We start from the raw sequence: 230686 nt of genomic DNA, 5'->3' as shown, positions 1-230686 counted from the left end.
TCATCACCGTTGGCGTCAGCGTCAGGCGCACGCCGAATTCCTTGTACTCGATGGTGATGTTGTTGTTATCGCCATTGGGCACCGGGATCGGGAACTCGCCACCGGCCAGGAACGATGCGCTCTGTCCGCTGGTGGCGACCAGGCTGGGCCGCGCCAGGGTGTAGGCGAAGCCGCTGCCTTCCAGGGCATTGATGAAGCCCAGCCACTTGCTGCTGCCACCACCCCAGATGATGTTGAAGCCGCTCTGGTTGGTGCCGAAGTTGCCGCCCAGGCCGCCGTCGACGCCGACCTCAAGATTCCCCAGGCTGCCCGGAGCACCGAGCACAAAGGTGTTGGAACCGCGCCGCACCAGCGACGTGCTCGCCTGCTTGAGCTTGCTGCGGCTGACTTCGACGAAGCGGATGTCGGTCTGCACCTGGTTGGGCAGGCCGCCGGCGGCCATGCCCGCTGCACCGGCGACATCGCCGACGGCACGGCCGCCCACGCGCACCACGCTGCGCAGCGGCTGATCGCCGCAGGTAGTCCAGATCAGCAGGCTGGTCAGGCCTTCGGCCTTGCCGGTGATGAGGAAGTCACGCTTGTCCAGCACCTGCACGTCGGCGATGTTCGGGTCGCCGATGGCCAGGCGCTTGATCGGCACCGGAAGCTGCTGGTCGCGCTGGGCGCCCTGCTCCACATCGAGATTCAGCTGCTGGCCGGCAAGCCCGGCACAGGCACTGGGTACGGCCTGCGCAGTGGAGTGAGCGGCGCAGACCAGCAGGGCGGCGAGGGACAGAATGAAGCGCTTGGACATCGATGCACTCCTTGCTCAATGTGCTTCACGGGTGACTTCGGTACCGCGATAGACCACCACGCCCTGGCTCACCGCCGGCGCGGAAACCTGGCGAGAGGCAGGCACTGTGGTCGACCGCGGCTTGCCGATCAGTTGTTCGAGGGTGATCGGCTGGCTGCTGCCCGCCCCCAGGGAGGCCTCAAGGTAGCGGCCCTCCTGCTCCTTCTCGTAGAGCTTTTCATCCTTGCTGCGCACTGCCAGGCGCAATGACCCGGCCTGGCTGGCCAGCATCAATCGCGAGGTGGCCTCGGCCGGCACGGCCAGCACGGCAGTGCGCGGCGGGCGCGGAGTCTGGTCCTTGGGATCGCCGGCGTTGCGCGCCTGGCCGTCCTTCGCCACGGCAATCTGCTCGCCGTAGGTGAGCACGCGCACGCCGGGCAGCACCACCTGGGCGCTGACGCTGCGCTCGCCGGTCTGCTGGTCCTGGACGAAGAGCATCACATCGACATAGTCGCCGGGCAGGACAAAACCTCCGCCGCCGATGACTTCATCCACCGCGATGGCCATCGCACGCTCGTCAGGGCGGATAGTCCGCGCCAGCGGCCCGCCCGGTTCGGTGATCGAAGAGGAAATGATGCTGCCGGCCGGCACCGCGACCCAGACGCGCTGGCCGATCAGCGCTTCAGGCTTGGGGAAACTTCCACTGGGCGCGGTGCGCAGCTGCTCGACGGCCAGGTCTTCCTTGCCGATCACCGCCAGCGCCGGCAGATCCCGTGCGGCGACGACCACCGGCGTGCGTTGCAGCTTGTCGGCCTCGGCCACTGCCGCGGGCGCCATGTCCTGGACCACACCCACTGCCGGCTGAGCCGGCTTGCCGATCTGAAGCCCGAGGTAACCCACTACCCCTGCGCACACCAACAACAGCCCGGCGAATACCATCAGCACCTTGCTATTCATGAACCCATCCTTGTGCACAAGTGGGAAGTCGTGCCGCTGGCCCGACTCCGCGAAACAAATGCCTGCCGGAGTACGTCCTTCAGACCTTTATTGTTATTTCGGCTGAACAGGAAAGTTCGATAAGAACCTTTCCTGATAATCAGACTCTACTTGTTCCAAAGCAGAATTTAGTAGCTGCGGTAATAGCGTCAAATGCTAACTGCAAATTTCCAATCTCCAGTTAGTTATACTTCCCCGTGACTATAACTTTGGTATTAGCGCTATTTGATCAATTGCATTCGGCCACACTGCGCCTAGCCTGACGGTGAAGTCAGGGCAACCGCCCTGTTTGCAGTCGGGCGTGCACGGAGCGACGGCCATGAAAAACAAAACCTCAGCAAAACAACTTTCGAAGAATATCCTCAGCAAAGCCAAGTCCTTCATACGTGACCGCGAAGGGGCCACCGCGATTGAATACGCGGTCATTGCCGGGCTTATTTCCATTGCGGTATTAACGGCGGCAACTCCGATCGGTACGCGAATCGGCGCACTCATGACGGCGATCAAGACCGCCATCGGCGCCTGATCCACTTCCTGATTCGAAGCGTTCGCGGAGCCGGAAACGACTCCGCCGGCGCCGCTGTCTCCTGCCCGGAGGGCTCGTACATGGAACGCACGATCGACTCAGTAAAACGCCTCTACTCCCGCCTGCGCACTTTCCTTTCCGATCGAGAAGGGGCAACGGCCATCGAGTACGCGGTGATCGCCGGTCTCATATCCATTGCCATCGTCGCCGCAGCTACCCCCATCGGCACCAAGATCGGCTCGTTGATGACGCTGGTGCAGAACGCGCTGGGCCCCTGAGGTCCATGCGGCGATGGGCGCGGTGCAACACCGCGCCCGTTTTCGCATTCAGTCTCTAAAGTCCCGTCCTAGACAGCCGATACATCCTGCCTAACCCTTGTTCCACCTGCAGGATGCTTTCCCCATGCTTCGCTCGCTGTCCTTCTCCAGGAAGATCCTCCTGGCAGCCTCCCTCGTCGTCACCTTCGCCTTCGCCTGTTTCATCCTCTTCAACGACTTCCGCCAGCGCGAGGCGATCCACTCCGACACCGAGTCCTATCTCACCGAGGTGGGCAGCCTGACCGCCAGCAACATCCAGAGCTGGCTGGACGGTCGCATCCAGCTGGTCGAGGCCGAAGCCGCGCAGCTGGCCGATGGCGAACCAACGCCCGAGCGCATCCAGCACGTGCTGGAACAGGCGGTGTTCCAGAAGAACTTCGAGTCGGTCTACCTGGGTGAAGCCGCCAGCGGCGTGTTCACCATGCGCCCCTATGCACCGATGCCCGATGGCTACGACCCGCGTACCCGCGGCTGGTACAAGGACGCCGTGGCCGCCGGCCGGCTGATCGTCACCGAGCCCTTCCTGGATGCCGGCACCAACGAGCAGATCCTCGCCATGTCGATGCCGGTCATGCGCAACGGCCAACTGGTCGGTGTGGCCGCCGGCGACATGAAGCTGGAGACCATCACCGCGATCATCAACTCGCTGAAATTCGACGGCGACGGCTATGCCTTCCTCGTCAGCGATGCCGGCAAGATCCTCCTGCACCCGGACAGCAGCCTGATCTTCAAATCCCTCGGCGAGGTCTACCAGCAAGGCGCACCGAAGGTGCAGCCGGGCGTGCAGGAAGTCAGCATCAACGGTGAAGAGCAACTGGTCTCGATGACGCCGGTGAAAGGCCTGCCGGGAGTCACCTGGTACGTCGCCCTGGTGCTCAACAAGGACTCCGCCTACGCAATGCTGAGCGACTTCCGCAACACCGCGATCATCGCCACCGTGATCGCCATCGTCGCCATCCTCTTCCTGCTGGGCATGCTCATCCGCGTGCTGATGGCGCCGCTGACCGACATGGGCCGCGCCATGCAGGACATCGCCCAGGGCGAAGGCGACCTGACCAAGCGCCTGCAGGTCGCCAGCAACGACGAGTTCGGCGTGCTGGCCAATGCCTTCAACCGTTTCGTCGAGCGAATCCACGAGTCGATCCGCGAAGTGGCTTCCACCGCACGCAGCCTGCATGACGTCTCGCAGTTGGTGGTGAACGCCTCCAACTCATCGATGAGCAACTCCGACGAGCAGTCCAACCGGACCAACAGTGTCGCCGCAGCGATCAACGAACTGGGCGCCGCCGCCCAGGAAATCGCCCGCAACGCCGCCGACGCCTCGCACCACGCCACCGATGCCTCGCACCAGGCCGGCGACGGGCGCCAGGTGGTCGAGCAGACCATCAGCGCGATGAACCAGCTGTCTGACAAGATCAGCTCCGCCTGCGCCAACATCGAGGCGCTGAACAGCCGCACGGTGAACATCGGGCAGATTCTGGAGGTGATCAAAGGCATCTCCGAGCAGACCAACCTGCTGGCACTGAACGCCGCCATCGAAGCCGCCCGCGCCGGGGAAGCCGGGCGAGGTTTCGCTGTAGTGGCGGACGAGGTACGCAACCTGGCGCACCGCGCCCAGGAGTCCGCGCAGGAAATCCAGAAGATGATCGAAGAGTTGCAGATCGGCGCCCGCGAGGCCGTGGACACCATGACCGAGAGCCAGCGCTACAGCCTGGAAAGCGTGGAGATCGCCAACCGTGCAGGCGAACGCCTGGCCAGCGTGACCCACCGCATCGGCGAGATCGACTCGATGAACCAGTCGGTCGCCACCGCCACCGAGGAACAGACCGCCGTGGTCGACTCGCTGAACATGGACATCACCGAGATCAACACCCTCAACCAGGAGGGCGTGGAAAACCTCCAGGCCACCCTGCGCGCCTGTGCCGACCTGGAGAACCAGGCCGGTCGCCTGCGCCACCTGGTGGACAGTTTCCGCATCTGATTCCGGCGGAAACGAAAAAGGCGCCTCCGGGCGCCTTTTTTGTTCGCGAGCAAGTTCGCTCGTACAAGAGACCTCGCTCCCAGCAGGACTGTGGGGGCCGCTCGACAGCCGCCTGTATCACTGCTGAAACACCCGCCACAGAGCCACCTCTACCGTTCGTCCGACTCTTTCAAGCTTCCACAGGCCACGCCGAAAGCAAGGGTGAAGGCCTTTGATAGCAACCAACAAACCGGGCCTGTCTTCACTGCCAGGACAAGGGAGTCCCGGCCAAGCCCGCACGGCTATCCGCCGCGCCGGCGCCGTCCGTTTCACACCACGGGGACGGACGTTCTGCGGCGACACCGGATCTGTCGCCCGGACCCACGCCGTTCAGGCATCCCACTACCTCCGGACTCGACGCAGCATGATCAAGAGCCTGAAATTCAGCCATAAGATCCTCCTGGCCGCTTCTCTTGTTGTTTTCTCGGCATTCGCCCTCTTCACCCTCTACAACGACTACCTGCAGCGCAACGCGATCCGCGAGGACCTCGAGGACTATCTGCGGGAAATGGGCGACGTGAGCGCCAGCAACATCCAGAACTGGCTGAGCGGCCGTCTGCTGCTGATCGAAAGCACCGCACAGACCATCGCCCGCGACAGCGCAGCGGACCACCTGAGCGCGCTGCTGGAACAGGAGACCCTGCGCAAGACCTTCAACTTCACCTACCTGGGCCAGGAAGACGGCACCTTCACCATGCGCCCGAACAGCGCCATGCCTGATGGTTACGACCCGCGCACCCGCCCCTGGTACAAGGATGCCGTCGCGGCCGGCGGCACCACGCTGACCGAACCCTACATCGACGCGGCCACCCAGGAACTGATCATGACCGTGGCCACCCCGGCCCGCGCCGGCGGCAAGACCGTAGGCGTGGTCGGCGGCGATCTCGGCCTGCAGACCCTGGTACAGATCATCAACTCGCTGGACTTCAGCGGCATGGGCTATGCCTTCCTGGTCAGCGGCGACGGCAAGATCCTGGTGCACCCGGACAAGAGCTTCATCATGAAGTCCCTGGCCGACATCTACCCGCAGAACACGCCCAGGATCGGCGGCGGCTTCAGCGAGGCCGAGCTCAACGGCCACACCCGCATCCTCAGCTTCACCCAGGTCAAAGGCCTGCCATCGGTGAACTGGTACATCGGCCTGTCCATCGACAAGGACGCCGCCTATTCGATGCTGAGCAAATTCCGCACCTCGGCCGTCATCGCCGCGGCCATCGCCATCGTCGCCATCCTGCTCCTGCTGGGCATGCTGATCCGCGTGCTGATGCAGCCGCTGACCACCATGGGGCGCGCCATGGAAGACATCGCCCAGGGCGAGGGCGACCTGACCAAGCGTCTGAAGGTCGCCAGCAACGACGAGTTCGGCGTGCTGGGCAACGCCTTCAACCGCTTCGTCGAACGTATCCACGAATCGATCCGCGAAGTGGCTTCCACCGCACGCCAGTTGCACGACGTCTCGCAATTGGTGGTGAACGCCTCCAACTCATCGATGAGCAACTCCGACGAGCAGTCCAACCACACCAACAGCGTCGCCGCGGCGATCAACGAACTGGGCGCCGCCGCCCAGGAAATCGCCCGCAACGCCGCCGACGCCTCGCACCACGCCACCGATGCCTCGCACCAGGCCGGCGACGGGCGCCAGGTGGTGGAGCAGACCATCAGCGCGATGAATCAGCTGTCGGACAAGATCAGTTCGGCCTGCGCCAACATCGAAGCGCTGAACAGCCGCACGGTGAACATCGGGCAGATTCTCGAAGTGATCAAAGGCATCTCTGAGCAGACCAACCTGCTGGCCCTCAACGCTGCCATCGAGGCCGCCCGTGCCGGGGAAGCCGGCCGTGGCTTCGCCGTGGTCGCCGACGAAGTGCGCAACCTCGCCCACCGCGCGCAGGAGTCGGCCCAGCAGATTCAGAAGATGATCGAGGAGCTGCAGGTCGGCGCCCGCGAAGCCGTGGACACCATGACCGAGAGCCAGCGCTACAGCCTGGAAAGCGTGGAAATCGCCAACCGTGCCGGCGAGCGTCTGGCCAGCGTGACTCACCGCATTGGCGAGATCGACTCGATGAACCAGTCGGTCGCCACCGCCACCGAGGAACAGACCGCCGTAGTCGACTCGCTGAACATGGACATCACCGAGATCAACACCCTCAACCAGGAGGGCGTGGAAAACCTCCAGGCCACCCTGCGCGCCTGCGCCGACCTGGAGAACCAGGCCGGTCGCCTGCGACACCTGGTGGACAGTTTCCGCATCTGATTTCGGCAGAAACGAAAAAGGCGCCTTCAGGCGCCTTTTTTGTTCGCGAGCAAGCTCGCTCCTACAAAAAACCTCGCTCCGTGCAGGACCGAGGGGCGCCTGGCCCTTGCTCGCGAACCGCCCCGAGACGAACCCGCCGGTGAATTCGCTTTCGCCGGTACCGATCTGATTCACCACAGACGGCTCTGCAATTACCGCCGCTTGCTACCGCCCAACAGCGCGCCCATCAGCCCTCGCACCAGTTGCCGGCCGATCTGGTTCGCCGCCTGGCGCACCACAGTCTTGCTGACCTGGCTGGCCAGGGAACCAAGGATCTCGCCGGCCATACCGCCGAAGTCGGTGCCCTTCTCTTCCTTCCCCTGGGTCGGCGCCATCTTGTCGTCGGCGCGGCCGGTGAGCTTTTCGTAGGCAGACTCGCGGTCGATCGGCTGGTCATAACGCCCGGCCAGCGGCGAGCGACGGATGACGTCCGCACGCTCGGCATCGGTCAGCGGGCCGATGCGCGACTGCGGCGGCGCCACGGCCACGCGCTCGACCATTGCAGGAGTGCCCTTCTCTTCCAGCGTGCCAACCAGCGCCTCGCCGATGCCAAGTTCCGTGAGCACCTTCAGGGTGTCGAACGCCGGGTTCGGGCGGAAGCCATCGGCCACCGCGCGCAGGGATTTCTGCTCCTTGGCCGTGAAGGCACGCAGGCCGTGCTGGATGCGCAGGCCCAGTTGCGCCAACACGTCGTCCGGCAGGTCGCTGGGCGACTGGGTGACGAAGTACACGCCCACGCCCTTGGAACGGATCAGCCGCACCACCTGCTCCAGGCGGTCCTGCAAAGCCTTGGGCGTGCCGTTGAACAGCAGGTGCGCCTCGTCGAAGAACAGCGCGAGGATCGGCTTGTCCGCATCGCCGCGCTCGGGCAGTTGTTCGAACAGCTCGGCCAGCAGCCAGAGCAGGAAGGTGGCGTAGACCTTGGGCGCGTCGTGTACCAGCTTGCTGGCATCCAGCAAGTGGATGCGCCCGCGACCATCGGCCTCGGGGCGCAGCAGGTCTTCAAGTTGCAGTGCCGGTTCGCCGAAGAAGTCCTCGGCCCCCTGCTGCTCCAGCAGCGCCAGGCGCCGCAGCAGCGCCTGGGACGAAGCCGCGGTGAACAGCGCTCGGTCCTCGCCGAGCACTTCCGGGTGTTCCTTGAAGTGGTTGAGCAGCGCCTTGAGGTCCTTCAGGTCGAGCAGCAGCAGGCCTTCGCGGTCGGCCACCTTGAACGCGGCGAACAACGCGGCCTGCTGGCTCTCAGTCAGTTCCAGCAGGTTGGACAGCAACAGCGGGCCCATCTCCGACAGCGTGGTGCGCAGCGGGTGACCGGTCTTGCCGGCCACGTCCCAGATGCTGACCGGGTAGGCCTGGGGCTTGTAGTTCAGCCACGGCATGCTGGCGATGCGCTCGGCTACCTTGCCCTGAGGATTACCGGCGGCGGCGATGCCACACAGGTCACCCTTGATGTCCGCAGCGAACACCGCGATACCCGCATCGCTGAAAGACTCGGCGAGGTGCTGCAGGGTCACCGTCTTGCCGGTGCCGGTGGCGCCGGCGATCAGGCCGTGGCGGTTGGCGAGCTTCCAGGACTGGCCGACCGGCTGCCCGTCGGGACCCGCACCGATGATGAGTTCGTTCGTGGCTGACATCCGTTGTTCCCCTTCTGTGGGCCTGTCGCGCCAGCAGGCCTGTCGCGATGAGTGCTTGAGCAAGAGTGGCGCGTCCCGGCGCGCTGCGCAATCGGCTACCCCGGTACTTTGAAGACGTGCTTGAGGTAGTGAAGGAAGTTCTCGTCCTTGCACTGGGTCTTGCCTGGCGCATCCGAGATCTTCGCCACCGGATGGCCATTGCAGGCGGTCATCTTCAGCACGATGTTCATCGGCTGCACGCCCGGCACATCACAGGTGAAATGGGTGCCGATACCGAAGCTGACGTCGATGCGCTCGCGCAACGCACGGTAGATTTCCAGTGCCCGTGGCAGGTTGAGGCCATCGGAGAACACCAGGGTCTTGGTCTGCGGGTCGATACCCAGCCGCTCGTAATGCTGGATGGCTTTTTCCGCCCATTCCAGCGGGTCGCCCGAGTCGTGGCGCAGGCCGTCGAAGAGCTTGGCGAAGTAGAGGTCGAAGTCCGCCAGGAAGGCGTCCATGGTGATGCAGTCGGTCAGGGCGATGCCCAGCTGCCCACGGTATTCGCGCACCCAGGCGTCCAGCGCGGCGGCCTGGCTGTCGATCAACCGCGGGCCGAGTTGCTGGTGCGCCATCAGCCACTCATGGGCCATGGTGCCCAGCGGCTTGACGCCCAGCTCGCGCGCCAGGTGAACGTTGCTGGTGCCGACGAAATGCCCCGGGAAGCCGTCGCGCAAGTCCCGCACCACCGCCTCCTGCACCGGGTAGGAGAAGCGTCGGCGAGTGCCGAAATCAGCCATCTTGAAGCCGGCCAGTTCTTCCGTGCTGGCCTCCCCGCGCAACCAGTCGAATTTTTCCTGCAGCCGCTCGCGGACCATCGTCAGCGTGGCGCCCGGATGACGGTGTCGGTTGCGCACTTCGCTGATGATCGCCAGCAGCGGCACTTCGAAGAGGATCACATGCAGCCATGGGCCCTTGAGCCGCAGGTACAGCTCCTCATTCTCCACACCCAGCTGGACGTAGTTGGGGTTGAAGCGGAAAAGGCCAAGGAAGCGGATGAAGTCCGGCTTGAAGAACGGGATGCGCTCGAGGAAGGCCAGGTCCTGCGGCGCGAAGGAAAGCTCCGCCAGGCGCTCGATCTGCTCGCGCAGCGGATCCAGGTAGGCGCGCAGATCCTCTTCATTGCGGCAACGGAACTCCCACTCCACCTCGGCGTTGGGGTAGTTGTGCAGCACTGCCTGCATCATGCTCAGCTTGTAGAAATCGGTATCCAGCAGGTTCTGCACGATCCGCCGGGAAAATGCGCTGTCGCTCATGCTCGTCTCATTGCAGGCTTCGAATCGGCAGTCTAAACCGGCCGCCCACAAAAAACCCCGCCGAGGCGGGGTTTTGAGTTCGAATCAGAAATCAGCGTGCTTTGCTCTGCGACATCCCGAAGAGGAAAAGCAGCAGGTCATCGTCCGGGCGGATGTCCTGTTGCTTGGCGCGCAGGTTGGGCGGGATGGGGCAGCTGTCCAGGCCGCCTTTTCCGGTGATGACCGAAGGCCCCGGCTCATGCCAGGCCGCCGCCGCCAGGGTTGCCACCCCGAGCGCGCCAACGAGGAGCAAACCTCGCGTAATTTCTAACTTCATGTCTGCAACCCTTTGATGGCGCTGCCAAACGCCGCTTGGTAACCATAGACAAAGGCCTGCCATTGCGCCTCAGTCCACGACGAGCGGCGTTTCACCTGGCGAAGATCATGACGCGCAGCACGCTGGGCGCTGAAGCGCTGGCGGGCTTTTTCCATGTCAATCAGGGCCACTTCGATCTTGTCGCCGTCCACCTTCACGAACACGTGCTTGAGGTAAAGGCAGCCGTGTTGCCAGCGGCCGGCGTTAAGTTTTGCAAGGGTACTACCGTAATGTTGCAGAATTCTTTGGTGCAGCGCTTCACCCCAGCGTTCCTGATCGCCACGGGCATAGCAGTCTTCAAGGCTGCTGAAACCGTCGAGGGATTCGGTGACCAGCAGGGCCTGCCATTCACCGTCCACCTTGCGGCAACCGGCATAGACCAGCGTCGGCACCCTGACTCCCAGCGCTTCGGCAGCCTTGAGCGCATTGCGCTCGCGAATCGCCGTGGGGTAGCCAAAGGGATGCAGCAGGTCACGGTAGATGTGGCCCATCTGCTGCTTGCGATAGAGCATCCGGCCGTCAGAGGTCAGGACTCGCTGCACACCGCTCTCGCCACCGCGCCGACGGTTCGGCTCCTCGACCCACTTGCCGGGTACCTGGAGCCAACGGTCGATGGCGTTCTCACCGGAAATTTGCTGCAGCGAAGCCAGATCAACGGCCATCCATCACTCCTTACGCAGAATGTAGACCCGCCACATATGGATGAGCGGGACGAAATCAATGTGATCCTGGACCTTGAAACCAGCCTGGCGGAACTCCGCCTCGATGGTCTTGGCGGGAATCACGAAGCGGTTCTGGTAGGCGTGTTTCTTGCGGGTCGACTCGGCGCGCGCACGTTTCCAGGACTTGAAGTTGCCATCGACCCACAGCGACAGGATCACCGAATCGCGACTTACGCGGTGAAATTCGCGCAGCATCGTCAAACGATCATCAGATTCGCCGATGTGGTGCATCAGGCGCATCGAGAAGATGCTGTCGACGGCGTTGTCCGGCAGATCAATGGCAAACGCCGAAGTCTGCAAAGGTCGGACGCGTTTTACAACCTCATTCGGTTGACCGGCACAGGCGACGGCAATCATGTCAGGCGAATTGTCCGCCCCGATGATCACCCGATTCTCCTTTTCAGCCAGCATCGGCCAGAAGCGTCCAGCGCCACACGGCAGGTCGAGCACCAGGTTGGGCTGGCCGGCAAGCTTGAGGGCCTGGCGGGCTATCTGGACATCGCGCCAATGGGAAAGTTTCCGGGACAGTCCGGCCTGGTGCTTGCGCAGGTAACGCTGCGCATGCTGGCGGTCGTACTTCTGGGAGAATTCCAAGTCGACGGGTTTTTCAGTCATCGGATTATTACCTTTCCCGAATTCAGGGCGAACGATACAAACCAGCCTGTCACAGCCGGGTCATGCACTTGTGAAGATTTTGTCAAACCACGGCTAGGCGAACTTCGAAGCGGCAGCCATGGGGTTCTGCGGGACGCAGCGTGACGTCCCAGCCTTCGGAGGCGCAGATCCGCTTGACCAGCGACAACCCGAGCCCAAGCCCCTCACCACGCGGGTTCTGGCCTCGAACGAACGGCTGGAAGACCCGCTCTCGCTGCTCTTCCGGGATGCCGGCGCCGGTGTCTTCGACCCAGAATCCGCTCGGTCCAAGTTGTAAGCGGATGCTGCCGCTTTCGGTGTAATGCATCGCATTGCGCAATAAATTGCTCATCACCGAGCGCAGGAAAGGCGCGTTGAATTGCCCGGTCATCTCCTGGTTCGCCTCGTATACCAGCGTCAAACCTTTTGCCTCGATGGGGCCGCGCCACTGCGCTACCAACTCATCTCCGATCTGCCGCAGCCCGGCCCGAGAAACGATGGCCATGTCCTTGCGCTGGGCCCTGGCCAGCATGAGGAATGTCTGCACCAGGTCGCGCATTTCCTCGCAGGCACTGTTCATGCGCGCCAGTTGAGCGCGCGCCCGCGCGCTGAGTCCCGGCTCCTCCGCCAACAGCTCGCAACTGGTGGCGATCACCATCAGCGGCGTACGCAGTTCGTGACTGACATCGCTGGTAAAGAGCTTTTCCCGAGTCAGCACGTCGTGCAGCCGCCCCATGGCGTAATCGAAAGCCGCCGCCAGTTCACCCACTTCGTCGTTGGCGTAATCCGGCGACATGGGCGGCGCCAGCTCGAGCAACTGATCGCGATGCCGAACCTGGCGCGCCAGGCGTGCCACCGGCTCCATGACCTTGCGCGCCAGCAGCCAGCCCAGCACCCCGGACAAGGCCAGGCTCAGGACATAGCCGGTGACCACGGCCGCATAGAGAATCTGCTCGCGTGCTTCGAAGTCGCTCTGGTCCTGCAGCAGGACGAAGCGGCGACCATCGACGTCGCGCGCCAGCGCGTGGAAGGACAGCTCGCCATCGAAGACTTCGTGAAACCCTTCATCCAGCCGGCGCAGTGCCGGCGGCATGGCGTAGACGCCGGCGCCATCGCTGATGAAGAAACGCATGCCCGGATCGAGCTTGGGAGCCTGGCCGTTGCCCAGGTCCTCATTGAGGATGCGATCCAGCTCACCACCCAGGTCGCGGGAAATCAGACGCTCCTCGACGATGTGAACAACGCCGACGATTCCCACCGAGAACAGGCCGCCGACGGCGGCGGTCATGAGTACGAAGGCAAAGACAATCCGGCGGGAAAGGCTCTGCTTATACTCCATGCGTTTCCTCTGCCAGCTTGTAACCGACACCGTGCACCGTGTGCAGCAGGGAGGACGCGAAGGGCTTGTCGATCACCTGGCGAAGCTGGTGCACGTGGCTGCGCAGGCTGTCGCTGTCAGGGCAGTCATCGCCCCAGACAGCTTCCTCGAGCACATCGCGGCGCACCACGTGCGGGCTCTTCTGCATCAGCACCGCCAGCAGCTTGAGGCCGATGGGGTTGAGTTTCAGCGGTTTGCCGGCGCGGTTCACCTCGAGGGTGTCGAGGTTGTAGCTCAGGTCGGCGACCTGCAACTCGCGGCGACCGCCACCCTGGCTCCGGCGCAGTACCGCTTCGATACGGGCGGCCAGCTCGGACAACGCGAAGGGCTTGAGCAGGTAATCGTCGGCGCCCGAGCGGAAGCCCTGCAGGCGGTCGTCCAGCTGGTCGCGGGCGGTGAGCATGATCACCGGTGTGTCGCGGCGCGCGTCTTCACGCAGCCGGCGGCACAGTGTGAAACCGTCCAGCCCCGGCAGCATGACGTCCAGTACGATCAGGTCGTAATGGGAGGTCGCCGCCAGGTGCAATCCGGACAGGCCGTCCTGGGCGCAATCCACCGTGTAGCCCTTGAGGCCCAGGTAGTCGGCCATATTGGCCAGGATGTCCCGATTGTCTTCAACCAACAGAATACGCATGTGCTCTCCTTTCGCGAACAGCACTCTAGCCTAACTGGCTTAAATGGACCTTAAGCGCCTTTAACGGTTTTTTCACACTTGTTCGCACTGACACGGTAGCACTGACACCGCAGCCCGCTGAGCACTAGCGCTCCGCGGTAGTCAGTCATCCTCGCCGGTGACGCCAAACTCGATTGGCGTCTTCACGTAGAACAGCTTCACACCCGCCTGGCGAATGGCTGCGAAAATGCGCTCGGACTCTTCCTCGCTGACCGCCATGGTGACTTCCTGTGGCTGGTCGGCCAGTTCGAAGAAGTGCGCATAGTGAATGCGCCCGGTCTTGCCGAATCCTTCGCTCGCCGTCATCAGGGTGGCACCGCGAACACCTTGCCGGCGCGCCTCCTCCAGCAGCCACTGGGCCAGCGGCAGGCCGGCATGCTTGCGATCCTGCTGGGTGAAGAACTTCAACTGGTAGCCGTTCATCTCTTCCTCCGAAGGCCTGTGGCCTCTCTATCGCTGGCGCCCGAGCGGGACCTCTCCTGCCCGAACCTAGCGGCCCATCAGTGCGTTCACCGACCAAAGCCCGGCCAGGGTCATCAACAGGGATCCGGCAAGGTGCGTGGCGACAGTCCCCATGGCCCAGGCCAGCCGGCCCTGCTGCAACAGCACGACGACTTCCGCCGAGAAGGTCGAGAAAGTCGTGAGGCCACCGCAGAACCCGGTGATGATCAGCAAGCGCCACTCGGGCGCTACGCCGGGGGTGTTGGCGAAGAAGGCGATGGCCGCGCCGATGATGTAGCCGCCAACCAGATTGGCGACCACCGTGCCCGGCGGCATCGACGGCAAAAGGGTATTGAGCTTGAGCCCGAGAACCCAGCGCAGCAAGGCTCCGAGGGCGGCGCCGAGGGATACGGCCAGAATGGATTTCAACATGATCCTGTCCTGGAAGGGATGATTTGGACAGGCTGCAGGCGAGCGCCTACGCGCCTTTCCAGGTCAATGCGTAGGCATCATCAGCCACAAGGGCGGTTGAAGGAGGAATGCCATCTCCTGCGCCGCAGTCTGGCATAACCCGCGCCCATGAAAAAGCCCCGCCTAGGCGGGGCTTTTTCCTACAGCAGGTGCCGGGTGGCTTACATCATGCCGCCCATGCCACCCATGCCGCCCATGTCCGGCATGGCCGGAGCAGCCTTGTCGTCAGCCACTTCGGCAACCATGGCCTCGGTGGTGACCATCAGGCCGCCGATGGAAGCAGCGGCTTGCAGGGCCGAACGGGTGACTTTGGCCGGATCGAGGATACCCATCTCGATCATGTCGCCGTACACGCCGGTAGCAGCGTTGTAGCCGTAGTTGCCCGAACCTTGCTTGACCTTGTCGACCACGACGCTCGGCTCGTCACCGGAGTTGGCAACGATCTGGCGCAGCGGAGCTTCGACAGCGCGACGCAGCAGGGCGATACCGACGTTCTGGTCTTCGTTGTCGCCCTTCAGGCCTTCGATGGCCTGCAGAGCACGTACCAGAGCGACGCCGCCGCCAGGCACCACGCCTTCTTCGACCGCAGCACGGGTAGCGTGCAGGGCGTCTTCAACGCGGGCTTTCTTCTCTTTCATCTCGACTTCGGTGGCAGCGCCAACCTTGATCACGGCAACACCGCCGGCCAGCTTGGCCAGACGCTCTTGCAGCTTCTCACGATCGTAGTCGGAGGAAGTCTCTTCGACCTGCTTGCGGATCTGCAGGACGCGAGCTTCGATGTCGGCCTGAGCGCCAGCGCCATCGATGATGGTGGTGTTTTCTTTGCTCAGTACGACGCGCTTGGCGTTACCCAGGTGCTCCAGGGTGGCGCCTTCCAGGCTCAGACCGACTTCTTCGGAGATGACGGTGCCGCCGGTCAGGATGGCGATGTCCTGCAGCATGGCCTTGCGGCGGTCGCCGAAGCCCGGAGCCTTGACGGCTGCGACCTTCACGATGCCACGCATGTTGTTGACGACCAGGGTAGCCAGGGCTTCGCCTTCGACGTCTTCAGCCACGATCAGCAGCGGACGGCCGGCTTTGGCAACGGCTTCCAGGACCGGCAGCATTTCGCGGATGTTCGAGATCTTCTTGTCGACCAGCAGCAGCAGCGGGCCGTCGAGCTCGGCAACCATGGTGTCCGGCTTGTTGATGAAGTAGGGGGACAGGTAGCCACGGTCGAACTGCATGCCTTCTACGACGGACAGTTCGTTTTCCAGGCCCGAGCCTTCTTCAACGGTGATCACGCCTTCTTTACCGACCTTGTCCATGGCTTCGGCAATGATGTTGCCGATGGAGTCGTCGGAGTTGGCGGAGATGGTGCCGACCTGGGCAATGGCCTTGGTGTCGGCGCAAGGCTTGGCCTGCTCTTTCAGCTGGGCAACGATAGCGATGGTGGCCTTGTCGATGCCGCGCTTCAGGTCCATCGGGTTCATGCCGGCAGCGACGGCTTTCAGGCCTTCGTTGACGATGGCCTGGGCCAGAACGGTAGCGGTGGTGGTGCCGTCACCGGCAGCGTCGTTGGCCTTGGAGGCAACGTCTTTCACCAGCTGGGCGCCCATGTTCTCGAACTTGTCTTTGAGTTCGATTTCCTTGGCGACGGAAACGCCGTCCTTGGTGATGGTCGGAGCACCGAAGCTCTTGTCCAGGATGACGTTACGGCCTTTCGGGCCGAGGGTCGCTTTAACCGCGTCGGCCAGGACGTTTACGCCGACCAGCATTTTCTTGCGAGCGGAATCGCCGAACTTAACTTCTTTGGCAGCCATGTTCTGTTTCCTCTAAATCGAATTCGGTGGGGAGTGGACGGACTGAAATCAGTCTTCCAGGACGGCGAGGATCTCGGACTCGCCCATCACCAGCAGTTCTTCGCCGTCGACCTTGATGGCGTTGCTGCCGGAGTAAGGACCGAACACCACCTTGTCACCGACCTTGACGGCCAGAGCGCGAACTTCGCCGTTGTCCAGGACACGGCCGGCACCAACAGCGACCACTTCACCGCGGTTCGGTTTTTCGGCGGCGGAACCCGGCAGCACGATGCCGCCTGCGGTTTTGGTCTCTTCCTCGCTGCGACGGATGACGACGCGGTCATGCAGAGGACGAAGCTTCATAGTCGTAACTCTCCCAAACTGTGATTTCCAACGGCCAGATCGATGCCCGGCAGGTTTTATTGAATCCGGCGTTGCCGGTTTGCGTCCCGGCTGGCGAGACGCGTAAAGAGCAGCCTGTCCATGCGACAGGGACCTTGCGGTGACCGGTACATAAGGTCGCTACAAGGCATTTCAAGGGTGTGACGAAAAAAATTTTGCAAACGGAGGGTGCTCGCGGCGGCCGAAACCGCCCGAAACTCAACGCAGGCGGTCGCGGTCTTCCTCGCGGCGCTGGTACTCGCCTTCGATCACGCTGGGGCCACCACGTTGCTGGGCGGCGGGATCGTCGGCAAAGGCCCGGCGGCGCTCGGCCTGTTCCTGCATGCGCTGGCGCACGCGGCCAAGCATCAGGCGGCGGGTGAAGGGGATCAGGCAGAGCAGGCCGATGGCGTCGCTGATGAAGCCCGGCAGCATCAGCAGGCCACCACCCAGGGCGATGACCAGGCCTTCGAGCATTTCCTGTTCGGGTAGCTCGCCACGATTCAGGCGCTCGCGGGCACGCAGCGCGGTGGCGACGCCAGCGACACGCAGAACAGCGGCACCGATGAAGGCACCGGCAATGATCAGCAGCAGGGTCCAGCCCACGCCGATCACGCTGCCGACCTTGATCATCACGGCCAGCTCGATCAGCGGGAACAGAAGAATCAGGAAAAGAGGAACTCGCATCGATGTTTCCTTGGCGGGGCATTTACCCAGATAACGGGAAAGGTGGCGACGTCCCGCGCCAATTTCAAGGGAATGCCCGGGGATTGTTCAAGCCTGGATGACTTCACTACCCGGCCAGACGTCCGCCCTGGCCAACTGCACCAGCGCCTGGCGCACCGCACCAGGATTACCGCAGGGCACAGGGAACGGCAGCCAGTGCAGGCCCTGGCCGATGCGCAGGTGGAAACCTTCGGTATCAATTCCCACCAGCTGCGGATCCTTGCCCGCGGGCAGCCCGGCCAACTCGACGTAGTGTTCGATCGCACTGGCATGGTCGCTGTTCATGTGCTCGACCATGCTCCTTTCCGCCTCGCCGACGAAGGGATTGGCCAACGGCACGCTGTCGGCGCCCAACCAGTGGATATCGCCGAAGCCGCCGATGAAACGCCACTGCACCGGCTCGAGTACCCAGAAATCGAAGTCGTGGACGATGTGGTAGTCCTGCGAACCAGGGAAATAGCGGTAGTAGCGCTCGGCGGCGCCAGCGATGGCGTCGACATCCTCGATCATCAGCGCCTCGGCCAGCAGGGTCAGGCGGCCGGCGGCCTGGATGTCGTCGACGCCACGCTCGCCGATGAGCAACGAGCATTTGCCATCCATCTGCAGGTTGTGGGTGTGCTGGGCGATGCGACTGATCAGGATCAGCGGGCGGCCCGCCTCGTCCAGGCAGTAGGGCACCACGGAGCCGAAGGGAAACCCGGACCACTTCTTCGAGTGGGTGGAGAGGACGCCGCGGTATTCCTTGAGCAGCAGTTCTCGGGCATGCTTGGCAGCTTTCACGCTCAACTTATGACTCCTCGCAAAGAATCCGTCGCAAACGGACGGGCAGGACTGACTCTGTGCACAGCTGCCGGCGGGGCCTTTCACCAGAAACTGTTCGTGGGGTTGTTCCGATGCAATTGAAAGACAAGGTCATCATCATCACCGGTGGCTGCCAGGGCCTGGGCCGCGCCATGGGCGAGTACCTCTCCGGCAAGGGCGCGCGCGTCGCGCTGGTTGACCTCAATGCCGAAAAACTGGACGAAGCCGTGGCTGCCTGCAAGGCCGTCGGCGGTGACGCCCGCGCCTATCTGTGCAATGTCGCCAATGAAGAACAGGTTACCCACATGGTGGCCCAGGTCGCCAGCAACTTCGGCGCCATCAATGGCCTGGTGAACAACGCCGGTATCCTGCGCGACGGCCTGACCATCAAGGTCAAGGACGGCGAGCTGAGCAAGATGAGTCTGGCCCAATGGCAGGCCGTGATCGACGTCAACCTGACCGGCGTGTTCCTCTGCACCCGCGAAGTGGCAGCGAAGATGATCGAGCTGAAGAACGAAGGCGCGATCGTCAACATCTCCTCCATCTCCCGCGCGGGCAACATGGGCCAGGCCAACTACTCCGCGGCCAAGGCCGGCGTCGCCGCCGACACCGTGGTGTGGGCGAAGGAATTGGCGCGCTACGGCATCCGCGTGGCCGGCGTAGCTCCGGGCTTCATCGAGACCGACATGGTCGCCAGCATGAAACCCGAAGCGCTGGAGAAAATGACCTCTGGCATCCCACTCAAGCGCCTGGGCAAGCCGCTGGAAATCGCCCACTCGGTGGCCTACATCCTCGAGAACGACTACTACACCGGCCGAGTGCTGGAGCTGGACGGCGGCCTGCGCCTGTAATCCTCCCGCCCATGAAAAAGCCCCGCCATGTGCGGGGCTTTTTTGTGCTTTTTGTAGGAGCGAGCTTGCTCGCGAACGTTTCCCCGCCGTCGTTGGGGTTGTTCGCGAGCAAGCTCGCTCCTACATAAATCGGCGTTACCAGCCCACGCCCAGGCCAACGGTGTAGCGGCGCTCGTTGACGTCGCATCGTTGCCGCTGAGCTTGTCCCACTCGGCCTTCAGGCTCAGGGACGCCCAGGAAGTCAGCTTGTAGCGGATGCCCGCCTCGCTCTCCAGCTCGTAGTCCACATTGGACTCCAGAGGCTTGCTGACTTCGCCGTTGGTAAACAGCTCGAACTGCTTGGCCAGCAGGTAGCGGTTGTAGTCCCACTTCAGGCTGGTGCTGTAGAAGTGGGATTTCTCATCGTCGACGAATTCGTAGTCGTTGCGGTTGACCAGCGTCGCCAGGGAGAACGCGCCCAGCTCGTTATCCCAGAACTGGTAGCCCGGGCCGGTACCGACGGTGCGCTTCTTCTGCAGGTCCTCGATCCAGTCGCGCTTGTACTGCGCCTGCCCCTGCCAGAACCAGTGCTCGTCGAGGAAGCGGTCGAGGGCGTACTGCGCCGAATAGTTGTCGGTGCTGACCTGGTTGTTCTTCTTCTCGCGGTTGTACTCACCCTGCAGGTTGTGGCGCCAACGGCCGTGGCGGGCGTTGGTCTTGAAGTCGATGTCGTAGTCCTCGACATCGTTCTCGGCCTGCTTGTGGTCCAGGGAGAAGTCGACGTTGCCGGTCCATACCCAGTCTTCCAGGATCGGCTTGGGCGGCATCATCTGCTCGATCTTCGCCAGTTCCACGGTACGCGGCTGGCCGTTGACCAGCGTGACCTTGCCATCGTCCGACGCCTTGATGCCCTTGGAGTGCTCGCCGGTTTCCTCGTCGTACTTCACCAGCAGGTTCTGGTCCGTCTCAAGGGTCTTGATCTTGTCCCATTTCAGGGTGATCTCCCCGCCATAGTCAGTTGCCAGCAGCAGCTTGCCGCCGTCGAACAGCTTGATGGTGCCGGTCAGACGGTCCCCATTCTTCAGCCAGACGGTATCGGCGAGGGCGGAGAGGGAACAGGAAGCTAGGGCAATGGACAGCAGGGTTCTGGGCAACATGAGTCGAATTCAACTGGATTGAATGGGCAAAAAGCCGGGCATTATCCAGATACCCGACACTAGAGCAACGACTGACCGGCCCAGTTGCAGGGAGTTCACCATGACTGACAGATGGATCTTAGGAATAAGCTGACTTGTAAGACCCGCACCAACCGATATTCTGAGCGTCAGCCCCTCTGCCACGGTGCATTCGATGCCCAAGTCCAAGCCCACGGCCAGCACGCCGATTCCCGATCTCGGGCTGGAGAGCCTGCAGGTTCGTCGCGAGGCGATCTTTCTGGTCATCGCCCAGGTGCCGGAAGGTTGCGTCACCACCTATGGCGATGTCGCCCGCCTCGCCGGGCTGGGCCGTTCTGCCCGGCTTGTAGGACGCATCCTCAGCCAACTCCCCGAAGGCACCCGCTTGCCCTGGCACCGGGTGATCGCCGCCGGTGGCCGCATCAGCCTGCCCATCGGCACTGTTTCGGGTAACGAACAGCGCGCACGATTGCGTGCAGAGGGTGTCAGAATCCATAACGATCGGGTGGACATACGTCGGCACGGCTGGCCTAGCGGCGAGCAGTCCTAGTAAAGTTCGCGAGAATTTTTGACCTGCTGGAAAACACCCCCATGAAAGAGCATTCCTGGCGAGAGGCATGGATTGCCTACAAGTCTCCCGCCAGCCTCGCGCTTTTGCTGCTGGGATTCGCCGCCGGCCTGCCTTACATGCTGGTGCTTTCCACACTCTCGGTGTGGTTGCGTGAAGCGGGTGTCGGCCGGGAAACCATTGGCTTCGCCAGCTGGATCGGGCTGGTGTACGCCTTCAAATGGGTCTGGTCGCCCATGCTCGACCAGTGGCGCCTGCCCTTCATCGGCCGTCTGGGCCGTCGCCGCTCCTGGCTGGTGTTCTCCCAGGGCCTGATCGCCATTGGCCTGCTCGGCATGGCCCTGTGCAACCCGCAGTCGCATCTGAACTGGCTGATCGCCCTGGCGATGGTCGTGGCCTTCGCCTCGGCCACCCAGGACATCGCGATCGACGCCTACCGCCTGGAAATCGCCGAGAACACCCGCCAGGCCGCGCTGGCCGCGTGCTACATGACCGGCTACCGGGTCGCCGTATTGTTCGCCACCGCCGGCGTGCTGTTCCTCGCCGAATGGGCCGGCTCCAGTGCCCTGCACTACAGCCAGTCGGCCTGGGCGCTGACCTACGCGGTGTGCTCGCTGGCCATCCTGCCCGGCCTGATCACCACCCTGCTGATGAAAGAGCCGCCGGTGAACGTGCAGCCGCAGGCCGGCAGCTCGGCTTTCGCCTTCAACCACCAGTTGCTCTCGGTGCTGACCCTGCTGGTGCTGCTGATCTCCGTGCCGGCCATGCTCACCGCGCTGACCGCCCAGGCCTGGCCGCGGGCGGCGCTCTACGGAATCTTCATCGGCATCTGCATGACGCCCCACGGCCGCCGGCAGATCCGCCCGGTCCGCGAGCTGCTGTCGAAGGTACGCCGCCCGCTGCTGCTGGCCGTGCACGGGCGCGGCCTGCCGCAGTTCGACTTCGTCCACCAGGCGGTTTCGGTGATCGTGCTGATCATCCTGCTGGTGACCGGCACCGCATTCATCAACATGACCGAAGCTGGCAAGTGGTGGCTCGCCCTCCTCTACCTGCTGATCGCCCTGAGTTGCATCTCCGCGCCGGGTCGGCTGCTGATGGCCCCGGTGCTGACGCCGATCACCGAGTTCGTCCGCCGCTACCGCTGGCAGGCCCTGCTGCTGCTCGGGCTGATCTCCACCTACCGCATGTCCGACACCGTCATGGGCACCATGGCCAGCGTGTTCTACATCGACATGGGCTTCACCAAGGACACCATCGCCACCGTCAGCAAGCTGTTCGGGGTGATCATGACCCTGGTGGGCGCGGCGGCCGGCGGTGTGCTGATCGCCCGCTTCAGCATCCTGCCGATCCTGTTCATCGGCGGCGCGGCCTCGGCGGCGACCAACCTGCTGTTCGCCTTCCTGGCGCAGATGGGCGCGATCGACGATCCGCATCTCATGGGGCAGAACGTCTTCGCCCTGCTGAAGGTACTGGAGCCCCACGTCACCATGCTGGTGGTGACCATCATGCTCGACAACTTCAGCGGCGGCCTGGCGACCTCGGCCTTCGTCGCCTACCTGTCCAGCCTGACCAACCTGAAGTTCTCCGCGACCCAGTACGCCATGCTCAGCTCCACCATGCTGTTGCTGCCGCGCTTCATCGGCGGCTACTCCGGCGCCATGGTCGAGGGCATGGGCTATGAGCGGTTCTTCTTCTTCACCGCCCTGCTCGGCGTGCCGACGCTGCTGTTGATCGGCTGGCTGTGGCTGCAGCGCAAGAACGACATGACCAACGGCGCCGCCGAGGAAGCCAGCGAAGCCCCAACGCAGCCAGCCAGCGCCGAACGCCCCTGAACTTGCTGATGAAGTAGCGCCCATGAAAAAGGCCGGCAAATGCCGGCCTTTTCCGTTCCGCGTGAGGGATCAGTCCGCCAGGACGGCGTCCTCTTCACCCTTGACCACACGCACCACCTTGTTCGGCGCAAGGTCGATGCCGTCGTCGCGCAGGCGCTGGCGCACCTGCTCGTTGAGCATGAAGGTGACGGCCCAGTAGTCGGAATTGGCGGTCCACAGGCGCAGCGACAGGGTCACCGAGTTCTCGCCCAGGCCCGCGACCACCACCACCGGCGCCGGCGACTTGAGCACGCGCGAATCCTCCGCCAGCTCCTTGAGGATGGCACGAGCGCCCTCCAGGTCGGCGTCGAAGGCCAGCTTCACATCGAAGGTCACCTGGCGGGTCGTCTGGGTCGAGGTGTTGGTGATGATGCCGTTGGACAGCGCGCCATTGGGTACGATCACCGTACGGTTGTCACCGGTGCGCAGCACGGTGTGGAAGATCATGATGTGGTCCACCGTGCCGGAAACGCCCTGGGCTTCGATCCAGTCGCCGACCTTGAACGGACGGAATAGCAGGATCAGCACGCCGCCGGCGAAGTTCGACAGGCTGCCCTGCAGCGCCAGGCCGATGGCCAGGCCGGCGGCACCGATGGCGGCGACGAAGCTGGTGGTCTGGATGCCGATCATCGACGCCACGCTGACCATCAGCAGGATCTTCAGGATGATGTTCACCATGCTGCCGATGAAACCCTGCAGCGTCTTGTCCACATGCTTGGTGGACAGCAACCCGCCGATACGACGGGTGAACAGGTTGATCACCCACCAACCGATCAGCAGGGTCAACAGCGCCAGCACGGCATTGCCCAGGTAAGCCAGGACGACCGGCGTCCAGGCCTCCGCACTGTTCATGATCTGCTCGTAATTCATATCCATGGATGCAGGCCCCTTGTCTATTGCCATTCCAAAAACAAAACCGCCATGGCAAGCCATGGCGGTCGGGAGTTCGCCGAGCGACTCTATTACTGCGACGTCGCGCGGGCGCTGAGGTTCCGCAGCTCTTACAGAGCAGCGCGCATCAGTCGCGGAAGTTGTTGAACTGAAGCGGCATACCGAGGGATTCACCACGCAGCAGCGCGATGGCTTCCTGCAGGTCATCACGCTTCTTGCCGGTGACACGCACCTGCTCACCCTGGATGGCGGCCTGCACCTTGAGCTTCTTGTCCTTGATCAGGGCGACGATCTTCTTCGCCAGATCCTTGTCGATGCCCTCGCGGAAGGTCACTTCCTGCTTGACCACCTTGCCCGACGGGAAGGGATCCTTGGTTTCGATGCACTGCACATCGATCTTGCGCTTGACCAGGCTGGAGCGAAGAATGTCGAGCATCTGCTCAAGCATGAAATCCGCCTCGGCGGTCAGGGTGACGGACTTGTCCTTGGTCTCGAAGCTGCACTTGCCCTTCAGGTCGAAACGGCGGTCCAGTTCCTTGGCAGCGTTATCCAGGGCGTTGGTCAGTTCGTGTTTGTCCAGTTCGGACACCACGTCGAACGAAGGCATGACATCTCTCCAGATGGACGGCGCGACCCGGTTCACAGACGGGACGACGCCTGGCTTGACGATAAAAATGCGCGGTCATTATAACTGACAGACAAGACCGCGCCCGGCCTCTGACGTCGTTAGCCGGCATTTCCTACCCGTTTCCGAGACATTCCATGCCAACCAACCATCTCAGCATCCTGGTAGTCGACGATGCCAAGTTCTCCAGCGCCATGATCGGCCGCGCGCTGAGCCAGGCCGGCTACCTGAACGTGCGCTTCGCCAGCAGTGCCAGCGAAGCGCTCGACCTGCTGGAAAAGCAGCCGGTGAGCGTCCTCCTCGCCGACTGGCTGATGCCCGAGATGGACGGCCTGGAGCTCACCGCCCGAGTGCGCCAGCTCGACGAGAGTGGCGACCACTACACCTACATCATCCTGCTCACCGGCAAGGAGGGCGACAACGCCCTGGCCGAAGCCTTCGACCGTGGCGTGGACGACTTCGTCAGCAAGTCGGCGATGAACGAGCAACTGGTGCCCCGCGTACTGGCCGCCGACCGCCTGAGCAATACCCTGCAGCGCCTGCTGATGGAAAACCGCCTGCTCACCGAGAACATCACCAGCCTGGAAGAACGCAACCTGGTGGACAGTGCCACGGGCCTGGGCAACCAGCGCTACCTCAAGCAGAAGCTGGCCGACAGCATCCGCCAGGTGGAATCCCGTGGTGGCGCCGTGTGCTACATGCTCATCGGCCTGCCGGAGTTGGCCGAACTGGGGCAGAAGCACGGCCAGTCATTCCAGAACGAACTGCTCCATGGCGTCGCCCGGCGCCTGCAGCAACTGGTACGACCGCTGGACGTCCTGGCGCGCATCGACGGCCAGCATTTCGCCCTGATCACCCTGCTCGAAGACCTGCAGGAATGCTCCCCCAGCAGCTTCCGCCGCCTGCACGAAGGCCTGAACCTCAAGGCGTTCAAGACCAGCGAAGGCTTCATCACCCTCAAGGCCGGCATCAGCCTGGTGGGCCTGGACGCCAAGGCGCTGCCCGTGGAAGTCGAGCAACTGATGCAGCAGGGCCGTGCCCTGCTGCCCGATGCCTTCGCCAGCGGGCGAATCAACGCCAGTCGACTGACCGGCCTGCGCTAAACTTCGCGGTAAGCCCCCGAACCCGCGAAGTTTCTCCCATGACCTGGTCTATCCTCGGCGCCGGCAGCCTCGGTTGCCTGTGGGCCGCCCGCCTGTCCCGCGCAGGCCTGCCGGTGCGCCTGCTGCTGCGCGACCGCCAGCGCCTCAACGCCTACCGCGCCCTCGGTGGCGTCACCCTGATCGAAGACGGTCGCGAGAGCCTCTACCCGATACCGGCCGAAACCGCTGCGCAAGGCGCGCCGATCCAGCGCCTGCTGCTGGCCTGCAAGGCCTACGACGCCGAGTCTGCCGCCGCCAGCGTGGCGGCGCGCCTGGCCCCCGGTGCCGAGCTGATCCTGCTGCAGAACGGCCTGGGTAGCCAGCAGGCGGTCAGCACCCACCTGCCGCGCGCACGCTGCCTTTACGCTTCCAGCACCGAAGGCGCATTCCGCGAATCCGACTTCCGCGTGGTATTCGCAGGCCATGGCCAGACCTGGCTGGGCGACGAGCACGGCGGGCCCACTCCGGCCTGGCTGACCGAACTGGAGCAAGCCGGAATTCCCGCCCAGTGGAGCGAGAACATCCTCGAACGCCTGTGGCGCAAGCTGGCCCTGAACTGCGCGATCAACCCGCTGACGGTGCTACACCAATGCCGCAATGGCGAACTGGCCGGGCACCCCGATGAAGTTGCCGCGCTGTGCGACGAGCTGGGCCAGTTGCTGCACGCCTGCAACTACTCCGCCGCTGCGCAGGAATTGCAGGGCGACGTGGAGCGCGTGATTGCCGCCACTGCGGCGAACTTCTCCTCCATGTACCAGGACGTCGCCCAGGGCCGGCGCAGCGAAATCGCCTATCTGCTCGGCCACGCCTGCCGCGAAGGTGACCGCCTGCACCTCGCCCTGCCGCGACTGCGAGCCGTACACGAGCGCCTGCGCGCCTACCTGGTGGCGCGCGGATTGCCCGACACCTGATCGCGGGCTACCCTGCCCGCCTCTCCTGTTTTTCCAAGAAAGCGCCCATGCCTTCACCCATGAACCTGCGCCAGCGCCTGGAAGACCTGCCGGTCGGCCAGAAGATCCTCGCCGCCCTGCTGGTGCTGCTGGCGACCGTGATGCTGGTGGCCAACCTGGCCTTCATCAGCGCGGCCTACTGGATTTCCCAGGACAGCGTCGCGCCCCAGGCGCTGCAGACCATCGGACGGCTGATCGCCAACCCGGCGCTCAGCGAGCCGGCGTTGTCCTCGCCCACCCAGGCCCAGGTGCTGCTGCGCCAGCTGGACGACTACCAGCCGCTGCGCGCCGCCGCACTGTATGACAGCAACGGCGAACGTATCGCCCAGTCGCCGGGCAACGGGCCCATTGCCCTGCCCGAGCGCCTCGATCACCTGGAGCGCTGGCGCCAGCACGAATACCGCCTCAACGCGCTGTTCGAACTGCCTCAGGCCGGCCGCAACAGCGGCTACCTGCTGCTGGTGGCGAGCAGCGAGCTGCCGGGCGCCTTCTACACCGGCACCCTGACTGCCAGCCTGGTGATCCTCGCCGTCTCGGTGCTGCTCTGGCTGCTCATCGCCCAGCAGATTCGCCGCCTGATCACCCGGCCGATCCGCAGCCTGGAGGAGCTCTCGCGCCAGGTCACCCGCGAGGAGAACTACGCCCTGCGCGCCGAGCGCGGCAATGCCGACGAGATCGGCCGGCTGGCCGACGCCTTCAACACCATGCTGACCCGCATCGAAGCCCGCGAACAGCAGCTCAAGCGCGCCCGCGACGACGCCCAGGAAGCCGTGGAACAGGCCCAGTCGCTGGCCGAGGAAACCCGCCGCTCGAACCGCAAGCTGGAGCTGGAAGTCCAGGTGCGCAGCAAGATCGAGAAGAAACTCACCGGCTTCCAGCACTACCTCAACAGCATCATCGACTCGATGCCCTCGGCGCTGATCGCGGTGGACGAGCAGCTCTACGTCACCCAGTGGAACCAGGAAGCCAGCCTGCTCTCCGGCACCAGCCTGGACGACGCGGTGAACCAGCCGGTATTCCTCGCCTTCCCGTCGCTCAAGCCCTTCCTGCCGCAGCTCACCCGCGCCGCCGAGCAGCACAAGGTCGAACGCGTCGAACGCGTCACCTGGGCCCTCACTGACGCGCCGCGCCATTACGCCCTGACCTTCTATCCGCTGATGGGCGGCACCGGCCGTGGCGCGGTCATCCGTATCGACGACATCACCGACCGCCTGGGAATGGAAGAGATGATGGTGCAGTCGGAGAAGATGCTCTCCGTCGGCGGCCTCGCGGCCGGCATGGCCCACGAGATCAACAACCCGCTCGGCGCCATCCTGCACAACGTGCAGAACATCCGCCGGCGACTGTCGCCGGAGTTGCCGAAGAACCTGGAGGTAGCCGGCGAAGTGGGCGTGCGCCTGGACGACCTCAACCACTACCTGGAGGCGCGGGAGATTCCCAAGCTGATGGATGGCATCCAGTACGCCGGCTCCCGCGCTGCGAAGATCGTCACCCACATGCTCTCCTTCAGCCGCCGCAGCCACCGGCAGATGGCTGCCTGCGAGCTGCCGGCGCTGCTGGAACAGGCCGTGGAGATCGCCGGCAACGACTTCGACCTCACCGGCGGCTTCGACTTCAAGTCGCTGGAAATCGTCCACGAGTACGACCCGCGCCTGGGCCCGGTGCCGGTGATCGCCAACGAAATCGAGCAGGTGCTGCTCAACCTGCTGAAGAACGGCGCCCAGGCCATCCACCTGCGTGACGATGAAGAGGAAGGCGAGTACGGCCGCATCACTCTGCGTACCCGGCTCAATCCGCCGTGGGCGGAAATCCACGTGGAAGACAACGGCTGCGGCATGCCGGAGAACGTGCGCAAGCGCATCTTCGAGCCGTTCTTCACCACCAAGGAAGTCGGCCAGGGCACAGGGCTGGGCCTGTCGGTCTCGTACTTCATCGTCACCAATAACCACAAGGGGCAGATGGAGGTGCAGTCCGAGCTGGGTGTCGGCACCTGCTTCACCATCCGCCTGCCGCTGGCGGCCGAAATTTCCCCGCCGCTGCCACTGCTGGCGCGCGACGACAAGGAGCATTGAGCATGGGCAACCGCCTGTCGAAGATCTACACCCGCACCGGCGATGCCGGGGAAACTGGCCTGGCCGATGGCCGTCGCGTGCCCAAGCACCACCCCCGCGTGGAAGCCATGGGCGCCGTGGACGAGCTGAACAGCCACCTCGGCCTGCTGCTGGCCGGGCTAAACGAGGCGCGTAGCAGTGCGCTGGAAGAAGTGATCGGGGTGCTGGCGCCGATCCAGCACCGCCTGTTCGACCTCGGTGGTGAGCTGGCGATGCCAGAGTACCGTGCGCTGAATGATGCCGAAGTGGAACGACTGGAAACAGTGATCGACCGCTGGAATGAAGAGCTTGGGCCGCTTAAGAACTTCATCCTGCCCGGCGGTTCGCGCCTGGTCGCTCTCGCCCACCTGTGCCGCGCCCAGGCGCGCAACGCCGAACGCCGCTGCCAGCAGCTGAATGCCGAGGAGCCGCTGGAAGGCGCAGGCCTGCGCTACCTGAACCGACTATCCGACCTGCTGTTCGTCGCCGCGCGCTTTATCGCCCGCCGCCAGGGCGTGGAAGAGATTCTCTGGCAGGCCGCTGAGGAGCCCGCCTGATCGGTTGAGAGTCGACTCGTAGGAGCGCGCTGTGCGCGCGATCGCGGGCATAGCCCGCCCCTACTCGATAGTCCTGTGCTCGGATCAGCCCTCACCCTAACCCTCTCCCAGGGGGAGAGGGGACTGTTCGGTGCAGGATGACACCTTGTCGTTCGCCGGCACGGGCGGCTCCCTCTCCCCCTGGGAGAGGGCTGGGGTGAGGGGAAGGCGCTGGTACGGACTCACCTGAAGAACACAGTTGCTCCTACAGGGAGCATCGTAGGATGGCGTGGAGCGGAGCGATACCCATCGCCGCCCCACGCAAAATGCCTGTCAGCCTTCGTTCTTCGGCCAGAACGCTCGAATACCCGCCACGCCCTGTGCTCCGGCCTGCCAGGCGCGTTCCAGGTCCTGCGGGCCGACACCGCCGAGCAGGAACACCGGCTGGTTGAAGCCATCGATCAGCTCCGCCGCCGCTTCCCAACCCAATGCAGGCTCGCCCGGATGGCTCTCGGTGGGCTGCACCGGCGACAGGGTGACGAAATCCACCCCCATGCGCGCCGCCAACTCCAGTTCCTCGGCGCTGTGGCAGGAAGCCGCGAGCAGACGCTCACGCGGGAACGGGCGACCATTGGGCGCGTATTTGCGCAGTTGCTCGGAGGTCAGGTGCCAGCCGGCCGCTGGGAAGTCGCCCAGCCACTCCAGCGGCCCCTTGAGCATCAACTGCGCCTTGCCAGCGCACAGGCCCTGCACATCCACCGCCAGGTCACGGTACTCGGGGCTGTACATATTCGGCGCGCGCAGCTGGATCAGGCGGATGCCATTGGCCACTGCGGCACGCACGCCTTGCACCAACTGGGGAATTTCCAGGCCATCGGGAGTGATCAGGTAGCGATCGGGCAGTCGCGCGGCCTGCACGATGGGCTCATTGGCCGCTGGAAACTCATAGTCCGGCAAGTCGCGCGGGGTAACCCAGGCCAACGGCTGGCCCTCGGCGCCGTGGGGCGCACCGGAAAAGGCCGAGACTTCCCAGACATCCAGCAGCACGTGCTTGTCGCTGTAGTCGTGCTGCACCCGGATCAGCGGGCGCGCCTGCTCGACGTCGATGCCCAGCTCTTCCTTCAGCTCGCGGGCCAAAGCGACATGCACCGCTTCGCCCTCCTCCACCTTGCCACCGGGAAACTCCCAGAGGCCGCCCTGGTGCTTGTCGTCCGGACGGCGGGCGATCAGCACCCGGCCATCGAGTCCGCGAATCACGGCGGCGGCGACATGTACTCGTTTCACAGTGCTACTCCTCAATCCGATTCAGGCAGGGCCCGCGCAGACCGGCATTCTACCGTCTTTGTCGGCCGGGTTCAGGCGCGTTCGACCATCGCCGCGTCCAGCCACGGGCGGAACGCCGGCCAGGCGTAGATGGCGTCGACGTAGTTCTGTGCCTCGATGGGCAGGGTCACGCAGTAGCTGCGCAGGCGCGTGGCGACAGGCGCGTAGAACGCATCGGCGATGCTGGCGTGGCCGAACAGGAACGGGCCGTCCTGGCCAAACTGCTGGCGACACAGAGCCCACAACTCGACGACGCGGGCAATATCTGCCGCCACCGCTTCGGGGATATCCGCCAAGGGCTGGTTGCGCTGGATGTCCATGGGCATATGCGAACGCAGCGCCATGAAGCCGCTGTGCATTTCCGCACAGACAGACCGGGCCAGCGCGCGGGCCGCTTCGCCACGGGGCCAGAGATGGGCTTCGGGGAAACGTTCGGCGAGGTATTCGGCAATCGACAGGGAATCCCAGATCAGTCCGTGCTCACACTTGAGCGCCGGCACCTTGCCGCTGGGCGAGTGCTCGCGGATGCGCCGCGCGGTGTCCTGGCCACCCAGGGGAATGAGGACTTCCTCGAACTCGGCGCCGGTGAGCTGCATGGCCAGCCAGCCGCGCAGGGACCAGGAGGAGACGTTCTTGCTGCCGATGATCAGGGTGAGGGACATGGACGCGATGCTCTTGAAGGTCAGTCAGGAGACCTTAGAGTGCGGCAGCCATGAAAACAAATTCCCGATTTTCATCGATCCATGAAAATCGGGAATCCGAATGAAGCGATGCGCCGGCGCCGGGCCGGCGCCAGATCAGGTGCGGTATTCCGCGTTGATCTTCACGTACTCGTGGGACAGATCGGTGGTCCAGATGGTCTCGCTGCAGGTGCCGCGGCCGAGATCGATGCGGATGGTGATCTCTTCCTGGGCCATGACTTTCGCGCCCTGGTCCTCGGTGTAGCTGGCAGCACGGCCGCCGCGGCTGGCGATGGCGACGTCGTCCAGGTACACGTCGATCAGGCTGACATCCAGGTCCGGCACACCGGCGCGGCCAACGGCAGCGAGGATACGGCCCCAGTTCGGGTCGGAGGCGAACAGGGCGGTCTTGATCAGTGGCGAGTGGGATACGGCGTAGCCGACGTCCAGGCACTCCTGGTGAGTGGCGCCGCCGTTCACCTGCACGGTGACGAACTTGGTGGCGCCTTCGCCGTCGCGGACGATGGCCTGCGCCAGCTCCATGGACACGTCCAGCACAGCCTGCTTCAGCGCGGCGAACAGCGCGCCGGTAGCGGCGGTGATTTCCGGCAGTGCCGCCTGGCCAGTGGCAACCAGCATGCAGCAGTCGTTGGTGGAGGTATCGCCGTCGATGGTGATGCGGTTGAAGGACTTGTTCGACGCGTCGCGCAGCAGGTCCTGCAGCACGCCCTGGGCAACCTTGGCGTCAGTGGCGATGTAGCCGAGCATGGTGGCCATGTTCGGTTTGATCATGCCCGCGCCCTTGCTGATGCCGGTGACGGTGATGGTCACGCCGTCGTGCTCGAACTGGCGGCTGGCGCCCTTGGGCAGGGTGTCGGTGGTCATGATGCCGGCGGCGGCGTCGGCCCAGTTGTCCACCGACAGGTTAGCCAGTGCGGCGGGCAGCGCGGCTTCGATCTTCTCGACCGGCAGCGGCTCGCCGATCACACCGGTGGAGTATGGCAGCACGGCGTTTTCCGCGACGCCGGCCAGCTCGGCCAGCTTGGCGCAGGTACGGATGGCGTTGGCCAGGCCCGACTCGCCGGTGCCGGCGTTGGCGTTACCGGTATTGGTCAGCAGGTAGCGCACCGGCCCCAGGAAGCGCTTGCGCGCCAGGATCACCGGAGCGGCGCAGAAGGCGTTGGTGGTGAACACACCGGCCACGGTGGAGCCTTCGGCGCAGCGCATCACCACGATGTCCTTGCGGCCGGGTCGCTTGATGCCGGCGGAGGCGATGCCGAGTTCGAAACCGGGGACCGGGTGCAGGGTGGACATGGGGCCGAGACCAACAGCCATGTGGCGCGCTCCTATCTAGTCAGTGAATCTAGTCAGTGAAACGAATCAGCGATTCAGATGAGAAAAACGCCGCGAGCGGCAGGGCCGGTCGCGGCGTCGGTATCAGGGTCGGGAGGCGTTATTCCACCTGACCGTGGCAGTGCTTGTACTTCTTGCCCGAACCGCAGGGGCACGGCTCGTTGCGGCCGATCTTCGGTTCGTTGCGGATGGGCTCCATCGGCACCACGTTGTCAGCCGGTACTTCGCCTTCCTCTTCCGGCTCGTCGGTGACCTGGTCCATGGACGGCGCAGCGGCGTGCTGGAACTGCATGCGCTTGGCCATTTCCTCGGCTTCGCGGCGCAGGCGGGCCTCTTCTTCGGCCGGGTCTTCGCGGCGAACCTGGACGAAGGACAGCACGCGGATGGTGTCGCGCTTGATGGAGTTCAGCAGTTCCTGGAACAGGTTGAAGGACTCGCGCTTGTATTCCTGCTTCGGGTTCTTCTGCGCGTAACCACGCAGGTGGATACCGTGGCGCAGGTGATCCATGGTGGACAGGTGGTCCTTCCACAGGTCGTCCAGCACGCGCAGCAGCATCTGCTTCTCGAAGGTACGCAGGGCTTCGGCGCCCGCCATGTCTTCCTTCTCGTTGTAGGCCGCGACCAGCTCGGTGAGGATCTTCTCGCGCAGGGTTTCCTCGTAGAGCTTCTCGTCGTCGTCCAGCCACTGCTGGATCGGCAGCTTCAGACCGAAATCGCTGTACAGCGCGGCTTCCAGACCGGCGACGTCCCACTGCTCGGGCAGCGACTGCGGCGGAATGTGCTCGCTGACGGTGTTGTTCAGGGTCTCTTCGCGGAACTCGACGATGGTCTCGCCGATGTTGTCGGCCGCGAGCAGGGTGTTGCGCATGTGGTAGATCACCTTGCGCTGCTCGTTGGCGACGTCGTCGAACTCCAGCAGTTGCTTACGAATATCGAAGTTACGGCCTTCGACCTTGCGCTGGGCCTTTTCGATGGCGTTGGTCACCATGCGGTGTTCGATTGCCTCGCCCGGCTGCATGCCGAGCGCCTTCATGAAGTTCTTCACCCGGTCGGAGGCGAAGATACGCATCAGGTGGTCTTCCAGCGACAGGTAGAAGCGGCTCGAACCCGGGTCGCCCTGGCGACCGGCACGGCCTCGCAGCTGGTTGTCGATACGGCGGGACTCGTGGCGCTCGGAGGCAATCACGTGGAGGCCGCCCGACTCGATGACCTGCTGGTGACGCTTCTGCCAGTCGGCCTTGATCTGCGCGACCTGCTCGTCGGTGGGGTTTTCCAGCGCGGCGACTTCAACTTCCCAGTTGCCGCCCAGCAGGATGTCGGTACCCCGACCGGCCATGTTGGTGGCGATGGTGACCGAGCCCGGACGACCGGCCTGGGCGATGATCTCGGCTTCCTTCTCGTGGTACTTGGCGTTCAGTACCTTGTGCTCGATGCCCGCGTTCTGCAGCAGCTGCGAGACGTACTCGGAAGTTTCGACCGAGGCGGTACCCACGAGGATCGGACGGCCCAGCGCCTGGCACTGCTGCACGTCGGTGATGATGGCTGCGTACTTCTCGTCCTGGGTCAGGTAGACCAGGTCGTTGAAGTCCTTACGGGCGACCGGACGGTGGGTCGGGATCACCACCACGTCCAGGCCGTAGGTCTGGCGGAATTCGAAGGCCTCGGTGTCGGCGGTGCCGGTCATGCCGGCCAGCTTGGTGTAGAGGCGGAAGTAGTTCTGGAAGGTGGTCGAAGCCAGGGTCTGGCTCTCGGCCTGGATCGGCAGGTTTTCCTTCGCCTCGATGGCCTGGTGCAGGCCCTCGGAGAGGCGGCGGCCCGGCATGGTACGACCGGTGTGCTCGTCGATCAGCAGGACCTGGTCGCCCTGGACGATGTATTCCACGTTGCGGTGGAACAGGGTGTGGGCGCGCAGCGCAGCGTAGACGTGGGTCAGCAGGCTGAGGTTGTGCGCCGAGTAGAGGCTCTCGCCCTCGGCCAGCAGGCCGTTCTGGGTCAGCAGCTCTTCAACGTAGGCATGGCCCTGTTCGTTGAGTTCGACCTGGCGGGTCTTCTCGTCGATGCTGTAGTGGCCCTGCTGGGTCACCTGGCCTTCGACTTCCTCGATATGACGCTTCAGGCGCGGGATCAGCTTGTTGATCTTGATGTACAGCTCGGAGCTGTCTTCGGCCTGGCCGGAGATGATCAGCGGAGTCCGCGCCTCGTCGATGAGGATGGAGTCCACTTCGTCGACCACGGCGAAGTTCAACTCGCGCTGGAACTTGTCCTCCAGGCTGAACGCCATGTTGTCGCGCAGGTAGTCGAAGCCGAATTCGTTGTTGGTGCCGTAGGTAATGTCGGAGGCGTAGGCAGCACGCTTCTCCTCCGGCGGCTGGAACGGGCTGACGATGCCGACAGAAAGGCCGAGGAACTCATACAGCGGACGCATCCAGTTGGCGTCGCGGCGGGCCAGGTAGTCGTTCACGGTGACCACGTGCACGCCTTTGCCGGACAGGGCGTTCAGGTAGACAGCCAGGGTACCCACAAGGGTCTTGCCCTCACCGGTACGCATCTCGGCGATCTTGCCCTCGTGCAGGGTCATGCCGCCGATCAACTGGACGTCGAAGTGGCGCATGCCCATCACGCGCTTGCCAGCCTCACGGGCGACGGCGAAGGCTTCCGGAAGAATCTGGTCGAGAGTCTCGCCCTTGGCGACGCGTGCCTTGAACTCTTCGGTCTTGGCCTTCAGTTGCTCGTCGGAAAGCGGGACCATCTGGGGCTCGAGTGCATTGATGGCCTGAACCTGCTTGGCCATGCGCTTCACTTCGCGCTCGTTCTTGCTTCCAAAGAGTTTTTTCAACAAAGGCGCAAACATATCGACTGGGTCATCCGAACTGGAGAATTGGAGGGCTGCCCGACTGGCTGGCCGCGGCGCGGAACGGCAATGAAGCGGGCATTCTACCCGGAAACTTCCGGGAAAAAAGTGCCGAAGTCATCCTCCGAAGCTTCGCATTCTGCGAGCCTCGGGGCAATGCATGGACGGACAACTTTGAATCCGAGTGGGTGATATGGTGACGCGGGCGGGCAACTTCAAGGGTGGACGGTGGCATCTGGCCCTGAGCGCATCTGTTACCATCCCTCTTCATTCATTCCCGGTTGCTCTCCATGGCTTTCCGCCCCCTGCCCGCCAAGGCGATGACCAAGCTGCTGCGCGAAGCCAAGCCACTGCGGTCGCTGTTCGCCGAGGCGCAACGCCTCTCGCGCCTGCAGGAACTGCTCGACTCGCAACTGCAACCCGCCGCGCGCCCCTACTGCCGAGTCGCCTCCTGGCGTGAAGGCAGCCTGTTGCTGGTGGTCACCGATGGCCACTGGGCTACACGCCTGCGCTACCAGCAGAACCGTTTGCTGCGGCAACTGGCCACGTTCGAGGAGTTCAGGGGCCTGGCGCGCATTCTGTTCAAAGTGCAGCCGACGCCCCAGGCGCCAGTCCGAGTGAACACCAACCGCATCACCGAGTCCGCCTCCGCCACCCTGCACGAAGCCGCTGAAGGCATCAGCAACCCGCAACTCAAGGCCGCGCTCGAGCGGCTCGCCAGCCGTAGCCGCCGCTCATCGGAGCCCGGCGAGGAGTAAATGGCGGGCATAAAAAAAGGCCACCCGAGGGTGGCCTTTGAATATGTAGCTGAAAGGAGGAGGTTTCCTTATACGGCCGCAGCGGGTCGCATATAGGAGATCGGCGCGGTCTTGGCGTCCTCGAAGGTCACCACTTCCCAAGCGTCCTTGTCTGCGATGAGGGTACGCAGGAGACGGTTGTTCAGGGCGTGACCGGACTTGTAGCCGATGAACTCGCCGATAAGGCTGTTACCCAGCAGGTACAGGTCACCAATGGCGTCCAGGATCTTGTGCTTGACGAACTCGTCCTCGTAACGAAGACCGTCTTCGTTGAGCACTCGATACTCGTCCACCACGATGGCGTTCTCCACGCTGCCACCCAGAGCCAGGTTCTGCGAACGCAGCATCTCGATGTCGCGCATGAACCCGAAGGTACGGGCGCGGCTGACTTCCTTCACGAAGGAAGTGCTGGAGAAATCCACCACGGCTTTCTGGGTGCGACCACGGAAGACCGGGTGATCGAAATCGATCTCGAAGCTCACCTTGAAGCCGTCGAACGGAACGAAGGTGGCGCGCTTGTCGCCCTCTTCCACCGTTACTTCGCGCTTGATGCGGATGAACTTCTTGGCCGCGTCCTGCTCTTGCAGGCCAGCGGACTGGATCAGGAATACGAAGGGACCTGCGCTGCCGTCCATGATCGGTACTTCCGACGCGGACAGCTCGACATAGGCGTTGTCGATACCCAGGCCGGCCATGGCCGAAAGCAGATGCTCCACGGTATCCACTTTGACGTCACCCTTGATCAGGGTGGTCGACATGGTGGTTTCGCCGACGTTCGAGGCCCGGGCAGGAATTTCCACCACTGGGTCGAGGTCAGCCCGGCAGAACACGATGCCAGTATCGACGGGAGCCGGCTTCAGGGTCAGGTAAACCTTCTCCCCGGAGTGCAGGCCGACACCGGTCGCCCGGATGATGTTCTTCAAGGTGCGTTGTCTGATCATGGCTTTGGCCGCTTTCGCGCAAGTTGCGAACTGTTGTCAACAATGGGCGGCGATGATAGCAGAACCGCCCTTTGCTGAACACCAATCACATTGATACTCCTGATAAATCGACTCAATCGGCCTGGCGACGCAGGAAGGCCGGGATGTCCAGGTAGTCCAGATCGTCCTGCGGGTTCAGCTTGGCCGCGGTGGCAGCGCCGCCGTGGTTCTGATTGCGCATGACGGTCGGGCGGTCCAGGTCACGGTAGTTCACCGACTGCTGCTCACGCTGAACCGGAGCCTGGGTGCTGACGGCCTGGGTCTGGACGGTGTTGTCGACGACCTTGACCGGTTTTTCCAGGCGAGCGCCCAGACCGGTGGCAACGACGGTGACGTGCAGCTCGTCGCGCATGTCCGGGTCGATCACGGTGCCCACCTTCACGGTGGCGTGCTCGGAAGCGAACTGCTCGATGATGTTACCCACGTCGGAGTACTCGCCCAGGGACAGGTCCGGACCGGCGGTGATGTTCACCAGGATGCCGCGAGCGCCCTGCAGGTTGACGTCTTCCAGCAGCGGGTTGCGGATCGCGGCTTCGGTCGCCTCGCGAGCACGGTTCGGGCCGCTGGCGCAGCCGGTACCCATCATGGCCATGCCCATTTCGCTCATGACGGTTTTCACGTCGGCGAAGTCGACGTTGATCATGCCCGGGCGCTTGATGATGTCGGAGATACCGCGAACGGCACCGGCCAGAACATCGTCAGCCTTGGCGAAGGCGGCCAGCAGGCTCGCGTCCTTGCCCAGGATGGTCAGCAGCTTTTCGTTCGGGATGGTGATCAGCGAGTCAACGCTTTCAGCCAGCGAGCGGATGCCTTCATCGGCGATCTGCATGCGCTTGCGACCCTCGAACGGGAACGGACGGGTCACCACCGCAACGGTGAGGATGCCCATCTCCTTGGCCACTTCGGCGATGATCGGAGCAGCACCGGTACCGGTACCGCCACCCATGCCGGTGGTGATGAAGACCATGTCGGCGCCTTCCAGAACCTCGGCGATACGCTCGCGGTCCTCTATGGCGGCCTGGCGGCCTACTTCAGGGTTGGCGCCAGCGCCCAGGCCCTTGGTCACGCCTGGGCCGAGCTGCAGCACGGTGCGCGCGGCGATGTTCTTCAGCGCCTGCGCATCGGTGTTGGCGCAAATGAATTCGACGCCATCAACGTTGTTCTTGGCCATGTGGTTCACGGCATTGCCGCCGCCACCACCTACGCCGATCACCTTGATGACTGCTGTTTGCGGGACGTTATCTACCAGTTCAAACATTTCCCCTCTCCTTCCTTTCTAGTTGTGTCGCCTACGTTTACCGCGGTGGTAAATCAGAAATTGCCCTGGACCCAGCGTTTAAGCTTTTCCAGTACCGGTGTCTTGGGTTCGTCACTGCTGAAACTGCTGCCGGACATGGAGATGCCGTCGGACTGTTTCTGCAGTCCGTACAGGAGCAGCCCCACACTCGTGGAATAGATGGGATTGCGCACGACGTCGGCCAGTCCCTTGACGCTATGCGGTACGCCCAGGCGTACCGGCATGTGGAAAATCTCCTCGGCCAGCTCGACAGCGCCTTCCATCTTGGCGGTGCCGCCGGTCATGACGATCCCGGCTGGAATCAGGTCTTCGTAACCGCTGCGACGCAGTTCGGCCTGAACCAGGGTGAACAGCTCGTCGTAACGAGGCTCGACCACTTCGGCAAGCGCCTGGCGCGACAGTTCCCGCGGCGGACGATCTCCAACGCTGGGCACCTTGATGGTTTCGCCGGGGCCGGCCAGTTTGGCCAGTGCACAGGCGTAGCGAATCTTGATTTCCTCAGCGTACTGAGTCGGGGTGCGCAGCGCCATGGCGATGTCGTTGGTGACCTGATCGCCGGCGATCGGGATCACCGCGGTATGGCGGATGGCGCCTTCGGTGAAGATGGCGATGTCGGTGGTGCCGCCGCCGATGTCCACCAAGCACACGCCCAGTTCCTTTTCGTCCTCGGTGAGCACGGAGTAGGCCGAGGCCAGCTGCTCGAGGATGATGTCGTCCACTTCCAGGCCGCAGCGGCGCACGCACTTCTCGATGTTCTGGGCGGCGTTCACCGCGCAGGTCACCACGTGCACCTTGGCTTCCAGACGCACGCCGGACATGCCCAGGGGCTCGCGCACACCTTCCTGGTTATCGATCACGTAGTCCTGGGCCAGGGTGTGCAGCACACGCTGGTCGGCCGGGATGGCCACGGCCTGGGCCGCGTCCAGCACGCGCTCGATATCGGCGCCGCTGACTTCGCGGTCGCGGATCGCCACGATGCCGTGGGAGTTCAGGCTGCGGATATGGTTGCCGGCGATGCCGACGAAGGCCGAGTGGATACGGCAGCCCGCCATTTGCTGGGCTTCATCGATGGCGCGCTGGATCGATTGCACGGTGGACTCGATGTTCACCACCACGCCCTTCTTCAGGCCGCGCGACGGATGCGTCCCGATGCCGACGATTTCCAGCTTGCCATCGGCCGCCACCTCGCCCACCAGCGCCACCACCTTGGAGGTGCCGATGTCCAGGCCGACGACCATTTTGCCGCTCTGCACGCTTGCCATGTTTATAGAAGTCTCCTCAACTCACTGCGCGGCGGTGGTCTGAGCCACCGTCGCTTCCGGCACCGGATCACGCCACGCCACGGCCAGGCCGTTGGGGTAGCGCATATCGATGCGGGCAATTTTCGTAATCTGTTCTTTCAGCGCCTTGTCGTAGATGGTCACGAGCCGGCGAATCTGTTCTACCGCGTGATCGCGGCCCAGCATGATCTCCACGCCTTGCGCGGTGCCCAGGGTCCAGGCGCCACGCGAACTCATGTCCAGGCTGGCGATGGTGAAGCCCAGTGGGCGGAGCATCTGGCTGAGAATCTGGTACTGCTGCATCACTTGCTGCTGAGCGCGCTGCGGGCCGGAAAGGCGCGGCAGGTGCTCGTAGTTGGCCACTTCCCGCGGTGCAAAAGCCTGACCCTGATTGTTCAGCAAGGCTTCGTCACCCCAACGGGCGATGGGCAATTGCTCGTCCAGGCGGATAACCACCTGGTCAGGCCATACACGGCGCACCTCGGCATGGGCGATCCAGGGCATCTGTTCCAGCTCCTGGCGCATGCCGGCCAGGTCGATGGTGAAGAAGCTGGCCGACACGTAGGGGCTGATCCGCTGCTGCACCGCCGCCTGGCTGATGTAGCTGAGGTCGCCTTCCACGCTGACCTTGGCGATCGGACGGTCTGCATAAGGCAGCACGTACTGCGCGCCGTAGTAGGCACCGCCGCCGAGCACGCCCAGCACCAGAGGCCACAGCAACACTTTCAGGAAGCCGAAGCTGGGCTTGGGCATGCGGGCGCTGAGCGGCTCCTTGGCCACCAGACGGCTGGCGCCCCGCGGCACCGGCTTGCGTGCGGGAGCACGGCCGATTCCGGGATTCTGGTGACGAAGCTGCGCGCCGTTCATGACTTACCCCCTTGCCTCGACGCTGTCGGCGAGGATCGCCAGCACCAGTTGCTGGAAATCCAGGCCGGCCGCGCGCGCGGCCATGGGCACCAGGCTGTGGTCGGTCATGCCCGGTGCGGTGTTCACTTCCAACAGCCAGAAGCGCCCTTGGGCGTCCTGCATCACGTCGGTCCGACCCCAGCCCTGGATGCCGAGGGCATCGCAGGCGCGCGCGGTCAGGTCCTTGAGCTCCTGTTCCTTGTCGGCATCCAGGCCGCAGGGAATCTGGTACTGGGTATCGTTGGCCAGGTACTTCGCGTCGTAGTCGTAGAAGGTGTGCGAAGTGCCCAGGCGAATGGGCGGCAGCACCTGGCCACGGAGGATCGCGACGGTGAATTCGGGGCCGCTGATCCACTGCTCGACGAGCACCTGCGGATCGAACTTCGCGGCAGCAGCCCAGGCGGCAATCAGCTCTTGCTCGCTGTTCACCTTGGCCATGCCGATGCTGGAACCTTCGCTGGCCGGCTTCACGATCAGCGGGAAGCCAAGCTTTGCCGCAGCGGCGCGGCAGTCTTCTTCACTGGCAAGCACGGCGTGGTCGGGCGTCGGCAGGCCGAGGCTCAGCCAAACGCGCTTGGTACGCAGCTTGTCCATAGCCAGCGCGGACGCCAGCACACCGCTGCCGGTGTAGGGGATGCCGGCGATTTCCAGCAGGCCCTGCATGGTGCCGTCTTCACCGCCACGACCGTGGAGGATGATGAAGGCGCGGTCGATCTTCTCGCGGGTCAGACGCTCCAGCAGATCGTCGCCCACGTCGATGCCGAAGGCGTCCACACCCGCGCCCTGCAGGGCCTGCAGGACCATGGCGCCGGACTTCAGCGACACCTCGCGCTCGGCGCTCTTGCCGCCGTACAGCACGGCGACGCGACCGAAGGCGCGGGGCTCAAGGGCGGATTTGAGGGCGTCACTCATTGCTTCTTCCCCTCGGCGCCCGCAGCAGCGGCGCCGAACATCGGATTCTTGATCAGTGCCGGAGCCAGCCCGCCGATGTCGCCGGCGCCTTGGCAAAGCAGGATGTCGCCCGGACGCAGCAGCGGCTTGAGCAGCGAGGCGAGGTCGCCACCGCGCTCCAGGTAGATCGGATCGAGCTGGCCGCGCTGGCGGATGCTGTGGCACAGGTGACGGCTGTCGGCGCCGGGGATCGGCTCTTCGCCGGCCGGGTAGACCTCCATCAGCATCAGCACATTGGCCTCGCCGAGCACCTGTACGAAATCGTCGTAGAGGTCACGGGTACGGCTGAAGCGGTGCGGCTGGTAGACCATCACCAGGCGACGCTCCGGCCAACCGCCGCGCACAGCCTTGATCACCGCCGCGACTTCGCGCGGGTGGTGGCCGTAGTCGTCGACCAGCATCACGCTGCCGCCTTCTACCTGCAGGTCGCCATAGACCTGGAAGCGCCGGCCCACGCCCTGGAAGCCGGACAGGCCCTGGACGATGGCTTCGTCGGAGATACCTTCGTCGGTAGCGATGACGATGGTCGCCAGGGAGTTCAGCACGTTGTGCAGGCCGGGCATGTTCACCGAGACGTCCAGCGGCTCGCGCTCGGGGCGCAGCACGGTGAAGTAGGTGCGCATGCCTTCCTGGCGGATATTGATGGCGCGGACGTCAGCGTCTTCGCTCAGGCCGTAGGTCACGGTCGGACGCGCCACCTGCGGCAGGATCTCGCGCACCACCGGGTCGTCCACGCAGACCACGGCCAGGCCATAGAACGGCAGGTTGTGCAGGAAGTCGACGAAGGTGCGTTTCAGTTTGTTGAAGTCGCCGCCGTAGGTGCTCATGTGGTCGGCGTCGATATTGGTGACCACCGAGACCATCGGCTGCAGGTGCAGGAAGCTGGCGTCGCTCTCGTCGGCCTCGGCCACCAGGTAGCGGCTGGTGCCCAGCTGCGCGTTGGTGCCGGCAGCGTTCAGCCGGCCGCCGATGACGAAGGTCGGGTCCAGGCCACCGGCGGCGAATACCGAGGCGATCAGGCTGGTGGTGGTGGTCTTGCCATGGGTACCGGCGACGGCGATGCCGTGGCGGTAACGCATCAGCTCGGCGAGCATCTCGGCGCGCGGCACCACCGGCACGCGGCGATCCAGCGCGGCGGCAACTTCCGGGTTCGACTTGTTCACTGCGCTGGACACCACGAGCACATCAGCGCCGTCGGAGTTTTCCGCGCGGTGACCGATGAAGATTTCCGCGCCGAACTTTTCCAGGCGCTCGGTGACCGGCGACGCCTTGAGGTCGGAGCCAGAGACTTCGTAGCCGAGGTTGAGCAGCACTTCCGCGATACCGCACATGCCCACGCCGCCGATGCCGACGAAGTGGATGCGACGGATGCGCCGCATGGTGCGGGTGACGCCGGTGGGTTCTTTAACCACGGGCCACCTCCAGGCAGGCATCGACTACCGTGCGGGTAGCCTCGGGCTTGGCCAGGCTGCGGGCGCGAGCGGCCATGCGGGTCAGGGAATCGGGATGCATCAATACCTCGGACAACTGCGCGGCCAGTTCGGCAGCGCTGGTAGATTTCTGCGGCAGCAGGTGGGCAGCGCCCTCCCGCACCAGGAATTCGGCGTTCTTGGTCTGGTGGTCGTCGATCGCGTGGGGCAGCGGCACCAGGAAGGACGGCAGGCCGGCGGCGGTCAGCTCGCTGACGGTCAGTGCACCGGCGCGACAGATGACCAGATCGGCCCAGGCGTAGGCCGCGGCCATGTCGGCGATGAACGGAGCTACGTCCGCTTCGACACCCGCGGCGCGATAACGCTCCGCCGTAATTTCGTCGTGCTGACGACCGGCCTGATGGCGAATGGCCGGGCGAATCTGCGCCTGCACCTGCGCCAGCGCTTCAGGCAACAGCTTGTTCAGCGGCTCGGCGCCCAGGCTGCCGCCCAGTACCAGCAGGTTGACCCGACGACCGGCCAGCGGCGCGCGGGTGCCCTCCTCCAGGAACAACTCGGCGCGCACCGGGTTGCCGGTGGTCAGGCGCTTGGCGCTGCTGTCGAAGGTATCCGGGAAGGCTTCGCAGACACACTTGGCCAGCGGCGCGAGGCTGCGGTTGGCGGTGCCGGCGACGGCATTCTGTTCGTGGATCACCAGCGGCACGCCGGACAGCTTGGCGGCCAGTCCGCCCGGACCAGTGACGTAGCCACCCAGGCCGAGCACGCACACCGGCTTGAGCTGGCGAACCACGCCGATAGCCTGGAACAGCGACTTGAGCAGGTCGAACGGCGCGCGCAGCAGCGACTTCAGTCCCTTGCCACGCAAGCCGCTGACGTTGATCAGGTGCAGCGGCAGGCCGGCCTTGGGTACCAGGTCGTTCTCGATGCCGCGCGGAGTGCCCAGCCAGTGCACACTGTAACCGCGCGCCTGGAACTCACGGGCGCAGGCCAGGGCCGGGAACACATGTCCGCCGGTGCCGCCCGCCATGATCAGGACGTTACCTTTCATCGGCAAAGTCCTCTTCGCTGAATTCATATTCCTCGCTGCCCATCACGGTGCGGCGTTCCCACTCGATGCGCAGCAGCATTCCCAGCTGGGCGCAGCAGATCACCAGGGACGAACCGCCATAGCTGAGGAACGGCAGGGTCAGGCCCTTGGTTGGCAGCAGGCCAACGTTCACACCCACGTTGATCAGGAACTGGCCGATCCACAGGAAGGCCAGGCCGTAAGCGACGTAAGCGGAGAAGTACTGTTTCGACTGCTCGGCCCAGATGCCGATGTACAGCGCGCGCAGGCTGACGAAGACGAACAGGGCCACGGTGGCCATGGCGCCGACGATGCCCAGCTCTTCGGCGAGCACGGCGAATACGAAGTCGGTGTGCGCTTCGGGCAGGTAGAACTGCTTCTGGATGCTGTTGCCCAGGCCCATGCCGGTCCAGCCGCCACGACCGAAGGCGATCAGCGCCTGGCTGAGCTGGTAGCCCGCACCGAACTGGTCGGCCCAGGGGTCGGTGAAGTTGGTCAGGCGCGCCATTCGATAGGGCTGGGTCTGGATCAGCAGCACCACGGCGCCGACCGCCAGCGCGACCATCAGACCGAAGCGGAACAGGCCCACGCCACCGAGGAACAGCATCGCGGCAGCGGCCCCCATCATCACCACGGTGGCGCCGAAGTCCGGCTCGCGCAGCAGCAGGCCGGCCATGGGTAGCAGCACCACGAACGGCTTGAAGAAACCCAGCCAGCTCTCGCGTACTTCTTCCTGGCGACGAACCAGGTAGCCGGCCATGAAGATCACCACGAAGACCTTGGCGATCTCCGAGGGCTGGATGTTGAACAGGCCGAAGCCGATCCAGCGCATGGAGCCGTTCACCTCGCGGCCGATGCCGGGGGTGATCACCATGACCAGCAGCACGAAGGCCACGGCTAGCAGTTTCCAGCCCCAGCGCTGCCAGGTTTCCATCGGCACCATCATGGTCACGCCGCAGGCGACGAAGCCGATGGCCAGGTAGATCAGGTGGCGGACCGAGAAGTACAGCGGGTTGCCGGACTGCGCCGCGGCGACTTCGGAGGATGCCGAAGTGACCATCACCAACCCCAGGCCGAGTAGCGCCAGGCAACCTGCCAGCAACGGGAAGTCGATATCGATGCCGTTGCGGCTGATCAGCGGGGACGGGTACGGGCGCAGGAAGGAGAACATCAGGCGAGGTCCTCCACGGCCTTGGCGAACAGGCGTCCGCGTTCTTCGTAGTTCTTGAACATGTCCAGGCTCGCGCAGGCCGGCGACAGCAGCACGGCGTCGCCCGGCAGGGCGAGGTCGGCAGCGTGCTCGACGGCTTCCTCGAGGGTATTCACACGAACCTTGGGTACGGCATTGCCGATAGCAGCGCTCACCAGCTCGGCATCGCGGCCCAGCAGCACCACGGCACGGCAGTGCTGGGCAACGGGGCCACGCAGGTCATTGAAGTCGGCGCCCTTGCCGTCGCCACCAGCGATCAGCACCAGCTTGCCGTCGATATCGGCGCCCAGGCCTTCGATGGCGGCCAGGGCGGCGCCGACATTGGTGGCCTTGGAGTCGTCGTAGTAGTTCACGCCGTTACGCTCGCGCACCCACTGGCAGCGGTGGGCGAGGCCGGCGAATTCACGCAGGGTCTGCAGCATCGGCTCGAACGGCAGGCCAACAGCATGCCCCAGGGCCAGCGCGGCCAGGGCATTGGACTGGTTGTGCGCGCCACGAATCTTCAGCTCGCGGGCCGGCATCAACTTGTCGAACTGGAAGGCCAGCCATTTCTCACCGTCTTCTTCGATCAGGCCGAAGGCCTTGAAGTCCGGCTTGTTGGTGCCGAAAGTCCAGCAGGGTACGTTGTCGGCGATCAGCGGGCGGCTCAGCGCGTCGGCGCGGTTTACCACGACCTGCTTCGCACCGCGGAAAATGCGGTGCTTGGCCAGGTGGTAATCGGCCATGCCGTCATAGCGGTCCATGTGGTCTTCGCTGACGTTCAGGCAGGTGGCGACTTCGGCGTTCAGGCGCTCGCAGGTTTCCAGCTGGAAGCTGGACAGCTCCACCACGTACAACTCGACGTCATCGGCCAGCAGGTCCAGCGCCGGAGTGCCGAGGTTGCCGCCCACGGCGACGCGCTTGCCGGCAGCCTTGGCCATGTCGCCCACCAGGGTGGTGACGGTGCTCTTGGCGTTGGAACCGGTGATGGCGACGATCGGCGCCTTCGCGTGACGCGCGAACAGGTCGACATCGCCGGACAGGCGTACGCCGCGAGCCGCAGCCTCCACCAGCGCGGGCACGCGCAGCGACAAGCCGGGGCTCACGTAGAGCTCCTGGGCGCGGCAGAGGAAATCGGCGTCGAGGTCGCCACAGCGCACCTCGACCTGCGGGTACTGCTCGCGCAGGGTCGCCAGCTCCGGCGGATTCGCGCGCGTATCGGCCACGGCAAACGGCACGCCCTGGCGCGCCAGGTAGCGCACCAGGGACATGCCGCTCTTGCCGAGGCCGACAACGATGCGGAATTGGTCGGAAGCGATCAGGCTCATGCTCGATCAGTCCTCAACGCAGTTTCAACGTGGCCAGGCCGATCAGCACGAGAATTACCGTGATGATCCAGAAACGCACGATCACGCGCGGTTCAGGCCAGCCTTTGAGTTCGAAGTGGTGGTGGATCGGCGCCATGCGGAACACGCGCTTGCCGGTCAGCTTGAAGGAGGCGACCTGGATCACCACCGACAAGGTTTCCATGACGAACACGCCGCCCATGATGAACAGGACGATTTCCTGGCGGACGATCACCGCGATGGTGCCCAGCGCGGCGCCGAGCGCCAGCGCGCCGACGTCACCCATGAAGACCTGGGCCGGATAGGTGTTGAACCAGAGGAAGCCCAGCCCCGCACCGACGATGGCGCCGCAGAAGATGATCAGCTCACCCGCGCCCGGCACGCTCGGGATGAACAGGTATTCGGCGAATTTGATGTTGCCCGACAGGTAGCAGAAGATCCCCAGCGCGCCGCCAACCATCACAGTGGGCATGATGGCCAGGCCGTCGAGGCCGTCAGTGAGGTTCACCGCGTTGCTGGAGCCGACGATCACGAGGTAGGTCAGCACCACGAAGCCGATGCCCAGCGGGATCTCGACGTTCTTCAGCATCGGCACGATCAGCGTGGTCTCGACCGGCGTCTCGGCGGTCATGAAGAGGAAGACCGCCGCGCACAGACCGAATACCGACTGCCAGAAATACTTCCAGCGGCTCGGCAGGCCGCGGGAGTTCTTCTCGATCACCTTGCGGTAGTCATCTACCCAACCAATGGCGCCGAACAGCAGGGTTACCACCAGCACGACCCACACATAGCGGTTCGACCAGTCGGACCACAGCAGGGTGCTGATGGCGATGGCCGTGAGGATCAGCGCGCCACCCATGGTCGGCGTGCCTTTCTTGGACAGGTGCGATTGCGGGCCGTCGTTGCGCACGGCCTGGCCGATCTGGCGGATCTGCAGGGTGCGAATCATCCACGGGCCCAGCCAGAGCGACAGGACGAGCGCGGTCAACACGCTCAGGATGCCGCGCAGGGTCAGGTACTGGAAGACGCCGAAGCCCTTGTAGAACTGTTGCAGGTACTCGGCGAGCAGCAGCAGCATTTAGTGACTCTCCTCGGAGGAACCACAGAGCGCCGCGACGACCTTGTCCATCGCCGCGCTGCGGGAACCCTTGATCAGAATGGTGGTTGTCGAAGCTTCTTCGGCCAGGGCCTGGATCAGGCTGGCCTGATCGGCGAAGTGCCGGCCCGCGGAACCGAACGCCTGTACGGCGTGGCTCATCAGCGGTCCGACCGCATACAGGGCGGTGACTTTGCCAATGGCATAGATTCCCACTTCGCGGTGGGAGGATTCCGCCCAGGCACCCAGCTCGCCCATGTCCCCGAGGACCAGGACGGTCCGGCCGGAAAAGCCGGCGAGTATATCAATCGCCGCGCAGATTGAAGCCGGGTTGGCGTTGTAGCTGTCGTCGATCACGCGCATGCCGTTCGTCGCCAGCTGGGCTACGGCGCGCCCCTTGACCGGCTGCAGGTTGTGCAGCCCGGAAACGATCCCGACCAGCGGCACGCCGAGGGCGTGGGCGGCCGCAGCGGCGGCCAGCGCATTGGTAACGTTGTGCTCACCCAGCAGGTTCAGTTGAACGGCAGCCTCGCCGGCTGGGCCCTGCAGGGTGAATCCCGGGCAACCACGGGCGTCACGCTTGACGTCGCTGGCGTGGAAGTCGGCGCGGGCATCGTGCAGGCCGAAACTGGAGACGCGACGGCCGTCAGCACGGGCCTGCCAGGTATCGAAGGCCTTGTCGTCGCGATTGAGAATGGCGACCCCATCGGCCGCCAGGCCTTCGAGGATCTCGCCCTTAGCCAGGACGATCTTGTCCTGCCCGCCGAACTCGCCCACATGGGCGGTGCCGGCGTTGGTGATGATGGCAACCTGCGGACGGGTCAGCGCAACGGTGTAGGCGATTTCGCCGACACGGTTGGCGCCCAGTTCGATGACTGCGCTCTGGTGCTCGGGGGCGAGCTGCAACAGGGTCAGCGGCGCGCCGAGATCATTGTTCAGGTTGCCGCGGGTCGCCAGGACGTCGCCCTGGGTCCGCAGGACGCTGGCGAGCATTTCCTTCACGGTGGTCTTGCCGCTGGAGCCGGTCACGGCAGCGACACGGCCGGTGAAGGCAGCACGGTTCAGCGCGCCGAGCTGGCCCAGCGCGATGCGAGTGTCTTTCACGACCAGCTGCGACAGCGGCGCACCGGCGACTTCACGCTCGACCAACGCAGCAACAGCGCCCTTGGCGGCGACATCGGCCAGATAGTCGTGGCCGTCAAAGCGCGGACCGGTCAGGGCGATGAACAGCTGGCCCGGCTCGATGGCGCGGCTGTCGGTGCTCACGGCGGCGAAAGTGACATCGGCACCGACCACACGGCCTTGCAGCGCGCCAGCGACTTCGTTGAGCGACAGGGGCTTAAGCACGCTTCACCTCCCAGGCAGCCAGCGCCTTGGCGGCTTGATCAAGATCGGAGAACGGATGGCGTAGGCCGTCGATCTCCTGGTAATCCTCGTGCCCCTTGCCAGCCAGCAGCACGACATCATCGACACCGGCGGAGGCAATCAGGCGGGCGATAGCCTCGCCACGGCCCGGGACGAACTCGACGGCGTCGGGCTTGGCGAAACCGGCGCGGATATCCGCGATGATCGCCGCGCTCTGCTCGGTACGCGGGTTGTCGTCGGTGACCAGCACGCGGTCGGCGTGCTGCTCGGCAATCTGCGCCATGATCGGACGCTTGCCGCGGTCACGATCGCCACCGCAACCGAACAGGCACAGCAGTTGGCCGTGCACATGCGGGCGCAGGGCCAGCAGGACCTTTTCCAGGGCATCCGGGGTGTGCGCGTAGTCGACAACCACCAGCGGCTTGTCGCCGCCGCCCAGGCGCTGCATGCGGCCGATGGGGCCTTCCAGTTGCGGCAGTACCTTGAGGACATCACCCAGCGGGTAGTCCAGGCCCAGCAGCGCACCGACGACGGCCAACAGGTTGCTCAGGTTGAACTTGCCCAGCAGCGAACTGCGCAGCAGGCCTTCGCCCTGCGGGGTGACGATCTGCGCCTGCACGCCGGCATCGCTGAACTTCGCTTCGCGGCAATAGATGTAGGCTGACGAGTCGCTCAGGCTGTAACCCATCAGGCGCGATTCGTGGGACTCGGCAGCCAGCTGGCGGCCGAAGTCGTCGTCCAGGTTGATCACCCGGCAACGCAGCCCCTGCCAGGCGAACAGCTTGGCCTTGGCGGCGCCGTAGGCTTCCATCGAGCCGTGGTAGTCCAGGTGGTCGCGGGACAGGTTGGTGAATACAGCCACATCGAACCCCAGAGCGGCGACGCGGCCCTGTTCCAGACCATGGGACGATACTTCCATGGCCACGGCCTTGGCGCCGGCCTGTTTCAGGCGCGCCAGAGTCGCCTGTACGGCAAGCGGGTCGGGCGTGGTGTGGCGGCCGCTTTCCAGCGCGCCATAGAAACCGGTACCGAGGGTTCCGACGATGCCGCAACGTTCACCCAGCAGGTCGAGCGCCTGGGCCACCAGTTGGCTGACGCTGGTCTTGCCATTGGTGCCGGTCACTCCGACCAACTCAACGGCACGGCTCGGCTCGCCATAGAAGCGCCCGGCAATGGCGGAAAGCTGTTTGGCCAGGCCCTTGATGGCGATCATCGGCACATCGCTGGGCGGCAGGTCGACAGCGCCCTCCGCTTCGTAGGCAACCGCGGCAGCACCCTGGGAGAGCGCGGCGGCAATGTGCCCGCGGCCATCCTGGCGGCCACCCGGCACGGCCAGGAACAGGTCGCCCGGCTTGACGGTGCGGCTGTCCAGGGTCAGCTCACGGATCAGCTCGCCGCTTTCAGCTTGCGGCAGCAGTTGATTCAGGCTCATCGGCATCAGCCACGCCCTCCTTTGGCAGCGGGCGCAGCATCGGCTTGTTGCTGCGGGGTCGTCGGCAGGTTGTCTGGCGGCACGTTCATCAGGCGCAACGTGCCGGACATCACCTTGCTGAACACCGGCGCGGAAACCAGACCACCGAAGTAACCGGCCTTGCTGGGTTCATCGATGACCACCACGGCGACATAGCGTGGGTTGTTCATCGGCGCGAACCCGGCGAACAGGGAACGGTAGGAGTTCTCGGCATAGCCCTTGGTACCAGTCGCGGTCTTGCGCGCGGTGCCGGACTTGCCGGCCACGTGATAGCCCGGCACCTGGGCGCGGTACACGCCGTTCGGCGCCTCGATGACTTGCTGCAGCATGCCCTGCATGGTTTTGGCGACCGGCTCGGGGATGACCTGGACGGCATCGGCCGGGCGATCGGCACGCACCATGGTCAGCGGCACGCTGCGACCATTGTTGGCCAGCGCAGCATAGGCATGGGCCAACTGGATGGCGGTTACCGACAGGCCATAGCCGTAGGACAGGGTCGCGGTCTCGGCCTTGCGCCACTCACGGTAGTTCGGCAGGTTGCCGACACGCTCGCCCGGGAAGCCCAGGCCGGTGTCCTGCCCCAGGCCGACCTTCTGCATCACGCTGTAAATGGCTTCGCCGCCGATGTCGAAGGCGACCTTGCTCATGCCAACGTTACTGGAGCGGATCAGGATGCCGGTCAGGTCAAGCACAGGGCCTTCGGTACGGGAAACGTCGCGAATGGTGTAGCGACCGATCTGCAGGGTGCCGGGGTAGACCTCGACCTTGTCGGTGGGCTTCCAGCGGCCGGTCTCCAGCGCCGCGCTCATGGAGAACGGCTTCATGGTCGAACCGGGCTCGAACACGTCGATCATCGCGCGGTTACGCATCATCGCCGGCTGCAGGTTACGGCGGTTGTTCGGGTTGTAGGTCGGCTGGTTCGCCATGGCCAGCACTTCACCGGTCTTCACGTCGAGGATCACCAGGCTGCCGGCCTTGGCTCCGTTCTCCACCAGCGCGTTGCGAAGTTCGCGGTTGGCCAGGTACTGCAGACGCAGGTCGATGGACAGCGCCAGGGTCTTGCCGGCCTTGGCATTGCGGGTGACCTGCACGTCGCGGATCAGGTGGCCACGGCGATCCTTGAGCACCTGGCGCTTGCCCGGCACGCCGGCCAGCCAGCTGTCGAAGGCGAGCTCGACGCCTTCACGGCCACGGTCGTCGACATCGGTGAAGCCCACGACCTGTGCAGCAACCTCGCCTGACGGATAGAAGCGGCGGAACTCCTCGACCGAATAGACGCCAGGGATGCGATGGGCCTTCACCTGGGCCATCACCGCCTCGCCCTGCTCCGGGGTCAGGCCGCGGACCAGATAGATGAATTCCTTGTCGGCGTTCGCCTCCAATCGCTCGGACAGCGCGGCCTTGGGCTGGCCAAGCGCGTCGGCGAGGAAGTCCCACTTCTCGCGCTCGAGCACCAGTTCCTTGGGGTTGGCCCAGAGGGTGGCGACCGGCGTACTGACGGCCAGCGGCTCGCCATTGCGATCGGTGATCAGGCCGCGGTGCGCGGGGATGGTGATGTGACGCACGCTGCGCGCATCGCCCTGCCCCTTGAGGAAGTCATGGTCGATCACGTGCAGGTCGACGATCCGCCAGGCGATCGCCGCCACCATCGCCAGCAGCAGGGCGATGACGACGCGGAAGCGCCAGGGGTAGCGAGCGCCGGCCAGGTCTCTCATGGTGCCACCATGATGATTTCGGTCGGATCGGGCACGCGCATCTTCAGCTGGTCGGTCGCCAGGCCTTCGATACGGCTATGGGCCGTCCAGGTGCTCTGCTCGAGGATCAGGCGGCCGTACTCGGCCTGCGCCTTGTCGCGCACGTTGAGCTCGGTGTACAGCGAGTTGAGCAACTGGCGATTCCAGTAAGCGCTGTAGGAAACGGAGATGGCCGACAGCAGCACGCCGATGAACAGCAGCAGCATGAAGAAGCTGCCGGTGGGCAGGCGCTTGGAGAAGAGGCGGCTCATCTGAGCTTCTCCGCAATGCGCATGACCGCGCTGCGCGAGCGCGGGTTGGCCTTGAGCTCCGCCTCGGAGGCGTAGACAGGCTTGCCGATCAGCTTGAGGCGCGGATCGAACGGCTTGACCTGGATCGGCAGGTTGCGCGGCAGGTTGTCCGCTTCGCCTTTCACCTGCTTGCGCATGAACTGCTTGACGATGCGATCTTCCAGCGAGTGGAAGCTGATCACCACGAGACGACCGCCCACGGCCAGGCCTTCCAGCGCGGCCTCGAGGCCACGCTCCAGATCGCCCAGCTCGTTGTTGATGAAGATGCGCAGGCCCTGGAAGGCGCGCGTGGCAGGGTTCTTGCCCTTTTCCCAGGCCGGGTTGGCCTCGGTGATGACGGCCGCCAGGTCGGCGGTACGCTCGAAAGGCTTCTCCGCACGACGCTGGACGATGGCGCGAGCCATGCGCTTGGCGAAACGCTCTTCGCCGTAATCCTTGAACACCCGGGCGATCTCGTCTTCCGCGGCGCTGGCGATCCACTGCGCAGCGCTGACGCCCTGGCCCGGGTTCATCCGCATATCCAGCGGGCCGTCATTGAGGAAGCTGAAGCCGCGCTCCGGGTCATCCAGCTGCGGCGAAGACACGCCCAGGTCCAGCAGTACACCGTTCACGCTGCCCTGCAGGCCGCGCGCGGAGAACTCTTCGCCCATCTCGGCGAAGGACCTTTGCACAATGACGAAGCGGCCGTCTTCGGCCGCCAGTGTTTTTCCCGTCGCGATGGCTTGCGGGTCCTTGTCGAACCCGAGCAGTTGACCGCCCGGGCCGAGCTTCCCGAGCAAGGCCCGGCTATGCCCTCCCCTTCCGAAGGTTCCGTCCACATAGCGGCCGTCCTCCAGGGGGGCCAGCGCTTCGACGGCCTCCTCGAGTAGAACGGTGATGTGTTGGAAGGTACTGGTCACAGGCAGGCTCACAGAATAAGGTCGCGCAATTCATCCGGCAGGCCGCCGGGCTCTTTGATGGCTGCGAGGTCGGCCTCGGCAACCGCATTCCACTTGTCTTCGTCCCACAGCTGGAACTTGTTCAGCTGGCCGACCAGCATCGCCTTCTTGTCCAGGCCGGCGTACTCGCGCAGGCGCGGCGGAACGAGAAAACGCCCGGCGCTATCGAGCTCCAGGTCAACGGCATTACCAATCAGCAAACGCTGCAGGCGCCGCGTTTCTTCACGCAGCGAAGGCAGCTCGCGCAGTTTGGCTTCGATGAGTTCCCATTCAGGGAGGGGGTAGACGGTGAGGCAGGTGTCGACGGCATCGATGGTGACGATGAGCTGGCCATTGCAACGCGAAACGAGCTCGTCACGATACCGACTCGGCATCGCGAGGCGCCCTTTGGCGTCGAGACTGATGGCGTTAGCTCCGCGAAACACGTCAGCGCTTCCCCTGTGGTTGGCTATCCATGCCTGTTGATCCCACTTTTACCCACTTCATACCACTTCCGCACACTATAGAAATCCGCGCTCCCCACCGTCAAGGTAAGCCGGAGGGGAAAAATCCTTACAGGACCGAGATTTAGCGTGCTTTTGCGAGGTTCGGGGAGGGAATTTGACGCGCCAGAAAAGAGAAAAGCCCAGTGTTTTCAAAACACTGGGCTTTCATACTTAAAGTGATTTCTTAAGTTCTGCACTTCTTCCGGTCAGCGACAAATGGTCATGTGGGAAGAAGTGGAGGAAAAGTGGTGAGAGTCGATCTGTAAGCCGGGTTCTGTCGAGGACAGCCATTCCTCTGGGACATACATCACTGCATGCCTCAAGCGATCTACCCGAACCCAACGCGGGCCGCGCCAATGGGTTCCTATTTGATCTTGCTCCGAGTGGGGTTTACCTAGCCACGAACTGTTGCCAGCCGTGCGGTGCGCTCTTACCGCACCTTTTCACCCTTACCGGCGCTTGCGCGCTTAGGCGGTTATTTTCTGTGGCACTTTCCGTAGACTCGCGCCTCCCAGGCGTTACCTGGCACTCTGCCCTGTGGAGCCCGGACTTTCCTCCACCCCGTGATGGAACACCACGGAACAGCGACTGTCCAATCGACTCTCAGTCGGCAAGGTTAGCGGTTGACGACGCTCAGGACAAGCTCAAGCCTTGCCCTGGCGCTCCAGCGCGATCTGATAGAGCTGGTTCTTGCGCGCCCCGGTTATTTCCGCGGCAAGAGCCGCCGCACGCTTCACCGGCATCTCCGCCAGCAGCAGATCGAGCACCCGCAGGGTCTGCGCATCGACCGCCTCACCGCCCTCAGGCGCAGGCTTGCCGGCCACCAGCAGCACACACTCGCCCCGCTGCTGATTGCTGTCGGACGCCACGAACTCGCGCAATTCGCCCAGCGGCAGCCCCTTGAGGGTCTCGAAGGTCTTGGTCAGCTCGCGGGCCAGCAGCGCAGGCCGTTCGTCGCCGAAGATCGCCGCCATATCCTCGATGCACTCGAGCACGCGGTGCGGCGCCTCGTAGAAGATCAGGGTGCGCGGCTCATCCACCAGCGCCTCCAGGCGCCCACGGCGCCCGGCGACCTTGGCCGGCAGGAAGCCTTCGAAGACGAAACGATCCGACGGCAGCCCCGCCGCGGAAAGTGCGGCAATCAGCGCGCAGGCTCCCGGCACCGGCACCACAGGGATGCCCGCTGCGCGCGCCTGGCGCACCAGGTGATAGCCAGGATCGGAGATCAGCGGGGTGCCCGCGTCGGAAATGAGCGCAACGTCTTCGCCGGCCTGCAGCCTGGTCAGAAAACGACTGCCCTGCTCGCGTTCGTTGTGCTCGTGGCACGCCGCCAACGGCGTCTGGATGCCGAAATGCTGCAGCAAACGCACCGAGTGCCGGGTGTCTTCGGCGGCGATGAGCGAGACGTCGGCCAGCACCTTGAGCGCTCTGGCGCTGATGTCGTCCAGGTTTCCGATGGGGGTAGCCACCACATAAAGAGTGCCAAGTGTCACGCGCCAACCTCGCCGGAAGTATCTGAAAAAGCCGCATTGTATCCCGATTCCGGCAGCCGCCATCGCGTCCCCCTTGCCGCTTCGGTACAATCGGCAGCTCTTTGAATGCGTCACGAGAAGCCCGATATGATCGCTCGCCTGCGTCCGCTATCCGCTCTGTTCCTGGCCGGCATGCTCGCCGCCTGTGCATCCTCCCCGTCGTCCAATCTCGGCGAACTGCCGCGCACCCCGGACGCCAGCATCGAACAGCTGCTGCAGCAGGCCTCCACCGCCAAGCCGGATGAAGCCGCAGTCCTGCGCCTTTCCGCCGCCGACCTGGCCTACAAGCAGAAAGACCTCGGCCGCTCCACGCAGATCCTCGACCAGATTCCGCTGGAGAGCCTGAAGCCCGCCCAACAGGTCTTCGCCAGCACCCTGCGCGCCCAGCTCGAACTGGCCCGCAACAAGACCAAGGCCGCCCTGAAGGCCTTCGACCACCCGAGCTTCCAGCGCCTGGGCGAGATGCCCGTGGATCTGCAGGCGCGCGCCGGCATGGTCAAGTCCCTCGCCCTGGCCGCCGACGGACAGACCCTGAGCGCCGCCCGCGAACGCGTCTTCATCGACCCGCTGCTTAATGCAGAGGCGAGCAAGGCCAACCACGAGGAAATCTGGAAACTGGTTTCCAACCTGTCGCTCGAGCAGATGCAGGCCAGCAGCAACGAAGGCGATCTGAACGGCTGGCTGGAACTGGCACGCATCACCAAATCCTCGTCGACCCTGAAAGAACAGCAGTCGAACATCGACAACTGGGTTGCGCAGAACCCCGACCACCCGGCCGCCAAGCAATTGCCCGACGCGCTGACCAAGCTGAAATCCCTGGCTGCCCAGCCGCTGAACAAGATCGGCCTGCTGCTGCCGCAGCAAGGCCAGCTGGCCTCCGTCGCCCGCGCCCTGCAGGACGGTTTCCTCGCCGCCCACTACCAGGCCCAGCACAACGGCGGCCAGCAGCCGGACATCAAGCTCTACGACAGTACCCAGGTACGCTCGCTGGATGAGTTCTACCGCCAGGCCCAGGCCGATGGCGTGCAACTGGTCGTTGGCCCGCTGGAGAAGAACCTGGTCAAGCAGATGAGCAGCCAACAGCAACTGCCCATCACCACCCTGGCCCTGAACTACGCCGACGGCAATCAGGAAGGTCCTGCCCAGCTGTTCCAGTTCGGCCTGTCTGCCGAAGACGAGGCCCGCGAAGTCGCCAACCGCGCATGGAACGACGGCATGCGCCGCGCCGTGGCCCTGGTGCCGCGCGGCGAATGGGGCGACCGCGTACTCGCCTCGTTCAGCCGCAACTGGCAGGCCGCCGGCGGCACCCTGATCGCCGCTGAACACGTCGACCAGCCCGTCGAGCTGGCTCGCCAGATCGCCGACCTGCTGCAACTGCGCCAGAGCGAAGGCCGCGCCAAGCGCCTGCAGGGCGTGCTCGACAGTAGCGTCGACACCCAGCCGTCGCGCCGCCAGGACATCGATTTCATCTTCCTCGCCGCCACCCCGCAGCAGGCCCGCCAGATCAAGCCGACCCTGGCCTTCCAGTACGCTGGCGACCTGCCGGTCTACGCCACCTCCAACCTGTACACTGGCGTGAACAACCCAGCACAGGACCAGGACCTGAACGGCATTCGCTTCTGCGAAACCCCCTGGCTGCTGAACCCCAACAACGCCCTGCGTCAGCAGGTCGCCGCGCAGTGGCCGGCCGCCAACGGCAGCCTCGGCCGCCTGTACGCCATGGGCGCCGACGCCTACCAGCTGGCCCCGCGCCTGCCGGAGCTCAAGGCGGTGCCGAGCATGCAGGTGGATGGCCTGACCGGCACCCTGAGCGTCAGCGCCGGCCAACGCGTGGAGCGCCGCCTGCCTTGGGCGGAATTCAAGAATGGTCAGGTGCAGCCGCTGGAGAACAGCGGTATTTGATCGGCAACAGTCCTACCCAGAAGGCCGGGCAGCGGGCCGAAGCCGCCGCCCTGGCCCACCTGGAGCAGCATGGATTGCGCCTCCTGGCGCAGAACTGGACGTGCCGCCGAGGTGAGCTCGATCTGGTCATGCTGGACGGCGATACAGTAGTATTCGTCGAAGTTCGCTCCCGCCGGCATTCTGCCTGGGGAGGAGCGCTGGAGAGCGTGGACATGCGCAAGCGTCAACGCCTGGCCATTTCCGCTGAACTCTTCCTGCAACAGAACGCCCGCTGGAGCAGTCACCCCTGCCGGTTCGACATCGTCGCCATCGACATTCGTACCCCAGGCTCCGCAGGGCACTTGAACTGGATTCCCAACGCTTTTGACACCTGATCAGACGCCCGACGAAAGGTCACACCTGATGGACATGCAATCCCGTATCCGCCAGCTCTTCCATGCCAGCATCGAGACCAAGCAACAGGCTACCGAGGTGCTCATCCCGCATATCGAGCAGGCCAGCATGGTGATGGTCAATGCCCTGCTGAACGAGGGCAAGATCCTCTCCTGCGGCAACGGCGGCTCCGCCGGCGACGCGCAGCACTTCTCCTCCGAACTGCTGAACCGCTTCGAGCGCGAGCGCCCGAGCCTGCCAGCGGTCGCCCTGACCACCGACAGCTCGACCATCACCTCGATCGCCAACGACTACAGCTACAACGAGGTCTTCTCCAAGCAGATCCGTGCCCTGGGCCAACCGGGCGACGTGCTGCTGGCGATTTCCACCAGCGGCAACTCGGCGAACGTCATTCAGGCGATCCAGGCCGCACATGATCGCGAAATGGTTGTCGTAGCTCTGACCGGCCGCGACGGCGGCAACATGGCATCGTTGCTGCTGCCCGAAGACGTGGAGATCCGCGTTCCGGCCAAGGTCACCGCACGCATCCAGGAAGTCCACCTGCTGGTCATCCATTGCCTCTGCGACCTTATCGACCGTCAACTGTTCGGGAGTGAAGAATGACCCGTACCCCTCTGATCGCAGCCGCACTGGCCGTGACCATGGCACTGGGTGGCTGCAGCAGCTTCGTCAGCGCCACCCGCGACAAACCGATCGACGATGACAAGGGGACCCGTACCCTGGGCAGCAAGATCGACGACTCGCTGATCGAAACCAAGGTGGCGGTGAACGTCGCCAAGGCCGATCCCGACCTCGACCGCAATTCCCACGTCGTGGTGATCAGCTATAACGGCGTGGTACTGCTCGCCGGCCAGACCCCGCGCGCCGACCTGAAGAACAAGGCCGAGCAGGCCGCCAAGGAAGTGCAGAAGGTCAAGACCGTACACAACGAGCTGCAGATCCTGCAGCCCTCCTCCCTGGCCGCCCGCAGCAACGACACCTGGCTGACCACCAAGATCAAGAGCCAGATGCTCGCTGACGCCAACGTGCCATCCACCCGCATCAAGGTGCTGACCGAGAACGGCATCGTCTACATGCTGGGCCTGGTGACCCGCAAGGAAGGCGATCTGGCTACCCAGGTGGTCCAGGGCGTGGACGGCGTGCAGAAGATCGTCCGCCTGTTCGAGTACATCGACTGAGCGGGCCATTTATTGCAGGCATGAAAAAGGCGACCCTCAGGTCGCCTTTTTTATTACTTCACCACCTTGAGACTCGGGCGACCACTGGGGCGTGGCGGCTCGTCGGAAGGCCCGTCATCCGGCAGATCCTCGTCATCGGTGGGCACCGGCGGCTCCAGGTCGAACACCATGCCTTGGCCGTTCTCCCGCGCATAGATGGCCATTACAGCCTGAGACGGGATGTACAGGCCCTGGGCAACACCACCGAAGCGACCCTCGAAGCTGACCGCTTCGTTGTCCATCTGCAGGTGGCGCACAGCGGTCGGGGAAACGTTGAGCACGATCTGTCCGTCACTGGCATAACCCGGCGGCACCCGCACGCCGGGATACTCGGAATTCACCAGGATATGCGGCGTGCAGCCGTTATCGACGATCCACTCATAGAGGGCTCGCACGAGGTAGGGACGACTGGAGTTCATCATCGGGCTCCTTAGCGCATATCACGTTCGATAGAGGACAGGCTGGCACGGAAAGTTTCCCGTGCAAACTGTCGCTCCATGTAATCCAGCAGGGGCTTCGCCGGCCGCGGCAGCTCGATGCCCAGGATCGGCAGCCGCCAGAGGATCGGCAGCAGGCAGCAATCCACCAGGCTCAGCTCGTCGCTGAGGAAGAATTGCTTGTCGGCGAACAGCGCCGATACACCCGTCAGGCTCTCACGCAATTCCTTGCGCGCCAAGGCGCGTTCGGCGTCCTTGCGACGGGTATCGAGGATTCTATCCACCAGACTGCACCAGTCGCGCTGGATGCGATGCATCAGCAGGCGGCTGTTCGCGCGGGCCACCGGGTAGACCGGAAGCAGCGGCGGGTGTGGATAACGCTCATCGAGGTACTCCATGACCACCGTCGACTCGTAGAGCGCGAGATCGCGGTCCACCAGGGTCGGCAAGCTGCCATAGGGGTTCACTTCAGCGAGTTTGGCCGGGATGTTGCCGGCAGGGACGTCGATGATGTCGGCAACGACGCTCTTCTCTGCCAGCACCAGGCGCACGCGATGGCTGTAGTGGCAGGCAGGGTCGGAGAAGCAGGTGAGCTTGTTGATAGCGGCCATGCCGCGCGCCTCCTCGCAGGACTTTCTTGTGGGAGGTAGAAAAACGCACGCGCGCCCCGTAGGGCGCGCGCTTGTTACTACGACGGGTGGTGCTTAGTGCACGTCCTTCCAGTATTCGCGCTTGAGCAGGTAGGCGAACACGAAGAAGAAGGCCAGGAACAGCAGGACGTAGGTGCCTATGCGGTGAGAGTCCAGCTTGTTCGGGTCAGCCGAATAAGCCAGGAAGGTCACCAGGTTCTTCACCTTCTCGTCGAACTGAGCTTCGTTCAGTTGGCCGGATTTCGGCACGATGGTCAGCTGGTCGCAAGCCTCGTGGGTCAGCGGGGTACCGGTCAGGGGATCGTACTGCTTCTTGCCATCCTCGACGACCTGAACCTGCTTGCAACCGATGACCTGGCGGCCCTGCAGGCTCACCAGCACGTTCGGCATGCCGACGTTCGGGAAGACCTTGTTGTTCACGCCCCACGGACGCTTGGGATCTTCGTAGAACGAACGCAGGTAGGTGTACAGCCAGTCGGCGCCACGTACGCGGGCTACCAGGGTCAGGTCCGGCGGAGCAGCACCGAACCACACCTTGGCGTCAGCCGGCTTCATGCCGATATCCATGTGGTCACCGATCTTCGCGCCGGTGAACACCAGGTGGCTAAGCATCAACTCTTCCGGAATACCCAGATCACGGCCGACACGCTCATAACGCTGGAACTTGGCGCTGTGGCAGCCCATGCAGTAGTTGGCGAAGGTACGTGCGCCATCCTGCATGGCAGCCTTGTCGGTCAGGTCGATATCGACCTTGTCGAGGGCCGGGCCATGGCCTTCGGCAGCGAAGCCGAAGACGGGCAGCAGAGCCAGAACAAATGCAGCGAATTGCTTTTTCATCAGCCAGTCACCCTTTCCGGAACCGGTTTGGTTTTCTCCATCCGGGTGTAGAACGGCATCAGGATGAAGAAGGCGAAATACAGAATGGTGCACAGGCGCGACAGCGTGGTGCCCAGCGGCGACGGCGCTTGCGAGCCGTAGTAGCCGAGGATCACGAAGGAAACCGCGAAGATCACCAGCCAGATCTTGCTCAGCCAGCCCTTGTAGCGGATCGAGCGAACCGGGCTACGGTCCAGCCACGGCAGCACGAACAGCACGGCGATGGCGGCGCCCATGGCGATGACACCCATCAGCTTGTCCGGAACGGCGCGCAGGATGGCGTAGAACGGGGTGAAGTACCACACCGGAGCGATGTGCTCGGGGGTCTTGAACTGGTTCGCCATCTCGAAGTTGGGCTTCTCGAGGAAGAAACCGCCCATTTCCGGGAAGAAGAAGATCACGGTGCAGAAGACGAACAGGAAGACTACGACACCGACGATGTCTTTCACGGTGTAGTAGGGGTGGAACGGGATGCCATCCAGCGGGATGCCGTTCTCGTCCTTCTTCTTCTTGATGTCCACGCCGTCGGGGTTGTTCGAGCCGACTTCGTGCAGCGCCAGGATGTGCAGCACGACCAGACCAAGCAGGACGATCGGCAGGGCAATCACGTGCAGGGCGAAGAAGCGGTTCAGGGTGATGCCGGAGATCAGGAAGTCACCACGAATCCACTGTGCGAGGTCCTCGCCAACCACCGGAATGGCGCCGAACAGCGAGATGATTACCTGGGCACCCCAGTAGGACATCTGGCCCCAGGGCAGCAGGTAGCCCATGAAGGCCTCGGCCATCAGGGCGAGGTAGATCAGCATGCCGAAGATCCACACCAGCTCGCGCGGCTTCTGGTACGAACCGTACAGCAGGCCACGGAACATGTGCAGGTAGACGACCACGAAGAACGCCGATGCACCGGTGGAGTGCATGTAGCGGATAATCCAGCCGTAATCTACATCTCGCATGATGTACTCGACGGACGCGAAAGCTTCTTCGGCCGACGGGGTGAAGCTCATGGTCAGCCAGATACCGGTGAGGATCTGGTTAACCAGGACCAGCAGTGCGAGGGAGCCGAAGAAGTACCAGAAGTTGAAGTTCTTCGGGGCGTAGTACTTGCTCAGATGGTCTTCCCACATCTTGGTCGCGGGGAAGCGGGCATCGACCCAAGCCATGAACTTGTTCATCAGGCTTTCTCCTGGTCCACACCGATGGTCAATTCATCACCATCAAGCGAATAGGGCGGAATCGGCAGGTTCAGGGGCGCGGGTTGTCCCTTGTAAACGCGGCCGGCGAGATCGTAATGGGAGCCGTGGCACGGGCAGAAATACCCCCCCTTCCAGTCCGGGCCCAGGTCCGCGGGAGCGACTTCCGGGCGGAAGGTCGGCGAGCAGCCCAGGTGGGTGCAGATACCGACGATCACGGCCAGTTCAGGCTTGATCGAGCGCACCTTGGGATCGACGTAGGCAGGCTGGTCCGATGCCTTCGACTCGGGGTCGGCCAGTTGCGCATCGAGGGTCGGCAGCGCATCCAGCATTTCCTTGGTGCGATGCACCAGGAACACGGGCTTGCCGCGCCACTCAGCGATCACCTGCTGACCTGGCTCGATCTTGGCCACGTTGTACTTCACCGGCGCGCCAGCGGCCTTCGCCTTGGCACTAGGGAACCATGACCCCACGAACGGGACCGCAGCTCCGACCGCTCCTGCCGCACCAACCACCGAAGTGGCCGCGACAAGGAAGCGACGCCGGCCTGCATTCACGCCGTCATTACTCATTCAGTCGTCTCCCATCAGCTTCAAGCCTGTTCAAATCAGGCTTTTAAGTAAAAATTCGAGCCGCGCAAAAAATTCGCCAAATGGTAAAGAAAAGCCCTTGTGATGACAAGGTAATAGCCTGTTACGCAACCCCTGAAACCCTTGCACGGCGCGGCTTGCGCGGATGCGACACCTTGCCGCACGAACTTATTGAAGACATAAAAAAACGCCCAGTCCAAAGGATCTGGGCGTTTTTTTCGAAGCGTCGTATTAACGCTTGGAGTACTGCGGACGCTTACGCGCTTTACGCAGACCGACTTTCTTACGTTCAACTTCGCGGGCATCGCGAGTGACGTAGCCGGCTTTACGCAGCGAGCTGCGCAGGGTCTCGTCGTATTCGATCAGAGCGCGGGTGATACCGTGACGGATCGCACCAGCTTGACCGCTTACGCCACCGCCAACGACGGTCACGTAGATATCGAACTTCTCGGTGTTCTCGGTCAGCTCGAGCGGCTGACGGACAACCATGCGAGCGGTCTCACGACCGAAGAACTGCTCGATGGAGCGGTTGTTGATGGAGATCTTACCAGTGCCCGGACGCAGGAAGACGCGAGCGGTAGCGGTCTTACGACGGCCAGTGCCGTAATTTTGAGTCGCCGACATAATGAGCTATCCCGTTAAATCTTCAGTTCTTGAGGCTGCTGAGCGGTGTGCGGGTGGTTGGCACCCTTGTACACTTTCAGCTTGCGGTACATGTCGCGGCCCAGCGGGTTCTTCGGCAGCATGCCTTTGACGGCAGTCTCGATGACGCGCTCAGGAGCCTTGGCGATCAGCTTCTCGAAGTTGATCGACTTGATACCGCCCGGGAAGCCCGAGTGATGGTAGTACATCTTGTCGGTAGCTTTGGCGCCAGTGACACGAACCTGCTCGGCGTTGATCACGACGATGTAGTCGCCGGTGTCAACGTGCGGGGTGTATTCCGGCTTGTGCTTGCCGCGCAGGCGGGTAGCAATCTCGGTAGCCAGACGACCCAGGGTCAGGCCAGCAGCGTCGACGACGAACCAGTCGCGCTTAACAGTTTCTGGTTTCGCGGTATAAGTTTTCATTCGTTATAGCCTCAGGGGCCGCCTGAAAATAAGACGGCGAATCTTACTGGACAGTGGTTGCCTTGACAAGTCAAGGACAGCCGAAGACAGACACGAATTGGGGCTCGGGTCGGTGTGCGTCCGTAACGACTAGATGTATCAATCGGCAGGCTTTGGCATCCCCCACCGATGAAAGGCTGCGGAATTATGCAGATTCCGGCAGAATTTTCAACTATATGACGCACTTGTTTTCACGAGGAGACCCGCATGGAGTACCGCCCGCTCGGCCGCACCGAATTGAAAGTCAGCGCCCTCTGCCTGGGGACCATGACCTGGGGCGAGCAGAACACGCAGGACGAAGCTTTCGCCCAGATCGAGCGGGCCAAGGCCGCCGGTCTGAATTTCATCGATACCGCCGAGATGTACCCCGTCCCGCCACGTGCGGAAACCTACACCCGTACCGAGCAGATCATCGGCAACTGGTTTGCCCAGCGCGGCGATCGCACCGATTGGGTACTGGCCAGCAAGATTGCCGGCCCCGGCAACTCCATCAGCCACATCCGTGACGGCCAGCCGAAACTCGATCGCAAGAACATCGTTGCGGCGCTGGATGGCAGCCTCAAGCGCCTGCAGACCGACTGGATCGACCTTTACCAGTTGCACTGGCCCGAACGCAGCACCAATTTCTTCGGCCAACTGGGCTACCAGCACAAGGAAGAGAGCTTCACCGCGCTGGAAGACACTCTGGAAGCACTCGACGAGCAGGTTCGCGCCGGCAAGATCCGCCATATAGGCCTGTCCAACGAAACGCCCTGGGGCACCATGCGCTTCCTGCAGATCGCCCAGGAGCGCGGCTGGCCGCGCGCGGTGTCGATCCAGAACCCCTATAACCTGCTCAACCGCAGCTTCGAGGTCGGCTTGGCGGAAATTGCCATCCGCGAGCAGATCGGCCTGCTGGCCTATTCGCCCCTGGCCTTCGGCATGCTCTCGGGCAAGTACTTCGGCGGCGCGCGCCCAGCCAATGCGCGGATCACCCTGTTCAGCCGCTTTACCCGCTATACCAACCCGCAGACCGCCAGCGCCTGCGACCGCTACGTAACCCTGGCCCGCGAGCATGGCCTGGAGCCGGCACAGATGGCCCTGGCCTTTGTCACCAGCCGGCCGTTCGTGACCAGCAACATCATTGGCGCCACCAACCTGGAGCAACTGGAGGTCAACCTCGGCAGCTTCGACCTCAAGCTCTCCGACGAGCTGTTGGCTGGCATCGAGGCGATCCACAAGGATCAGCCGAACCCGGCACCGTAGCGCTTTGCTCTTGTAGGAGCGGGCTTGCTCGCGAACAGATTTCGCCGGGAAATCCGGCGCCAGACCGTTCGCGAGCAAGCTCGCTCCTACAAGAAATGTCCCATCACAAGGCGCGGGCGATGATTTCCTTCATGATCTCGTTGGTGCCTGCATAGATGCGCTGCACGCGCGCATCGGCCCAGGCGCGGGCAATCGGGTACTCCCACATGTAGCCGTAGCCGCCGTGCAGTTGCACGCACTCATCAAGTACCTTGCACTGCAGGTCGGTGGTCCAGTACTTGGCCATCGCCGCCGTCGGCACGTCCAGTTTGCCTTCCAGGTGCTGCTCCAGGCAGCGATCGACGAAGACGCGCCCTACCTGCACCTCGGTGGCGATCTCGGCTAGCTTGAAGCGGGTGTTCTGGAAATCCGCCACGGACTTGCCGAAGGCTTTGCGCTCACGGGTGTATTCCAGCGTCCACTTCAGTGCCGCCTCTGCCGAGGCCAGCGCGCCAAGGGCAACCGTCAGGCGTTCCTGGGGGAGCTCCTGCATCAGATAGATGAAGCCCTGCCCGTCCTTGCCCAGCAGGTTTTCCTTGGGGATACGCACGTCCTGGAAGAACAGCTCGGAGGTGTCCTGAGCCTTCATGCCCACCTTTTCGAGGCGCTTGCCCTTGCTGAAGCCCGGCGTGCCGGCCTCCACCAGAAACAGGCTGGTGCCCTTGGCGCCGGCCTTCGGATCGGTCTTGGCGACCACGATCACTAGGTCGGCCAGCCAGCCGTTGGTGATGAAGGTCTTTGATCCATTGATCACGTACTCGTCACCGTCCAGCACAGCGGTGGTCTTCACGCCCTGCAGGTCGGAGCCGGCACCCGGCTCGGTCATGGCGATCGCAGAGACCATCTCGCCGGAGACCAGCTTGGGCAGGTAGCGCTGCTTCAATTCCTCGCTGCCGTAATGAAGGATGTACGGAGCGACAATGTCCGAGTGCAACGAGAAGCCAATGCCGGTCAGCCCGAGACGGCCGATCTCCTCGATCACCACCGCGCTGTAGAGGAAGTCCGCCGCCATGCCGCCATACGCCTCGGGCAGGTGCGAGCAGAGCATTCCGGCCTCCCCGGCCTTGTTCCACAGTTGACGGTCGATATGGCCGTCTTTTTCCCACTGGGCGTGAAAGGGCACCGCCTCCTGTTCGAGGAACTTGCGGACGCTGTCGCGGAACAGCTCGTGATCGGAACTGAACAGGGTTCTGGGAATCATGCGGTGCACCTGCGAATCGGTTGTAGGAATTATTGGAAGGCCGACTGTAGGCCAGCCCGAACCGCTCTGCACTGGACACTTTCGCCAAAAAATAAGACGATCCAGCCGCATCATGACCGCTTTAGCGTCATGCAAAGACATCCATAAGAAGTACAAGAATCGATGCCCAATTCAGTTTCCCAGGTGCTGCGCCGCGTCAGCATCCTCGCCACCCATGGCGTCTTCGGCTCCACCCTGATGCAGGCCAAGGACTTCTTCCACATGGCCGCCCTGCGCCACGGCCGCCAACAGGGCCTCGGCCTGCAGCCCAGCTTCGAGACCCGCATCGTCAGCCCCGACGGCCAGCCGGTGATGAGCTTCAGCGGCGACCTGCTACCGGTGCACGGCGCCCTGGATGAGCCGGAGCTGATCATCCTCCCCGCCTTCTGGGGCGACTTCGACGAACTGCTGACCCTCTACCCACAGGTAACGGCCTGGCTGCGCGAGCGTCACGCCGCCGGCTGCGTGCTCTGCGGTGAGGTCTCGGGTGTGTTCTGGCTCGCCGAGGCGGGCCTGCTGGACGGCAAGGAAGCCACCACCTACTGGCGCTTCTTCCGCGAGTTCGCCGAGCGCTACCCCAAGGTACTGCTCAACCAGGACAAGCACATCGCCGACGCTGACAACATCTACAGCGCTGGTGGCCTGACCTCGGTGCGCGACCTGTACATCTACCTGATCGAACGCTTCTGCGGCGCCACCGTCGCCCAGGGCGTGGCCCGCGACATCCTCTACGAGGTGCAGCGCAACTACACGCCAGGGCGCCTGGGCTTCGGCGGACAGAAACTGCACCACGACCCGGCGATCCTGCAGATCCAGCACTGGCTGGAGGAGCACTTCTCCGACAAGTTCCGCTTCGAGGATGTGGCCCGCGAGCACGGCATGAGCATCCGCAACTTCATGCGGCGCTTCCAGGCGGCTACCGGCGACAAGCCACTGCACTACCTGCAGCGTCTGCGTATCGAGACCGCGCGCAACCTGCTGTCCACGACCCGCAAGAGCATCAAGACCATCAGTTACGAAGTCGGCTACGACGACGCCAGCTTTTTCGCTCGGCTTTTCCGCCAACACACCGGGCTGTCGCCGAATCATTACCGGCGCCAGTACGAGCAGAAGGAAGGCTGAAACAGGCCATCCCTAGGATGGGTTCACGGACTCGGGGGCGGCCCTATGATCGGGGCAGCTTCCGACAACAAGAACTTCACGGGATATTGCCATGCGCCGCTTTCTGCTTGCCCTCCTGACCGTCTTCAGCCTCAACGCTGTGGCGGACGACACCTGGAAACCCTTCCCCTACGACCAGAAGGCCTTCGACTACAGCGGCGACAAGCTGCGCGAGGCCTGGCCGCGACTGACCCGAGGCTTCGGCGCCAACTACCCGTTCCCTGACGCGGACTGGGTAGTGACCATGGCCACCCGGCATCCCGAAGCCCTGGAGAAGACTGTCGCCGCCGGCACCGGTTTCAGCGGCAAGCCGGAAGAAGCACAGGTCTACGCCGAGAAGCTGCAGGACGTGTGGCGCAAGGTGTTCCGCGGCGACTTCGCCCAGGCCAAGAAGGACGGCCTGGCATTGGGCGTCGGCGGCCAGGTTCCGGGGATGTTCGCCCAGGTGCTCTACGCCATGTTCCTCGCACCGAACCAGGACGATAAGCAACGCCTGCTGGAAGAAGTGATCAGCTACACCGACGAAGCCGGCCCGCTGCTCAACGCCGACCCCATCGCCCAGTTCGGCCGCGCCTACGCCAAGGCCCGCCTGGCGGAGGACCTGCCGGTGCCGGTGGTGCTCAAGCGCGGCTACACCAGCGAGATTCCCAAGGAACTGGACGCCCTGCTGGCCAAGCAGCCGAACCAGCCGTTCGCACTGGCACTCTACGGCGGCTATGAAGCCGGCGTGATCCGCAAGGTCGGCAAGCTGGTGGGCAAGATGACCTACGGCGTCAGCGCGGACAAAATGGAGCAGTACTTCGCCCGCTCCTTCCGCGCCGCCGACGACCTGCCTATCGGTCACTACGAGTACGCCAACGCGCTGGGTTATGTGTATGGCGAAGATGAAGAGCAGAAAGCGCTGGAACAGCTGCAGAAAGCGGTGGCAATCAAGCCGATCAATGCCATGGAGGCACTGGAAGTTGCCCATGCTCAGCAACTGCTGAAGAAGGCGCAGCAGGAGATGGCGCAGCGCTGATTCTTGATTTGCAGGAGCGAGCTTGCTCGCGAACCGCCCAGCTCTTGAGCCGCCGGCAAGAGATTCGCGAGCAAGCCCGCTCCTACGAAAAGCCACAACAAAAAAGGCTGCGCGAAGGCAGCCTTTTTCATTCACCGAGCCGTCACGGACGGTGCGGGCGGCTCAGGTATTCGTGGGACTGCATTTCCAGCAGGCGGCTCAGGGTGCGCTGGAACTCGAACTCCAGGCGGCCACCGGTATACAGGTCCTTGAGCTCCACCTCGGCGGAGAGGATCAGCTTGACGTTGCGGTCGTAGAACTCGTCCACCAGGTTGATGAAGCGGCGCGCCATGTCGTCCTTGGCCACGCCCATCTGCTCGACGTTGGAAATCAGGATCGCGTGGAAGATCTTCGCCAGCTCGATGTAGTCGTTCTGGCTGCGCGGGCCATCGCACAGCTCGCGGAACTCGAACCAGGCCACGTCATCGCAGGTGATGCGCGCGCGGATTTCGCGGTTCTCGATCATCAGCGCGTCATCGCGGGTCGCTGCAGCGCACTCCGGGGTCAGCGCCTTGAAGTCGCGGGTCATGGCCTGGTCGGCCTGCTCGGACAGCGGCCAGTGATACAGCTCGGCCTGTTCCAGGGCGCGCAGGCGGTAGTCCACGCCGCTGTCGACGTTGACCACTTCGGTGTACTTCTTGACCAACGCGATGGCCGGCAGGAAGCGGGCGCGCTGCAGGCCGTCCTTGTAGAGGCCGTCCGGCACGATGTTGGAAGTCGCCACCAGGCTGACGCCGTTCTTGAACAGCTCTTCCAGCAGGGTAGCGAGGATCATCGCGTCGGTGATATCGGAGACGAAGAATTCGTCGAAGCAGATCACCCGGGCCTCGTCGGCGAATCGCTTGCCGATGATGGTCAGCGGGTTCTTCTCGCCCTTGAGGGTTTTCATTTCCTCATGGACGCGCTTCATGAAGCGGTGGAAGTGCGTGCGCATCTTCTGCTTGAAGGGCAGCGCTTCAAAGAAGGTATCCACCAGGTAGGTCTTGCCGCGGCCGACGCCGCCCCAGAAATACAGGCCCTTCACCGGCTCCTGGGACTTCTTGCCCAGCAGTTTGCCGAACAGCCCGGACTTGCCCTTATCGGCGGCGACCAGGTCGTCGTAGAGGCGTTGCAGGTGCTTCACGGCGTTCGCTTGCGCGGCGTCGTGGAAGAAATCGGGGCGTTTGAGGTCTTCCTGGTAGCGCTGAAGAGGCGTCATGATCGGTAGCAAGGCAACGAAAACGGGGGCGCACACTTTAGCGGCGCCCCCGTTTCTTGGCAATTGGCCGGTAGTCGGACCGGCCTGCTGCGCCTCACTCCTGCGGAGCGAGAGCCTCGCGCAGACGCTGCATGGCGGCGTCACGCTCCGCGTCGGTGGAGAACTCCGGGCTGTACGCCACGGCTTCGCCATCCAGGCGTACGCTGAAGGCGTTCAGTTCGGCGTGCAAGTCCAGTTCCTCGGACTGCAGGCGCTTGCTCACCTGGCCGGCGGCCTTGCCGTCGGCGAAAGTGATGGAGAGCAACAGTTGCTCGCCAGCGGCATCCAGCAGGCGGAAGCGGAAGCCGTCTTCCTCGCGGAAGCTGACAAAGCGCGCCGCCTTGGCAGCTTTCTTCTTGCCTTCGGTTGCCACCTGCACCTGCTCGCGGAACGAGCGCAGGCCCACGGCCTCGCGCAGCTCGCCGAGGAACGGAGTAGCAATGCGGCGGGCCTTGGCGGCGCCGGCGAGGAGAATGTCCTCCAGATCCGCCGGACGGGTAATCAACGCGTGGTATCGCTCGCGGGCCTCGCCCAGCTCGTTGTCGAGCAGTTCGAACAGGCGCTGCTTGGCTTCACCCCAGGCCAGGCCACCGAGGAGCTCGGCGCGGAACGCGGCCTGTTGCTCGTGGGTGGAGAACGCCTGGTACAGGGTGAACAGGTGGGAGTTGTCCGGGTCCTTCGGCTCACCCGGCGCGCGGGAGTCGGTGACGATGCGCGCCACGGCGTCCTTGAGCTGCTTGGCGCTGCCGAACAGCGGGATGGTGTTGTCGTAGCTCTTGGACATCTTGCGACCGTCCAGACCCGGCAGGGTCGCGACGTCTTCCTCGATCACCACTTCAGGCAGGGTGAACAGTTCCTTGCCGTTGCCGAACAGGTGGTTGAAGCGCTGGCCGATGTCGCGGGCCATTTCCACGTGCTGGATCTGGTCGCGACCGACCGGCACCTTGTGCGCGTTGAACATCAGGATGTCCGCGGCCATCAGCACCGGGTAGCTGTACAGGCCCATGGTAACGCCGGCGTCCGGGTCTTCGCCGGCCTCGACGTTCTTGTCCACCGAGGCCTTGTAGGCGTGGGCGCGGTTGAGCAGGCCCTTGGCGCTGACGCAGGTGAGCAGCCAGGTCAGTTCGGGGATTTCGGGAATATCGGACTGGCGATAGAAAGTCGCCTTGTCAGCATCCAGGCCGCAGGCCAACCAGGTGGCGGCGATTTCCAGACGCGAACGCTGGATGCGCGCCGGGTCATCGCACTTGATCAGCGCGTGGTAGTCGGCCAGGAAGTAGAAGGAATCTGCCTGCGGATCGCGGCTGGCAACGATGGCCGGGCGGATAGCGCCGGCGTAGTTACCCAGGTGCGGAGTACCGGTGGTGGTGATGCCGGTCAGGATACGGGTCGTCATGGGAATCCAGGAATCAACACAAATGAAATGGCGGGCCGGATGGTAACGCGGCTTGGCGGCCTAGGCGAGCCGGTCCTGTATCAGGTCCTTGAGCTCGATCAGCTTGCCGTGGAAGAAATGGCTGCACTCGGGGATGCGGATCAGTTCGTGGGGCTTGGTGAGCTCCGCACTCCAGGCGTACACACGCTCGGGCGTGACTACTTCGTCGGCTTCGGGCTGGATCACCGTCAGCGGGCAGCGCTCGGGCAGGTCGACATCGAAGCGCTCCACCGGCGGCGCCAGCATGAACAGCTGTGCGAGTTCTGCGCCCTGCTCTTCCAGGCGCTCGGCAGCATTGCCGGCCACGCAGGAACCGAAGGAGAAGCCCATCAGCGTCAGCGGCAGGCCCGGATGCTGCCCGGCCAGCCAGTGCGCGGCGGCCAGCACGTCGTCGATTTCACCGCGGCCTTCGGCGTAACTGCCGGCGCTCTGACCCACGCCACGAAAATTGAAACGCAGGGTGGCGTATCCTGCATCCCGTGCGGCGCGTTGCAGGGTGGCGACCACCTTGTTCTGCAGGGTGCCGGCGAACAGCGGGTGCGGATGACAGATCAGCGCGACACCCTTGGCATCAGGCGTGGCGAGGTGCAGGGCTTCCAGTTGGCCCTCGGGGCCATCGAGGAACAGGGGGATTTCGCGGGTGGTCAAACAACAGCTCCGTGACCCCGTGGCGGGTCGTCTCGTCTAGCTCAATACCTGCGCAGGCGGCGAAGCATTCGCCACGGTATACAAGCACAGGTGCAAGCCGCTAACGTAAAGCAAAGCCGTCTATAGAGGAAGGATTCGCGTGGAACAGTCCCTCACCACCTGGTTGCTGCCGCTACTCGCCCTGATCGTCGGGGTCGGCATCGGCTTTCTGATCGCCCGCCTGCTGCCCAACGCCGCGCCCAACAAGCTGCAGCGTCAGGTGGACGACATGCAGGATCGTTTCGATAGCTACCAGCGCGAAGTGGTGACCCACTTCAGCACCTCCGCCAGCCTGATGAAAAAGCTCACCCAGAGCTATCAGGATGTGCAGGAACACCTGTCCGAGGGCGCCGAGCGCCTGGCCCTGGACGAACAGACCAAACAGCGCCTGCTGGCCGCCCTGCACGCCGACGAATACCCCGAGCGCCGCGAGCGCCTGACCCCGCCGGCGAACAACGAAGCACCGCGCGATTATGCGCCCAAGACCGGCGACGGCCCGGGCACCCTGGACGAGACATACGGGCTGAAAAGCAAGTACTGAGCCTTGGCCACATGAAAAAGCCCCGCCTCGGCGGGGCTTTTTCATGCCCGCGCAAATGCACGACCTGTAGGAGCGAGCTTGCTCACGAACCGCTGGATACTCAATCGACCAGGCATGGTTCGCGAGCAAGGTCGCCCCTACAAAGATCAAAAGAAAAAGCCCCGCAAGTGCGGGGCTTTTCCATTCAGCGCTGTGCGATCAGATCGCACCACGCTGGCGGAGCAGGTCAAGAACAGCCTTGACGCCCTCTTCCACCGACTGGCTCTGGGTGTCGATCACCAGATCGGCATCCAGCGGCACATCGTAGGGGAAGGACTCGCCCGGGATGTTGTCCTGGCCGGCGGCATACAGGCCTTGCGGGTCGCGTTCGCGGCAGACCTGCGGGGAAGCCTGGACGTAGACGGTGATGAAGCGCTCGGCTCCGATCAGCGCCTTGGTCTGCGCACGGCCTTCGGCGCTCGGGGCGACGAAGGCGCACAGGCTGATCAGCCCGGCTTCGTTGAACTGCTTGGCCACATGGGCGGTACGCTGCCAGTTCTCGTTGCGACCGGCGCGGTCCTGCGGCAGGCCCTTGTTGAGGTCGTGGCGCAGGTTCTGGCCGTCCAGCACATAGACCGCACGGCCCATGTCGAACAGCTTGCGCTCCACCGCATAGGCCAGGGTGCTCTTGCCGGCGCCGGAGAGGCCGCTGAACAGTACGGTAGCCGGCTGCTGGCCGAAGCGTGCAGCGCGCTCCTCACGAGCGACGTGGCCGCTGCTGTGGTGGACGGAAGCCCCTTGCCCGGCCTGCGGCGCGGCGATGATCATGCCGGCACCGACGGTGCCGTTGGTCAGGCGGTCGACCACGATGAAGGCACCGGTGGTGCGATTCTGTTCGTAGCCGTCCAGCGCGATCGGAGCATCCAGGCTGACCTTCACGCGGGCGATCTCGTTGAGCTTGAGTTCGCTGGCGGCGGTCTCTTCCAGAGTATTCACGTCCACCTTGTGGCTGATGCTCGGAATGGAACCGGGCACGTAACTGGTGGCGCGCTTGATGTCGTATTTCTTGCCCGGCAGCATCGGCTCTTCAGCCATCCACACCAGCATGGCGTCGAAGCCGTCGGTAACCTGCGGACGGTTGTCGGCATGCACCAGCATGTCGCCGCGGGAGACGTCGATCTCGTCTTCCAGGGTCAGGGTGATGGCCTGGCCCGGACCTGCCTGCTCCAGCTCACCTTCGTAGGTGACGATGGACTTGACCTTGCTGCCCTTGCCCGACGGCAGGGCAATGACTTCGTCGCCCTTGCGCACGATGCCGCTCGCCAGGGTGCCGGCGAAGCCACGGAAGTTCAGGTTCGGACGGTTGACGTACTGCACCGGGAAGCGCATGTCGTCGAGGTTGCGGTCGCCCGCGACTTCCACGGTCTCGAGGATTTCCATCAGCGACTGGCCGGTGTACCACGGCGAGCGCTCGGACTTGTTGACTACGTTGTCGCCCTTCAGCGCCGACATCGGCACGAAGTGCAGGGAATTGGTCTTGAGGTTGATCTTGTCGGCGAACTGCAGGTAGTCGGCCTTGATCTGCTCGAATACGCCCTGGTCAAAGCCCTTAAGGTCCATCTTGTTGATGGCGACGACGATGTGCTTGATGCCCAGCAGCGAGGCGATGAAGCTGTGCCGGCGAGTCTGGGTCTGCACGCCGTAGCGGGCGTCGATCAGGATGATGGCCAGGTCGCAGGTGGAGGCGCCGGTAGCCATGTTGCGGGTGTACTGCTCATGGCCGGGGGTGTCGGCGATGATGAACTTGCGCTTGGAGGTACTGAAGTAGCGGTACGCCACGTCGATGGTGATGCCCTGCTCGCGCTCGGCCTGCAGGCCATCCACGAGCAGCGCCAGGTCAACCTCGTCGCCGGTGGTGCCGACTTTCTTGGAATCCTTGGTGATGGCCTCGAGGTGGTCCTCGTAGATCATCTTGGAGTCGTGCAGCAGACGCCCGATCAGGGTGCTCTTGCCGTCGTCGACGTTGCCGCAGGTGAGGAAGCGCAGGAGTTCCTTGCGCTCGTGCTGGGCCAGGTAGGCGAGGATGTCCTCGCTGATCAGATCGGATTGATGCGACATGGTGCGAGAACCTTAGAAGTAGCCCTGACGTTTCTTTTCTTCCATCGAGCCGGCGGCGTCGTGGTCGATGACCCGGCCCTGGCGCTCGGAAGTCCGCGTCAGCAGCATTTCCTGGATGATTTCCGGCAGCGAAGTAGCGGTCGACTCCACCGCGCCGGTCAGCGGGTAGCAGCCCAGGGTGCGGAAACGCACCATCTTCTTCTGGATGCTGGCCTTCTGCTCGGGCGTGAGGTGCTCGAGGATGCGTTCGTCGTCGATCATGATCAGCGAGCCGTTCATCTCGATAACTTCGCGCTCTTCGGCGAAGTACAGCGGAACGATCGGGATCTGCTCAAGGTAGATGTACTGCCAGATGTCCAGCTCGGTCCAGTTGGAGAGCGGGAAGACGCGGATCGACTCGCCCTTCTTCACCTTGCCGTTATAGACGTTCCACAGTTCCGGACGCTGGTTCTTCGGGTCCCAGCGGTGCTTGCTGTCGCGGAACGAGTACACCCGCTCCTTGGCGCGGGATTTCTCCTCGTCGCGGCGGGCACCACCGAAGGCGGCGTCGAAGCCGTACTTGTCGAGCGCCTGCTTGAGGCCCTCTGTCTTCATGATGTCGGTGTGCTTGGCACTGCCATGGGTGAACGGGTTGATGTCCTGCGCCACGCCATCGGGGTTGATGTGGGTGATCAGGTCCAGGCCCAGCTCCTCGACCATCTTGGTGCGGAAGCTGTACATCTCCTGGAATTTCCAGCGGGTGTCGACATGCATCACCGGGAACGGCAGCTTGCCGGGGAAGAAAGCCTTGCGCGCGAGGTGGAGCATCACCGCGCTGTCCTTGCCGATCGAGTACAGCATCACCGGGTTGTCGAACTCGGCGGCGACCTCGCGGATGATGTGGATGCTCTCGGCCTCCAGCTGTTTCAGATGCGTCAGTTTGTCGACCATGGCTACTCACGGAATTGCTTATGGACGGCCGGCGGGCCGTAGACGAGCGCGCACTCTATCACAGCGCAAGGCTCTAACCGGGGAGCGGGTTATACCGAAAAAATATACCGATATAGCCATCCGCGCTCAGTCCCCATCGGCACTTCGCACCCGGTGAGGAGGCACTTGAGGAAGGCCCTGAACCCCATCCTATCGACGCTTGAGATACCATCGCCCGACATTGCTGTCGCAAGGCTGAAGGACTTTTCCTGCAACAGTCTCGCAATGTCCCGGCTTGTGCCCGCGCGGCACTGCGCTAGCATAGCGGGCACGTTTTCCTGCCCCAGAAGATTTCCCATGCGCCGCATCGCTTTCGCCCTGCCATTACTCGTCCTGATCTCTGCGTGCAGCAGCAAACCGACTCCCGCACCACAACCGGCCCAGAAGCCGAAGACGCCCACCCTGATCACGCCCAGCGCCCACCCGGCATTCGGCTCGGTGCAGCCGATCACCCCGCTGCGCGGCGACTACGCGAACAATGCCAACGCCAATCGCTTCATCGACATGATGGTGAGCAAGCACGGCTTCAATCGGCAGGACCTGCACGACCTGTTTGCACAGACCCAGGAACTGGACTGGGTAATCCGCCTGATGGACCGCCAGGCGCCGACCTACACCCCGCCCAGCGGCCCGAACGGCGCCTGGCTGCGCTACCGTAAGAAGTTCATCACCCCGGACAACGTGCAGAAGGGCGTGCAGTTCTGGGACCAGTACGAAGCCGACCTGCAACGCGCCTCACGCACCTACGGCGTGCCGCCGGAAATCATCGTCGGCATCATCGGCGTGGAAACCCGCTGGGGCCGCGTGATGGGCAAGACGCGAATCATCGACGCGCTGGCCACCCTGTCGTTCTCCTACCCGCGCCGCGCCGAATTCTTCAGCGGCGAGCTGGAGCAGTTCCTCCTCCAGGCGCGCAATGAAGGCGACAACCCGCTGGAGATGCGCGGCTCTTACGCCGGTGCGATGGGCTACGGGCAGTTCATGCCCTCCTCCTTCACCCAGTACGCGGTGGACTTCGACGGCGACGGCCACCGCGACCTGTGGAACCCGCGCGACGCCATCGGCAGCGTGGCCAACTACTTCAAGCAGCACGGCTGGGTCACCGGCGATGCGGTGGCGATCCCCGCTATCGGCCAGGCCCGCTCGCTGGAAGACGGCTTCAAGACCCAGTACTCGATCAGCGCCCTGTCTGCTGCCGGCCTGCGTCCGCAGGGCTCGCTGGGCAATCACCAGACCGCCAGCCTGCTGCGGCTGGACATGGGCAACACCTACCAGTACTGGTACGGCCTGCCGAACTTCTACGTGATCACCCGCTACAACCACAGCACGCACTACGCCATGGCAGTGTGGGAACTGGGCAAGGCGGTCGACCGACAGCGCCACGGTTACCGATAATCACGTTTACAGCCACGAAAAAGGCCGGCTCACAGAGCCGGCCTTTTTCGTTTCTATTTTCGGATGCAGGCCAGGGTGATCGAGCAGCGGGCTCTTTGTGGGAGCGAGCTTGCTCGCGAACGAGGTTTCCTGCCGCCTCAGCGCCGGGTGGGTTCGCGAGCAAGCTCGCTCCTACAGGTCTCCCTGCACGGCCTGGCGCTTGGCCTGAACGTCATCAGGCGGGGTTCGGGCAATCGATGAACAGGTGCTCGATGGCAAAGCGCTTGGCCAGGTAATCCCCCAGCGCCTGCACGCCATAGCGCTCGGTGGCGTGGTGGCCGGCGGCGATGAAGCTGATGCCGTTCTCCCGCGCACTGTGCACGGTCTGCTCGGAGACTTCACCAGTCAGATAAGCATCGACGCCCGCGGCGATCGCCTGGTCGATGTAGCCCTGGGCGCCGCCGGTACACCAGGCGATGCGACGGATCGGCTGGCCGCCATCCACCAGCAGCGGCTCTCGGCCCAGCACGTCGCGCACATGGAGCGCCAGGTCGCTCGGCAGCATGGGCTCGGTCAGCGAGCCGACCAGCACGATGGAGCGCGGGTTACCTGGCTCCAACGGCCCTTCGATCTCGAAACCGAGTTGACGGCCAAGCTGCACGTTGTTGCCCACCTCGGCATGCAGATCCAGCGGCAGGTGATAGGCCAACAGGCTGATGTCATTGTTCAGCAGGGTCTTCAGGCGCCGCTGCTTCATGCCCACCACGCGGGCATCCTCGCCCTTCCAGAAATAGCCGTGGTGGACCAGCACCACATCGGCGTCCGCCTCCACGGCGGCATCCAGCAGCGCCTGGCTGGCGGTGACACCGGAAACGATGCGGCGAACCTGCGGGCGGCCCTCGAGCTGCAGGCCGTTGGGGCAGTAATCCTGGATCTTCGCTGCCTCCAGGAAACGGTCCGCTTCCTCGACCAGCGTGCTCAGTGCGATTGCCATCGAAATTCCTCCAACATCGGCTGCGAGCGTCTATTTTCTTGGCTCGCCGCCCGTATAATGGCCGCCACCCTATCGGCCATCCCCCGGCCAAGCAACCCCAAGGATTTTCTTCGATGCTGAAGGCCCTGCGTTTCCTCGGCTGGCCCGTGCTGGTTGGCGTCCTGTTGGCGCTGCTGATCATCCAGCATAACCCGCAATGGGTCGGCCTTCCGCAGCAGGAAGTGCACCTGCAACAGGCCCCGCTGCTCAGCCGCCTGCAGCAGGGCCCAGTCAGCTACGCCGACGCGGTGACCCGCTCCTCGCCTGCCGTGGCCAACCTGTACACCACCAAGATGGTCAGCAAGCCGAACAACTCGATGCTCGACGATCCGCTGTTCCGGCGTTTCTTCGGCGACAACCTGCCGCAGCAGAAGCGCATGGAGTCGAGCCTGGGTTCAGCGGTGATCATGAGCCCCGAAGGCTACCTGCTGACCAACAACCACGTGACCTCCGGCGCCGACCAGATTGTCGTGGCCCTGCGTGACGGCCGCGAGACCATCGCCCGCCTGGTGGGCAGCGATCCGGAGACCGATCTCGCGGTCCTGAAGATCGACCTCAAGGACCTGCCCTCGATCATGCTCGGCCGCTCCGACGGCATCCGCACCGGCGATGTCTGCCTGGCCATCGGCAACCCCTTCGGCGTCGGCCAGACGGTCACCATGGGCATCATCAGCGCCACCGGGCGCAACCAACTCGGCCTGAATACCTACGAAGACTTCATCCAGACCGACGCGGCGATCAACCCCGGCAACTCCGGCGGCGCGCTGGTGGACGCCAACGGCAACCTGATCGGCATCAACACCGCGATCTTCTCCAAGTCCGGCGGCTCCCAGGGCATCGGCTTCGCCATCCCGACCAAGCTGGCCCTGGAAGTCATGCAGTCGATCATCGAGCACGGCCAGGTGATCCGCGGCTGGCTCGGCGTCGAAGTGCAGCCGCTGACCCCGGAACTGGCCGAATCCTTCGACCTCAAGGACAAGGCCGGTATCGTCGTCGCCGGTGTCTACCGCGACGGCCCCGCCGCCAAGGCCGGCCTGCTGCCGGGCGACATCATCCTGAACATCGATGGCGAGGCCGCCAGCGATGGCCGCCGCTCGATGAACCAGGTGGCGCGCACCAAGCCGGGCGAGAAGATCACCATCGAAGTGCTGCGCAACGGCAAGCCGGTAACGCTCAACGCCGAAGTCGGCCTGCGCCCGCCGCCGGCCCCCAACGCCAACTGATACCGCAATGAAAAACGGCGCCTGAAGGCGCCGTTCTTCTTTACCGCGATAACTTTACAGCTTCAGCCGCAGGGCCTCGATCAGAGCCTGGTTCTGCTCCTCGGTGCCGATGCTGATACGCAGGAACTGATTGATCCGCTGCTGCTTGAAGTGGCGCACTATCACGCCCTCCTCTCGCAGGGCCGCGGCCAGTTCGGCCCCGTCACGCTGCGGGTGGCGGGCGAAGATGAAGTTCGCCGCGGACGGCAGCACGTCGAAGCCCAGCGTCTTGAGCTCGGCCACCAGCTTCTCGCGGCTGTGGATAACCGCGTTGCAGGTCTGCTCGAAGTACGCCTGGTCCTCGAAGGACGCCACCGCACCGGCCAGGGCCAGGCGGTCCAGCGGGTAGGAATTGAAGCTGTTCTTCACTCGCTCCAGCGCCTCGATCAGGTCTTCATGGCCAACCGCGAAACCGACCCGCAGGCCCGCCAGGGAGCGCGACTTGGACAGGGTCTGTGCCACCAGCAGGTTGGGGTAGCGGTTGACCAGGGAGATCGCGGTCTCGCCGCCAAAGTCGACGTAGGCCTCGTCCACCAGCACCACGCTGTCCGGGCTGGCTTGCAGCAGGCGCTCGATGGCTTCGAGCGGCAGCAGGCAACCGGTGGGCGCGTTGGGGTTGGGGAAGATGATGCCGCCGTTCGGGCGCGCATAGTCCTCGACGCGAATCTGGAACTGCTCGTCCAGCGGCAGCGCCTCCGACTCGATGCCGTAGAGGCCGCAGTAGACCGGATAGAAGCTGTAGGTCACGTCGGGGAACAGTAACGGCTTGCCGTGCTGGAACAGCGCGTGGAAAGCGTGGGCCAGGACTTCGTCCGATCCATTGCCGACAAAGACCTGGGAGGTCTTCACGCCGTGGTACTCGGCGATGGTCTGCTTCAGGCGGTCGGCATTGGGGTCCGGATACAGGCGCAGCGTGTCGTTCAGCTCGGCCTGGATTGCGGCAACCACCTTCGGCGACGGGCCGTAGGGGTTCTCGTTGGTGTTCAGCTTGACCAGCTTGGCCAGCTTCGGCTGCTCGCCCGGAACGTAGGGCACCAGTTCCTTGACGAAGGGACTCCAGAATTTGCTCATGGGTTACTCGCTCTTGCCGTCAAGGATGCGGAATTCGGCGCTGCGCGCGTGGGCGGTCAGCGACTCGCCACGGGCCAGGATCGACGCGGTCTTGCCCAGCTCGGAAGCGCCCGGCGCGGAGCAGAAGATGATCGAGGAGCGCTTCTGGAAGTCGTACACGCCCAGCGGCGAGGAGAATCGCGCGGTGCCGGAGGTCGGCAGCACGTGGTTCGGGCCGGCGCAGTAGTCGCCCAGCGCCTCGGCAGTGTAGCGGCCCATGAAGATGGCGCCGGCGTGGCGAATCTTCGGCAGCCAGCTTTCCGGGTCGGCCACCGACAGCTCCAGGTGTTCCGGGGCGATGCGGTTGGCAACCTGGCAGGCCTGCTCCTGGTCGGCAACGAGGATCAGCGCGCCACGGTTGGTCAGCGAGGTGCGGATGATCTCGGCGCGCTCCATGGTCGGCAGCAACTTCTCGATGCTGGCGGCGACCTTGTCGAGGAAGGCGGCATCCGGGCTGACCAGGATCGACTGGGCGTCCTCGTCGTGCTCGGCCTGGGAGAACAGGTCCATGGCGATCCAGTCCGGATCGGTGCCGCCGTCACAGACCACGAGGATTTCCGACGGGCCGGCGATCATGTCGATGCCGACCTGGCCGAACACGTGGCGCTTGGCGGTGGCGACGTAGATGTTGCCTGGGCCGACGATCTTGTCCACCTGCGGCACGCTCTTGGTACCGTAGGCCAGCGCGGCCACGGCCTGGGCGCCACCGATGGTGAAGACGCGGTCGACGCCGGCGATGCAGGCGGCGGCCAGGACGATTTCATTGATCTCGCCGCGCGGAGTCGGCACCACCATCACCACCTCGGCGACGCCGGCGACCTTGGCCGGAATGGCGTTCATCAGCACGGAGGACGGGTAGGATGCCTTGCCGCCCGGCACGTACAGGCCGGCGCGATCCAGGGGCGTAACCTGCTGGCCGAGCACGGTGCCATCGGCTTCGGTGTAGCGCCAGGAGTCCTGCTTCTGTTTCTCGTGATAGCTGCGCACGCGCTCAGCGGCAGTCTCCAGCGCCTCGCGCTGGGCCGGGGTGATGCGGGTCAGGGCCAGTTCCAGGCGCTCGCGCGGCAGGATCAGGTCGGCCATGGTCTTGGCATCGACGCCATCGAAGCGCTGGGTGAACTCCACCACCGCGGCGTCACCGCGCTTGCGCACGTCAGCAATGATATCCAGCACGCGCTGGTTCACCGCATCGTCGGACACGCTTTCCCAGGAGAGCAGATGGTCCAGATGACGCGCGAAGTCCGGATCGGCGGCGTTGAGTCGACGGATAGCGAAGGGTGCGGTCATAGCTGGCCTCTTTAATTGGCATGATCTCGGGCGCCGCAAGACTATCAAGCCTTCCGTGCGGGCACCCGAGAAAATTTGGCTATGACACGGATAGGCTGCCGCGACCGGGGTCGCGGTGGGTATCAGTGACGGTGTCGAGCTTCGACGGCTTCGCGCAGGGTGTCGATCAGCGCCTGGATGCGAGCATGCTGCATCTTCATCGAGGCCTTGTTCACCACCAGGCGCGAGCTGATGTGCGCGATTAGCTCCTGGGGCTCCAGGCCGTTCGCGCGCAGGGTGTTACCGGTGTCGACCACGTCGATGATCTTGTCGGCGAGGCCGATCAGCGGTGCCAGCTCCATGGAGCCGTACAGCTTGATTACGTCGACCTGGCGACCCTGCTCGGCGTAGTAGCGCTTGGCGACATTGACGAACTTGGTGGCCACGCGCAGACGCCCCTTGGGCTCCGGCGCGCCGACCGCACCGGCGGTCATCAGCTTGCAGTTAGCGATCTTCAGGTCCAGCGGCTCGTACAGGCCCTGGCCACCGTACTCCATGAGCACGTCCTTGCCCGCCACGCCGAGGTCGGCGGCGCCGTGCTCGACATAGGTCGGCACGTCGGTGGCGCGCACGATCAGCAGGCGCACGTCGTCGAGGGTGGTGGGGATGATCAGCTTGCGGCTCTTGTCCGGATTCTCGGTCGGCACGATGCCCGCCGCTGCGAGCAGCGGCAGGGTGTCGTCGAGGATACGGCCCTTGGACAGGGCAATCGTCAGCATCGTCTGATTCTGCCTTAGCCCGGCACGCGGCGAATTTTCGCCCCGAGCAGTTGCAGTTTCTCTTCGATGCACTCGTAGCCACGGTCGATGTGGTAGATGCGGTCGATCATGGTGTCGCCTTCGGCCACCAGGGCGGCGATCACCAGGCTGGCGGAAGCACGCAGGTCGGTCGCCATGACCGGTGCGCCTTTGAGCTGCGGAACGCCGGTGACGATGGCAGTGTTGCCTTCGACCAGGATCTGCGCGCCCATGCGGTTCATTTCATAGACGTGCATGAAGCGGTTCTCGAACACGGTCTCGATGACCGCGCCGGTGCCTTCGGCGATGGCGTTCATGGAGATGAACTGGGCCTGCATGTCGGTCGGGAATGCCGGGTACGGCGCAGTGCGGATGTTCACCGCCTTCGGCCGGTTGCCCTTCATGTCCAGCTCGATCCAGTTGCTGCCGGTGGTGATGTGCGCGCCGGCTTCGACCAGCTTGGCCAGCACCGCTTCGAGGATGGTCGGATCAGTGTCCTTGAGCTTGACGCGGCCGCCGGTGGCAGCAGCCGCAGCCAGGTAGGTGCCGGTTTCAATGCGGTCGGGCATGACGTTGTACTTGGCACCGCCACCCAGGCTTTTTACACCGTTGATCACGATGGTGTCGGTACCGGCACCCTGCACATCACCGCCCATGGCGTTGATGAAGTTGGCCAGGTCGACGACCTCAGGCTCGCGCGCGGCGTTTTCCAGCACGGAGCGACCATTGGCCAGTGCAGCGGCCATCATGATGTTCTCGGTACCGGTCACGGACACGGTATCGAAGAAGAAGTGCGCGCCACGCAGGCCACCGGCTGGGGCCTTGGCCTTGATGTAGCCGCCTTCGACGGAGATCTCTGCGCCCATGGCCTCCAGGCCACGGATGTGCAGGTCCACCGGACGCGAGCCGATGGCGCAGCCGCCGGGCAGCGCGACTTCGGCTTCGCCGAAACGGGCGACCATCGGGCCAAGCACGAGGATCGACGCACGCATGGTTTTCACCAGTTCGTACGGCGCCACCAGTGTCTTGATGGTGCTGGCGTCGACTTCGACGTTGAGCTTCTCGTCGATGATCGGCTGCACGCCCATGCGGCCGAACAGCTCGATCATGGTGGTGATGTCGTGCAGGTGCGGCAGATTGCAGACGGTCACCGGGGTGTCCGCCAGCAGGGTTGCGGCTAGGATCGGCAGCGCAGAGTTCTTCGCGCCGGAGATGCGGATCTCGCCATCGAGACGAGTACCGCCGGTAATGATCAGTTTATCCATTGCTAATTTCCCCGTGGGCTCAGGAACGCTCGGCCCAGGCGGCGCGGCTGAAGAATTTCATGGTGACGGCATGGATGGCGCCGGAGGCGATCCACTCGTTCAGGTGGGCATAGATCTGTTGCTGGCGCTTGACCGGGCTCAGACCGGCGAGTTCGTCGCTGATCAGGTTCAGCTGGAAATTGCAGCCTTCGCCTTCCACTTCGATCTGGGTACCTGGCAGTTTCGATTCCAGGAAGTTTTTGACTTCTACGGCCTGCATGCTCAACCTCGTTCGGCGCCCTACGCGCGCGGGTCGGCCATGATACAAAAAAGCCCCCCGCCTGCGAACCCCGGCAGGGGAAGTCGCGGACGGAGGGCTTTCTTACTGTTTCAATGCTGTAACGGCAGAATCTCGAGAAGCTCGCCAACCTTGGCGATTTCATGCATGTCCTTGGGCATGCCGGAGATCTGCAGTGTCTTGCCAGCCTTGCGCGCATCACGGGTGTAGGACAGCAGCAGCGACAATCCGACGCTACTGGAGTGTTCCACCGCCGAGCAGTCCAGGCGCAGCGCCGCGGCCTTGCTGGCGGTAATCAGGTTTCTGCCCTGCTCGCGCAGCGCCGGCCCGGTCCTGTAGTCCAGCACGCCGGCAAGGACCAGATCGCCCTCGCCACGCTCCGTGATACTGCCCTGACTCATTCTGCACTGCCTTCCGGCTGGCCCTTGGCGGCATCCTTGGCCTTGGCGACGACCTGGCCCCAACCGGCGATGGTCTTCTCCAGGTCGTTGCGGTTCTTCTGCATGGAGTCGGCGAACTGGTCACGGAACAGCTTGCCGATGTTGATGCCGTTGATGATCACGTTACGCAGGCGCCAGTCGCCACCCTGGTTGACCATGGTGTACTGCACCGGATAGACGGCGCCATTGCTGCCGACCACTTCCATGTTCACCGAAGCGCGATCCTGCTCCTGCTTGCCACTGTTCAGCACGCGGATGTCCTGGTTGTCGTACTCCAGCAGCGCGTTGCCGTAGAACTGGAACAGGCTGTTCTTGAAGGTTTCCTCGAAGCGCTTGACCTGCTCCGGCGTCGCCTGGCGGGAGTACTTGACGGTCATTACGCCCTTGGCGATGCCCTCGGAATCCACGACCGGGCCGAGGATGCGGTTCAGGGTGTCGTAGAACGCCTGGGGATTGGCCTTATAGCTGGCCTTGTTGGTTTTCAGGTCCGACAACAGGCTGTCGACAGTCTTCTGCACGACCTGCTGAGCAGTCTGCTCGGCCTGGGCGAACAGCGGCAGGATCGCGAGCAGGACCAGGAAGCCACGACGCAAGGTTTTCAACATGGAGTGAGCCCTCATTTCTTCGAGTCGTCTTTGTTGACCGAATTCAGCAGGAATTTGCCGATCAGGTCTTCCAGCACGAGTGCCGACTGGGTGTCCTTGATGGTATCGCCTTCCTTCAACAGCTCTTCATCGCCACCGACACTGATGCCGATGTACTTCTCGCCCAGCAGGCCGGCAGTGAGGATGGAGGCGGTGGAGTCGTCCGGCAGGTTGTTGACCTGACGATTGATCTCCATGGTCACACGACCACGATAGCTGTCATGGTCCAGGTCCACCGCAGTGACCTTGCCGATGGTGACACCTGCCATGGTGACCTTGCCGCGGACGGTAACGCCGGCGATGTTGTCGAAATAGGCGTACAGCTTGTAGGTATCGCCCGTATTGCCGATGGTCAGTCCGCTGACACGCAGGGCCAGCAGCAGCAGGGCCAGCAGGCCGGCCAGAATGAACAGGCCTACACCAATTTCCAGGGTGCGGGTTTGCATCAGAAGTCTCCAAACATCAAGGCGGTCAGGATGAAGTCCAGCCCCAGCACGGCCAGGGAGGCATACACAACGGTACGGGTGGTGGCGCGGCTGATCCCTTCGGAGGTGGGTTCGCAGTCATAACCCTGGAACACGGCGATCCAGGTCACGACGAAGGCGAACACCACGCTCTTGATCACGCCATTGAGAATGTCCTTGGTGAACTGCACGCTGTTCTGCATGTTCGACCAGTACGAACCGTCATACACACCCAGCCAGTCCACGGCGACCAGGGCTCCGCCCCAGATGCCGACGACACTGAAGATAGCTGCAAGCAGCGGCATCGAGATGAAGCCGGCCCAAAGGCGCGGGGCGATGATGTACTTGAGCGGGTCGACGCCGATCATCTCCAGGCTGGACAACTGCTCGGTGGATTTCATGTTGCCGATCTCGGCAGTCAGCGCGGAACCTGCACGCCCGGCGAACAGCAGGCCGGTGACCACCGGTCCCAGTTCACGCAGCAGCGTCAGCGCAACCATCTGGCCGACCGCCTGTTCGGAGCCGTAGCTCGCCAGGATGTTGTAGCCCTGCAGGGCCAGCACCATGCCGATGAACAGGCCGGACACGACAATGATCGCCAGGGACAGCACGCCCACCGAATACAGCTGCTTGACCAGCAACTGGAAGGCGCCGCTGTGCACCCGGCGGCCGAAGATGGCGTGGACCAGGAACAGGCTCGAACGGCCCAGCGACTCGAGAACATCGAGGCCCGCGCGCCCGAGCAGGCGAACTCGCTCGAGCGAAGAAGTCTTGCGCATCAACGTTCTCCCAGCAGGTCGGCGCGGTAATCGCGAGCAGGATAGTGGAACGGCACCGGACCATCCGGGATGCCCTTCATGAACTGGCGTACCCGCGGATCATCGAGACCCTGCAGGTCGGCCGGCGTTCCGTGGCCGAGCACGCGGCCATCACCGACGATATAGATGTAGTCGGCAATGCTCGCGGTTTCCGCCAGATCGTGGGACACCACGATGGAGGTAATGCCCAGGGCATCGTTGAGCAGACGGATCAGGCGCACCAGTACGCCCATGGCGATCGGGTCCTGGCCCACGAAGGGCTCGTCGTACATCAGGATCTGCGGGTCCAGCGCGATGGCGCGGGCCAGCGCCACGCGGCGTTTCATGCCGCCGGACAGCTCGTCGGGCATCAGTTCCACCGCCCCGCGCAGGCCAACGGCCTGGAGCTTCATCAGGACAATGTCACGAATCATGTCCTCGGGCAGCTCGGTGTGCACGCGCAGCGGGAAGGCGACGTTCTCGAAGACATCGAGGTCGGTGAACAGTGCACCGCTCTGGAACAGCACGCCGAACTGCTTGCGCATGTCGAACAGGTCGCTGCGCCCCAGCGTGGGGAGGTTCTGGCCGTTGACCCACACCTCGCCGCTCGCCGGACGCAGCTGGGCGGCGATCAGTCGCAGTAGGGTGGTCTTGCCACACCCCGACGGCCCCATGATCCCGGTGACCTTGCCGCGTGGAATGCGGATGTCCACGTTATCGAAAATCTTACGCGTGCCACGCTTGAAGCTCAGGCCCTTCAGCTCGACCGCGTATTGGTCATTGGTGCTCATAGAACTCCTTTCATCACGGCGCTGTCCGTTGCCCCGTCTGTCATACGGCAGAAACACGGCGCGGCAGGCCGAACGGCCGCGAACTATAACACCCCGTGAAGCCGCGCCCCAAGGGCTGCTAAGCCACCGTTAAGGCTCAGTTCAGCAAAATGCGAGCAACATTGAGTTGCCAGTGATGAAGCCTTTGCCGCTTTCCCGTTATAATCTCGCACTTCATTTTGCCCCGCGCCTTTCGAACATGAGCCAGAAACACGATTTCATCCAGTCGGCACAACGCACCATCCGCCTCGAGCGTGACTCGGTGGACGCCCTGCTGCCGCGCATCGGCGCCGATTTTTCGCTGGCCTGCGAACTGCTGCTGAGCTGCAAGGGCCGCGTCGTCGTGGTCGGCATGGGCAAGTCCGGCCATATCGCACGCAAGATCGCTGCCACCCTCGCCAGCACCGGTACGCCGTCGTTCTTCGTGCACCCGGCCGAGGCCAGCCATGGCGACATGGGCATGATCACCAAGGACGACGTCGTCCTGGCCCTGTCCAACTCCGGCTCCACCGCGGAAATCGTTACCCTGCTGCCGCTGATCAAGCGCCTGGGTATCACCCTGATCAGCATGACCGGCAACGCCGAATCGCCGCTGGCCAAGGCCGCCGCGGTCAACCTGGATGCCAGTGTCGAGCACGAAGCCTGCTCGCTGAACCTGGCACCGACCTCCTCCACCACGGTTTCCCTGGTGATCGGCGATGCGCTCGCCATCGCCCTGCTCGAAGCACGCGGTTTCACCGCCGAAGACTTCGCCTTCTCGCATCCGGGCGGTGCGCTGGGCCGTCGATTGTTGCTGAAAGTGGAAAACATCATGCACGTGGGTGAAGCATTGCCGCAGGTTTCTCCCGGCACTTCGCTCAGCGGTGCATTGCTGGAAATGACCCGCAAGGGCCTGGGCATGACCGTCATCCTTGGCGAAGACGGCAAGCTCGCCGGGGTCTTCACCGACGGCGACCTGCGTCGCACCCTGGACAAGGGCCTGGACGTGCGCCAGGTGACCATCGACAAGGTGATGACCGTGCATGGCAAGACCGCCCGCCCGGACATGCTCGCCGCCGAGGCCCTGAAGATCATGGACGACCACAAGATCAACGTGCTCGTGGTCGTCGACGACACGGACCACCCGGTCGGCGTACTGCACGTCCACGACCTGACCCGCGCGGGGGTCATCTGAATGACCGCCGACCTGCTGCAACGCGCGAAGGCGGTCCGCCTGGCGGTGTTCGACGTCGACGGCGTACTCACCGACGGCAAGCTCTACTTCCTGCCCGACGGCGGCGAGTTCAAGACCTTCAACACCCTGGACGGCCAGGGCATCAAGATGCTGATGAACTCCGGCGTGCGCACCGCGATCATCACCGGCCGTTCGAGCCCGGTGGTCGAGCGCCGGGCGAAGAACCTGGGCATCAACCACCTGTTCCAGGGCCGCGAGGACAAGCTGGTCGCCCTGGACGAGTTGCTCGCCGAACTGGGTCTAGGCTATGAAGAAGTCGCGTACCTGGGCGACGATCTGCCTGACCTGCCGGCCATCCGCCGCGCCGGCCTGGGCATGGCGGTCGCCAGCGGCGATGCCTTCGTGCGCCAGCATGCCGACGGCGTAACCCAGGCCCGTGGCGGCGAAGGCGCCGCCCGCGAGTTCTGCGAACTGATCCTGCGCGCCCAGGGCAACCTCGAAGCTGCCCAGATCGCGTATCTCTAGAGCCGAACATGCCCAAGACACTCCAACAGAAGCTGTTGCTCGCCCTGATCGCCATCCTGCTGATCGCCCTCGGCTATTACTGGAACGTGCGCCTGGACTTCAACGAGCGGCAACTCAAGTCGCAGACCAGCGACGCCATCGACTTCTACGTGGTCAACGCCAAGAGCGTTCAGTACCGCATCGACGGCTCCCTCGCCTACGAGATGACCGCCGACAAACTCGAACACCTGAAAGCAACCGACGTGACCCTGGTCACCACGCCTGACCTCTACTTCCATCGGGAGAACGAGCCCCAGCCGTGGCATGTCCAGAGCGTTCACGCCGAAGTGGCCCCCGAAGGCAAGCAGGTCGAGCTGATCGACGACGTGCGTGTTGCGCGCACCGACGCACAGCAACGCACGCTCCTGCTCAACACCTCGCGCATGACGGTGTTCCCAGACAAGGACTATGCGCAGACTGACCAGCCCGTGAAGATCACCGAACCCAACGGTGTGACCACGGCAGTTGGCATGAAAGCGTATCTGAAAGACAGCCGGATGCTCCTGCTGTCCAACGTAAGAGGTCAGCATGAGGCTCGTTAACACCCTCCCCCTTCTTTTCAGCCTCGCCGCCGCTATCGGCAGCAGTGCAGCCTGGGCTCTTCCCACCGACCGGGAACAGCCGATCCGGGTCCAGGCCGACAGCGCCGAACTGGATGACAAGCAGGGCGTCGCCGTGTATCGCGGCGACGTGGTGGTAACCCAGGGCAGCATGAAGCTGACTGGCAACACCGTCACGCTCAAGCAGAACAAGAATGGTGACATCGAAGTCGTCACCTCGGTCGGCAAGCCCGCCTACTTTGAGCAGAAGCCGGCGCCGGACAAGCAGATCACCCAGGCTTACGGCCTGACGATCCAGTATTTCGTCACCCAGAACCGCGTCGTACTGATCGACCAGGCCAAGGTGATCCAGGAAGGCAACACCTTCGAAGGTGAAAAGATCGTCTACGACACCCAGCGCCAGATCGTCAACGCAGGCCGCGCCACCGGCTCCCAGGTGACCACCCCGCGCCCGCGCATCGACATGGTCATCCAGCCCAAGAAAAAGCAGGATCAAGCGCAGTAATGGCTACGCTAACCGCCCAGCACCTCGCCAAGAGCTACAAGAGCCGGCAAGTCGTCCGCGACGTCAGCATGAGCATCGAGAGTGGGCAGATCGTCGGCCTGCTCGGCCCCAACGGAGCAGGCAAGACTACCTGCTTCTACATGATCGTCGGCCTGGTTCGCGCCGATCAGGGGGTCGTGCGCATCGACGAGCAGGACGTCACCCACCTGCCCATGCACGGCCGCGCCCGCGCTGGCATCGGCTACCTGCCGCAGGAAGCCTCGATCTTCCGCAAGCTGTCGGTGGCGGACAACATCGGTGCAATCCTCGAAACCCGCAGCGACCTGGATCGCGCCGGCCGCCAGGAAGCCCTGGAAAGCCTGCTCGAGGAGTTCCACATCCACCACATCCGCGACAACCTCGGCATGAGCCTGTCCGGTGGCGAGCGTCGCCGCGTGGAGATCGCCCGTGCACTGGCCAGTTCGCCGAAGTTCATCCTGCTGGACGAACCTTTCGCCGGTGTCGACCCGATCTCCGTCGGCGACATCAAGCAGATCATCCACCACCTCAAGGCCAAGGGCATCGGTGTGCTGATCACCGACCACAACGTCCGCGAGACCCTGGATATCTGCGAGACGGCGTACATCGTCAACGACGGCCAGTTGATCGCCGAAGGTAATGCCGAGAGCATCCTCGCCAACGACCTGGTGAAGGAAGTCTACCTGGGCCACGAGTTCCGCCTCTGACGCCCCGAGCCGCGCCCTGCCTGGGCGCGGCAGCTCATTTCCCTCCCTTGCATGGTGCGGCTTGTCGGCTGCGCCATGACGTATCCGGCTGCCGGATCCCCGCTGGCGCAACCGGGTTGTAACGAAAGGTCGACAGCCCCTAGGCAAAGCGTCCAAACTCAGGCATATAATTTGCTTCCTCGCGGCGCCCCGGCGTCCGTAGTCGTGGATATGGCGCGCTTTGCGCCAGCGAACAAGGTGCCTAGTTCCAGCCATGAAACCATCGCTAGTCCTCAAGATGGGCCAGCAGCTGACGATGACCCCGCAGCTGCAACAGGCCATCCGACTGCTCCAGCTCTCCACGCTGGACCTCCAACAGGAAATCCAGGAAGCCCTGGAGTCCAACCCGATGCTGGAGCGCCAGGAAGAAGGCGAGGACTACGACAACAGCGATCCCATGGCCGACGGCGCCGAATCGGGCGCCAACGGCACCAGCAGCAACTCCCAGGACAATTTTCAGGAAAGCACTACGCCCAACGCCGACAGCCTCGACGAGGACCAGTGGGCCGAACGCATCCCCAACGAGCTTCCGGTCGACACCGCCTGGGAAGACATCTACCAGACCAGCGCCAGCAGCCTGCCCAGCAACGATGACGACGAGTGGGACTTCACTTCCCGCACCTCCGCTGGCGAAAGCCTGCAGAGCCATCTGCTCTGGCAACTGAACCTGGCGCCGATGTCCGACACCGATCGCCTGGTCGCCCTGAGCATCATCGACGGCATCAACGACGACGGTTACCTCGAAGAATCCCTGGAAGACATCCTCGCCTCCATCGACCCTGAACTGGGCGTGGAAATGGACGAAGTGGAAGTCGTCCTGCGCCGTGTGCAGCAGCTCGAGCCTGCCGGAGTCGGTGCGCGCAACCTGCGCGAATGCCTGCTGCTGCAGCTACGCCAGCTGCCCACCAAGACCTACCTGCTGGCCGAGGCCATCCGCCTGGTCAACGACCACCTGGACCTGCTCGGCAGCCGCGACTACAGCCAGCTGATGCGACGCATGAAGCTCAAGGAAGACGAGCTGCGCGAGACCATCGAGCTGATCCAGTCGCTGCACCCACGCCCCGGTTCGCAGATCGAATCCGGCGAAGCCGAATACGTGGTTCCGGATGTCATCGTGCGCAAGCACAACGAGCGCTGGCTGGTGGAACTGAACCAGGAAGCGGTACCGCGCCTGCGCGTGAACTCGCAGTATGCGGGCCTGGTGCGCCGCGCCGACTCCAGCGCCGACAACACCTTCATGCGCAACCAGTTGCAGGAAGCGCGCTGGTTCATCAAGAGCCTGCAGAGCCGCAACGAGACACTGATGAAGGTGGCGACCCAGATCGTCGAGCACCAGCGCGGCTTCCTCGAGTACGGCGAGGAGGCGATGAAACCGCTGGTCCTGCATGACATCGCCGAAGCGGTGGGCATGCACGAATCGACCATCTCCCGCGTCACCACGCAGAAATTCATGCACACGCCGCGTGGCATCTTCGAGCTGAAGTATTTCTTCTCCAGCCACGTCAGCACCTCCGAGGGTGGCGAGTGCTCGTCCACCGCGATCCGCGCGATCATCAAGAAACTGGTCGCGGCGGAAAGTCCGAAAAAGCCATTGAGTGACAGCAAGATCGCTGGTTTACTGGAAGCACAGGGCATTCAAGTGGCACGTCGTACCGTCGCCAAGTACCGGGAGTCCCTAGGAATCTCTCCCTCGAGCGAGCGCAAGCGGCTGGTGTGACGTTGATCCACGCCAAGGTGTTCCGGCGGCAGGCCCCATAACCTGCCACTTACACACGGGCAACAAGGAGAAAGCGGTATGCAAGTCAACATCAGTGGACATCAACTGGATGTGACCGACGCCCTGCGCGACTATGTCGGCGAGAAACTTGGCCGACTGGAGCGCCACTTCGACAAGATCACCAATGTTCAGGTCATCATGGAGGTCGAGAAGCTGAAGCAGAAAATTGAAGCCACCCTCCACATCGCCGGTGGCGAAGTGGTGGCCTGCGCCGAACATGAAGACATGTACGCGGCCATCGACCTGCTCACCGACAAGCTCGACCGCCAACTGATCAAGCACAAGGAAAAATACCTCGAACGCCAGCAAGGTGTTGGCGTCCGTTAACCCCTCCCTATGATCCGACTTGAGCAAATCCTGACCCCCGGCCGTTCCCTCGTGAACGTGCCGGGCGGCAGCAAGAAACGTGTCCTCGAACAAATCGCCAACCTGGTGGCTCGCGAGCTGCCGGGTTTCGATTCCCAAGACATCTTCGACAGCCTGGTGGCCCGGGAACGCCTGGGCTCCACCGGCTTCGGCAATGGCATCGCCATTCCGCACTGCCGCCTCCCTGGCTGCCAGTCGCCGATCAGCGCCATCCTGCACCTGGATCACCCGGTAGATTTCGACGCCCTCGACGGCGCGCCGGTCGACCTGGTGTTCGTGCTGCTGGTGCCGGAAGCCGCCACCGAGGAGCACCTGGAACTGCTGCGGCAGATCGCCTCCATGCTCGACCGCTCCGACGTCCGCGACCGCCTGCGTCACGCCGCCAACGGCGAGGACCTGTACCGGATCGTCGTGGACTTCCAGAACAACGGGCACTGATCATGCGCCTGATCATCGTCAGTGGAAGATCCGGCTCCGGCAAGAGCACCGCGCTCAACGTGCTGGAAGACAACGGCTTCTACTGCATCGACAACCTGCCGGCCAGCCTCCTCCCGGACCTGGCCCAGCGCGCGCTGCTGCACACCGAGCTGTTGCACCCGCAGGTCGCCGTCTCCATCGACGCGCGCAACCTGCCCAGCCAGCTGCAGCGTTTCCCCGAGCTGCTACAGGAAGCTCGCGACAAGCACATCCAGTGTGACGTGGTGTACCTCGATGCCGACGATGAAACGCTGCTCAAGCGCTTCTCCGAGACCCGCCGGCGCCACCCGCTGACCACCGACAGCCGCTCGCTGGCCGAAGCAATCGCCGATGAGACGCATCTGCTGGCACCGATCGCCGACCTGGCGGATCTCAAGCTCAACACTACGAATCTCAACCTGTATCAGCTGCGCGACGTGCTCAAGCTGCGCCTGCTGAACAAGCCCGAACTGGGCACCGCCTTCCTGGTCGAATCCTTCGGCTTCAAGCGTGGCATGCCGGTGGATGCGGACCTGGTGTTCGACGTGCGCTGCCTGCCCAATCCCTACTGGAAACCGGAACTGCGCGAGCACACAGGGCTGGAAGCGGAAGTCCAGGAATACCTGGCGGCGCAACCGGATGTCGAAGAGATGTACCAGGACATCCTCACCTACCTGAACAAATGGCTGCCGCGCTTCGCCGCGAGCAACCGGGCCTATGTGACCATCGCCATCGGCTGCACCGGTGGCCAGCATCGCTCGACCTATATTGCCGAGCGCATCGGTCAGGCCCTCAAGGAAACCCTCACCAACGTACAGATTCGCCACCGCGACCTGAGCTAAGCAGCGACAGACAACAAAAGGACAGCCCCTCGCGATGCCCGCCCTCGAAATCACCATCATCAACAAGCTTGGCCTGCACGCCCGTGCGGCGGCCAAATTCGTCGGCGTGGCGGGACGTTATCCCTGCCAGGTTCGCGTAGGGCGCAATCCGGAAAGTACGGTAGACGGCAAGAGCATCATGGCGGTGATGATGCTCGCCGCCGGCAAGGGCACCAATCTGCACCTCGCTGCCGAAGGCGAGCAGGAAGACGAGGCGCTCAAGGCGCTGGTCGAACTGATCAACAACTACTTCGACGAAGGCGAGTGACTCGCCGGGCCTTCGATCAGCCCAGCGACGTATCCAGCACCATCATCAGACAGAAGCCGATGATCAGCCCCTGGGTGGCCTGCGCCGCATGGCCGCGCCGCTGTGATTCGGGGATGATCTCGCGCACCACCACGTAGAGCATCGCTCCCGCTGCCGCGGCCAGCCCCCAGGGCAGGAACATCCGCGAGATACCGATCAGCCAGGCGCAGAGTACCGCGAACAGCGGCTCGACCAGCCCGGACGCCGCGCCCGCCAATGCCGCCTTGCCGCGTGACACGCCCGCCCCGGCCAGCACCAGCGCAATCGCCAGCCCTTCTGGCACGTCCTGCAGCGCGATGCCCAGCGCTAATCCGCTGGCGCCTTGCACCTCTCCCCCGGCGGCGACTCCAACGGCCATGCCTTCGGGAATGTTGTGCAGGACGATGGCAGCAACGAACAGCAGGATGCGCGCGGGCACCTTTCCATCCGCAACGCCCTGGATGTTCGCCTGCGCATCCTCGAGTACTCGGCCGAACACCGCGAGACCGAAGGCACCCAGCGCCAGGCCGAGGCTGACCAGCACCGATGCCAGCCAGGTGGCCCGGCCCGAGGCTTCAGCCGCCTCCAGCGCGGGAAGCAGTAGCGAGAATGCGGTGGCCGCCAGCATCACGCCGGCGCCGAAGCCGAGCATGGCGTCGGCGATTCGCGCCGGCATGCTGCGCACCAGCAGCACGGGCAGCGCGCCCAGGGCAGTTCCGAGCGCGCAGAGCATGCCGCCATGCAAGGCCAGGTACATCGGCGGGGAAAGCGACAATCGCGCCAGCAGCATCAGGTGCTGGGCCACCAGCAGACCGCCGCCGAGGACAATGATCAACCCCAGCAACCAACGCAAATTGCGTCCTCCGCTTTCACGCAGACTCTGCACGATCAGACGCATGGGACGGTCTTCGGTTTCATCCTTGCCCCCGCGCTTGCAGTGCCTCGCGGTAACGTCGGAGCACCTCCGGCCAGGCGACGACGTTGTAAAACGCGGCAATGTATTCCGGCCGGCGATTCTGATAGCGCAGGTAGTACGCGTGCTCCCAGACGTCCAGCCCGAGGATAGGCAAGTTGCCCTGCATCAGCGGGCTGTCCTGGTTGCCGGTGCTTTCCACTACCAGTTGGCCCTGCGGATCAACGCTCAGCCACGCCCAGCCGCTGCCAAAGCGAGTCAAGGCCGCCTTGGTGAACGCCTGGCAGAAGGCCTCGTAGCCGCCCAGTTGGGCGTCAATGGCCTGGCCCAACTCCTCCTGCGGATGACCACCGCCGTCAGGAGCCATGACGGTCCAGAACAACGAGTGGTTGGCGTGGCCGCCGCCGTTGTTGATCACCGGCGCGCGCAGTGCCTCGGGCAGGCGGTCGAGTTTCTGCAGCAACGTTTCCACCGGAGCCTCGGCGAACTCTGTGCCTTCCAGCGCGGCGTTCAGGTTGTTGATGTAGGTCTGGTGGTGCTTGCTGTGGTGGATTTCCATGGTCTGCGCATCGATGTGCGGTTCCAGGGCGTCGTAGGCATAGGGCAAGGCGGGCAGGACGTGAGGCATCTTCGAACCTTCTTCAGTGGTAGCGCATCGGCTCAGTGGTAGCGCATCGATTGAACGGCAGTGAACAGCCCCGGGCGCAACTCGACCGCGCCTTGGCGACGCAGCAGGCGCTGGGTGCGCGGATAGGTACCGTGCTCGCCGATGAAGTTGAGCAGTTCGACATAGGTACGGCGGCTGTGCTGCACCGCGGCCGCGCGCAGATCCGAGCATTTGCGCAGGTCTTCGCCCAGCACCAGCAGTCGTTCGTGGCAGGCGCACAGGTACTCGGCGGTTTCCTCCGGCTGGCCTAGTTGCAGGTGCAGGTCACCGAGGTTGTGGTGGGAGATGACAAACGCCATCACGGCTTCCTCCGGGTCGTGCCAGCGGTCCAGCAGGACCTGGGCCAGCGCCAGCGCATGGAGGTAGTGCTCACGGGCATCGATCAACTCGTTACGAATGAAGCAGCGGTTGCCCAGTTCGATGGTGCGTTGCCAGTGGCGCATGGCAGGTTCCTCCAGCGGGTGGGGCGGACTCAGAGTCCGCCGGCGGTGAGCTTCTCGGGATTGAGCAGTTGCTCGAGGCGGGCACGGTCCAGGTCCGTGTTTTCCAGCGCGACGTCGATGATCGGCCGGCCATCGCGGTAAGCCTGCTTGGCGATCTCCGCGGCCTTCTGGTAGCCGATGATCGGATTCAGCGCAGTGACCAGGATCGGGTTGCGCGACAGCGCCTCACGCAGGCTCGCCTCGTTGACCTTGAAGCTGGCGATGGCCTTGTCCGCCAGCAGACGGCTGACGTTGGCCAGCAGGTGGATGCTGTGCAGCAGGTTGTCGGCGATCACCGGCAGCATCACGTTGAGCTCGAAGTTGCCCGACTGCCCGGCGACGGCGATGGTGGTGTCGTTGCCCATGACCTGGGCGGCGACCATGGCAGTGGCTTCCGGGATCACCGGGTTGACCTTGCCCGGCATGATCGAGGAACCCGGCTGCAGCGCCTCCAGTTCGATCTCGGCAAGGCCGGCCAGCGGGCCGGAGTTCATCCAGCGCAGGTCATTGGCGATCTTCATCAGCGCCACGGCCAGCGCCTTGAGCTGGCCGGAGGTGGCCACGGCGATATCCTGGGCGCCGATCAACGCGAAGAAGTCGTCACCGGGGCGGAATGCCAGGCCAGTCAGTCCGTTGAGCTCTTCGCAGAAGCGCGCGGAGAACTGCGGGTGAGCGTTCACGCCAGTTCCGACGGCAGTGCCGCCCTGAGCCAGTTGCTGCAACGCCGGCAGTTGCCCTTCTATGCCCAGAGACGCCTGGCGCACCTGTTGCGCCCAACCGCCAAGCACCTGGCTCAGGCGCACCGGCATGGCATCCATCAGATGAGTGCGGCCGGTCTTCACGTACAAGTGCACGGACTTGGCCTTCTTCTCCAGGGTCGCGTGCAGGTGATCCAGGGCCGGCAGCAGGTGCTGGTGGATCTCTACCGCCGCACTGATGTGGATGGTCGAAGGGATGATGTCGTTACTGCTCTGCCCGCAATTGACCTGGTCATTGGCGTTGACCGGCTTGCCCAGGCGGCGGCCGGCGAGGGTCGCAACCACCTCGTTGGCGTTCATGTTCGAGCTGGTACCCGAGCCGGTCTGGAACACATCCACCGGGAAGTGTTGCTGCAAGTCGCCCGCCAACAACTCCTCACAGGCAGCGACGATGGCGGCGCCGGTTTCCGCGTCCAGTTGTTCCAGGCTGACATTGGCGCGTGCCGCGGCGGCCTTGGCCAGCAACAGCGCGCGGATGAACGGACGCGGCATGCGCTGGCCGCTCACCGGGAAGTTGTTCACCGCCCGCTGCGTCTGGGCACCGTAGAGCGCCGCTACCGGCACCTCCAGTTCGCCCATGCTGTCGCGTTCGATACGGCTGTCAGTCATTCTCGATTCCTTCTTGCAGCTTCAGGGAAGGCGCCATCTCCTGCTGCGCCATCCGCCGGCCGAGCAGGCACAGGCGTTGGCGCTGAGCGGTAGAGGTCGCCAGGCGTTGCAGTTCGCGTAGAGGGAGATAGGCGTGATCCAGGCAGAGCACCCGCCAGTGCCAGGGCAATGCGATGTCGCGGCTGCTGTCGAGCAGCAACTGGAAGCACTTCTCGAAGAGGCGCCAAGCCGGCACCGGCTCCCAGGCCGCCAGGTAACGCGCCTCGCACAGGTACTGCTCGACCAGACGTGGCTCATCCGGCTCCAGGGCGCAGCGGATGCGGGTCCCCAGGCGGTACCAGCGATCGGTGATCGAGCTGTCGATCTCGACCAACATGGCAATCCCTCAATCGATAATGAGATTTATTATTATTTGCGAGAATCAAAAAAACAAGCCGCCCGAACGCAATGCGCTGGACGGCCTGTCTGGAGAAGGGCTTGGGGAAGGACTGAAAGCCGCGGCCAGCAAGGCCGCGGTGGGTGGATCAGTTGCCGGCGACCATCATCTTTTCAATGAGGACGGAGCCTGTGTGCAGGTTGCCGCGATACTCCACATCGTTGCCGATGGCGACGATATTGCGGAACAGGTCGCGCAGGTTGGCGGCGATGGTGACTTCCTGCACCGGGAACTGGATTTCGCCGTTTTCCACCCAGTAACCGCCGGCACCACGCGAGTAATCGCCGGTCACCAGGTTGACGCCCTGCCCCATCAGCTCGGTGACCAGCAGGCCACGTCCCATGCGACGGATCAGGGCGGCCTGGTCCTCGTCGCCATGGCTGACGAACAGGTTGTGTACGCCGCCGGAGTTGGCCGTGCTGGGCATGCCCAACTTGCGCCCGGAGTAGGTGCCGAGCACATAGGAGACCAGCTCGCCGCCTTCGACGAAGGGTTTGGCATAGGTCGCCAGGCCGTCGTTGTCGAACGAGGCACTGCCCAGCGCGCCGCGCAGCAGCGGGCGTTCGTCCAGGGCCAGCCATTCCGGGAACAGTCGCTGCCCCAGCGCACCTTCGAGGAAGGAAGACTTGCGGTACAGGCTGCCGCCGGAGATGGCACCGAGGAAGTGGCCGAACAGGCCGACCGCGACTTCCGGGGCAAACAGCACCGGCACCTCGGCGGTCGGCACCGGGCGCGCGCCGAGCCGGCTGGCAGCCCGCTCGGCGGCACGGCGGCCGATGGATTCGGGAGTCGCCAGCAGCTCACCACGGCGGTTCACGTCATACCAGTAGTCGCGCTGCATCTGCCCTTCGCCTTCGGCGATCATCACGCAACTCAGGCTGTGGCGGGTGCTGGCATAGCCGCCGACAAAGCCATGGCTGTTGCCGTAGACGCGGCAGCCCTGATGAGTGTTCAGCGTGGTGCCGTCGGCCTTGGTGACGCGCTTGTCGGTGGCGAACGCGGCAGCCTCGCAGGCCAGCGCGCGCTCGATGGCCTGGTCGGGGGTGATCGACCAGCCGTGGTAAAGATCCAGGTCCGGCAGGTCCCGCGCCATCAGCGCAGGGTCCGCCAGGCCGGCGCAGTCGTCTTCGGAGGCATGCTTGGCAATCGCCAACGCCGCTGCCACGGTTTCACGGATGGCGTCCGCGCCTGTTGCCGAGGTGCTCGCCGAGCCCTTGCGCTGGCCAACGTAAAGAGTGATGCCGAAGCCCTGGTCGCGGTTGAACTCGACGGTCTCGACTTCACCCTGGCGCACCGAGGTGGACAGCCCCTGCTCCACCGACACCGCCACTTCGCAGGCGCTGGCGCCCTGCCGGGAAGCCTCGGCAATGATCCGCTCGACCTGCTCGCGCAGTTCGGGAAGGACCTCCGGGCTCACTGCCGGGTTGTGTTCGCTCATTGCATGCCTCTCCTGTTCATGTTCCGGCCCCGCCATCAGGCGGCGGCAACCGGCGCGGGCCGGACAAGCGGCCCCTGACTCGTTATCATGGCGGCGTTTTCAAAGAGACCCCCGCCATGGCTGAAATTCACGATGACGACTCGTCCTTCGATGAGAAGAGCAAGTCGCAAGTAAAACGCGAAATGCACGCGCTGCAGGAACTCGGCGAGCGCCTGACGACGCTCAAGGCCGACATGCTCGACCGCATGCCGCTGACCGATCCGCTGCGCCGCGCGCTGGAAGAAGCACCCAAGCACAAGGCCAACGCCGCCAAGAAACGCCATCGGCAGTTCATCGGCAAGCTGATGCGCGACCAGGACGTCGAGGCCATCCTCGCCCTGCTGGAACAGGTAGATACCTCGACCCGCCAGTACAACGAACGCTTCCACGCCCTGGAGCGCTGGCGCGACCACCTGATCACCGGCGGTGACGCAGCGCTGTCCGCGTTCTTCGGCGAATACCCGGAAAGCGACCGCCAGCACCTGCTCCAGCTGATCCGCCACGCCCAGCACGAGGCCGCTCACAACAAGCCTCCGGCCGCGGCGCGGAAGATCTTCAAGTACATCCGCGAGCTGGACGAGCTCAAACGCGGCCTGCGCTGAGCAGCCGCGTCCCTCTCTCCAAGCCTCACGGGCAACGGCCTCAGGCGCCCGTGCCGCCAACGGTGATCGCGTCGATCTTCAGGGTCGGCTGGCCGACACCGACCGGCACGGACTGGCCGTCCTTGCCGCAGGTGCCCACGCCGCTGTCCAGTGCTAGGTCATTGCCGACCATGGACACCCGGCTCATCACTTCCGGCCCGTTGCCGATCAGTGTCGCGCCCTTCACCGGGCGGGTGATCTTGCCGTTCTCGATCAGGTAGGCCTCGCTGGTGGCGAAGACGAACTTGCCGCTGGTGATGTCCACCTGGCCTCCGCCAAGGTTGGCGCAGTAGATGCCACGCTCGACGCTGGCAATGATTTCCTGCGGATCGCTCTCCCCGGCCAGCATGTAGGTGTTGGTCATGCGCGGCATCGGCAGGTGCGCGTAGGACTCGCGACGGCCGTTGCCGGTGCGCGCCACGCCCATCAGGCGGGCGTTGAGCTTGTCCTGCATGTAGCCCTTGAGAATGCCGTTCTCGATCAGCACGTTGCAGTTGGTCGGCGTACCTTCGTCGTCCACCGACAGCGAACCGCGACGGCCAGCGATGGTGCCGTCATCGACGATGGTGCACAGGCTGGAAGCGACCTTCTCGCCGATGCGACCGCTGTAGTTCGAGCTGCCCTTGCGGTTGAAGTCGCCTTCCAGGCCGTGGCCCACGGCCTCGTGCAGCAGCACGCCGGACCAACCGGCGCCCATCACCACCGGCAGGCTGCCAGCCGGCGCGGGAACGGCTTCGAGGTTGACCAGCGCCTGGCGCAGCGCCTCACGGGCGTAGCTCATGGCGCGGTCTTCCTGCAGGAAATACTTGTAGTCCGTGCGACCGCCGCCGCCATGACCGCCGCGCTCGCGGCGGCCGTTCTGCTCGACGATGACACTGACGTTGAAACGCACCAGCGGGCGGATGTCCGCAGCCAGCGAACCATCCGCCGCAGCGATCAGCACCTGGTCCCAGACACCGGCGAGGCTGACGGTGACCTGTTGGATGCGCGGATCAAGGGCGCGGGTGGCGGCGTCGATCTTCTGCAGCAGCTCTACCTTCTCGGCGCGGCTCATCACGTCCAGCGGGTTCTCGCCGGCATACAGGCGGGTCGGCACCACGGCCTGGAACGCCTGCACCTTGCCATTCTGCCCGGATCGGGAGATCGAGCGTGCAGCGCGAGCAGCCTGGATCAGCGCTTCGTGGTTGATCGCGTTGCTGTAGGCGAAGCCGGTCTTCTCACCGGACTGTGCGCGCACGCCGACGCCCTGGTCCATGTGGAAGCTGCCTTCCTTGACGATGCCGTCTTCGAGCATCCAGGACTCGGAGACCTGGCTCTGGAAGTACAGGTCGGCGGCGTCGATGCCGGGGCCGCTCAGCTCGTGCAGGATCGGCGACAGCTGGTCGATATCCAGACCACCGGGGGCCAGCAGGTGCTGGCTGACGGATGACAACAGTTCGCTCATATTCACTCCATACGCGCCGGTCGTGGTTCGACCGGCGGGAAAAATCTTCTGTGCCGGACAATCGGCATGCGCTGCCGCACCGCCGCCTGTTCCTCGCTGTCGCGCTCGGCCAGCAGCACGGCCTCGCCCTTGGCCTCTTCAGCCAGGATACGCCCCCAGGGGTCGACGATGGCCGACTGGCCCCAGGTTTCCCGTCCTTTGGGGTGGGTCCCGCCCTGTCCAGCCGCCAGCACATAGCACTGGGTTTCGATGGCGCGGGCGCGGATGAGGATTTCCCAGTGCGCTGCGCCAGTCACCGCGGTGAATGCCGAGGGGGCACTGATAAGCTCCGCGCCAGCTTCGCGCAGCGCGGTGTAAAGCTCGGGGAAGCGCAGGTCGTAGCAGACCGTCAGCCCCAACCGCCCGACCGGCGTATCCGCCACCACCACGCGCTGGCCGAAGGCGTAGTCGTCCGACTCGCGATAGCGACCACGGGCATCAGCAACGTCCACGTCGAACAGATGCAGCTTGTCGTAGCGCGCCGCCACTTCACCGCGCTCGTCCACCAGCAGCGAGCAGGCATTGGCCTTGGCTTCCGGCTGGTTCTCCGGCGGCAACGGCAGGGTGCCGGCGACTATCCACAACCTGAGGTCGCGGGCGGTGCTTTTCAACCAGGGCAGGATCGGGCCTTCGCCAAGGGCTTCGGCACGACCGATGTCGGCGAGGTCTCGGCGCCCCATGGCGGCGAAGTTTTCCGGTAGTACGGCAAGGCGCGCGCCGCCGTTGGCGGCCTGCTCCAACAGGCGACGGGCGGTGGCGAGATTAGCCAGGACATCGTCCTGGCTGACCATCTGGATGACGGCGATGGACATGGTCAGCTCCGGGAATACCTGGGTTTCATGCTAACCGATGCCCGGGCATTGTGCTTGGCCGCCGGTTCAGTGAGGTTTTTCGAAGGGTTTCTCGAAGGTGATGGTCGGGCTCTGCCATTGTCCCTTCACGCTGTACTGCACGCTGGCGAAGCGTGCGACCTTGTCACCCAGCAGCTTGTCCACCACGAACAGCGCGCCGCCAATGGCGGGAGCGCCGACGATCAGTGCCGCCAACGGCAGGTTGTTGGTCACCGGCAGCGTCACCAGCAGCTTGGCGTCGATCTCGTCGTGGGCCATGTCCAGGGTGCCGTTGAGCTCCAGGTTGCTGGACGGACCATCCAGACGCAGCGGCTCGCGGGTGAAGTAGACGCCATCGGTGGCGGTGAGCACACCCTTGACCCGGTCGTAGCTCAGGCCCTTGCCCAGCAGGTCGGAGAAGTCCAGGCGCAGGCGGCGGTTGATGGCGTTGAAGTTGAGCAGGCCGAACACCCGCAGGGCATTGGCGCCGCCCTCCACTTCGACGAACTGCCCCTTGCGCAGGCTGGCGTCCAGGGTACCGCCGAACCGCCGCAGATTCAGCGCCGCCGGCGACCCCGGCCAGTTACCGTTGATGTCCACGCTGAAACGCTCGCTGGTCACGCTGGGCGCGAAGTCCCAGGCCTTCAGCACGTCGCCCAGGTTCTTGCCCTCGAGCTTGCCCTGGAAGGTGCTGCGCGCGCTCGCCTCAAGACCATCCCAGCGCAGGTTGCCCTTCACCGACAGGCCTCGCAGGTCCAGATTCACATTGTTGAAGCCAACACCGGTAGGCGTCGGGCGCAGGTTGAAGCTCCAGGCACCGACCGGCTTGCCAGCCTTGAGGACCTGGCGGATGGACACGTCCATCGGCGGCAGGCTGCGCGGGTCGACCTTCGCCAACGGGTCGGGCTGCTCGACTGCCTTCGCGGAATCGATGGCCTCACCCTTGGGCAGGTCGAGGCGGTCCAGGGCGATCTGGATCGGTTTCACCTTGCTGTCGGGCAGGGTGACCTTGCCGGAGACCAGCGAGCTGACTAGGCCGACCTGCCAACTGCTGTCGACACGCACCACATCCAGCGTGAGATTTTCCAGGGTCTGGCCAAAGCCCTTGAAGCGACCAATCTGCAGGTCTGCGCCGCGCAACAGGCCAGCGGCGCCCTCAACCCCGGTATTGGAGTATTTCTTCGCGACTGCCATCCAGGCGTCGGCGTCGACTTCGTCGATCTTGCCGCGCACCTGGACACCATTCCAGTTGGGCAGCACGGCAGGGTCGCCACCCAGGCGCAGCACGCCACGGCCGGCCAGCGGCTGGTCCGCCGGAGCCGCGTAAGCCAGGCTGGCGCGATCGCCGTAGGTTGCCCAGTAGCGTCGCTCGGCGCCCTCGAGGGTCATGCGCCATTCGCTCTCGCGGGTTTCCTGCGCGGCCTTGCCCAGCGGCGCCGGCAGATCGATGGTGACGCCCTGCAGGTTCGAGGCGACCTGCAGCTGGCTGTCCTTGCCGTCGAGCAGCAGGTTGAGCTGGAACGGGACGCGGCCGTCGACCGGCAACTGCTTCTGTACCTTGCCCCAGTCGAGCAGGGTCTTCACCGATACCTGGCCACCCACCAGCACCCGTGTACGCGGAGCGCCGTTGCGGCCTTCGGCGCGAATGCTGCCGGTGATACGGCTACCCAGCACCTGAGCAGAGATGTTCTGCCCGCTCAGGCCGCTGTCGGTGTCATAGCGGAACTTGCCCTTCACCTGTTCGAGGTTCAGCTCGGGCTTGGCGATCTTCAGCTGTGCCTTGTCGGTGTCGAAATCGACGATCACCCGCGCCTTGCTCGCCTCACCCTTGGCCAGCGGAATGTCGAGGTTGAGGTGACCGTCGAGGTCGCCCTTGCCTTCCCAGCCAGCGAAGGTGTGCGTCGCCCCGATGGGCGAGTCCTGGAGGATCTTCAGGCCATCGACGAGGTTGCTGTCGATATCGCCGTCCACATGCAGGTGGGCGACCTCCCCCGGGTTGGAGTGGGGAATCTCCACCGAGACATCGCGCACCTGGCTGTTGAGAATCTGCCCGCTGGTTGCGTTGATGCTGACGCCGGTGTCCTCCACACGCACCTCGCCCTCGGCCTTGCTCAGGCCGGGCCAGCCCGGCTGGTAGTCGAGCACGCCGTCATGGACCTTGAAGTACAGGGTCATGGCATGGGCTTCGGGCGCCGAGCCCTTCTGCAGCGAACCTTGCCATAGGAAATAGCCCTGCTCGATGCGCCCGCTCTTGATCGAGCCCTTGAGCCAGGCAGCCAGATCCTTGCTCATCTGCGGAATGACGGTGGGCAGGTATTTACCGGTGTAGCGCGCATCGCCGTTGCTCATGCCCACGCGCAGGTCCATGTAGTCTTCCTGCGCCGGGTCGCGCATCAGGCGAATCAGGATGTCGCCGGCGATGGTTCCCTCGTCGCCCTCCACCTGCATCAGGTGGCTGCCGAGCGTGAAGGCCTCGTCGTTGAGCTGGAAGAACATCCGCGTGCGCGCAGTGCGGTAGTGCCAGGGCTCGGGGAACAGCGTGGCCAGGTGCAGCATGAAATCCTGGGCGTTGGCGTCCAGCGTGCCGCCGCCAAGGTTGCCGCGGAAGGTGCCGTCGACGTTGGCCACGGCCGGCACATCATGGAAGGCACTGACACCGACCTTCTCCAGGTTGGTGGCATAGGCGACGCGCTCGGCGCCCTCGCGCTGCGGCCAGAAATCGAAATTGACGTTGTGTAACACGCCGTGCGGTTTCAGCCCTTCGAGCCACTCGATGGCCTTGTCCGGCAGCGGTGCCAGTGCTGTGATGGTCGGCCCCAGCGGGGTCAGGTCGAGGCGATCGGCACGCAGTTGCCAATGCTCCTCGTCCTTCATCCGGCGAGTCAGCTCCAGCTCCACCTCGCCCCAACGACTTTCGCCGAAATTCGCTGCCAGATCGGCGACACGCAGATCGAAATCGTCGCCGTTGCGCTGGAAGAACAGGCTGACGCCCAGGTCGCTCAGGCTCACCGGCTTGCGGTCGCCCAGCGCGGCATCAATTCTCGGTGCATTCAGGCGGGCTGCGGCGGAGACCGGCACGCCCTTGTCGATGGTCGCCCAGAATTCGCCGCCAGCCTTGGCGTGGGACAGCTTCCAGGCGCCAGTGAGACGCTCGGGCAGCCACTTGGCCCAGTCGGCCTGGGGCAGGCTCAGGTATAGCTGGGCCGAACTCTTCGCCCAGTCATCGCGGTTCAGCCGGGCCTCCAGCCGCGCTGCCACCGGTTCGCCGCCGGGCAGGCTGAAGCGTGCCTCCAGGCGCTGGCGACTGCCGCTGCGCAGGGTCATGCCGACATAGTTCAACGACAGCGGGTTGGCCTGTTGCGGCAGTACGGTCAGCTGACTGTCCATCAGCGACAGGCGATGCGGGGTCAGCAGCAGGTCCATGAGCTTGCGCGGGTCGGTGTCGCCGCCACGGCTGGGCAGGCCGTCGGCGTGCCAGTTGCCGTCCTCGTCCTCACGCAAGGTCAGGTGCAGGCCTTCCAGCTCCAGGCTGTCGATGCGCGGCTGGCGCGCCATCACACTACCGAGGATGTCGGGGGTCAGGCGCACGCGCTCCAGGCGCAGCGAATCGGCGCCTTCGCCCAGCTGGATGTCGCGCACCACGATGATCGGGCTGAACCCGCGCCAATGCCCTTCCAGGGCGCCAATAGCCACCGGCAGGCCCAGTTGCTCGCTGGCTTTGCGCGCCAGATCGTCGCGATACTCCGCCACCAACGGCACCAACTGCCGGCCAAGGCTGACGTACAAGGCCAGCAGCACCAGCCCCAGCGCCAGGAGGCCGAGGACGATGCGCAGCGAGGTGGAGAGCAGGCGGCCGGCGCGATCCATGTCAGGCGGCTGCCTGTGAGGTGAAGCGAAGGGTCATCGAGCGGCCTCCCAGCCATCCAAGGTCGAACCAGGTCTGACAGTGTGCGTCAGGCAAAGCTCCAAAAAACCCCATGGCAAAGCTGCCTCCCGCCGGATCTCGAGGATGTGCGAGCCGCCGCTCAAAGCAGGACCACGTCGTACTGCTCCTGGGAATACATGGCCTCGACCTGGAACTTGATCGGGCGGCCGATGAACAGCTCCAGGTCCGCGACGTTGCCCGACTCCTCGTCGAGCAGGCGGTCCACCACTTTCTGGTTGGCCAGCACCAGGTAGGAATTGGCCTGGTAGGCCCGCGCTTCACGGAGGATTTCCCGGAAGATCTCGTAACAGATGGTCTCGGCGGTCTTCAGCATGCCGCGCCCCTGGCAGCTCGGGCAGGGCTCGCAGAGCACCTGCACCAGGCTTTCGCGGGTGCGCTTGCGGGTCATCTGCACCAGGCCCAGTTCGGTGATACCGATGATGTTGGTCTTGGCATGGTCGCGTTCGAGCTGCTTCTCCAGGGTCCGCAGGACCTGGCGGCGGTGCTCTTCGTCTTCCATGTCGATGAAGTCGATGATGATGATCCCGCCCAGGTTGCGCAGGCGCAGCTGGCGGGCGATGGCGGTCGCCGCCTCGAGGTTGGTCTTGAAGATGGTCTCTTCGAGGTTGCGGTGGCCGACGAAGGCGCCAGTGTTCACATCAATGGTGGTCATCGCCTCGGTCGGGTCGATGATCAGGTAGCCGCCGGACTTGAGCAGCACCTTGCGCTCCAGCGCCTTCTGTACCTCGTCCTCGACCCCGTAGAGGTCGAAGATCGGCCGCTCGCCCGGGTAGTGCTCCAGGCGGTCGGCGATTTCCGGCATCAGCTCTTCGACGAACTGCGTGATCTTCTGGAAGTTCTCCCGGGAATCGACGCGGATCTTCTCGATGCGCGGGTTCACCAGGTCGCGCAGGGTGCGCAGGGCCAGGGAGAGGTCTTCGTAGATCATCGTCGGCGCGCCGACGGTCTGGATCTGTGCATCGATCTGGTCCCAGAGGCGGCGCAGGTAGCGGATATCGGCGAGGATCTCGTCCTCGCCGGCGCCTTCGGCGGCGGTGCGCAGGATGAACCCACCGCGCTCGACAATGCCCTCGGCCTCGACGCACTTGGCGACCACCTGCTTGAGGCGCTCGCGCTCATGCTCGTCCTCGATCTTCAGGGAAATGCCGACATGGCTGGTGCGCGGCATGTAGACCAGGTAGCGCGACGGGATCGACAGATGAGTGGTCAGGCGTGCGCCCTTGGTGCCGATGGGGTCCTTGGTGACCTGCACCACCAGGCTCTGCCCTTCGTGAACCAGCGCGCCGATGCTTTCCACCGCACTGCCCTCGCGGGTGGAAATCTCCGCGGCATGGATGAAGGCTGCGCGCTCCAGGCCGACGTCGACGAAGGCCGCCTGCATGCCCGGCAGCACGCGCACGACCTTGCCCTTGTAGATGTTGCCGACGATCCCGCGGCGCAGCGTGCGCTCGACATGGACCTCCTGCAGGACGCCGTTCTCCACCACCGCCACGCGCGATTCCATCGGCGTGATATTGATCAGGATCTCTTCGCTCATGCGCCCTTCCTTATCGCGCCCGGAGTCGTGCCAGCGCTACTTCGTGATCAAGACTGCCAGCTAGGGATGGAGAAGTCAGCCAGCAATGCCGCAGTTTCACACAGGGGCAGGCCGACCACGGCGCTGTAGCTGCCCTCGACGCGGCTGACGAAGACTGCCGCGAGCCCCTGGATAGCATAGCCACCTGCCTTGTCCTGCGGCTCGCCGGTTTCCCAGTAACGCTCGGCCTCCTCGGCGGAAATCTCGCGGAAGGTCACGCGACTGCTGACCACGCGTGCTTCGCAGCGATCGCGATCGGCCACTGCCACGGCGGTCAGCACCTCATGCTCGCGGCCGGACAGAGCCTGAAGCGTCGTCAGGGCGTCGTCGCGGTCCAGCGGCTTGCCGAGGATGCGACCATCCAGCACCACGGCGGTATCGGCACCCAGCACGCAGACATCGGCGCGCTGGGCGAGGAAGTTCAGCCCGGCCAGGGCCTTGCTGCGCGCCAGGCGCTCGACATAGGCATGCGCCGATTCGCCGGACTCGGGCGTTTCGTCAATCGACGCAGGCACTATGTGGAATGGCAAGCCAATCTGGGTGAGCAGCTCGCGGCGGCGCGGCGAACTGGAGGCGAGGTACAGCTGGGCCATCAGGGACTCCGAAGCGGGCCCGCTCAATGCCGGCCCGGCGATTCCCCCGCAAGGGGGCGATCAATTGATGTTCAGGCGCAACCGCAGGGCCCGCAGCAATGTATAGACCCAGGGCCAGAGCAAGGCGCTGACCAGCGCCGGCAGCAGGAACACCAGGGTCGGCGGACGATTGCCGGTCAGGGCGCTGATCCACAACTGGACCAGTTGGGCGAGACCGAAGACCACCAGCAACACCAGGCACTGCTGCCAGATGGGGAACATGCGCAGGCGCTGGTGCAGCGACAGCACCAGGCAGATGATCAGGCTCAGGATCAGGGCGTTCTGCCCCAGCAGGCTGCCGTAGAGCACGTCTTCGGCAACGCCCAGCACCCAGGCGCTCAGCATGCCGACCTTGTGCGGCAGGTAGAGCACCCAGTAGGTGAGGAACATCGCCAGCCACAGCGGGCGGCCGATCTCCATGAAACTGGGCATGGGCGCCACCGACAGCAACAGCGCCAGGAGCAGGGTGAGCCAGATGGCCCAGCCATTGTTCGAGCCCTGGCCCGCCATCAGTGCCGGGCCCTTGCATCGGGATGCGACGCCGGCGCACCAGGCGCGGCAGGCGCTGCGCCGTTGGCGCCGGCCGGATGGGCGGACTGCGCGGCGGGAGCCGCAGGGGCGGCAGGCTGCGCACTGTCATGTGGCTGGGCGGCCGGAACGCCGGGAGCAGGCTGGGCCGGCGCACCGGACTCGGCAGCCTTGCGATCGGCTTCGGCCTGGGCTTCGGCGGCATCGGTGGCACGCTGTTCGGGCGTCCGGCTGTCGCTGAAGACCAGCAGCACATAGCGGCTGCGGTTCATCTTGGCGGTCGGCACGGCACGAATAGTGGCGAAAGGCCCACCGGTGTCGTGCAGCACTTCCTTCACCACCGCCACCGGATAACCCGCCGGGAAGCGCTGGCCCAGGCCGGAACTCACCAGCAGGTCGCCTTCCTTGATGTCGGCGGTATCGGCGACGTAGCGCAGCTCCAGGCGCTCCGGATTGCCGGTGCCCACGGCAATGGCGCGCAGGCCATTGCGGTTCACCTGCACCGGAATGCTGTGGGTGGTATCGGTCAGCAGCAGGACGCGCGCGGTGTAGGGCATCACCTCGACCACCTGGCCCATCAGACCGCTGGCATCGAGCACTGGCTGGCCCTGGAACACGCCGTCCTTCTCGCCCTTGTCGATCAGGATGCGCTGGGTGAAGGGGTTCGGGTCGACACCGATCAACTCGCCCACCAGCACCTTGTCGTCGACCAGCGCGGACGAGTTGAGCAACTCGCGCAGGCGCACGTTCTGTTCGGTGAGGGTGGCCAGCTTCTGCAGGCGGCGCTGCATCAGCAGCTGCTCGGCCTTCAGGCGCTCGTTCTCGGCCAGCAGTTCGCTGCGGCTGGTGAACTGGTCGCGCACGCCTTCCCAGGCTCGAACCGGGATGTCGGCGATGCCATAGAAGGGGCTCAGCACGAGGCCCATCTGGCTGCGTACCGGTTTCAGGTAATCAAAGCGGGCATCGACCACCATCAAGGCGACCGACAGGACGGCGAGCACCAGCAGGCGCGCGCCCAGCGAGGGCCCTTTGGAGAATATCGGTTTGATGACCGGCTCCTAGCTGTGCAAGGTCGGTTGAAGATTCACCAGCGTGGCGAAACGTTAACCGACCTTTACAGAGCTTTCCTACCTTATTCGGTGGAAAGCAGGTCCATCGAATGGCGATCCATCATTTCCAGCGCCTTGCCGCCGCCACGGGCCACGCAGGTCAGCGGGTCTTCGGCAACGATCACCGGCAGGCCGGTTTCCTGGGCCAGGAGCTTGTCCAGGTCGCGCAGCAGAGCGCCACCACCGGTCAGCACCAGGCCACGCTCGGCGATGTCCGAAGCCAGCTCCGGCGGAGACTGTTCCAGGGCGCTCTTGACTGCCTGGACGATGGTCGCCAGGGATTCCTGCAGCGCTTCGAGCACTTCGTTGGAGTTCAGGGTGAAGCTGCGCGGTACGCCTTCGGCCAGGTTGCGGCCACGGACGTCGACTTCGCGGACTTCGCCGCCCGGGAAGGCGGTGCCGATTTCCTGCTTGATGCGCTCGGCGGTGGATTCGCCGATCAGGCTGCCGTAGTTGCGGCGCACGTAGGTGACGATGGCTTCGTCGAAGCGGTCGCCACCGACGCGGACGGATTCGGCGTAGACCACGCCATTGAGGGAGATCAGGGCGATCTCGGTGGTACCGCCGCCGATATCGACGACCATGGAACCACGGGCCTCTTCCACCGGCAGGCCGGCACCGATGGCCGCGGCCATCGGCTCTTCGATCAGGTAGACCTCACGGGCGCCAGCGCCCAGGGCCGATTCACGAATCGCGCGGCGTTCCACCTGGGTGGACTTGCACGGCACGCAGATCAGCACGCGAGGGCTGGGCTGCAGGAAGCTGTTCTCGTGAACCTTGTTGATGAAGTACTGCAGCATCTTCTCGCAGACGCTGAAGTCGGCGATCACGCCGTCTTTCATCGGACGAATGGCGGCAATGTTGCCCGGAGTACGGCCCAGCATGCGCTTGGCTTCGGTACCAACGGCAACCACGCTTTTCTGGCTGCCATGGCTACGGATGGCGACCACGGACGGTTCGTTCAGGACGATGCCGCGCTCGCGCACATAAATAAGGGTATTGGCAGTGCCCAGGTCGATCGACAGATCACTGGAGAACATGCCACGCAGTTTTTTGAACATTGGAAAGAAACCCATAGGTGGCGCGTGGGTGAAAAGTGCGCGGGTAAAAAAGTGCGGCAAACTCTAACAATGACGGGGGTTTTGGGCAAGGCGGCAATTTATGCTAGATTCCTCGTTTCTCGGGCCTGCAGGCCCTTCCCAGCGGCCTTCGACCGTCTGCCGCGGGTTCTGTTCCCCGCCCCCTCATTCCTTCCGGCCAGGTCCAGTTCGAACCGGGCCGCTCTAGCTGGAGATCCCGATGGCGCTTGAACGCTCCGACGTGGAAAAGATCGCCCACCTCGCCCGCCTGGGCCTGGAGGAAGCCGACATTTCGCGTACCACCGACACCCTGAACAACATTCTCGGCCTGATCGACGCCATGCAGGCGGTCGACACCGACGGCGTGGAGCCCCTGGCCCACCCGCTGGAAGCCACGCAGCGCCTGCGTGCCGACGCAGTCACCGAGGAGAACCGCCGCGAAGCCTACCAGGCCATCGCGCCGGCCGTGGAAGACGGCCTTTACCTCGTCCCGAAAGTCATCGAGTAAGCGCTAAGGACACGGACATATGCTGCATCAATTGACCCTCGCCGAAGTCGCCCGCGGACTCGCCGACAAGCAATTCTCTGCCCAGGAACTGGCCACTGCCCTGCTCGCGCGCATCCAGCAGCTCGACCCGCAGTTGAACAGCTTCATCACCGTCACCGAAGAAATCGCCCTGGCCCAGGCCAAGGCGGCCGACGAGCGGCGTGCCAAAGGTGAAACCGGCGCCCTGCTCGGTGCACCTATCGCCCACAAGGACCTGTTCTGCACCCAGGGCGTGCGCACCAGCTGCGGCTCGAAGATCCTCGACGCCTTCGTCTCGCCCTACGACGCTACCGTCGTCGAGCGCCTGGCGGATGCCGGCACCGTGAGCCTGGGCAAGCTGAACATGGACGAGTTCGCCATGGGCTCGGCCAACGAATCCAGCCACTACGGCGCGGTGAAGAACCCCTGGGACACCTCCCGCGTGCCGGGCGGCTCCTCCGGCGGCTCCGCCGCCGCGGTGGCCGCGCGCCTGATTCCGGCGGCCACCGGCACCGACACCGGCGGCTCGATTCGCCAGCCGGCTGCGCTGACCAACCTCACCGGCATCAAGCCGACCTACGGCCGCGTCTCGCGCTGGGGCATGATCGCCTACGCCTCCAGCCTCGATCAGGGCGGCCCGCTGGCCCGCACCGCCGAGGACTGCGCACTGATGCTCGGCGCCATGGCCGGCTTCGATCCGAAGGACTCCACCTGCGTCGACCAGCCGGTGGACGACTACCTGGCCGCCCTGGCCAAGCCGCTGACCGGCCTGCGCATCGGCCTGCCGAAGGAATACTTCGGCGCTGGCCTCGACAGCCGCATCGCCGACGCGGTGATGAACGTGGTCGAGCAGCTCAAGCAGCTCGGCGCGGTGGTCAAGGAGATCTCCCTGCCGAACATGCAGCACGCGATCCCTGCCTATTATGTGATCGCGCCCGCAGAAGCCAGCTCCAACCTGTCGCGCTTCGACGGTGTTCGCTACGGCTATCGCTGCGAAGACCCGAAGGACCTGCAGGACCTGTACAAGCGCTCCCGCGCCGAAGGCTTCGGCGCCGAGGTTAAGAACCGCATCATGGTCGGCACCTACGCGCTTTCCGCTGGTTACTACGACGCGTATTACCTGAAAGCTCAGAAAATTCGCCGCCTGATCAAGAATGATTTCACCAGCGCCTTCGCCGAAGTCGACGTGATCCTTGGCCCGACCACGCCGAACCCGGCCTGGAAACTGGGCGAGAAGAACAACGATCCGGTCGCCCAGTACCTGGAAGACATCTACACCATCACCGCCAACCTCGCCGGCATTCCGGGCCTGTCCATGCCTGCCGGCTTCGTCGACGGCCTGCCGGTAGGTGTCCAGCTGCTCGCGCCGTACTTCCAGGAAGGCCGCCTGCTCAACGTCGCGCACCAGTACCAACTGGCAACCGACTGGCATAAACAAGCACCGGCTGGATTCTGAGGACGACACACATGCAATGGGAAACCGTGATCGGGCTGGAAATCCACGCACAGCTCTCCACCCAATCGAAGATCTTCTCCGGTAGCGCCACCACTTTCGGCGCAGCCCCGAACACCCACGCCAGTCTGATCGACCTGGCGATGCCCGGCACCCTGCCGGTGCTGAACCAGGAAGCCGTGCGCATGGCCTGCCAGTTCGGCCTGGCGATCAACGCCGAGATCGCCGAGCGCAACGTCTTCGCCCGGAAGAACTACTTCTACCCGGACCTGCCCAAGGGCTACCAGACCAGCCAGATGGACCACCCCATCGTCGGCAAGGGCCACCTGGACATCACCTTGGAAGACGGCACCGTCAAGCGCGTCGGCATCACCCGCGCACACCTGGAGGAGGACGCCGGCAAGAGCCTGCACGAAGACTTCCACGGCATGAGCGGCATCGACCTGAACCGAGCCGGCACCCCGCTGTTGGAGATTGTTTCCGAGCCCGAGATGCGCAGCGCCAAGGAAGCCGTAGCCTATGCCAAGGCGATCCACGCGCTGGTGCGCTACCTGGGCATCTGTGACGGCAACATGGCCGAAGGCTCGCTGCGCTGCGACTGCAACGTATCGGTACGACCGAAGGGCCAAACCGAGTTCGGCACTCGTCGCGAGATCAAGAACGTCAACTCGTTCAAGTTCATCGAGCGCGCTATCAACACTGAGATTGCCTGGCAGATCGACGAGCTGGAGTCCGGCCGCAAGATCGTCCAGGAAACTGTCCTGTATGACGTAGCGGCCAACGAAACGCGCTCCATGCGCAGCAAGGAAGAAGCCAACGACTACCGTTACTTCCCCTGCCCGGACCTGCTGCCGGTAGTGATCGAGCGCGCCTTCCTCGACGATCTGCGCGGCCAGTTGCCGGAACTGCCGGACCAGAAGCGTGAGCGTTTCGAGAGCCAGTACGGCCTGTCCGCCTATGACGCCAGCGTGCTGTCCGCCAGCCGCGAGATGGCCGACTACTTCGAGAAGGTTCAGACCATCTGCGGCGACGCCAAGCTGGCCGCCAACTGGGTGATGGGCGAGCTCTCCAGCCTGCTCAACAAGGACGGCCTGGAGATCGAGCAGTCGCCGGTCTCCGCCGAGCACCTGGGCCAGATGATCCTGCGCCTGAAGGACGGCACCATCAACGGCAAGGCCGCGAAGACCGTATTCGCCGCCATGGCCGAGGGTGAGGGCTCGCCGGACGAGATCATCAAGGCCAAGGACCTGGTGCAGAACACCGACAGCGGCGCGGTCGAGAAGCTGCTGGACGACGTGCTGGCAGCCAACGCCGAGCAGGTCGAACAGTACCGCGCCAGCGACGAAGCCAAGCGCGGCAAGATGTTCGGCTTCTTCGTCGGCCAGGCCATGAAAGCGGCCAAGGGCAAGGCCAACCCGGCGCAAGTGAACGAACTGCTGAAGAAGAAGCTCGAAGCCTGAGCCCACACTTCAACGACGCCGGGCTTGCCCGGCGTTTTTTCGTCCGGAGGTTCGATGCTGCGACCCATGGCCCTCGTCGGCTGCCTGGCCCTGCTGGCCGGCTGTAGCACCACGTCTTACGACAGCGACTCGGAAGTCTCCGGCCGCGGCTACCGCGCCGAAGGCACCGCGTCCTATTACGGCAAGGCCCACCATGGCAAGCGCACCGCCAGTGGCGAACGCTTCAACCAGAACGCCCTGACTGCCGCGCACCGCACGCTCGCCTTCGGTACGCGGGTGAAAGTCACCAACCTCGACAACGGCCGCAGCGTCGTGGTGCGCATCAACGACCGCGGGCCATTTGGCCGCGGGCGCATCATCGATGTGTCGAAAGCCGCCGCCGAACAACTCAACATGCTGCGCTCCGGCACCGCCCGGGTGCGCCTGGAAGGTCTCTGAAGGAGCCAGAAGTGAGCAACGACAACCGCAAGGCCGGCGAGCAGGTTCGCCGCGAAGTGATGGGCGACGTCTTCGTCGACCGTGCCCTGGGCAATGCCACCGAGTTCACCCAGCCGCTGCAGGACTTCGTCAACGAGCACGCCTGGGGCGGTGTCTGGAACCGCGAAGGCCTGCCACGCAAGACCCGCAGCCTGATCACCCTGGCCGCGCTGACTGCACTGAAATGCCCGCAGGAACTCAAAGGCCACGTGCGTGGTGCCCTGAACAACGGCTGCACGGTGGAAGAGATTCGCGAAGCGCTGCTGCATTGCGCGGTGTATGCCGGCGTCCCGGCGGCCATCGACGCCTTCCGCGCGGCGCAGGAAGTGATCGACGCCTGGCAGGCCGATCAGAAGGCCTGACCGGAACAACTGTAGGAGCGAGCTGGCTCGCGAATGGATCCGCTGGGCTGGTTCGCGAGCAAGCTCGCTCCTACAAGGGCATTACGGGTAACTGAACCGCTTCACCAGCGTCAGCTCACCGGGCTGGCGCATCGGGATCAGGAAGGACTCCTGCTTCTCGTTCACCGTGCCCTCCTCCGTGACGATGGTCACCTGCGCCGTGGTCAGCGGCTTGGCCGCGTTCACGTCGCCGGAGCTCTCGTCCGAGCTCCAGCCACCGCCGTAGTAGTTCACGTAGACCAGATACTGCCCCTTGAGCGGCGTCGGGCTGGCGATGATTTCCGGGCCGTAGCCGGTGGTCACGTCGACGTCCTGGGCCGCGCCGTTGGGCAGTGAGCGGTTGCCGTACCAGACATGCCCGCCATCGGGCGTCACCAGGTGCAGGTCGAGGTCGGTGTTGTCCGAGTCCCACGACAGCATGACCCGCAGCTTGGCCGCCACCTCGCCGCCGCCACCGCCGTGGTAGAACTGCACGCGCTTGTGCTGCTGGCCGTCCGGACTGATGACCTCGACACTGTTGGAGCCCGCGGGGAAAGCGAAGGGACGGTCAAACCTGCCATCGTTTTCGACCCGCATCGGCATGGCCACGCCGTTGACCACCAGGCGCGCCGGCTCCTTGCTGTCCTTGGGCAACCCACGAATTTCGCCACGGATGCGCGCGGTATCGGACTGATCCTCCCGCGAATTCACCGACGACGCCGGGTAGTTCACCGTCTGCCGGAAGTCGGCCTTGTCGCCGTCGCCCGCGCGCCAGCCGCCCAGCGGAGTATCCAGGCGGATCGGCGATTCGGCGGCCTGCACGCCCAGCGGTATCAGGCTGGCGAGCAGAGACAGGCGGAGCGCATGGGCAAGTTTCATGTCGATCATTCCAGTATCAGGCGACGGGCCAGGCTTTCCACGTAGCCCTCGTCTTGTCCATTGGGGTGCGCCTGGAATGCCAGGTGCAGGTATTCGTGAGCCAGGTCGAGGCGGTCCTGCTGGGAATACAGGCCACGCACGAAGATGCGCTGGCGTTCGCGGTCGACGTAGGGTCGGCCGCTGCACAGTCGGCACACGGCGAAGGACTGCAATTCTTCATACCCCGCCTCTGCTTCCAGCCGCGTCCGCCAGTTGCGGCGCTGTGCCTGCAGCCAGCGCTCGGCCTCCGGCAGGGGCTGGCAGGCAGCGGTCGGGTTGCTCCAGCGGCTCAGGCTGGTGCGCGGGAAAGCGCGGGCGAGAATGGCGTCGTAGCGCAGGCCCTTGGCGGCCTGCTCCTGGGCGTCGCGCCAGGAGAGTTTCGACTGCCCCGCCTCGTCCGAATGATAGGTTACGGTGCCGCCAGCCAATACCAGATCGGCAGTCCAGGCGGCGATGCCCCGCGCCGCCTCGCTGGCAGGGCGCGGCGCCACGCGCTGGCGTTGACTGCTGTCGTCGATGCTCAGACAGTCACCGCGCGGAGCGCCGTTCTGCAACAGGTAAGTCCGGATGGTCACGGCCAACGCCTTGGCGGCTTCCGGCGGCGTGGCCGACGCCTCACGATCCAGCACTCGTGCAACGTATTCCTCGCGGGAAAGACGGGCAGTCAAGCGCGGCCCCTGGGGGCCGCGTTCCAGGAACAGATCACCGTTGCTGTCCACGTCGAGGCGAACCCCGTTGGCGAACAGTACGCTCTGCCGGCCTGCCAGCAACCCCTCGGCAGCCGGTTGATTACGCGCGTCGTAGACCTCCTTCAGTGGGTAGCGACTGAACAGGCTGACCTCCACGCAACGTCCCGGGTCATGCGGCCAGGGCGCCGGCAGTGCGGCGCCGATGGCATTGCCGTACTTCGCCAGCACCGTCTTGCTGGTGCCCGGTCCGCGCGCCCAGAGCGGCGTACCGTCCACCAGCCAACCGGCAAAACCGCCTTCGCGCTTGCCATTTTCGTCCCAGCTCCAGGTCTTCACCCGCAGACGTCCACCCAATGCGGCCGGGGCACGCCCCTCATCGGCAGCGAGGCTGACATCCAGCAGCACCTTTTGCGCCTGTTCCTGGGCGGGCAGGTGTTGTAGTTGGTCGAGCAGCTCGGCGACCGGCACTTCGGTTTGCGGTGCCAACTTGTCCAGCTGGGCGATCCAGCCCGGCGCTTGGCGCGCCTGCCAGTACTGCTGCCAGACCGCGCCGTCGATACCCAACCGCTGCGGCTCGAAGTACAGGCCACAGGACTTCACCAGCGCGGCGTCACGTTCGATGCTCTGCCCGGCCGTGCAGCAATAGACTTCTTCCTTGCTCTCGCCACGGCACTGATAGGCCGGCTCCTGCTGGCCGGTGTCGTTCAGCCAGGCATAGACGAACAGCTTCCACAGGCTGCCCAGCGGCGCCTTCAGCTCAGCCGGCAAGGGCTGGCGATCCAGTACCTGCTGCGGCCCGAGGCGCAACAGTTCATCGCCCTGCGCGCTGCGCCAGGCCAGCTGCGCCTGCTCTTGCGAGACGGGCGCCGCGAGGGCGCTCAGCGGCAACAGCAGGATCAGCCCGGCAAGGCGCGCGCGCATGGATTACTGGACCTTGATCTTCGCCAGGGCCGGCTGCTGCTCCAGCGCCTGCTCCTGCGGCGCATAGAGGCGCTGGTAGCGCGCCGGCGGCAGGACGAACTCGCCCTTCTGCGAGAAGCGTACCAGATGACGGAAGCGCAATTCGCCGCCCAGGGTATCCACCGGCACGCCGTAGAACAGGTCGCCCGGCTCGTTGCGCGCGCGCTCCAGGCTGGTCGCCTCGACGCCGCCCAGGCCGCTGATCTGCAGGCCCCAGGTGGTGCGCTCGACATCCGCACCCGGCGGCAGCGGCACTTCCAGCATGCCGTAGCGCAGGGCTTGCGCCTGGTCGGTGGTGAGGGTCACTTCGTCCAGGTACAGCTCGTCGCTGGACAGCGGTTTGTCACCCAGCTCCTCGGCCTTGAAAGCGAAGGCGTCTTCGCCCGGAACCAGGCGCAGCAGGCGCCGCTTGATGGTCACCGGCAACTGGCTGGCCGGCGCTTCGGCGCTGCGGAAGGTCACCGAAGCATTGAGCGGACGCGACGGCGCGGCGCTCAGGTCCAGCTGCGCTGGCACCTCCTTGCCCTGCCATTGCCAGAAGGCGTCACCCGTGGTGCTGTGGCTTTCCTTCCAGTCCGCCACCGGCTTGGGCAACTCAGCGGCCGGGGCCTCGGCTACGGCGCGCTGCATCCAGGTCAGCGCCAGGGCGCGTTCGACGGTGGACTGCTGCGGCGCCAGGCTCAGCAGTAGTGCACGGGCGCGACTGGCGTCCACGCTACCGCTGTAGAGCTGCACGGCGCGGGCGAACGGCTGGTCACTGGTGTTCAGCTTCAGGCGTGCACCATCCAGTTGCTTGGCGAAGCCTTGCGGCAGCGCGACCTTGTTCTGCTCGGCCAGGCTGGCGGTCAGCACGCGAGCCACCGCCAGACCCAGCTCGGAGTCCGGTTCGCCCATGACCAGGCTGTCGTCGCTGTCGAAGTCGTTCACCGACTTCGCTGCCTCGCCGTTGCCGGCGTTTTCCAGGTCGGTGAGCAGGCCGCTGACCAGCGTCTGTACCGGCAGTTGCATGTCGCGGGCGAAGGCCAGGATCAGCGCACGCTGTAGAAGCGGCGTGGCGCTGGCACGCGCGGAATAGAGTTCCAGCACGCGCTGCCAGTGGTCCGGCGGCAGCTGGATTTCCAGCGCACGGCTGGCATGCCAGTCGGCGTAGTAGGCATACGCCGTGAGGAAGGCGTCGTTGTCTTCACCGCCCCACCAGGTGAAGTAGGCATCCGGACCAGCCATCTGCACCAGGCGCAGGCGGCTGGTCTGCATGATCAGGCGCAGGCGATCTCGTACACGCGGCTCGCCACTGGCCAGCATCGGGTAGGCGACGCTCAGCGGCAGCAGTTGGCTGGCGGTCTGCTCGACGCCGCCCCACGGATAGTCGAGCAGCGAATCCAGGTTGCCGCGCAGCAGGGCCTGGGCGCTGTCATCCAGGCGCAGGCTCACATCGCGAGCATCCGCCGGAAGCTGCAGCGGCGTGTTCTGCGCGTTGACCTGCAACGGCTTGGACTGCAATACCTGCCAGCTATCGGCGACCAGGCTGAAGTGCACGCCGAGACTGTCGCGAACCTGACCGTCCTGGCGAAGTTCCACGCTCCAGTCGCCGTCGCTGAGCGGCTGCTTCGGCAGGGCGATGTAGTTGACGCCGCGCTTGAGTTCCAGCGCCTGGGTCTGCTCCTCGCCATTGGCGCGGATCAGCAGTTCGGCCTTGGTGTCCTGCTCGCCCTGGTTGAAGACGAACAGCCCGAGGTCCGGCGCATCGCCGCTGCGGAAGCGTTTCGGGCCGCTCCACTTCAGGTACAGCGGTTTCTCCGAGCGGATGAACTGCTTCTTCTGGCCAACCTGGCCTTCGTCATCCATGGCGCGGGCGGTGATGCGCCAGCGGGTCAGGGAATCCGGCATGCGGAACTTGAACTGCGCCTTGCCGTTGGCATCGGTAACCAGCTCGGGTTCCCAGGCGGCGGTGTCCACTTCCTCACGGCGCGGGCGCTCCAGTACCTTCACGCCACGCTCGCTGCGGTTGGCGCGGCCGGGTGCGCTGGGCGTGCCCGGCAAGGCGACGTCGTAGCTGATGAACGACAGACTGGCGCTGGTGCGCACGTTATTGCGGCGCGGGTGGTAGAAGAACTGGTCGATGCCCGGCGCGATCTCCGGCTGCAGCGCGTAGATCATCTCGTCCACCACGCTCACGGTGAGGTGGCTGGAGACGGGCTTGCCGGCGTAGGTGGTGCCGAGATTGACGGTGACCGTCTCGCCCGGCTCGTAGCGTTCCTTGTCGGTGCTGACGGCGATTTCCACCTGCGGCACAGCGACCTTGATGCCGGCATTCTGGAAGCTGTAGTCGCCGCTGCGGGTGTAGAGCACGGAGAAGGTCAGGTTCGGCGAGAACTCGGCCTTCACCGGAATGCGCGCGCGGTACTGGGTCGGGTTGAGTTTCTCCAGCTTCAGCCAGTCGCCGCCCTTGGACAGCAGTGCGGTGGCCTCGACCTTGTCACGCTCCAGCGACAGCAGCGCGTCGTCTACCGGCTCGGGGAAGGTGATCAGCGCCAGCGCTTCCTCACCGGCCTTGTACTCGGCCTTGTCGAGGACGATTTCCACGGTGCCCGGCACGGCCTTCACGCCGTCGCCGCTGACCGAGTGGCCAGTACCGCCAAGCAGTTGGCCAGCCTTGTCGCGCAACTCGACACTGTAGGTGCCGGGCTTGTCGAAGGTGATGGCGAACTTGCCGTCGGCCACCGCGCCGTCGCCGCTGCTGCGATCTTCCAGGCGAAGCCAGCGGTAAGCGGTGGGCTGGACCTGGGTCTGCTGTTCTGCGGCGTAGCTGAACTCGACCTTGTCGCCGGCGGCGCTGAAGCGCTGCGGGGCACTCACGCGGTAGCGCGCGGCGCCGCGCTCGATGAGGATTTCCTTGCTGGTCTTCACGCGGTACGCGGCGCCATCGCTGGCGAACACGGTGAGCATGTAGCGGCTGGGCTTCTCCGCCGCCGGCAGGTCCAGCGCGGCGCGGCCCTGGGCGTCGGTGGTGATCTGCGCGCTGGACAGCTCCACGGGGAACTGGCCGAGGTACTGCAGTTCGTTATCCACCATGGACAACTGCTGGGCGCGCAGGCTCAGCTCCAGGCGCGCGTTGGCCACCGGCTTGCCGTCGGGGTAGAGCAGGATCAGGTTGCCCTTCACCGGCTCGCCGGTCTTGAAGTCCGGCTTGGCGAGGTCGAGAGATATCTCGAAGTGCGGCTTGATGTACTCGGCAACACGGAAGGCGCTGCTGTAGGTCTGGTCGCGGTAATCGAAGCGCAGCTCGTAGCCGCCGGCCACGGCGTTGGCCGGCAGCTGGAAGCGGCCGCTGGTGCCGCTTTTCGCGTCGTACTTGAGGTCCAGCGTCTGCAGCGTGGTGCCGGCGGCGTCGATCACCGACAGGCGCAGCGGGGCAGCTTGCGGAGCCTGCGATTCGCGAGAGTTCTTGAACTCGCGGCCGACAATCTTCAGCGATACCCAGTCACCCGGACGGTACAGCGGCCGGTCGGTGAAGGCGTAGAGCTTGGTGTCGTAGATTTCGCTGTCGTAATAGAAGTTCTCGGAGACGAAGACACCGCCCTCCTCATCCTCACCGATCACGAAGGAGCGCTCGGGGCTGACGTGTTGCAGGCGCAACAAGCCATCGGCGTCGCTGCTGCCGCTGCTCATCACGCCGAGGCCGTCAGTCCACAGTACCTTGGCGCCGCCCACCGGCGTGCCTTCATGCTTGCGCGCGGTCCAGACCAGCAGCTCGTTGCCGGCGATCTTGCTCACTGCAACGCTGTTGGAGACGAACACCACGGTGGTCGCGCGGTATTTGCCGACCAGCGCCTCGACCAGATAGAGGCCGGGTTTCAATTTGCCCAGCGGCACATAGACGTTGCCGGGAGCGACGTTGATGAACTCGCTGGAGGAGCCGGCCAGGGTGACTTCCTTAGGCGGCTGGATCGGCTTGGCGTCCCACAGCGGATAGCGGAACTGGCTGACCATCGGCAGGCCGGGGATCGGCGCGTACTGCGGCTGGGCGTCATACGGCGTCGGGGCGCGCATGGCATTGCCCATCTTCAGCTCGGGCACCACTTCGGTGACCTGCTGGCGCGACTCGTAGGAGAAGGTCCGCTGCATCACCCGACGCGACTTGCGGTACCAGTTGTCCCACAGGTAAGCCAGCGTGTTGGACAGGCCCTCGCCCTTGAACTGCCCCTCGGACAGCACGCGGTGCAGGTTCTTCTGGCGCTTGAGGAAGTCCAGCGGCTGGTCGATGCGGTAGACGCGGATGTCCGCTCCGCCGTATGGCTCCATGCGGTAGCGACGGTAGTCGCGGCCCGGCGCTTCCAGGCGCACCTTGGCCACTTCGTCGGAGGCGAAGCTGGAGTCGGCCAGCAGGAAGAACGACTCGCCGGCCATGGGCGTGTAATTGCTCGCCGGAACGTCGTCGTCCGCCTGCACAAGTGTGGGTGCGGCGGCGATCAGGCCGGCGCAGGCCAGGGCAGCGGCAATGCCGCGCAGCGCGTTCATCGGGTCAGGAAGGACAAGCGATAGACGCCGATAAAGTTGGGATTGGATTCGTCGGGTATCCATCGGGTGTCCTTCCATGTCATGAGTTGTTGCAGGCTGACCGAGCGCATGCCGTTGTCGGTCGCCGTACGAGTGCCGGTGTGATAAGCGATGTCACGGCCCATCCAGATCATCAGATGCTGGTCATCGCCCTGGTCGAAGAACATCAGGTCGCCGGGGCGCGCCTGGTTGAGGTCGCGGCCAACGAGCTGGCTGTTGTACTGAATGAGTTTGATCGCATTGACGTAGGGGCCAGTCTTGCCACCGCCCTGCTGCCAGCTCTGAGCGAGGTTGCGCTGCGCGTCGGTAAGCTCCAGCTCCGGCGGCAGGTAGCGGTTGGACATGCCGTTGGCGCGCAGCCACTTGGCGTCGTGAACCTTCAGCGCCTCGTTGGCGGCGAAGCGCACCAGGCCCGCGCAGTCCTGCTGGTACCAGCGCGGGTTCGGCCCACGGCGCAGTTGTTCCTCGGCGATGCGCACGAACCAGGCACGGAACACCTGGGTCTGCTGCGCATCCAGTGCCGGCTCAGCCGCATGCGCCAGCGTGGCGACAAGCAGACCGGCGAGCAGTGTGAGGGGTTTGCGGATCACAGCGCCTTCCAGTCCAGCGGCAGCCACTCCCATTCGCCGCTCGGCTCGCTGCCGGCCGGCAGGGTCAAGGCGTAGGAGCCGTTACCGGCGAGGGTCTTCAGGCGAGGCAGGAGCAGCGTATCGGCGGCGTTGCGGAACACCGGCTCGAGGTCCTGCGGCAGGCTGTCGAGGGTTTCGCGCTTGAGCAGCTCGGACAGAGTCTTGGGCGCCAGATAGGCCGGCACCAATGCATCCTTGGGCAGCACGTCGGCCAGCGGCGGGTAGCGCTTGGCCAAGGTATTGCGCGCCTTGTCGAGCAGCTTGTCGTCGATGGAGAACAGCAGGGTGTTGCCATCACGCAGCAGGCTGACACGGAAGAAACCGTTGCCGCTGACCTGGTCGGGATTCTCCGCCGCGCTGGCCGGGTACTGGCCGAAGCGCGAGCTGACCTGGCGCTGCCAGAGGCGACCATCGCCTTCGGCACGACTTTCCACCTCGAAGGCGCCCGCCTCCACATTGGCCTCGTAGGCACCGATCATGCTGCCGAACAGCTTGCCCAGTTGATCGTCCAGCTCGGGGCTGGCGGGTGCATCGAGCTTCACCGCGAGCAGCGGCGAGTGCAGGCGCGACTCCGGGTACCAGCAGAGGCCGGCGGCACCGGAGAGATGCTCGGAGAAGGCGGCGGCCATCTTCTGCTCGGCGCCCAGCTTCACCAGCATGTTGTCGTACAGCCCCGGTGTAACCGGAAGAGCAACGCAGGCGCTGGCTCCCATGGGCATGGCCTGCCAGACGGGGGTGAAATCCAGGTCCGGCTGACGTGCCACTTCGTTGAGCGCCAGGTAGCTGTGCCAACCGTCCTTGCCCTGCTCGAAGCGCACACCGGCGAAGGTCGGGATCAAGCGCTGATAGCCCATGGCGAGCACGCCGGCACCCAGGGTAATGCGCTGCTTCAGCTCGCCGCGCGGCTCCAGGGCGAAGTCCTTGGCGAACAGCGGCTCGCCCTCCAGCGCACTGCCCAGGTCCTTGGCAACTGCCGCATCGGGCTCACCGAGGTTGTCGTAGTCCGGATTGGGGAAGAGCATCTTCGGGTTCGACAGCACCAGCATCTGGTCGCCACGGGAGACGAACAGCAAGGTCTTCTCCGCGCCGTAGCGCAGGCTATAGACCGGCGTGGCGGCGCCTTTCACCTGGATCTCCGAGACCTTCTTCAGCTGGGTATCATCGGCAGCCACCTTGGCCAGCGGCTCCAGGACCTTGGCCAGGCCACCGCGTTTGAGAACCACCATGAAGTCGCGCAGGCGGCCATCGGCGCCGCGCCACAGGGCGACCTGGGCCGGCTGGTCGAGCAGTTCCTCGATCACGCTGTCCTTCAGGGTCAGGTCGTGCTCGTAGACGATGCGCCGCAGCGTGCCGGTCAGGCCCAGGCGGTCGGCGTTGTTCTCGTAGTAGAAGACGAAATCCTCGGTCAGCACGTCGCGCAGCAGCGGCACTTCCAGCACCGCCTTGGGCAACTGGCTGAGGGAGGCACTTTCGATCAACGCGTCCGGGCGCTTGAGGTCGCGCACCACCTCCGGGCTTTCCGGCGCCTCCAGGGTGCCCACCGGCGCCGAGTGGAACGCGGGGATCAGGCCGAAGGCCAGGGCCAGACCGCCGGCGACCAGCGCGGCAGCCACCACACCGATGGCGATCAGCGGCCCACGGCGCGGCGCTTGTGCTGCCGGCGGCGTCGGAGTGCTGTCTTGACTGCTGGAGGGCGTATTGTCGCTCATGGATCGCTTGTCCCGTGTCATCCCTGCGAGGGGCGAATTCAGTAGTTGAAGGTCTTCACCAGCACCAGATCACCGATGGTGCGCATGGGCACCACGAAGGTCTCGCGCTTCTCGTTGACGGTATTTTCGTTGAACACCAGGTTGATCTCGGCGGTGATCACGTCCTGCTCGTGATTGCCTTCCTGGAAGTTGTAACCCTGGCTGGCGCTGTAGTTGCCCCAGTAGTTCACGTAAACCAGGTAGGTGCCATGCAGCGGCGCGGCCATGGTGAACATTTCCGGGCCGGGGCCGTCGACGCCATCCGGGTCGAGGCCGCCGCCGTTGCTCAGGCGCGGGTTGGCCCAGAAGGCATGCTGGCCGTCGGGCGTGACGATATGCAGGTCGAGTTCGGCCTTGGGGTCGTTCCAACCCAGGGCCAGGCGGATGCGCGGCGGGATGCGGCCAGTGTTGGCTTCGTAGAACTGCACGCGCTTGAGGGATTTGCCCTGGTCGCTGCTGACCGCAACGCTGTTGCTACCCGCACCGAAGTTGTAGGGGCGAACGAATTTGCCTTCGGCATCGGTGTAGAGCGGGAGGGGATTGCCGTTGACTACAAGGCGCTGGGCACGATCGACGCCAGAGACTTCACGCAGGTGCCCTTCGATGAGGCTGCGGCCACGAACACCGCCACGGTCGATGGGAGGCGTGGGATAGGCCACTCGCGGCACGCTGGGATCATCGGTCAGGCCGGAGTAACGCCAGCCGGCAGTGGGGCTGGAAAGGTCCGCACCCGGCTCGGCAGCGACCGTCGCAGCCAGGAGACTGGCTGACAGAATAAAGACGGCACGAACCATCCGACGCGTGAGCTGCATGAACATTCCTTGATCGTGCATTGCGGGGGAGCCAAATGTAACCGGTCTTGTCGACTGGCGGAACGCGCCGTCGCTCGACGATGCGACACAGAGCGATCTTTCAGAAATTTCCTACAAGCGAAATGGCTTTTGGCGTAACACCACTTGGAAGAATCTCGCCTCCGCCCAGGTCACATCCAACCACCCCATTGCAGGACGAAGATGCCGACATTGGTCGTCAGCGCCGCTACCAGCGTGGTGATGACGATGATCGACGCCGCCAGTTCGTGGTTGCCGTTGGCAGCGCGAGCCATGACGTAGCTGGCCGCAGCCGTGGGGCTGGCGAAATAGAGGAAGAGCACGCCCAGTTCTGCGCCGCGGAACCCCAACAACCAGGCGGCAGTGGTGCAGATCAGCGGCAGCCAGATCATCTTCATCAGGCTCGCACTGATCGCCAGGCCACCACTCTCACGCAGGGAAGCCAGCGACAGGGTGCCACCGATGCACACCAACGCCAGCGGCAGGGTCATCTGGGCGAAGTAGTCCGCGGAGGTCAGCAGCCACGCCGGCAGGCCAATCCCGAACCAGGAGAACGGCAGCGCCGCCAGCACGCTGATGATCAGCGGATTGCAGATGACGTTGCGGGCAATGCTCAGCGGGTCGGACTTCATGCTGGGGCTGTAGATCGCCAGCACCACCGAGGACAGCGTGTTGTAGCAGAGGATCACCAGGGCGGCGAGAACCGAACCCAGCGCCAGGCCGTGGTCACCGTAAATGCTGGTGGCCAGGGCCAGGCCGATGATGCCGTTGTTGCCGCGGAACGAGCCCTGCACGTAGACGCCGCGCTCGGCACGCGGCACTCGCCAGGCCGCCCAACCCCAGGCCAGCAGGAAGCCCACCAGGGTCGCCGCGCAAAAGTACAGCAGTACCTCGGGGCGCGCTGCGCTGTGCAGGTCGGAGTGGTAGATGCCGAGGAACAGCATCGCCGGCATGGTGGCATTGAACACCAGTGCCGAGGCGGTCTGGATGAACTCCGGATTGATCGCCCCGACGCGGCGCAACAGCACGCCCAGGAACAACATGGCGAAAACCGGGGCGGTGATGGCGAAGGTCTGGAGCAGCAGGGCAAGCATGGGAAGCGGACATCAGGACGACGGGGGCAGAATCATAGCAAGCTATGTACCAACCCCACAGGACGAATCAGACCTGCGCGTCGGTTGCTTCGCCCCAGAGCGGCGCCGCCAATTCCAGCGGTTTGGGCGCCTCGCCTTCGGCCAGGCGGGTCAGCTTGCCGTCCACGGTGGCGCCGTTCTCCATGCTCAACTGGCGGTACTGGATATTGCCGACCACGCGGGCATTTGAGTGCAACTCCAGCAGGTGCTCGACGTACAGGTCGCCGATGATGGTGCCGTCGATCAGCGCGTCGTAGCTACTGACATTCCCCTCGATCCGCCCTTCTGCACTGAGCGCCAGCAAGCTGGCGGCGCCGGGCTTGTGGCAGACGTTGCCTTTCACGGTACCGAGAATCTTCAGGCCGTCCTGGAACTGCATATCACCGACCAGATCGACATTGCCCGAGAGCAGGCTGGAGAATTTGTCCACCGACACCTGCGGGCCCTTCTTCTTGCTGTTGCTGAACATCGCAATTCCTCGCGCGTACTACTTGCCAGGTTTCTGCTGGCGGTAGAAGGCCAGCTCAGTCTTGAGTTTCTTGATTTCGGCGGACATCGAATCGATGCGCTGCATCAGCTGTTCTCGATTGGCGCGGTCCTCGTCGCCCTGCAGGCGTTTGTCCTCCAGTTCGGCGGTCAACTGCTCGACCTGCACACGCAGCGCCTGGAGTTCATCAGCCTGTACACGCCCCGCCACCTCTCCCTGGTGACGCATCAACCAGACGCCCGCCAGCGCCACTGCCAGCAAGAGAACCAGGAGCAAGGCCGCGCGGCCCAACGCCGCGGAACCACGAGGAACATGGGGAGGGTGCTCGGCGCGCAGCAGGTCGCGGGTGGAGGGTTTCCTAGTCCGAGGCCATACCATCGCTATCGATCTCCATGCCTCCCAGAGAGAGGAAGTTCTGTGGGTCGACGAATTCGCCGTGGTAAAGCACTTCGAAATGCAGGTGCGGCCCCGTGGAGCGCCCGGTGGAGCCCACCTTGGCAATTTCCTGCCCCGGCAGCACTACGTCGCCCACTTTCACCAGCAGTTTCGAGGCGTGGGCATAGCGTGTAACCAGGCCATTGCCATGATTGATCTCCACGCGATTGCCATAGGACGGATTCGGTCCTGCGACGATGACGCGTCCACCTGCTGCCGCATGGATTGGGCTGCCGGTCGGCGCCGAGAAGTCCTGGCCGGAGTGGAATGCCAGGCGGTGATTGAAGGGGTCGAGCCGGTTGCCGAAAGGCGACCCCAAGCGCGCCTGCTCCATCGGGCGGCGGGCGGGAATGGCCATGAAGTCGGCGTTGCGCCGCGCCACCTGGTCCATCAACAGGTCGAATACCCGGCGCAGGCATTTTGCCGAGCGCTCGCTCCGCTCCAGATCGACGTTGGAAACAGGCAGCGGTTCGGCACAAGGGCGCGGCGGCAGCAGGATGCCGCCTTTGCCCTTGGTGGTCGGTGCCTGGGGCTTTGGCACGAGCTCAGGGTCGACCTTGGACAGTTTGCGCGCGATTTCCTCGTGGCTGTCGACGGCCTTGAGCAGGTAGGTGGCGTCCTTCTCCAGCACTTGCAGGCGACCGGCCAGCTCCCCGATCCGCTCCGCTGCGAAACGCTCAGAGGAATCATCCTCGGACACCTCGGGGGCGCTCGCGACGACGGGAATCGCCACCGGCTCGACATTGGTCCGCCCCACCCAGATGCCGCCGACGAAGGCCAGTACGGCGAACAGCGTCGCCGTGCAGCCGGCCACCAGCAGGAACCGACGCCGATCGATCAGCTGCAGGTCCGAACGGGTCAATGCCTGCCGGGTGGGAGAAAGGAAACTCATGCGAGGTACCGTTGAATCTTACGAAACCCGATCCTGGTAGGACCGGGCTGCACAGGGTACCTGTTATTGAAAGCTTCGCAGCGGCTAAACACTGAAAAATGTAAACAAATAAGAAGAAATCATCATGTCTGAGAAGACTTTCAGATGTTTCCCACTAACACGTTCACAGTATCCCAGTGAATCAAACTGCCACTACACAGGTATAACAGCCTCGATCTCCTGCAAACGATGATCGTCCAGGCGCAGCTGGCGCGGATGGAATCGTTTCAGGCTGACACGGTGGCCAATGCTGACCAGGGTGACGCCAGGCAGTTGGTCCAGCAGCACCTGGTAGAGAGCGGCTTCGTCGGTTTCGTCCAGCGCGGAAGTTGCCTCGTCGAGGAATAGCCACTGCGGCGCATAAAGCAGTGCACGGGCGATGGCCAGACGTTGCTGCTCGCCCGGAGAAAGCACGCGCTGCCAGTGGTCGGCTTCGTCCAGCCGCGGCACCAGCGAATCCAGGCGGCACAGGTGTAGCACCTGTTTCAGTTGCTCGGGATTGTGACGATCGCCCTGCTCCGGATAGCAGAGCGCCTCGGCGAGGGTGCCGATGGGCAGGTAGGGCTTCTGCGGGACGAACAGGCTTCGCGCCTCAGGCATTTGCACAACGCCGCTGCCGTAGCGCCACAGGCCGCTCATGGCGCGCAGCAGGGTGCTCTTGCCACCCCCGGACGGGCCACCGATCAGTATGTGCTCCCCGGTGTTGATCGCCAGGTTGGTGGGCTGCAGCAGTTCGCGACCACTGCCCAGGCTCAGGGTGAGGTTCTGCAGTTGCAGCAGGTCGCCGGACTTGCGCACGTCGATATTGGCCGACTCCTGGGCGATGTCGGCCATGGCCCCACGGAAGCTCAGCAGACGGTCGCAGGTGGCGCGCCAGTTGGCGAGGCTGGCGTAGGCGTCGATGAACCAGCTCAGGCCGTCCTGCACGTTGCCGAAGGCGGAGTTGATCTGCATGAGCTCGCCGAGCTGGATCTTGCCGGCGAAGTAGCGCGGGGCGGCGACCACCAGGGGGAAGATGATGGCGATCTGCGCGTAGCCGGAGCTGAAGAACGTCAGGCGCTTCTGCACCTTCATCAGCTCCCAGAAGTTGCCCCAGACATTGCGGAAGCGCGTCATCAGCCGTTCGTTCTCGTTGGCCTCGCCGTTGTACAGGGCGATGCTCTCGGCATTCTCGCGCACCCGTACCAGGCCGAAACGCAGATCCGCCTCGAAGCGCTGTTGCTGGTTGTTCAGGGTGATCAGGCGGCGCGCGATCAGGTGCGTCAGCCAGCTGCCAACCGCCGCGTAGAGCAGCGCTGCCCAGAACATGTAGCCGGGAATGGTGATGCCGAGGATTTCGATGCTGCCGGAGACGCCCCAGAGGATGACCGAGAAGGACACCAGGCTGACGACGTTGCGAATCAGGCCAAGCCCCAGGGTCAGGGTGGTGTCGGTGAAGTTGTTGAGGTCTTCGGTCAGGCGCTGGTCGGGGTTGTCCGTATGGCCGCGCTGCTCAAGGCGGTAATAGTTCTTGTCGCCCAGCCAGGCGGCGAAGTGCTTTTCCGTCAGCCAGCGGCGCCAGCGGATGGTCAGCATCTGGGTCAGGTAGAGCCGGTAGACGGCGATCAGGATTGCGGCGGCGGCAATGCCGCAGAAGTACAGGACCAGCCGGATGAAGGAGTCGACGTCCTTGTTCTGCAGGGCGTTGTAGAAGTCGCGGTACCAGCTGTTGAGCCAGACCGAGACGGCCACCCCCACCAGCGAGAGGGCGATGACCACGATCAGCAGCAACCAGGCCATGCCCTTCTCTTCGCTGCGCCAGTATGGCGCGGTGAGGTGCCAGACTCGGTGGAAGAAGCGGCTGCGAACGGCATCGTTCGCGGCGCGGTATTCGGCGCTGTCGGTCATGGGATGGGCTCGCACGGCTGTACATACAAAAAAGGAGCGCTCATTGGCGCTCCTTTGTGTTATCGATCGCTTAACGCCTCACCGGGCGCTTCTGCAGCTTACGTTGCAATGTGCGCCGGTGCATACCCAGCGCTCGGGCGGTCGCGGAGATGTTGCCGTCATGTTCGGCAAGCACGCGCTGGATATGTTCCCATTGCAGGCGGTCGACCGACATGGGGTTTTCCGGCACCAGGGTCTCCAGGTCGGCGTGCTGCGACAGCAGTGCGGTGAGCACATCGTCGGCGTCGGCCGGTTTGCACAGGTAGTTGGTGGCGCCGCGCTTGATCGCTTCCACCGCGGTGGCGATGCTGGAATAGCCAGTGAGGATCACTACGCGCATCTCGGCGTCGAGCTCAAGCAGCTTGGGCAGCAGCACCAGGCCGGAGTCGCCGTCCATCTTCAGGTCCAGCACGGCGTAGTCGGGCAGATCGTCCTTGGCCATGGCCAGGCCTTCCTCGGCGGAGCCGGCGACCGACACCCGCAACCCGCGACGGGTCATGGCACGGGCCATGACGCGGGTAAAGGTGGCATCGTCGTCCACCAGCAGCAGGTGGGGCTGCTCTTCGCCTTCGAACAGGATCTCTTCGCTCATGGTACTTCCTCGCGGGCGCGGCGATCAGGCCACGCCATAGCTTCTGGGCAGACGCAACTCGGTCAGAGTGCCGCCATCTTCATGGTTATACAACTTCACCGTTCCACCCGCGCGGGTCACGCTGGCCTGGCTCAGGAACAATCCCAGGCCGAACCCCTTGCCCTTGGTGGTGAAGAACGGCTTGCCGAGCTGTTCGGCAATGGCCAGCGGCACGCCCGGGCCCTGGTCGCGGATGCTCAGGCAGATTTCCCCGGCATCCCAGTCCAGGCGGATGTCCAGGTCGTCCGGACAGGCGTCCGTCGCATTATTGAGCAGGTTCAGCAGCGCCTGGCTCAGGTCGGTCGGCGGAGTCATCCGCGGTGCCTTGCCCTTGCCGAGCGTCTGGTAGCGATAGCTCGCCTCCGGGCGCATCAAATGCCAGCGCCGCAGCACCGCTTCGACCCACTCGTTGGCGCCCTGCTCTTCCACCGCCTGGCGACGATCCGCTTCGGCGGCGCGCACCAGGTGCTGCAGGGTGGTCTTGCAGAGCTTGACCTGCTCCTGCAGCAGGGCGAGATCTTCCTGCAACATCGGCTGGTCCGCATTGGTCTGGCGCAATTCCTTGAGCAGTACGCTCATGGTCGCCAGCGGCGTGCCCAGTTCATGGGCGGCGCCGGCGGCCTGGGTGGCCACGGCCAGCAGTTGCTGGTCACGCATGCCTTCCTCGCGACGCTGCGCCTGCAACTGCTCCTGGCGGCGCAGTGACTCGGACATGCGGGCAACGAAGAAAGTGATCAGCGCGGCAGCCAGGGCAAAGCTCAGCCACATGCCATAAATAAGGAGGTTGTCGCGTTGCCCCGCAGCCATCTCCAGCGGGTGGAACCACACCAGCAGGACCGTGTAGCTGGCCAGCGCCAGGCCTGCCAGGGCGATGGTGTAGAGCCATGGCAGGGTCGCGGCGGCGATGGTCAGCGGCACCAGGTAATAGGAGACGAAAGGATTGCTCGAGCCGCCGGAGTAATACAGCAGGACGCTGTGGATAACGAGGTCGCAGGCGAGCTGGACAGCGTACTCCAGCTCCGTCACCGGCCACGGGCCACGCAGGCGCAAAGCCGTGCCCAGGCAGAGCACAAGGGAGACACCGAGGGTCACGCCCAGCGCAAGCCAGGGCAGTTGAATCAGTTGGGCCTTATAGGCGAGCCCGACCGAACCGGCCTGGGCGGCAAGCACGAGAATACGGATGAGCGTCAGATGCAGAAGGTTCTGACGACTGGCGGAAAGCTGGAAAACCGGTGGGCGCATGGTGAATTCCGGAATTTGCGCGAGTATAGCCAAGAGCCCCCTCTCCTTTATGCGGCATAGCGCCACAGCATACTCCAGCGCGGCCCGCGTCGGCCGCCTCGCGCAGAAACAATTGGTGACATCCATCAATAACCCGGATCGGAACGAATCCTCGTCAAAGGGTCTGACAGTCCTCGCCACTGGCTCTACTAAGCTGTGGCCGGGACATTTTCTGGAGCAAGGAGTCATCCATGTCTGTACTGAAGAAACCCTTCACCGCCATCGCCGCCGCCATCGCCCTGTGCGCCACCAGCCTGGGAGCCCTGGCAGACGAACCTCGCTACAACCAGGTTTCGTTGCGCGCCGAGGTCAGCCAGGAAGTTGCCCACGACCTGATGCATGTGACCCTGTTCAACGAAAGCCAGGGCACCGACCCGGCCAAGCTGGCCGCCGAGACCACCACCGCGCTGAATGCGGCCGTGGAGCAGGCACGCAAGGTGAAAGGCGTGACCGTCAGCCTGGGCAGCCGCAACAGCTACCCGGTGTATGACGACAAGGGCCAGAAGATCACCGCCTGGCGCGAGCGCGCGGAAATCCGTCTGGAGAGCACCGACTTCGCCGCCCTATCGCAACTCACCGCCGACCTGCTGGGCAAGTTGAAGATGGGCAGCATGGACTTCAGCATCGCCGACGCCACCCGCGCGAAGAACGAGGACGCGATGATGAAAGGCGCCGTGGATGCCTTCAAGGCCCGCGCCCAGGTACTCACCGACGCGCTCGGCGGCAAGGGCTACAAGCTGGTCAGCCTGAACCTGAACACCTCCGGCGCGCCACGGCCGATGCCGGTGATGCGCATGGCGGCGATGAAGGCCGACAGCTACGGCGGCGCCCCGGCACAGGAAATCGAAGCCGGCACCAGCCAGGTCACCGTCAGCGCCGATGGCACGATCGAGGTGCAGATGCCGTAACACTCACGGCCATTTCCAGCGCGGCGCCTTGGGGGACCGGGGCGCCGCCACTCGACCGCACGGTTCCCATTGTCGAAATTGCGACATTCCCTTGCACACGTGTCACAACTTCTACACTCATCCCGGTTAGCCGCTTGCACCCGGCATGTGCCGTGCATAGCTTCACGCAACGCAGCTCACGAGGCTGCCCCTCGATGACAACCAGAATAAACAGAGGTCCCAATGCGTAAGAACGCCGTCATCCGCGCCATGATTGCCGCTGGGCTGATCGCCAGCGCACCGCTCGCCCACGCCGCCAACAACCTGGTCTACTGCTCCGAAGGCAGCCCCGCGGGCTTCGACCCCGGCCAGTACACCACCGGCACCGACTTCGATGCCTCGGCGGAAACCGTGTTCAACCGCCTCACCCAGTTCGAGCGCGGCGGCACCCAGGTCATCCCCGGCCTGGCGGAGAAGTGGGACGTATCCGATGACGGCAAGACCTACACCTTCCACCTGCGTTCCGGCGTGAAGTTCCACACCACCGAGTACTTCAAGCCGACCCGCGAGTTCAACGCCGACGACGTGCTGTTCACCTTCAACCGCATGCTCGACAAGAACCATCCGTTCCGTAAGGCGTACCAGACCGAATTCCCCTACTTCACCGACATGGGCATGGACGCGAACATCGCCAAGGTGGAGAAGGTCGACGACAAGACCGTCAAGTTCACCCTCAACGAAGTTGACGCGGCGTTCATCCAGAACCTCGCCATGAGCTTCGCCTCGATCCAGTCCGCCGAATACGCCGACCAGTTGCTCAAGCAGGGCAAGGCCAGCGACATCAACCAGAAGCCCATCGGCACCGGCCCGTTCGTGTTCAATCGCTACCAGAAGGACGCGATGATCCGCTTCAAGGCCAACCCGGACTACTGGAACAAGGGCGAGGTGAAGATCGATAACCTGATCTTCGCCATCAACACCGACGCCTCGGTGCGCATGCAGAAGCTCAAGGCCAACGAGTGCCAGATCACCCTCTTCCCGCGCCCGGCCGACCTGGAAGCGCTGAAGAAGGACCCGAACCTGAACATGCCGTCGCAGCCGGGCTTCAACCTCGGCTACATCGCCTATAACGTCCTGCACAAGCCATTCGACAAACTCGAAGTGCGTGAGGCGCTGGACATGGCGGTGAACAAGAAGGCGATCATCGACGCCGTCTACCAGGGTGCCGGCCAGCTTGCCGTGAACGGTATGCCGCCGACCCAGTGGTCCTACGACGACAGCATCAAGGATGCCGGCTACAACCCGGAGAAGGCCAAGGAGCTGCTGAAGAAGGCCGGCGTCGCCGAAGGCACCGAGATCACTCTGTGGGCCATGCCGGTGCAGCGCCCGTACAACCCCAACGCCAAGCTGATGGCCGAGATGCTGCAGTCCGACTGGGCCAAGGTCGGCATCAAGGCGAAGATCGTCACCTACGAATGGGGCGAGTACATCAAGCGCGCCAAGGGCGGCGAGCACGACGCCATGTTGATCGGCTGGAGCGGCGACAACGGTGACCCGGACAACTGGCTGGGCACCCTCTATGGCTGCGATGCCGTGGACGGCAACAACTTCTCCAAATGGTGCGACCCGGCCTACGACAAGCTGATCAAGGATGCCAAGCGCACCCCGGACCAGGCCAAGCGTACCGAGCTGTACAAGCAGGCCCAGCACATTCTCAAGGAGCAGGTGCCGATCACCCCGATCGCCCACTCCACCGTGTACCAGCCGATGCGCAAGACGGTGCAGGACTTCAAGATCAGCCCGTTCGCGCTGAACTCGTTCTACGGCGTCAGCGTCGGCAAGTAAGGCCAATGGCCGCCGGCAACCGCCGGCGGCCAAAGCCCCGACCGCCAGCCCCATGCCCAGCCATTTCCGCAAACGGCTCTCCGGGATGATCCTGGCGAGCCTGCTCGGCTGCACCTCGGCATTCGCCCAGTCCCTGGTGGTCTGCACCGAGGCCAGTCCCGAGGGCTTCGACATCACTCAGTACACCGCCGCGACCACCGCCGATGCTTCCGCCGAGACGGTCTTCGAGCGCCTGGTGCAGTTCGCCCCCGGCAGCACCCGCGTGGTGCCGGCGCTGGCGGAGAGCTGGGAAATCAGCGACGACGGCCTGCAATACACTTTCACCCTGCGCCAGGGCGTGAAATTCCACAGCACCGACTACTTCACGCCGACCCGCGAGTTCAACGCCGACGACGTACTCTGGAGCTTCCAGCGCCAGCTCGACCCGAAGCACCCATGGAACAAGCTGGCCCCGCGCGGCTTTCCCTATGCCGAGGCAATGGGCCTGCCGAGCCTGATCAGCGCGGTGGAAAAGCTCGACGAGCACCACGTGCGCTTCACCCTCACACATCCCGAGGCGCCTTTCCTCGCCGACCTGGCGATGGGTTTCGCCTCCATCTACTCGGCCGAGTACGGCGACCTGCTGCTGGCCGCCGACAAGGCCGAGCAGTTGAACAACCTGCCCATCGGCACCGGCCCCTTCGTCTTCCAGCGCTACCAGAAGGACGCCCAGGTGCGCTTCACCGCCAATCCGGACTACTGGGGCGGCAAGCCGAAGATCGACCGACTGCTGCTGGCGATCACCCCCGACCCGAACGTGCGCATCCAGAAGGTCAAGGCCGGCGACTGCCAGATCGCCGTCTACCCCAAGCCCACCGACGTGCCCGCGCTGCGCCAGGACCCGAAACTCAAGGTCGAGGAACTGGACTCGCTGCTGGTCGCCTACGTCGGCATCAATACCCGGCACAAGCCGCTGGACGATGTGCGCGTGCGCCAGGCGATCAACCTCGCCTTCGACCGCAACGCCTACCTGCGCGCGCAGTTCGGCGAAGGCGCCGCCACATTGGCCGTGGCGCCCTATCCGCCGACACTGTGGGGTTCCGATCCGCAGCTCAAGGTTTGGCCCCACGACCCCGCGCGCGCCAGGCAACTACTGGAAGAAGCCGGCATCAAGCCCGGCCTGAAACTGTCGATCTGGACCCGCCCCGGCGGCGGCCCGACCAACCCCAACCCCGGCATCGGCGCGCAGATGCTGCAGGACGACTTGGGCAAGATCGGCATCCAGGCGGACATCCGCGTCTTCGAATGGGGCGAGCTGATCAAGCGTGCCAAGCAGGGCGAGCACGACCTGATCTTCATGGGCTGGGCCGGCGACAATGGCGACCCGGACAACTTCCTCACGCCGAACCTGTCCTGTGCGGCGGCGAAAAGCGGCGAGAATCAGGCTGGCTGGTGCAACGCGGAGTTCGACGAACTGCTGCGCAAGGCCCGCGCCATTACCGACCAGGAAGCCCGCGCGGGCCTCTACCGCCAGGCGCTGGCGATCTACCAGCGCGAGGCGCCGTGGATCACCCTGGCCTACCCGAAGCAGTTCGCCGTGGTGCGGCCTGGCGTAACAGGCTTTACCCTGAGCCCGCTGGGCTCGAACAACTTTTCCCGTGTGCAGCTACAGGGCTCACCGGGACCATAACGACAAGGACCAGACCTCAAAAGGGTCGATGTCGACAAGAACGGACCGCCCATGACGCGGCCCAACCGTGACCATCCCATGTGGAGAACTCCCCACAATGCTGTCCTTCATTGCCCGGCGCTTCGGGCTACTGATACCGACCTTCTTCGGCGTCACCCTGCTGACCTTCGCGCTGATCCGCCTGATTCCGGGCGACCCCGTGGAAGTGATGATGGGTGAACGCCGCGTCGACCCGCAGATGCACGCCGAAGCCATGCACCGCCTGGGCCTCGACAAGCCGCTTTACCAGCAGTACCTCGACTACATCGGCAACCTCGCCCAGGGCGACCTCGGCGAATCGCTGACCACCCGCGACAGCGTCTGGCACGAATTCCTAACCCTGTTCCCCGCCACCCTCGAACTGTCATTGGCGGCCCTGCTGTTCGCCGGCGTCTTCGGCCTGCTCGCCGGGGTGATCGCGGCGCTCAAGCGCGGCTCGCTGTTCGACCACGGGGTGATGACCATCTCCCTGGCCGGCTACTCGATGCCGATCTTCTGGTGGGGCCTGATCCTCATCATGCTGTTCTCCGTGAGCCTCGGCTGGACGCCGGTATCCGGGCGCCTGGACCTGCTCTACGACATCGAGCCGAAGACTGGCTTCATGCTCATCGACACGTTGCTGTCCGATGAAGAAGGCGCCTTCATGGACGCCGTGCGCCATCTGATCCTGCCCGCCATCGTGCTGGGCACCATCCCGCTGGCGGTGATCGCGCGGATGACCCGCTCCTCGATGCTCGAAGTGCTGCGCGAGGACTACGTGCGCACCGCCCGCGCCAAGGGCCTGTCGCCCGCCCGCGTGGTATTCGTGCACGCCCTGCGCAACGCCATGATCCCGGTACTCACCGTATTCGGCCTGCAGGTCGGCACGCTGCTGGCCGGCGCGGTCCTGACCGAAACCATCTTCTCCTGGCCCGGCATCGGCAAATGGCTGATCGACGCCATCGGCCGCCGCGACTACCCGGTGGTGCAGAACGGCATCCTGCTGGTGGCGACCCTGGTGATCCTGGTGAACTTCATCGTGGACATCCTCTACGGCCTCGCCAACCCACGCATCCGCCACCAACGCTGAGAAACTGCCCATGGCCTGCTGCGCGTCGGCGATACAGCGTCAGACTCCACCGATAAATGCTCATTTGCTTCATGCAAACTGCACTTTCTCGGCGGACTCTTCCTCGTCTCGCTCTAGCTCGCGAGGCCCTGAGCAGCTTCTACGGAGCTTGCAATGAATACAGATTCTCTTACTCCCGCCAGCGACCCGAGCCTGGTCTATCCCTCCCCGCTGAAAGAGTTCTGGCATGCCTTCTCGCGCAACAAGGGCGCGGTCGGCGGCCTGCTGTTCATGCTGGTCATCGTGTTCTGCGCGCTGTTCGCGCCCTGGGTCGCGCCCCATGATCCGAGCGAGCAGTTCCGCGACTTCCTGCTCACCCCGCCGCTCTGGCTCGAAGGCGGCAACGCGCAGTTCCTGCTGGGCACCGACGAGCTGGGCCGCGACCTGCTCTCGCGCCTGATGCACGGCGCGCGGCTGTCGCTGATGATCGGCCTGACTTCGGTGTTGATCTCGATGATCCCCGGCATCTTCCTCGGCCTGCTCGCCGGCTTCTCGCCGACCCGCCTGGGCCCAGTGATCATGCGCCTGATGGACATCATGCTGGCCCTGCCCTCGCTGCTGCTGGCGGTGGCCATCGTCGCCATCCTCGGCCCGGGCCTGATCAACACCGTGATCGCCATCGCCATCGTCTCGCTGCCGGCCTACGTGCGCCTGACCCGCGCCGCCGTGATGGGCGAGCTGAACCGCGACTACGTCACCGCCTCGCGCCTCGCCGGCGCCGGCACACTGCGCCTGATGTTCGTCACCGTGCTGCCCAACTGCATGGCGCCGCTGATCGTGCAGGCCACCCTGAGCTTCTCCTCGGCCATCCTCGACGCCGCCGCCCTGGGCTTCCTTGGCCTCGGCGTACAACCGCCGACGCCCGAGTGGGGGACCATGCTGGCTTCCGCGCGCGACTACATCGAGCGCGCCTGGTGGGTCGTCTCGCTGCCCGGCCTGACCATCCTGCTCAGCGTGCTGGCGATCAACCTGATGGGCGACGGCCTGCGCGACGCGCTGGACCCGAAGCTGAAGAACGCGGCGTGAGGACAGCAGCCATGCATAACCTGACCGCCGCTGTAGGAGCGAGCTTGCTCGCGAACCTGCAATCTTCTGCGTTTCCCGTTCGCGAGCAAGCTCGCTCCTACCAGAACAAGAGACTGACGGAGACCGCCGTATGAGCCTCCTCGACCTGCGCAATCTCTCGGTCCGCTTCGGCGACCGCAATGCCATCCCGGTAGTGGATGGCCTCGACCTCTCGGTAGACAAGGGTGAAGTCCTGGCCATCGTCGGCGAATCCGGCTCCGGCAAGTCGGTGACCATGATGGCCCTGATGGGCCTGATCGACGCCCCCGGCATCATCACCGCCGACACCATGCAGTTCGACGGCACCGACATGCTGCGCCTGAAAGGCCGTGAGCGTCGGCGCATCGTCGGCAAGGACATCGCCATGGTCTTCCAGGACCCGATGACCGCGCTCAACCCCAGCTTCACCGTCGGCTACCAGATAGAGGAAGTGCTCAAGCTGCACCTCGGCCTGCGCGGCAAGGCCCTGCGCCAGCGTGCCCTGGAACTGCTCGAACGGGTGGAAATCCCCGGCGCCGCCCAGCGCCTGGACGCCTACCCGCACCAGCTTTCCGGCGGCATGAGCCAGCGCGTCGCCATCGCCATGGCCATCGCCGGCGAACCCAAGCTGCTGATCGCCGACGAGCCCACCACCGCGCTGGACGTAACCATCCAGGCACAGATCATGGAGCTGCTGCTGAACCTGCAGCGCGACCAGGGCATGGCGCTGATCCTGATCACCCACGACCTCGCCGTGGTCGCCGAAACCGCCCAGCGCGTCTGCGTGATGTACGCGGGTCAGGCGGTGGAGATCGGCCAGGTGCCGGCGTTGTTCGACCTGCCGACCCATCCCTATACCGAAGCGCTGCTCAAGGCGATTCCCGAGCACAGCGCCGGTGAAGAGCGCCTGGCCACCCTGCCCGGCATCGTTCCCGGCAAATACGACCGTCCGCAGGGCTGCCTGCTGTCGCCACGCTGTCCCTACGTGCAGGACAACTGCCGCAGCGTACGCCCGGCGCTGGAAGACCATGAGCGCGGCGCCGTGCGCTGCTTCTACCCGCTCAACCTGAACACCGAGGTGGCCCGATGAACGCCGTTCTGACCGCCCGCGACCTGACCCGTCACTACGAAATCTCCCAGGGCCTGTTCAAGCCCCACGCCCTGGTTCGCGCGCTCAACGGCGTGTCCTTCGACCTGCAGGCCGGCAAGACCCTGGCCGTGGTCGGCGAATCCGGCTGCGGCAAGTCCACGCTCGCCCGCGCACTGACCCTGATCGAAGAGCCCACCTCCGGCTCGCTGCAGATCGCCGGCCAGGAAGTGAAAGGCGCCAACCACGAGCAGCGCAAACAGTTGCGCCGCGACGTGCAGATGGTCTTCCAGAACCCCTACGCCTCGCTCAACCCGCGGCAGAAGATCGGTGACCAGTTGGCCGAACCGCTGGTGATCAACACCAGCCTCTCCCGCATCGAACGCCGCGAGCGGGTGCAGGCGATGATGAAGCAGGTCGGCCTGCGCCCCGAGCACTACCAGCGCTACCCGCACATGTTCTCCGGCGGCCAGCGCCAGCGCATTGCCCTGGCCCGCGCCATGATGCTGCGGCCCAAGGTGCTGGTGGCGGACGAACCGACCTCGGCGCTGGACGTGTCGATCCAGGCCCAGGTGCTCAACCTGTTCATGGACCTGCAGCAGGAGTTCGGCACCGCCTACGTGTTCATCTCCCACAACCTCGCCGTGGTCCGCCACGTGGCCGACGATGTGCTGGTGATGTACCTCGGTCGTCCGGCGGAAATGGGCCCGGCGGACAAGCTCTACGAGCGCCCGCTGCATCCCTACACCCAGGCGCTGCTCTCGGCCACCCCGGCGATCCACCCCGATCCGAGCAAGCCGAAGATTAAGATCCAGGGCGAGCTCCCCAACCCGCTCAATCCGCCCAGCGGCTGCGCCTTCCACAAGCGCTGCCCCTACGCCACCGAGCGCTGCAGGACTGAGGTACCGGAGCTGCGACTGCTGGATGAGCGACAAGTCGCCTGTCATTACGCCGAGCAGTTCCTGAACTGATGCGAAACGGGCCGGTCATAGGCCGGCCCTCTTTCGGATACAGCTGCGTCCTACAGCGCAGCGGGAACAGGCCTACGGCCTGATCCAGAACGTCCCGCTAGGGTGGCGTCCCGCCACTGTCCTGCACCGCAGTGGCCGTTATCCACAGGGCCACACTCCACATGCTGCTGTTCTTCCTCCTGCTGATCCTCGTCACCGCCGCCGTCGCCAATGTGCAGTTGCACAAATGGAAGCGGCAACAGCGGATGGACGTGCGCGCGGCAGTGAAATCACGGAAGAAATCGTCGACGACGAAGAAAAAGGCGCCGGGGGACGTCGATCTCGACGAGATCGACTGGAGTGGGCTCGACCAGGATGAACTGGACTTCAGCGCGCCGCCCTCGTCAGCGCCAAAACCGCCGCCCGCACCGGTTCGTGCCAAGGCTCCTGCCCAGCCGTCTGCCGAGGTCAAACCGACAATCGAGCCCAGAGACGAGTTCTTTCCCCTGGAACGGGCACTGCCACCGGGACAGCTGACGGCTGCCCAACGCGACGAAGCCATGGCACAACTGCTCAAGACCAGCCTGCATATCCCCACTCCGGAACCCGGAGAAAAGCATGTGGTGCTGGATATGGACGGCGGCAGCTACGTGCCGGTCGCCACGCACCCAGCCGCGGCGGCGATCGCCCTCGGGCATCTCGCCGAGAGCCTGCAACAGCGCAAGGGCGCGCAGCTGCTGCGCGAGTTGCGCGGCAAGGAACTCGGCCTGCTGGTGGTCGCGCGCAATCCGCAGAAGCCGTCCGTGGCACGGCTGTGGAAAATCCTCCCAGAAGACCTGTAGGAGCGAGCTTGCTCGCGAACAGGCCGAGCGGCGGAGTCAGCTCGCGAGCAAGCCCGCTCCCACGAAGAGCCGTTTGCGCCGTTCTGCAACTTGCTCACCACCGCACCGAAACTGTCCCTACAGATCACGGATCAGCGCCAGGCGCACACCGAAACCCAGCAGAATGCCGCCGAAGCCCCACTGCTGCACCCGCTGCATCGCCCTGTGCCGCGCCAGCCAGCGGCCCATGCGCTCGCCGCTGACGGCGTAGAAGCTGTCAAAGCCCAGCCCGACCACCACCAGCACACCGCCCAGCAGCGCGAACTGCAGTGCCAGCGGCCCGTTCTGCGGATGAATGAACTGCGGCAACAGCACCGAACAGAACAACAGCGCCTTGGGATTGAGCAGGTTGGTCAGCAGACCACGCCGAAACGCCCGGCGATAGCTCACTGTGGATAACCCGGCGCTCTCCGCCGCCAGCGGCACGCCAACCGGCGCTCGGAGCAACTGCAAGCCAATCCACGCCAGATAAAGGCCACCGCCGATGCGCACCACATCGAACGTCCACGGCGCCGTGCGGAACAGCAGTGCCAGCCCGGTCGCCGCCAGCGCCACATGGCAGGCGCGCGCCAGGCCCAGGCCGAGCGCGGTCGCCAATGCCGCGCGGCAGCCCTCGCGGGCACCGGTGTGCAGCAGGAGAATCATGTCCGGCCCGGGCAGCAGGTAGACCATCGCCAGGGCCAGCAGGAAGACGCCGATATCCACAGGAGCCACTCCGAAGAAGACATTGTGGATGAGGATTCTATGCCTGAAGCTCGGAGCAGGTGCTTGCGTATTCCACCAGCACAAAGCCTCCAATTGGCATACTCTGCCAATCTTAAGTCACTTAATCAGCCAATCATGCCAAGCCCAAAACTGGACGCCTACGACCACCGCATCCTCGCCGCCCTGCAGCGCGACGGCCGCCTGACCAACGTGCAGCTTGCCGAGGAAATCGGGCTCTCCCCTTCGCCCTGCCTGAGGCGCGTGCGCATCCTCGAAGAGGCCGGGATGATCCGCGGTTACCACGCCGAACTGGGCCGCGACGAAGTCGGCCTGGGGCTGACGGTGTTTGTCGGCGTGAAGGTCGAGCGCCACAGCGATACCAGCGCTGCCGCCTTTCGCCAGGCGGTGATCGACCTGCCGGAGGTCATCTCGGTACACCTGGTCAGCGGCGAGTCGGACTTCCTCCTGCAAGTAGTGCTGCCGGACCTGCGCGCCTACGAGCAGTTCCTCACCGGCACCCTGCTCAAGCTGCCGGGCGTCAGCGACATCCGCAGCAACTTCGCCATCCAGACGGTGAAGGAATCGGCGCCGCTACCGCTGCAGCACCTGCCGAAATAGCGAAGATTGCGCGCGGGCCGCTGCGCGCCTATCATTCGCCACCTTCCATCCACCGACAGCAAAGGAGAGACATCATGCAAGCACTGATCACCCTTTGCAGGTCGCGTCTGGCGTAATTGCTTCCCCGCCGCCCCTCTGGCGGCATCGCATTGCCCGGCTCCGGCCTGCCCCCATCTCTTTTTTCGTTTCATTCCTCATGGGATTGGACAATGGGCAATTGCATCCAAAATCTGTCCGCCGGCATCACCCTGATCGCCGCGGACGACACCTGGATCGAAGGTAAAGCGATCCAGCAACTTGAAACCACCGCCCGCCTGCCGGGCATGCAGCGAGTCGCCGGCATGCCGGACCTGCACCCCGGGCGCGGCTACCCGATCGGCGCGGCGTTCTTCTCCACCGGCCGCCTGTATCCGGCGCTGGTGGGCAACGACATTGGCTGCGGCATGGCGCTGTGGCGTACCGATATCGCCACCGCCAAGCTGAACCTGGACAAGCTGGAAAAGCGTCTGGGCAACCTCGACGGCCCGCTGGGCGACGACTGGAACGAGCGCATCACGAGCTTCGATCTGCCGCCGTGCGGCCACGAGCATTCGCTGGGCACCATCGGCGGCGGCAACCACTTCGCCGAGCTGCAGCAACTCGATCAGCTCTACGACGAAGCCGCCGTGGCAGCCCTCGGTATCGACCGCCGCCACCTGCTCCTGCTGGTGCACAGCGGTTCGCGCGGCCTGGGCGAAGCCATCCTGCGCGAGCAGGTGGACCGCTTCAGCCACCAGGGTCTGGAACAAGGCACCGACGACTGCGCGCACTACCTGGCTCGCCACAATGGCGCGCTGCGTTTCGCCGAAGCCAACCGCCAGCTGATCGCCCTGCGCATGCTCGACCGCCTGCGTGCGGACGGCGCGCAGGTGCTGGACGTGAACCACAACCTCGTCAGCCCGGCGCAAATCGAAGGCGTCGACGGCTGGCTGCACCGCAAGGGCGCGACGCCGGCGGATCGCGGGATGATGGTCATCCCCGGCTCGCGCGGCGACTACAGCTACCTGGTGGAGCCAGTCGCCGATCCCCGCAGCCTCTACTCCCTCGCCCACGGCGCGGGACGCAAGTGGATGCGCAGCGAGTGCAAGGACCGTCTCTCGGCGCGCTACCGCGTCGAGCAACTGGCCCGCACTGCACTGGGTAGCCGGGTGATCTGCGGCGATCGCGGGCTGCTCTACGAGGAAGCGCCAGAAGCCTACAAGGCCATCGACTCGGTGGTCGGGGCGCTGCGCGAAGCGGGGCTGCTGCGGATACTGGCGCGACTCAAACCGGTGCTGACCTACAAGACCCGTGGGGAGTGCTGCTGATGATCCTGCTTCAACTATCCGCGGCCCAGGGGCCGGACGAATGCGCACTGGCCGTGGCCAAGGCCCTGCAACGCCTGCAGCGTGAGGCCGAAACCCTGGAGGTCGAGACTCGGGTAATCGAGGAGGAAGCCGGCCCGCGTCGGGGCACCCTGCTCTCGGTGCTACTGGCGCTGGAAGGCGAAGCGGCGGCGGCGTTGGCCGAGGACTGGAGCGGGACCCTGCAATGGATCTGCGCCAGCCCTTACCGACCCAATCACGGACGCAAGAACTGGTACTTCGGTGGCGCGCGGTTCAGCGCGCCGCCAGCCAGCCTCGAAGGCCAAGTGCGCTTCGAGACCCTGCGCTCCTCCGGCCCCGGCGGGCAGCACGTCAACACCACTGACTCGGCGGTGCGCGCCACCCACACCGCCACCGGCCTGAGTGTGAAGGTACAGAGCGAACGCAGCCAGCACGCCAACAAGCGCCTGGCGCTGCTGCTGATCGCCCGCAAGCTGGAGGAGCGCGCGGATCAGGCGGACAGCGAACTGCGCGCCGAACGCCGGCTGGTGCATCACCAGTTGCAACGCGGCAATCCCCGCCGGGTGTTCCGCGGCGAGCGCTTCGAGGGCTGAGCTCAGCCGGAGAAAAACCCCAGGAACGCGCGCAGGTCCGCCTGCGCCTGTTCCACGCTCGCTTCGACAAAGCGCACCTCGCTGTGCGCCGGGCATTGCGCCAGGCGGCCGATGTCCAGCGGGTGCAGCACGCCCAGCAGCGGGTAGCCACCCATGGTCTGCCGGTCGGCCAGCAGGATGATCGGCTGGCCGTCCGGCGGCACCTGGATGGCGCCCTCCACTATTCCCAACGACCACTGCCGGCGTGGCGCGCCCAGGGCTTCGCCGCGCAGGCGCACGCCCATGCGGTCGGATTGCGGGCTGATCTGCCAGGGCTGAGTGAAGAGAGCCCGGCGCTGTTCGGTGGTGAAGGCATCCGGGCCTGGCAAAACGCGCAGGACCGGGCATTCACGGTAGTCCGGCCGATAGGGCCAGGGCACGTCGGCGCCACGGGAGAAATGCCCGCCCGCAGCGGCGCATTCCAGCACATCCCCCACGGCCAGGGTCTCGCCATTGCCGGCGAGACCTCCGAGCCTTTCTCGCGTCTGGGTCGAAACGCTACCCAGTACCGGTGCCGCACGGAAACCACCGGCAGCAGAGAGATAGGCGCGCTGTCCGGCACGGGCGAAACCGAGCTTCAGGCGCTGCCCGGCCCGAACATAAAAACGCGACCAAACAGGAAGCGGTGCGCCATCGAGTTGTGCAGGCAGCTCGGCGCCGGTCAGCGCCAGCCAGGTATCGTCCTGCGCCTCCAGCTCCACGCCGCCCAGTGCGATCTCCAACAATGCTGTGCCGTAGTTGTTTCCGAGCAGGCGATTGGCCCAGGCCGCGGCGTGTTTATCCACAGGCCCGCCAGGAGAAACGCCGAGCCGCTGCCAGCCCTGGCGACCACCATCCTGCAGCAGGCACAGCGGGCCGCAGGCGATGACCGTCAGGCTCATGCGTCACCGCCCGCAGCGCGAAAAGCAGCTTCGTCGATGGGTACGAAGCGCACCCGATCGCCCACGGCCAGCGGGCAGGGAGGCGCCGCGCAGGGATCGAACAGACGCTGCGCGGTGCGTCCCAGCAAGTGCCAGCCACCGGGTGAGGCCTGTGGATAAACCGCTGTCTGGCGCTCGGCAATGGCGAGGCTGCCGGCGGGAACCCGTGTGCGTGGCGTGGCCCGGCGCGGCAGGACGAGGCGCTCGTCCAACTCGCCCAGGTAGGCGAAGCCGGGGGTAAAGCCGACGGCGCCGACGCGGTAGTCGCGACCAGCGTGCAGGTCGATCACCTGGGTCGGCGTGAGGCCACAGTGAAGGGCAACCTCGGCGAGGTCTTCACCGGCGTACCACACGGCAATTTCATGCAGCCGCTCCACGTCACCGGTCGCGGCCTCGCCTGGCCACTGCGCCAGCGCGGCCTGCACCTGGCGCTGCAACTGCAGCAAGTCGACGCGCAACAGGTCGTAGTGAAGGAGCAGGGTCGTCCAGCCCGCCACGCAATCGGTCAGCGCCGGGCCCAGCTCGGTGCGCAGGCGTTCGGACAGCCGAGCGATGCGCAGCGGCAAGGTGTCGTCGGGCTGTTCGGCCAGGGTGATCAGCAGCGCCGTGGCGCCGAAGGACTCGAGACGGATCATGCCTGGTCCAGCAGGCCACGCAGGCGCCGCAGCACCGCCAGGGATTCGGGGTTGTCGCCATGCACGCAGAGGCTGTCGGCGCGTAGCCGCAGCGGGTTGCCGTCGATATCCGGGAAAGGTTCGCCGCGGGCGATGGCCAGGGCCTGGTCGAGAATGCGTTGCGGCTCGTGATGCACGGCATTGGCCAGGCGCCGCGGCGCGAGCTGGCCGTCGGGCAGGTAGGCGCGGTCGGCGAAGGCTTCGAACATCAGCGGCACATCGGCTACATCGGCCAGTTGCAGCTCGCGACTGTTGTCGGCCAGGGCCAGCACCATCAGCGGCAGGCGCTTGCGATAGGCAGCGCAGGCGTCGAGCACGGCGCAGAGCAGCGCATCGTCGCGCACCAGGTCGTTGTACAGCGCACCGTGGGGCTTCACGTAGGCCACCTGGGTGCCGGCGGCGCGGCAGAAGGCATCCAGCGCGCCGATCTGGTAGAGCACCAGGGCGTGGACTTCCTCGGGCGAGCAGTTCATGTGCCGGCGACCGAAGCCGGCGAGGTCCGGGTAGGCCGGGTGAGCACCGATGCTGACGCCCTGCTCCACCGCCAGGCGCACGGTGCGCTGCATGGTCAGCGGGTCGCCCGCATGGTAGCCACAAGCGAGGTTGGCCTGGTCGATCAGCGGCATGGCGTGGGTGTCGTCGCCCATGCGCCAGGCGCCGAAGCTTTCGCCCATGTCGCAGTTGAGCAGGATTCGCGTCGTGCTCTCGGTCATTGGTGTCGCCATCCTTCCAAGTTTCCTACAGGGTAAAGCAGACCATGGCCTTTGGCCTTCGGAGAATACTCAGTCACGTTCAGGAGTAGTACTATCCCCGGTCTGTAGTAGCGGATACCTCCCCGAATGATCAAAGCCGCCATCCTGGCCGCCTTCGGCCTGAGCATCGTCTATGTCCACCTGCGTGGACGGGTGCGCCACAAGTTCACGCGCCAGCTGAGCGACCACTCCAGCTTCCTGGCGCCGATCAACTGCCTGATGTACCTGTTCTCCAAGGTACCCAGCCGCCCGTACCTGGCGACCGAACAGTTCCCGGAAATGCGCCTGCTGACCGAGAACTGGGAAGCCATCCGCAGCGAAGCGCTGCACCTGCGCGATGCCGGCAGCATCAAGCGCTCCGACCAGCTCAACGACGTCGGCTTCAACTCCTTCTTCAAGACGGGCTGGAAGCGCTTCTACCTGAAATGGTACGACGACAGCCATCCGTCGGCCGATGCGCTGTGCCCGAAAACCACCGAGTTGCTGCGGCAGATTCCGTCGGTGAAGGCCGCGATGTTCGCCGAACTGCCGCCGGGCTCGCGCCTGGTGCGCCACCGCGACCCGTATGCTGGTTCGCTGCGCTATCACCTGGGCCTGCTGACGCCGAACGACCCGGGCTGCTTCATCGAGGTAGACGGCGAGCGCTACCACTGGCGCGACGGCGAGGCGGTGGTGTTCGACGAGACCTACATCCACTACGCCGAGAACACCACGGATCATGACCGGGTGATTCTCTTCTGCGACATCGAGCGACCGCTGAAGTACGGCTGGGTAACGGCCTTCAACCGCTGGTTCAGCCGCAACGTGATGGCCGCGGCAGCCTCGCCCAACGATGCGGGCGACAAGACCGGCGGCATCAACCGCGCGTTCGCCTCGCTGTACAAGATCCGCCTGCAGGGCAAGGCCCTGAAGAAGCGCAACCGCAAGCTGTACTACCTGCAGAAGTGGGGCTTCTTCGCGGCGGTACTGGCACTCTTCCTGTGGATCTAAGCCGCCGCTGGTTCTGAAGACCACTCAGACAAAAAAGGCCTCCGCGTTCGCGGGGGCCTTTTTGTTTGCGCCATTTGAGGAGTCCTGCGTAGGGTGAATAACCTGGAACAGGCTATCCGCCGGCGGCCAATCGGCGGATAACGCTGGCGCGTTATCCGCCCTACGAAACTGGCTGCGCGCCCCACTCCTGTGGGAGCGGAGCGCGCAGCCAGGGTTCGGGTGAGGGGTATTTGATCCTGTAGGAGCGAGCTTGCTCGCGAACCCACCCAGCGCTGGAGCTGCCGGAAAATCCGTTCGCGAGCAAGCTCGCTCCTACGAAAAGCCAGTCATGCTGAGCGTGGGAGCGGACTCCGTCCGCGATCGACTACACCCAACGCCCTATCAATACACGTCGCGCCGATAGCGCCCACTCTCCAGCAACCCCTCGACCTCGGTATCACCAAGCATCTCGCGCAAGGCACGGTCGACGCCTTCGGCCATGCCTTGCAGGCTGCCGCAGACGTAGATCACCGCGCCCTCTTCCAGCCACTGGGCGAGGGTTTCGGCGCTGTCGCGCAGGCGATCCTGTACGTAGACCTTCTCGGCCTGGTCGCGGGAGAAGGCGACGTCCAGGCGTTGCAGTTCGCCGCGCGCCAGCATGCCTTCGAGCTCGTCGCGGCAGTAGAAGTCGTGGGCGATATTGCGCTCGCCGAACAGCAGCCAGTTGCGCGAACGCCCCTCGGCTACGCTCGCCTGCAGCAGTGCGCGCAGGCCGGCGATACCGGTGCCGTTGCCGATCAGGATCAGCGGACGATCGTCCTCGGTCAGGTGGAAGCTGCGGTTACGGCGCAGGCGCAGCAGCAGGCTGCCACCTTCGGGCAGGTACTGGGTCAGCCAGCCGGAGCAGATGCCCAGCGAACCGTCGGCATGTTGTTCCTGGCGGACGATCAGCTCCATCGCGCCTTCGCTGCGCAATGAGGCGATGGAGTACTGGCGCACCGAGAGCTTGATCAGCGCATCAACCACCGCCTGGCCGTGCTGGCCGACCAGATGCTCCAGGTTCGCCGGCAACAGGCAGCCGGCCAGGGCGTCCTTGAGCGGCATGGCCAGGCCGTCGACCTGCACGCTGCCGGAACCGTCGAGGCCAAGGCGTTCGAGCCAACGGCTGACGAGGAATTCCGGTTGGCGCGGGACGATTTCCACCAGGTCGCCGGCGGCCCAGTCGATCTGCGAGTCGCTCGGCGCCCCGAGGCGCAGCAGCCACGTGGATTCGCCCTGGCTGCCGGGGTTCAGGTGGTCACGGCCACTCAGCGTCCAGACTTCGAAGGCCGGCGCGGTGAAGGCCACTTGCGGCGCGGTGCCGGAGAGTTCGGCGAGGCGTGCCTGCCAGTCATGCAGCGCGGCGGCATCACCGTTGTCCACTTCCACGCCATCGAACAGCGGGCGCGCGCCCTGCCCTTGCAGCCAGCCCTGCATGCGCCGGGCGAAGCCGCAGAAGTGCTCATACTGGCGGTCGCCCAGCGCAAGTACGGCGAAGCGCAGGTCGTTGAGGCCGAGGGACTGGCCGAGCACCTGGCGCTCGAAACCACGGGCGCTGTCCGGTGCCTCGCCTTCGCCGAAAGTGCTGACCACGAACAGCGCATTGCGAGTCTGCTCCAGCTGCGCACGGTCCAGCTTGCCCAGCGGTTCGACGCGTACCGGCAGGCCAGCAGCCTGCAACTGGCCGGCGCTCTGCCAGGCCAGTTGCTCGGCGAAGCCGCTCTGGCTGGCGTAGCCGATCAACCAGGAGTCGGCACCACCAGCCGTAGTGCCCAGCTCGCCACGGGCGGCCAGCGCTGCGCGCTTCTTGCGGCGGCGATCAAGGTAGAGCAGCCAGCCGGTGATGAAGAACAGCGGCATGGCCAGGCTGGCGAGCATCATCAGGATGCGCCCGGTGAGGCCGAAATAGCTGCCGACGTGCAGGGCGTACACGCTGGTGAGCAGTTGCTTGCCGGCGCTGCTGTCGTTGTAGCGGCGGTCCTTGAGTAGCTTGCCGCTGGCCGGGTCGATGGTCATCTCGTTGAAGGCGCGCTCGTGGGCAGCGTCATCGAGAAGGTAGAAGACGGTGGCCGGCTGGCCCTTCACCGGCGGCAGGCGCAGGTTGTAGGCGGTCATGGCGGAGCCGCCGGTCTGCTGGATGGTGTTCCAGATGGCGGTGGCATCGACTATCGGCGGCGGACCCTCGGGCGCCGGGCCGCGCTTGCCGCCGCCACGCTGGCCGCCCTTGGCCTGGCCGGCGGGGGCGTCGTCGAGCAGCTTGAACAGGCCGTTGCGGTACCACTCGTAGGACCAGTACAGGCCGGTCAGCGAGGCCAGGAGGTAGAACACCAGGCACCAGGTACCGGCCACGGCGTGCAGGTCCCAGTTGAAGGCGCGGCCTTTCTTGCGCCAGTCGAAGGTCAGCCAGGTGCGCCAGTTCAGCGCCTTGCGTGGCCAGCGCAGGTACAGGCCGGAAAGGCAGAAGAAGATCAGGATCAGGGTGCAGGCGGCAGTGATCCGCTGGCCGACTTCGCCGGCGGCAAGGAAGCGATGCAGCTGCATGATGAACATGAAGGCGCCCTCGCCCACCGGCGCGGGCAGGGCTTCTGCGGTGTACGGGTCGACATACAGGGATTCGCCACGGCGCTGGCCCGGTGGCGGGGTGAAGAAGATGCGCGCGGACTCCACGCCCTCGGTCTTGAGCCAGAAGAAGGCGACCTTCTTGCCTGGTTCGGCGCTTTCCACCCGGCGGATCAGTTCGTCCATCGGCAGCACGGCTTCGGCGCGCTTTTCCACCACCAGGCTCTCGGGGTTGATGGCCCGCAGGATTTCATCCTGGAACGACAGCATCGCCCCGGTGATGCCCATCAGCGCCAGCACAAGTCCTGCGCTGATACCAAACAGCCAATGCAACTGGAAAAGGACTTTCTTCAACACCGCGGCTTCACCTTCGGACACCCATCACGCAGGGCGGGCATTTTAATGAGAATGGCTCGCAAACGCAGCCGATTTAACAATCTTTACCCTGGCCTTACCTCCGGCACTGGCGGCCCGGACAAAGAAAAGCCCCGGCCGAGGAGCATCGGCCGGGGCGGGTCGCCAGAGGTGCGCGACCTTAGAAGTGGAAGTTGGTGGACAGCAGCACGGTGCGGCCGGCCGCCTGCGACGCGTAGTGCGCGGCATAGGCCTTGTCGAAGTACTGCTTGTCGAAGACGTTCTGCACGTTGAGCTGGAAGTCGACGTTCTTGCTCAGCTTGTAGGAGGCCATTGCGTCGTAGCGCCAGTAGTCCGGGACGTACATGGTGTTGGCCACGTCGCCGTAGACCTTGTCGACGTAGAAGGTGCCGCCGCCGATGGTGGCGTTGGGCAGTACGTCGTAGGTGGTCCACAGGCTGAAGCTGTTTTCCGGGGTGTTGGGCATCTGGTTGCCGTCGTTGGACGGAGCGGTGGCGTTCACCGCGCCGCTACGACCGGACTTGCCCGCCTTGACCAGCTCGCTGTCGAGGTAGCTGTAACCGGCGAAGACCTTCCACTTGTCGGTGATCTTGCCGCTGGCGGACAGCTCGATGCCGTCGACGCGGGACTGGCCGGCGTTGTCGTAGGTCTGGTTGGAGACCAGCACGCGGGCGTTGTCCTTGTCGGTGCGGAAGATCGCCGCGGTCAGTTCCAGGCGCTCGTCGAGGAAGTTCCACTTGGTGCCGATTTCGTAGTTGGTGGTTTCTTCCGGCTCCAGGTTGTTCTTCACCGCGAAGGTGTCCACGGCGTTGCCGGTGTCACCGTTGTCCAGCATCGAGCCCGGCGGGGTCGCGGAGGTCGCGTAGGACGCGTAGATGCTGCCGTTGGGCGCCGGCTTGTAGACCACGCCGGCCTGCCAGTTCCAGAAGCTGGAGCTGTCTTCGAACTTGGTGGTCGGCGACACACCATGGTTCTTCGCGGTGGTCTCGAAGCTGTCGAAGCGCGCACCGACGTTGACCTGCCATTGCTCGTTGAGGTCGATGGTGTCGAAGCCGTAGATCGCCTTGGTGGTGGCCACGGTGTTCAGCGGCTTGTAGTTGCGGACGATGCTGCCGTTCCACGGGTCGTGCGGGTTCGGGTTTTCCAGGCTGGTGCAGTTGTAGCCGCTGGGCGCGCCGACGATGGCCGGGCGGCACTTGTTGGCGCCGGCACTGGAGCCGGTATTGGTGTTCACCGTGTAGCCGTCGCGCTTGCTGTCTTCGCGGGTGAATTCCAGGCCGGTGGTGAAGCTGTTCTTGAAGCCGGCCAGGTAGAACTCGCCGAACAGGTCGGTCTGGTTGGTCGCGGTGGTGGTGGTGCTGACGCGGTTGTTGTTGCGGCGCCAGACCGTGCCGTTGTTGATGTTGCCCTGGCTGTCGTCGGGCTGGGTCCAGATGTAGTCCTGGTGCGCGGTGCCGTAGCGCAGGGTATTGCGCAGGCCAAGGGCATCGTTGAAGTCGTGCTCGAAGGTGATGGTGCTGGTGTCGATGCGGCTCTTCTGGAAGTCGCGATCCTCCAGGCCGTAGTAGTTGTCGCGGTCGACGTTCACTGGCTTGTCGGGGTTGTGCTTGCTGCGGTCGGCGCTCTTGGCGTACGGGATGCCCGAGTCCGGGGTGTCGTCACTTTCCAGGTGGTAATGGCTGACGGTGACGCGGGTCGGGCCGTTGAGGCCGAAGGTCAGGGACGGCGCGATACCCCAGCGGCTGGCGTCCACCGCCTGGCGACCGGCGACGTTCTGGTCGTGGGTCATCAGGTTCAGGCGGAACGCGGCGTTGCCGTCGAGGAACTCTTGATTGGTGTCGAGGGTGTAGCGACGGGTCTGGTCGGAACCGTAGGTGAAGCTGCCGTCGGTGAAGTTGCCGGCCTTGGCCTGCTTGCTGATCAGGTTCAGGCTGCCACCGGCCGAGCCGCGGCCACCGAAGGCCGAGTTCGGGCCCTTGCTGACTTCGATCTGCTCGAGGTTGAAGACCTCACGCGATTGCGCGCCGGTGTCGCGGACGCCGTCGACGTAGGTGTCGCTCTGGGCGTCGAAACCCCGGATGAACGGACGGTCACCCGTCGGGTTGCCACCCTCGCCGGCGCCGAAGGTAATGCCCGGCACGGTACGCAGCGCGTCCTGCAGGGTCAGCGCGCCGGTGTCCTTGATCACCTGCTGCGGCACCACGGTTACCGAGCGCGGCGTATCCAGCAGCGGTGCGGTGTACTTCTTCGAGGCGGACTTCTCGACGTTGTAGGTGGTCGGGTCCTGCTGCTGGGTGCCGACGACAGTGTCGGCGTCCAGGGACAGGACGTCCTGGCCGGACTTCTTCGACGACGCCTCGGCGGCGTGGGCCAGATGAGTACCGGACATGGCGGTGATCGCCACGCCGACAGCGCTGACTAGAAGGCGCGGCTTGCTGCCGGCGAACTCGGTGGATTGACGCGACATCGAAACTCCCTCCCCAGGGGTTCATGAAGGCCGCGCAATTTATTGCAACTGAGAATTTGTATCAATTCACATTCATTACCATACGCACATGATTTACAACTTTTACACTTTCTCCCTGTCGGAAGTAGGGGAATGCCGGTTGTACCGATCTGTTGCAAATCATTATCATTGGCAAATTATCGAAACTGATGGAACCGGCCCATGCTGCTGCACATTCCTGGCATCTTCACCCGCGATGAGGTGGCGCGCATTCGCGCCGCCCTGGAGCAGGCCGAGTGGGCTGACGGCAAGGTTACCGCCGGCTACCAGTCGTCCCGCGCCAAGCACAACCTGCAACTGCCGCAGGATCACCCGCTGGCCCGCGAGATCGGCGAGGCCATGCTGCAGCGCCTGTGGAGCAACCCGTTATTCCAGTCCGCCGCGTTGCCGAGCAAGGTCTTCCCGCCGCTGTTCAACTGCTACACCGGCGGCGGTTCGTTCGACTTCCACATCGACAACGCCGTGCGCGACACCCAGGGTGGCCGCGAGCGCGTGCGCACCGACGTGTCCTCGACGCTGTTCTTCAGCGACCCCGACGACTACGACGGCGGCGAACTGGTGATCCAGGACACCTACGGCACCCAGCAGGTGAAGCTGCCGGCCGGCGACCTGGTGCTCTATCCCGCCACCAGCCTGCACAAGGTCAACCCGGTGACCCGTGGCGCGCGGATCGCCTCGTTCTTCTGGACCCAGAGCCTGGTGCGCGAGGACAGCCAGCGCGCCCTGCTGTTCCAGATGGACCAGTCGATCCAGGCGCTGACCCGCGACGTGCCGGATCACCCGGCGCTGATCGAGCTGACCGGCACCTACCACAACCTGCTACGGCGCTGGGTGGATGTCTGATCTGCCATGAGCTTCGTCCTGCGTCGCACTGAAGAAATCAACGTCGAGGACCTCACCGGCCAGCTCGCCGACGATCCGCGGCAGACCGCCCGGCTCATCCTGGCCGGTGCCCGTGAAGGGAACCTGGAGGCCCAGGCGCTGCTCGGGCAGATACTCCTCGACGGCCACGGCATCGAACAGGACATCGGCCTGGCCCTGACCTGGTTCGGCATCGCCGCCGAGCGCGGTCATGCCATGGCCCGCAACATGCTCGGGCGCTGCCTGGAGCACGGTTGGGGGTGCGCCAAGGACGAGACGGCTGCGGCCGGCCATTACGCCATCGCGGCGCAGCAGAAGCTCGACTGGGCCATGTACAACCTCGCCAACCTGCTTTCCACCGGCCGCGGCGTGGCGCGCGACGATGCCCGCGCGCTATCGCTCTACGAGGGCGCGGCGGCATTGGGCCATGCCAAGTCGATGAACCTGGTGGGGCGCTTCCACGAGGAGGGTCTGGTGGTGCCCCGCGACCTTGGCGCGGCTCACCAGTGGTACCGTCGGTCGGCCGAGGCCGGTGACTTCCGTGGCCAGTTCAGCCACGCCTCGGTGCTGGCCGAGCGCGGCGACCTGCCAGCCGCGCGCATCTGGCTGGAACGGGCGCTGGAGGGCGGCAACCTCAACTTCCTCCGCGTAGCCCGCCGGCAGCTCGCCGACTCCATGCCGCCAAGCCTGCGGGAGCTGACCCTGGCCTACTTCCAACGCGCCGCCGAGCTGGGCGACGAATCGGACCTGCATCAACTCGCCGAGCAGATGGGCGTCGCCTGACGCCCCTTGACGTAAATTTCACGCCTACCCTGTTAGCGTCGCCGGCTAACCTGGCTGCCGGAGTGTTCGGCAGCCGCCACGTAACGACGAGGCGCAAGTGTCGAACACCACATCCCCCGTAGCGCGCAAACGCGTGGACTGGGCCGCCCTGGGCTGGCTCCTGCTGTTCTTCTGGTACTTCTCCGGCGTTACCCAGGCGCTGATCCTGTTCAGCGGCACTACCGGCTTCGCCGGCTTCCGTGACGCCTTCTTCCTCAGCAGCCTGTGGCTCGCGCCGCCGCTGCTGCTGCCGCGCTTCACCAAAGGCATCGCCGCCGTCATCGGCCTGGTGCTCTGGGGCGCCTCGCTGGTGGGCCTGAGCTACTTCGGCATCTACAAGCAGGAGTTCTCGCAGAGCGTCATCTTCGTGATGTTCGAGTCGAACACCGCCGAGGCCGGCGAATACTTCAGCCAGTACTTCAGCCTCTGGCTGTGCCTGGCATTGCTGGCCTACACCGTGGTCGCCGTGCTGCTGTGGAAGCGTATCCGCCCGATCAGCATGCCGGCCTATGCCCGCGTGCCGCTGGCCGTGCTGCTGGTGGTGCTGAACCTGTTCTACCCCTTCTACAAGCAGATGGTCACCCAGGAGCGCACCTTCGCCCAGGCGCTGGAAAAGGTGCAGTCGCGCATGGAGCCGGCGGTACCGTGGCAACTGGTGGTGGGGTACGTCCAGTACCGCCAGCAGTTGGACAACATGCAGAAGCTGCTGCAGCAGAACGCCTCCCTGCCGCCCCTGCAGAACCTCAAGGACAGCAGCGGCGAAGCCCCGCGCACGCTGGTGCTGGTGCTGGGCGAATCCACCACCCGCCAGCACATGCACCTGTACGGCTACGGCCGCGACACCACGCCGAACCTCGACGCCCTCGCCGCCAGCGGCAAGGGCCTCACCGTGTTCCAGAACGTGGTTGCGCCGCGCCCCTACACCATCGAGGTGATGCAGCAGATCCTCACCTTCGGTGATGAGCAGAACCCGGACAAGTTCCTCACTGATCCGTCGCTGATCAACCTGATGAAACAGGCAGGCTACAAGACCTTCTGGATCACCAACCAGCAGACGATGACCAAGCGCAACACCATGCTCACCACCTTCTCCCAGCAGACGGACGAGCAGGCGTACCTGAACAACCAGCGCAACCAGAACGCCAGCCAGTACGACGGCGTGGTGCTGGACCCGTTCGAGAAGGCCCTGAAGGACCCGGCGCAGAAGAAGTTCATCGTCGTCCACCTGCTGGGCACGCACATGGACTACCGCTACCGTTACCCCGAGGAGTTCGCCTACTTCAAGGACCGCCAGGGCGCGCCCTCGGCGCTGTCGGATGACCAGGTGGAAACGTACAACTTCTACGACAACGCGGTGCGCTACAACGACTTCGTGGTCTCGAGCCTGATCAAGCGCTACTCGGCCGCCAACGCCAATGGCTTCATGCTTTACCTCTCCGACCACGGCGAAGAGGTCTACAGCTCGGGCAACCACGACCGCCTGGGCCGCAACGAGATGGACCCGACCCGGCCGATGTACACCATTCCGTTCATGGTCTGGACCTCGCCGAGCTGGCAGGCTGACCACCCCCGCGACCTGCAGGCGGTGGCCAATCGCTCCTACAGCAGCTCGCACCTGATCCACACCCTGTCGGACCTCGCCGGCCTGAGCTACGATCGCTACGAACCGGCCAAGAGCCTGGTGAACCAGCAGTTTGCCGCTGCACCGCGCTGGATCGGTGACCCGTACAAGAAGGACGGCCTGCACGAGTTCGACAAGCTGCCGATGGACAAGGCCGCACAGCAGCAGGAAATCGCCACCGATACCAAGACGCCGGCCACGGCGCAGACTCCGGTGGCGAAGCAGCCCAAGGAGGGCTGAGTCGGCTCTGATGCCATGAAAAACGCCCCGCATTGCGGGGCGTTTTTCGTTCCGTCCGACGAGGGTACACAAGCTCTTTGTAGAAGCGAGCTTGCTCACGAACCGCCCATCGCAGCGGGACCAGAGCGTTCGCGAGCAAGCTCGCTCCTACAGGGTGGTGTGTCGCTTCGGCTTCCTTCCTGGTGCGGGATTTCGCGGACAAAGTCCGCTCCTGCGCAACAGCTTCAGCGCCGCAGAATGAAAAAGCCCCGCATCGGCGGGGCTTTTCGTGGGGCATTCAGCGTTACAGGTAGAACGCCTTCAGCGGCGGGAAGCCGTTGAATTCCACCGCGCTGTAGCTGGTGGTGTAGGCGCCGGTGGACAGCCAGTACAGGCGGTCGCCAGCGGCCAGGTTCAGCGGCAGGCCGTACTTGTAGTGCTCGTACATGATGTCCGCGCTGTCGCAGGTCGGGCCTGCAATCACCACTTCTTCCAGCTCGCCTTTCTTCTCCACGTGGATCGGGAACTTGATGGACTCGTCCATGGTTTCGATCAGGCCGGAGAACTTGCCCACGTCGGTGAACACCCAGCGCTCCACCGCGGTACGCGACTTGCGCGCCACCAGCACGACTTCACTGACCAGGATGCCGGCGTTGGCGATCAGCGAGCGGCCCGGCTCCAGGATGATTTCCGGCAGCTCGTCGCCGAAGTCTTCCTTGAGGAAGCGGATGATCTCTTCGGCGTAGGTTTCCAGGCTGTTGGTCTTGGCGATGTAGTTGGCCGGGAAGCCGCCGCCCATGTTGATCAGCTTCAGCTCGATGCCGTCTTCTTCCTTCAGCCGCTCGAAGATGACCTTGACCTTGGCGATGGCCGCGTCCCACACGCCGATGTCACGCTGCTGCGAACCGACGTGGAAGGACACGCCGTAGGGCACCAGGCCCAGGTCACGGGCCAGCACCAGCAGGTCCATGGCCATGTCGGACTGGCAGCCGAACTTGCGCGACAGCGGCCAGTCGGCCGAGGTGGAGCCTTCGGTGAGGATACGCACGTAGACCTTGGAGCCCGGTGCAGCCTTGGCGATGTTGCGCAGGTCGGCTTCGGAATCGGTGGCGAACAGGCGCACGCCCTTTTCGTAGAAGTAGCGAATGTCGCGGGCTTTCTTGATGGTGTTGCCGTAGCTGATCTGCTCGGCGCGCACACCGGTCTTCATCACCTTGTCCAGCTCATAGATGGAGGCGATGTCGAAGTTCGAGCCCTTGTCGCGCAGCAACTCGGTGATCTCGGTGGCGGGGTTGGCCTTCACCGCGTAGTAGATCTTGGCGAACGGGAAGCAGCCGGTCAGCTGGTCGTAGGCATCGGCGATGGTCTGCTTGTCGATGACGACGAAGGGGGTTTCCTGCTTGTCGGCGAATGCCTTCATGCGCTGGAAGGTTTCGGGGGCGAAGTAATCCTCGACCTTGATGGACATGGTTGGGACTCCAAATGGCAGAACAGGTTATTCGTAGGGGTGAAGCTGAACGTCGAATCCGTTTCCCCACTTTGGTTCGCCTACTTCCCAAGGCATGTCGCCGAGCATTACCGATACCGGGGCAAGGCACCGGCTATCTCTCGTCGTCAGTACTTGAGCCGGATGGATCGTTTCCAGCATGGACGTTCGGGCGCGAACTTTAGGACCTGAAGTTCGTGAGTTCAACCCTGAATTGCCGCTTTTTTACATCCCTTTGTCGCACTGCCGGTTGACTGTTTTGGATACTCAACAAAATGCACGGAATACCGCACAGAACGGGGCTTTCGACGAGTTTCAGCATCATCGGCCTACTGAGTTAACGACCGGTGACAGAGGGGGGAGTTCAGCTGTTCGGGATGGGTGGTGCGGGTGGGGATATCGTGGAGGGTGAACGGGGAAAATCGGAGCTGGGCACTCCCTCTCCCTAACCCTCTCCCTGAAGGGAGAGGGGACCGTTCGGCACCGGCTGAAGCTGCTGCGTCAGCCGGCACGATCAGCTCCCTCTCCCTTCAGGGAGAGGGCGGGGGAAATGGAACCATCCGCAGCGGGGGTACGGGTAACACCCTACGAAGCCTGGGCAACCTCAGCCGGCGACACGATATTGGTCTTGCGCCCACGCGAGCGGCCGGAGCTCAGGTAGTCCGCGATGGACTCCTGCGTCACCTCGCCGAGGAACTGCCCGTCCGCATCGAGCACCGGCAGCCACGAGCTGTTGAACTCGTACATGCGCGACAAGAGGATACGCAGGTGTTCATCGTGGCTGGCGGTCACGCGGAATTCGTTGAGGAAGTCGCTGCACACACCGTCCTTGCGGCGCATGTCCTTGCGGCGCACGTAGCCCAGGCCCTTGCCGTTGGCGTCCACCACGACGAGGTAGCGGCGGTCGTCCTCCTCCATTTTCTCCAGCGCTTCAGCCACCGTGGTCTGCGGGTGGGCGGTGACGATACTGCTGTCGGCAGCATCCTCGGCGCGCACCAGCAGCAGGCGCTTGAGCGTGCTGTCCTGGCCGGTGAAGGCGCTGACGAATTCGTCAGCCGGGTGCGCCAGCAGCGTATCCGGGTGGTCGAACTGGAGCAGGCGGCCGCTCTTGAACACCGCCACCTTGTCGCCCAGCTTGATCGCCTCGTCGATGTCGTGGCTGACCATGATCACGGTCATGCCCAGCTTGCGCTGCAGCTCGAAGAACTCGTTCTGGATCGACTCGCGGTTGATCGGGTCCACCGCGCCGAAGGGCTCGTCCATCAGCAGCAGCGGCGCATCCGCCGCCAGCGCGCGGATCACCCCGATGCGCTGTTGCTGCCCGCCGGACAGCTCGCGCGGATAGCGCGACAGGTACTGCTTGGGTTCGAGCTTGACCATGGCCATCAGCTCGCGCGCCTTGTCCTTGCACTTCTGTTTGTCCCAGCCCAGCAGGCGCGGCACGACCATGATGTTTTCCTCGATGGTCATGTTGGGGAACAGGCCGATCTGCTGGATCACGTAGCCGATGCGCCGGCGCAGGGTCACCTCGTCCAGTTCGGCGGTGTCCTGGCCGTCGATCAGCACGCGCCCAGAGGTGGGCTGGATGATGCGGTTGATCATCTTCAGCGTGGTGGTCTTGCCGCAGCCGGAGGGGCCGAGGAACACGCAGATCTCGCCCTTGTCCACGGTCAGGCTGACCTTGTCCACGGCGCGGAATTCCTTGCCGTCCTTGAGGGTGAAGGTCTTGGTCAGTTGGTCGAGTTCGATCATGTTCAGTCTCCTGTCTGCGGGCGCAGGCCCTTCGGGGTAAGCGCACGCTGCAACCACTGCAGCAGCAGGTCGGCAGCGATGGCGAGCAGGCTCACCAGGACCGCGCCGACCACCAGCATGGGCATGTTGGATTGGCTGATGGAATTGAGGATGAGCACACCCAGGCCGCCGGCGCCGATCACCGCGGCGATGGTCATCACGCCGATGTTCATCACCACGGCCGTGCGCACGCCGGCGAGGATCACCGGCACGGCAATGGGGATGTCGACCATCCGCAGGCGCTGCCAGAAGGTCATGCCGATGCCCTTGCCGGCTTCGCGGATGCCGGGCTCGACGTTGGTCAGCGCCAGGTAGGTGTTGCGCAGGATCGGCAGCAGCGAATAGAGGAACACCGCGGTGATCGCCGGCAGCGGCCCGAGGCCCTGGCCGATCTTCGAGTAGAGCGGCAGCATCAGGCCGAACAGCGCGATGGAGGGAATGGTCAGCACCACGGTGGCGGCGCCCTGCAGCGGCCCGGCGAGCCACTTGAAGCGCGTCATCAGCACCCCCAGCGGCACACCGACGACGATGGCCAGGCCCACGGCGACGGATACCAGCATCAGGTGCTGCAGCGTCAGCTGGCCGACCTGCACCCAGTCGAGGCGGGAAATCACGGTCATGAAGTCCATGTCAGTTCTCCTCCCCGGCAGGCTGCTTCCGGGTGGTCTGCGCGTTGTCGCCGATCAGTTGGTGCTCGCGCAGGAACTGCTGCGCCACGCGCTGCACTGGCTCCTGCTGGATATCGACCTGGGCGTTGAGCGCCTGCATGGTCTTGTCGTCGAGCAACTTGGCGATGGGATCGAACAGCGTCTTCAGCTCGGGATGCTTCTGCAGCAGATCGGCACGCATCACCGGCGCGGCGTTGTAGAACGGGAAGAACTGCTTGTCGTCTTCCAGCACGCGCAGCTTGAAGTCCTTCAGGCGGCCATCGGTGGTGTAGACGAGACCGACGAACACCTGGCGGTTCTTCAGCGCGGTGTACACCAGGCCCGCATCCATCTGCCGCACGTCGTCGCGGGTAAAGTGGAAGCCGTACAGCTCGCTCATCGGCGCGAGGCCATCCGGGCGGCCGGCGAATTCCGGGTCCATGGCGAACAGGTGGGTCTGCTTGTCGCCCTGCTCCTTCATCACCCGGGCCAGATCGCTGAGGGTACGCACCCCGAGCTGTTCGGCCTGCTCCTCGGGCATCGCCAGGGCATAGGTGTTGTTGAACGGCGCGGGCGTCGGCCAGACCAGCCCCTTCTTGCCGTCCAGCTCGCGGACCTTGGCCAGCGATTGCTCGGCGTCCAGCTTGTCCTTGACCTTGTTGTAGACGATCAGCGACGAGCCGGTGTACTCCCAGACCAGGTCCAGCTGACCGCTCTGCTGCGCGCTGCGCGCCAGGGTGCTGCCCAGGCCGTTGGTGACCTTCACCTCGTAGCCCTTGCTTTGCAGGTACTGCGCGGTGATGGCGGTGAGCAGGCGCTGCTCGGTGAACGGCTTGCCGCCGATGCGGATCACATCGGCCGCCTGCGCGAGACTGGTTGTGGCGGCGAGCACAAGGCCCAGCGCGCCAAGCAGACGTCGTGTCATGCGGGCTCCTTTCAAACAACTCCCTCTCATTTCGCCAGCCCCCGTTCCAGGAAACCGCGGCTGAACAGCACCACCAGGCCATCGAGCACCAGCGCCAGCAGCGCGGTGCACACGGCGCCGAGCAGCAGCTTGGACTGGTCGTCCAGGGCGATGCCGGGGAAGATCAGGCTGCCCAGGCTGTTGGCGCCGATCAGGAAGGCCAGCGGCGCGGAGCCGACGTTGAGCGCCAGCGCAATGCGCACACCGCCCATGATCAGCGGCACCGCATTGGGCAGTTCGACGCGCAGCAGCACCTGCCGCGGCGTCATGCCGATGCCGGTGGCCGCTTCCTTGAGCGACGCCGGCACGGCGCGCAGGCCCTCGTAGGTATTGCGCACGATGGGCAGCAGCGAAGCGAGGAACAGCGCGAGGATCGCCGGGCCATTGCCGATCCCGACGATCGCCAGGGCGATGGCCAGCACGGCCAGCGGCGGGATGGTGTTGCCGACGTTGAATATCTGCATCAGGCGCTCGGCCTGTCCTTGCAGGGCGGGCCGGCTGAGCAGCATACCGGCGGGGATACCGACCACGATGGCGGCGAACATGGACGCGAACACCAGGATCAGGTGCGCCTGCAGGTAGAACAGCAGGTCTTCGCGGTACTGCCACAGAGTGGCGGGGGTGATCCAGTGGATCAGCAAAGCCAGCACAACGACTGCAAAGCAGACGCCGAACAGGGCCTTGCCCGTGGTGGACTTCACCATGGTTGGGGGACTCCCTTCGGGTGCGCGGCGACTGGCATCGCCGCGCTCACGTGACGCTCGATCCCGTCCTGAGACTTACCTGGGACCTCGATTAAACGCGACGAGAATCAAGTACTTGCGAAAGCGCCTACGGAATGTCGTCGCGAAGGGGTGGACCCCCGTGCGCGCCGTTACGTTCAATAAAATTGCCATCCTTGTGCCATCGCGCGGCCGCGCATTCGGCTTCAGCCCCCATGGTCCGGGGGCTGTGGCGGACAAAAAAACTTTCGAAAAAACTTCCGATCCGGCTGAACCATCGGCCCCCGCCGCTTGCCCAACGGCGGATGCGCCCGGTGAATACGTACGCGACTTCGCCCAGCGGTTATCATCGGGATCCTTTCGCGTGCCCCCGACCCATGGATAGGTCACTCGGGGCCGGCGTCTTGCCTACCACGGAGATTCATCGCCATGCTTGATCTGGCCGCGGCGTTCATCGCGCTGACCACCCTGCTCACCTACGTCAACTACCGCTTCATCCGCCTGCCGCCGACCATCGGCGTCATGGCCACCGCCCTGGTGTTCTCCTTCATCGCCCAGGGCATGTCGCTGCTCGGCTACCCGGTGCTGGAAGTCGAGATGCAGCAGATCATCAGCCGCATCGACTTCTCCGACGTGCTGATGACCTGGTTCCTGCCCGCACTGCTATTCGCCGGCGCGCTGCACGTGAACCTCGCCGACCTGCGCAACTACAAGTGGCCCATCGGCCTGCTGGCCACCTTCGGCGTGCTGATCGCCACCACGGTGATCGGCTACCTGGCCTATTACACCTTCGCCCTCTTCGGCTGGCACGTGGACTTCATCTACTGCCTGCTGTTCGGCGCGCTGATCTCGCCCACCGACCCCATCGCGGTGCTGGGCATCCTCAAGTCCGCCGGCGCGCCCAAGCCGCTGGCCACCACGATCGTCGGCGAGTCGCTGTTCAACGACGGCACCGCCGTGGTGGTCTTCACCATCCTGCTGGGCATCCTCCTGGCCGGCGAAACGCCCACCGCCTCGACGATTGCCTGGCTGTTCGTGCAGGAAGCCATCGGCGGCATCCTGTTCGGCGCGGCGCTGGGCTATGGCGTGTTCCTGATGATGCGCGGCATCGACCAGTACCAGGTGGAAGTCATGCTCACCCTGGCCCTGGTGATCGGCGGCGCTGCGCTGGCGGCGCGGCTGCACGTGTCGGCGCCCATCGCCATGGTGGTGGCCGGCCTGATCATCGGCAACCAGGCGCGCCACTACGCCATGTCCGACGAAACGCGGCGCTACATCGACAAGTTCTGGGAGCTGATCGACGAGATCCTCAACGCCCTGCTGTTCGCCCTGATCGGCCTGGAGCTGCTCCTGCTGCCGTTCAACTGGCTGCACGTGGTGGCGGCGTTCACCCTGGGCGGCGCGGTACTGATCTCGCGCCTGCTCACCGTGGCCCCGGCCATCGTCGTGCTGCGCCAGACCGAGAACGGCCGCCGCCAGGTGCCCGCCGGGACCATCCGCATCCTCGTCTGGGGCGGCCTGCGCGGCGGCGTCTCGGTGGCCCTGGCGCTGTCCCTGCCGCTGGGCGAGCAGCGCGACCTGATCCTCAGCCTGACCTACGTGGTGGTGCTGGTGTCGATCCTGCTCCAGGGCCTGTCCATCGGCCCGCTGGTGCGGCGCATCTACAAGGGCGCCGAGCCGGTCGCCGACAGCGGCCACTGACAGCCCCGAGCCTTGCGTCGCCGGGTCTGCCGGCGGCGCCTCGATTCAGGCTATAATCCCGCGTTTTTCGGGCCGCTTGCTGCCCGTCTTCACCGAATCGACCAGGCATCCATCCATGAGCATCCAAGCCGCCGAAGTCGCGAAGCGCCGCACGTTCGCGATCATTTCCCACCCCGACGCCGGTAAGACCACCATTACCGAGAAGCTCCTGCTGATGGGCAAGGCGATTGCCGTCGCCGGTACCGTGAAGTCGCGCAAGTCCGACCGCCACGCCACCTCCGACTGGATGGAGATGGAGAAGCAGCGCGGCATCTCCATCACTACCTCGGTGATGCAGTTCCCCTACCGCGAGCACATGATCAACCTGCTCGACACCCCCGGCCACGAAGACTTCTCCGAAGACACCTACCGCACCCTCACCGCGGTGGACTCGGCGTTGATGGTCCTCGACGGCGGTAAGGGTGTAGAGCCACGCACCATCGCCCTGATGGAAGTCTGCCGGCTGCGCGACACGCCCATCGTCAGCTTCATCAACAAACTCGACCGCGACATCCGCGACCCCATCGAACTGCTCGACGAGATCGAGGCGGTGCTGAAGATCAAGGCGGCGCCGATCACCTGGCCGATCGGTTGCTACCGCGACTTCAAGGGCGTGTACCACCTCGCCCAGGACAAGATCATCGTCTACGTGCCGGGCCACGGCCACGAGCGTATCGAGACCAAGGTCATCGACAAGCTGGATTCGGACGAGGCCCGCGCGCACCTGGGCGACCTCTACGACAACTTCCTCGAAGAGCTGGAACTGGTCCAGGGCGCCTGCCACGAGTTCGACAAGGACGCCTTCCTCAAGGGCGAAATGACCCCGGTGTTCTTCGGTACCGCGCTGGGTAACTTCGGTGTCGACCAGGTGCTGGACTGCATCGTCGACTGGGCCCCGCAACCACTGGAGCGTGGTGCCCACGAGCGCACCGTGGCGCCGACCGAGGAGAAGTTCTCCGGCTTCGTGTTCAAGATCCAGGCGAACATGGACCCCAAGCACCGCGACCGCATCGCCTTCATGCGCATCTGCTCGGGCAAGTACGAGAAGGGCATGAAGATGCGCCACGTGCGCCTGGGCAAGGACGTGAAGATCGCCGACGCGCTGACCTTCTTCTCCAGCGAGCGTGAGCAGCTGGAAGAAGCCTTCGCCGGCGACATCATCGGCCTGCACAACCACGGCACCATCCAGATCGGCGACACCTTCACCGAAGGCGAGGCGCTGGGCTTCACCGGCATCCCGCACTTCGCCCCGGAACTGTTCCGCCGCGTGCGCCTGAAGGACCCGCTGAAGTCCAAGCAGCTGCGCCAGGGCCTGCAGGAACTGGCCGAGGAAGGTGCCACCCAGGTGTTCTTCCCCGAGCGCAACAACGACATCATCCTCGGCGCCGTCGGCGTGCTGCAGTTCGACGTCGTCGCCAGCCGCCTGAAGGAGGAATACAAGGTCGAGTGCGCCTACGAGCAGATCAACGTCTGGTCCGCGCGCTGGATCGAGTGCAAGGACGAGAAGAAGCTCAAGGAGTTCAAGGACAAGGCCTTCGAGAACCTGTCCGTGGACGGCGGCGGCCACCTCACCTACCTGGCCCCGACCCGCGTCAACCTGAGCCTGATGGAAGAGCGCTGGCCGGACATCACCTTCCGCGCCACCCGCGAACACCACTGAGTTCGCCGCTCACCAAAACGCCCGCCTTGCGCGGGCGTTTTTGCTTTTGTCGTTTGTTTTTTGTAGGAGCGAGCTTGCTCGCGAACCGGACCCGCAGGTTCGCGAGCAAGCTCGCTCCTACAGTCATGCCCCACCTCCTCTGCAATCTTTGACATCGGACAGCACGGGAGCGGCACGATGGGATTTCATGGCAGGGATCTACGAAACGGGCGTTGCTCGATTGACGGTCAGATATACCTCCTGACGACAGTAACTCACCAGCGCAAACCGCTCTTCCATCAGTGGTCAGCCGCCAGCGCCGTCGCCCGCGAGCTTCATCAACTAACTTCGACGAGCATTCTGGCTTGGGTATTGATGCCAGATCATCTGCATTGCCTGGTGCAACTCAATGGACACTCGCTCAGTGACTTCATGCAGTCGCTCAAATCGCTCACTGCCATTTCGCTCAACAAGGCACTCAAACGCACGGGCAAAGTCTGGCAATCCGGCTACCACGACTACGCCCTGCGACACGATGAAGACCTGAAAGCAGCGGCTCGCTATTTGGTCGCCAACCCTTTGCGCGCAGGACTGGTCAAATCACTTCGTGAATATTCCTTCTGGAACGCTGTCTGGCTGTAACGCATATCCCTGTAGGAGCGAGCTTGCTCGCGAACCCTAGCCCCCGCAGCGGGGTTTGTTCGCGAGCAAGCTCGCTCCTACAAAACAGCAGCCAGGCGCTACGGATCGAGCGCGCCGGAACTCCAGGTGCTGGAAGTCGCGCTGCCGGTCAGCTTGGCGGCGATGGCGCCCTGCGGGATCAACCGGTCGCGATAGCGTGTGGCGAGCAGCCCGCTCTGCGGTGCGCGCAGGATGTGCTCGCTGCTGGCGTCGCCAGGGTGGGCAATGATGCGCGCGAAGCGCTCGCCCGCCTCGATGTACTCGCCCAGCTCACGTTCGAAAACCAGCACGCCCGCCGCCGGCGCGAACACGGTTTCCATGAAGCCCATCGGTGTGGCGACGCCCTTCCATTCCGGTAACGGGCCTGCATCGTCCACCACGTCGCGCGCGCCGAGGAAGCGATAGAGGCCGTCGGCATCCTGCTGCGCCAGGGCATCGCTGACGTCGCCCTGGCCACGCAGTTCAACAGTGGCGACCAGGCGCCCATCGAAGCGCTGTTCGGCCAGCCAGGGCGCAATCACCACTTCTTCGAACGCACCGTCACCATCGCCTTCCCAGATGATTGCCAACTCCGCGCGCAACGCCGCGGCGAGGTCCTGCGCGGCCGGCCAGAAGCACTCGTGGACGTAGACATACTGCAGCGCCTCGTCGTCGGTGTGCAGGTCGAGGACAATGTCCGCCGGCGCGGCCAGTTCGGCCAGGCGCTTCTGCCACAGCGTGAGGTTGTCCAGGGTCCCGCTGGCCGCTGCCGAGGCGATGAAGCCACGGTTGAAGTTGCGCGACGTGGCGTCATGGTTGCGGCCGAGAATCCGCCCCTGGCGGAACTGCCCGATGCCGATGGGATTGGCCTGCGGCACCAGCGTCACGCTGCCATTGAGCACGCCGCGTTCGGCGGCCTCGCGCAGGCGCGGCAGCAGTTCGTGGAGCACCAGCATCCCGGCGATTTCATCGGCGTGCACGCCGGCCTGCAGGTGCACCCGCGGCCCCGGCTTGCCGCCGTCGATACGCCACGCCAGAACGCGCAGCTCCGCGCCCGAGTCACCCGGTACGCTGAAGGACACATCCTCGATCATCAAGCCCTCTCCTCTGTCCGAATCGCCCATGGAAATCTTTGCCGGCGCCTCCTAGTATCGACTCCAGTCGCCGGTTTCCGGCACGCCGCAAAAGGACCTCGCACCGTGGACATGCCCCGCCAGAAAGCCCAGCGCGCCACCTCCGAGGAACGTCGCGACCACCTGGTACGTGCCTGCCTCAAGTGCCTGGTCGCCGATGGCCACGCGGGCATCTCGGTGCGCCGCATCGCCAAGGAAGCCGGCGTTGCCGTTGGCCTGGTGAATCACCATTTCGGCAGCATCGACGCGCTGGTTGCCCAGGCCTACGAGACCCTTGCCAGCGAGGTCACCCAGGCGCTCTACCAGCAGGTGGACGCCGTCGGCAGCGATCCCGCCGCACGCATGGAAGCCTTCCTCACCGGCTCCTTCTCACCGCAAGTGCTGGACCCCGACCTGCTCAGCCCCTGGGTGGTGTTCTGGAGCCTGATCCGCCACTCGCCGCCGGTGAACGAGGCGCACGAGCGCGGCTATCAGAGCTACCTTGCCATCCTCGAAACACTCATCAGCGAGCTCGCCCACGCCGAAAGCTTCAGCGTGGCGCGCCCGCGCCTGGCCGCCATCGGCCTCTCCGCCATGCTCGACGGGCTGTGGCTGGAGTGGTGCCTGAACCCGAGCAACTTCAGCGCCGCCGACGGCCTCGAACTCAGCCGCTGCTGGGTAGAGGGCCTCCGTCGCGGCGCCTACGCCTGAGGTTTGGCAACGATCTGCTGCGCGTCGGCTGGATGTCGTTGGGCGAGCCGTGAATATTCAAACCGCCGTTCTTGCGCGACGCTTGCCCAACCATGATCGCTGCGCCGGCTTCTGTGTTTCGCGGCGAACCGGCGTGGTGCGCTCCAGCACGGCGAACAGCGCCTCGATGATGAAGGTCAGGCAGACGTAGATCGCCGCCACCAGCAGCAGCGGCTCATACACCTGGAAGGTCTGCGCGCGCACCACGTTGGCCGCGCCGAGCAGGTCGACCACGGCGATGGTGGACGCCAGCGCGGTGGACTTGAGCAGCATCACGCTCTCCCCCGCCAGCGTCGGCAACAGCAGGCGGATCGCCCTCGGCAGCCACACACGGTAGAGCACCAGCCTGCGGTTCATGCCGAACGCCGAAGCGGCCTCCAGCTCGCCGCGCGGCACCGCCTTGAGGCCACCGCGAACCACCTCGCCGACGTAGGCGCCGACCGAGAGGATCAGCGCGATCACGATGTACCAGAAGCCGTCGCGCAGGTAGGGCCAGAGGAAGCTCCCGCGGATCAGCGGGAACTGCGCGAACAGGCTGCCCAGGCCGTAGTAGAAGATATAGATCTGCACCAGCAACGGCGTGCCGCGAATCACGCTGGTGTACGCCAGCGCCAGGCGCGAGACCAGGAAGTTGCGCGACATCCGCGCCAGCGCCACGACCAGCGCCAGGGCGAAGCCGAGGATGGCGGAAATCAGCAGGATCACCAGGGTGGTGCCCAGGCCCTTGAGCAGCAGGGCCCCGTAGACGAATAGCCAGTGTTCGTTCATCGCCGCGCCTCGTTCAGACCGCCGGAATCCAGCGACGGAAGCGTCGCTCCAGGTAGCCCGCGAACAGGTTGGAAAGCACGGTGAGCACGTAGTACAGCGCCGCCGCGGTGAGGTAGAAGGTCAGGTAGTGGCGGGTCGAGCCGGCGGCCTGCTTGGCCGTGTAGAGCAGCTCGTTGGTGCCCACCACGCTGATCAGCGCACTGTCCTTGATCAGGTTGACCCACAGGTTGGCCATGCCGGCCAGCGCGTTGGGCGCCATCATCGGCAAGGTCACCCGGCGGAACAGGCCGAAGCCGTGCATGCCGTAGGCGCGCGCCGCTTCGATCTGGCCATAGGGAATCGACTGGATCGCGCCACGGAAGATCTCCGACGCGTAGGCGCCCTGCACCAGGCCGAGCACGACGATGGCCACCATCATGCCGTTGAGCTTCACCTGGCCATAGCCGAGCCACTCGAAGAACTGGTTCAGGCCCATGGAGCCGACGTAGAACAGCAGCAGGATCAGCAGCAGTTCCGGTACCGCCCGGCACAACGTGGTGTAGCCGCGCGCGAGCATCGCCAGCGGGCGCGGACCACCGATCTTGGCGCTGGCCGCGGCGAGGCCGATCAGCAGGCCGACCAGGAAGGCCCCGACGGAAATCTGCAGGGTGACCAGCAACCCCTTGAGCAGGGCCGGGCCCCAGCCCGTAGGACCGAAGCCGATCAGGTCGAAGATGCTTTGCATGGCCGTCTCCAGGAAGGGAGGCTCAGGTTCGTGCCCGCGCGCCGGAGAAGCGCGCGGGCGCTGAAGCGGATCGCGCCGGGGTCACTGCTTGGGCGCGACGCTCATGCCGAAGTACTTGTCCGACAGCGCCTTGTAGTCGTCGCTGGCGAGCAGTTTACCGATGGCCTCGTCCATCTTCGCCTTCAGCTCGGTGTCGCCTTTGCGCATGCCGGCGCCAACACCACGGCCGAACAGGGGGTCGTACTTCACTTCGCCCTTGTTGACGATGCCGGCAGCCTGGGCGTCCGGCGACTTGACGAAGGAAGCCACGGCAATGCCATCGGCCATCATCAGGTCGATGCGCCCGGCCACCAGGTCGGCGTTCACCGAGTCCTGGGTGTCGTAGTAGCGCACGTCGGCGATCTTCTCGTAGTACTTCTTCAGGTAGTTGGAGCTGACCGTGGAGATCTGCACGCCGATGGCCTTGCCCTTCAGGCCTTCGGGGCTGATCTGCACGTCCACCGCCTGCGGCGCGGCGACGGCGACCGGGGTGTCGTAATAGGGGCGGCTGAAGGCGATCTGCTTCTCGCGCTCGTCGGTGATCGACAGGGAGTTGAAGATCACGTCGATCTTCTTCGCCAGCAGCGCCGGGATGATGCCGTCCCAGGCTACTTCGTCGATCTCGCAGGTGGCCTTCATCTCGGCGCAGACCTTGTGGATCAGGTCCGGCTCGAAGCCGACCCAGCTACCGTCGGGCTGCTTCTGCGAGAAGGGTGGATAGGGTTCGGCGGCCAGGGCGAAGCGGATCGTCTCGGCCTGGGCGCTCGCCGCGCCGGCCATCAGCATCGCCGCACCCACCATCAGATTGCACAGACCTTTCTTGCTCATCGTGATCCCCTGCGTTGTTTTCGTTTGTTATGGGTCACGCTCATCGATGCGCCGGCAGCGCGGCATCGGTCAGCGATTCTGGTGCGCGTTGACAAACTGCCGGCAGCGCTCGCTGCGCGGGCGCGAGAACACTTCCTCGGGCGTTCCCTCCTCCTCGATCAGGCCCTTGTGCAGGAACGCCACATGGCTCGACACGTCGCGGGCGAAAGCCATCTCGTGGGTGACCAGGATCATGGTCCGCCCCTCCTCGGCCAGCGAGCGGATCACCCGCAGCACTTCGCCCACCAGCTCCGGGTCCAGCGCCGAGGTCGGTTCGTCGAACAGCATCACTTTCGGTCGCACGGCCAGCGCGCGGGCGATGGCCACGCGTTGCTGCTGGCCGCCGGAAAGGAAGGCCGGGTATTCGTGGCGTTTCTCCGCCAGGCCGACACGTTCCAGCAACGCCTCGGCGCGCTCGCGGGCCTCGGCCTTGCTCTCGTGGAGGACGAAGGTCGGTGCTTCGATCAGGTTCTCCAGCACGGTGCGGTGCGGCCACAGGTTGAAGCTCTGGAACACCATGCCCAGCTGCGAGCGGATACGGGTGAGCTGCTTCTGGTCGGCGACCATCGGCTCGCCCTGGCGGCTCTGAGCCAGGCGGATGGTTTCGCCGTTGACGGTGACCGAGCCCTGGTTGGGAATCTCCAGCATGTTGATGCAGCGCAGCAGGGTGCTCTTGCCCGAGCCGCTGGCACCGATCAGCGAGATCACCTCGCCCTCGCGGGCCGACAGCGAAACGCCCTTGAGCACCTCGAAGTCGCCGAAGCGCTTGTGGATATCTTGGACTTCGATCACCGGCTTAGTGGTGGGCTGCTCTGCTTTCTGTAGGAGCGAGCTTGCTCGCGAACCAGCCACAGCCGCAGAAGCATCAGGAGCGTTCGCGAGCAATGGCTGAGGCGCCCCCCTCGCTCCTACAGTTGATTCGGCACGTGCGGGAAGCGACTCGACGAAGCGAATGATCCGCGCACAGGCCTCGGCCATGCTCTCGTCGCTCAGCCCGAAGGACAGCCGCACGAAACCTTCCGCCTGCGGGCCAAACGCTGCCGCGTCGAGCACCGAGACGCCGGTGGCATGGAACAGCTGCCAGGAGAAGTCCAGCGAGCTGAGGCCGGTGTCGCGTACATCGACCATGACGAACATGCCGGCTTCGGGCGACAGGACCGTCACCCGCGGGCAATCACTCAGCGCCGCCACCACCAGGTCGCGGCGGCGGCGGTAGATCTCACGCATCGACGCCACCACTTCATCGTGGCGCTCCACCGCAGCGAGCGCGGCCTCCTGCACGAACCCCGGCAGGCCGTAGAACATGTTCAGCGCAAGGTTTTCCAGATGCCCGACCAGCGTCGGGTTGGCGACTATCCAGCCGGCGCGCCAGCCGGTCATGGCATGGGATTTCGACAGGCTGCCGATGCTCAGGGTGCGCTCGGCCATGCCCGGCAGCGCGGCGACGCTCTGGTGTTCGCGCTCGAAGGTCAGGCCCTCGTAGACCTCGTCCACCACCACCCAGAGATCGTGGGCCTGCGCCAACTCGGCGATCGCCAGCAACTCCTCGCGAGTCAGCACGACGCCCGTGGGGTTGCTCGGGTTGGCGAGGAAGATCGCCTTGGTGCGCGCCGTGATGGCAGCCGCGATGTCACCGGCCAGAGGGCGGAAACCATTCTCCGGACGGGTAGGAACCCCGACCAGCACGGCACCGGTGGACTTCAGCGTGGCTTCGTAGGTGACGTAGACCGGATCGAAGGTGATGACCTCGTCGCCTTTTTCCAGCAGGCACATCGCGGCGGCGAACAGGCCGTTCTGCGCGCCGGCGACAACAATGACGTTCTCGGCGGCGACCTTTTGGCCGAATCGTCGCTCATGTAGTGCGGCAATCGCCTGGCGAAGTGCCGGGCGGCCAGCTACATCACTGTAGTGGGTGTCGCCGTCGCGCAAGGCGGAAACGGCGGCATCGGTGATGAAGTCCGGGGTTGCGAAATCGGGGTCGCCGACGCTGAGCACTATCACGTCGCGGCCGGCGCGTTGGGCGGCAATGGCGGCGTAGTGAATATCCCAGGCGGCAACGCCGGGTCCGACCATCCTGTCCACAAGCGACGAATAACGCATGCAAGGGCCTCATCCGAATGACGGAATGTCCTGCAGAAGGGTCCGCAGGAGCGTTGGGCCACCATAGCCAAGGATGAACGAGTGTTCAACAGCGTTTTCCGACATCAGACATGTCGTTTTCAGACCGTTCACTCCCCCCCCCTCCAACCTTCGGGTGCTGCTTGTCGCATGTTCGACCGACGAACGGAATCACGACATCCACTTAACGGCTTCTTAACGATCACCCCCGTAGCGTTCTCTCACCCCCTGACAGAGCCGCCATGGCCTTTGGAACACCACATGGAAATGCCCTTCCTCCCCTTCTCCCGTCCCAGCATCGGTGAAGAAGAGATCCAGGCAGTCAACGAAGTCCTGCGTTCGGGCTGGATCACCACCGGGCCGAAGAACCATGAACTGGAACAACGCTTCGCCGACTCCATCGGTTGCCGTCACGCGGTGGCCCTGTCGTCGGCTACCGGTGGCATGCATCTGGCGCTGCTGGCCCTGGGCATCGGCCCGGGCGACGAGGTGATCACCCCGTCGCAGACCTGGGTCTCCACCGTCAACATGATCAGCCTGCTGGGCGCCACGCCGGTGTTCGTCGATGTCGACCGTGACACCCTGATGACCGACGCCGCGCGCATCGAAGCCGCAATCACCCCGCGCACCCGCGCCATCATTCCGGTGCACTACGCCGGCGCGGCCTGCGACATGGACCCGATCAACGAGCTCGCCCTGCGCCACGGCATCCCGGTGATCGAGGACGCCGCCCACGCTGCCGGCACCTTCTACCGTGGCCGTCCGGTGGGCCAGCGCGGCACCGCGATCTTCTCCTTCCACGCGATCAAGAACCTCACCTGCGCCGAGGGCGCCATGTTCGTCACCGACGACGAGGCCCTGGCCAACCGCGTGCGCACCCTGAAGTTCCACGGTCTGGGCGTGGATGCCTACGACCGCCTGACCCACGGCCGCAAGCCGCAGGCGCAGGTGGTGGAACCGGGCTTCAAGTACAACCTCACCGATATCAACGCCGCCATCGCCCTGGTGCAGTTGCCCAGGCTCGAAGCGATCAACGCCCGCCGCGCCGAACTCGCCGCCGGCTACGCCAGTCGCCTGGCGCACCTGCCGGTGCAACCGCTGGCGCTGCCGGACTACCCGCAGCACCACGCCTGGCACCTGTACGTCCTGCGCATCGACCAGGAGCGCTGCGGCATCGACCGCGACGCCTTCATGCAGGGCCTGCAGGAGCGCGGCATCGGCAGCGGTATCCACTTCATCGGCAGCCACCTGCACAGCTACTACCGCCAGCACTACCCGGATGTGCACCTGCCCAACACCGAGTGGAATGCCTCGCGAATCGTCTCCATCCCGCTGTTCCCCGACATGACCCAGGCCGACCAGGACCGCGTGGTCGACGCCATCGAAACCCTGCTTCGGTAACGCCACCGTGAAAGCCTATCCGATCAACCGTGTGTCCATCGTCATCCCGGTGTACAACGAAGAGGCCAGCCTCCCCGAGCTGCTGCGCCGCACCACCGCCGCCTGCGAACAACTGGGCCGCGACTACGAGATCGTGCTGATCGACGACGGCAGCCGCGACAGCTCCGCCGACCTCCTGCAGGAAGCCGCCGAAGCGCCCGGCAGCCATGTGGTGGCGGTGATCCTCAACCGCAACTATGGCCAGCACGCGGCAATCATGGCCGGCTTCGAGCAATGCCAGGGCGACCTGGTGATCACCCTCGACGCCGACCTGCAGAACCCGCCGGAGGAAATCCCGCGTCTGGTGGCAGAAGCCGCCAAGGGTTACGACGTGGTCGGCAGCGTGCGCCAGCAACGCCAGGACTCCGCCCTGCGCCGCTGGCCGTCGAAGCTGATCAACCTCGCCGTGCAGCGCTCCACCGGCGTGGCGATGAATGACTACGGCTGCATGCTGCGCGCCTACCGCGCGAGCATCGTCAAGGCGATGCTCGCCTGCCGCGAGCGCAGCACCTTCATCCCGATCCTGGCCAACAGCTTCGCCCGCCATACCAGCGAAATCCTCGTTGCCCACGCCGAGCGCGAGCACGGTGAGTCGAAGTACGACTTCCTGCGCCTGATCAACCTGATGTTCGACCTGGTCACCTGCATGACCACCTCGCCGTTGCGCCTGCTGTCCTTCGTCGGTGGCGGCATGGCAGTGGCCGGCTTCGCCTTCGCCCTGATGCTGCTGGTGCTGCGCCTGCTGTTCGGCGCCGCCTGGGCCGGCCACGGCGTGTTCGTGCTGTTCGCCGTGCTGTTCATGTTTACCGGCGTGCAACTGGTCGGCATGGGCCTGCTCGGCGAGTACCTGGGCCGCATGTACAACGACGTACGCGCCCGCCCCCGCTTCTTCATCGAGCGCATCGTCCGCGCCGACGCACCGCGCCCGCAGCTTTCCTCTTCCTCCCCTTCTTTCGAGTCCATCCAGCCATGACCCAGCAGACCATCGTCTTCGCCTATCACGACTTCGGCTGCGCCGGCATCGAAGCACTGCTCGCCGCCGGTTACCAGATCGACGCCGTCTTCACCCACGCTGACGATCCCAAGGAGAACCGTTTCTACGGATCGGTAGCCCAGCTCTGCGCACGCCTGGGAATCCCGGTGCATGCCCCGGAAGACGTCAACCATCCGCTGTGGGTTGCGCGCATCCGCGAACTGCAGCCGCAATACATCTTCTCCTTCTACTACCGCCACCTGCTCAGCGAAGAGCTGCTGGCCTGCGCCGCCAAGGGCGCCTACAACCTGCATGGTTCGCTGCTGCCGCGCTACCGTGGCCGCGCCCCGGCCAACTGGGTGCTGGTCAACGGCGAAAGCGAGACCGGCGTGACCCTGCACCGCATGGTCAAGCGCGCCGATGCCGGCGGCATCCTCGCCCAGCAGAGCGTCGCCATCGGCCCGGACGACACCGCACTGGTGCTGCACGGCAAGCTGCGCGAAGCCACCCGCGAGCTGCTCGCCACTGCCCTGCCCCGCCTGGCTCGGGGTGAACTGCAGGAAGTCGCCCAGGACGAATCCCGCGCCAGCTACTTCGGTCGCCGCACCCCGGCGGACGGTCAGCTCGACTGGAAGCGCCCTGCCAGCGAACTGCACAACCTGGTCCGCGCCGTGACCCAGCCGTACCCCGGCGCCTTCGCCCCGGTGGGCGATCGCAAGCTGATCGTCTGGAGCTCGCGCGTGGTCGCCGGCAACAACGGTCTGCCGGCCGGCTCGGTCCTGTCGGTCGACCCGCTGCGCATCGCCTGTGGTGCTGACTCGCTGGAAATCCTCTCCGGCCAGCAGGGCGACAGCGGCCTGTTCCTCGCCGGCCCGCAACTGGCCCGCGAAATGGGCCTGGTGGACGGCTCGCGCCTGCACGGCGCCAGCGGCAAACCCAAGCGCAAGACCCGCGTACTGATCCTCGGCGTCAACGGCTTCATCGGCAACCACCTCTCCGAGCGCCTGCTGCGCGACGGCAACTACGAGGTCTACGGCCTGGACATCGGCTCCGACGCCATCGAACGCCTGAAAGGCAACCCGGACTTCCACTTCGTTGAAGGCGACATCAGCATCCACACCGAGTGGATCGAGTACCACATCAAGAAGTGCGACGTGGTCCTGCCGCTGGTAGCCATCGCCACGCCCATCGAATACACCCGCAACCCGCTGCGCGTGTTCGAGCTGGACTTCGAGGAAAACCTCAAGCTGGTCCGCTACTGCGTGAAGTACAACAAGCGCGTGATCTTCCCGTCCACCTCCGAGGTGTACGGCATGTGCACCGACGCCAACTTCGACGAAGACAAGTCGAACCTGATCGTCGGCCCGATCAACAAGCAGCGCTGGATCTACTCGGTCTCCAAGCAGTTGCTCGACCGCGTTATCTGGGCTTACGGCCAGAAGGGCCTGAAGTTCACCCTGTTCCGTCCGTTCAACTGGATGGGCCCGCGCCTGGACCGCCTGGACTCGGCGCGCATCGGTAGCTCCCGCGCCATCACCCAGCTGATCCTGCACCTGGTGGAAGGCACGCCGATCCGCCTGGTCGACGGCGGCGAGCAGAAGCGCTGCTTCACCGACGTGAACGACGGCATCGAGGCGCTGGCGCGGATCATCGACAACGAAGGCAGCCGCTGCGACGGACAGATCGTCAACATCGGCAACCCGGACAACGAAGCCAGCATCCGCCAACTGGGCGAAGAGCTGCTGCGTCAGTTCGAGGCGCACCCGCTGCGCGACCAGTTCCCGCCCTTCGCCGGCTTCCGCGAAGTGGAAAGCCGCAGCTTCTACGGCGACGGCTACCAGGACGTGTCGCACCGCAAGCCGAGCATCGAGAACGCCCGTCGCCTGCTGAACTGGCAGCCGAGCGTGGAGCTCTCCGCCACCATCGGCAAGACCCTGGACTTCTTCCTCCGCGAAGCCCTGGCCGAACGTGCCGGTGGGGTGCCCCACGCCTTCCCGCTGCAGAAAAGCATCGCCTGATGAGAGCGGGACTGCGCATCGACGTCGATACCTACCGCGGCACCCGTGACGGTGTGCCGCGGCTGCTGGACATGCTCGACGAGGCCGAGGTGAAGGCGACCTTCTTCTTCAGCGTCGGCCCCGACAACATGGGGCGCCACCTGTGGCGCCTGATCCGCCCGCAGTTCCTGTGGAAGATGCTGCGTTCCAACGCCGCCGGCCTGTATGGCTGGGACATCCTGCTGGCCGGCACCGCCTGGCCGGGCAAGCCGATCGGCCGCGACCTGGGCCACCTGATGCGGCGCGCCCAGGACGCCGGCCATGAAGTCGGCCTGCACGCCTGGGACCACCACGGCTGGCAGGCCAACGCCGGCCGCTGGAGCACCGAGCAGCTCGAACAGCAGATCCGCCGTGGCGTCGATACCCTCGCCGACATCCTTGGCAACCCGGTGGAGTGTTCGGCGGTGGCCGGCTGGCGCGCCGACGAACGCACCGTGGAAGCCAAGGAGCGCTTTGGCTTTCGCTACAACAGCGATTGCCGCGGCCGCTCGCTGTTCCGCCCGCGCCTGGCCGATGGTCGCGCCGGCACCCCGCAGATCCCGGTGGACATGCCCACCTTCGACGAGGTCGTCGGCCCACAGGTGGCGCCGTCCGCCTTCAATGACTACATCCTTTCCCGTTTCGACATGGACGCCTTGAACGTGTACACCATTCACGCCGAGGTCGAGGGCATTCTCATGGCCCACGACTTCCGCCGCTTGCTGGCCCAGGCACGGGCCGGCGGCATCCGCTTCGTCCCGCTGGGCCGGCTGCTGCCGGACGACCCCACCACCCTGCCCGTCGCCAGCCTGGTGCGCGGCGAACTGGCTGGCCGCGAAGGCTGGCTGGGGGTGCAGCACGCATGAAGCGCCTGGCCTACCCGACACTGCTTGCCGCCTTCATCCTGTGCATCCTGCTGCCAATGGCTTTCCACGGCCTGTGGATCCCCGACGAGTCGCGCAACGCGCAGATCAGCCAGGCCATGCTGCAGAGCGGCGACTGGGTGTCCCCGCACCTGCTGGGCCTGCGCTACTTCGAGAAACCCACCGGCGGCTACTGGCTGATCGCAGCCAGCCAGGCCATGTTCGGGCAGAACCTGTTCGGCGTGCGTTTCGCCTCCGCGCTGGTCACCGCACTGAGCACCCTGCTGGTGATCCTGGTCGCCCGCCGCCTGTGGAACGACCCGCGCCGCACCTGGGCCGCCGGTCTGCTGTACCTGAGCTTCGGATTGATCGCGGGGCAGGCCGGCTATGCCAACCTCGACCCGCAGTTCACCTTGTGCGTGAACCTCAGCCTCGGTGCCCTGTTGTTCGCTTTCGACGCCAGCACCACGCGCGAGCGCCTGGTCGCCTGGAGCCTGCTGGGCGCCGCCTGTGCATTCGGCTTCATGACCAAGGGCTTCCTCGCCTTCCTGTTGCCGGTGATCGTCGGCCTGCCCTACGCCGTGCTGCAGAAGCGCCTGGGCGAACTGCTGCGCTACGGCCCGCTGGCTGTGCTGGTAGCCGCGCTGGTCTGCGCGCCCTGGGTGCTGCTGATCCACGCCCGCGAGCCGGACTTCTGGGACTTCTTCTTCTGGCACGAACACATCCGCCGCTTCGCCGGTAACGACGCCCAGCACGGCCGCCCATTCTGGTTCTTCGTGCCGCTGCTGTTCGCCAGCGCACTGCCCTGGGCGATGCTGGTCTTCCCGGCGCTGCGTAACGCAATCCAGGGCTGGCGCGACTCGAAGCTGCTGTTCCTGCTGCTGTGGTTCGTCATGCCCTTCCTGTTCTTCAGCCTGGCCAAGGGCAAGCTGCCGACCTACATCATGCCCTGCTTCGCCCCGCTCGCCCTGCTGATGGCCGATGCCCTCGGCCGAGCGCTGCAGCAGCACCGGCAAGTCGCCCTGAAGTTCAACGGCGCGCTCAATCTTGTGCTGGGCAGCAGTGCGCTGGCCGGGCTGCTGTTCATGCAGGCACGGCACCCGCAGTACCACGACGAACTGCCCAGCGTGCTGATGGTTGCTCTGGTATGCATCGTCTGGCTGCTCGCCGGCTTGCTGCAACTGCTGCGCCCCGCTCGCTTCTGGGCGGCGCCGGCCTTCGCGGCCTGGCTGCTGGTGGCCCTGGTGCCCAACGCGATGCCGAACAAGATGGTCAACAGCAAGATGCCCGACCAGTTCATCGCCGAGCACCTGGACCAGCTCAAGGATGCCCACAGTCTGCTGAGCAACGACCTGGGCGCCGCCACCGCGCTCGCCTGGCGCACGCAGCGCAGCGACATCACGCTGTTCAACACCGAAGGCGAGCTGAAGTTCGGCCTGGGCTACCCCGAAGGCCAGGGCCGCAGCATCCCGCCCGAAGGCATCCACGCGTGGATCGACCGCGCCCGCGCCAAGGGCTCCATCGGCGTGATCATGCGGGTCAACAGCGCCAGCGACGAAGCGGAACTGGCCATGCTGCCCAGCGACGCCATCAGCTACCGGCAGAACCACCTGGTGGTCCTGCTGATTCCGCAGGCCGCGCCATGACCGCCCTGCTGCTGGCCGGCGTCTGCCTGCTCACCTGCCTGGGCCAACTGGCGCAGAAATTCGCCGTGGAAAGCTGGCGCGATGGGCCCTCGAGCCTGACAGCGAAGCTCTTCTCGCCCTGGCTGATCCTGGCCGTCGCCTGCCTGGGCGCCGGCCTGCTGCTCTGGCTGCTGGTCCTGCAACGCCTGGAAGTCGGCGTCGCCTACCCGATGCTGAGCCTGAACTTCGTGCTGGTGACGCTACTGGCTAGCCGCCTGTTCGGCGAGCGCATCGACGGCCGCCACTGGTTCGGCGTGGCCCTGATCGTCGGCGGCGTCGCCCTGCTGGGGATGCACTCGTGAAGCGCGGTATCGCTTTCGCCCTGGGCAGCGTGCTGCTGGTGAGCAGCGCACAGCTGGGCATGCGCTGGAGCATGTCGCGGCTGCCCTCGCACTGGCCATTCGACCTGGCGCAACTCGACATCGCCGCACTTCTAGTGCTGGCCGGGGCCGTGCTCGCCTACGCGCTGTCGATGCTCTGCTGGCTGCTTGCCCTGAAACACCTGCCGCTGAGCCGCGCTTACTCGCTGCTGAGCCTGAGCTACGCCTTCGTCTACCTCGGCGCTGCCGTGCTGCCTGGCCTCGGCGAGCCGATGAGCCTGCCGCGCACCCTGGGCGTAGCCCTGGTAATTGCCGGCGTGATCGCGATCAACGCGCCACGCCGATCTGACAGAACAACCGTCATCAAACCCAGCGACGCTCGCTCCGAGCACGCGCAGTTCGACTGACCTCAATCCCGCTTCAAGTCCCTTTTCGGGAGAGCAGACCATGAAAATCAGCGTATTCGGAATCGGTTATGTAGGCCTGGTGCAGGCCGCGGTCATGGCCGAAGTAGGCCACGACGTCCTGTGCATGGACATCGACGAGGACAAGATCGCCAAGCTCAAGCGCGGCCAGATCAGCATCTTCGAACCGGGCCTGGCCGAGCTGGTGAGGGACAACCTGGAAGCCGGACGCCTGCGCTTCACCAGCGACGTCGCCGAGACAGCCGCCCATGGCCGCGTGCAGTTCATCGCCGTCGGCACCCCGCCGCTACCCGATGGCTCGGCCGACCTGCGTGCCGTGCTGGCCGTGGCCGAAGGCATCGCCCGTCACCGCACCCAGCCAGTGATCATCGTCGAGAAATCCACCGTGCCGGTAGGCACCGGTGACCGCGTGAAGGCCAAGGTACTCGCGGTGCTCGCCGAAGAAGGCCGCAGCCTGGACTTCGAGATCGTCTCCAACCCCGAGTTCCTCAAGGAAGGCTCGGCGCTGGCCGACTGCCGCAAACCCGACCGCATCGTCATCGGCTGTGAAAGCCCCGAGGTGCTGGATGTGATGCGCGAGATCTACGAGCCGTTCAACCGCAACCACGACCGCATCCTGACCATGAACCTGCGCAGCGCGGAACTGACCAAGTACGCCGCCAACTGCATGCTCGCCACCAAGATCAGCTTCATCAACCAGATCGCTGAGCTGGCCGAGCACCTGGGCGCCGACATCGAAGCCGTGCGCCAGGGCATGGGCGCCGACCCGCGCATCGGCTACCACTTCATCTATCCCGGCTGCGGCTATGGCGGCTCGTGCTTCCCCAAGGACGTCCAGGCGCTGATCCAGAGCGCCGAGGAAGCCCACTGCTCCAGCGACCTGCTGCGCGCCGTGGAAGCGGTCAACCAGCGGCAGAAGAGCAAGCTGTTCGAACGCATCCACAGCTACTACGGCGGCAAGCTCAAGGGCCGCACCTTCGCGCTCTGGGGCCTGTCGTTCAAGCCCAACACCGACGATATGCGCGACGCCCCCAGCCGCACCCTGATGGAAGCCCTGTGGGCCGCCGGCGCCAAGGTCCGCGCCTTCGACCCCGAGGCCATGCCCGAGGCGCAGCGCCTGTACGGCCACGATGAGCGCCTGACCCTGATGGGCACCCCGGAAGCCACCCTCGGCGGCGCCGATGCCCTGGTGATCTGCACCGAGTGGCGGCAGTTCAAGGCGCCGGACTTCGAGCTGGTGGCCAGCCGCCTGAAGTCCCCGCTGATCTTCGACGGCCGCAACCTGTTCGACCCCGAGCGCCTGGCGCGCTACGGCTTCGAATACTTCCCCATGGGCCGCGGCGACTCGCACCGCCTGCCGGTTCCGGCGCAGGTCGTCGAACAACGCACGCGGCGCACGGCCTGAAGAGCATTCGCGAGCAGGCTCGCACCTACACGAGGGACACGGCTCTTCGTAGGAGCGAGCTTGCTCGCGAACCCACCCACGCCGACCAGGCCAGGATGCTCAACCCCGCCCCGGCGCCTGCTCGCCCATCACCATCATCGGCGCAGCCTCACTGCGCTTGAGCAGCGCATAGAGCACCCCGGTCACCACGCTGCCGATGGCAATCGCCAGCAGGTAAAGCAGCGCGTGGTTCATCGCGTTGGGGATCAGCAGCACGAACAGCCCGCCATGGGGCGCCAGCAGCTTGCAGCCGAACAGCATCGACAGCGCGCCGGTCAGCGCACCTCCGGCGATACTTGCCGGGATCACCCGCAGCGGGTCCTTGGCCGCGAAGGGAATCGCGCCCTCGGAGATGAAGCACAGCCCCAGCACCAGCGCGGCCTTGCCGGCCTCGCGCTCGCTCTGGGCAAACTTGCGCCGCGCCAGCAGCGTGGCGATGCCCATGCCGATCGGCGGGACCATGCCACCGGCCATCACCGCCGCCATCGGCGCGTAGCTCTGCGAGGCGAGCAGGCCGACCGAGAAGGCGTACGCGGCCTTGTTGATCGGCCCACCCAGGTCCACGCACATCATCCCGCCCAGCAACAGGCCGAGCAGGATGGCGTTGGTGGTACCCATGCCAGCGAGGAAATCGGTCAGCGCGCCCATCATCGCCGCCACCGGCGAGCCCACCACGTAGATCATCACCAGCCCGGTGAACAGGCTGGCCAGCAGCGGAATGATCAGGATCGGCTTGAGCGCCGCGACACTGGCCGGTAGCGGAACCCACTGGGCAATCGCGCGCGCCGAATAGCCGGCGAGCAAACCGGCGACAATGCCGCCAAGGAAGCCCGCCCCCAGCGTGCTCGCCAACAGCCCGCCGATCATCCCCGGCGCCAGCCCGGGGCGATCGGCGATGGACCAGGCGATGTAGCCGGCGAGCATCGGCACCATCAGCTTGAACGCCGCGTCGCCGCCGATCTGCATCAGCGCCGCCGCCAGGGTGCCTTGTTGCTTGAACGCCTCGATACCGAAGACGAAGGACAAGGCGATCAGCAGCCCGCCCGCCACCACCATCGGCAGCATGAAGGACACGCCGGTGAGCAAGTGCTTGTAGACGCCGCGCGCTTCGTTCTTCGCCGGCGCCGCACTGTTGCCGGCAGACGCGGCGGACTCCGTCGCCGCCTCCTGCAGCGCGCGCTCGATGGTCGCCTGGGGCTGCTTCAACGCCACACCCGTGCCGCAACGGAAGATGCGCTTGCCGGCAAAACGCTCGGGATTGACCTCGATATCCGCCGCCAGCAGGACCACGTCAGCAGCAGCGATTTCTTCCGCGCTCAGCGGATTGCGTGCGCCCACCGAGCCCTGGGTTTCCACCCGCAGCTCGACGCCCATCTGCTGTGCCGCCTGCTGCAGCGCCTCGGCGGCCATGAAGGTGTGCGCCACGCCAGTCGGGCAGGCAGTCACCGCTACGACCTTCGCCACGCGTTCCGTTTCGGCAGGCACTGGCGAGGCCTCGCCCGGCTGCCAGACGGGTGCTTCCGCCGCCGCGCGCTGGAGGAAACCGGCCGGGTCGGCCAACGCCTCGGCCGGGCGCGCCTGCACCAGGCGTTTGCCGGCAAAGCGCGAGAGGTCCAGCGGCTGCGCGCTGACCACCAGCACCCAGTCGGCCGCGGCAATCTGTCCTTCGCTCAACTGGCGTTCCGGATGCTGCGGGTCGCGTTGTTCGACACACACCGACCAGCCCAGGCGCTCGGCCGCCGCCCGCAGCAGGCGGGCGCTGAGCACGCTGGAAATCTGGCCGTTGGGGCAGGCCGTGATCAGGGCAAGGTTCATCGTCATACCTCTTGTTGTTCTATCGCTCAGGGCTGGCACGGGGCCAACGCTTGAACCTGCACCGCGTCCTCGATGCGCTTGAGCCGCTGCGCGTCGCCGATGCCGAACTGGATCTGGGTGACCGCCAGTGCCGCCACCGCCGTGGCCTGGCGCAGCACACGCTCGGGCGGCCAACCGGCGAGCAGGCCATGGACCATGCCAGCCAGCAGGGAATCGCCGGCGCCCACCGTGCTGGCGACTTCCACCCTGGGCGGCACCGCTTGCCAGACACCCTGCGGACCGAACCAGCGCACGCCCTCGGCGCCCTGGGAAAGCACCACCTGCTCGATACCGCGCGCGCGCAATGATTCGACCTGCGCGCCCAACTCTTCAGCGCTGCCAGCGGGTTTTCCGCAGGCATCGCCGAGCTCCTGGTCGTTGGGTTTGATCAGCCAGGGAGCGGCGTCCACTCCGGCGCGCAGCGCGGCACCGCTGCAATCGAAGGCGACTTTCAGGCCATGGCCCTGCAGGCGCAGCAACAGCTCGCGCAACCACTGCGGATCGACGCCGCGCGGCAGGCTGCCGGCGACCACGGCAATGTCGAAATCGGCAGCGATCAGGTCGAGGCGGTCGAGCAGCGCATCCTGCTGGGCGCTACTGACTTCCGGGCCCGGACCGTTGATATCGGTGATGCGCCCGGTGCCTTCGGCGATCTTGATGTTCCGCCGCGTCTCGCCCGGCACGCGGACAAAGGCATCGACGAAACCACGGCGACGGAACAACGCCTCGAAGGGCAACGCATTGTCCGCACCGAGGAAGCCGGCAACGGTCAGCGAATGTCCCAGGTCGGCCAGCACCTGGGCAACGTTGAGGCCCTTGCCGGCGGCCTGGCTGAGTGCCGACTCGCTGCGGTTCACCTCGCCGGGCGCAAGCTGCGGCAGGCGTATGGTGAGGTCCAGAGCCGGGTTCAGGGTCAGCGTGAGAATACGGGCCATCAGTGCACCTCCGGCAGTGCCAGGGCGACGCTCTGGCGCACGTCCGCTGCCGAGCACAGGGCCAATGCCGCGCGAGCCAGCTCGCGGGATGTCGGCAGGTCCAGCTCGCGCACCCGCGCCTTGACCAGCGGGATGCTGCGCGCCGAAACGCTCAGTTCGTCCACTCCCAGCCCGACAAGCAAGGGCACCGCCAGCGGGTCGGCGGCCAGCTCGCCGCACACGCCCACCCACTTGCCGTGGGCATGGGCGGCGCGCACGGTCATGTCGATCAGTTGCAGCACGGCCGGGTGCAGGCCGTCAGCTTGCGCGGACAGGCTCGGATGGCCACGGTCGATGGCCAGGGCGTACTGGGTCAGGTCGTTGGTGCCGACGCTGAAGAAGTCCACCTCGCGCGCCAGCACCGGCGCCAGCAACGCGGCGGACGGCACCTCGACCATGATGCCGAGTTGCAGGTCGTGCTCGCCGCCCAGCTCCGCGCAGAGTTCGAGGGTGAGGTCGCGGGCCTGCCGCCACTCCTCCACCTGCCCGACCATGGGGAACATGATGCGCAGCGGGCGGCCAGCGGCGGCACAGAGCAACGCTCGCAGCTGGGTGCGGAAAATCTGTGGGCGTTGCAACGTCAGGCGCACGCCACGAATGCCCAGGTAGGGGTTGGTTTCCTCGGGGATCGGCCAATACGGCAGCGGCTTGTCACCGCCCACATCGAGGGTACGCGCCACCAGCGGGCGGCCTTCGAGGGCATCGAGCACACGGCGGTATTCGATCTCCTGGGTTGCCTGGTCGGGCGCCTGGGGGTTGTCCATGAAGACGAACTCGGTACGCAGCAGACCCACGCCCTCCGCGCCCAGCTCCACGGCTTTCGCCGCGCCGGCGGTGTCGCCAAGGTTGGCGCAGACTTCCACGGCATGGCCATCGCGAGTCACCGCCGGCTCATGACGGCGCGCCTCGGCCTGTTCGGCGCGGCGCTGGCGCAGGTCGCGCTGGGTTTCGGCTGCGTGCAACGCTTGCACATCGGGGGCGACCGTCATCTGGCCTTTCTCGCCATCCAGCAGCAACGCCGTGCCGGACTCCAGCGCCAGCACGCTTTCCCCGGCGCCCACCAGCGCGGGAATACCCAGCGCACGGGCGATGATCGCGCTGTGCGAAGTGGCGCCACCGCGCGCCGTGACGATACCCGCCACGCGTTCCGGATCGAGCCGCGCCACGTCCGAGGGGCCGACTTCGTCCATCACCAGGATGTAGGGCTCGCTCGGCTCCAGCGCACTCTCGACGCCACACAGGCGCGCCAGCACGCGCCGGCCAACGTCGCGCAGGTCCGCCGCGCGCTCAGCCAGCAGCGCATCGCGCAGGGCCTCCTGCTCGCCGGCCACCCGCTCGATCACCTGGCTCCAGGCTGCTTCGGCGCTGGCGCCTTCGGCCAGGCGCGCCTGCACCTCGTCGAGCAACTCGGGGTCGTCCAGCAGTGCCTGGTGAGTGACGAAGATGTCGCGAATTTCCTTGACCTGGCTGCGCCCCACCAGCGCTCCGATTTCCCCGCTGATGGCCATGCGCGCCTCATCGAGACGCTGGCGCTCGACGTCCGCCGACTCGCCGCGCACGGCGAACTCGAAGGCACGAGCGACCTGCACGTACGCAGGGCCGTGGGCAATGCCCGGCGCTGCGGCAATGGCCTGCAACTGCACGCCCGCTTCGGGAGCCCGCACGGCCTGCAATTCCTGCTCGTCCTGTTGCACGCTGTCGACGATCAACTCGAGGGTTTCCGGCAGCGGCTCGACTTCCTCGCCCAGGCCCTGCTCCACGGCCGCGCGAACGGCAGCCAGTGCGGCCTCGGCGATTTCCGGCTCGGCGAAGAACTCCAGCACCTGCCCACGCCGCGCGCCAAGGGTGAGCAGTTTGCTCAGGCTGCGGATGGAAACCGGGGCGCTGTCGCCCTCGGCGATGCGCACGCGAATTTCGCCGCTGTAGTCCCGCGCCAGCAGCATCAGCACCTGCGCCGGGCGCGCGTGCAGGCCATGCGGGTTAGCCAGCGGCACCCGGATGCTCGGCCAATCCACCGGCAATTCACCGCCCAGGGCTTCCAGCACCGCACGTACGGAGGTGGCGCTGGCCAGCTCGCCGGCACGGCCATCCACCAGCAGGTCGCACAGGCGCGCGAACACCGCCCCGTGCGCGTCGTCCTGGCGAGCCAGGCAGAACAGGCCACGCACCGGCTGGCCGGCGTGGCTCAGCTCGCGCGCGGGGGTAACGAAGACGAGGCCCGGACGAGTGACGCATTGCTCGCTGTCCTGCCACCAGAGCCCCGCGCCCAACGGCAGGGCCTCCTGGTCATGCAGCGCGGCAGCGAAGCCGGGAACCACGCAGCCGGCCTTCTTCAAACGCCGCGCACCGACCAACGCCAGTTCGTCGAAGTCTTCGGCAGCGACGCCAAGCCCGACCAGATGCTCGTCGAACAGCAACGGCTGAGGCGCGCCACGTTGCAGCAGCTGCAGCAGGTCCTCGGGTTTTTCCGCTGCACGCAAGGCCGGGCCCACTTCAGCATCGCCCAGCGCGCGGGTAAGCAGTTGCAGCAGGCGCAGGTGCTCATCGGACTTGGCCGCAATGGCGATGGCCAGGTGCACGGTCTGCCCGTCGCCCCAGGCCACCCCCTCGGGGAAGTGCATCAGGCGTACGCCGGTGCGCTGCACCAGGTGGCGCGTTTCCGGCGTGCCGTGGGGAATGGCGATGCCCTGCCCGAGATAGGTGGAGCCTTGCGCTTCACGGGCCTGAAGACCCGCCAGGTAGCCTTCGGCGACCAGGCCATCGTCTTCGAGGGCAGAGCCGAGCATGGCCAGGGCGGCCTGCTTGTCGGCAGCGCGCTGGCCCATGCGGACCTGCTGCGCGTTGAATTCGAGCATCGCGTTCTCCTCACCGGCGTTCGCGCGTGCCGGCGCTGGGGCGGTTATCCGCTTATACGGTGATCAGCTTAGAGGCTGCGGCGCAGGAACAGGGTTCAGGCAATACTGCGTGCGCAATGCTGAATCGTTTCACCTATTGAGACTGGCACGTTACTCGATAATGCGTGATCCTTGAAGCCCCCAATTGTCGGCAGCATCCCGCGTTGAAACTCAGTGATATCGCCCGCCTGGCCGGTGTTTCGGTCACCACCGCCAGCTATGTGATCAATGGCAAGGCCGTCCAGCGCCGCATCAGCGCCGCCACGGTGGAGCGCGTGCGCGCGGTGATCGAGGAGCACGGCTACCACCCGGACCAGCAGGCGGCCAGCCTGCGGCGCGGGCAGACCCGAACCCTGGGCTTCGTCCTGCCGGACCTGGAGAACCCCAGCTACGCCAAGCTCGCCAAGCTGCTGGAGCAAGGTGCCCGGGCGCGCGGCTACCAGTTGCTGATCGCCTGTTCCGACGACGAACCGGACACCGAGCGCCAGGTGCTCAACCTGTTCCGCGCACGCCGCTGCGACGCACTCATCGTCGCCAGTTGCCTGCCCGTCGGAGACGAAAGCCACGCCCGCCTGCAGGCTGACGGCGTGCCGATCATCGCGGTGGATCGCCAACTCGACCCGCAGCGCTTCTGCTCGGTGGTCAGCGACGACCGCGACGCCAGCCACCGCCTCACCGCCAGCCTGCTGAGGCCCGCGCCCCGCAGTATCGCCCTGCTTGGCGCGCGGCCGGAGCTGATCATTTCCCAGGAACGCGCCGCCGGCTTCCGCAGCGCCCTGCGCGATTACAAGGGCCAGGTGCTGGTCGAGCACGGCGAGACCTTCAGCCGTCCGTGTGGCCGGCGTCTGATGGAGGAGCTGCTGGCCGGCCAGGGGCAGTTGCCCGACGCGCTGATCACCACCTCCTACGTGCTGCTCGAAGGCGTGTTCGACGTGCTCCAGGCGCTGCCCAGCGGCTGGCCGGCAAACCTGCGCATTGCCACCTTCGGCGATACCCAGTTGCTGGACTTCGTTCCGCTGAAGGTCAACGCGATTTCCCAGCAGCACGCGCTGATCGCCGAGCGCGCGCTGGACCTGGCGCTGGCCGCCATCGAACAGAACAGCTACACGCCCGGCGTGCACCCGATCCCGCGCAACCTCAAGCTGCGCACGGAGTGAAGCGATGCGCCTGATCGACACCCACAACCACCTCGACTGCCCGGACTTCGAGCAGGACCGCGCCGCCGTGCTGCAACGCAGCCGCGAGCGGGGCGTGGAACGACAGGTGCTGCTGGGGGTGTTCCGCGAGAACTGGGAGGACGTCTGGGCGCTGGTGGACAGCGAGCCGGACCTCTACGCCGCCCTGGGCCTCCATCCGATCTATCTGGCGCGACACAAGCCGGAACACCTCGCGGCCCTGCGCGAATGGCTGCAGCGTCTGGCCGGCCACCCGAAGCTCTGCGCGGTGGGCGAGATCGGCCTGGACTACTACCTGGAAGACCTCGACCGCGACGGCCAGCAGGCCATCTTCGAGGAACAGCTGCGCATCGCCATCGACTTCGAGCTGCCGGTGCTGCTGCACGTGCGCCGTGCCCATGCGGCGATGATCGCCACGCTCAAGCGCTACAAGCCCAGACGCCAGGGCATCGTCCACGCCTTCGCCGGCAGCCGCGAGGAAGCCCGCGAATACCTCAAGCTGGGCTTCCGCCTGGGCCTGGGCGGCGCGCCGACCTGGCCGCAGGCCAACCGCCTGCGCAAGGTGGTGCCGGAGATACCGCTGGAGTCCATCGTGCTGGAGACCGACTCGCCGGACATGGCGCCGTCGATGTATCCCGGCGTACGCAACAGCCCGGAACATCTGCCGGATATCTGCGTGGCACTGGCGGAGTTGAAGGGCATCAGCCCGGAAGAGCTGGCCAGCGCCAGCACGCGCAACGCGATGGAGCTGTTTGGCTGGAGGTAGGAGCGGACTCCGTCCGCGATTGGTTTCCGGCCACTGCTGATCGCGGATAAATCCGCTCCTACAAATTCAATAGCCCCTCACCCTAACCCTCTCCCGCAAGCGGGAGAGGGGACCGTTCGGCACAGGATGAAACCTCGGCGTCAGCCGGCACGGGCGGCTTCCTCTCCCTGAGGGAGAGGGCTGGGGTGAGGGGGAAGCATCGGCATCAGGATCTCGACCGAAATCAGCTGCCTCTGCAAAGTAAATTCACCGACAAACCGATGCCCGTGAGATGGGGTGCATCCGTGCGACCCACGGACATCGGTCTGCTGGCGAAAACCCGGTTGCGGGGCGGATCGCAGCGTCCGCTCCGGATCTTGCGAATCAAACGCGGAACGCGCCGATCAGTCGTTTCAGTTCCACCACCTGCCCGGCCAGTTCGCGGCTGGCGCGCTCGGTCTCGCTGGCACCTTCGGAGGTGCGCTCGCCGGCCTGGTTGATCTCGACGATGTTCTGGTCGATGTCGTGGGCCACGGCGGTCTGCTGCTCGGCCGCAGCGGCGATCTGCTGATTCTGATCGACGATGGCGCCGACCGCGCTGAGGATATTCTCCAGCGCCTGCTGCACCTGGGCCGACTGGCTGACAGTGCCATCGGCGGTCTGGTGGCTGCTGCCCATGGCCTTCACGGCGGCGCCCACACCATTCTGCAGGCGAGCGATCATCTGCTCGATCTCCTCGGTGGACTGCTGGGTGCGCTTGGCCAGGGTACGCACCTCATCGGCGACCACGGCGAAGCCCCGGCCCTGCTCGCCAGCACGCGCCGCCTCGATGGCTGCGTTGAGCGCCAGCAGGTTGGTCTGCTCGGCAATGCCCTTGATCACGTCCAGCACACGGCTGATCGAAGCGCTGTCGGCGGCCAGCTGGTTGATCACCGCCACCGACTCGTCGATCTCGCCAGCCAGGCGCTGGATGCTGCCCACCTGGGATGCCACCAGGGCGCGGCCGCTGGTGGTTTCCTGGTTCACGTTGTGGGCGCTGCCCACCGCCACGGCGGCGCTGCGCGCGACCTCCTGGGCGGTTGCGGCCATCTGGTTCATGGCCGTGGCGACCTGCTCGATCTGGTTGCGCTGGCCGGCTACCGCCTGGTTGCTCTCGGCGGAAACCGACTCCACGCGCACGGTCTGCCGCTCCACTTCGCTGACCGTGCGGCCGACCTGCTCGATCAGGTCGTGGATCTTCGACACGGTCTGGTTGAAGGCATCGCCCAGCTCGCCCAGCTCGTCGCGGCTCTGGGCCTGGAAGTTGACGGTCATGTCGCCGGCGGCGACGCGCTCCATCATTTTGCCCAGGCTCTTGAGGGTGGTGCGGGTGGAGACGTAGAAGCCGCCGTAGAGGTAGACGATGGAAACGAACACCACCAGCAGCGCCACCACCAGCAGCACCATCTGCCGCTGCTTGCTGGCCAGGCGGGCCTGTAACTGGCCGTCGAAGAACTGCAGGACATGGTCGTCCAGGCGATAGGTCTGCTCGATCGCCTTGCTGACCTGTTCGTAGAAGTCAAGCCAGGGCGTGTCGAGGGTGTCGGCCATCACCACCTTGTCCTCGAACAGCTTACCCATGGCCTTGATCGTTTCGCGGCTGGCCTGGGCATCGGCGGCCAGCGTGCTCTGCGCTGCAGCGCTGGCGCCCAGCGCTTCCTGCAGCTTGAGCCCGTATTCGGCGTGGAGCTTCTCCAGCTCCTGCAGCAGGTCATCGAGCTTGCTGCTGGTGGAGGAATTCAGGAAGCCCTGGCCCAGCGCGCTGGCCCCCATGGTGCGGCCTTGGCTGAGGGTCTCGGTCACCTGTGGAGTGCCGGAGGTGATCAGTTCGGCCAACTGGCGCAGGTCGCGGGCGTCGTCCTGGCTCAGGCCAGCCTGGGACACCAGCAGCTTGTTGAAGACCTGCACTTCGCTGAGCAGGCGCGCCGCCATGGCCGACTTGCTCTGCAGCGAGCCCTCGGCGTCAACGCCCTTCAGGCTGGCAAGCAACTCATCGCGCTTGGTGTTGAACTCGGTGATCTGCTCGGCGTCCTGGGTGACCGGTTGCAGCGCTTGGATCTGCGCCTGCAGGTCCTTGTGCAACTGGCTGATGCGCGAGTCGATGCCGGAAGACTTGTTCGACTGGCCAAGCACCCCGTTGATCTGCAACAGGTCGTTGTAGGACTCGAGGTGGCGGCGCACCTGCAGCCCGTTGCCGATCAACTGGAGGCTTTCCAGTTCGGCACGGGTACTGACGAACTGCCGGTAGGAGTCGCGCACCAGGTAGAAGTTGGTAATCAGCATCGGCAGGAAAAACAGCACACTGATCAGGCTGAACTTCATGCCGAAGCTCAGACGGTTCATCAGCGCGATGGCCGGATAGAGCACGGTCCTCACGAAAGACGTCTCCTGTTCCCGTTATTGTTATGTTGCTTGTCGGGGATAGTGCGGCGCGCCCCTGGACGGGTTGTCGCCACGTGCGCTCATTGGCGCGGCCGCTGTCGTACAGCGACCGTCATCTCGCGCTTTGGAATCGATGTGTACCTGATATCGGCGGGGAGTTCTGTAACTTAAGGTTAAAATGCCATCATCGGACCGGCGGCAGCCGGCCCGATTCGCGAGCTCAGAGCAGCAATGCCCAGATGGCGAAGACCGCATACCAGAGCACGGCGGAGCGCACCAGCAGCTGCCATAGAGCATCCAGGCTGGCGACGCCCTTGGCGCCCAGGCCGCCCTCGTTGAAGTCTTCGGCCACGTACCCGGCGCGCGCCAGCAGACGAGCGGCAGGTACATCCCAGGCCAGCAGGTCATGCAACAGCGTACGGGTCACCGCGACGAAGTTGCCGACCAGCGCGAAACTCAGCACGAGTGCCCGTGCCGGCAGCCAGTCGAAGGCATGGCGCAACTGTGCGGCGCGCTCGCGCAGCACCGGCTGGCGCCCCTGCTCGGCGGCAATGGCGAGCAGCCGGTAGGCCAGCGCGGCCACCGGGCCGAGCAGCGCGTACCAGAAGATCACCGCGAAGAAGGCCTGGTAGGCCTCCCAGACCAATGTGCCCTGCACCACGGCGAACAGATCGTCGTCACCATCGGCTTGGACCTGCACGCCCAGGTCACGCTCGGCGACGTGGTAGGCCGCCTGGGCATCTTCACGGCGCCAAGCATCGCGGAACGGCCCGATGGCACGCAGCACATCGCCGCGCCCCAGGCTCCAGACCACCACCAGCAGTTGTACCGGAAGCGCCAGCAGGCCGTAGGCCACCGGCTCCAGAATGGTCAGCAGCAGCGCCAGCAACAGCAGCGGCGGCAGGATGGCCACCAGCAGGGCGAGCCAGGGCTGCGCCACCAGCGACTTCACGCCACCCACGGTATCCAGCCAGCCGAGCCACCAGCCGTCACGCTGTACCCGTGCGCGCCAGCTGGAAAACTTCTCGACCAACAGAACCAGCAACAGCACCAGGAAACTCATGTCGACTCCTTCTTCACAGCCGCGCCGATATCGGCAAGGTAGCGCGCCCAGTCGAATGCCTCGCCGGGGTCGGTCTTGCGCTCCGGCGCGATGTCGCAATGCCCCTGGATGCGCTCGGCCGTGATCGCGGGATAAACCTTGCGCAGCTGCCGCGTCAGCTCGGCGAGCACTTCGTACTGGCGGTCGCTGTAGGGTTCGATGTCGGTGCCTTCCAGTTCGATACCGATGGAGAAATCGTTGCAGTTCTCCCGTCCATCGAACCTGGACACACCGGCATGCCAGGCGCGCGAGTTGCAGGAAACGAACTGGAACAGCGAGCCGTCGCGCTCGATGAGGAAGTGTGCGGACACCGTCAGGCTGCAGATGCTGGCGAAGTACGGATGCTCGTCAGCAGCGAGGCGGTTCTGGAAGAACTCCTGCACCTTGCAGGTACCGAACTGGCCGGGCGGCAGGCTGATGTTGTGGATGACCAGCAGCGAGACTTCCTCACCATCGGGGCGGGCGTTGAAGTTCGGCGAAGGGCAGCGCTGGGCGTCTAGGCACCAGCCGGATTCGGGGTCGATCTGCATGGAGACTCCTTGGCAGAGCCCCACTCTAAAGCAGGCGACGGGGGAAATGCACCCGCTGGCGCGCAGCCAGCGGGCTCAGGCGTTCTTCAGGCGGCGCAGGTTGCCGATCACCGATTCCAGGGCGCGGTCGAACAGCAGTGCATCGTCGAGCAGGCGCACGGCGTTGCGACGGAACTCGACCGCCAGGCTCATGCGGGTCTTTTCCAGCACCTTCATGCCGGTGCGGTTGACGAAGATGTAGCGACCGCTCGGGCGGATCACAGCTGCCAGCTTGCAGCGCAGCTTGTGCTCTTCGTCTTCCTGGATTTCCACCCAGCTACCGACACGCAGGTCGTCGACCTTGCGCAGCGACTCGTCGTCATCAGCGAAGGCCTCTTCGGGCTCCACCACGCGGGCAGGTTCCGGCGAAGCGAGGACGATTTCCTCGACCACCGCGACCATGGCCGGCTGCGCAGCAGCGGGCGCGGCTGCCGGAGCATCCAGCGGATCGTCCAGCAGCGGCAGGTCGTCTTCCAGGTCAAGCAGCGGAGCTTCCTCGACCTGTTTGTAGCGCTGGAAGGCCTGCACATGCAGCCCTTCCAGGCGGCTGAAGAATTCACCCGTGGAGAACGGATCGAAGGCAGCCGAAGCCAGCCCTTCACGCAGCGACTTGAGCAACTGCGGCACCATCTCCAGCAGGCGCAGACGGGAGTCCGGGTCTTCGTGGGGCTCCACGCTCCAGATCAGGTCGTCCATGGTCGCCAGCGCACCTTCCCACTCGGAGGAATGGGTGCCGTGCTTCAGGCAGGTGAGCAGCAGGACCTGGCTCCAGGCCTCCTGCAGCAGGCGCACCACCACTTCGGGCAGGGTGCGGCCGAGCAGGCGCTCATTGAGTACGCCTTCCACGTCCTGGCGGGCCAGTTCGGCGCGGGCGCGGCCTTCCTCGGCATCGCGGGTGCGCTGCTCCAGCAGGTCGCTGCGACGGCGCTCGTCGCCGGTGAAGGCGATGAACTCGTCGAGCAGCTCGGAGAAGATCGCCGGGTCGTCGACGAAATCGTTCAGCAGACGCATCACCACCTGCTCGATCTTCTGGTACAGGTGGTCGCGCTGGCCGTCGGAGTGCTCGGCCCAGCCCAGGGCGGCCGAGGCGATCTCGTTGAGCAGGCGGCGCGCCGGGTGGCTGCCGCGGTTGAAGAAGGTCTTGTCGAGGACCGCGACCTTGAGCATCGGGATCTGCATGCGGCCGATCAGGGCCTTGAGCGAATCCGGCAGGGTGCGGTCGTCGAGGATGAATTCGAAGAGCATGGAGACGAGGTTGATGACGTCCTCGTCCACCTGGCCGACCACACGGGAACGGCCGCTCTTGCTGCTGACGCGGGTCAGCAGGTGGTCCAGGTGCTGGCGCACATCGATCTCATCGATGCTCTGCGCCGGCAGGTGCGACTGCAGGTGGGACAGCAGGCGCATCAGGTCGTTGCTGGAAATCGGTACCGCATCGGCAGGCATCGGGCGCGCTGGGGCTGCGCTGCCGCGCACCTGCGAGAGCAGGTCGCGCAGGGCTGCGAAGGCCGCCTGGCTGTCGGCGTCCATGTACTGGCCAGCGCCTGCTTGCTCGCCCGCCTCGGCGGCACCAGCGGCGGCCGGGGCGGCGCCCTGGCTGCTGGGTACCGTACGTTGCGGCGGACGACGCAGCGGAACGGACTTGAGCTCCGGCAGCACGTTCAGGGCGATCAGCGTCTGGTTGGCTTCCGCGTACAGGTGCTCGGCATCGGCCAGCACGTACTTCTCGAAGAGCTTGAGGATGATCAGCTTGACCTTGATCTCCACACCCAGGCCGCGGCAGGCCTCGAGGAAGGCCTCGCAGAGCTGGCGCGGGCCGAGCGGGTTGCTCTTGTCCTCGACCTTCTTGCTGACCAGGGTATTGAATCGGGTGGTGAGGTGAGTGAGGGCGACGCCGTCGCGGCTCATCACCTTGGCGACCATGGCATCCAGGGCGACGGACTCTTCCAGCTCGTCGTTCTGCACCAGGGTGAGATTCTCGTAGGAAACCGTATCCAGCACCGGCGCGCGGCCGATTTCATACTGGTTCAGGTTGGCAAAGCTTTCAAAGACCTTCTGCAGGAAGCCACGCTCGATACCCTTGCGCTTCAGGCGCAGGTCACGCATAGCTTCGAAGTAGGCGCTCTGTTCGGCGTTGTTGGCGGCGCGATCGGCCATCTCGAACAGGGTATCGTCGGCGTTGTCGAACAGAGCCTGCATGGCATGACGCAACTGGACGGCGACCTTGTCGCGAACAGCGACGAGCCCCGCCGGAACGCGTCCAGCGAACGAAGTCTGCGAGGATTCCGTGGCCGGCTTGTTCAGCGGCACTACGTTCGCGTCGTTCTGCATCGCAAGTCTCCTGCCGTCAGACCTGGCTGGCGGCACCAACAGTCATCGAAGCGTCATCCATAACGTCAATTTAGTGGCGTCAAAAAGCGGAAAGGTTCAACGTCATTATAGGGAAGCTTCTTACACAACCAAGAGACATTTCACGCATTCTTGAAGAAATTCACAGAGCAGTAGGCACCGTCCGTCCGACAGATCACGCGATAAGACAAAAAATGGCACTCCCTGCACGTCACGCGCCGCCGCCCGTATAATCGCGACACTGCGAACAGGAGCCTTGCATGCCGAACCTCACCCTCGCCGAGCTTTCCGGGGAAATCCAGGCCAACGTCCGTGCCGCCCTGGCCGAAGACGTCGGCAGCGGCGACATCACCGCCCAACTGATTCCCGCCGAGCGCGCCGCCAGCGCCCGCATCATCACCCGCGAGAACGCCACCCTCGCCGGCACCGCCTGGGTCGACGAGGTATTCCGCCAGGTCGATCCGCGCGTGCAGGTGCAATGGCAGGTCAGCGATGGCGAGCAGGTCAGCGCCGACCAGACCCTGTTCACCCTGGAAGGCCCCGCCCGCGCCCTGCTCACCGGCGAGCGCAGCGCCCTGAACTTCCTCCAGCTGCTCTCCGGCACCGCAACCCGCGCTCGCCACTACGCCAACCTGGTGGACGGCACCGGCGTGAAGCTGCTCGATACCCGCAAGACCCTGCCCGGCCTGCGCCTGGCGCAGAAGTACGCGATCACCTGCGGCGGTTGCCATAACCACCGTATCGGCCTGTACGACGCCTTCCTGATCAAGGAAAACCACATTGCCGCCTGTGGCGGTATCGCCCAGGCCATCGCCGCCGCCCAGCGGATCGCCCCAGGCAAGCCGGTGGAAATCGAGGTGGAAGACCTGGAGGAGCTGCGCCAGGCCCTGGACGCCGGCGCCGACATCGTCATGCTCGACGAGCTGAGCCTGGACGACATGAGTACCGCCGTCGCCCTCACCGCCGGCCGCGCCAAGCTGGAAGCCTCCGGCGGCATCACCGAGAGCACCCTGCGCACCATCGCCGAGACCGGCGTGGACTACATCTCCATCGGCACCCTGACCAAGGACGTCAAAGCCCTGGACCTGTCGATGCGCCTGAGCTAGTACGCTTCCGCGCGACCTTTCAGACCTGCCGACACGGTCACGCCGCCCTCGATAGTGCCGATTCATGCGCCTCTGACATACTCAGATGCTCACGAATCGGCGTACAGCGAAGGGAGCAAGAGCACGATCATGACGAAAAGGATTCTGTTGACCGGGGGCTGTGGTTACATCGGCTCGCACATCTGCCTGGAACTGATCGAGCAGGGCTTTCATCCCATCGTCCTCGACAACCTCAGTAACAGCTCGCCCATACCGCTGAAACGCATCGAGCAACTCACCGGCCAGGCAATCCCCTTTGTGGAAGGCAACGTCCGCGACGAGGTCGCGCTAGACCGCCTATTCCGCGAACACGACATCGACGCCACCATTCACCTCGCCGGCTTGAAGTCCGTCGCCGAATCGGTTGCGGACCCCATCGCCTACTACCAGACCAACTTCGCCGGCACCGTCAACCTCTGCCAGGTCATGCAACGCCACGGCGTGAAGCGCTTCATCTATAGCTCTTCGGCCACGGTGTACGGCCTGGCGGCCGAGAGCCCGATCCGCGAAGACGCCCCCACCGGCCCCGCCAGCCCTTACGGTCAGTCCAAGCTGATGGCGGAAATCGCCCTGCGCGACATCGCCCATGCCGATCCGCAATGGACGATGGCCATCCTGCGCTACTTCAACCCGGTGGGCGCCCACGCCAGCGGCCGCATCGGCGAAGACCCCAACGGCATCCCCAACAACCTGATGCCCTACGTCTCCCAAGTCGCCACCGGCAAGCAGCCTTTCATCCGCGTATTCGGCAACGACTACCCCACCCCGGACGGCACCGGCGTGCGCGACTACCTGCACGTCGTCGACCTGGCCAACGCCCACCTCAGCGCCCTACGCTGGCTGGACGGCGCCAGCGGCGCGAAGACCTTCAACATCGGCACCGGCCGCGGCTACAGCGTGCTGGAAATCATCCGCGCCTATGAAAAAGCCTGCGGCCGCGAACTGCCCTTCCAGTTCCTCCCCCGCCGCGACGGCGACATCGCCAGCTACCACGCCGACCCGGAACTGGCAGGCAAGGAACTGCGCTGGAGCGCTCAGCGCGACATCGAAGACATGTGCCGCGACGCCTGGAACTGGCAGAGCCAGAATCCCAGCGGTTACGCCTGATTTTTCTGTGATTGAAAAACAAAAAGCCCCGCTCGAAAGCGGGGCTTTTTGCTGAAGATGGTGCCGGTAAGAGGAATCGAACCCCCGACCTTCTCATTACGAATGAGCTGCTCTACCGACTGAGCTACACCGGCGGCGGGCGTAAACTACCATCCCCCCTGCAACTAGGCAATTGCTCCGCCTGCACCGGCACTGGGCGAGAGATCAGTCACATATTGTCTCACCTGTGTTTCAGATAATTCCCACGGCCAGCAAAACTCGCCAGAATGGCCGAATTCTTTCGGCCCGGGCATTTCTATGAGCGCACTCGACCAACTCCGCACCAGGATATCCGCCGGAACCGCCGTCGTGGGTATCTATGGCCTGGGCTATGTCGGCCTTCCTCTGGCGCTGCGCTTTGCTGAAGTCGGGATCAAGGTGATCGGCTTCGATATCGACGAAACCAAAGTCAATGCGCTGAACGAAGGTCGCAGCTATATCGAACGCCTGGGGCCCGAATTGATCCAGGCCGCCAGAACGGCAGGATTCGAAGCCACCTGTGATTTCTCCCGCAGCCATGAAGCGGATGCGCTGATCATCTGCGTCCCCACCCCTCTGGACCATCACCACGAGCCAGACCTGAGCTACGTGATCAACACCACCGAAGCGATTCTTCCGTATTTCCGCGAAGGGCAGTTGCTTAGCCTGGAAAGCACCACCTGGCCAGGAACCACCGAAGAAGAACTGGCCCCACGCCTGGCACGCCAGGGCTTCACTCCCGGAGAAAACTGCGCACTGGTGTTTTCCCCGGAACGAGAAGACCCAGGCAACCCACGCTTCGGCACCCGCGACATCCCGAAAGTCATCGGCGGCATGACGGCCAGCTGCCTGGAACTGGGCAGTGCAATCTACGCCCACGCCATCAACACCATGGTCCCCGTAAGCAGCCCGCGCGCCGCGGAGATGACCAAGCTGCTGGAAAACATCCACCGCGCCGTGAACATCGGCCTAGTCAACGAGATGAAGATCGTTGCGGACAAGATGGGCATCGACATCCATGAAGTGATCCGCGCCGCCGCCACCAAACCCTTCGGTTTCGTGCCCTACACGCCAGGCCCCGGCCTGGGCGGCCACTGCATCCCTATCGACCCGTTCTACCTGACCTGGAAGGCCAAGGAATACGGGGTCAATACGCGCTTCATCGAGCTGGCGGGGGAGATCAACCACTACATGCCGCACTGGGTGGTGGAGAAAGTCGCCGACGCGCTGAACAGCCGGAAGAAAGCCGTAAACGGTAGCCGGGTGCTGATCCTCGGCCTGGCCTACAAAAAGAACATCGACGACACTCGCGAATCGCCGGCGGTCGAGATCATGTCCCTGCTGGAACAGCGCGGCGCTGAAGTCCAGTACTCGGACCCTCACGTCCCGAGCTTCCCGAACAAGCGCGACTACAGCTTCGACCTCGAATCGATCAGCCTGACACCTACCAGCCTGGACGCATTCGACTGTGTGGTGCTGGCGACTGACCACGATGCGTTCGACTACGCGCTGCTGGCCGAGCACGCGAGAATCCTGGTGGATACGCGCGGGCGACTGGACAAGCGTCCGAACGTTGTTAGCGCATGAGTTCGACAAGCAAAGACCGCTGCATGCCCCGCGTCCTGGTGGTCACCCGGAACTTGCCGCCTCTTCTGGGCGGCATGGAGCGCCTCAACTGGCACATGGTCGATGAACTGAGCCGGGACGCCGAAGTGCATGTCGTGGGGCCCGCCGAAGCCGCAAACCAGGCGCCTAAGCAGGCCGTCTACCATCAGGTATGCTTGCGTCCGACCTGGCGCTTTCTGCTCGAGGCGACACTCTCCGCAGCCCGGATCGCCCGTCGCTACCGGCCCCAGGTCGTGCTGGCCGGCAGCGGCCTGACCGCCCCCATTGCCCTGCTGGCTGCCAGGCTCTGCGGCGCCAGGGCGGTCACTTATCTCCATGGGTTGGACATCACCACCCGCAACCCGATTTATCGGACACTCTGGCTGCCGACAATCAGGCACATGGATGCAGTGATCGCCAATAGCCGCTCTACCCTAGAGTTCGCGGTAGAAGCTGGGGTTCAGCCAGACCGGCTGACCCTGATATTCCCGGGCGCTCAAACACCCATTGCAGATTTTCCCGTTGAGAAGCTGCAAGCATTGCGCGACAAGCTCCAGTTGGGTACACGACGCATACTTATCTCTGTCGGCCGGCTGACCGCACGCAAGGGCCTGCTGGAGTTCGTCGGCGAAGCCTTGCCCAAGGTCGTCGCCCGACACCCCGACACACTACTGTTAATTGTGGGAGACGCTCCGAAAGACGCCCTGCACGCCCATGCTCACGCGCAGACGCCCGAAAGCATCCGGGCCGTGGCACAGGATGCAGGCATTGCCGATTCGGTACGCTTTATCGGCCCGATCACTGACTTCGAAGAACTCTGTGTGGCTTATCAGGTTGCGGACGCCCACGTGTTTCCGGTCCGCAGCATTCCGGGAGACTCGGAAGGGTTTGGCATGGTGGCCATCGAAGCCGCGGTCAACGGCACGCCGACTGTTGCCTTCGCCACCGGCGGCATCGTCGATGCGGTTGCGAATGGCTCTTCGGGTTATCTGGTTCAACCCCACGATTACGAACGACTGGCCGACTCGATCGTGCGCGTCCTGGATGCCCCCGGCGAGCTGCGCAAAACTTGCAAGCAACACGGGGAGAGGTTTTCCTGGGAGCGGTTTGGTCAGGAAGTACACCGGGTACTTTTCCCAAATGGCAGCCCGCAAGGCACTCCCAGCGTGAAGCGAACGCTTTGAAAACGTCGGCCAAGGGCTATAAGCCCGGTCGCCTTGCACGCTCCGCGATGATAACGCTGTTCTGGCAGCTCATCCGAGTTGGCCTGCTTGCCGCTTGGATGGTGGTTACCGCCAGACTGCTTGGGCCGGCGGGCTATGGGACCTATAGCGGTCTTGCCAGCTTGGCACTCACCATGGGCGCGTTCACCGGGCTCGGGCTCGGGCTGGTCATGTATCAAGGCTCCATCCACGCTCCAGAGAAGTTCAGCCAGTACTGGAACAATTCGCTGGCCTGCATCCTGGGCAGCGGCGCGCTCATCACCCTTCTTTTTGTGGTGCTCGGGATATGGCTCCATCCCGAGTCACATTACCGAACGCTGATCGCCATCGGCATCTCAGAGACGATTCTGTTCCCTTTGGTGACGGCCTCATCATTTGCATTTTCGGCCCATGAAAGAATGGGCTGGGCAACCATGCTGCCCGCGCTGACGGCACTGTTCCGACTCTGCGGCAACCTGGCGTTCTTCCAGCTCAGCGAGACTCGCGAGCTTGACCAATACGTGTGGTTCCATGCCACTGCCACACTCGTATCGGCATTCGCCGCCATCGCACTGACGCACTATTTTCTCGCGCCTAGGCAAATGCCGTTGAGATTCAGTCGGGCACAATTGCTCGAAGGTATCGGCTTTGCCTTCAGTTGGACCGGCAGCAACGCCCTTACCTCGCTGGACAAGACATTCGCACTCAAATTCGGCGGTGCCGAGATTGCAGGCCTCTACAGCATTGCCTATCGCTTCATCACCCTACTGACACAGCCGGTGGATGCTCTGGTCTCCGCAGCACTTCCACGACTCTTCGCCCAGGGTGCGGATCGAGCGAAGCACCCACGACTTGTAGGCATGCTAATCGCAGTTATCGTCGGCTATGGAACGCTAGCGGGCCTGTTCATCTGGTCGGCTGCAGCAATCATCCCGATGATTCTCGGGCGGGATTTCGCCCCGGCAGTCGCTCTCATCAAACTACTGGCAGTGGTTATCCCATTTTACGGATTCAGAATGATAGCAAGCCAGGCTCTGGTTGGGCGTCGAAAAAAGAAGACCAAGAATCTAATCGAACTGGCTGCCATCGTCTTTTTGGCGCTGCTATCGATGCCCCTGATCCCGCGATATGGAGCACAAGGCGCCGCGTACGCCTATATCGCAGTGGAGTTATTCCTCGCCGCAGCTACCGCCTTAGCTTTCGCGGCTACCTTGAACACTTCGCACGACAATTTATCGGATAGGTCTGGCCAATGATGACTCCAGCGGCATTGCGCAGTATCCGGCGATTCGCGAATCGATTCCCTGTGGGGCGCAAAGACGTCCTGCTACCCCGGTTGATGCGTGGATTATTTCGTCACGCAGCAGGGCAAGTGGAAATCGATGACTTCGACGGTATCTTTCAAGTGCGACTGGACCTGGCCGAGCATATGCAGCGACGCATATTCTGGGTTGGCTACTACAACCGCGAGATCGTTGCCCTGCTCGACAGGCTTATCAAACCGGGCATGGTCTTCCTCGATGTCGGTGCAAATATTGGCGAGATAACACTGGTTGCAGCCAAACGCACCCGCGAATTTGGACGCGTCATTTCATTCGAACCCATGAGTTCCATTGCAAGCCAGCTCGAGGAGCATCTCCGGCGCAATTCGCTCTCATGGGTATCAGTAGCCAGAGTTGGGCTGTCTGATCACACTGGCGAAGCCAATATCTACGACGCCTGCGCGAATGAGGACGCCAACGAACCGAATCATGGTCTTGGCAGTCTCTATGCTGCCAAGGCGGATGCCAAACCGGTGCAGACAATCCAGTTAATGACCCTGGACGAATACCTGCGAGCGCACCCAGTCGAGCGCCTGGACATTATCAAGATAGATATCGAAGGCGCGGAGCTCCCCTGCCTAAAAGGGGCACAAGAAACGCTGAGCCAGTTCAAGCCACAGATCATCATTGAACTGCAGGTGGAAACTTCGCGAGCAGCAGGATACGAACAGACGGATATCCTCAATCTACTGGAAGAGTTTGGATATGGATTCCAGAACATTGGCAAGAATGGTGTCCTGACGAAACTGGACCGAAACAACCTTCAGGAATTCCAGAACGTACTGTGCACTCCCATAGCAGGAGCTGCCCAGTCTTGAAAGTCTGGATACTAGCGGGCAAGTTCAGGAACGGGGGGCTAGAGCAGGTTTTGTCCTCATTGGCTGTCTACCTGACTGAGCAAGGAATCGACACCACCCTGGTGGCCAGGTCCTTCATTCAGCCGCCGGTGCACCCGGATTCTCGCCACCACAATGTCCTGGCGCTTCCCGGCAAAGGCCTGATCGGTTTCATTGTCGCCCTCGTAAATGCCATCCAGTGCGCCCACCCAACCCATATCATCACGAGCGCCAACGATATTTCCTGCCTGGCTGTCCTTCTGAAGCTTCTGCTATTCCGGAGTTCTCGCATCATCGTCACTCAGCACCTGACCGTTTCGCCCGAGGTGTCCCGCGCCAAAGGCTTACGCAAGCTGAAGCTACAGATGGTTCGACTCGCTATGCGCGCATTGTACCCACGGGCCAACCGCGTGATCGCCGTTTCCGACGGCGTTGCTTTGGACCTGGCACAGCACATCGGCATACCTCAAGATGCCATCACGACCATTTACAACCCGATTGTCGACACGCAAATCGCAAGTCGTATCGAAGCCCCACTGCCGGCTGTCTATCCCTGGGAGCACAGCACAACACCGCTGATCGTTTTCGCCGGTCGTCTGGAGCCGGTCAAACGCGTGGATCTCTTGCTAGATGCCTTTGCCCAGGTGCACGCGCAGACAGAGGCGCACCTGCTGATTCTTGGCGACGGCTCCCAGCTGGAACAGCTCAAACGCCAAGCCGCACAATTGCAGGTCGCAGACAATGTGCTCTTTTTCGGGCACACACAAAATATTCTCCCGCTTCTCAAGCACTCCGACGTCCTTGTTTTGCCCTCGGACTACGAAGGCTTCGGCAATGTCCTGGTGGAAGCAATGGCCTGCGGCACCCAGGTAATTGCCACCAATTGCCCAAGCGGACCGGCGGAAATCCTCGACAATGGCCGTTATGGGCAGTTGATCCCTACCAACTCCGTGTCGGCGCTAGTCGCAGCGCTACGCAAGACTCTCGACAAAGAGTTCGACGTACCGGCCGATAATCTTTGCCAGCGCGCTCAGTATTTTTCGGTCGAGCGCGCCGGGCAGGCCTACCTCGACATTCTCAGAGAAACGAGAAGCTGATGCGGATTCTTGTTCTGACCAAGCGCCAGTACACCGGCCGCGATTTACTGGATGACCGCTTCGGCCGGCTTTTCGAGATTCCGGAGAATCTGGCCGCTGTGGGTCATGAGGTCCGAGGACTGACTTGCAGCTACCGTCCACGACTGGAGCAGACTGTACACCCCGGCTGCGTTGCCTGGCGCTCCTTCAACGCGGCGCCACTGGGAAGCGGAATACTTCGCCACTTGCGGGAAATTCGTCAGGAGATCGCGACTTTTTGCCCGGACGTGGTGTGGGCCAGTTCGGACATGTGGCATGCCATTGCTTGCCACCGCGTCTGCGGTGAAATGGGCATCCCCTACGTTCTCGATCTTTACGATAACTACGAGAGCTTCTTGCTCTCGAAGATTCCCGGCATGAAACACCTCTTCAGGACGGCTTGTCGCGAGGCCGAAGGCATCACCTCGATCAGCGCCCCCCTTAGCACTTATCTGGAGCATGGTTACGGCGTACCCGCCGACCGGATTCTCACTCTGGGCAATGCCACCAACCCCGACGAGTTCCGTCCGACCGACCGTGAGACGGCGAGAAGGGAGTTAGGGCTCACGACGAACGATCACCTGATCGGGACTGCCGGAGCGCTCGGCAGAAATCGCGGCACAGCCGTGTTGTTGCGCGCCCTGCCGTTGATCCGCCAGCGTCTTCCAAACTTGCAACTTGTACTGGCCGGGCCACACGACAACAGCCTACCGCTCGCATCGACACAAGGGGTACGTTATCTAGGGGTATTACCGCCCACGTCGGTCCCGGCGTTCTATAACGCGATGGACGTTTCCATCATCTGCAATCGACCATCGAGCTTTGGCAGCTACTGCTATCCGCAGAAGCTGAACGAAATCCTGGCCTGCGAGACTCGCTTGCTAGCAGCCGACGTAGGCGTGCTAGGTGCACAGCTCGCCGAGCAGCCCACCCATCTCTTCAACCCCGACAATGAGTTCGACCTGGCCGCCAAGCTGCTCGAACTGCTCGCCCGCCCCTGCCACCCACCGATGCAACCGGTGTACTGGCAGGAGCGGGCCGAGGAACTGTCCAGGTTTTTCGACAGCCGGCTCAGCATCGCCTAGAGCAGATAAGTACCGAATCAACGATCGGAGCTGTCCTTGTACATGAGCGCGGTGATCTGCTCGGAGATCAGTCCCATGAGAAAGATCATGACGCCGGCGCTGTAAAGCAATGCACTCATGTTGGTGAAACGACCGAAGCTAACAAAGGTATAGCTGTACCAGGCGGATGCCATGAAAACCGCCAGCAGCGCGATGGGCGCAAAGAGTTTAAGCGGCGAGTAGAGCGTACCGATCTTGAAGATGATCAGCAGGAAACGCATACCGTCTTTCAAAGGCTTGATGTGACTAGTGCCGACGCGTTTGGCGGCGTGAATCGGCACGTAGGCCACCGAATAGCCCGCACGGAAGAACGCCATGGTGCTGGTAGTCGGATAAGAGAACCCGTTGGGCAGCAGGTAGAGAAACTCGCGGAACTTGTCGGCACGGGCAGCGCGAAAGCCCGAGGTCAGGTCTTCGACCTTGTGCCCGGTCATGTAGGTGGCGAGGCGATTGTAGAAGCCGTTGGCCAAGCCACGACCGACGCTGGCCTGGGAGCCCTGCTGGCGGGCGCCGACCACCATGTCGTGCCCTTCATCCAGGCCGTTCAACAGCAACTCAATATCGTTGGGGGAATGCTGCCCGTCGGCGTCCATGAAGACGATGATTTCGCCAGTCGCCGCACGGGCGCCGCTCTTTATCGCTGCGCCATTGCCTCGGGAATAGGGGTGAGTCACGACGCGTGCCCCCGCCGCCTCGGCCACGGCGCCAGTCTCATCGGTGGAACCGTCGTTGACGACGATGACTTCCGCCTCAGGGTATAAGCCTCGCAACTCTGGCAGGAACAATGCCAACCCCTGAGCTTCATTCTTGGCCGGTAGAACAATGGATAACGAAGCGTGTTTCAGTACTCGCGAACTCAACCTTTCCCTCCTGCTTCAGCAGCCTCAATCGTCTTCATCGTATTCTGGCAGCGCTGCCGCAACGAATTCGCCAATATGGGATTTCTTGGCAGACGCAGACACATCTGGTCGCGGACGAACGCCCGGGCTTCCTCATAGCTCTGCTCTCGAAGCCAGTTGCCGACCATCACCTCTCCGATAACCGGGTCGGGCTTGGCCTGCCAGGCCTTCGCCATGTATTCGCGCGCTTCCTGCTCACGACCTTCTGCCAGCGCGAGCCTCTGCAGGTTGACCAGCACTGGCAAATAATTCGATGTGACCTCATCGCCTCTGAGCAGCGACTTGTTAAGCGCGGTCAGATCCGGATAGCTCAAGTAAGTGCACTGTTTATTATCGAGCTGCACCTGCAAGGCAGCCAGAGCTGAAGAGACGCCCCTGGGGTCGCGTACGACCGGCAGCAGTTGCTCTGCACGACGGAAGTAGCTCCGAGTTTTCGCTTCATCTTTCGAAACACAGGAAAGCAACATCGCCTGGACAGTCGAGGTAGCGCAAGCGGGGCAATTCTTCACCTGAGTTTCGGTCACCAGCAGTGCCTCAAGCAATTTGTTTTCCCGCAAGAGCATTAAGGTGAGGTGCTCAGAGGCACGCACCGACCCGCTTTGGGACGCGAACCAGGCCATAGCAGCCTGCTTGGGATTTCCCCACAAGTTCGTGACTAATCCCAATACCCCAGCCAACACTAATAAATATGTTCCAGCCGCCAGCGTGGCCGGGCGTCGGTACTTGTCCGGGGTATTGCCCAGTGCCCAGGCAATAGCCATGCAGGGACCAAACATAGCGATATAGTTTCGGTGCTCGAAGTACAACTCCAGTCGGATTACCGTCGACTCGAGCAAATGCGCAGAGAGAAACCAGAAGACGGCAAAACAGAAAATGGGATGCCGACGGTTCCATTTAATCGCCAATATCACCGTGAGCAGCCATGCAATGATCGCCAGTGTAGCGCCAATCTCCAGCCCCATTACCGCCGGGTAGTTATCGTGAAATGGGCTGAAGGCGAAAGGGGTCGGCAGGAAAGCAAGACGCAAATACTCCCAGAGGATCTGCGGCTCGGTCATCACGCGCTGGATCAGGTTGAAGTCTCTATCAGAGTAACCACCCGCATTCAGCAGCGTTGAACCAAGGTAACCCACGATCAATACCAGAGCTGCTCCGCTCAACAGTTTCCGTAGCCCGCGCCAGCGCTCTACCGCCGTGACAGGGCGCAACACAGTCACTTCCAGAACGAAAACCAATACGGGCAACAATGCTCCGCCTTCTTTCGCAAGAACGGCCGGGACAGTCATGGCCAAGCCAGCGATCTGCCATGCCACTCCAGCTGCAAAACGTCGCTCCTGTACAAGCAACCCCTGCAAATACATCCAGATTCCGGCAAAGACAAACAGCGCGGACAGGCTCGCCATGCGCTGGACAGCGATCAGCGATGTGGAAACGTTCAACGGCAGGACAAGCCAGAACGCCGCAGCGAAGACAGCCATCCAGGCGGCCCTGCGGTGCCTTGCCCCCATCAGACGGAACAGTGCTCCGGAGGCTCCCGCGATCAACAAGCCATTGATCAGGTGAATCAGGATATTGATGCGAAAGAAACCTGCCGGGTGATCAGGCCAGTCAGACTGGTTCAGCAGGAAGCTCAACATGCTCAAGGGCCGACCAAGCGGACCCGAGGTGTCGGAGAAAATAAAATAAATAGCGGACTGGCTGTCGGTTACAGAGCTCAATCCAGAGAAGGGGCGAAAATCATCGAAGTAAAAGGCACCATTTGCGCCGAGGGCATAGATCCCACCGATTACGAACAAGCAAATCGCCAATGCCGCCCAAGCACCTGCATTTACACTTAAGCGTTTCAAACGCACCTCGTGACCTATTCAATAAAAAAAGAGACCGCCTAAGCGGTCTCTTTAATGAAGCTTGAGCTTAGTTCGCGCAAGACTTCGGAAGCAGTGTGGTATCGGTTACACCAGTGGTCTTGCAGGACCAATCACCCGATGCAGTGCGCGCCCAAGTGATGACAGCAGTTTTAACTTGGGATGGGGCGTTCTTGATATTGCAAGTGATGGAACCGGCACCAGCGGTGGCAGTCGCGGCAAGAGTGCAGTTGCCAGTAGAAGCGGTCAGGCCGATCGCAGCCGGAGTGGTGAAGTCCTCACCGTCGTTCACCTTGCTTTCGAAAGCGGTTTTACCAGCGGAAGCCTCAGCCAGACCAGCAGCCAGCTTGGCTTTAGCCTGATAGTTGCTGTAAGCCGGGATGGCGATGGCGGCCAGGATGCCGATGATTGCAACCACGATCATGAGTTCGATCAGGGTGAAGCCTTTTTGAGCCTTCATAATTCTCTCCAGGTTTGTAGAAGAGGTCGTTGGACCTGATTCCGATGAAGCAGCTTCCGTGCCAAATCTCCTACACCCTGAAAACCGCTACCCTGTAGGAGTGAAGGAAATAGATCGAGAGAAAATTACGCAGGAAGTGACAAAATTTGACAGCCCACTGATGTCAATTTGGCAGACTTGGGCATCTGCGATATAAGGCAACCAATTCATTGCTGGGCATCTCCCATGAACGATCAAGTCGTGCTGTCCGGGCTCGCTCGCCAACTGGTGATTGCCGAGCTGCTGGATGAAAAGAGCGCCCAGCAGGCGCAGCTACAGGCCCAACGCAACAAGCTGTCGTTGGTGACCTATCTGGTGCAGAACAAACTGGTGAAGAGCAAGCCGCTGACCGAGCTAGCGGCCGACCAGTTTGGCGTCGCATATTTCGACCTAGCGTCACTCGACAAGGAAAGCCTGCCGAAGGAGCTGATCAGCGAAAAGCTGGTGCGCCAGCACCGCGTGATGCCGCTCTGGCGTCGCGGCAACAAGCTCTTTGTGGGCCTGTCTGACCCCACCAACCACCAGGCGATCACCGACGTTCAGTTCAGCACCGGCCTGACGACTGAAGCCATCCTGGTCGAAGACGACAAACTCGGCGACGCCATCGAGAAGCTCTTCGAAAGCGCCAATAGTGGCCTCGAAGACCTCGGCGACGTGGACCTCGAAGGCCTGGACATCGAGAGTGGCGATGCCGGGGCCAAGGACGAACCGATTGGTGGCGACGCCGACGATGCACCCGTGGTGCGTTTCGTAAACAAGATGCTGCTGGACGCCATCAAGGGTGGCTCTTCCGACCTGCACTTCGAGCCCTACGAGAAAATCTACCGCGTCCGTTTTCGTACCGACGGCATGCTGCATGAAACCGCCAAGCCGCCGATCCAGCTGGCCAGCCGCATCTCCGCACGTCTGAAGGTAATGGCCGGCCTGGATATCTCCGAGCGCCGCAAACCCCAGGACGGCCGCATCAAGATGCGGGTATCGAAGTCCAAGTCCATCGATTTCCGCGTCAACACCCTGCCCACTTTGTGGGGCGAAAAGATCGTGATGCGGATCCTCGACTCCTCCAGCGCGCAAATGGGCATCGATGCGCTGGGTTACGAGGAGGCGCAGAAGCAACTCTATCTGGATGCACTCAAGCAGCCACAGGGCATGATTCTGGTCACCGGCCCTACAGGTTCAGGCAAGACCGTGTCCCTCTATACTGGCCTGAATATCCTCAACACCCCGGACATCAACATCTCCACCGCTGAAGACCCAGTGGAAATCAACCTGGAAGGCATCAACCAGGTCAACGTGAACCCGCGCCAGGGCATGGACTTCGCCCAGGCGCTACGCGCCTTCCTGCGCCAGGACCCCGACGTGATCATGGTCGGCGAGATTCGCGACCTGGAAACTGCCGAAATCGCCATCAAGGCTGCTCAAACCGGCCACATGGTGATGTCGACGCTGCACACCAACAGCGCCGCGGAAACCCTGACTCGCCTGCTGAACATGGGCGTCGCCTCGTTCAACCTGGCGACCTCGACCAACCTGATCATCGCCCAGCGCCTGGCCCGCAAACTTTGCCCGCACTGCAAGAAAGAACATGATGTGCCACAGGAGGCGCTACTTCACGAAGGCTTCCCCGCGGACAAGATCGGCACCTTCAAGCTCTATTCGCCGGTCGGGTGCGACAATTGCAAGGGTGGATACAAGGGCCGCTTGGGTATTTATGAAGTGGTTAAAATCACGCCCGCACTGCAACGCATTATCATGGAGGAAGGCAACTCCATTCAGATCGCGGAGCAAGCCCGCAAAGAAGGCTTCAATGACCTGCGTACCTCGGGCCTGCTCAAGGCCATGCAAGGCATCACCAGCCTCGAGGAAGTCAACCGCGTGACCAAGGATTAATCCATGGCGGATAAAGCAGCAAAGATGGGCGTCTTTACCTGGGAAGGTACGGACCGCAAGGGCGGGAAGGTCAAAGGGGAGCTTTCCGGCGCGAACACAGCTTTGGTCAAGGCACAGTTGCGCAAGCAGGGCATCAATCCGACCAAGGTGCGCAAGAAGGGCATGTCCCTGCTGAATGCGGGCAAGAAGATCAAGCCCATGGACATCGCGCTGTTTACGCGTCAGATGGCAACCATGATGGGGTCGGGCGTGCCACTGCTGCAGTCCTTCGACATCATCGGCGAGGGCTTCGACAACCCGAACATGCGCAAGCTGGTCGAGGAGATCAAACAGGAAGTCGCCGCTGGTAACAGCCTGGCCAACTCCCTGCGCAAGAAGCCGCAGTACTTCGACGACCTTTATTGCAACCTGGTCGACGCTGGTGAACAGTCAGGCGCGCTGGAAACCTTGCTGGACCGCGTGGCGACCTACAAGGAAAAGACCGAGTCGCTGAAGGCCAAGATCAAGAAAGCCATGACCTACCCGATCGCGGTGATCGTAGTGGCGGTCATCGTCTCCGCGATCCTGCTGATCAAAGTGGTGCCGCAATTCCAGTCGGTTTTCCAGGGCTTCGGTGCAGAGCTGCCGGCCTTCACCATGTTCGTGATCCACATTTCCGAGGCGTTGCAAACGTGGTGGTTTGTGGTTCTTATCGTACTGTTCGGTATCGGTTTCGCCTTGGGGCAAGCCCATCGGCGCTCCGAGAAGTTCCGCGATGCCGTAGACCGTGGGGTGCTCAAGATTCCAGTGATCGGCCAGATCATCTACAAGTCCGCCGTAGCCCGTTATGCCCGTACGCTGGCCACCACCTTCGCCGCCGGTGTTCCGCTGGTGGAAGCGCTGGACTCGGTGGCAGGCGCAGCCGGCAACGTGGTGTTCCGCAATGCCGTCTACCGCATCAAGCAGGACGTGTCCTCCGGTACCCAGTTGAACTTCTCCATGCGCACCACCGGCGTATTCCCCAGCATGGCCATCCAGATGGCGGCCATCGGTGAAGAGTCCGGTTCCCTCGATGCCATGCTGGACAAGGTGGCTTCCTTCTACGAGGAAGAGGTCGACAACGCCGTCGATAATCTGACCACACTGATGGAGCCGCTGATCATGGCGGTGCTGGGCGTGCTGGTGGGTGGCCTGATCATCGCGATGTACCTGCCGATCTTCCAACTGGGCTCCGTCGTTTAATGTCCCTGATCAACATCCTGGCCAGCACCCCGCTGGCCTTTGTTTTATGCGTCACCCTCCTAGGCCTGCTGGTCGGCAGCTTCCTCAATGTGGTGATCCATCGTCTACCGCGGATGATGGAGCTCGACTGGCAGCAGCAGGCGCGGGAAACCCTGGGTCTGCCGGAGGGCGAGAAGCGACCGACCTATAACCTGGTCCTGCCCAACTCCCAATGCCCGCACTGCAGCCACGAGATCAAGCCGTGGGAGAACATCCCGGTGGTCAGTTGGCTGGCGCTGGGCGGCAAGTGTTCGTCCTGCAAGGCGCCGATCAGCAAGCGCTACCCACTGATCGAGCTGGCCTGCGGCGCACTGTCGGCCTTCATCGCCTGGCATTACGGCTTCGGCTGGCAGGCCGGGGCGATGCTGTTGCTGACCTGGGGTTTGTTGGCGATGAGCATGATCGACGTCGATCATCAATTGCTGCCGGACGCCCTGGTACTGCCGCTGCTCTGGCTAGGGCTGATCGTCAACTACTTCGGGCTCTTCACCAATCTGGGCGATGCGCTCTGGGGCGCGGTGTTCGGCTACCTGAGCCTGTGGTCAGTGTACTGGCTGTTCAAGCTGGTCACCGGCAAGGAGGGCATGGGCTACGGCGACTTCAAGCTGCTGGCCATGCTCGGCGCCTGGGGTGGCTGGCAGGTGCTGCCGCTGACCATCCTGTTGTCATCGCTGGTAGGCGCCGTACTCGGCGTGATCATGCTGCGCCTGCGCAACGCCGAAACCAGTACGCCGATCCCCTTCGGCCCCTATCTGGCTATCGCCGGCTGGATTGCGCTGCTCTGGGGTGATCAAATAACCGCGACCTATCTGCAGTTCGCCGGTTTCCGCTAGCCTTCTCCGGCGCCGACTTCCCTCGGCGCCTGTGACGGCCACCGGGCCGGCAGAAAGGAGAACGATGAAACCCTGGATTCTGGGCCTCACTGGCGGCATCGGCAGTGGCAAGAGCGCCGCCGCCGAGCATTTTGCTTCGCTGGGCATACACATGGTCGACGCCGACCACGCCGCGCGCTGGGTGGTGGAACCCGGCCGACCGGCCCTGGCGCAGATCGTCGAGCGCTTTGGCGAAGCCGTGCTGCTGCCGGACGGCCAGCTCAACCGTGCCGCCCTGCGCGAGCGCATCTTCAAGGCAGAGGACGAGCGACGCTGGCTGGAGCAATTGCTGCACCCGCTGATCGGCCAGGAGATCGCCAGCAACCTGGCGCAGGCGCAATCGCCCTACGCCATCCTGGTCTCACCGCTGCTGGTGGAGTCCGGGCAGCACCGTATGACCCAGCGCGTGCTGGTGGTGGATACCCCCGAGCACCTGCAACTGGAGCGCACGATGCGCCGGGACAAGGTGTCCGAAGAACAGGTCCGTTCGATTCTCAAGGCCCAGGCCCTGCGCGACGACCGACTCAAGCACGCGGATGACGTGCTGCTCAACGATGGCAACCTCGGCCACCTGCACCAGCAGGTCGAGCGTCTGCATCAGTTCTATCTAGGCCTGCGTGGAGGACAACCATGAGCCAACCCCTGACCGTGGAATGCCCCACCTGTGGCGCCCCAGTTGAATGGACCGCCAAGAATGAATTCCGTCCCTTCTGCTCGCACCGCTGCAAGCTGATCGACCTTGGCGCCTGGGCGGCGGAAGAACACGCCATTCCCGGTGATAACCAGGAAGACGAGCTGTTCTCCGGCGATCTGGAAAAGCCCCCGCGCGGGCACTGACCCGTGAAAAAGCCGCCTCGAGAGGCGGCTTTTTTGTGCGCCACTCCAGGCCACAGGACTCTTTGTAGGAGCGAGCTTGCTCGCGGACCGCCCAATTACGAAGGCTGCCTAAAAAGCGTTCGCGAGCAAGCTCGCTCCTACAGAAAAGCCAAGGCCCGCGGATGCGGGGTTTTCAATCAGGGGCGCATGAAGGCGTAGTCCCGCTCCTCGTCCAGGTTGTCGGCGAGGAAATGCAGTTCATGCCCCAGGTCTTCCTGTGTGCGGACCTGCGCGTTGGCCTGCACCACCGCGCTCAGCAGTGCACGAACGACCAGTTGCGGGTCCTGGCCAGCCGCTTCGGCCTCGACCAGCAGTTCGTGGAGGCGTTGCTCGGCCCAGCTGTGAATGCTCATCGGCAATCTCCTTGCGAAGGGGGGCCAAGCTTCCCCGATCGTAGGAGGTTTCCGAACTGACCTGGATCAAGCCACAGGGGGCATGGGCCTCGCAGATGGCCGAACATCAGCGAGGCTCATCGTCGTCCTTCCAGGGCGCCTGCAGGTAGCGCGTACGATTGAAGGTCTCCAGCCAGTCCGGGTAGAAGACCACCAGTCCGGTGACGATGGTGCCGTTGATGAAAGCTTCGGGGAACATGATCAGCCAGAGGTAACCGATGAAGTCCTCGATCCACGGCGGCATCGGGAACAACCCGTCCATCCACAGCAGGCCGAGCCCCAGCAGCAGGCTGCACAGCGCGGCCAGCGCAGCGGGAAAGAACCCCGAGCAGAAGATGTAGACGAACAGGTTGCGCGGCTGTCGGCGCTCGACGAGGATCGCCGCCACCTCGGTAATCAGCACCGGAATCAGGATCAGCAGGATGCCGTTGACGCCGATAGCCGCCCAGTCCTGGCGGTCGGTCAGGCACAGGCCGACCTGTGCGACGAGCCCGACGATAATCGCCAGCGGCCAGTCCAGAAGCAGGGTTACGGCGGTCATGCCGATGAAATGGAAGGACACCCCGGAAGCGAAATCCCGCCGTACCAGCCAGAGCAGGAATAGCCCGAGCATGGTGCCGAACACCAGGTGCTGGCGGCGAAAATCGCTGACTACTTCCAGCCACGGCGCGCGCCAGATGGCCCAGGCGACAATGGGCAGGTAGATCGCCCAGCCGAGTTCAAGGGTTTCTTCGGACAGCAACTGTGCGGCGATCACGGCGCGCCCCGCTCCAACGCCTGGCGCAGGGCATCCGACGAGTTGAAGCTATGGCTGGCGACAACCTTGCCCTGTTCCAGCTGCAACCAGGTCACCGCATCCGCCGTGGCGGGGAAGCGACTGGCCACGCGCGGTTCACGGTCGAGCAGCACGCGATAGGGGTAGTCACGCATGGCGGGGATGGCAAACATATTCGAGATCGGTGCCGGCATGCGGCTGATGTCAGCGACGAAAGCGGCGCTGCGCGACTCCAGGTATCCCTGCGGACGATCCGCCAGGGCGGCTTTTACCAGCTTCGAACCGGCCATGTCGTGGGCGACCAGCAGCACCTTGAGATCGGCGTTCGCCGTGTAGGGTTTGTCAAACTGGTCCAGCAGCGTCCAACCGATGGCTGGCGACTCCTGCGCCACCGCAAAGCTCGCCACTACCATCAACACAAACCCACTCAGCAGTCGTTTCACGCTTGACCCTCGACCCGAACATCAAAGATTGGCAACAGTCTACACGCGCCCCCGCCACCCGCCCGCGCTTCGCAGCAACTATGCTTGAGGCATGAACGAGTCCGACTATCTGCGCCTGCTGACGCGCCAGGCGGAACAAGCCAACGACTTCCTCTCCAATGCCCGCAAGTGGGAACGGGAGTGCTGGGCCTGCCAGCGACTCCTGCAGGCGCTCAAGGTGCCGTATCGCCAGGAAGACTTCGTTGCGCCAACCCAGCAGCCGCCGGACGTATTGTTCCGCGATGCAACCTTCGAGGTGTTCTTTGTGCTCGACCAGGGCCGCCGACTCAATGAGGAGTGGAAGGAAGAACTGCTGCGCCGGCGCATGGCCCAGAGCATCAACCAGCTGATTCGTCGCGAGCAGCGCCCGCGGCGGATTCCCTGCGCGGAGCTGCAGGCGCGCCTGGCGCCTACTTTGCGCAAGAAGGCACACAACTACACCGAACGCGGCATCGACCCGCGCGAACTGGACCTGCTCGCCTTCGTCAGCCTCAAGCGCGAGACGCCGGACTTCAACACGCCCTTTCCGCCGCCGACCGAGTACCTGCGCCAGGGTTGGCGCTCGCTGTCGGTGGTCGGGCCGACTTTCGCCCGCGTGCTGTTCGCCCACAGTGACGCGCCGGATTTCCTGCGCGGCAGCCTGGGCCGCAGCATCCTTTTCGACATGGGCGTCGGCCTGTAAATAGGCGCTCATGCAATGCTGCATTGATCGGCGGCGCATTGAGAGGCCGCCCAAGCCCTACTAGAATGCTCGACATTATAAACGGAGGCCGCCCATGCCCAGTCGCCTGAGCCCCGAAGACCAGCAGAAGGTCGATCACTACCTCAGCTCCCCCGTGCACCAGGTCGAACGCGCGCCGTTCAAACCCTGGCTGATGATGGGAGGCTTGCTCGCGGTAGTCATCGCCCTGGGTTTACTGAGCCGCCTCCTGGCCTACCTTGCGTGAGCGCCGTGCCGCCACGGGCCGATACAGGATTCCTTAAGCTATGAGAATGCAACATGTCCCATCGTATCGTGATCGTCGGCGGCGGCGCCGGCGGGCTGGAGCTCGCGACCCGTCTCGGCCGCACCCTGGGTAAAAAGGGCAAGGCGCGCATTACGCTCGTCGACGCCAACCTCACCCACATCTGGAAACCCCTGCTGCACGAAGTCGCCGCCGGCTCGCTCAACTCCTCGGAGGATGAGCTGAACTATGTCGCCCAGGCGAAATGGAACCACTTCGAATTCCAGCTCGGCCGCCTCGATGGGCTGGACCGCGCAAGCAAGCGCATTCAGCTCGCCGCCACGCTCGATGAGCAGGGCGAGGAGCTGGTGCCGGCTCGCAGCCTGGACTACGACACGCTGGTCCTGTCCATCGGCAGCACCACCAATGACTTCGGCACCACAGGCGCCGCGGACCACTGCATCTTCCTCGACACCCGCGAGCAGGCCGAGCGCTTCCACAAGCAGTTGCTCACTCATTACCTGCGCGCCCACGCCGGGCAGGACAAGGACGATCAGATCAGCGTCGCCATCGTTGGCGCCGGCGCCACTGGGGTCGAGCTTTCGGCCGAGCTGCACCACGCCGCGCAGGAACTGGCGGCCTACGGGCTGACCGGCATCCAGCCGCAGAACATGCGCATCACCCTGATCGAGGCCGGCCCACGTGTGCTGCCGGCACTGCCCGAGCGCATCAGCCAACCGGTGCACCAGACGCTGGAGAAACTCGGCGTGCGTGTGGCCACCGGTTCGGCGGTGCAGGAAGTGACGGCCGACGGCCTGCGCACGGCAGCAGGCGAGTTCATTCCGGCGAGCCTGAAAGTCTGGGCGGCGGGCATTCGTGCGCCAAGCCTGCTGAAGGAAATCGACGGTCTTGAGACCAACCGCATCAACCAGCTGGTGGTGCGCTCCACTCTGCAGACCACCCGCGACGACAACATCTTCGCCTTCGGTGACTGCGCCGCCTGCCCGATGGGCGATGGCAGCGATCGCACCGTGCCGCCGCGCGCCCAGGCCGCTCACCAGCAGGCTTCGCTGCTGGCCAAGGCGCTGGTCGCGAAGCTCGATGGCAAGCCGCTGCCGGAGTACCGCTACACCGACTACGGCTCGCTGATCTCGCTGTCGCGCTTCAGTGCGGTGGGCAACCTGATGGGTAACCTGATGGGCAGCGTGAAGCTGGAGGGCTGGCTCGCGCGGATGTTCTATGTATCGCTGTACCGCATGCACCAGATGGCACTCTACGGACCGTTCCGCACGGCGTTGTTGATGATTGCGGATCGGATCGGGCGCAGCACGGAGCCGCGGTTGAAGCTGCATTGATCCTGGGATGAAAGACGAAGGGCGGATACTGCGAGGTATCCGCCCTTTTTTGTACGCGGAGCCCCTGCAGGAGCGAGACTGCTCGAACGCTCTTCCCGGCAGTTCCTAAGCTGGGGCGGTTCGCGAGCAAGCTCGCTCCTACAAAAAGCTTCATTGCCGAGGAATGCTGGGCACAAAAAAAGCCGCCCCGAGGGGCGGCTTTTTCGTTGCAGCAGAACGGCCTTACAGCGCCGCCAGCATCGACTGGGCCGGGATGGCCTGGAAGTCGATGGACATCATCAGGCTCAGCACGCTGATCGCGATGATGGAGAAGGCGAACAACTGGCGGGCCCAGCGGCGATCGTCTTCGGCACTGAAGCCTTTCACCGCGATGAACAGCCACCAGGCACTGACGGCCAGCGCCACTACCAGGTAACCGTAGCCGGCGAAGCCGGTGACGGTCAGCAGCAGGGTCGCAAGACCAAAGGCCAGCACGTAGTAGAGGATCTGCTTCTTGGTCGCTTCGATGCCCCGCTCTACCGGCAGCACGGGAATCCCGGCGGCACGGTAGTCGTTGAGGCGGAAGATCGCGATGGCGTAGCTGTGCGGCATCTGCCAGAGGCAGAAGATCAGCAGCAGCACCGCCGCGCCCATGTCGAAGTGACCGCTGGCAGCGCAGTAGCCCACCACTGGTGGCATGGCTCCGGAGAGGCTGCCGACCAGTGTGCCGTAGACCGAGGCGCGCTTGAGCCAGAGGCTGTAGAGCACGACGTAGACGAAGAAGCCGAACGCAGCGAGCAGGGTCGCCTGCACGTTGGTCTTCCACGCCAGCAGGCCGAAGCCCGCCGCGCCGAGAACCACGCCGTGGGCCAGGGCGGCCTTCAGCGAGATCTGCCCGGTCACGGTGACGCGGCTGCGGGTACGCTCCATGAAGCGATCGATGTCGCGGTCGATGCAGTTGTTGAACACACAACCGCTGGCAACGACCAGGGACAGGCCGATCACGGTGGCCAGCAGCAGCATCGGGTCAACGCTGCCGCGAGCGGCGAGGAAGTATCCCCCCGCCACCGCGATCAGGTTTCCGAAGATGATGCCCGGCTTGGCGACCAGGAGATAACGCTTGAGTTTCACGGCATCGGCCCTCAGGGCATCGGCATCATCAGGGTGTCTGCGGTGTAGATGATCCACAGCGACAGACCAACCACCAGCAGGATGATGATGGCGGTGAAGATGAATGCCATGACGTTCCAGCGACCTTCCGAGGAGAAGTTCATGTGCAGGAAGCAGATCAGGTGCACGACGACCTGGACCAGGCCCAGGATCACCATGGTCAGCAGGGTGGCGTGACGCGAGAAGCCACCGTCGATGACCATGTAGAACGGGATAGCGGTCAGGATCACCGAGAGCACGAAGCCGATGGCGTACGAACCCAGGCTGCCGTGGCCGGCACCATGGGAGTCGTGGCCGTGGGCGCCGTGGGAGTCGTGATGATGTGCAGCAGCGGACATTACAGAGCCCCCATCAGGTAGACGACGGTGAAGACGCAGATCCAGACGATGTCCAGGAAGTGCCAGAACAGGCTCAGGCACATCATGCGGGTGTTGTTCTGCGCGGTCAGGCCACGAGTGCCAATCTGCGCCATCAGCACCAGCATCCACAGCAGGCCTGCGGATACGTGCAGGCCGTGCATGCCGACCAGGGTGAAGAAGGACGACAGGAAGGCGCTGCGGCTCGGGCCGAAGCCTTCGACGATCAGGTGATGGAACTCGTTGAGTTCCATGCCGATGAACGCGGCGCCGCACAGGAAGGTCACGCCCAGCCAGGCGATGGCCTTGCCCTTGGCACCCTTGTGCGCGGCCAGCATGGCCAGGCCGTAGGTGCAGGAGGAGATCAGCAGGATCGCGGTTTCGACGGCCACGTAGGGCAGTTCGAAGATGTCCTTGCCGCTCGGGCCGCCGGCCGTGTGGTTGACCAGCACGGCGTAGGTGGCGAAGACGCTCGCGAACAGGATGCAGTCGGTCATCAGGTACAGCCAGAAGCCGAATACCGTCATACCGCCGCTGTCGTGGGCGTGGTCATGGTCGTGCGCCGCTTCGTGCGTATCGACCAGGTGTTGATTCAGTACTGCCGTCGACATGGTTTTATACCTGCTGCGCGGTGGCGAGTTTCTGGAAGTTGGCGTTCTCGATGCGCTCGATCTCATCCGGCTGGACGTAGTAGTCTACGTCGGTGATGTAGCTGCGCACGATGACCGAGGCGATCATGCCGACGAAGCCAACACCCACCAGCCACCAGATGTGCCAGATGGCGGCGAAACCGAAGAGGAAGGCGAACACGGCGATGGAGAAGCCAGCGGCGGTGTTCTTCGGCATGTGGATCGGCGCGTAGGCCGGCAGCTTGCGGTACGCGGTACCGGTTTGCTTCATGTCGTGGAACGCGTCGATGTCGTTGACCTTCGGCAGCTCGGCGAAGTTGTAGTACGGCGGCGGCGAGGAAGTGGACCACTCCAGGGTACGGCCACCCCACGGGTCGCCAGTCAGGTCGGCCAGTTTCTCGCGGTTCTTGATCGACACCAGCAGTTGGATCAGCTGGCAGGCGATGCCGAGGAAGATCAGCACGGCGCCGAAGAACGCCACGACCAGGTACGGCTTCCACATCGGGTTGTCGTAGTGGTTCAGGCGACGGGTCATGCCCATGAAGCCGAGGATGTACAGCGGCATGAAGGCCATGTAGAAGCCGACCAGCCAGCACCAGAAGGAACGCTTGCCCCACTTCTCGTCCAGTTTGAAGCCGAAGGCTTTCGGGAACCAGAAGACGAAGCCGGCCAGGTAGCCGAACACCGCACCACCGATGATGGTGTTGTGGAAGTGGGCGATCAGGAACAGGCTGTTGTGCAGCAGGTAGTCAGCGCCCGGGATGGCCAGCAGAACGCCGGTCATGCCACCGATGGTGAAGGTGACGATGAAGCCCAGGGTCCACAGGATCGGGGTGTCGAAGCGCAGGCGGCCACGGTAGATGGTGAACAGCCAGTTGAACAGCTTCACCCCGGTCGGGATGGAGATCAGCATGGTCGCAACGCCGAAGAAGCCGTTGACGTCGCCGCCCGAACCCATGGTGAAGAAGTGGTGCAGCCAAACGGTGAAGCCGAGGAAGGTGATCGCGGCGCTCGCCCACACCATCGAGGTGTAGCCGAACATTTTCTTGCCAGCGAAAGTCGCGGTGACTTCGGAGAAGATACCGAAAGCCGGCAGGATCAGGATGTACACCTCAGGATGGCCCCAGGCCCAGAAGAGGTTGATGTACATCATGGCGTTGCCGCCCAGCTCGTTGGTGAAGAAGTGCATGTCGAAGTAGCGGTCCAGCGACAGCAGGCCCAGGGCCGCGGTCAGGATCGGGAACGACGCAACGATCAGGATGTTGGCGAAGGTGCAGGTCCAGGTGAAGATCGGCATCTGCATCAGCTTCATGCCGGGGGTACGCATCTTGAACACGGTCACCAGGAAGTTGATGCCGGTGAGCAAGGTACCCATACCCGATATCTGTAGCGCCCAGATGTAGTAGTCCACACCCACGCCCGGGCTGTAGGCCAGCTCGGACAGCGGCGGGTAGGCGACCCAGCCGGTACGGGCGAATTCACCCAGGCCCAGCGAGACGTTCACCAGCATGGCGCTGACGACCAGCAGCCAGAAGCTCAGGGAGTTCAGGAAGGGGAACGCCACGTCGCGCGCGCCGATCTGCAGCGGTACTGCCAGGTTCATCAGACCGGTCATGAAAGGCATGGCCATGAAGATGATCATGATCACGCCGTGAGCGGTGAAGATCTGGTCGTAGTGTTCCGGCGGCAGGTAGCCGTGGTTGGCGCCCTCAGCCAGCGCGAGCTGGCCGCGCATCATGATGGCGTCGGCGAAGCCGCGCAGCAGCATGACCAGGGCGACGATGATGTACATCACGCCGATTTTCTTGTGGTCGATGGACGTCAGCCATTCGGTCCACAGGTAGGTCCACTTGCGGTAGTAGGTGATCGCGCCGAACACACCGAGGCCCAACAGGGCGACGATAGCCAGCGTGATGACGATGATCGGCTCGTGATACGGCACGGCCGACAGTGTCAGTTTCCCGAACATCTGCGGTTACTCCTGGCTCGGATTCATTTGCATGCCCTGCATGCCTTGCATGTTGCTCATGTCGTGGCCCGCCATGGCGGCCTCTTCATGCGCTTCGCCGTGCTCGCCCTTCTCGGCCTGCTCTTTGGCCTCATGGGCCTTGGCCATCGCATGGCCAGCGTGTTCCCACTTGTTCAGCACGTGGGAGAACAGCTCGGGGCTGACGGTTGCGAAGTAGGTGGCCGGGACGTTCTCGGTCGGCTTCACCAGCTCCGGGTACTGCTCCAGGTTCAGGGTCTGCTGCGAGGCCTTGACCTTCGCAACCCAATCCTGGAAGCCCTGCTCGGAGGTGGAAATGGCCTTGAACTTCATGCCCGAGAAACCGCCGCCGCTGTAGTTCGCGGAGATGCCGTCGAACACGCCTTCTTCATTGGCGATCAGGTGCAGCTTGGTGAGCATCCCGGCCATGGAGTAAATCTGGCTACCCAGTTGCGGGATGAAGAACGAGTTCATCACCGAATCCGAGGTGATCTGGAAGTTCACCGGGGTGTCTTTCGGGAAGGCGATTTCGTTGACGGTGGCGATACCCTGGTCGGGGTAGATGAACAGCCACTTCCAGTCCAGCGAGATGGCCTGGATGGTCACCGGCTTGACCTCGGAGTCCAGCGGACGATACGGGTCCAGCTTGTGGGTGCTCTCCCAGGTGATCCAGCCGAGCACGGCAATGATCAGGCAGGGAACCAGCCACACCACCAGCTCGATCTTGGTCGAGTGGGACCAGTCCGGCATGTAGGTGGCCTTGGTGTTCGAAGCCCGGTATTTCCAGGCGAACGCAAAGGTCATCAGGATGACCGGCACCACCACGATCAGCATCAGCAAGGTTGCCGTGATGATCAGGGACTTCTCGTCGGCGCCAACCTGCCCTTTCGGGTCGAACAGCGCCATGTTGCAACCACCGAGCATCAGCATCGGCAGCCACGCCAGTCTCTTCAAAATTCCTGTGTACTGCTCTTTTTTCATCTTGCGGCCTTAGTGGATGAAAATCGCTTCACCGCCCATGAGCCTTCGCCACGCATCGCTCGACGACTCGTTACCCGCGACCTTTCCAGGTCGCCTGCCAGGGCTGTCATGGATTCACGAATGCGGCCGCAAGGATTCCAGGCAAAGGGAGGTCGCCCGGTCTTCGCGATGCGAAACCGATTTCGTCAGCTGATTCGTTCCGTGAGTATTCAGCGTGTGGTGTCTGGACTGGCGGCCTGTTAAAGCACGCGCGTCGCACACCGATTGCACGAGCGGATTGCCCGACTCGTCAGATGACAGGAGCCCACCGATGGCAGCCCCCTGTTGTTATGCCGCTGCACCGAAGGGTGAACACTGGCCATGATCTGCGTCAGTGCGACTCAGCGATTTGGGGGTAGGAAATGGACGGCGGGTATTACAAAGCATTTCAGAAACGCCTTTCAAGGCCCATTCTGCCCATTTTTAACAAGATATTTTCTCAGCCAGAGAAATAGTTCCGGGCAGATTCGCTCACAAAACAACCAATTCACAGGAAGTGTGGAGGGTTATTTCCTTCCTGCCAGGGGCTTGCATCGACGTGCCACGCAAATGCGTCGGACCCACGTAGGATGGGGCTTCCAGCTGACTTCAACCGTACCTGCAGGAGCAGCCAATGCCTTCGGCAAAGACCTTGCCATGATGGCGATCAAGAACTTTGGCGAAAGTCGAGAAATCCCCCTGCACAACCTGCGACAAATCGACGCATAGCGACTTTGACAAGGGGTAAAGTCATTCAAATTATGACGATCGTACCGGCTTCAGCACCGATCAGAGGGACGCTCCGCGGCATGTCCGTCCGGATTCAAGGACGCAACAACCTGTCATGACCACCGTAGCGGAAATGCCGGGAGGATAGAGGGAATTGAAGCAGGAATCGGTCGGCGTTCAGGCCGCACGTATCAACGAGCAGACGCCTCGCTGCCCGAAGCCAGCCAGGACATCAGGCCACTGGACTCGGCGCGAATGCGCAGGTCGGCGGCCTTGGAGTTGTAGTAGGTATCGGATGCTTCGATCTGGTGCGAGTAGTACTCGTTTTCGGCGATCAGCACGTCCAACAGAGTGCGCTTGCCCAAATGGTACCACTGGTCATAGAACATCTTGCGGACCCGGTCGGACTCCACCAGCAGCGACTTGTAGTCATCGACACGAGCAGCCGACAGATCACGCTGCTCGGCCAGGCTGCGAATGGTGTACTCCGACTCGCGACGAGTCGCTTCCATCTTCTGCTCTGCCGCACTGGCTCGTGCATAGGCCGCACGCTGCGCCGCCGATGCCGAACCGCCGGTGAAGGCATTCCACTGCACCGCCAGGCCGGTTGACCAGGGCTCGTCGTTATTGAACATGTTGCTGCCGCCCGCGCTCTTGCCAACCACCCAGTTCAGCCTGGGCATGCGCGAAGACTTGACCGAATCGGCATTGGCCAGCGCCGCCTCCGTCTCCCAGCGCGCCTGACGGATCGCGGGAGCATCGGAGAGTTGCGCCAGGGCTTCTTCCAACGGCATCGGCGCCCAACCCCACTTCGCGTTCGCCGGTACAGTCACATCTTCACCGACCAGCTTGGCCAGCGTGGTCTTCACTTCCTGCAGTTTGGATTGCACGGTATCGCGAGCGGTTTCCGCCTGCAGCAGACGCGAGCGCGCCTGCGTCACTTCACTGCTGCGGCCCGGGTCAACCCTGGCGATCTGCGACAACATGTCCACCAGCTCGTGCATGCGCTTCACGTAGCGGTCGCTAATTTCCAGCGCCTGCTGCTGGTGTGCCAGCTCGACCACGGCCGAAGCCGTGTTGTAAGCCACCGAGACCTCGGACTGGGACTTCGCCTCTTCCTGCGCATGAGCAGTCTTCTTGCGGCTATCAATGTTGTGGCTGATCGCACCGAAGTCATAGAGCGGCGTGGTCATCTGCACACTGGTGCTGCCATTGTTGTCGTAATTGTCGCTCTTCTTGCTCTGCCAGGACTTGGAGTTGGCGCTGACCTGCACCTGCGGCCAACGCTGTCCCTTGGCCTCGTCGACATCGCCCTTGGCGGCTTGCCAGTTGGCGTCGGCCTGCTTCATTTCCGGGCTGATCTGCAGCGCGGTGTTGACCATCTGGCGGATGTAGGCCAACGAAGCCTCCGAAGACTCAAGGCTGGAAGCCGAGACACTGCTGCCGGCGCCGAAGGAGCTGCCTGCGCCGATGGCGACCGGCAGGCTCAGGTCCAGCTTGGGTGCCATGGGCGCCGGCTTGACCGACTGTGCCTGCGCCACAGGAGCGGCAGAGGCCGGAGCGGCAACCGCCGCCGACTTCGCGGCAGGAGCCGGGCTGGCGGCCACGTCGACCGGCGCCTGGTTAGCCTTGGAATAGAATCTCAGTGCACCACCCAGGTCATCCGAGGCGTTGGCCAGGCCACCCAGCGACGCCATCGCGATGACCAGGGCCGAGCGGCAGAACCGCCAGTGATTGACTTGAACTTTGTTCAGGGACGATTTACGGGATTTCATTTCATTATCTCTCGCGGAATGCCTCTCGCGCCTTCAGCGCGGGCTTGAGTAAGTAATCCAGGATGGTTTTCTCTCCGGTGCGGATGTCTGCGATCGCGGTCATCCCCGGAATGATCGGGAAGTGCTTGGTGCCCTTGACCAGTTCGGCCTCGTCGGTGCGAATCAGCACGCGGTAGTACGAGTCGGGTTTGCCCTGGCGGGTCTTCTCGTCATCCTTGATGGTGTCGGGGCTGATCAGCTCGACCTTGCCTTTGAGGCCCCCGTAGATGGCGAAGTCGTAGGCGGAAATCTTCACTGTCGCCGGCAGGCCCGGGCGCAGGAACGCCACGTCGGCCGGCAGGACCTTAGCCTCGACCAGCAGGCGGTCTTCCAGCGGGACGATCTCCATGATGTCCTGGCCCTGCTGAATCACCCCGCCAATGGTGGTGACGCGAACGTTCTTGACGATGCCCTTCATGGGCGAAGTGATCGTCGTGCGCCTCATCACATCCTCACGCCCGGCGAGGTTTTCCACCGACTGCGCCAGTTCGCTTTCCGCGCGGGTCAGGTCGGCGTTGGCATCGGAGCGGTACTTGTTGCGCCGCTCACTCATCTGGATGCGCAGTTCGTTGGCCGCCCGGCGCATCCGGAGGATTTCCACGTCCGAAATCAGGCCCTGCTTGGCCAGTTTCTCCGACACCGTCAGCTCACCCTGGGCCAGCGACAAACTCTGCTGCAGCCCCGAGATGCCTTCATCGAGCATCTGCCGCCGGGCGATGTAGGCTTCCGTCTCGCTATCGACGATCGACTTCACCGCCTGCACTTCCGGCGGGAAGACCAACTTCTGGCCGTAGGCCTCGGCCCGCAAACGGGCCAGGCTGCCCTTGAGCGCCAGGACCTTGGATTCGGTTTCGCGATAGCTCGCGCCGGCACGGGTCGGGTCGATCTTCAGGAGTACCTGGCCGGCCTCCACTACATCGCCCTCTCGCACATTCATCTGCTCGAGAATGCCGCCTTCCAGGCTCTGGATGACCTGCTCGCGGCTCGACGGAATCACCTTGCCTTCGCCACGGGTCACTTCTTCCACCTTGGCGAAGTAGGCCCAGGTCAGTGCCCCGCAGAAGATCACCGCGATCAGCACCAGCAGCACGGTACTCGCCGTGGTCTTCTGCGCGATCAGCGCTTCCTGCAGATCGCTCACATAGGTGATGTCGCTCTCGCGCAGACGAGCCACTTCCTCGGCGTAGGTCACCACTTTCTTGGCAGGCACCGGCGCCGGTGGCGCTTCGGGTGTCGCGACGGCCGGCACAGCGGCTTCCTGATTGGGGGAATCGATCATGATCGTTTACCAGGGATTGGCCGCAGGGTTGGCGGGCTGGGTCGAGGAATTGTTGGATTGCAAGGCGCGCAACACGTCGGCCTTCGGCCCGTCGGCGACGATCTGGCCAGCATCCAGGACGATCAGGCGATCCACCTGGTCCAGCACCGAGAAGCGGTGAGTCACGATCACAACCGTGCGGCCCCGGGTCGCCTCTTCCAGGCGCTGCAGGAATAGGCGCTCGGTCTGCATGTCCATGCCGCTGGTGGGCTCGTCCAGCAGCAGCACCTGCGGGTGCAGCAGCAGCGAACGCGCCAGGGCCACGAGTTGGCGTTGACCGCCGGAAAGCGCTTGCCCCATCTCGCCGACGGGTCGGCCGAAGCCCAGTGGGTGGCTGGCCGCGACCGCAGCCAGGCCGGTGAGCTGCACCACGTGCAGCAGTTCCTCACTGGTGGCGGATGGGTTGCCGATCAGCAGGTTGTCGCGTAGCGAACCGAAGAACAGGCGCGCATCCTGACCAACGAAGCCCACATTGGCGCTCCAGTCGGCGGGGTCGATCTGCTCGGCGTCAATACCGTTGATCATCACCTGGCCTTCCACCGGCTGGTACAGCCGGGCCAGTACGCGCAGCAAGGTGGACTTGCCGCTGCCGATGCTGCCGATGATGGCAACCCGCTCACCATGCTTGATGCTCAGGCTGACGTTGTTCAGCACGGTCGGCTTGGGCTGCATCGGCGGTGCCGGGTAGGAGAACTTGACCTTGCGCAGGGACAGGGTTCCGTCCTTAGGCGCTTCGAGATAGCGGCGGCCGCTTTCGCGCACCGTCGGGATGTCCATCAGTTGGTTCAACGAACGCAGTGCGGTCTTCGCCTGCTGGTAGCGCACGGCCAGGCCCACCGCCTGCGCCAGGGGCGCGATAGCCCGGCTGGTCAGCATCACCGTACCGATCAGCGCGCCCTGGGTCATGTCGCCATCGCCGATGCGATAGACGCCCCACAGCACCAGCACCACGGTGGTCAGCTGGGTAATCAGCGAAACCGCGTTGCCCGCCAGGTTCGACAGTTTCTTGGTCTTGAGCCCCGATGCCGCCAGTTGCGCGCTGAAATCTTCCCAGCGGCGCAGCATGCTGCCCTCGGCATGGGTGGCCTTCAGGGTCTCGACACCCTCGATGGACTCGATCAGCAAACCATGCTTCTGCGAAGCCTCGCGCAGGTTCTCTTTCATCAGGCGCGAGAGTGGAATCTGGATGAAGGCGCACACCAACAGCAACACGATCATCGAGCCCAACGGCACAGCCCCCAGGGGCCCGCCGATGAGGAACAGCACGAAGATGAACAACAGGCAGAACGGCAGGTCCGCCAGCGTGGCCAGCGAAGCCGAGGTGATGAAATCACGTACCGACTCGAATTCGCGGAACTGGTTGGCGAACGATCCCGCGGAGGCCGGCTTGTATTCCAGCCGCACCTCCATCAGTTGTCGGAATAGCCTGGCCCCCAGCACCAGGTCGGCCTTCTTGCCGGCCGTGTCGAGCAGGTAGGCTCGCGTCTGCCGCGAGGCGAATTCGAAACCGATGGCCATCAGCACGCCGATAGCCATCGACCAGAGCGTCGCGTAGGCCTGGGTCGGCACCACGCGGTCGTATACGTTCATGATGAAGAAGGTGCTGCACAGCGTCAGAACGTTGATCAGGAAAGTCGCCAGCGCTGCGCTGTAATAGTAGCGGCGATAGTTCCACAGAGTGGAGAAGAGCCAGTGCCCCTTGCTTTCGCCCTCCGGGATCTCGGTACGCGAATCTGGAGCAGCCTGCGGACGCACTAACAGGGCATAGCCCAGGTAATGCTCGTTGAGTTCTTCCGCACTCAGGGTAATGGTGCCGCCGCCGGCTTCGGGAACGACGAACTCGAACTGGTCACCATGGCGGGCCACCAGGATGCGGGCCTCGCCATTGTTGAACAGCATCATCAAGGGGAACAGATAGGAAGAAAGCTCCGCCGGGCGACGCTTGACCCAGCCGGCGCCGATACCGGCCTGCTCCAGCATGCGCACCACCAGGCTCGGTTTCAGGCGCTGACCACGGGGCAAGCCGGCATACAGCGATTCAATGCTGGTCGGCTTGTCGTAGTGGGCGCAAAACCATTGCACCCCCGCCAGCAGGCTGTCGTTCTCAGATGAGACGCCCAGATCCACCGTGGCAGATGGGGATAACGCAGAGGCATTCATGTGGCACACCTTCTTGGGACAAGGGAGAAGCTGTGCGCATGGTAGAAATAGGCCGTTTCCGGCGGCATCAGAAAAGCCTTATTGGGCTGACGTACCTTTCCTTCACCTTGTTAGGCGAAAGACGCGAGGGACGAATGGGAGCAGATAAATGCGAGAGGTCGCGGGGCGGCGTGCCCACACTGGAGAGCGTCGAGAGACAAAACACTGTATGGGTGCGAATAAAAGAAAACCCGCTCGAGGCACATCGCAATGTCGCCCCTGGGCAGGTGAAGTGGGTACATTGATTTACTGAGCGGGGCCCATTAGTTGCCTTGCCTCTGGACCACCGAGCGGCGGTTCGGAGCGTTACAGGCGATTTTCTCGCTGCGCGTGGACCAACTGGCGCTGTGAGGACGCAGGAAGTACCGACCTCTTTTTTCGAGATGGGAGAGCGTGGCCGGAATAGACTCGAAGCCGTAAATGCAAGGCAAAAAAGGTTCATCGCGCTTTCCCGGGGAAGGCGGCCTTGATTTTCAGGAAGAAGTAGGCGGAGTCCCGAAAGCCATAGGCCATGCGCTTGATCACCTTGATGCGGTTGTTTACCCCCTCCAGCAGGCTGGTGTGCATGGGGAAGCGAGCGCTGGCCAGGATGCCTCGGACGTATTTGCGCAGATTGCGAGCGAAACGTTGCAG

The 230686-nt window shown here is 64.2% G+C and carries 209 protein-coding genes, 1 tRNA gene, 1 other RNA gene, 2 pseudogenes and 1 riboswitch (2 of these 214 only partly in view); of the genes and pseudogenes, 83 read left to right on the top strand and 130 right to left on the bottom strand.

Going from position 1 to position 230686, the window contains the following annotated elements:
• Together RS899_RS02120 and cpaB are read right to left on the bottom strand one after the other, a co-directional pair.
• On the bottom strand, positions 1-793 hold the 5' portion of the coding sequence (locus RS899_RS02120) for a type II and III secretion system protein family protein (protein WP_233299307.1). The gene continues 440 nt to the left of window position 1, outside the view; only the first 793 of its 1233 coding nucleotides appear in the window; the start codon lies at positions 791-793; the stop codon falls past the left edge of the window.
• Positions 794-808: 15 nt separating this feature from the next.
• On the bottom strand, positions 809-1729 hold the full coding sequence (cpaB, locus tag RS899_RS02115; protein WP_315808969.1) for a Flp pilus assembly protein CpaB: 921 nt from the start codon (positions 1727-1729) through the stop codon (positions 809-811).
• A 358-nt stretch (positions 1730-2087) separates the two neighbouring features.
• Between cpaB and RS899_RS02110 the strand changes: the two genes are divergently transcribed.
• The 4 genes from RS899_RS02110 to RS899_RS02095 all read left to right on the top strand — a co-directional run bounded on the left by RS899_RS02110 (position 2088) and on the right by RS899_RS02095 (position 6885).
• Positions 2088-2294 (top strand): Flp family type IVb pilin, encoded by a 207-nt coding sequence (locus RS899_RS02110; protein WP_054906563.1) that lies wholly within the window; start codon positions 2088-2090, stop codon positions 2292-2294.
• Between the two features lie 80 nt (positions 2295-2374).
• The gene (locus RS899_RS02105; protein WP_233299309.1) at positions 2375-2572 is read left to right on the top strand and encodes a Flp family type IVb pilin; all 198 of its coding nucleotides are present in this window, start codon (positions 2375-2377) and stop codon (positions 2570-2572) included.
• A gap of 124 nt (positions 2573-2696) precedes the next feature.
• Complete coding sequence (locus RS899_RS02100; RefSeq protein WP_233299310.1) at positions 2697-4592, top strand: methyl-accepting chemotaxis protein; 1896 nt, start codon at positions 2697-2699, stop codon at positions 4590-4592.
• A gap of 403 nt (positions 4593-4995) precedes the next feature.
• Positions 4996-6885, top strand: a complete 1890-nt coding sequence (locus RS899_RS02095; protein WP_315808968.1) for a methyl-accepting chemotaxis protein — start codon at positions 4996-4998, stop codon at positions 6883-6885.
• Between the two features lie 191 nt (positions 6886-7076).
• On the opposite strand, the gene RS899_RS02090 is transcribed toward RS899_RS02095, so the two are convergent.
• The 13 genes from RS899_RS02090 to RS899_RS02030 form a co-directional block, all read right to left on the bottom strand.
• Entirely contained in the window at positions 7077-8555 is a 1479-nt protein-coding gene (locus RS899_RS02090; protein ID WP_037018801.1) for a helicase HerA-like domain-containing protein, read from the bottom strand.
• Between the two features lie 95 nt (positions 8556-8650).
• Complete coding sequence (gene pncB / locus RS899_RS02085; protein WP_315808967.1) at positions 8651-9850, bottom strand: nicotinate phosphoribosyltransferase; 1200 nt, start codon at positions 9848-9850, stop codon at positions 8651-8653.
• A gap of 91 nt (positions 9851-9941) precedes the next feature.
• On the bottom strand, positions 9942-10166 hold the full coding sequence (locus RS899_RS02080; protein ID WP_024764091.1) for a hypothetical protein: 225 nt from the start codon (positions 10164-10166) through the stop codon (positions 9942-9944).
• On the bottom strand, positions 10163-10867 hold the full coding sequence (locus RS899_RS02075; RefSeq protein WP_233299314.1) for a lipopolysaccharide kinase InaA family protein: 705 nt from the start codon (positions 10865-10867) through the stop codon (positions 10163-10165). The genes RS899_RS02080 and RS899_RS02075 overlap by 4 nt, the downstream gene beginning before the upstream one ends.
• A gap of 3 nt (positions 10868-10870) precedes the next feature.
• A complete protein-coding gene (locus RS899_RS02070; protein WP_054906569.1) occupies positions 10871-11542 on the bottom strand; it encodes a class I SAM-dependent methyltransferase in 672 nt (223 codons plus the stop codon).
• Positions 11543-11624: 82 nt separating this feature from the next.
• Positions 11625-12899 carry a sensor histidine kinase gene (locus RS899_RS02065; protein WP_054906570.1) on the bottom strand — a complete coding sequence of 425 codons (1275 nt, stop codon included), beginning with the start codon at positions 12897-12899 and terminating at the stop codon, positions 11625-11627.
• A complete protein-coding gene (locus RS899_RS02060; RefSeq protein ID WP_024764087.1) occupies positions 12889-13572 on the bottom strand; it encodes a response regulator transcription factor in 684 nt (227 codons plus the stop codon). The genes RS899_RS02065 and RS899_RS02060 overlap by 11 nt, the downstream gene beginning before the upstream one ends.
• A 141-nt stretch (positions 13573-13713) precedes the next feature.
• Positions 13714-14034, bottom strand: coding sequence for a DUF190 domain-containing protein (locus RS899_RS02055; protein ID WP_315808966.1), 321 nt, complete (start codon positions 14032-14034; stop codon positions 13714-13716).
• Between the two features lie 66 nt (positions 14035-14100).
• The gene (gene crcB, locus RS899_RS02050; protein ID WP_054906572.1) at positions 14101-14484 is read right to left on the bottom strand and encodes a fluoride efflux transporter CrcB; all 384 of its coding nucleotides are present in this window, start codon (positions 14482-14484) and stop codon (positions 14101-14103) included.
• Positions 14485-14548: 64 nt separating this feature from the next.
• Positions 14549-14611: riboswitch (Fluoride riboswitch) on the bottom strand.
• A 73-nt stretch (positions 14612-14684) separates the two neighbouring features.
• A complete protein-coding gene (gene groL / locus RS899_RS02045) occupies positions 14685-16325 on the bottom strand; it encodes a chaperonin GroEL (protein ID WP_054906573.1) in 1641 nt (546 codons plus the stop codon).
• Between the two features lie 48 nt (positions 16326-16373).
• Entirely contained in the window at positions 16374-16667 is a 294-nt protein-coding gene (locus RS899_RS02040) for a co-chaperone GroES (RefSeq protein ID WP_009617968.1), read from the bottom strand.
• 237 nt (positions 16668-16904) lie between these two features.
• Complete coding sequence (locus RS899_RS02035) at positions 16905-17372, bottom strand: FxsA family protein (protein WP_024764084.1); 468 nt, start codon at positions 17370-17372, stop codon at positions 16905-16907.
• Between the two features lie 87 nt (positions 17373-17459).
• Positions 17460-18197 carry a HugZ family protein gene (locus RS899_RS02030; RefSeq protein WP_315808965.1) on the bottom strand — a complete coding sequence of 246 codons (738 nt, stop codon included), beginning with the start codon at positions 18195-18197 and terminating at the stop codon, positions 17460-17462.
• A gap of 107 nt (positions 18198-18304) precedes the next feature.
• Between RS899_RS02030 and RS899_RS02025 the strand changes: the two genes are divergently transcribed.
• Positions 18305-19063: an SDR family oxidoreductase gene (locus tag RS899_RS02025; protein ID WP_315808964.1), complete on the top strand. Its 759-nt coding sequence runs from the start codon at positions 18305-18307 to the stop codon at positions 19061-19063.
• Positions 19064-19198: 135 nt separating this feature from the next.
• Here the strand turns inward: RS899_RS02025 and RS899_RS02020 are convergent.
• Positions 19199-20199, bottom strand: a pseudogene (locus tag RS899_RS02020) (DUF481 domain-containing protein).
• A gap of 193 nt (positions 20200-20392) precedes the next feature.
• Between RS899_RS02020 and RS899_RS02015 the strand changes: the two are divergent.
• Entirely contained in the window at positions 20393-20767 is a 375-nt protein-coding gene (locus RS899_RS02015) for an MGMT family protein (RefSeq protein ID WP_233299320.1), read from the top strand.
• Positions 20768-20808: 41 nt separating this feature from the next.
• Positions 20809-22617 (top strand): AmpG family muropeptide MFS transporter, encoded by a 1809-nt coding sequence (locus RS899_RS02010; RefSeq protein WP_054906577.1) that lies wholly within the window; start codon positions 20809-20811, stop codon positions 22615-22617.
• 69 nt (positions 22618-22686) lie between these two features.
• Here RS899_RS02010 and RS899_RS02005 read toward each other — a convergent pair whose 3' ends face one another.
• Positions 22687-23532: a mechanosensitive ion channel family protein gene (locus RS899_RS02005; RefSeq protein ID WP_054906578.1), complete on the bottom strand. Its 846-nt coding sequence runs from the start codon at positions 23530-23532 to the stop codon at positions 22687-22689.
• Positions 23533-23674: 142 nt separating this feature from the next.
• Positions 23675-24154, bottom strand: a complete 480-nt coding sequence (locus tag RS899_RS02000) for a YajQ family cyclic di-GMP-binding protein (RefSeq protein WP_037016362.1) — start codon at positions 24152-24154, stop codon at positions 23675-23677.
• Positions 24155-24309: 155 nt separating this feature from the next.
• Between RS899_RS02000 and RS899_RS01995 the strand changes: the two genes are divergently transcribed.
• Genes RS899_RS01995 through RS899_RS01980 form a run of 4 tightly spaced genes read left to right on the top strand, consistent with a single transcriptional unit; the run spans position 24310 to position 28911 of the window.
• A complete protein-coding gene (locus RS899_RS01995) occupies positions 24310-25275 on the top strand; it encodes a response regulator (RefSeq protein ID WP_024764076.1) in 966 nt (321 codons plus the stop codon).
• 38 nt (positions 25276-25313) lie between these two features.
• Complete coding sequence (locus tag RS899_RS01990; protein ID WP_315808963.1) at positions 25314-26225, top strand: putative 2-dehydropantoate 2-reductase; 912 nt, start codon at positions 25314-25316, stop codon at positions 26223-26225.
• 59 nt (positions 26226-26284) lie between these two features.
• On the top strand, positions 26285-28336 hold the full coding sequence (locus RS899_RS01985; protein ID WP_315810394.1) for a sensor histidine kinase: 2052 nt from the start codon (positions 26285-26287) through the stop codon (positions 28334-28336).
• A gap of 2 nt (positions 28337-28338) precedes the next feature.
• Entirely contained in the window at positions 28339-28911 is a 573-nt protein-coding gene (locus RS899_RS01980) for a cob(I)yrinic acid a,c-diamide adenosyltransferase (RefSeq protein ID WP_315808962.1), read from the top strand.
• Between the two features lie 312 nt (positions 28912-29223).
• Here RS899_RS01980 and RS899_RS01975 read toward each other — a convergent pair whose 3' ends face one another.
• The 4 genes from RS899_RS01975 to secA form a co-directional block, all read right to left on the bottom strand.
• A complete protein-coding gene (locus tag RS899_RS01975) occupies positions 29224-30174 on the bottom strand; it encodes a Nudix family hydrolase (RefSeq protein ID WP_315808961.1) in 951 nt (316 codons plus the stop codon).
• Positions 30175-30245: 71 nt separating this feature from the next.
• On the bottom strand, positions 30246-30875 hold the full coding sequence (locus RS899_RS01970; RefSeq protein WP_233299324.1) for a glutathione S-transferase family protein: 630 nt from the start codon (positions 30873-30875) through the stop codon (positions 30246-30248).
• A 135-nt stretch (positions 30876-31010) separates the two neighbouring features.
• Positions 31011-32228 carry a bifunctional glutamate N-acetyltransferase/amino-acid acetyltransferase ArgJ gene (gene argJ, locus RS899_RS01965; protein ID WP_315808960.1) on the bottom strand — a complete coding sequence of 406 codons (1218 nt, stop codon included), beginning with the start codon at positions 32226-32228 and terminating at the stop codon, positions 31011-31013.
• A gap of 118 nt (positions 32229-32346) precedes the next feature.
• Positions 32347-35097 carry a preprotein translocase subunit SecA gene (gene secA / locus RS899_RS01960; RefSeq protein ID WP_024764069.1) on the bottom strand — a complete coding sequence of 917 codons (2751 nt, stop codon included), beginning with the start codon at positions 35095-35097 and terminating at the stop codon, positions 32347-32349.
• 290 nt (positions 35098-35387) lie between these two features.
• On the opposite strand from secA, the gene RS899_RS01955 reads away from it, so the two are divergent.
• Positions 35388-35855 carry a DUF721 domain-containing protein gene (locus RS899_RS01955; protein ID WP_315808959.1) on the top strand — a complete coding sequence of 156 codons (468 nt, stop codon included), beginning with the start codon at positions 35388-35390 and terminating at the stop codon, positions 35853-35855.
• A gap of 68 nt (positions 35856-35923) precedes the next feature.
• On the opposite strand, the gene lpxC is transcribed toward RS899_RS01955, so the two are convergent.
• From lpxC to rsmI, 18 genes are all read right to left on the bottom strand, one after another.
• Positions 35924-36835, bottom strand: coding sequence for a UDP-3-O-acyl-N-acetylglucosamine deacetylase (gene lpxC, locus RS899_RS01950; RefSeq protein ID WP_024764067.1), 912 nt, complete (start codon positions 36833-36835; stop codon positions 35924-35926).
• A gap of 112 nt (positions 36836-36947) precedes the next feature.
• Entirely contained in the window at positions 36948-38132 is a 1185-nt protein-coding gene (ftsZ, locus tag RS899_RS01945; protein WP_017518095.1) for a cell division protein FtsZ, read from the bottom strand.
• Between the two features lie 53 nt (positions 38133-38185).
• Entirely contained in the window at positions 38186-39433 is a 1248-nt protein-coding gene (ftsA, locus tag RS899_RS01940; protein WP_315808958.1) for a cell division protein FtsA, read from the bottom strand.
• 21 nt (positions 39434-39454) lie between these two features.
• The gene (locus tag RS899_RS01935) at positions 39455-40318 is read right to left on the bottom strand and encodes a cell division protein FtsQ/DivIB (RefSeq protein WP_024764064.1); all 864 of its coding nucleotides are present in this window, start codon (positions 40316-40318) and stop codon (positions 39455-39457) included.
• A 3-nt stretch (positions 40319-40321) separates the two neighbouring features.
• A complete protein-coding gene (locus RS899_RS01930) occupies positions 40322-41269 on the bottom strand; it encodes a D-alanine--D-alanine ligase (RefSeq protein WP_315808957.1) in 948 nt (315 codons plus the stop codon).
• Positions 41266-42720 (bottom strand): UDP-N-acetylmuramate--L-alanine ligase, encoded by a 1455-nt coding sequence (murC, locus tag RS899_RS01925; RefSeq protein ID WP_054906587.1) that lies wholly within the window; start codon positions 42718-42720, stop codon positions 41266-41268. Before murC ends, RS899_RS01930 begins: the two co-directional genes overlap by 4 nt.
• Complete coding sequence (gene murG, locus RS899_RS01920; RefSeq protein WP_315808956.1) at positions 42713-43786, bottom strand: undecaprenyldiphospho-muramoylpentapeptide beta-N-acetylglucosaminyltransferase; 1074 nt, start codon at positions 43784-43786, stop codon at positions 42713-42715. The genes murC and murG overlap by 8 nt, the downstream gene beginning before the upstream one ends.
• A complete protein-coding gene (gene ftsW, locus RS899_RS01915; RefSeq protein WP_017518101.1) occupies positions 43776-44975 on the bottom strand; it encodes a putative lipid II flippase FtsW in 1200 nt (399 codons plus the stop codon). The genes murG and ftsW overlap by 11 nt, the downstream gene beginning before the upstream one ends.
• On the bottom strand, positions 44975-46321 hold the full coding sequence (murD, locus tag RS899_RS01910; RefSeq protein ID WP_315808955.1) for a UDP-N-acetylmuramoyl-L-alanine--D-glutamate ligase: 1347 nt from the start codon (positions 46319-46321) through the stop codon (positions 44975-44977). The genes ftsW and murD overlap by 1 nt, the downstream gene beginning before the upstream one ends.
• A gap of 13 nt (positions 46322-46334) precedes the next feature.
• Entirely contained in the window at positions 46335-47417 is a 1083-nt protein-coding gene (mraY, locus tag RS899_RS01905; protein WP_054906590.1) for a phospho-N-acetylmuramoyl-pentapeptide-transferase, read from the bottom strand.
• Positions 47418-48782 carry a UDP-N-acetylmuramoyl-tripeptide--D-alanyl-D-alanine ligase gene (locus RS899_RS01900; RefSeq protein ID WP_315808954.1) on the bottom strand — a complete coding sequence of 455 codons (1365 nt, stop codon included), beginning with the start codon at positions 48780-48782 and terminating at the stop codon, positions 47418-47420. It abuts the gene before it with no gap.
• The gene (locus RS899_RS01895) at positions 48775-50238 is read right to left on the bottom strand and encodes a UDP-N-acetylmuramoyl-L-alanyl-D-glutamate--2,6-diaminopimelate ligase (protein WP_315808953.1); all 1464 of its coding nucleotides are present in this window, start codon (positions 50236-50238) and stop codon (positions 48775-48777) included. The genes RS899_RS01900 and RS899_RS01895 overlap by 8 nt, the downstream gene beginning before the upstream one ends.
• On the bottom strand, positions 50238-51986 hold the full coding sequence (locus tag RS899_RS01890) for a peptidoglycan D,D-transpeptidase FtsI family protein (RefSeq protein ID WP_024764059.1): 1749 nt from the start codon (positions 51984-51986) through the stop codon (positions 50238-50240). The genes RS899_RS01895 and RS899_RS01890 overlap by 1 nt, the downstream gene beginning before the upstream one ends.
• Positions 51983-52276: a cell division protein FtsL gene (gene ftsL / locus RS899_RS01885; protein ID WP_024764058.1), complete on the bottom strand. Its 294-nt coding sequence runs from the start codon at positions 52274-52276 to the stop codon at positions 51983-51985. The genes RS899_RS01890 and ftsL overlap by 4 nt, the downstream gene beginning before the upstream one ends.
• On the bottom strand, positions 52273-53214 hold the full coding sequence (gene rsmH, locus RS899_RS01880) for a 16S rRNA (cytosine(1402)-N(4))-methyltransferase RsmH (protein WP_139093034.1): 942 nt from the start codon (positions 53212-53214) through the stop codon (positions 52273-52275). Before rsmH ends, ftsL begins: the two co-directional genes overlap by 4 nt.
• A gap of 8 nt (positions 53215-53222) precedes the next feature.
• On the bottom strand, positions 53223-53678 hold the full coding sequence (gene mraZ / locus RS899_RS01875) for a division/cell wall cluster transcriptional repressor MraZ (RefSeq protein ID WP_024764056.1): 456 nt from the start codon (positions 53676-53678) through the stop codon (positions 53223-53225).
• Positions 53679-53985: 307 nt separating this feature from the next.
• Positions 53986-54342, bottom strand: an RNA gene (gene rnpB / locus RS899_RS01870) — RNase P RNA component class A.
• 40 nt (positions 54343-54382) lie between these two features.
• A complete protein-coding gene (gene rsmI, locus RS899_RS01865) occupies positions 54383-55231 on the bottom strand; it encodes a 16S rRNA (cytidine(1402)-2'-O)-methyltransferase (RefSeq protein ID WP_315808952.1) in 849 nt (282 codons plus the stop codon).
• Positions 55232-55357: 126 nt separating this feature from the next.
• Between rsmI and RS899_RS01860 the strand changes: the two genes are divergently transcribed.
• Genes RS899_RS01860 through RS899_RS01845 form a run of 4 tightly spaced genes read left to right on the top strand, consistent with a single transcriptional unit; the run spans position 55358 to position 58743 of the window.
• A complete protein-coding gene (locus tag RS899_RS01860) occupies positions 55358-57172 on the top strand; it encodes a penicillin-binding protein activator (protein WP_315808951.1) in 1815 nt (604 codons plus the stop codon).
• Positions 57169-57546: a YraN family protein gene (locus RS899_RS01855; RefSeq protein ID WP_054906595.1), complete on the top strand. Its 378-nt coding sequence runs from the start codon at positions 57169-57171 to the stop codon at positions 57544-57546. The genes RS899_RS01860 and RS899_RS01855 overlap by 4 nt, the downstream gene beginning before the upstream one ends.
• Before the next feature lie 28 nt (positions 57547-57574).
• Positions 57575-58168, top strand: coding sequence for a phosphoheptose isomerase (locus RS899_RS01850; RefSeq protein ID WP_017518113.1), 594 nt, complete (start codon positions 57575-57577; stop codon positions 58166-58168).
• A complete protein-coding gene (locus RS899_RS01845) occupies positions 58165-58743 on the top strand; it encodes a BON domain-containing protein (protein WP_024764053.1) in 579 nt (192 codons plus the stop codon). Before RS899_RS01850 ends, RS899_RS01845 begins: the two co-directional genes overlap by 4 nt.
• Positions 58744-58796: 53 nt before the next feature.
• Here RS899_RS01845 and RS899_RS01840 read toward each other — a convergent pair whose 3' ends face one another.
• From RS899_RS01840 to rplM, 7 genes are all read right to left on the bottom strand, one after another.
• A complete protein-coding gene (locus RS899_RS01840; RefSeq protein WP_017518115.1) occupies positions 58797-59201 on the bottom strand; it encodes a ClpXP protease specificity-enhancing factor in 405 nt (134 codons plus the stop codon).
• A gap of 11 nt (positions 59202-59212) precedes the next feature.
• A complete protein-coding gene (locus tag RS899_RS01835; protein WP_054906596.1) occupies positions 59213-59830 on the bottom strand; it encodes a glutathione S-transferase N-terminal domain-containing protein in 618 nt (205 codons plus the stop codon).
• Positions 59831-59923: 93 nt separating this feature from the next.
• Complete coding sequence (locus tag RS899_RS01830) at positions 59924-60706, bottom strand: cytochrome c1 (RefSeq protein ID WP_054906597.1); 783 nt, start codon at positions 60704-60706, stop codon at positions 59924-59926.
• Complete coding sequence (locus RS899_RS01825; protein ID WP_045209611.1) at positions 60706-61917, bottom strand: cytochrome b; 1212 nt, start codon at positions 61915-61917, stop codon at positions 60706-60708. Before RS899_RS01825 ends, RS899_RS01830 begins: the two co-directional genes overlap by 1 nt.
• On the bottom strand, positions 61917-62507 hold the full coding sequence (petA, locus tag RS899_RS01820) for a ubiquinol-cytochrome c reductase iron-sulfur subunit (RefSeq protein WP_054906598.1): 591 nt from the start codon (positions 62505-62507) through the stop codon (positions 61917-61919). The genes RS899_RS01825 and petA overlap by 1 nt, the downstream gene beginning before the upstream one ends.
• A gap of 249 nt (positions 62508-62756) precedes the next feature.
• Positions 62757-63149 carry a 30S ribosomal protein S9 gene (gene rpsI / locus RS899_RS01815; RefSeq protein WP_015475858.1) on the bottom strand — a complete coding sequence of 131 codons (393 nt, stop codon included), beginning with the start codon at positions 63147-63149 and terminating at the stop codon, positions 62757-62759.
• A gap of 14 nt (positions 63150-63163) precedes the next feature.
• Positions 63164-63592, bottom strand: a complete 429-nt coding sequence (gene rplM / locus RS899_RS01810; protein ID WP_015475857.1) for a 50S ribosomal protein L13 — start codon at positions 63590-63592, stop codon at positions 63164-63166.
• Positions 63593-63838: 246 nt separating this feature from the next.
• Between rplM and RS899_RS01805 the strand changes: the two genes are divergently transcribed.
• A complete protein-coding gene (locus RS899_RS01805; protein ID WP_315808950.1) occupies positions 63839-64876 on the top strand; it encodes an NADP(H)-dependent aldo-keto reductase in 1038 nt (345 codons plus the stop codon).
• Between the two features lie 103 nt (positions 64877-64979).
• Here the strand turns inward: RS899_RS01805 and RS899_RS01800 are convergent, their stop codons facing one another.
• A complete protein-coding gene (locus RS899_RS01800) occupies positions 64980-66125 on the bottom strand; it encodes an acyl-CoA dehydrogenase family protein (RefSeq protein WP_315808949.1) in 1146 nt (381 codons plus the stop codon).
• Between the two features lie 252 nt (positions 66126-66377).
• On the opposite strand from RS899_RS01800, the gene RS899_RS01795 reads away from it, so the two are divergent.
• Positions 66378-67277 carry a GlxA family transcriptional regulator gene (locus tag RS899_RS01795; protein WP_162484002.1) on the top strand — a complete coding sequence of 300 codons (900 nt, stop codon included), beginning with the start codon at positions 66378-66380 and terminating at the stop codon, positions 67275-67277.
• A gap of 91 nt (positions 67278-67368) precedes the next feature.
• The gene (locus RS899_RS01790; protein ID WP_054906601.1) at positions 67369-68334 is read left to right on the top strand and encodes a hypothetical protein; all 966 of its coding nucleotides are present in this window, start codon (positions 67369-67371) and stop codon (positions 68332-68334) included.
• Between the two features lie 142 nt (positions 68335-68476).
• On the opposite strand, the gene zapE is transcribed toward RS899_RS01790, so the two are convergent.
• From zapE to RS899_RS01775, 3 genes are all read right to left on the bottom strand, one after another.
• The gene (gene zapE / locus RS899_RS01785; protein ID WP_037009786.1) at positions 68477-69571 is read right to left on the bottom strand and encodes a cell division protein ZapE; all 1095 of its coding nucleotides are present in this window, start codon (positions 69569-69571) and stop codon (positions 68477-68479) included.
• A gap of 94 nt (positions 69572-69665) precedes the next feature.
• Positions 69666-71006 carry a tryptophan--tRNA ligase gene (locus tag RS899_RS01780; RefSeq protein WP_315808948.1) on the bottom strand — a complete coding sequence of 447 codons (1341 nt, stop codon included), beginning with the start codon at positions 71004-71006 and terminating at the stop codon, positions 69666-69668.
• A 60-nt stretch (positions 71007-71066) separates the two neighbouring features.
• Positions 71067-71693: an alpha/beta hydrolase gene (locus RS899_RS01775; RefSeq protein WP_315808947.1), complete on the bottom strand. Its 627-nt coding sequence runs from the start codon at positions 71691-71693 to the stop codon at positions 71067-71069.
• Positions 71694-71832: 139 nt separating this feature from the next.
• On the opposite strand from RS899_RS01775, the gene RS899_RS01770 reads away from it, so the two are divergent.
• The gene (locus tag RS899_RS01770) at positions 71833-72273 is read left to right on the top strand and encodes a YhcB family protein (RefSeq protein ID WP_045209602.1); all 441 of its coding nucleotides are present in this window, start codon (positions 71833-71835) and stop codon (positions 72271-72273) included.
• Positions 72274-72471: 198 nt separating this feature from the next.
• Here the strand turns inward: RS899_RS01770 and cysN are convergent, their stop codons facing one another.
• Both cysN and cysD read right to left on the bottom strand, forming a co-directional pair.
• A complete protein-coding gene (gene cysN / locus RS899_RS01765) occupies positions 72472-74370 on the bottom strand; it encodes a sulfate adenylyltransferase subunit CysN (protein WP_233299338.1) in 1899 nt (632 codons plus the stop codon).
• 12 nt (positions 74371-74382) lie between these two features.
• Complete coding sequence (gene cysD, locus RS899_RS01760) at positions 74383-75300, bottom strand: sulfate adenylyltransferase subunit CysD (RefSeq protein ID WP_054906606.1); 918 nt, start codon at positions 75298-75300, stop codon at positions 74383-74385.
• Between the two features lie 336 nt (positions 75301-75636).
• On the opposite strand from cysD, the gene mltB reads away from it, so the two are divergent.
• Positions 75637-76734, top strand: coding sequence for a lytic murein transglycosylase B (mltB, locus tag RS899_RS01755; protein WP_315808946.1), 1098 nt, complete (start codon positions 75637-75639; stop codon positions 76732-76734).
• Between the two features lie 214 nt (positions 76735-76948).
• Here the strand turns inward: mltB and RS899_RS01750 are convergent, their stop codons facing one another.
• Positions 76949-77707 (bottom strand): Nif3-like dinuclear metal center hexameric protein, encoded by a 759-nt coding sequence (locus RS899_RS01750; protein ID WP_315808945.1) that lies wholly within the window; start codon positions 77705-77707, stop codon positions 76949-76951.
• 113 nt (positions 77708-77820) lie between these two features.
• Between RS899_RS01750 and algW the strand changes: the two genes are divergently transcribed.
• Positions 77821-78969, top strand: coding sequence for a Do family serine endopeptidase AlgW (gene algW / locus RS899_RS01745; RefSeq protein ID WP_054906610.1), 1149 nt, complete (start codon positions 77821-77823; stop codon positions 78967-78969).
• Positions 78970-79023: 54 nt separating this feature from the next.
• Here the strand turns inward: algW and hisC are convergent, their stop codons facing one another.
• From hisC to RS899_RS01695, 10 genes are all read right to left on the bottom strand, one after another.
• Positions 79024-80079, bottom strand: coding sequence for a histidinol-phosphate transaminase (gene hisC, locus RS899_RS01740; RefSeq protein WP_054906611.1), 1056 nt, complete (start codon positions 80077-80079; stop codon positions 79024-79026).
• 3 nt (positions 80080-80082) lie between these two features.
• Positions 80083-81405, bottom strand: a complete 1323-nt coding sequence (gene hisD / locus RS899_RS01735) for a histidinol dehydrogenase (protein WP_315808944.1) — start codon at positions 81403-81405, stop codon at positions 80083-80085.
• 122 nt (positions 81406-81527) lie between these two features.
• Positions 81528-82163 carry an ATP phosphoribosyltransferase gene (hisG, locus tag RS899_RS01730; protein WP_024766534.1) on the bottom strand — a complete coding sequence of 212 codons (636 nt, stop codon included), beginning with the start codon at positions 82161-82163 and terminating at the stop codon, positions 81528-81530.
• A 14-nt stretch (positions 82164-82177) separates the two neighbouring features.
• The gene (gene murA, locus RS899_RS01725) at positions 82178-83446 is read right to left on the bottom strand and encodes a UDP-N-acetylglucosamine 1-carboxyvinyltransferase (protein WP_054906613.1); all 1269 of its coding nucleotides are present in this window, start codon (positions 83444-83446) and stop codon (positions 82178-82180) included.
• A gap of 19 nt (positions 83447-83465) precedes the next feature.
• Positions 83466-83705: a BolA family protein gene (locus RS899_RS01720; protein WP_017518139.1), complete on the bottom strand. Its 240-nt coding sequence runs from the start codon at positions 83703-83705 to the stop codon at positions 83466-83468.
• A 110-nt stretch (positions 83706-83815) separates the two neighbouring features.
• Positions 83816-84124 (bottom strand): STAS domain-containing protein, encoded by a 309-nt coding sequence (locus tag RS899_RS01715; protein ID WP_315808943.1) that lies wholly within the window; start codon positions 84122-84124, stop codon positions 83816-83818.
• Complete coding sequence (locus RS899_RS01710) at positions 84121-84768, bottom strand: MlaC/ttg2D family ABC transporter substrate-binding protein (protein ID WP_054906615.1); 648 nt, start codon at positions 84766-84768, stop codon at positions 84121-84123. The genes RS899_RS01715 and RS899_RS01710 overlap by 4 nt, the downstream gene beginning before the upstream one ends.
• Positions 84769-84779: 11 nt before the next feature.
• A complete protein-coding gene (gene mlaD, locus RS899_RS01705; protein WP_054906616.1) occupies positions 84780-85253 on the bottom strand; it encodes an outer membrane lipid asymmetry maintenance protein MlaD in 474 nt (157 codons plus the stop codon).
• Entirely contained in the window at positions 85253-86050 is a 798-nt protein-coding gene (gene mlaE / locus RS899_RS01700; RefSeq protein WP_024766539.1) for a lipid asymmetry maintenance ABC transporter permease subunit MlaE, read from the bottom strand. The genes mlaD and mlaE overlap by 1 nt, the downstream gene beginning before the upstream one ends.
• Positions 86050-86859, bottom strand: coding sequence for an ATP-binding cassette domain-containing protein (locus RS899_RS01695; RefSeq protein ID WP_024766540.1), 810 nt, complete (start codon positions 86857-86859; stop codon positions 86050-86052). The genes mlaE and RS899_RS01695 overlap by 1 nt, the downstream gene beginning before the upstream one ends.
• 238 nt (positions 86860-87097) lie before the next feature.
• Here RS899_RS01695 and RS899_RS01690 point away from each other — a divergent pair, with 238 nt between their 5' ends.
• The 10 genes from RS899_RS01690 to RS899_RS01645 all read left to right on the top strand — a co-directional run bounded on the left by RS899_RS01690 (position 87098) and on the right by RS899_RS01645 (position 94213).
• Positions 87098-88072 carry a KpsF/GutQ family sugar-phosphate isomerase gene (locus RS899_RS01690; RefSeq protein ID WP_315808942.1) on the top strand — a complete coding sequence of 325 codons (975 nt, stop codon included), beginning with the start codon at positions 87098-87100 and terminating at the stop codon, positions 88070-88072.
• The gene (locus RS899_RS01685; protein ID WP_315808941.1) at positions 88073-88597 is read left to right on the top strand and encodes an HAD family hydrolase; all 525 of its coding nucleotides are present in this window, start codon (positions 88073-88075) and stop codon (positions 88595-88597) included. It abuts the gene before it with no gap.
• A gap of 8 nt (positions 88598-88605) precedes the next feature.
• Positions 88606-89178, top strand: a complete 573-nt coding sequence (lptC, locus tag RS899_RS01680; RefSeq protein ID WP_054906619.1) for an LPS export ABC transporter periplasmic protein LptC — start codon at positions 88606-88608, stop codon at positions 89176-89178.
• On the top strand, positions 89165-89701 hold the full coding sequence (gene lptA / locus RS899_RS01675; protein ID WP_024766543.1) for a lipopolysaccharide transport periplasmic protein LptA: 537 nt from the start codon (positions 89165-89167) through the stop codon (positions 89699-89701). The genes lptC and lptA overlap by 14 nt, the downstream gene beginning before the upstream one ends.
• Entirely contained in the window at positions 89701-90426 is a 726-nt protein-coding gene (gene lptB / locus RS899_RS01670; protein WP_315808940.1) for an LPS export ABC transporter ATP-binding protein, read from the top strand. The genes lptA and lptB overlap by 1 nt, the downstream gene beginning before the upstream one ends.
• Before the next feature lie 253 nt (positions 90427-90679).
• The gene (locus RS899_RS01665; RefSeq protein ID WP_233299344.1) at positions 90680-92182 is read left to right on the top strand and encodes an RNA polymerase factor sigma-54; all 1503 of its coding nucleotides are present in this window, start codon (positions 90680-90682) and stop codon (positions 92180-92182) included.
• A 78-nt stretch (positions 92183-92260) separates the two neighbouring features.
• On the top strand, positions 92261-92569 hold the full coding sequence (gene hpf / locus RS899_RS01660) for a ribosome hibernation-promoting factor, HPF/YfiA family (protein ID WP_017518151.1): 309 nt from the start codon (positions 92261-92263) through the stop codon (positions 92567-92569).
• Positions 92570-92578: 9 nt separating this feature from the next.
• Positions 92579-93046: a PTS IIA-like nitrogen regulatory protein PtsN gene (ptsN, locus tag RS899_RS01655; RefSeq protein ID WP_037009823.1), complete on the top strand. Its 468-nt coding sequence runs from the start codon at positions 92579-92581 to the stop codon at positions 93044-93046.
• Positions 93047-93048: 2 nt separating this feature from the next.
• The gene (gene rapZ / locus RS899_RS01650; RefSeq protein ID WP_054906622.1) at positions 93049-93906 is read left to right on the top strand and encodes an RNase adapter RapZ; all 858 of its coding nucleotides are present in this window, start codon (positions 93049-93051) and stop codon (positions 93904-93906) included.
• Positions 93907-93940: 34 nt separating this feature from the next.
• Complete coding sequence (locus RS899_RS01645) at positions 93941-94213, top strand: HPr family phosphocarrier protein (RefSeq protein WP_024766547.1); 273 nt, start codon at positions 93941-93943, stop codon at positions 94211-94213.
• Positions 94214-94229: 16 nt separating this feature from the next.
• Here RS899_RS01645 and RS899_RS01640 read toward each other — a convergent pair whose 3' ends face one another.
• From RS899_RS01640 to pmbA, 6 genes are all read right to left on the bottom strand, one after another.
• Positions 94230-95123 carry a ZIP family metal transporter gene (locus tag RS899_RS01640; protein ID WP_371914075.1) on the bottom strand — a complete coding sequence of 298 codons (894 nt, stop codon included), beginning with the start codon at positions 95121-95123 and terminating at the stop codon, positions 94230-94232.
• 22 nt (positions 95124-95145) lie between these two features.
• Complete coding sequence (locus RS899_RS01635) at positions 95146-95772, bottom strand: superoxide dismutase (protein WP_054906624.1); 627 nt, start codon at positions 95770-95772, stop codon at positions 95146-95148.
• Between the two features lie 32 nt (positions 95773-95804).
• Positions 95805-96254 (bottom strand): hypothetical protein, encoded by a 450-nt coding sequence (locus RS899_RS01630; RefSeq protein WP_054906625.1) that lies wholly within the window; start codon positions 96252-96254, stop codon positions 95805-95807.
• Positions 96255-96283: 29 nt separating this feature from the next.
• The gene (fumC, locus tag RS899_RS01625) at positions 96284-97660 is read right to left on the bottom strand and encodes a class II fumarate hydratase FumC (RefSeq protein ID WP_315808939.1); all 1377 of its coding nucleotides are present in this window, start codon (positions 97658-97660) and stop codon (positions 96284-96286) included.
• Positions 97653-98036 (bottom strand): FagA protein, encoded by a 384-nt coding sequence (locus RS899_RS01620; RefSeq protein ID WP_315808938.1) that lies wholly within the window; start codon positions 98034-98036, stop codon positions 97653-97655. The genes fumC and RS899_RS01620 overlap by 8 nt, the downstream gene beginning before the upstream one ends.
• A 148-nt stretch (positions 98037-98184) precedes the next feature.
• A complete protein-coding gene (pmbA, locus tag RS899_RS01615) occupies positions 98185-99534 on the bottom strand; it encodes a metalloprotease PmbA (RefSeq protein WP_315808937.1) in 1350 nt (449 codons plus the stop codon).
• 116 nt (positions 99535-99650) lie between these two features.
• Here pmbA and yjgA point away from each other — a divergent pair, with 116 nt between their 5' ends.
• Complete coding sequence (yjgA, locus tag RS899_RS01610; RefSeq protein WP_024766553.1) at positions 99651-100175, top strand: ribosome biogenesis factor YjgA; 525 nt, start codon at positions 99651-99653, stop codon at positions 100173-100175.
• Between the two features lie 40 nt (positions 100176-100215).
• Here yjgA and tldD read toward each other — a convergent pair whose 3' ends face one another.
• The 8 genes from tldD to mreB all read right to left on the bottom strand — a co-directional run bounded on the left by tldD (position 100216) and on the right by mreB (position 111379).
• Positions 100216-101658 (bottom strand): metalloprotease TldD, encoded by a 1443-nt coding sequence (tldD, locus tag RS899_RS01605; protein ID WP_054906629.1) that lies wholly within the window; start codon positions 101656-101658, stop codon positions 100216-100218.
• Positions 101659-101660: 2 nt separating this feature from the next.
• The gene (locus RS899_RS01600; RefSeq protein WP_054906630.1) at positions 101661-102509 is read right to left on the bottom strand and encodes a carbon-nitrogen hydrolase family protein; all 849 of its coding nucleotides are present in this window, start codon (positions 102507-102509) and stop codon (positions 101661-101663) included.
• A 66-nt stretch (positions 102510-102575) separates the two neighbouring features.
• A complete protein-coding gene (locus RS899_RS01595) occupies positions 102576-106394 on the bottom strand; it encodes a YhdP family protein (protein WP_315808936.1) in 3819 nt (1272 codons plus the stop codon).
• A 158-nt stretch (positions 106395-106552) separates the two neighbouring features.
• Positions 106553-108010 carry a ribonuclease G gene (rng, locus tag RS899_RS01590; RefSeq protein ID WP_045209573.1) on the bottom strand — a complete coding sequence of 486 codons (1458 nt, stop codon included), beginning with the start codon at positions 108008-108010 and terminating at the stop codon, positions 106553-106555.
• A 47-nt stretch (positions 108011-108057) separates the two neighbouring features.
• Positions 108058-108642 (bottom strand): Maf family protein, encoded by a 585-nt coding sequence (locus RS899_RS01585; protein ID WP_315808935.1) that lies wholly within the window; start codon positions 108640-108642, stop codon positions 108058-108060.
• Positions 108643-108702: 60 nt separating this feature from the next.
• On the bottom strand, positions 108703-109191 hold the full coding sequence (mreD, locus tag RS899_RS01580) for a rod shape-determining protein MreD (protein ID WP_054906633.1): 489 nt from the start codon (positions 109189-109191) through the stop codon (positions 108703-108705).
• Positions 109191-110210: a rod shape-determining protein MreC gene (gene mreC, locus RS899_RS01575; RefSeq protein ID WP_315808934.1), complete on the bottom strand. Its 1020-nt coding sequence runs from the start codon at positions 110208-110210 to the stop codon at positions 109191-109193. Before mreC ends, mreD begins: the two co-directional genes overlap by 1 nt.
• A gap of 131 nt (positions 110211-110341) precedes the next feature.
• Positions 110342-111379 carry a rod shape-determining protein MreB gene (gene mreB / locus RS899_RS01570; protein WP_017518164.1) on the bottom strand — a complete coding sequence of 346 codons (1038 nt, stop codon included), beginning with the start codon at positions 111377-111379 and terminating at the stop codon, positions 110342-110344.
• 238 nt (positions 111380-111617) lie between these two features.
• On the opposite strand from mreB, the gene gatC reads away from it, so the two are divergent.
• The 5 genes from gatC to RS899_RS01545 are packed head-to-tail and all read left to right on the top strand — an operon-like array spanning position 111618 to position 115675.
• Positions 111618-111905 carry an Asp-tRNA(Asn)/Glu-tRNA(Gln) amidotransferase subunit GatC gene (gene gatC, locus RS899_RS01565; RefSeq protein ID WP_015475813.1) on the top strand — a complete coding sequence of 96 codons (288 nt, stop codon included), beginning with the start codon at positions 111618-111620 and terminating at the stop codon, positions 111903-111905.
• A gap of 19 nt (positions 111906-111924) precedes the next feature.
• Positions 111925-113379: an Asp-tRNA(Asn)/Glu-tRNA(Gln) amidotransferase subunit GatA gene (gatA, locus tag RS899_RS01560; RefSeq protein WP_233299354.1), complete on the top strand. Its 1455-nt coding sequence runs from the start codon at positions 111925-111927 to the stop codon at positions 113377-113379.
• Between the two features lie 11 nt (positions 113380-113390).
• A complete protein-coding gene (gene gatB, locus RS899_RS01555; protein WP_054906635.1) occupies positions 113391-114836 on the top strand; it encodes an Asp-tRNA(Asn)/Glu-tRNA(Gln) amidotransferase subunit GatB in 1446 nt (481 codons plus the stop codon).
• Positions 114837-114890: 54 nt separating this feature from the next.
• Positions 114891-115274 (top strand): septal ring lytic transglycosylase RlpA family protein, encoded by a 384-nt coding sequence (locus RS899_RS01550; protein WP_024765927.1) that lies wholly within the window; start codon positions 114891-114893, stop codon positions 115272-115274.
• Between the two features lie 59 nt (positions 115275-115333).
• Positions 115334-115675: a carboxymuconolactone decarboxylase family protein gene (locus RS899_RS01545; RefSeq protein ID WP_054906694.1), complete on the top strand. Its 342-nt coding sequence runs from the start codon at positions 115334-115336 to the stop codon at positions 115673-115675.
• A gap of 81 nt (positions 115676-115756) precedes the next feature.
• Here RS899_RS01545 and RS899_RS01540 read toward each other — a convergent pair whose 3' ends face one another.
• The 13 genes from RS899_RS01540 to RS899_RS01480 all read right to left on the bottom strand — a co-directional run bounded on the left by RS899_RS01540 (position 115757) and on the right by RS899_RS01480 (position 132809).
• Positions 115757-116572 carry a YfaP family protein gene (locus tag RS899_RS01540; RefSeq protein WP_315808933.1) on the bottom strand — a complete coding sequence of 272 codons (816 nt, stop codon included), beginning with the start codon at positions 116570-116572 and terminating at the stop codon, positions 115757-115759.
• A gap of 5 nt (positions 116573-116577) precedes the next feature.
• Positions 116578-118221 (bottom strand): DUF2300 domain-containing protein, encoded by a 1644-nt coding sequence (locus RS899_RS01535; protein WP_315808932.1) that lies wholly within the window; start codon positions 118219-118221, stop codon positions 116578-116580.
• 3 nt (positions 118222-118224) lie between these two features.
• Positions 118225-122778 (bottom strand): alpha-2-macroglobulin, encoded by a 4554-nt coding sequence (locus RS899_RS01530; protein ID WP_315808931.1) that lies wholly within the window; start codon positions 122776-122778, stop codon positions 118225-118227.
• Complete coding sequence (locus RS899_RS01525) at positions 122775-123440, bottom strand: DUF1175 domain-containing protein (protein WP_037007436.1); 666 nt, start codon at positions 123438-123440, stop codon at positions 122775-122777. Before RS899_RS01525 ends, RS899_RS01530 begins: the two co-directional genes overlap by 4 nt.
• Positions 123404-125155, bottom strand: coding sequence for a DUF2138 domain-containing protein (locus tag RS899_RS01520; RefSeq protein ID WP_315808930.1), 1752 nt, complete (start codon positions 125153-125155; stop codon positions 123404-123406). The genes RS899_RS01525 and RS899_RS01520 overlap by 37 nt, the downstream gene beginning before the upstream one ends.
• Before the next feature lie 38 nt (positions 125156-125193).
• Positions 125194-125988, bottom strand: a complete 795-nt coding sequence (locus tag RS899_RS01515) for a YfaP family protein (RefSeq protein WP_315810393.1) — start codon at positions 125986-125988, stop codon at positions 125194-125196.
• A gap of 188 nt (positions 125989-126176) precedes the next feature.
• Positions 126177-127118, bottom strand: a complete 942-nt coding sequence (locus RS899_RS01510) for an AEC family transporter (protein WP_054906638.1) — start codon at positions 127116-127118, stop codon at positions 126177-126179.
• 67 nt (positions 127119-127185) lie between these two features.
• Complete coding sequence (locus RS899_RS01505; protein WP_233299360.1) at positions 127186-127626, bottom strand: bactofilin family protein; 441 nt, start codon at positions 127624-127626, stop codon at positions 127186-127188.
• A gap of 18 nt (positions 127627-127644) precedes the next feature.
• Positions 127645-127920: a hypothetical protein gene (locus RS899_RS01500; RefSeq protein WP_054906698.1), complete on the bottom strand. Its 276-nt coding sequence runs from the start codon at positions 127918-127920 to the stop codon at positions 127645-127647.
• Positions 127921-128002: 82 nt separating this feature from the next.
• Positions 128003-128971, bottom strand: a complete 969-nt coding sequence (locus RS899_RS01495) for a M23 family metallopeptidase (RefSeq protein ID WP_315808929.1) — start codon at positions 128969-128971, stop codon at positions 128003-128005.
• Between the two features lie 192 nt (positions 128972-129163).
• The gene (locus tag RS899_RS01490; RefSeq protein WP_315808928.1) at positions 129164-130897 is read right to left on the bottom strand and encodes an ABC transporter ATP-binding protein/permease; all 1734 of its coding nucleotides are present in this window, start codon (positions 130895-130897) and stop codon (positions 129164-129166) included.
• A 70-nt stretch (positions 130898-130967) separates the two neighbouring features.
• A complete protein-coding gene (locus tag RS899_RS01485) occupies positions 130968-131528 on the bottom strand; it encodes a response regulator transcription factor (RefSeq protein ID WP_054906642.1) in 561 nt (186 codons plus the stop codon).
• Between the two features lie 24 nt (positions 131529-131552).
• Complete coding sequence (locus tag RS899_RS01480; RefSeq protein WP_024765915.1) at positions 131553-132809, bottom strand: ATP-binding protein; 1257 nt, start codon at positions 132807-132809, stop codon at positions 131553-131555.
• Between the two features lie 230 nt (positions 132810-133039).
• Between RS899_RS01480 and RS899_RS01475 the strand changes: the two genes are divergently transcribed.
• The 8 genes from RS899_RS01475 (at position 133040) to RS899_RS01440 (ending at position 142319) form a co-directional block, all read left to right on the top strand.
• Complete coding sequence (locus tag RS899_RS01475; protein WP_315808927.1) at positions 133040-133756, top strand: SIMPL domain-containing protein; 717 nt, start codon at positions 133040-133042, stop codon at positions 133754-133756.
• A gap of 222 nt (positions 133757-133978) precedes the next feature.
• Positions 133979-135580, top strand: a complete 1602-nt coding sequence (locus tag RS899_RS01470; RefSeq protein WP_315808926.1) for an ABC transporter substrate-binding protein — start codon at positions 133979-133981, stop codon at positions 135578-135580.
• A gap of 52 nt (positions 135581-135632) precedes the next feature.
• Positions 135633-137249 (top strand): ABC transporter substrate-binding protein, encoded by a 1617-nt coding sequence (locus RS899_RS01465; protein WP_409978038.1) that lies wholly within the window; start codon positions 135633-135635, stop codon positions 137247-137249.
• Positions 137250-137346: 97 nt separating this feature from the next.
• Positions 137347-138357, top strand: coding sequence for an ABC transporter permease subunit (locus tag RS899_RS01460; RefSeq protein WP_315808925.1), 1011 nt, complete (start codon positions 137347-137349; stop codon positions 138355-138357).
• A 153-nt stretch (positions 138358-138510) separates the two neighbouring features.
• Positions 138511-139422, top strand: coding sequence for an ABC transporter permease subunit (locus RS899_RS01455; RefSeq protein ID WP_054906647.1), 912 nt, complete (start codon positions 138511-138513; stop codon positions 139420-139422).
• 130 nt (positions 139423-139552) lie between these two features.
• Positions 139553-140530: an oligopeptide/dipeptide ABC transporter ATP-binding protein gene (locus tag RS899_RS01450; RefSeq protein WP_315808924.1), complete on the top strand. Its 978-nt coding sequence runs from the start codon at positions 139553-139555 to the stop codon at positions 140528-140530.
• On the top strand, positions 140527-141498 hold the full coding sequence (locus RS899_RS01445; RefSeq protein WP_315808923.1) for a peptide ABC transporter ATP-binding protein: 972 nt from the start codon (positions 140527-140529) through the stop codon (positions 141496-141498). The genes RS899_RS01450 and RS899_RS01445 overlap by 4 nt, the downstream gene beginning before the upstream one ends.
• A 161-nt stretch (positions 141499-141659) precedes the next feature.
• On the top strand, positions 141660-142319 hold the full coding sequence (locus RS899_RS01440; protein ID WP_315808922.1) for a hypothetical protein: 660 nt from the start codon (positions 141660-141662) through the stop codon (positions 142317-142319).
• A 117-nt stretch (positions 142320-142436) separates the two neighbouring features.
• On the opposite strand, the gene RS899_RS01435 is transcribed toward RS899_RS01440, so the two are convergent.
• The gene (locus tag RS899_RS01435) at positions 142437-143063 is read right to left on the bottom strand and encodes a LysE family translocator (protein WP_315808921.1); all 627 of its coding nucleotides are present in this window, start codon (positions 143061-143063) and stop codon (positions 142437-142439) included.
• Positions 143064-143198: 135 nt separating this feature from the next.
• On the opposite strand from RS899_RS01435, the gene RS899_RS01430 reads away from it, so the two are divergent.
• From RS899_RS01430 to prfH, 3 genes are all read left to right on the top strand, one after another.
• Positions 143199-143681, top strand: coding sequence for an Lrp/AsnC family transcriptional regulator (locus tag RS899_RS01430; protein ID WP_233299368.1), 483 nt, complete (start codon positions 143199-143201; stop codon positions 143679-143681).
• Positions 143682-143890: 209 nt separating this feature from the next.
• A complete protein-coding gene (locus tag RS899_RS01425) occupies positions 143891-145027 on the top strand; it encodes an RNA ligase RtcB family protein (RefSeq protein ID WP_315808920.1) in 1137 nt (378 codons plus the stop codon).
• Positions 145027-145638: a peptide chain release factor H gene (prfH, locus tag RS899_RS01420; protein ID WP_315808919.1), complete on the top strand. Its 612-nt coding sequence runs from the start codon at positions 145027-145029 to the stop codon at positions 145636-145638. Before RS899_RS01425 ends, prfH begins: the two co-directional genes overlap by 1 nt.
• A 2-nt stretch (positions 145639-145640) precedes the next feature.
• On the opposite strand, the gene RS899_RS01415 is transcribed toward prfH, so the two are convergent.
• From RS899_RS01415 to RS899_RS01405, 3 genes are read right to left on the bottom strand one after another with little or no spacing between them, the layout of a single operon-like run.
• Positions 145641-146558 (bottom strand): biotin-dependent carboxyltransferase family protein, encoded by a 918-nt coding sequence (locus RS899_RS01415; RefSeq protein ID WP_315808918.1) that lies wholly within the window; start codon positions 146556-146558, stop codon positions 145641-145643.
• Complete coding sequence (gene pxpB, locus RS899_RS01410; RefSeq protein ID WP_315808917.1) at positions 146555-147232, bottom strand: 5-oxoprolinase subunit PxpB; 678 nt, start codon at positions 147230-147232, stop codon at positions 146555-146557. The genes RS899_RS01415 and pxpB overlap by 4 nt, the downstream gene beginning before the upstream one ends.
• Positions 147229-147984 (bottom strand): 5-oxoprolinase subunit PxpA, encoded by a 756-nt coding sequence (locus RS899_RS01405; protein ID WP_024765903.1) that lies wholly within the window; start codon positions 147982-147984, stop codon positions 147229-147231. The genes pxpB and RS899_RS01405 overlap by 4 nt, the downstream gene beginning before the upstream one ends.
• Positions 147985-148113: 129 nt before the next feature.
• Here RS899_RS01405 and lpxO point away from each other — a divergent pair, with 129 nt between their 5' ends.
• Entirely contained in the window at positions 148114-149013 is a 900-nt protein-coding gene (lpxO, locus tag RS899_RS01400) for a lipid A hydroxylase LpxO (protein ID WP_054906701.1), read from the top strand.
• Positions 149014-149394: 381 nt separating this feature from the next.
• Here lpxO and RS899_RS01395 read toward each other — a convergent pair whose 3' ends face one another.
• Both RS899_RS01395 and RS899_RS01390 read right to left on the bottom strand, forming a co-directional pair.
• Positions 149395-151944 carry a sulfite reductase flavoprotein subunit alpha gene (locus tag RS899_RS01395; protein ID WP_315810391.1) on the bottom strand — a complete coding sequence of 850 codons (2550 nt, stop codon included), beginning with the start codon at positions 151942-151944 and terminating at the stop codon, positions 149395-149397.
• Between the two features lie 181 nt (positions 151945-152125).
• The gene (locus tag RS899_RS01390) at positions 152126-154432 is read right to left on the bottom strand and encodes a TonB-dependent siderophore receptor (protein WP_315808916.1); all 2307 of its coding nucleotides are present in this window, start codon (positions 154430-154432) and stop codon (positions 152126-152128) included.
• Positions 154433-154633: 201 nt separating this feature from the next.
• Here RS899_RS01390 and RS899_RS01385 point away from each other — a divergent pair, with 201 nt between their 5' ends.
• The 3 genes from RS899_RS01385 (at position 154634) to RS899_RS01375 (ending at position 158015) form a co-directional block, all read left to right on the top strand.
• Entirely contained in the window at positions 154634-155314 is a 681-nt protein-coding gene (locus tag RS899_RS01385) for a Fe2+-dependent dioxygenase (RefSeq protein WP_054906657.1), read from the top strand.
• A gap of 6 nt (positions 155315-155320) precedes the next feature.
• A complete protein-coding gene (locus RS899_RS01380; protein ID WP_037014476.1) occupies positions 155321-156115 on the top strand; it encodes a tetratricopeptide repeat protein in 795 nt (264 codons plus the stop codon).
• Between the two features lie 97 nt (positions 156116-156212).
• Complete coding sequence (locus tag RS899_RS01375) at positions 156213-158015, top strand: phosphoethanolamine transferase CptA (RefSeq protein ID WP_315808915.1); 1803 nt, start codon at positions 156213-156215, stop codon at positions 158013-158015.
• A gap of 283 nt (positions 158016-158298) precedes the next feature.
• Here the strand turns inward: RS899_RS01375 and RS899_RS01370 are convergent, their stop codons facing one another.
• From RS899_RS01370 to RS899_RS01350, 5 genes are all read right to left on the bottom strand, one after another.
• Positions 158299-159462 (bottom strand): type III PLP-dependent enzyme, encoded by a 1164-nt coding sequence (locus RS899_RS01370; protein ID WP_054906660.1) that lies wholly within the window; start codon positions 159460-159462, stop codon positions 158299-158301.
• A gap of 603 nt (positions 159463-160065) precedes the next feature.
• Positions 160066-161232: a betaine/proline/choline family ABC transporter ATP-binding protein gene (locus RS899_RS01365; protein ID WP_054906661.1), complete on the bottom strand. Its 1167-nt coding sequence runs from the start codon at positions 161230-161232 to the stop codon at positions 160066-160068.
• 2 nt (positions 161233-161234) lie between these two features.
• Complete coding sequence (locus RS899_RS01360) at positions 161235-161900, bottom strand: ABC transporter permease (RefSeq protein WP_236175610.1); 666 nt, start codon at positions 161898-161900, stop codon at positions 161235-161237.
• A 1-nt stretch (position 161901) separates the two neighbouring features.
• Entirely contained in the window at positions 161902-162843 is a 942-nt protein-coding gene (locus tag RS899_RS01355) for a glycine betaine ABC transporter substrate-binding protein (RefSeq protein ID WP_315808914.1), read from the bottom strand.
• 26 nt (positions 162844-162869) lie between these two features.
• Positions 162870-163586 (bottom strand): ABC transporter permease, encoded by a 717-nt coding sequence (locus RS899_RS01350; protein WP_038803232.1) that lies wholly within the window; start codon positions 163584-163586, stop codon positions 162870-162872.
• 447 nt (positions 163587-164033) lie between these two features.
• On the opposite strand from RS899_RS01350, the gene RS899_RS01345 reads away from it, so the two are divergent.
• The 3 genes from RS899_RS01345 (at position 164034) to RS899_RS01335 (ending at position 167625) form a co-directional block, all read left to right on the top strand.
• Positions 164034-165305, top strand: a complete 1272-nt coding sequence (locus RS899_RS01345; protein WP_315808913.1) for a sodium:proton antiporter — start codon at positions 164034-164036, stop codon at positions 165303-165305.
• A 115-nt stretch (positions 165306-165420) separates the two neighbouring features.
• A complete protein-coding gene (locus RS899_RS01340; protein ID WP_054906664.1) occupies positions 165421-167004 on the top strand; it encodes a peptide chain release factor 3 in 1584 nt (527 codons plus the stop codon).
• 177 nt (positions 167005-167181) lie between these two features.
• Entirely contained in the window at positions 167182-167625 is a 444-nt protein-coding gene (locus RS899_RS01335) for an REP-associated tyrosine transposase (protein WP_315808912.1), read from the top strand.
• A 98-nt stretch (positions 167626-167723) separates the two neighbouring features.
• Here RS899_RS01335 and RS899_RS01330 read toward each other — a convergent pair whose 3' ends face one another.
• On the bottom strand, positions 167724-168737 hold the full coding sequence (locus RS899_RS01330) for a succinylglutamate desuccinylase/aspartoacylase domain-containing protein (RefSeq protein ID WP_315808911.1): 1014 nt from the start codon (positions 168735-168737) through the stop codon (positions 167724-167726).
• A 105-nt stretch (positions 168738-168842) separates the two neighbouring features.
• On the opposite strand from RS899_RS01330, the gene RS899_RS01325 reads away from it, so the two are divergent.
• Positions 168843-169466, top strand: a complete 624-nt coding sequence (locus RS899_RS01325; RefSeq protein ID WP_054906667.1) for a TetR/AcrR family transcriptional regulator — start codon at positions 168843-168845, stop codon at positions 169464-169466.
• A gap of 57 nt (positions 169467-169523) precedes the next feature.
• Here the strand turns inward: RS899_RS01325 and RS899_RS01320 are convergent, their stop codons facing one another.
• The 4 genes from RS899_RS01320 to RS899_RS01305 all read right to left on the bottom strand — a co-directional run bounded on the left by RS899_RS01320 (position 169524) and on the right by RS899_RS01305 (position 174003).
• Complete coding sequence (locus RS899_RS01320) at positions 169524-170273, bottom strand: ABC transporter permease (RefSeq protein ID WP_038803230.1); 750 nt, start codon at positions 170271-170273, stop codon at positions 169524-169526.
• A 13-nt stretch (positions 170274-170286) separates the two neighbouring features.
• Entirely contained in the window at positions 170287-170997 is a 711-nt protein-coding gene (locus RS899_RS01315; protein ID WP_015475765.1) for an ABC transporter permease, read from the bottom strand.
• An 81-nt stretch (positions 170998-171078) separates the two neighbouring features.
• A complete protein-coding gene (locus RS899_RS01310) occupies positions 171079-171864 on the bottom strand; it encodes a transporter substrate-binding domain-containing protein (RefSeq protein ID WP_054906669.1) in 786 nt (261 codons plus the stop codon).
• A gap of 69 nt (positions 171865-171933) precedes the next feature.
• Positions 171934-174003, bottom strand: coding sequence for an aminotransferase class I/II-fold pyridoxal phosphate-dependent enzyme (locus tag RS899_RS01305; protein WP_315808910.1), 2070 nt, complete (start codon positions 174001-174003; stop codon positions 171934-171936).
• A gap of 279 nt (positions 174004-174282) precedes the next feature.
• Here RS899_RS01305 and arnB point away from each other — a divergent pair, with 279 nt between their 5' ends.
• Genes arnB through RS899_RS01265 form a run of 8 tightly spaced genes read left to right on the top strand, consistent with a single transcriptional unit; the run spans position 174283 to position 183168 of the window.
• Positions 174283-175422 carry a UDP-4-amino-4-deoxy-L-arabinose aminotransferase gene (gene arnB, locus RS899_RS01300; protein ID WP_233299383.1) on the top strand — a complete coding sequence of 380 codons (1140 nt, stop codon included), beginning with the start codon at positions 174283-174285 and terminating at the stop codon, positions 175420-175422.
• A 7-nt stretch (positions 175423-175429) separates the two neighbouring features.
• Positions 175430-176434, top strand: a complete 1005-nt coding sequence (gene arnC / locus RS899_RS01295; protein WP_054906672.1) for an undecaprenyl-phosphate 4-deoxy-4-formamido-L-arabinose transferase — start codon at positions 175430-175432, stop codon at positions 176432-176434.
• Positions 176431-178452, top strand: a complete 2022-nt coding sequence (gene arnA, locus RS899_RS01290; protein WP_315808909.1) for a bifunctional UDP-4-amino-4-deoxy-L-arabinose formyltransferase/UDP-glucuronic acid oxidase ArnA — start codon at positions 176431-176433, stop codon at positions 178450-178452. Before arnC ends, arnA begins: the two co-directional genes overlap by 4 nt.
• The gene (gene arnD, locus RS899_RS01285) at positions 178449-179336 is read left to right on the top strand and encodes a 4-deoxy-4-formamido-L-arabinose-phosphoundecaprenol deformylase (RefSeq protein ID WP_162484001.1); all 888 of its coding nucleotides are present in this window, start codon (positions 178449-178451) and stop codon (positions 179334-179336) included. Before arnA ends, arnD begins: the two co-directional genes overlap by 4 nt.
• Entirely contained in the window at positions 179333-180979 is a 1647-nt protein-coding gene (arnT, locus tag RS899_RS01280; protein ID WP_315808908.1) for a lipid IV(A) 4-amino-4-deoxy-L-arabinosyltransferase, read from the top strand. The genes arnD and arnT overlap by 4 nt, the downstream gene beginning before the upstream one ends.
• Positions 180976-181320 (top strand): 4-amino-4-deoxy-L-arabinose-phosphoundecaprenol flippase subunit ArnE, encoded by a 345-nt coding sequence (arnE, locus tag RS899_RS01275; RefSeq protein WP_054906676.1) that lies wholly within the window; start codon positions 180976-180978, stop codon positions 181318-181320. The genes arnT and arnE overlap by 4 nt, the downstream gene beginning before the upstream one ends.
• A gap of 59 nt (positions 181321-181379) precedes the next feature.
• Entirely contained in the window at positions 181380-181745 is a 366-nt protein-coding gene (gene arnF, locus RS899_RS01270; RefSeq protein WP_315810390.1) for a 4-amino-4-deoxy-L-arabinose-phosphoundecaprenol flippase subunit ArnF, read from the top strand.
• Positions 181746-181785: 40 nt separating this feature from the next.
• Positions 181786-183168, top strand: coding sequence for a UDP-glucose dehydrogenase family protein (locus tag RS899_RS01265; RefSeq protein WP_024765622.1), 1383 nt, complete (start codon positions 181786-181788; stop codon positions 183166-183168).
• Positions 183169-183267: 99 nt separating this feature from the next.
• On the opposite strand, the gene RS899_RS01260 is transcribed toward RS899_RS01265, so the two are convergent.
• Genes RS899_RS01260 through ptsP form a run of 3 tightly spaced genes read right to left on the bottom strand, consistent with a single transcriptional unit; the run spans position 183268 to position 188890 of the window.
• Positions 183268-185022 carry a PTS fructose-like transporter subunit IIB gene (locus RS899_RS01260; protein ID WP_315808907.1) on the bottom strand — a complete coding sequence of 585 codons (1755 nt, stop codon included), beginning with the start codon at positions 185020-185022 and terminating at the stop codon, positions 183268-183270.
• Positions 185023-185048: 26 nt separating this feature from the next.
• Positions 185049-185996, bottom strand: coding sequence for a 1-phosphofructokinase (gene pfkB / locus RS899_RS01255; RefSeq protein WP_315808906.1), 948 nt, complete (start codon positions 185994-185996; stop codon positions 185049-185051).
• On the bottom strand, positions 185996-188890 hold the full coding sequence (gene ptsP / locus RS899_RS01250; protein ID WP_315808905.1) for a phosphoenolpyruvate--protein phosphotransferase: 2895 nt from the start codon (positions 188888-188890) through the stop codon (positions 185996-185998). Before ptsP ends, pfkB begins: the two co-directional genes overlap by 1 nt.
• Before the next feature lie 203 nt (positions 188891-189093).
• Here ptsP and cra point away from each other — a divergent pair, with 203 nt between their 5' ends.
• Both cra and RS899_RS01240 read left to right on the top strand, forming a co-directional pair.
• A complete protein-coding gene (gene cra / locus RS899_RS01245) occupies positions 189094-190086 on the top strand; it encodes a catabolite repressor/activator (RefSeq protein WP_315808904.1) in 993 nt (330 codons plus the stop codon).
• A 4-nt stretch (positions 190087-190090) separates the two neighbouring features.
• Positions 190091-190870, top strand: coding sequence for a TatD family hydrolase (locus RS899_RS01240; RefSeq protein ID WP_315808903.1), 780 nt, complete (start codon positions 190091-190093; stop codon positions 190868-190870).
• A 363-nt stretch (positions 190871-191233) separates the two neighbouring features.
• Here RS899_RS01240 and RS899_RS30955 read toward each other — a convergent pair whose 3' ends face one another.
• The 4 genes from RS899_RS30955 to RS899_RS01220 form a co-directional block, all read right to left on the bottom strand.
• A complete protein-coding gene (locus RS899_RS30955; protein ID WP_064979885.1) occupies positions 191234-193264 on the bottom strand; it encodes a methyl-accepting chemotaxis protein in 2031 nt (676 codons plus the stop codon).
• A gap of 226 nt (positions 193265-193490) precedes the next feature.
• Positions 193491-194333, bottom strand: a complete 843-nt coding sequence (ampE, locus tag RS899_RS01230; protein ID WP_315808902.1) for a regulatory signaling modulator protein AmpE — start codon at positions 194331-194333, stop codon at positions 193491-193493.
• Positions 194330-194902 carry a 1,6-anhydro-N-acetylmuramyl-L-alanine amidase AmpD gene (gene ampD, locus RS899_RS01225; RefSeq protein ID WP_315808901.1) on the bottom strand — a complete coding sequence of 191 codons (573 nt, stop codon included), beginning with the start codon at positions 194900-194902 and terminating at the stop codon, positions 194330-194332. Before ampD ends, ampE begins: the two co-directional genes overlap by 4 nt.
• A gap of 75 nt (positions 194903-194977) precedes the next feature.
• Complete coding sequence (locus tag RS899_RS01220) at positions 194978-197272, bottom strand: DUF1631 domain-containing protein (protein ID WP_315808900.1); 2295 nt, start codon at positions 197270-197272, stop codon at positions 194978-194980.
• Positions 197273-197550: 278 nt separating this feature from the next.
• Between RS899_RS01220 and nadC the strand changes: the two genes are divergently transcribed.
• Positions 197551-198396 (top strand): carboxylating nicotinate-nucleotide diphosphorylase, encoded by an 846-nt coding sequence (gene nadC / locus RS899_RS01215; protein ID WP_315808899.1) that lies wholly within the window; start codon positions 197551-197553, stop codon positions 198394-198396.
• A gap of 129 nt (positions 198397-198525) precedes the next feature.
• A complete protein-coding gene (gene galE, locus RS899_RS01210; protein ID WP_315808898.1) occupies positions 198526-199542 on the top strand; it encodes a UDP-glucose 4-epimerase GalE in 1017 nt (338 codons plus the stop codon).
• Positions 199543-199600: 58 nt separating this feature from the next.
• On the opposite strand, the gene RS899_RS01205 is transcribed toward galE, so the two are convergent.
• Positions 199601-199676, bottom strand: a tRNA-Thr gene (locus RS899_RS01205).
• Positions 199677-199839: 163 nt separating this feature from the next.
• On the opposite strand from RS899_RS01205, the gene RS899_RS01200 reads away from it, so the two are divergent.
• The 6 genes from RS899_RS01200 to RS899_RS01175 all read left to right on the top strand — a co-directional run bounded on the left by RS899_RS01200 (position 199840) and on the right by RS899_RS01175 (position 206725).
• Positions 199840-201147 (top strand): nucleotide sugar dehydrogenase, encoded by a 1308-nt coding sequence (locus tag RS899_RS01200; RefSeq protein WP_315808897.1) that lies wholly within the window; start codon positions 199840-199842, stop codon positions 201145-201147.
• A 23-nt stretch (positions 201148-201170) separates the two neighbouring features.
• Positions 201171-202349: a glycosyltransferase family 4 protein gene (locus RS899_RS01195; RefSeq protein WP_315808896.1), complete on the top strand. Its 1179-nt coding sequence runs from the start codon at positions 201171-201173 to the stop codon at positions 202347-202349.
• Entirely contained in the window at positions 202346-203623 is a 1278-nt protein-coding gene (locus RS899_RS01190) for an oligosaccharide flippase family protein (RefSeq protein WP_315808895.1), read from the top strand. The genes RS899_RS01195 and RS899_RS01190 overlap by 4 nt, the downstream gene beginning before the upstream one ends.
• A 116-nt stretch (positions 203624-203739) precedes the next feature.
• Positions 203740-204507 carry an FkbM family methyltransferase gene (locus tag RS899_RS01185; protein ID WP_315808894.1) on the top strand — a complete coding sequence of 256 codons (768 nt, stop codon included), beginning with the start codon at positions 203740-203742 and terminating at the stop codon, positions 204505-204507.
• Positions 204504-205622, top strand: coding sequence for a glycosyltransferase (locus RS899_RS01180; RefSeq protein ID WP_315808893.1), 1119 nt, complete (start codon positions 204504-204506; stop codon positions 205620-205622). Before RS899_RS01185 ends, RS899_RS01180 begins: the two co-directional genes overlap by 4 nt.
• The gene (locus RS899_RS01175) at positions 205622-206725 is read left to right on the top strand and encodes a glycosyltransferase family 4 protein (protein WP_315808892.1); all 1104 of its coding nucleotides are present in this window, start codon (positions 205622-205624) and stop codon (positions 206723-206725) included. Before RS899_RS01180 ends, RS899_RS01175 begins: the two co-directional genes overlap by 1 nt.
• 17 nt (positions 206726-206742) lie before the next feature.
• On the opposite strand, the gene RS899_RS01170 is transcribed toward RS899_RS01175, so the two are convergent.
• From RS899_RS01170 to RS899_RS01160, 3 genes are all read right to left on the bottom strand, one after another.
• Positions 206743-207624: a glycosyltransferase family 2 protein gene (locus RS899_RS01170; RefSeq protein ID WP_315808891.1), complete on the bottom strand. Its 882-nt coding sequence runs from the start codon at positions 207622-207624 to the stop codon at positions 206743-206745.
• Positions 207621-209510 (bottom strand): hypothetical protein, encoded by a 1890-nt coding sequence (locus tag RS899_RS01165; protein WP_315808890.1) that lies wholly within the window; start codon positions 209508-209510, stop codon positions 207621-207623. The genes RS899_RS01170 and RS899_RS01165 overlap by 4 nt, the downstream gene beginning before the upstream one ends.
• Before the next feature lie 67 nt (positions 209511-209577).
• A complete protein-coding gene (locus RS899_RS01160; RefSeq protein WP_315808889.1) occupies positions 209578-209988 on the bottom strand; it encodes a pilin in 411 nt (136 codons plus the stop codon).
• A 225-nt stretch (positions 209989-210213) separates the two neighbouring features.
• On the opposite strand from RS899_RS01160, the gene pilB reads away from it, so the two are divergent.
• The 5 genes from pilB to yacG all read left to right on the top strand — a co-directional run bounded on the left by pilB (position 210214) and on the right by yacG (position 214886).
• Positions 210214-211917: a type IV-A pilus assembly ATPase PilB gene (gene pilB, locus RS899_RS01155; RefSeq protein WP_315808888.1), complete on the top strand. Its 1704-nt coding sequence runs from the start codon at positions 210214-210216 to the stop codon at positions 211915-211917.
• Positions 211918-211920: 3 nt separating this feature from the next.
• On the top strand, positions 211921-213138 hold the full coding sequence (locus RS899_RS01150) for a type II secretion system F family protein (protein WP_315808887.1): 1218 nt from the start codon (positions 211921-211923) through the stop codon (positions 213136-213138).
• Positions 213138-214010 carry an A24 family peptidase gene (locus RS899_RS01145; RefSeq protein ID WP_315808886.1) on the top strand — a complete coding sequence of 291 codons (873 nt, stop codon included), beginning with the start codon at positions 213138-213140 and terminating at the stop codon, positions 214008-214010. The genes RS899_RS01150 and RS899_RS01145 overlap by 1 nt, the downstream gene beginning before the upstream one ends.
• A 64-nt stretch (positions 214011-214074) precedes the next feature.
• Positions 214075-214683, top strand: coding sequence for a dephospho-CoA kinase (gene coaE, locus RS899_RS01140; RefSeq protein ID WP_315808885.1), 609 nt, complete (start codon positions 214075-214077; stop codon positions 214681-214683).
• On the top strand, positions 214680-214886 hold the full coding sequence (yacG, locus tag RS899_RS01135) for a DNA gyrase inhibitor YacG (protein ID WP_315808884.1): 207 nt from the start codon (positions 214680-214682) through the stop codon (positions 214884-214886). The genes coaE and yacG overlap by 4 nt, the downstream gene beginning before the upstream one ends.
• A gap of 176 nt (positions 214887-215062) precedes the next feature.
• Here yacG and RS899_RS01130 read toward each other — a convergent pair whose 3' ends face one another.
• From RS899_RS01130 to RS899_RS01120, 3 genes are all read right to left on the bottom strand, one after another.
• Positions 215063-215278: a hypothetical protein gene (locus RS899_RS01130; RefSeq protein WP_054910366.1), complete on the bottom strand. Its 216-nt coding sequence runs from the start codon at positions 215276-215278 to the stop codon at positions 215063-215065.
• Positions 215279-215384: 106 nt separating this feature from the next.
• Positions 215385-216074 (bottom strand): energy-coupling factor ABC transporter permease, encoded by a 690-nt coding sequence (locus RS899_RS01125; protein WP_315808883.1) that lies wholly within the window; start codon positions 216072-216074, stop codon positions 215385-215387.
• On the bottom strand, positions 216071-216505 hold the full coding sequence (locus RS899_RS01120; protein WP_315810389.1) for an FAD/FMN-containing dehydrogenase: 435 nt from the start codon (positions 216503-216505) through the stop codon (positions 216071-216073). The genes RS899_RS01125 and RS899_RS01120 overlap by 4 nt, the downstream gene beginning before the upstream one ends.
• Before the next feature lie 121 nt (positions 216506-216626).
• Between RS899_RS01120 and RS899_RS01115 the strand changes: the two genes are divergently transcribed.
• The 3 genes from RS899_RS01115 to RS899_RS01105 all read left to right on the top strand — a co-directional run bounded on the left by RS899_RS01115 (position 216627) and on the right by RS899_RS01105 (position 218873).
• Complete coding sequence (locus RS899_RS01115; protein WP_169941845.1) at positions 216627-217256, top strand: DUF1780 domain-containing protein; 630 nt, start codon at positions 216627-216629, stop codon at positions 217254-217256.
• A 94-nt stretch (positions 217257-217350) separates the two neighbouring features.
• Positions 217351-217521 carry a DUF3094 domain-containing protein gene (locus tag RS899_RS01110; RefSeq protein WP_037011479.1) on the top strand — a complete coding sequence of 57 codons (171 nt, stop codon included), beginning with the start codon at positions 217351-217353 and terminating at the stop codon, positions 217519-217521.
• 53 nt (positions 217522-217574) lie between these two features.
• On the top strand, positions 217575-218873 hold the full coding sequence (locus RS899_RS01105; protein WP_315808882.1) for an NAD(P)/FAD-dependent oxidoreductase: 1299 nt from the start codon (positions 217575-217577) through the stop codon (positions 218871-218873).
• Positions 218874-219095: 222 nt separating this feature from the next.
• On the opposite strand, the gene cyoE is transcribed toward RS899_RS01105, so the two are convergent.
• The 9 genes and pseudogenes from cyoE to RS899_RS01060 all read right to left on the bottom strand — a co-directional run.
• The gene (gene cyoE / locus RS899_RS01100; protein WP_024765642.1) at positions 219096-219983 is read right to left on the bottom strand and encodes a heme o synthase; all 888 of its coding nucleotides are present in this window, start codon (positions 219981-219983) and stop codon (positions 219096-219098) included.
• Positions 219984-219994: 11 nt separating this feature from the next.
• Complete coding sequence (gene cyoD / locus RS899_RS01095; protein ID WP_024765643.1) at positions 219995-220360, bottom strand: cytochrome o ubiquinol oxidase subunit IV; 366 nt, start codon at positions 220358-220360, stop codon at positions 219995-219997.
• Entirely contained in the window at positions 220360-220989 is a 630-nt protein-coding gene (gene cyoC, locus RS899_RS01090; protein ID WP_015475724.1) for a cytochrome o ubiquinol oxidase subunit III, read from the bottom strand. The genes cyoD and cyoC overlap by 1 nt, the downstream gene beginning before the upstream one ends.
• 4 nt (positions 220990-220993) lie before the next feature.
• Entirely contained in the window at positions 220994-222976 is a 1983-nt protein-coding gene (cyoB, locus tag RS899_RS01085) for a cytochrome o ubiquinol oxidase subunit I (RefSeq protein WP_054910359.1), read from the bottom strand.
• A gap of 6 nt (positions 222977-222982) precedes the next feature.
• On the bottom strand, positions 222983-223975 hold the full coding sequence (gene cyoA, locus RS899_RS01080) for a ubiquinol oxidase subunit II (RefSeq protein WP_054910358.1): 993 nt from the start codon (positions 223973-223975) through the stop codon (positions 222983-222985).
• 938 nt (positions 223976-224913) lie between these two features.
• Positions 224914-226497, bottom strand: a complete 1584-nt coding sequence (locus RS899_RS01075; RefSeq protein WP_315808881.1) for a TolC family protein — start codon at positions 226495-226497, stop codon at positions 224914-224916.
• A 4-nt stretch (positions 226498-226501) separates the two neighbouring features.
• The gene (locus RS899_RS01070) at positions 226502-227815 is read right to left on the bottom strand and encodes an HlyD family type I secretion periplasmic adaptor subunit (protein ID WP_315808880.1); all 1314 of its coding nucleotides are present in this window, start codon (positions 227813-227815) and stop codon (positions 226502-226504) included.
• Positions 227816-227821: 6 nt separating this feature from the next.
• Entirely contained in the window at positions 227822-230014 is a 2193-nt protein-coding gene (locus RS899_RS01065; protein WP_315808879.1) for a type I secretion system permease/ATPase, read from the bottom strand.
• A 477-nt stretch (positions 230015-230491) separates the two neighbouring features.
• A pseudogene (locus RS899_RS01060) lies at positions 230492-230686 on the bottom strand (ISL3 family transposase) (it continues 994 nt past the right edge of the window).

Origin of the sequence: Pseudomonas sp. C9-3, assembly GCF_032392015.1 — a bacterium.
GTDB classification, from domain to species: domain Bacteria; phylum Pseudomonadota; class Gammaproteobacteria; order Pseudomonadales; family Pseudomonadaceae; genus Pseudomonas; species Pseudomonas nitroreducens.
The sequence above is the reverse complement of the archived record's forward strand: the minus strand, read 5'-3'. Positions and strand labels throughout refer to the sequence as shown.

Bases quoted from the DNA above. Each gene is read 5' to 3' on its own strand.
- cpaB (WP_315808969.1), bottom strand. From the start codon at position 1,729: ATGAATAGCAAGGTGCTGATGGTATTCGCCGGGCTGTTGTTGGTGTGC.
- RS899_RS02110 (WP_054906563.1), top strand. From the start codon at position 2,088: ATGAAAAACAAAACCTCAGCAAAACAACTTTCGAAGAATATCCTCAGC.
- RS899_RS02105 (WP_233299309.1), top strand. From the start codon at position 2,375: ATGGAACGCACGATCGACTCAGTAAAACGCCTCTACTCCCGCCTGCGC.
- RS899_RS02100 (WP_233299310.1), top strand. From the start codon at position 2,697: ATGCTTCGCTCGCTGTCCTTCTCCAGGAAGATCCTCCTGGCAGCCTCC.
- RS899_RS02095 (WP_315808968.1), top strand. From the start codon at position 4,996: ATGATCAAGAGCCTGAAATTCAGCCATAAGATCCTCCTGGCCGCTTCT.
- RS899_RS02090 (WP_037018801.1), bottom strand. From the start codon at position 8,555: ATGTCAGCCACGAACGAACTCATCATCGGTGCGGGTCCCGACGGGCAG.
- pncB (WP_315808967.1), bottom strand. From the start codon at position 9,850: ATGAGCGACAGCGCATTTTCCCGGCGGATCGTGCAGAACCTGCTGGAT.
- RS899_RS02080 (WP_024764091.1), bottom strand. From the start codon at position 10,166: ATGAAGTTAGAAATTACGCGAGGTTTGCTCCTCGTTGGCGCGCTCGGG.
- RS899_RS02075 (WP_233299314.1), bottom strand. From the start codon at position 10,867: ATGGCCGTTGATCTGGCTTCGCTGCAGCAAATTTCCGGTGAGAACGCC.
- RS899_RS02070 (WP_054906569.1), bottom strand. From the start codon at position 11,542: ATGACTGAAAAACCCGTCGACTTGGAATTCTCCCAGAAGTACGACCGC.
- RS899_RS02065 (WP_054906570.1), bottom strand. From the start codon at position 12,899: ATGGAGTATAAGCAGAGCCTTTCCCGCCGGATTGTCTTTGCCTTCGTA.
- RS899_RS02060 (WP_024764087.1), bottom strand. From the start codon at position 13,572: ATGCGTATTCTGTTGGTTGAAGACAATCGGGACATCCTGGCCAATATG.
- RS899_RS02055 (WP_315808966.1), bottom strand. From the start codon at position 14,034: ATGAACGGCTACCAGTTGAAGTTCTTCACCCAGCAGGATCGCAAGCAT.
- crcB (WP_054906572.1), bottom strand. From the start codon at position 14,484: ATGTTGAAATCCATTCTGGCCGTATCCCTCGGCGCCGCCCTCGGAGCC.
- groL (WP_054906573.1), bottom strand. From the start codon at position 16,325: ATGGCTGCCAAAGAAGTTAAGTTCGGCGATTCCGCTCGCAAGAAAATG.
- RS899_RS02040 (WP_009617968.1), bottom strand. From the start codon at position 16,667: ATGAAGCTTCGTCCTCTGCATGACCGCGTCGTCATCCGTCGCAGCGAG.
- RS899_RS02035 (WP_024764084.1), bottom strand. From the start codon at position 17,372: ATGCGAGTTCCTCTTTTCCTGATTCTTCTGTTCCCGCTGATCGAGCTG.
- RS899_RS02025 (WP_315808964.1), top strand. From the start codon at position 18,305: ATGCAATTGAAAGACAAGGTCATCATCATCACCGGTGGCTGCCAGGGC.
- RS899_RS02015 (WP_233299320.1), top strand. From the start codon at position 20,393: ATGCCCAAGTCCAAGCCCACGGCCAGCACGCCGATTCCCGATCTCGGG.
- RS899_RS02010 (WP_054906577.1), top strand. From the start codon at position 20,809: ATGAAAGAGCATTCCTGGCGAGAGGCATGGATTGCCTACAAGTCTCCC.
- RS899_RS02005 (WP_054906578.1), bottom strand. From the start codon at position 23,532: ATGGATATGAATTACGAGCAGATCATGAACAGTGCGGAGGCCTGGACG.
- RS899_RS02000 (WP_037016362.1), bottom strand. From the start codon at position 24,154: ATGCCTTCGTTCGACGTGGTGTCCGAACTGGACAAACACGAACTGACC.
- RS899_RS01995 (WP_024764076.1), top strand. From the start codon at position 24,310: ATGCCAACCAACCATCTCAGCATCCTGGTAGTCGACGATGCCAAGTTC.
- RS899_RS01990 (WP_315808963.1), top strand. From the start codon at position 25,314: ATGACCTGGTCTATCCTCGGCGCCGGCAGCCTCGGTTGCCTGTGGGCC.
- RS899_RS01985 (WP_315810394.1), top strand. From the start codon at position 26,285: ATGAACCTGCGCCAGCGCCTGGAAGACCTGCCGGTCGGCCAGAAGATC.
- RS899_RS01980 (WP_315808962.1), top strand. From the start codon at position 28,339: ATGGGCAACCGCCTGTCGAAGATCTACACCCGCACCGGCGATGCCGGG.
- RS899_RS01970 (WP_233299324.1), bottom strand. From the start codon at position 30,875: ATGTCCCTCACCCTGATCATCGGCAGCAAGAACGTCTCCTCCTGGTCC.
- argJ (WP_315808960.1), bottom strand. From the start codon at position 32,228: ATGGCTGTTGGTCTCGGCCCCATGTCCACCCTGCACCCGGTCCCCGGT.
- secA (WP_024764069.1), bottom strand. From the start codon at position 35,097: ATGTTTGCGCCTTTGTTGAAAAAACTCTTTGGAAGCAAGAACGAGCGC.
- RS899_RS01955 (WP_315808959.1), top strand. From the start codon at position 35,388: ATGGCTTTCCGCCCCCTGCCCGCCAAGGCGATGACCAAGCTGCTGCGC.
- lpxC (WP_024764067.1), bottom strand. From the start codon at position 36,835: ATGATCAGACAACGCACCTTGAAGAACATCATCCGGGCGACCGGTGTC.
- ftsZ (WP_017518095.1), bottom strand. From the start codon at position 38,132: ATGTTTGAACTGGTAGATAACGTCCCGCAAACAGCAGTCATCAAGGTG.
- ftsA (WP_315808958.1), bottom strand. From the start codon at position 39,433: ATGGCAAGCGTGCAGAGCGGCAAAATGGTCGTCGGCCTGGACATCGGC.
- RS899_RS01935 (WP_024764064.1), bottom strand. From the start codon at position 40,318: ATGAACGGCGCGCAGCTTCGTCACCAGAATCCCGGAATCGGCCGTGCT.
- RS899_RS01930 (WP_315808957.1), bottom strand. From the start codon at position 41,269: ATGAGTGACGCCCTCAAATCCGCCCTTGAGCCCCGCGCCTTCGGTCGC.
- murG (WP_315808956.1), bottom strand. From the start codon at position 43,786: ATGAAAGGTAACGTCCTGATCATGGCGGGCGGCACCGGCGGACATGTG.
- ftsW (WP_017518101.1), bottom strand. From the start codon at position 44,975: ATGTTCTCCTTCCTGCGCCCGTACCCGTCCCCGCTGATCAGCCGCAAC.
- murD (WP_315808955.1), bottom strand. From the start codon at position 46,321: ATGAGCCTGATCGCTTCCGACCAATTCCGCATCGTTGTCGGCCTCGGC.
- mraY (WP_054906590.1), bottom strand. From the start codon at position 47,417: ATGCTGCTGCTGCTCGCCGAGTACCTGCAACAGTTCTACAAGGGCTTC.
- RS899_RS01895 (WP_315808953.1), bottom strand. From the start codon at position 50,238: ATGCCGATGAGCCTGAATCAACTGCTGCCGCAAGCTGAAAGCGGCGAG.
- RS899_RS01890 (WP_024764059.1), bottom strand. From the start codon at position 51,986: ATGAGAGACCTGGCCGGCGCTCGCTACCCCTGGCGCTTCCGCGTCGTC.
- ftsL (WP_024764058.1), bottom strand. From the start codon at position 52,276: ATGAGCCGCCTCTTCTCCAAGCGCCTGCCCACCGGCAGCTTCTTCATG.
- RS899_RS01860 (WP_315808951.1), top strand. From the start codon at position 55,358: ATGATCGCTCGCCTGCGTCCGCTATCCGCTCTGTTCCTGGCCGGCATG.
- RS899_RS01850 (WP_017518113.1), top strand. From the start codon at position 57,575: ATGGACATGCAATCCCGTATCCGCCAGCTCTTCCATGCCAGCATCGAG.
- RS899_RS01845 (WP_024764053.1), top strand. From the start codon at position 58,165: ATGACCCGTACCCCTCTGATCGCAGCCGCACTGGCCGTGACCATGGCA.
- RS899_RS01840 (WP_017518115.1), bottom strand. From the start codon at position 59,201: ATGAACTCCAGTCGTCCCTACCTCGTGCGAGCCCTCTATGAGTGGATC.
- RS899_RS01835 (WP_054906596.1), bottom strand. From the start codon at position 59,830: ATGGCCGCTATCAACAAGCTCACCTGCTTCTCCGACCCTGCCTGCCAC.
- RS899_RS01830 (WP_054906597.1), bottom strand. From the start codon at position 60,706: ATGAAAAAGCAATTCGCTGCATTTGTTCTGGCTCTGCTGCCCGTCTTC.
- RS899_RS01825 (WP_045209611.1), bottom strand. From the start codon at position 61,917: ATGAACAAGTTCATGGCTTGGGTCGATGCCCGCTTCCCCGCGACCAAG.
- petA (WP_054906598.1), bottom strand. From the start codon at position 62,507: ATGAGTAATGACGGCGTGAATGCAGGCCGGCGTCGCTTCCTTGTCGCG.
- rpsI (WP_015475858.1), bottom strand. From the start codon at position 63,149: ATGTCGGCGACTCAAAATTACGGCACTGGCCGTCGTAAGACCGCTACC.
- rplM (WP_015475857.1), bottom strand. From the start codon at position 63,592: ATGAAAACTTATACCGCGAAACCAGAAACTGTTAAGCGCGACTGGTTC.
- RS899_RS01805 (WP_315808950.1), top strand. From the start codon at position 63,839: ATGGAGTACCGCCCGCTCGGCCGCACCGAATTGAAAGTCAGCGCCCTC.
- RS899_RS01795 (WP_162484002.1), top strand. From the start codon at position 66,378: ATGGCCGCCCTGCGCCACGGCCGCCAACAGGGCCTCGGCCTGCAGCCC.
- RS899_RS01790 (WP_054906601.1), top strand. From the start codon at position 67,369: ATGCGCCGCTTTCTGCTTGCCCTCCTGACCGTCTTCAGCCTCAACGCT.
- zapE (WP_037009786.1), bottom strand. From the start codon at position 69,571: ATGACGCCTCTTCAGCGCTACCAGGAAGACCTCAAACGCCCCGATTTC.
- RS899_RS01780 (WP_315808948.1), bottom strand. From the start codon at position 71,006: ATGACGACCCGTATCCTGACCGGCATCACCACCACCGGTACTCCGCAC.
- cysN (WP_233299338.1), bottom strand. From the start codon at position 74,370: ATGTCGCATCAATCCGATCTGATCAGCGAGGACATCCTCGCCTACCTG.
- cysD (WP_054906606.1), bottom strand. From the start codon at position 75,300: ATGGTCGACAAACTGACGCATCTGAAACAGCTGGAGGCCGAGAGCATC.
- mltB (WP_315808946.1), top strand. From the start codon at position 75,637: ATGCGCCGCATCGCTTTCGCCCTGCCATTACTCGTCCTGATCTCTGCG.
- RS899_RS01750 (WP_315808945.1), bottom strand. From the start codon at position 77,707: ATGGCAATCGCACTGAGCACGCTGGTCGAGGAAGCGGACCGTTTCCTG.
- algW (WP_054906610.1), top strand. From the start codon at position 77,821: ATGCTGAAGGCCCTGCGTTTCCTCGGCTGGCCCGTGCTGGTTGGCGTC.
- hisC (WP_054906611.1), bottom strand. From the start codon at position 80,079: ATGAGCAAATTCTGGAGTCCCTTCGTCAAGGAACTGGTGCCCTACGTT.
- hisD (WP_315808944.1), bottom strand. From the start codon at position 81,405: ATGACCGCACCCTTCGCTATCCGTCGACTCAACGCCGCCGATCCGGAC.
- hisG (WP_024766534.1), bottom strand. From the start codon at position 82,163: ATGCTGACGATTGCCCTGTCCAAGGGCCGTATCCTCGACGACACCCTG.
- murA (WP_054906613.1), bottom strand. From the start codon at position 83,446: ATGGATAAACTGATCATTACCGGCGGTACTCGTCTCGATGGCGAGATC.
- RS899_RS01720 (WP_017518139.1), bottom strand. From the start codon at position 83,705: ATGCAGGCCGTAGAAGTCAAAAACTTCCTGGAATCGAAACTGCCAGGT.
- RS899_RS01715 (WP_315808943.1), bottom strand. From the start codon at position 84,124: ATGAGTCAGGGCAGTATCACGGAGCGTGGCGAGGGCGATCTGGTCCTT.
- RS899_RS01710 (WP_054906615.1), bottom strand. From the start codon at position 84,768: ATGTTGAAAACCTTGCGTCGTGGCTTCCTGGTCCTGCTCGCGATCCTG.
- mlaD (WP_054906616.1), bottom strand. From the start codon at position 85,253: ATGCAAACCCGCACCCTGGAAATTGGTGTAGGCCTGTTCATTCTGGCC.
- mlaE (WP_024766539.1), bottom strand. From the start codon at position 86,050: ATGCGCAAGACTTCTTCGCTCGAGCGAGTTCGCCTGCTCGGGCGCGCG.
- RS899_RS01695 (WP_024766540.1), bottom strand. From the start codon at position 86,859: ATGAGCACCAATGACCAATACGCGGTCGAGCTGAAGGGCCTGAGCTTC.
- RS899_RS01690 (WP_315808942.1), top strand. From the start codon at position 87,098: ATGAGCCAGAAACACGATTTCATCCAGTCGGCACAACGCACCATCCGC.
- RS899_RS01685 (WP_315808941.1), top strand. From the start codon at position 88,073: ATGACCGCCGACCTGCTGCAACGCGCGAAGGCGGTCCGCCTGGCGGTG.
- lptC (WP_054906619.1), top strand. From the start codon at position 88,606: ATGCCCAAGACACTCCAACAGAAGCTGTTGCTCGCCCTGATCGCCATC.
- lptA (WP_024766543.1), top strand. From the start codon at position 89,165: ATGAGGCTCGTTAACACCCTCCCCCTTCTTTTCAGCCTCGCCGCCGCT.
- lptB (WP_315808940.1), top strand. From the start codon at position 89,701: ATGGCTACGCTAACCGCCCAGCACCTCGCCAAGAGCTACAAGAGCCGG.
- RS899_RS01665 (WP_233299344.1), top strand. From the start codon at position 90,680: ATGAAACCATCGCTAGTCCTCAAGATGGGCCAGCAGCTGACGATGACC.
- hpf (WP_017518151.1), top strand. From the start codon at position 92,261: ATGCAAGTCAACATCAGTGGACATCAACTGGATGTGACCGACGCCCTG.
- ptsN (WP_037009823.1), top strand. From the start codon at position 92,579: ATGATCCGACTTGAGCAAATCCTGACCCCCGGCCGTTCCCTCGTGAAC.
- rapZ (WP_054906622.1), top strand. From the start codon at position 93,049: ATGCGCCTGATCATCGTCAGTGGAAGATCCGGCTCCGGCAAGAGCACC.
- RS899_RS01645 (WP_024766547.1), top strand. From the start codon at position 93,941: ATGCCCGCCCTCGAAATCACCATCATCAACAAGCTTGGCCTGCACGCC.
- RS899_RS01635 (WP_054906624.1), bottom strand. From the start codon at position 95,772: ATGCCTCACGTCCTGCCCGCCTTGCCCTATGCCTACGACGCCCTGGAA.
- RS899_RS01630 (WP_054906625.1), bottom strand. From the start codon at position 96,254: ATGCGCCACTGGCAACGCACCATCGAACTGGGCAACCGCTGCTTCATT.
- fumC (WP_315808939.1), bottom strand. From the start codon at position 97,660: ATGACTGACAGCCGTATCGAACGCGACAGCATGGGCGAACTGGAGGTG.
- RS899_RS01620 (WP_315808938.1), bottom strand. From the start codon at position 98,036: ATGTTGGTCGAGATCGACAGCTCGATCACCGATCGCTGGTACCGCCTG.
- pmbA (WP_315808937.1), bottom strand. From the start codon at position 99,534: ATGAGCGAACACAACCCGGCAGTGAGCCCGGAGGTCCTTCCCGAACTG.
- yjgA (WP_024766553.1), top strand. From the start codon at position 99,651: ATGGCTGAAATTCACGATGACGACTCGTCCTTCGATGAGAAGAGCAAG.
- tldD (WP_054906629.1), bottom strand. From the start codon at position 101,658: ATGAGCGAACTGTTGTCATCCGTCAGCCAGCACCTGCTGGCCCCCGGT.
- RS899_RS01600 (WP_054906630.1), bottom strand. From the start codon at position 102,509: ATGTCCATCGCCGTCATCCAGATGGTCAGCCAGGACGATGTCCTGGCT.
- RS899_RS01595 (WP_315808936.1), bottom strand. From the start codon at position 106,394: ATGGATCGCGCCGGCCGCCTGCTCTCCACCTCGCTGCGCATCGTCCTC.
- rng (WP_045209573.1), bottom strand. From the start codon at position 108,010: ATGAGCGAAGAGATCCTGATCAATATCACGCCGATGGAATCGCGCGTG.
- RS899_RS01585 (WP_315808935.1), bottom strand. From the start codon at position 108,642: ATGGCCCAGCTGTACCTCGCCTCCAGTTCGCCGCGCCGCCGCGAGCTG.
- mreD (WP_054906633.1), bottom strand. From the start codon at position 109,191: ATGGCGGGCCAGGGCTCGAACAATGGCTGGGCCATCTGGCTCACCCTG.
- mreB (WP_017518164.1), bottom strand. From the start codon at position 111,379: ATGTTCAAAAAACTGCGTGGCATGTTCTCCAGTGATCTGTCGATCGAC.
- gatC (WP_015475813.1), top strand. From the start codon at position 111,618: ATGGCGCTTGAACGCTCCGACGTGGAAAAGATCGCCCACCTCGCCCGC.
- gatA (WP_233299354.1), top strand. From the start codon at position 111,925: ATGCTGCATCAATTGACCCTCGCCGAAGTCGCCCGCGGACTCGCCGAC.
- gatB (WP_054906635.1), top strand. From the start codon at position 113,391: ATGCAATGGGAAACCGTGATCGGGCTGGAAATCCACGCACAGCTCTCC.
- RS899_RS01550 (WP_024765927.1), top strand. From the start codon at position 114,891: ATGCTGCGACCCATGGCCCTCGTCGGCTGCCTGGCCCTGCTGGCCGGC.
- RS899_RS01545 (WP_054906694.1), top strand. From the start codon at position 115,334: ATGGGCGACGTCTTCGTCGACCGTGCCCTGGGCAATGCCACCGAGTTC.
- RS899_RS01540 (WP_315808933.1), bottom strand. From the start codon at position 116,572: ATGAAACTTGCCCATGCGCTCCGCCTGTCTCTGCTCGCCAGCCTGATA.
- RS899_RS01535 (WP_315808932.1), bottom strand. From the start codon at position 118,221: ATGCGCGCGCGCCTTGCCGGGCTGATCCTGCTGTTGCCGCTGAGCGCC.
- RS899_RS01530 (WP_315808931.1), bottom strand. From the start codon at position 122,778: ATGAACGCGCTGCGCGGCATTGCCGCTGCCCTGGCCTGCGCCGGCCTG.
- RS899_RS01525 (WP_037007436.1), bottom strand. From the start codon at position 123,440: ATGGGAGTGGCTGCCGCTGGACTGGAAGGCGCTGTGATCCGCAAACCC.
- RS899_RS01520 (WP_315808930.1), bottom strand. From the start codon at position 125,155: ATGAGCGACAATACGCCCTCCAGCAGTCAAGACAGCACTCCGACGCCG.
- RS899_RS01515 (WP_315810393.1), bottom strand. From the start codon at position 125,988: ATGGTTCGTGCCGTCTTTATTCTGTCAGCCAGTCTCCTGGCTGCGACG.
- RS899_RS01510 (WP_054906638.1), bottom strand. From the start codon at position 127,118: ATGCTTGCCCTGCTGCTCCAGACCTTCGCCATCACCGCCCCGGTTTTC.
- RS899_RS01505 (WP_233299360.1), bottom strand. From the start codon at position 127,626: ATGTTCAGCAACAGCAAGAAGAAGGGCCCGCAGGTGTCGGTGGACAAA.
- RS899_RS01495 (WP_315808929.1), bottom strand. From the start codon at position 128,971: ATGAGTTTCCTTTCTCCCACCCGGCAGGCATTGACCCGTTCGGACCTG.
- RS899_RS01490 (WP_315808928.1), bottom strand. From the start codon at position 130,897: ATGACCGACAGCGCCGAATACCGCGCCGCGAACGATGCCGTTCGCAGC.
- RS899_RS01485 (WP_054906642.1), bottom strand. From the start codon at position 131,528: ATGAGCGAAGAGATCCTGTTCGAAGGCGAAGAGCAGCCCCACCTGCTG.
- RS899_RS01480 (WP_024765915.1), bottom strand. From the start codon at position 132,809: ATGCGCCCACCGGTTTTCCAGCTTTCCGCCAGTCGTCAGAACCTTCTG.
- RS899_RS01475 (WP_315808927.1), top strand. From the start codon at position 133,040: ATGTCTGTACTGAAGAAACCCTTCACCGCCATCGCCGCCGCCATCGCC.
- RS899_RS01470 (WP_315808926.1), top strand. From the start codon at position 133,979: ATGCGTAAGAACGCCGTCATCCGCGCCATGATTGCCGCTGGGCTGATC.
- RS899_RS01465 (WP_409978038.1), top strand. From the start codon at position 135,633: ATGCCCAGCCATTTCCGCAAACGGCTCTCCGGGATGATCCTGGCGAGC.
- RS899_RS01460 (WP_315808925.1), top strand. From the start codon at position 137,347: ATGCTGTCCTTCATTGCCCGGCGCTTCGGGCTACTGATACCGACCTTC.
- RS899_RS01455 (WP_054906647.1), top strand. From the start codon at position 138,511: ATGAATACAGATTCTCTTACTCCCGCCAGCGACCCGAGCCTGGTCTAT.
- RS899_RS01450 (WP_315808924.1), top strand. From the start codon at position 139,553: ATGAGCCTCCTCGACCTGCGCAATCTCTCGGTCCGCTTCGGCGACCGC.
- RS899_RS01445 (WP_315808923.1), top strand. From the start codon at position 140,527: ATGAACGCCGTTCTGACCGCCCGCGACCTGACCCGTCACTACGAAATC.
- RS899_RS01440 (WP_315808922.1), top strand. From the start codon at position 141,660: ATGCTGCTGTTCTTCCTCCTGCTGATCCTCGTCACCGCCGCCGTCGCC.
- RS899_RS01430 (WP_233299368.1), top strand. From the start codon at position 143,199: ATGCCAAGCCCAAAACTGGACGCCTACGACCACCGCATCCTCGCCGCC.
- RS899_RS01425 (WP_315808920.1), top strand. From the start codon at position 143,891: ATGGGCAATTGCATCCAAAATCTGTCCGCCGGCATCACCCTGATCGCC.
- prfH (WP_315808919.1), top strand. From the start codon at position 145,027: ATGATCCTGCTTCAACTATCCGCGGCCCAGGGGCCGGACGAATGCGCA.
- RS899_RS01415 (WP_315808918.1), bottom strand. From the start codon at position 146,558: ATGAGCCTGACGGTCATCGCCTGCGGCCCGCTGTGCCTGCTGCAGGAT.
- pxpB (WP_315808917.1), bottom strand. From the start codon at position 147,232: ATGATCCGTCTCGAGTCCTTCGGCGCCACGGCGCTGCTGATCACCCTG.
- RS899_RS01405 (WP_024765903.1), bottom strand. From the start codon at position 147,984: ATGACCGAGAGCACGACGCGAATCCTGCTCAACTGCGACATGGGCGAA.
- RS899_RS01390 (WP_315808916.1), bottom strand. From the start codon at position 154,432: ATGTCGCGTCAATCCACCGAGTTCGCCGGCAGCAAGCCGCGCCTTCTA.
- RS899_RS01385 (WP_054906657.1), top strand. From the start codon at position 154,634: ATGCTGCTGCACATTCCTGGCATCTTCACCCGCGATGAGGTGGCGCGC.
- RS899_RS01380 (WP_037014476.1), top strand. From the start codon at position 155,321: ATGAGCTTCGTCCTGCGTCGCACTGAAGAAATCAACGTCGAGGACCTC.
- RS899_RS01370 (WP_054906660.1), bottom strand. From the start codon at position 159,462: ATGTCCATCAAGGTCGAGGATTACTTCGCCCCCGAAACCTTCCAGCGC.
- RS899_RS01365 (WP_054906661.1), bottom strand. From the start codon at position 161,232: ATGATCGAACTCGACCAACTGACCAAGACCTTCACCCTCAAGGACGGC.
- RS899_RS01360 (WP_236175610.1), bottom strand. From the start codon at position 161,900: ATGGACTTCATGACCGTGATTTCCCGCCTCGACTGGGTGCAGGTCGGC.
- RS899_RS01355 (WP_315808914.1), bottom strand. From the start codon at position 162,843: ATGACACGACGTCTGCTTGGCGCGCTGGGCCTTGTGCTCGCCGCCACA.
- RS899_RS01350 (WP_038803232.1), bottom strand. From the start codon at position 163,586: ATGGTGAAGTCCACCACGGGCAAGGCCCTGTTCGGCGTCTGCTTTGCA.
- RS899_RS01345 (WP_315808913.1), top strand. From the start codon at position 164,034: ATGCTTGATCTGGCCGCGGCGTTCATCGCGCTGACCACCCTGCTCACC.
- RS899_RS01340 (WP_054906664.1), top strand. From the start codon at position 165,421: ATGAGCATCCAAGCCGCCGAAGTCGCGAAGCGCCGCACGTTCGCGATC.
- RS899_RS01335 (WP_315808912.1), top strand. From the start codon at position 167,182: ATGGGATTTCATGGCAGGGATCTACGAAACGGGCGTTGCTCGATTGAC.
- RS899_RS01330 (WP_315808911.1), bottom strand. From the start codon at position 168,737: ATGATCGAGGATGTGTCCTTCAGCGTACCGGGTGACTCGGGCGCGGAG.
- RS899_RS01320 (WP_038803230.1), bottom strand. From the start codon at position 170,273: ATGAACGAACACTGGCTATTCGTCTACGGGGCCCTGCTGCTCAAGGGC.
- RS899_RS01315 (WP_015475765.1), bottom strand. From the start codon at position 170,997: ATGCAAAGCATCTTCGACCTGATCGGCTTCGGTCCTACGGGCTGGGGC.
- RS899_RS01310 (WP_054906669.1), bottom strand. From the start codon at position 171,864: ATGAGCAAGAAAGGTCTGTGCAATCTGATGGTGGGTGCGGCGATGCTG.
- RS899_RS01305 (WP_315808910.1), bottom strand. From the start codon at position 174,003: ATGCGTTATTCGTCGCTTGTGGACAGGATGGTCGGACCCGGCGTTGCC.
- arnB (WP_233299383.1), top strand. From the start codon at position 174,283: ATGGAAATGCCCTTCCTCCCCTTCTCCCGTCCCAGCATCGGTGAAGAA.
- arnA (WP_315808909.1), top strand. From the start codon at position 176,431: ATGACCCAGCAGACCATCGTCTTCGCCTATCACGACTTCGGCTGCGCC.
- arnT (WP_315808908.1), top strand. From the start codon at position 179,333: ATGAAGCGCCTGGCCTACCCGACACTGCTTGCCGCCTTCATCCTGTGC.
- arnE (WP_054906676.1), top strand. From the start codon at position 180,976: ATGACCGCCCTGCTGCTGGCCGGCGTCTGCCTGCTCACCTGCCTGGGC.
- arnF (WP_315810390.1), top strand. From the start codon at position 181,380: ATGCGCTGGAGCATGTCGCGGCTGCCCTCGCACTGGCCATTCGACCTG.
- RS899_RS01265 (WP_024765622.1), top strand. From the start codon at position 181,786: ATGAAAATCAGCGTATTCGGAATCGGTTATGTAGGCCTGGTGCAGGCC.
- RS899_RS01260 (WP_315808907.1), bottom strand. From the start codon at position 185,022: ATGAACCTTGCCCTGATCACGGCCTGCCCCAACGGCCAGATTTCCAGC.
- pfkB (WP_315808906.1), bottom strand. From the start codon at position 185,996: ATGGCCCGTATTCTCACGCTGACCCTGAACCCGGCTCTGGACCTCACC.
- ptsP (WP_315808905.1), bottom strand. From the start codon at position 188,890: ATGCTCGAATTCAACGCGCAGCAGGTCCGCATGGGCCAGCGCGCTGCC.
- RS899_RS01240 (WP_315808903.1), top strand. From the start codon at position 190,091: ATGCGCCTGATCGACACCCACAACCACCTCGACTGCCCGGACTTCGAG.
- ampE (WP_315808902.1), bottom strand. From the start codon at position 194,333: ATGAGTTTCCTGGTGCTGTTGCTGGTTCTGTTGGTCGAGAAGTTTTCC.
- ampD (WP_315808901.1), bottom strand. From the start codon at position 194,902: ATGCAGATCGACCCCGAATCCGGCTGGTGCCTAGACGCCCAGCGCTGC.
- RS899_RS01220 (WP_315808900.1), bottom strand. From the start codon at position 197,272: ATGCAGAACGACGCGAACGTAGTGCCGCTGAACAAGCCGGCCACGGAA.
- nadC (WP_315808899.1), top strand. From the start codon at position 197,551: ATGCCGAACCTCACCCTCGCCGAGCTTTCCGGGGAAATCCAGGCCAAC.
- galE (WP_315808898.1), top strand. From the start codon at position 198,526: ATGACGAAAAGGATTCTGTTGACCGGGGGCTGTGGTTACATCGGCTCG.
- RS899_RS01200 (WP_315808897.1), top strand. From the start codon at position 199,840: ATGAGCGCACTCGACCAACTCCGCACCAGGATATCCGCCGGAACCGCC.
- RS899_RS01195 (WP_315808896.1), top strand. From the start codon at position 201,171: ATGCCCCGCGTCCTGGTGGTCACCCGGAACTTGCCGCCTCTTCTGGGC.
- RS899_RS01175 (WP_315808892.1), top strand. From the start codon at position 205,622: ATGCGGATTCTTGTTCTGACCAAGCGCCAGTACACCGGCCGCGATTTA.
- RS899_RS01160 (WP_315808889.1), bottom strand. From the start codon at position 209,988: ATGAAGGCTCAAAAAGGCTTCACCCTGATCGAACTCATGATCGTGGTT.
- pilB (WP_315808888.1), top strand. From the start codon at position 210,214: ATGAACGATCAAGTCGTGCTGTCCGGGCTCGCTCGCCAACTGGTGATT.
- RS899_RS01150 (WP_315808887.1), top strand. From the start codon at position 211,921: ATGGCGGATAAAGCAGCAAAGATGGGCGTCTTTACCTGGGAAGGTACG.
- RS899_RS01145 (WP_315808886.1), top strand. From the start codon at position 213,138: ATGTCCCTGATCAACATCCTGGCCAGCACCCCGCTGGCCTTTGTTTTA.
- coaE (WP_315808885.1), top strand. From the start codon at position 214,075: ATGAAACCCTGGATTCTGGGCCTCACTGGCGGCATCGGCAGTGGCAAG.
- yacG (WP_315808884.1), top strand. From the start codon at position 214,680: ATGAGCCAACCCCTGACCGTGGAATGCCCCACCTGTGGCGCCCCAGTT.
- RS899_RS01130 (WP_054910366.1), bottom strand. From the start codon at position 215,278: ATGAGCATTCACAGCTGGGCCGAGCAACGCCTCCACGAACTGCTGGTC.
- RS899_RS01120 (WP_315810389.1), bottom strand. From the start codon at position 216,505: ATGGTAGTGGCGAGCTTTGCGGTGGCGCAGGAGTCGCCAGCCATCGGT.
- RS899_RS01115 (WP_169941845.1), top strand. From the start codon at position 216,627: ATGAACGAGTCCGACTATCTGCGCCTGCTGACGCGCCAGGCGGAACAA.
- RS899_RS01110 (WP_037011479.1), top strand. From the start codon at position 217,351: ATGCCCAGTCGCCTGAGCCCCGAAGACCAGCAGAAGGTCGATCACTAC.
- RS899_RS01105 (WP_315808882.1), top strand. From the start codon at position 217,575: ATGTCCCATCGTATCGTGATCGTCGGCGGCGGCGCCGGCGGGCTGGAG.
- cyoD (WP_024765643.1), bottom strand. From the start codon at position 220,360: ATGTCCGCTGCTGCACATCATCACGACTCCCACGGCGCCCACGGCCAC.
- cyoC (WP_015475724.1), bottom strand. From the start codon at position 220,989: ATGTCGACGGCAGTACTGAATCAACACCTGGTCGATACGCACGAAGCG.
- cyoB (WP_054910359.1), bottom strand. From the start codon at position 222,976: ATGTTCGGGAAACTGACACTGTCGGCCGTGCCGTATCACGAGCCGATC.
- cyoA (WP_054910358.1), bottom strand. From the start codon at position 223,975: ATGAAAAAAGAGCAGTACACAGGAATTTTGAAGAGACTGGCGTGGCTG.
- RS899_RS01075 (WP_315808881.1), bottom strand. From the start codon at position 226,497: ATGAAATCCCGTAAATCGTCCCTGAACAAAGTTCAAGTCAATCACTGG.
- RS899_RS01070 (WP_315808880.1), bottom strand. From the start codon at position 227,815: ATGATCGATTCCCCCAATCAGGAAGCCGCTGTGCCGGCCGTCGCGACA.
- RS899_RS01065 (WP_315808879.1), bottom strand. From the start codon at position 230,014: ATGAATGCCTCTGCGTTATCCCCATCTGCCACGGTGGATCTGGGCGTC.